Here is a 230,686-nt window from a genome sequence, read left to right on the forward strand (position 1 = left end):
AAAGACATCAGCAGCTACATATTTCAGCTTCGAAAACTTCTTCCTCGAGTCGGGCAAGAAGCGCTACTATATCTGGACCGATAAGACCGAAGACGGAACAGACATGCTCAACTGGGCTTCGGGCAACGGAGGTTTTGCCATAGTGGGCGGAAAAGCCACTCCCGAAGAATATCCTACAGCACCATTCGACAACGGTTACGAGGGCAAGGCTGTTAAGCTTACAACACGCTCTACCGGCGAAGCAGGCAAGATATTCAAGATGCCTATAGCTGCCGGAAACCTATTTACTGGCTCATTCAATACGAATGTCGCTACCAAGCGTCCTCTCGAAGCCACCCACTTTGGCGATGGTCCCTACTGTGTTGTAAGCAAGAAACCTCTTGTCTTAACTGGCTACTACCAGTACACACCTGGCAATACCATAACAAATAAGGCAGGCAAGGTGGTGCCTGGCATCGACCAAGGCGACATATATGCCGTGCTCTTCCGCAACACTAAAGCAGATGGCACACCATTCTATCTCGATGGATCGAACGTAAAGACAAGCGACCAGATTGTGGCTTTAGCCCTTGTCGGACCTTTTGACAAGACTGAAGGCGGTTGGCAAAAGTTTAGCGAGAACTTTAAATACATTGCCAACTTCGACCCTCAGGTGCTTGCCAACGGAGGATATAGCATGGCTGTAGTGTTCACATCAAGCACAGGAGGTGCCGAATTTGTGGGTGCTGTAGGCAGCGAACTGCTTATAGACGAGGTGAAAGTGATAATGGAATAGTAAACAATTATACTGCAACAAAGAAATGAAAAGATACATCCTTTCAGCCCTTATGCTCGCGCTGTGCGCAGTACAGAGCTTTGGCATCGATATATTCGGCAACCTGCACTATCAAGTTCGTCTTGGTTACAACATAGGCGGAACTGCTCCGGTAGGCATGCCTGCCGAAATACGCTCGTTGGACAAGTTCAAGCTTAAGAACAACTGTCTTCTGGGTCTTGACGCTTACAAACCCCTTACCGAACAATGGGGCATAATAGCCGGATTCCATTACGAGAACAAGGGAATGGAGACCGATGCCAAGGTTAAGAACTATCACATGGAGATGCGCTACGGCGACCAGGTAATAGAGGGTATGTTTACTGGCAACGTGGTGACAAAGGTGGAACAGTGGATGGTAACCATGCCCATCCAGGCTGCCTACAACGTGTCGGACAAGTTGCGTCTTAAGGCAGGTCCCTACTTCTCATATGTTATGTCCAACGACTTCTCCGGATACGCCTACGATGGATATCTGCGCGAGGGCGACCCAACTGGACAAAAGGTGGAATTAGGTCATGATGAGGGCGAACGTGGCGACTATGACTTTACCGACAATCTACGCCATTGGCAGTTTGGTGTTGATGTTGGTGCCGACTGGTATTTTTCGCATCGCCTGGGTATGTATGCCGATCTATCTTGGGGACTAAGTGCTATCTTCCAGAAAGACTTTAAGACTATCTCGCAGAAGCTTTATCCTATCTATGGAAGCGTGGGATTAATATACAAACTCAAGTAAGCAACCCAATACAAGCTCCCCATATACATTATATTATACAAGCAAACTTATAACATTTTAAAAACACTACAGTTATGAAGAGATTTTTACTTTCAGCAATTGCATTGGTTGTAGCATTTGCAGCCAACGCAGCAACAGCAGTAGAGACAACAACATTCCAGGGAAAGATAGCAGTAGGCTTTACCGCAGAGATACCTGAAATTGGCGACGATTCAGACGCTGCCACCGTGGTATTCAGCAAGATGGACGATGGCACATACCAGTTTGTGCTTCAACAGTTCTCTTTTAGCGGACTTGTTATTGGCGATGTAACAATAACCAAAGGTCTAAATGCCGAGGAAAAAGACGGTACAATAGTACTGACAACAGACAATGTAGAGGCTCCTGTTACCAATAGTGACATGGCTGCCATGCTCGGTGGTAAGGTGCTCATCACAATGAAAGCCACTATCAAGGAAGGCAAGATGGTTGCCGAACTCAGCAATATTCACGTTTTCCTCGGCGAAGGATTAGACGTTACTGCCAAGTTCGAGTCGTCATCATCTACAACTGGCATCAACTCGGTATCTACTGCCTCTGCCCAGACTTCACGCATCTACGACCTCTCAGGCCGTGAGTTGCCAGCTATGCAGAAAGGCTTGAACATCGTGAAAATGGCTAACGGCGAGACAGTAAAGATAATCAAGTAAGCCAAGAACATTTGACTTATCATGAATGTAAAGATAGAACCTTCGTGGCACCAGCGTCTGCAAGCCGAGTTTGAGCAACCTTACTTTGCCCAGCTTGTAGACTTTGTGCGCCACGAATATTCCACACAGACGTGTTATCCGCCTGCCAAGCTCATCTTCAATGCCTTCAATCTGTGTCCATTCACCGATGTCAAGGTGGTGATAATAGGTCAGGACCCTTACCATGAACCGAGTCAGGCAATGGGATTAAGTTTTTCCGTTGCCGATGGTGTGGCTCTGCCGCCGTCGCTACAGAACATCTTCAAGGAGATACAACAAGATATAGGCACGCCTATACCAGCTTCAGGCGACCTTTCGCGCTGGGCTCGTCAAGGAGTATTATTGCTCAACGCCACCCTTACAGTACGTGCCCACCAGGCTGCATCGCACCAGCGACACGGTTGGGAGCTGTTTACCGATGCCGCCATACGTGCCTTGTCGGCCGAACGCGACCATATTGTGTTTATACTTTGGGGAGGATACGCACGCAGCAAAGCTGCATTGATAGACCGTACAAAGCACCTTATACTCGAGTCGGTTCATCCCTCACCGCTGTCTGCCAATCGTGGTGGATGGTTTGGCAACCACCATTTCTCGCGCTGCAACCAATGGCTTGCAGAACATGGAGAAAAGCCTATAGAGTGGTAGAAGGCCTAAGGCAAGCACCCCTAACGCGATAAAGAGAAAGAACAATAAAAAGAAACAAAGACAATGATAATAGATGTAAACAACATTCTTGTGTCGTCCGACATCTTCACAGAACAATTCTGCTGCGACCTCGACAAGTGTAAAGGCATTTGCTGTGTTGAGGGCGATGCCGGTGCACCCGTAACTCTCGACGAGATTGGCGGCATTGAGGATGCGTTGGACACCGTTTGGGGCGACATGTCAGCACAAGCCCAGTCGGTTGTCGACCGCCAAGGCGTGGCCTACACAGACCGCGACGGCGACCTTGTAACAAGCATTGTTGGCGGCAAGGACTGCGTATTCACATGCTACGATAACGGATGCTGCCTTTGTGCTCTTGAACGTGCCTATCGCCAGGGCAAGACCTCGTTTGTCAAGCCTATTTCGTGCGCGCTCTATCCTATACGCGAGAAGAAGTTTAATGACGGAACTATAGCCCTGAACTATAATCAATGGGATGTGTGCCGCGATGCGGTGACAAAGGGCAAGGAGTTGGGATTGCCCGTATACCGATTCCTTGAAGGTCCGCTTGTTAGACGATTCGGCCAGGAGTGGTACAATGAATTATGTACCGTGGTCGACGAGCTTCGCAAAGAAGGAATTATATAATGCGAAAAGAGAAATTATATAAGCATGAAAAAACGAAGCCAGCCTCATCCGCAGATGAGGCTGGCTTCGTTTTTATATTATATTATCTTACTTGTACTTTTCTTCAGTACCGTTTTCGAGTACCATATAATTGGTACTGCAGTACCATATAACTGGTACTGGAGTTTCATATAACTGGTACTACAGTTTATATTAACTGGTACTGCAGTTTATATTGACTGGTACTGGATTTGATACTGACCAACTCTAAAACTTCAATTAAATGGCATTAAACAGGCGGATATTATAATCCGAATATGCTTATATCCTATGTTCTTCAGTACAACAACCAATGTTCTTCGGTACAATATTCCCTCCAGAGAGATTCAATTAGATTGAGGGTGTGTCAAACCAATATTAGTTGCGCTTGAGCGTAAACTCTACCGGCTGACCATGCTGGCAAATAACCGTCAGTACGGTCTCGTTCTGACCAGTCTTAACCGAAACCTTAGCGTTAGGAGTTGCGATGGTCCAATTGCCCTTCAACACCAACTTCTTCTCAATCGTACGGCTTGGTTCCTTTGTTGTGTATGTCTTCTCGGATATATTGAGGTTAGGGTCGCATACACTCATCAGCACATTCGCGCCCACCTTCTTCTGCATAACCATTGTCTCGGCAGGAATATAGCTAAGGAGCTCGTCGTTCTGCGGATTGTATTTGTCGAAGGCTGCGTATGCTGTGATACCTGTCTGCGTATCGGCAACAACATGAGCCGTATTGTCCTTGTGCAGAACCTGATATGGAGCCTTGCGGCGTGCGGCAGCCACCTCCTCCTTGGTAGGCTGAATGAGTACCAGATACTCGTATGCAGCGTCCTTAGGAGCAACACCGTGGTTGATGTAAGCCGAGGCAAACGAGCCGCGAGTCTGTACACGTGTCTTCTCGTGGCGCGATTCCTGGTTGGCTATTTGCACCTGAACATTCTCGCCCTTAAAGAAGTAATAGTTGTTGTAACCATCCTGAATGAAGTGGGCCTTATTATCATTAAGGTCCTTTTGGAAAGGTTCGTCCTTAATTTTGCCGTCGACATATATGTCGCTCTTGCCCTTGCTGAAGGTGCTTTGGAAAAGTGTAGTCTCTGTAGGATAAGAACTGTTGCTATTGTTGATTCCGGTTCCGAGGCAAACCATGCGGTTGTCGAAGCAGAATACAGACTTGCGTGCAACAAAGTCAGGCGTGAAGTTCTTGAGCTCGCGCTCCATAAGCTTCATGGCAAACATGCCGTTCTTTCCCTCCAGCGAACTTGATCCAGAGAAGTTTTCCTTGCTATGAGCCATTGTTGAACCCGGTAGCGGACTGTCGAGCAGCTCATATGGCAGGTGAATTGTTGTAGTTCCGGGCAGACGGTTCCAGTCCCAACCATTCTCGTCAAAACCACTTGCCTCGCGCGAGGGATAACCCATAATCTGTACCGATCCGTAGCTCTGGTAGCGACCATATCTGTTGTCCTTCTTGTATATCTCGGCCCCCCAAACATCTGTGGTGTAACCCTTGAGCGTAACCATCCAATCGCTGCGGCGGAAGATGCCAGCCGAACCATAGTTGTATACAAAGAATCCCTGTGGAGCCATAGCGGGCTTTATGCCCTTGCTCTTGAAGAATCGGGCCTCCTGAGTTTCTTCCTTGCATAGGCGCAGATAGTCGGCAGCCAAGTGATGGTCGAAATCGTTGCCCTCGCCAGATAGGTCGCCTGCCAAGGCAAGATATGCAAACGAGGCGACGTCCTCGTCGCTCATTGACGATCCAAACGGATGGCGTCCGCTTATACCTACGCCCCACTCGTACTTGTTGCTGTAGTTGCGCATAGAGAGGAACGCTTCCTTAAGTATCTGTCGAGCCTCAACTGTTGGCACATATCGTGTGTGGTTGGTAAGCGATATATATTGGCCCACCATGGCAAGCACGCCTGTGGTATAGGCAGGATAGAATCCGCCGTGATGGAATGTGGTTCCGTCTACCTTGATGCCGCCTATTGTGCCAGGGCTATATTGCAAAGAGCCGCATAACCAACGTGTAAGTCCGGCAAGTGCACGTGCACGTTCGCACTCGTTGGTAAACAATAGAGCCGACACCGTCTTAGCCATTAACAGGGTGTGCCAGCTATCCAACAGCTCGTCTCGACCATACTGATATGGCAGACGTGTCTCTTGCAAAGCCGACCAGAATACAAGTGCCGAAAGAATCTTGTCGCGGTTGGGTGCCTTCCATATTGCATCACGCATGAGCCAGGCAGTTGTATATATCTTGCGCACCTGATAGCCATAATGGTGATTGGTGCCCATACCGCTGCCAAAGGCAAATCCTTGGTCGATAGCATAATCCCATACAAGGAAGTAGTTCTTTGCCGACTGCTCCGAGTGGTTGTAATAGGCATCGTAGGCAAAACCAGCCATCATCTCCTCCAGGTTATTCCACGACATCTCGCCCTTCTTGCGGTCAAGCTCGTCGGGAGCAACAATAGGCGCACCCGTAAAACCTTGGCCTGAAGGGCGTATATTGGCAGCCTCGAATGTGCGGTAAGCTTTGTTCACCCACTTTTTAGGAGCATCGTATATGTCGAGAGCCTCGGTTAGGCGCTTCTCCACAGTTGCAAGATCCTTCTTTTCATCAGCAGTTAGAGATGTGGGCAAAGGCATATCGTACTTGTACTGTTCCCATTGCCACACACGACACCAATGCCATAGATCGCGGTTAGAAAGCGAATTGTTGGTAGGCATCTGCATGTCGGGAGTGGTACGGTCGTTGATCTTCTTTACCGGGAAAGTAAGACGGTCGATGAAGACACGTCCCTTACGGTTAGGTGCCACAATACGATAGCCGGCTATCTTATTGTTCTTATGGTCGCCCTGCATGTGCTTAAAGCTTATCCAACAAGCGCGCCAACCTGCAGACAGCAGATGGAATCCAAACTGATATGACACGCTTCCCGAAGGCGAATAGAACTCGAAGCGCAGCGAATCGGTCTGTGGTTTCTCGTTGTATATCCAGAGTGTAATGCCATTCTCGTCCTTAGGTTGAACGGTTTCTCTCTTGCAACATCGATAACGCTGCCTGGTGTGAAGTTCCACTCCAAGCTCTTGGTGCCTTCCTTATAAAAGGATGTAGACAAGGCCAACTCCTTAACGTTGGCACATTTGAAGTTTTGAGGTATCGCATCCTCAAAACCTACAAACTGTGCAAAGGCTGGAGAGCCTATGAACAGTAAGAGTAACAGTAGTTGAATAAATTTCTTTGTCATAGTAGTATGTTTTTAAATAATAGTAGTATGTTTCTTATATAAGTAGTCAATCTAACGCTCCCACTTTCTTGTCAACAAAATATCGCGGACGGCGCTTAACCTCTGTGTATATCTTGCCAATGTATACACCAGTTATGCCAACACCGGTTGTTATCACACCACCAATAAACCACATCGACACCATAAGCGATGTCCATCCCTCGATGGTCTTGCCCATGAAATGCTCGTATAGTCCGTAGATGATGGTAAGCAACGAGATGAGAGTCATGGTCAATCCGGCAAAGGTTATGAACTTAAGAGGTGCTGTAGAGAACGATGTAATGCCGTCGATAGAGAACGAGAGCATCTTTGTAAGCGGATATTTAGATTCGCCAGCCGTTCGTGCCGTACGGTTGTAATAGACGTAACCCTCGTTAAAACCAAGTTGTCGCACCATGCCGCGCAAGAACATATTGCGTTCGGGATATTCCATCAAGGCTTGCACGGCACGTGAACTCATAAGACGGAAGTCGGCATGATTGTATATTATCTCTGGGTCGGCTGTCTGCATAAGCCTATAGAATGCCTGTGCCGAGGCACGTTTAAACCATGTGTCGGTCTTGCGTTCCTTGCGCACACCATACACAATATCCTTGCCTTCCTTCCATTGCTTAACCATATCTATTATGGCATTCTCGTCGTCTTGCAGGTCGGCATCAATAGAAATCATCGCTCCACATGTTCCAAGGCTTTCCTGCATACCAGCCCAAAGGGCTCCCTGATGGCCTTCGTTGTGGGCAAGCTTAATACCCACAACATTGTTATGTACATTGGCAAACTGCTCTATAAGCTGCCATGTGTTGTCGCGGCTGCCATCGTTTACAAGAACAATCTTGCCATCAACACCGGTAATCTCTTTCAATCGTACCAGCATTTCCTGCAACTTGCCCATCGACCAAGGCAGTACTTCTTCCTCGTTATAACAAGGAATTATGATGTTTACGGTCTTACTCGTCTGCATAATTTGTATAATTGGGATGTTATGTAAATGAATGTCTGTTTGCTATATTAGTTTGGAGCTATTATATGTATGTCTCTCTGCGGGAACGGAATCTCGATGTGGTGCTCGTTGAGCGTATTGTATATGGCCTCCTTCACCTCGCCTGTCTTGCCGAACTTCTCCTCAACAAGCACCCAATAGGTAACAAATAGGTTTACAGAGTTGTCGCCAAACTCATCGAATACCACGCTGATAGGCTTATTTATGTCTATTATGTCGCGTCCGTCGGCAGTTTGCGCCGCTCTCGACTTAACCGCAGCAATAAGCATCTGTCTAACCTCCTCGACATTAGAACCGTAGGCTATGCCCACCGGAACCTTAACCATCTCGTACGAATGGTTCTTTGTTATGTTCTTGAAGTTCTTGCTAAAGAGCGAACTGTTGAGGAAGGCTATCACACAACCGTCGGCTGTAAGCAACTGCGTGCTCTGATAGGTTATGCTGTCTACCTTGCCTCGTATGCCGTCGCACTCGATAAAGTCGCCCACACGCACACGTCCTGTCATAAGCGATATGCCATAGAAGAAGTTCTCGAGCAAGTCCTTCATGGCAAAACCAACACCAGTAGCCAAGCCTGCAGATATAACAGACACCGCTGTAGAAGGTATCTTGAGCATCTTTACAGATATGATGGCATACAGTCCCCAGCAGCATATGGCTATGACATTATTGGCAAGTGTGAAGTTGGGCTTGCCGTTGACTACGATTCTCGACTTGTGATACTTGTGGTAAAGAGCCTTTATCAAGTAGTTGAGATAGCGGAATATGAAGAACTGCGAGCACACCATAACGAGCTTGTCGATTGACAGCTGAACCACACCTGTGACGTTAAGGAAGTTGAACTGGAATATCTTCCACACGGTCTCGGTAAGGTCGAACACGTTGGCAGCCCACCATATAGAGAGCAATACCGAGAACACGCTAAGCACCGGAACAATAGCCATATACACCATATCATAGAACCACGTTACGTTGATGTGCTTCTCGTGACTCACGGTTATTATGCTAAGCAGCGAGCCGCGTTTTGCTTTCTTGGCGTCTTCTTCCGAATGAATCTTATGCGACAGATAGCTCTTCTCGTATCGTCTTAGGAAGTCGTACACACAGGTTATGGTCTGTATGCAGCTAAGCTGGAACATCCACCATATCAGCAACTGAACCGACAACAGCACGTAGCCGTATAGAGCCGACACAGTAGAGAACGTCATAATGACGAGCGATATCCATGTATAAAAGATGTCATGGCGTGGTATGTTGGTGTTGTGGCGTGTTATTACATTCCACTGCCATAAGGTAAACAGCAGCAATATTGGCGGGAATATCAGCGTGACAAGATTGTTAGGTATGAAGATTATACGGAACGTTATCACGATGAATGATATGAGCATGATAGGAGTATAAATGCGAAATCCGCTCTTTATCTGGTCGCCCGACAAGCGTACAAGCAATGAAAAGAAGATGGCACACAACAACCAAGCATACTCGATGAGCAACTTTGACGCCATGAGGAAGAAGTTGTGGTACATAAACGAGCGTGCCACCATTATAGACACAGCAAAGATGAACATTGCTACGAATAGAATGAGGCACACCTTCTTCTTCATGAAGCTATCGGTGCGGAAACGCTTGGGCACAAGCCAACGTACAAGGACATTACTAAGCAAGGCAGCCACAATAATATAGAAAAGTACAAATACAGACAAACCCATAACAATAGGGCCACGCCACTGCGAATAAACATTGCGCTCGGTGCCATCGGCAGTCTTTACCTTCTCGGTGTTGTACTTCTCGCTTACGTCTGCCTTGGCGTTGTGGTAAGATAATGGCATAGACGATATTACCTCCAGATAGTTCTGGTCGCCGTTAACAAAGATGTTGTGCTGTATATCATTGTAGCGATGAAGGGCATAGTCGTTAACCTTCTTAAGTTTCTGCGACATACGCTTATAGTGCTCGCTGTCCTTGACAACCGACTCACGCATATTGATAAGGTTGCGGCTTAAGGCAGATACATACGCAAGACAAGCCTTGCGGTCGACCTGTCCTGCTTCGTCGAGCATGAAAGGCAATCGCAAAGGTTTGCCATCCTTGGTCTTTAAAAATTGGGGATTCTTACCCTTCTGCCCGGCATTATTGCCTTGCGGCATACGGTTGAGCGATGGCGGAATGTTGCTAAGTGTCTCCGTAAGATACTGATAGCGTTGTATCTCGGCATCAAGACGCACAAGGATACGGTCGTAAGGCACACGACGCTTATTGAACTCGCGGTACATCTCTGTTGCCTCATGGCACGCATAAGTCATATCAAACGTAAAGTCTTGCTTCTGAGAATATAGCATAAGAGCTATCTGGTCGCTTCGCTGCATAAGCGATATCATCTCCTTATGCTGAATCTGGTTGTATGCCGAATAGCGTGCAAGGTTCTGTCGCTGCTCGCTGAACGATGTTTCAAGCTCGGCACGCAATACAGAAAGTGTTGATTTAAGATTCTTCTCTTTCAGTACAGCACCAGCATGTAGGCAAACACATAATGTGAAGAGTAGACACACAAGGCGCCTCAATAGTTTCGTGCTCATATAATTATATCTTTTTTGTAATAAGTTGTATGTTCTTGATTTATTATTGTTGCTTAGTGGATTATGCTATACGATTAACTTGCAAATGTATAGTTTTTTTCGGAAAGAAATGATTTATTCGCCATATTTTTCGACCATTGTCATAGCAGCAATCGAAAAATACGGCATATTAAAGGTATTACATTACGCATGTTAAGTTAAGTGTTTGGAGCTTTTATTTTCATAAAAAATAGGAAAAACTTTATTTTTATAGCTTTTTGCTGTTGCTTTTCGTCTTTTTTTGCGTTTAATATTTATAAAAGCACTACCTTTGCATCAGTGTATAATATATAATGTGTGTGTCTTTACTTACTACAAGGGACAGCATGTTTTTACAATCAAAACCTACATTTCATGAAACTAAGAAAACTTTTAGTGGCAGTCCTCGCAGTATTTGCAGGACTTGCTCAGGCACAACAGATGCCACCAATTCCTGCCGATCCAGACGTGCGAGTTGGTAAGCTTGACAATGGTTTGACCTACTACATCCGCCATAACACATGGCCGGAGAACCGTGCCGACTTCTACATAGCGCAGAAGGTGGGTGCAATACAGGAGGAAGAATCACAGCGTGGCTTGGCTCACTTCCTTGAGCATATGTGCTTTAATGGCACCAAGCACTTCCCTGGCAATGGTGTTATTCGCTTCTGCGAGAGCATTGGTGTGCAGTTTGGAGGCGACCTTAACGCCTATACATCTATCGACCAGACTGTATACAATATCTCTAACGTGCCTACAACACGCCAGTCGGCTCTCGACTCTTGCTTGCTCATCCTAAGCGACTGGGCTGGCAACCTGACACTTGACCCTAAGGAGATTGACGAGGAACGTGGTGTTATCCACGAGGAATGGCGTCTGCGTACAAGCGCATCAAGCCGTATGTTTGAGCGTAATCTGCCTAAACTCTATCCTGGATCTAAGTATGGTGTGCGCTACCCTATCGGTCTGATGTCTGTTATAGACAACTTCAAGTATAAGGAGTTGTCCGACTACTACCACAAATGGTATCACCCGAAGAACCAGGCCATCGTTGTTGTGGGCGACGTTGATGTAGACCATACTGAAGCCGAGATAAAGAAACTCTTCAGCGGATTCAAGAGCCCTGAGAATGCAACTCCTGTTGTAGACGAGCAGGTGCCAGACAATGCCGAGCCTATTATCGTTATCGACAAGGACAAAGAGCAGCAGACCAGCGGTGTAGAGCTTATCATCAAGCACGAAACTTATCCCGACTCACTCAAGGGCGATGTTAACTACCTTATATATCAGTATGCCAACCGTGCCGCTATGACTATGCTCAACGAGCGTTTGCAAGAGAAGGCACTCGATGCCAGTTGCCCATTCGTATCGGCTAACGCAAGCGACGGACAGTATATCTTTGCCAAGACAAAAGATGCATTCGACCTATCGGCCGATCCTAAGGACTTGAGCAAGACAGTAGAGAGCCTTAAGACTGCCTACATCGAGGCTTTGCGTGCTGCCAAGTTCGGCTTCACTGCTACAGAGTATGCACGTTTCAAGGACAACTATCTGAGTGTGCTCGACAAGCAATACAGCAACAAGGACAAGCGTCCTAACGGTGCTCTATACCGCGACCTCGTAGACAACTTCCTCGAGAACGAGCCAATGCCTTCTATCGAGTTCACATATCCTGTCATGAAGCAGATTGTGCCGATGATTCCTGTTGAGGCTATCAACCAGATGATGAAGGAGCTTGTACCCGAGAACGACAGCAACATCGTTATCGTAAACTTCAACAACGAGGCAGAGGGCAATGTTTATCCTACAGAAGCTCAGTTCCTTGAGGCTCTTAAGGCAGCACGTGCCGAGAACATCACCGCATATGTGGACAACGTTAAGAACGAGCCTATTATGACCACAATGCCTAAGGCTGGCTCTATTAAGAAGGAAGTGAAGAACGATAAGCTCGGCTATACACAGCTCACATTGTCTAATGGTGCTACTGTTATACTCAAGCACACCGATTTCAAGAAAGACCAGGTAGCGCTTGCTGGTCGTGGTATCGGTGGCAACTCGCTATATGGCAAGGCCGACTTTGCCAACCTGCAGATGTTTGACGATGTGATTGATGCAAGTGGCTTGGGCAATTTCTCTGCTACAGAACTTCAGAAGGCTCTTGCAGGAAAGATTGCCAACGCACGTATGTCACTCAGCCATCTATCTACAAACATTGCCGGTAGCTCTACACCGAAGGACCTTGAGACAATGTTGCAGCTTGTATACCTCTACTTCACCAACATCAACAAGGACCAGAAGTCGATGGATAATCTTATGAGCCAATACGAGGTACAGCTCAAAAACCGCGAGCTTAATCCTGACATCGCATTCAGCGACTCGCTCACAGCTACCATATACAACCACAACCCACGTGTGGCTCCTATGACCGTAGATCGCCTTAAGGACGTAAACTACGACCGTATCCTCCAGATTGCAAAGGAGCGTACAGCAAATGCCAAGGCTTGGACATTCGAGATTGTGGGCAACTTCGACGAGGCTACAATACGTCCACTTATCTGCCAGTATCTTGCTGCTCTGCCAGCAAAGGGCAAGATTGTTAAGGGCAAGCGCGAACTTACTCCTGCAAAGGGCGAGATTAGCAACATCTTCAAGCGCAAGCAGGAGACTCCTAAGTCGACAGCTTATATGACATGGCATAACGAGACAATGCCTTATACACTGAAGAATGCCATCTGCGCCGACATAGCTGGTCAGGTGCTCTCTATGGAATATCTTGACAAGATTCGCGAGAAGGAAAGCGCAGCCTACTCGGTAGGCGCTCAGGGTGCAGCCACATTAGGCGATGACAACTACCATATCTTCCAGCTTATCGCTTACTGTCCGATGAAGCCTGAGAAGAAAGACGTGGCTATAAAGATTATGAATGATGAGATGAAGACTCTTGAGACATCTTGCGACCCAGCCAAGTTCCAGAAGTGCAAGGAGTTTGTACTCAAGCAGAACGGCGACCAGGTTAAGACCAACGGATACTGGCTTAATGTCATTAGCGACAACTATTTCTATGGTTTCGACTCGCACAGCGACTATGTAAAGACCGTTGAGGCTCTTACTCCGCAAGACATCTGCAACTTCGTTAAGGAGTTTAATAAGGCTGGCAACCACGTTACTGTGATGATTTTGCCAGAATAATAGCACAATAGCCTACGGGCTGTAAAAACAATCCGCAAAGCGGTTCCTATACATTATATATATAGTATTGGTTCGGCTTTGCGGATTTTTTGTAGATACATTTTTATGCCAATTGTCATACATATTAGCGCACATAAACACTAAACAACCTTAAAAATACCTCTATTAATCAATAATTTGCATAATTATAGTCCTAAAAGTAGCCTTATTTGCGGATTTCTGTTTAAATTTGCAGCTAAAAACAATAAGTCAGAGTATAATGAAAAGTAAGTTCGCAGCTTTATTCCTGCTGTTTGCAACAGTATTTGTGCTGGCATCTTGCCTCAGCACCGACGACAACTACACATACACCGATGATAGTGCTATAACAAGCTTCTCTATTTCTTCGGGCAAGCAATACTTGCACGTCAAGTCATCAACTGGTGGCGACAGCATCGTTACTAAAGACATAACACTTAGCAGCTATAAGTTCTATATAGATCAGGTAAAAGGCGAGATATACAACCCCGACTCATTGCCTTGCGGTATCGACGCAACTAAGCTTCTGTGCTCGGTTTCAAGTTCCAACTCAGGTGTTGTGGTAATAAAGAATATTGATAGCGACACTCTGAAATATATAACCACCACCGACTCGGTCGACTTCTCGCAACAACGCGAGATTCAGGTATACAGCAACTCGATGACTGGCATACGCAAGTATAAAGTTACGGTAAATGTTCATAAGGAGTTTGCCGACTCGTTTGCTTGGCACGCTATGCCTGTATGCGAGGCACTGAAGTCGCTCAAGGCTGTACGCGCCATAGCCATTAACGGAAAGATGCTTCTATTCGGTAACGATGGCACATATACACGTCTATTTGTAAGCGAAGGCAACGGTTGGAATGAGTCGAACACATTGTTTGATGCCGACACATACCGCAGCGTCGTAGAAAAGGAAGGTGTTGCATATCTGTACAACGGCGGCAACATAATGAGTTCTGCCGACGGTAGCTCATGGACAACAGAGGCAACAGCAACCAGCATAACACGCCTTGTGGCAGCAAGTCGATTCCGTATATATGGATATGCAACAGATGGACGCCTAATGGCTTCGGCAGACAATGGCAAGACATGGAGCGTATCTACCATTGACGATGAACTATCACTTCTGCCAACAGACGAGACAGCATACGTATCCATACCTGTCAAGACCAACAGTCTTACTGATCGTGTTCTGCTTATCGGCTCACGCAACAAGAGCCTTTATCCATCCGACACAACCCCACATATATGGGGCAAGATAGACGAAGGAGCCGACAATAGCAACAACCAGCCATGGAACTATTACACCATAGCAGAGGAGAACAAGCATACCGCCCCATTGCTCAACGGTATATCTGCTATCTACTACGACAGCCAATTGTTGATGATGGGATGTAAGAATGGCGAAAAGCCCACATCATACAAGTCGCTGGACAATGGCATAACATGGAAGGTTGACACTACAACCCTTGTATTGCCAGACCATTTTGCCTTCGGCGAAGTTGCTACAGGTTCGGCTACTGCTTACACCGTAGCTGCTGACAAACAGAATGTGCTGTGGCTCGTTAACGCCAAGAACGGTATGACATGGCGAGGTCGTATCAACCGTTTGGGATGGAAGGACGAGCAGACAAGCTTCTAACATTTTAAAGACAAAGAACAACAACAATAGGTTTACTAAATGAAGAAAAACCTCTACATGGTGCTCTACGCACTGCTACTATCTCTCTTGTCTGTCCACGCAAACGCGCAGACCGACTACGAGTATCGCATGGAGATAGGTGGTGGAGTGGGCATAATGGCTTACGAGGGCGACTTCAATGGCAGCATTCTACATAACATGCAGCCATCGGCATCTATCATGTTGCGACGCATTATCAACCCTTATATGGGCTTGAGACTCGCTGCATCGTACGGCAAACTTAAAGGCTCATCGAAAGATGTCAAGACTTATCTGCCACAATATCAGGAAACGCAGTACGACTTTTCAAGTTCATTGGTCGACCTGAATGCCACATACGAATACAACTTCTGGCCTTATGGCACCGGTCATGACTATCGCGGAGCCCAACGCTTAACGCCATTCGTCTTTGCCGGAATAGGTGGAACTTACGCATCAACACCAGAAGGCAATGTTTTTACAGCAAATATGCCGCTCGGACTAGGCATTAAATATAAGGTGGCACCTCGACTGAACCTCGGCATTGAATGGGCAATACACTTCTCGCTTAGCGACAAGCTCGACGGCATAGCCGACCCTTACGGCATACAGAGCACCGGTATCTTCAAGAACACCGACTGCTACTCGGTACTGCAACTTACTCTGACATACAGCTTCATGCCAAAATGCAGGACTTGCCACAACGACGACGATTAACAAAACATATCCACTCAATATGCAACTCGATACAAACAATATACCGCAGCACATTGCCATCATTATGGACGGCAACGGACGCTGGGCTGCCGAGCGTGGTAAACCGCGCAGCTTTGGCCATCAGGCTGGTGTCGACACAGTACGACGCATAACATCTGAATGTACACGTCTGGGCGTGAAATATCTCACGCTATACACATTCTCTACAGAAAACTGGAACCGTCCGGCTACAGAAGTGGCAGCACTAATGGGACTTGTTCTCACATCGCTCGAGGACGAGATATTCATGAAGAATAATGTGCGATTCCGCGTAATAGGCGACCTTAACCGTCTGCCTATAGAGGTGCAACAAAAACTGCACGAAACCGAGGAGCATACAGCAGGTAATACTGCTATGACTATGGTTGTTGCTCTGAGCTACTCGTCGCGCTGGGAAATAACCGAAGCCACCAGACAAATAGCCAACGAGGCGAAGGAAGGACGCATAAACCCCAAGGATATCAATGAAGATATGCTTACACAACATATGGCAACATCCTTCATGCCCGATCCCGACCTTCTGATACGCACAGGAGGCGAGGAGCGCATAAGCAACTACCTATTATGGCAGATAGCCTACTCGGAATTGTATTTCTGCGATACTTTCTGGCCCGACTTCAACGAGGAAGAGCTAAAGAATGCCATTGCCGACTACCAACACCGCCAACGCCGATTCGGCAAAACAGGCGCACAGATAGAAGAAGGCAAGGAGCATAAGGCATAAAGAGGCCATACATATCGGGAAGACACAGACCTAATAGTACACCCCTAAAACATCAAGAAGAAGAAAAATATAACAATAATATAGACCAATGAACATAACAAAGGTGTTGACAACACTCTGCATCCTTGCATGCAGCATCATAGCTAAGGCGCAGGACAAAATAGTTTATCCGGATATCTCGTATGCCGTCTTCTGCTTGAAAAAAAAAATTGCCGGACTTGCCGTGTCGGGAGCCGATGGCTACGAAGACTATATGCTCACAGGTATTTCTGGACTCACTATAGGTGAGGAGATAGAATTGCCGGGCGACCAGATAACAGACGCCGTAAAACATTACTGGAAATACGGACTGTTCTCGGATGTGTCTATCTCGGTTGACTCGCTTGTGCACGACAAAGCATACCTGCATATACATTTGCAGATGCGCCCGCGTGTGTCAACTATCAACTACGTCGGACTGAAGAAGTCGGAACGTACTGATATGGAGGAAAAGCTTGGACTGCTTAAGGGCGCACAGATAACGCCTAACATGATAGACCGTGCCAAGTTGCTTGCTAAGAAGTACTTCGACGACAAAGGCTTCAAGAACGCTGACATACAGATTGTGCAGCGCGATGACGTGGCACAGAAGAACCAGGTGATTCTTGATGTCATAATCGACAAGAAGGAGAAAATGAAGATTAAAACCATTACTATCGAGGGCAATAAAGCTCTAAGCGATGGTAAAATTAAGGGTGGATTCCTACGTAAGGGTGCTTTTGCCAAGACACACGAGGCTGGTAAGTTAGGCTCGTTCCTTAAGGCCAAGAAGTATACACCCGAACGATGGAAAGCCGACAAGCAGAAGCTCATCGACAAGTACAATGAATACGGCTACCGCGATGCTGTTATTCTAGGCGACTCGGTATGGAATGTCGACAGTAAGCACGTTAGCATACTCATCAAGGTAGACGAAGGCAAGAAATACTTCGTACGCAATATACGCTGGGTGGGCAATACCGTATACAACTCCGACTATCTCTCTGCTGTACTAGGCATGAAGAAGGGAGACGTATACAACCAAAAGCATATGAACAAGCGTCTTACCGAAGACGACGACGCTGTAGGCAACAACTACTGGAACAACGGTTACATGTTCTACTCGCTGCATCCTACTGAAGTAAATATCGTGGGCGACTCTATCGACCTTGAGATGCGTATATTTGAGGGCCCCCAGGCTCACGTCAACCATGTGCGTATCAACGGAAACGACCGTCTATACGAGAATGTTGTACGTCGCGAGCTTCGTACAAAGCCTGGCGATCTATTCTCTAAAGAGTCACTGCAACGCTCTGTTCGTGAGATTGCATCAATGGGCCACTTCGACCCAGAGAAGATAGTACCAGATCCAAAGCCAGATCCAGAGAATGGTACTGTAGACATAAATTACAACCTCGAGCAGAAGTCAAACGACCAGATTGAATTCTCACTCGGTTGGGGACAGACTGGTGTTATTGGTCGCATCGGATTGAAGCTTAACAACTTCTCTATGCGCAACCTCTTCAACAAGAATAAGGAGCATCGTGGCATAATGCCTATCGGCGATGGCGAAGTACTATCGCTTGGAGCACAAACCAATGGTACATACTATCAGTCGTACAACGCTTCTTACTCAACCAACTGGTTTGGAGGCAAACGACCAATACAGTTCTCTGTAGGTGCTTACTTCTCTAAGCAGACCGACGTGTCGAGCAACTACTATAATAGTGGTTACTTCAACAACTACTATAATTATATGTATGGCTACGGCAACTATGGCAGCTACAACAACTATGAGTCGTACTACGACCCCGATAAGTATGTCAAGTTGTTCGGTCTATCACTTGGCTGGGGCAAACAGTTACGCTGGCCTGACGACTACTTCCAGTTGTCACTCTCGCTGTCGTACACTCGCTATATGCTTAAGAACTGGAGTTACTTCCTCATGACAAACGGTAACTCTAACAACCTTAACCTCAGCATCCAGCTATCGCGTACATCTACCGACAACCAACTCTTCCCACGTCGTGGTTCTGAGTTCATGGCATCGGTTACAATTACTCCGCCATGGTCAGCATGGGATGGAAAAGACTATGAGCACCTCGCTACAAACTCTAAGTCGGCTACATATAATAAGGAGCAGCAAGAGAAATATCGTTGGGTAGAGTATCACAAGTGGAAGTTTAAGGGCCGTACCTTCACCGCACTTACAAGCGGACAGAAGTGTCTCGTGCTTATGACACGTCTCGAGTTTGGATTGCTCGGATCTTTCAACAAATGGAAGAAGTCGCCATTTGAAACCTATTATATGGGTGGTGATGGCATGTCTGGCTATTCTACATCATACGCCGAAGAGACCATCGGTCTTAGAGGTTATGAGAATGGATCGCTCACTCCTTACGGCTACGAGGGTTATGCTTACGACCGTATGTCGCTCGAGCTTCGATATCCGTTCCTACTTGGCAACACCACTATCTACGGACTTGGATTTGTTGAGGGTGGTAACGCTTGGACAGATACAAAGAAGTTCAACCCATTCGATATGAAGCGTTCTGCCGGTATCGGTGTGCGCATCTTCCTACCAATGGTGGGTCTTATGGGTATCGACTGGGCTTATGGCTTCGACAAGGTATTCGGCACAAGAGGTGGTGCTCAGTTCCACTTCATCTTGGGACAAGAGTTCTAACAGCCAAGAGCTGTTAGAATTTTGGATTCTGATTTTTGGATGTGGAATTGCTGACTAACAGCTTATGGCTGATAAAGTTTTTGAATGTGGAATTGTCGGTTACAACCGATAAGGAATTATTCAATTTTGAATTAAGAATTAGGTTATGAAGAAATTAATGCTGATATGCCTCTTTACCATTACGGCACTGACGGCAAGCGCACAAAAGTTTGCGCTCCTTGATATGGAGTACATCCTTAAGAACATTCCCGCCTACGAGCGTGCCAATGAGCAGCTCAACCAGGTGTCGAAGAAATGGCAAGCAGAAGTGGAAGCTCTTAATACCGAAGCTTCTACTATGTACAAGAACTATCAGAACGAGATGGTGTTCCTATCTGCCGAACAAAAGAAGACACGCCAGGAAGCCATCATGAAGAAGGAAAAGGAGGCAAGCGACCTTAAGCGCAAATACTTTGGTCCAGAAGGTGAGCTATTCAAAAAGCGCGAAAGCCTTATGTCGCCTATCCAAGAGGAGATATACACTGCTGTAAAGGAGATATCCGAACTACGTGGCTACTCGCTCGTGCTCGACCGAGCATCTGATACTGGCATAATCTTCGGATCTCCAAAGATAGACATCAGCAACGAGGTATTGCAGAAACTTGGATACGCCAATTAAGAATAAATTAATAACAAAATAACAAACAAGAAAACAATGAAAAAGCTTATTTTAATGCTTATGCTGTGCATGCCATTGGCAACATTCGCACAGAAGTTCGGACACGTCAATGCACAGGAAATCATGCAGTCTATGCCTGAGTTCATCAAGGCACGTGGCGAGGTAGAAGCAGCTGCAAAGCAGTACGACAACGACCTCAAGGCTATGCAGGACGAGTTGCAGCGCAAGGCTCAGGACTACGACAAGAATGCCTCTACAATGAACGAGACAAAGAAGAAGGAGACAGAGGAATCGCTCCAGCAGATGTACCAGAAGATACAGCAGACAGCCCAGGACAACCAGCAGGCTCTTGGCAAGTTGCAGCAGGACAAGATAGGTCCTATCACCAACAAGTTGGTAGAGGCTATCAAGGCTGTAGGCAAGGCAGGTGGCTATGTATACATCATGGACGTAACAAGCGGCATTCCTTACATCAGCGATACACTGAGCAAGGACGTTACAGCAGAGGTTAAGGCCCAGCTCAACAAGCCGGCTGCTGCCAAGAAGTAATGACCAAATCAAGTTTATCGAATAATTTCAATAATAATCAGATAGTTTGCAGAGGGGGATGGAGGCAAAGCGTTGCCAGTCCCCCTTTTTGATTTTTAGTAAAAACATCATTATGAAGAAGCTTTTATTTTCATTCCTTATGCTTGCTATCCCACTAATGGCGAGCGCACAAATACGTATGGGCTACTTCAGCTACAACGCCATACTTACCACCATGACCGACTATGAGCTTGCAAAGCGTAGTGTTGACGATCTGCGTCTTAAGTACGATGCCGAGATGAAACGATCAGAAAAGGAATTTAATGATAAGTATGAGGAATTTCTTGAGGTTCAACGCGACCTTGTTCCGTCTATCTTGCGCAAGCGTCAAGCCGAACTTCAGGAGATGATGGAAAAGAATACTGCCTTTAAGAACGATGCCATACGTCTGCTCGAGCAGGCAGAGAACGATGCCTTAGCTCCAGTAAAACGCAAGCTCAACGAAGCTGTGGCTCGCGTTGGTCGTGAACGTGGCTACATACTTGTGCTTAACACCGACAACGATGCATGCCCATATATCGACCCAGAACTGGGCGAGGATGCTACAGAGGCCATTAAAGAGGCAATAAAGTAGAATGAAGGCAGAAGTTAAGGAGTTAAGAAGTTAAGGAGTTAAGAAGTTAAGAAGTTAAGCCATATGTCTTTATGTCAAATATTAAAGTGGTCAAAAGCTAATGGCTTAACTTCTGCCTACTTAACTTCTGCCTACTTAACTTCTGCCTACTTAACTCCTGCCTACTTAACTCCTCCTCTTAACTCCAAAACTAAATAATAACAACAATGAACTTTCCTAAATCCCCAGGGCCAATAGGAGTATTCGACTCTGGTTACGGCGGACTAACCGTATTGCACGGCATCCGACAGTTACTGCCGCAGTACGATTATATGTACCTTGGCGACAATGCGCGTGCACCTTATGGCTCACGCTCGTTTGAGGTGGTATACCAGTTTACACGACAAGCAGTATTAAAACTGTTTGCCATGGGTTGCCATCTTGTTATACTTGGCTGCAACACAGCCTCGGCAAAGGCTCTGCGCACTATTCAGCAGCGCGACCTACCACAACTCGACCCTACACGCCGAGTACTTGGCATCATTCGTCCTACTGCAGAGGTTATAGGTTCGCTAACACGTTCGCGCCACGTGGGTGTGCTTGCTACGGAGGGAACAATTAAGAGCCAGTCTTATTCGTTGGAAATTAAGAAACTATTTCCTGACATTGAGGTATCGGGTGTAGCATGTCCGCTGTGGGCAGCTATAGTAGAAGCTGGCGAGGCCGACTCGCCTGGTGCCGACTATTTTGTAAAGAAGCGCATCGACCAGCTTATGCGTAAGGATCCGGACATCGACACCGTCATACTTGGCTGTACACATTATCCCTTGCTAATGTCGTCTGTTGCCAAGAACATTCCCGATGGAGTGCGCATAATGGCGCAAGGCACCTATGTAGCAGAGTCTTTACAGAACTATCTGGAGCGACATCCCGAAATGGAGCACAACATTACCAAGGGCGGCACTTGCCGATATCTTACTACGGAGAGCGAGGAGAGGTTCAGCGAGACGGCACGCATCTTCCTTCACGAGGACGTAACGGTCAACCATGTAAACCTTACAGAGAACTAATTTTTATCATCCAACAGTGATTTAAATGAATACGTTATCATAGGCCTACGATAACGTATTCATTTAAACATGCATATTTCTGTCCTTTCACATCCCCTTATTTCCGTCAATAATCCATCCCTTTTCGCAAATAACCCCTGTTTAATTTCGCCACGTCATTTTTTTGCAGTACCTTTGCACTCGATTTCATTATAAGTATAACTATGTGGAAGAATTTGGCTGCTTGCAACCACACTAAAAAATGCTAAAACTGCAAGGCATAAGCACGGCTTTCCGTACGTCACGCTACATACATCAGCGTGTCGCAAGCAATGATGGAAGGGCGTCTATGCAGCGGTAATTGGTGTTTTTCCACTAATTTTTTAAATTTAAAAATTGGAAAAAATGAATTATCTTTTTTCATCAGAATCAGTTTCAGAAGGCCATCCTGACAAGATAGCCGACCAAATTTCGGACGCTCTTGTAGATCAGTTCCTTGCTTACGATGCCAACGCACATTGTGCCATCGAGTCGTTTGTAACAACAGGCCAAGTAGTGATTATGGGCGAGGTGCGCTCAGGTGTGTACATCGACCTACAGACCATCGCACGCAAAACAATCAACCAGATTGGCTACAACAAGTCGGAGTATCAGTTTGATGGCAATTCATGTGGTGTGCTTACAGCCATCCATGAGCAGAGTGACGACATTAACCGTGGCGTAAGCCGTGCCGAGGAAGAAGAACAAGGCGCTGGCGACCAAGGAATGATGTTTGGTTATGCCACTAACGAGACAGAAAACTACATGCCTGTTACGCTCGACCTCGCACAACACATTATGCAGGTGCTTGCCGACATACGCAAGGAGGGCAAGGAAATGACCTATCTGCGTCCAGACTCTAAGAGCCAGGTTACAGTAGAATATTCGGAGGAGGGTATACCTCAGCGCATCGACACTATCGTAGTATCCACACAGCACGACGAGTTTGACACCGACGACGAGCGCATGCTTGCTAAGATTAAGAACGATGTGCTCAACATCCTCATGCCACGTGTAAAGGCCGAGATACATAGCGATAAGGTGCTCGCATTGTTCAACGACGACATCAAATACTTTGTCAATCCTACTGGCAAGTTTGTTATTGGTGGCCCTCACGGCGATACAGGTCTTACTGGCCGTAAGATTATCGTAGACACATACGGTGGCAAGGGTGCTCACGGCGGTGGAGCCTTCTCGGGTAAGGACCCATCTAAGGTTGACCGTTCGGCTGCATATGCTACCCGTCACATTGCCAAGAATATGGTAGCAGCAGGCGTTGCCGATGAGATGCTTGTTCAGGTAAGCTATGCCATCGGTGTAGCTGAACCAGTAAACATCTATGTCAATACCTACGGACGCTCTAACGTAAAGATGAGCGACGGCGAGATTGCACAGAAGATAAGCAAGCTGTTCGACCTCCGTCCTAAGGCTATAGAGCGTACACTCAAGTTGCGTCAGCCTATCTACCGCGAGACAGCTGCCTACGGACATATGGGCCGCAAGAACGAGGTGGTTAAGAAGACATTCACATCGCGCTACCACGAAACCAAGGTTATGGAGGTTGAACTCTTTACATGGGAGAAACTCGACCGCGTGGACGACATCAAGAAAGAATTCGGACTGTAATAGAACCAACAATTAATTCAAACAATGAACACTCTCGCTTCTGACTCCATACACACCGAGGAGATTATCCTCAACGAGGACGGACAAGTGATGGGCAAAGCCACCCAAAGGCAACACCATCAGCTTACGCCTGCCCAAGTGTTGTCGTGGTTGCCTAAAAACGCCACACCCGAACAGCAAGATTCGGCTATCCAGGCCCATATCAAGCCGTCGGAAATAACATGGAGTCAGCAGCCTGACACTCTACACCTACCTGGACATACAGCAGGACACTCGTGGCGCGACGTCAACATGCCAAAGTATTACCGCGAGTCTTACTTCACCGGCAAGCCTTGTTTCCACCCCGATATGTTCGGAGGCCGACTTGGTGTTGCCGGCGACCCAGTGCCATACAGTATAGCACGCGACAACGTCATTACTGGCTTGCTGCTGTTCTGCTTCATTATAGCAGCCATAGCCTTTGCCAAATCCAAGAGGTTCATACTAAAACAAGCGCGACACTTCTTCCGTCCACCGCACGACGAGCGCACGTCAGGCATGAGCGAGACATCTGGAGAAGTGCGTGTGCAATTCTTCTTTGTGCTTCAGAGTTGTCTGCTCTTTGCGCTTGTATACTTCTTCCGAGTACAAATACACGTAACCGATACGTTCGTCATCGACCAATATCAGGTGATAGGCATCTTCGCGCTTATTAACCTGGCCTATATACTTGTCAAGTCGGGCTTATACTGGATTACGGGATGGGTGTTCTTTGAAAGGCGGCTCAACGACATATGGATGAAGGCATTTCTGTTCCTGCTGGCAATGGAAGGCGTATGCATATTCCCTGCAGTTGTGCTGCAAGCCTATTTCGAGATGCCTGTCGAAACCACCTTATTATATACTACTGTGGTGCTCGTAACGTTCAAAATACTGGCACTTTACAAGTCGTACATCATCTTTTTCAGACATTCGGGCCATTCTTTGCAGATTTTTTTGTACTTTTGCACGCTTGAACTATTACCCTTCGTAATGCTGCTTGGGGTACTTGCCATAACAGGCAACTGTCTGAAAGTGAATTTCTGACATCGCATAAATACATTCACGATATATATATATTAGATAGACAAATGATTAAGAAAATCTTGATTTCCCAGCCCGAACCATCGAGCGAAAAGTCGCCATACTACGACATTGCCAATGATTTCGGTGTAGAACTCGTTTTCCGCCCCTTCATCAAGGTTGAAGGACTCAGCACAAAAGAGTTCCGCCAGCAGAAAATCGGACTTTTGGATTTCACCGCTGTGGTATTTACATCGCGTCATGCTATAGACAACTATTTTAAGTTGGCTAAAGAGATGCGCATCACCATACCGGAAGACATGAAGTACTTCTGCGTAACCGAGACAATAGCACTCTATATACAGAAATACGTGCAATACCGCAAGCGTAAGGTTTTCTTCGGAACTACTGGCAAGATTGACTCGCTCATCCCTACTATGGTTAAGCACAAGACCGAGAAATATCTCGTGCCACTTAGCTCGGTACACAACGACGACGTGCAGCGACTGCTTGATGCCAAGAAACTCAACCATAAGGAATGCGTGATGTACCGCACCGTCAGCAACGACTTCACTGAAGAGGAAGCAAAGAATTTTGACTGCGATATGCTTGTGTTCTTCAGCCCAACTGGTATAAAAGCATTCACCAAGAACTTCCCTGAATTCAAGCAGGGCGATGTACGCATAGCTACATTTGGTCCAGCTACAGCCAAGGCTGTGGAAGAAGAGGGATTCCGTCTCGACCTTGAGGCACCTACAAAGGAATATCCTTCGATGACAGCTGCGTTGCGCTGGTATCTTGAGAACGACAAATAACAATAAACTCTGTCACATGACCTCACCTACATTCTCACTCCCCCAATCGGAGCGCATCAACAGCAAGAAGCAGATAGACCGACTCTTCCGTGGAGGCGGCTCTAAAGCTATGACAGCATCGCCGCTACGTGTGGTATATATGGCTGAAGAGAGGAGCGGGAACAATGGCGAGGATAAAACATATTTGGACGGATCGGATGTCAAGATTGATGAGCCTGTAGCTCAAATGATGGTAAGCGTGCCTAAGCGTTTCTTTAAGCGAGCTGTAAAACGCAACCGCATCAAACGCCAAGTGCGCGAAGCTTACCGACTGAATAAGCACATACTGACCGACAGTATCGACCTAACGATACACAAAAAGGTTTCTATGTGCTTTATATGGACAACCGACCGCATGTTAGAAACGGCCGAGGTGGAGCAACGCATGAGGAGCCTGCTGAATCGACTTAAGGAGAAATTGGCAAAACATAAGGAGATGTTGATATGAATATAAATATAATTCTGCACAATCTCTCCCGTTTTTTGGCTTGGCTCACCGTGCAACCCATAGTCTTCTATCAGAAGTTTATAACTCCATACACCCCTGCCTCGTGCCGATTTCAGCCCACTTGCTCGGAATATGCACGTCAGGCCTTGCTGAAACACGGATTCTTTAAAGGTATGGCATTATCAATATGGCGCATCCTAAGATGCAATCCATGGGGCGGTTCCGGATACGACCCAGTGCCATAGCAAGGCTTCTCAACACACCTACACACCTACTCCCCTACCACAAACAGAAAACATCAGTTTAAACAAAATAACAACAATGGCAAAAAATTTCGTTGAAGAACTGCGCTGGCGCGGCATGCTCGCGCAGATTATGCCCGGTACTGAGGAATATCTCAATACCCACATGGTGTCTGCGTATCTGGGCACCGACCCTACAGCCGACTCTCTGCACATTGGCCATCTTTGCGGTATCATGATGTTGCGTCATCTGCAGCGTTGCGGACATAAGCCTTACTTGCTTGTTGGAGGCGCAACCGGCATGATTGGCGACCCTTCGGGCAAGAGTCAGGAGCGTAACTTGCTCGACTCTGATACTCTCTACCACAACCAAGAGGCTATTAAGAAGCAGGTGGCTAAGTTCCTCGACTTCGATGGCAACGAGCCTAACAAGGCCGAGCTTGTCAACAACTACGACTGGATGAAAGACTTTACCTTCCTCGACTTTGCTCGTGAGGTTGGCAAGCACATCACCGTAAACTATATGATGGCTAAGGACTCTGTACAGAAGCGTCTCAATGGCGAGGCACGCGACGGATTGTCTTTCACAGAGTTCACATACCAGTTGCTCCAGGGATACGACTTCCTCTATCAATATCAGAAGTACGGCATACGCCTTCAGCTTGGCGGCAACGATCAGTGGGGCAATATGACCACTGGTACCGAGCTTATACACCGTACTCTTGGCAACGACGCCGAAGCCTATTGTCTTACATGCCCGCTCATCACCAAGAGCGACGGCAAGAAGTTTGGCAAGACCGAGAGTGGTAACGTATGGCTCGACCGCAACCGCACCACACCTTATGCCTTCTATCAGTTCTGGCTTAACGTTAGCGACGTAGAGGCCGAGAAGTATATCAAGATATTCACCGACCTTGACAAGGAGACTATCGACGCTCTTATAGCCGAGCACAATGAGGATCCTGGTCGCCGTATACTTCAGAAGCGTTTGGCCGAGGAAGTAACAACAATGGTTCACTCTCGCGAAGACCTTGAGATTGCTCAGGAGGCTTCAAGCATCCTCTTTGGCAAGGGCACAAAGGAAACCTTGCAGAAGTTTGACGAGGCCACACTGCTTTCTATATTCGAGGGTGTGCCTCATTTCACACTTGACAAGGACCAGCTTGGACAGCCTGCTGTAGATATCTTTACTCGTGACGAGGTTAAGATATTTGGCTCTAAGGGCGAGATGCGCAAGCTTGTTCAGGGTGGTGGCGTATCACTCAATAAGGAGAAACTCGCTGCATTCGACCGTGTAGTAACTGCCGACGACCTTATAGACGGCAAGTATCTGCTTGTTCAGCGTGGCAAGAAAAACTATTATCTCATTACTGTTAAGTAAGGAACATACAATACAAATATTGACGTCAATCATCCAGAATTGCATTCTGGATGATTGACGTCTCTTTTTTATACCTACATTAAACTTGATTTAATTTATTTTAACGCTATATTATAATAAAAGAGCATGTTTATGTTTACTTTTGCAAGTAAAATATATTTAGTATGAGAAAATTATTACTTGTAGCACTGTTCGTGCTTAGTTTTGTTACTACAGCAAGCGCACAGCTTCCTAAAGTAACATTAAAGAGCATCGACGGCAAAACCGTCAGTACAGACACCCTTTCTAACAATGGCAAACCATTCATTATCGACTTCTTTGCCACATGGTGTAAGCCTTGCAACCGCGAGCTTTCAGCCATAAGCGAGGTCTATGAGGATTGGCAAGAGGAGACAGGTGTCAAGATTTACGCTATTTCTATCGACCAAGCTCAGAACATTAATAAGGTGAAACCTCTCGTCGATAATCACGGATGGCAATACGAGGTATTGCTCGACCCCAATAGCGACTTCAAGCGCGCGCTTGGCGTGCAGACTATTCCCTACGTGATAGTATGCGACGGCAAGGGCAACATCGTGTCTAAGCACAACGGCTATACCGAGGGTGCCGAGGAGGAACTCATCGAAGAAGTGCGCAAGCTTGTAGGCAAGAAGTAATTACGCAGACTTGTTGGCAAGAATAATGATAATGGTAGGTACGGCTTAATGCCGTACCACACTTTTTTTAATATATCTACTTTTTAAGAAACATAATGCTTCCACGTGGAGCATTCAATACATATATATAATAATGTATCTCAACAGAATTCTATTGCTCGCTCTCACAGCCATGACCGTTGGTTCGGCAAGCGCGCAGAAGATGAAGGTGGCCAAGGACTACGAGGTAACTCTCACCGGAAGCCTTCAGAGCGACATTCTCATTCCGCAAGAGGACAATAACATAGGCACAGGCACCTACAAGGACGATGTGCTTACCAATACTTATGCCGAGCTTCACGCGTTGTCGAAATATGTCGACGCAGGAGCCCGATTCGAATATCTCGACCACCCATTGCCTGGATTCGAGAAGGACTTCAAGGGCTGGGGTGTGCCTTTCTATTATATCAAGGGTAAACTGAAGAACGCCGAACTGACCCTTGGTAATTATTACGAACAGTTTGGCTCTGGTTTTATTCTACGCACATACGAAGAGCGTTCATTGGGCATCGACAACTCATTGCTTGGTGGCCGCCTTGTTTTGCGTCCGGCAAAGGGCGTGCAGCTCAAGGCTCTCAGCGGCAAGCAGCGCCGCTATTGGGACCACAACGATGCTTGGGTGTCGGGTGCTGACGTGGAGCTTGGACTTGCCGAATGGTTCCCAAAGATGCAGCAGAGTGGCACTTACCTCACACTTGGTGGCTCATGGGTCAACAAGCACGAGAAGGCTGACCAGGAAATCTATGCCGACCCAACCCATAAGCTCAACTTGCCTGAGAATGTAAACGCCTTTGACGTGAGAGCCAACTTGCAGAAAGGCAATTTCAGCGTGTTGGCTGAGTATGCCCAGAAGACAGAAGACCCCTCGTTCGACAAGAACTATCCCTACATCTACCGCAAGGGATATGTGGCAATGCTCTCCACCTCTTATTCAAAGAGCGGAATGAGTATCTTGCTTCAGGCAAAACGTTCCGACAATATGTCGTTCCGCTCGAGCCGTGTGGAGAACGGTACTTCGTCTTACATAAACCACTTGCCGGCGTTTGCCATGCAGCAGACTTATGCCTTGGCGGCTCTCTATCCCTATGCCACACAGCCTAATGGTGAGTGGGCTTATCAGGCGGAGTTGGGATATAAGTTCAAGCGCAACACATTCTTTGGTGGTAAGTATGGCACAAGTGTGAAGCTCAACTTCTCGCATATCCACTCACTCGAACAGAATCCACATGATGGTGGAACTCCCGGCACCGACGGCTATGGCTCGGCTTTCTGGAAGTGGGGCGACAAGACCTACTATCAGGACATCAATGTGCAGATTGAGAAGAAGCTCTCCAAGGATTTCAAGCTCAACCTCATGTACATGAACCAATTCTACAATAAGTCGGTTGTTGAGGGCGAGGGAGGTATGATCCACTCCGACATCTATATCGCAGAGGGTAAGTATCGCTTCAACCGCAAGCTCACTCTTCGTGGAGAGGCGCAGTATCTGCATACAAAGGAAGACCAGGGCGACTGGTGGTTCGGACTACTTGAGCTCTCGGTGCTGCCTAACTTCATGTTCACCATTAGCGACCAGTATAATGGCAATGAGCACTACTACACCAAGGATGGCTCTATCGATGCTGAGAAGGGCACACATAGCGAGCATTATATCAACGGTTCTGTGACATTCACAAGCGGAGCCCACCGTCTGCAAATAGGTTATGGCAAGACACGTGCTGGCTACAACTGCTCAGGTGGCGTGTGCCGTTACGTGCCTGCAAGCAAGGGCGTGACAATGTCTTACAACTTTAACTTCTAAAAAAAGAACCTCAAAGATATGAAACTGAAGAATATTATGCTTGGTGCAATGAGCGCCATAATTACTCTCGCGGCCGCTTCGTGCAGCAATATCGACGAGGACGAGCGACTGATTTATGTGAAACCTGCCGATGTGGGACGTGCCGTGCTTATTGAAGACTTCACAGGACAGAAATGTGTGAACTGTCCTACAGGCACAGAGGCTATCAACGCTATGGTCGAGACTTACGGCGAGGAAAATGTCATAGCAGTCGGCATACATAGCGGTCCGCTTGGATACAAGGGCACAAAAAAGAAAGTGGGTCTTATGACTGATACTGGCAATGAGTATTACAATAAGTGGGACTCGGAAAAGAAAATCGGTCAGCCGTGGGCTCTCTTCAACCGTTCCGCAGCTCCGAATGCTAACATCAACACTTGGATTACCTATGTCAAGGACCTCATTTCAAAGAAGGCAAAATTGTCGATCGGTGTAACCAATGCTTATGACGAGGCTTCACGCACACTCACAACCGACATTGAGGCTCGGGGAACCGACGGCACAACAGTTGGCAAGCTTCAGGTGTGGCTCATTGAGGATGGCATTGTTGCATTGCAGATGATGCCGGATGGCTCAAGTAATGATGATTATGTCCACAATCATGTGTTCCGTGCTGCTGTCAATGGCACATGGGGCGAGGACGTTACGGTGAAGGAGGGTGAGGCTACCAACAAGCAGTACACATATACCTTGCCTGAGAACTGGAATGCCGAGAATGTGTCGGTAGTAGCTTTCGTCTACAGCGACAATGGTGTGGAGCAGACTGTTAAGAAAGCCATCGTTGCAAAGCAGAAATAATAACCTTAAAAAAACTTTTGATATGAAGAAAATATTCACTCTCTGCCTTGCGCTCTTCTGCGCAACGGCAACATTCGCCCAGAATGATAATAATTTCAATTCTAAGGGCACTTTCGTGTTCACCGACAAGGATGGCAACGTGTATGAGGACGGTGATATAATCACACGTGATGAGGCTGAGGAAAGTCCGTTTGGAGGCATCCAGATTGCATCGGGCCTTTATGTAAAGCAGACAGTAGCTGACTTTGATGGTGCTCCGTTGCTTTGCGGAATGTCTGCTGATATTAAGAAGATAGACAATGGCGAACTGCAGTTCTGCTTCCCTGGAAGTTGCCGTATAGCCGACAAAGTTGGATTTTATGATGCTACTATAATTAAAAAAATTAAAAGTGGCGCAAGCTTGGTGACAGAATGGACTCCAGGTTGGGATGAGGATGAGGAGAATCAGTTGGAAGGAATGGCTACAGCCACATTCACACTTTATGCATTTCAGAACTTTGGTTCCCCCGAAAAACCTAACTATTACAACTATGGTACAGCCTCTTCTATAACAGTCAACTTTGTGTATAGCACCACCGGTATTAACGGGGTTGTCGACAACTCTAAGGCCACGGTCGATGCTATTTATACTGTCGACGGCACACGTGTGCAGAAGATGCAGAAGGGCTTGAACATTGTGAAGCTTTCCAATGGTAAGACTATGAAGATAGTAAATAAATAATAGTAATTGTTAAAACAAAGAAGAATTATGAAAAAACTTTTACTTTCAGCTTTCGCCATGTTGCTCGCATTGACAGCTGGCGCGCAGAAGTTCCAAGCTTCAAAGTGTGACGTTAAGCTTGACGTTCAGAAAGCTACTGTAGTGAAGTCGGATGCCAAGAAGGCTCCCGCTAAATCAAGTGTAGCTGAAAACCAGCGTCTGGTGGGCTATTACAGCACAGACGACTGTGATGCATATATTGGAGCTACAGGTCTTACAGGCAACAATCCTGTAGGTGCTCTGCTTAGTGCGAGTGACCTTGCTCCTTATTATGGTGCAAAGATTGTCGGCATCCGTTTCAACTTGGCACAGGGTTGCTCGGCATCTAATGTGTTTGTTAAGAATATAACAGCAGATGGCAACATCCAGGATTTCGTAACTGTTGATAAGAACATTACTTCTCCTGCTGGTGATGCGAATACTGGCACATGGCAAACAGTAATGTTTGATGCTGACAAGCAGTTTGAGCTTTCAGACAAGTATACTGGTCTTATGATTGGCTACACCTACAAGCAGACAAGTAATAACTATCCTGTAGGTCTGTACTCAGGTGCTTATGGCGTATTTTATATGTATGCCAACATCCCGGCATCGCAAGGTGGCAATGGTGAGGCTTGGTACAACATGGGTAGCGACTACGGTGCACTCAGCGTTCAGCTCATTGCTGAGAACGACAAATTCTCTCCTAACGCAATCGTTCCTTTCGACTTCGGCAAGTTTAATGTTGTTGTAGGTGAAACAAAGACGGTTGGTGTACGTTTGGCAAACCTTGGTACAAAGTTCGAGAGCCTTGACTTCACTACAACTCTTGAAGGCAAGACAAGCAAGGAGCAGCATGTAGACTTTGGCAAGGACTATGGTATTGGTGGCACATTCACTCTCAATGTTCCGTTTGAGGCTGCTTCAAAGCCTGGCAAGTATGAGGTTACATTCACAGTAACTAAGGTTAACGGTGTTGCCAACGGTGCTACTGTAACATCTGCAAAGGGTCTTAACAACACTCTCGCCCAGAAGCTCAAGAAGGTAGCTGTTGTTGAGGAGTGCACTGGTACTAAATGTGGATGGTGTCCGCGCGGTCATGTGGGCATGCACAATCTGAGCGAGAAGTATGGCGACCAGTTCATCGGTATTGCAATGCATCAGTACAGCTCAGCTGATCCTATGTACATTGAAGACTATTTCCTTGGTTTCTCAGGTGCTCCTTCTGCTGTGGTTGACCGTACCACTTATGGTGATCCTTACTATGACATGCCTGCTGCTGTAGAAGCTGCATTGGCGGATTACCCGGAAGCTACTGTCAGCGTAAGCGGACAGTACAATGCCGACTCAACACAGGTTGAGGCTACAGCAACTGTAACCTCACTCGTTTCAGGACAGTATGAGGTTGCTTATATGCTTGTTGCTGATGGTTTGACAGGTAAGACAAGTTCATGGAAGCAGGCCAACTACTACAGCTCTTCAATGAAGAATCAGACTGGTTTGAATAAGAGTGATATTCCTGCAGATTTGCAGAGTTATTGGAATGAACCCGCGTCATGTAATCTGGTCTACAACGACGTGCTTATTGCCAGCTCTTACTCTGACAACGAGAACCAGGCTGAGTTTGGTGAGTTTGTAGAGAATGGCGTTACAACTGGCAACTATACTCTTACTATGCCTACAAAGAAAATCTTGTTAAAGGCACTCGACAAGAAAAAGGTTTCTGTAGTTGCTGTTATCATCGATCCTGAGACTGGCGCTATCCTGAATGCTGGCAAGGCTCTCGTGGGTGCTGGTTCTACTGGCATCATTACAGTAAACAACTCTACCAATGCTACTGTTGTAGCTCGCTACGCAGTTGATGGTACACAGATCTCAGCTCCTGTTAAGGGTATCAACATCCTCAAGATGTCTGACGGTACAACACGCAAGGTGATGGTTAAGTAAATTCGTCTATTCCTTAAGGGGGAATTAGTTCTGCTTTAAGCAGAGACAATATAATATAAATGGAGTGGCTGCATTCCGCACAGTAAACGTGTGGAGCACAGCCACTCCTTTTTTTTAGTAGTCAAATTATATAAAATTAACATGGATTGTTGTAGGTGTAACTATTCAGCGAATACCATAGCTGTCCGTACACCTCCAAAGGGCACGGATAGCTTTATATGGTGATAAGTCATGCTTTTTTGCTGTTTCTACAATAGAGTGCAGTTCCAAGAAAGCGTCCGCTCCAAGTTCAGACCAGAATGTGCCAGAGTTTTTCAATTTGATTTTCAGTTTTCTAATGCCACGTTCACTGTCGTTGTTGTCAGACGGAATCAAAGGGTCTTCAAGAAAATTGAATATGTAATCTCTGCACTTTATCAATCCGTTCTTCAAACGCTGAAAGTCTTTGCCAAGACTTGTGACACTCTGCTTGGGTGCTTTTAAGCCACGGCTCTTTAGGCATGATGTCTTGCGGATGCTCGTTACGTTCATGTATGGCCTGTTGCAGAATGCTTTCAATGCGCCTTGACCACTGCTGTTTGTCGTCAACCTCATTCAGATATTGCAGTTCTCGCAGAATGTGGCAAAGGTGATGATGAAGGAAAATGAACTGCCGTATTCCATGGCTTCTTTCAAGGAATCATGGCGAGTACATACATCGCTAAATTAATTTTCGACAAGTGTCGGAGTTTACCGAACCGAAAGTTAATTAGTCATACTATCAAAGAACTCTTTGGCTGGCAGCGTAAAGCCGCTTAGCCTTTATCTCAAATTTTAACGAACTATTGATATCAACTTGCTTGTTCATAAATATACATATTATGTAGCGTATGGGCAACAGGATTACTTTCGATGAAATCAGTCAGCAACTCTGTAGCATCTATAGAGAAACGCTCTGCAGCTTCCAAAACGAAGTCCAAAATGATAGCCCATATCTTGTCCGTTACGGACAACTCGAGAGTGTCATTGGTAACCTCTGTAAAGAGACCACCGATGGTTTCATACGCTTCAAATCTCTTCACTGTACACAAGATGTTATACTGCATCATTGTTAAAGTGAAGCTAGCAATTTGAGCGGAAAAAAAGTAGTCATAAAATAGTATATCAGCAATGTTTGGCGACTTGATTGAAATTAAATTGTTGGGATATTTTCAATGCTAAGTCAATATTATTTTGCCATTTTTCTTGCGTACTTCCTTGCATTTTACTATCTTTGCCACCAATAACAATCACTTTTTGCAACCAAAAAACAATATCTCGCTTATGAAAAAGATTTACTCAGCACTATTGTTTGCCGCACTCTTCTCAACAGGAGCCATGGCACAGAACGAGTCGGAACTCATCACACAGCCAGCAGCAGGCAAAACCGTAAACCTATACCGCACCACCACAGGCTATGAGTCGGTCTATTACTATGGCATTCCGCATGAGAGTACCGGCGACTGGCAGCGTCTTGTATTCGGCGATGACGGAGCCGTGTATCTTGAAAACCCAATCAACTCCATCTATACCAAGACATGGATTAAGGGCTACCGTGCCGAGGGCGACACCATTGCCTTCCAGCTTCCGCAGCCCATCTATGCTGAAGAAGACATCTTCAGTGGCGACCTTATATATGGATACCTCAACCGCATGCACCCAGTAGAAGAGGATGACAAAAGCACATTCCGCCCTAACGAGGGAGAGGAAAACCAGGTACTGAAATATGTATGGCGCAACGACTCACTCGTCATGGCACTTCCCGAAGGCGAGATGATAGGCATGTGCCGCGCAAATGGAGCATGGACAAGCTATGCCGAAGGCACCTACAAAGCTGTGCATCTGGACAACAACACCGTGACTCCTCCGACTGGAGCAGACGTATTCGACGGACTGATGCTCTATATGGACACCGAGGGACAGTCGCAGCTATATCCCGTGAAATATGCCTTCAACGGTAGCGATGTGTATCTTGGCGACCTCTCTGCCAATATCAAAGGATTATGGATAAAGGGCGAAAAAGACGGCGAGACCGTCACCTTCCCTGCCACTTCTTACGTAGGCATCGACACCACGACAGCTTGCTATGTATACGCCTCTTCGGCTGTCATGGGCGAAGGCACCGATGAAATGGGCTCAAAATACGAGAAACCTTGTCTCAGCAGCGACCCACTCGTGTTCACCTACGACGCCGAGAACAACTCTCTGAGCACCAAGGGAATGCTGATGATACACAAGAGCAAGGACGACGACCGAAGCACCAACATCTTCGACTCCTACCGCTACGCGATGGTGAATCCCTGGAACAGAGAGCCAGCAGCTCCTATGCCACCGCTGCTCACAGCCTACCAGCCTTACGACCCAAACCCATGGGGAGGTCCTGGCGGTTTGCAGTTCTCTCTGAGCTACTACTCAGCTGACTTCAACTATCTTGACCCATCGCATCTCTACTATAATCTCTACATCGACGGCGAGGTGCAGACATTCTCACCCGACGACTACCAGAACGTGGATACTGAGATGACTGACGTGCCATACTCATTCTACGACCAGTATGAATTCTACAAGTACGACGAGAACGCACGCACCATTTACTTCTATAAGGAGGTGAAGGAGAAGATTGGTATGGAGGCTTTCTATATCGATGGCGACACTCGCCTCGGCTCTGGCGTAGCAGAATACTATCCTTATGGCGACCCAACCGGCGTAAAGATGACCAACGCCAATGTGAAGCAGATTAAGAGTGTGGAATTCTACGACCTCTCAGGTCGCAAGGTCAGCAACCCGACCAAGGGTATATACTTGCGTACTGTCACATATTCTGATGGCACAAAGGCATCAAGAAAGATTGTGAAGTAAATATTTAGCAAAACTCTCAGGCAAAGTGCCACGTAAGAGCAAAAGGCATTGTACTACAGTCTTTGGCCTTACGTGGCACTTTTTTTTCATAGGTTATATTCACACGCCAATCCTCCACCACATTTCTCTATTTTTTGTAAAACCGACATTACAAAATTTGTAGGTTACCTTAAATTAGCAGACAAAGTCTTTCCGTATATTCTTTACTGAGTCCACTTTAAAAAGTAAGGCTTGTTTTAGATGTTTATTTATCACTAAAATAATCTCTGGTTAATGCTGTTATCTGGAATTATTTTCGTATCTTTAAGCTATCAATCAAACAGAAAGACGATGTTTAAAAAGACAGATCCGAATCCACAGTTGGACATGTTCACGGCTCCTTCGATGCAGTTGGGTAGTCGTGCCTCAAAGAAGTATTCTGACCCCAACGCATGGCATAACCAATTCTATAGTCTTGTAACGACCAAGATAGACGAGGATATCTTCAAGCCTCTGTTCCCGGAAGGCAAGAAGAGCGGCCGTCCTAATGCTTCCATCCGCATACTCGTAGCTATGTCGGTCTTAAAGGAAGGATTCGGTTGCAGCGACGAGGATCTGTTTGAGAAGTGCGAGTTTGACCTTCTTACCAGAAAGGCACTCGGCTTGGAACTTCTGACGGATGTAACTCCATCAATAGACACCTATTATCTCTTTCGTCGCCGTATCTGCGATTATCAGGAAAGAACTGGCATAGACCTTATGCAGCTGTGCTTCGAACATATTGCAGGCAATCAGGTACGCCTTCTCAAGATATCCGGCAAGAGTGTCCGTATGGACAGTAAGCTTATCGGCAGCAATATCGCTCGCCAGTCTCGCTATGAACTGATACATACAACTCTGGTCAGGTTCCTAAAGACATGTACGCTTACCAAGCTCTCCTCAGAGCAGGAAGAGCGGAAAGGCATATTTGAAAGAGGATTCCTCAAAGACTGTTTACCGTTCAGACTCTGAATCGCTTCAGAGCAATCTTGCCATAATTGGCAACTTCATCATGGAGATGCTTGCGGTTTTTCCTGAAACCTCGCCTGAGCACAATATTCTTCAACGTCTGTTTGATGAACAGTATGTCGTAAAGGACGGAAAGGCTGTTCTTCGAGACAAGAAGGAGGTAAAGGCAGACAGTCTTCAGAATCCTAACGATCCAGATGCAACCTATCGTGCCAAGAACGACCAGAAGGTGCAAGGCTATGCAACCAACATCACAGAGACTGTAGAGGAAGGCAAGCCAAGCATTATCACTTCCGAAACTGCAGTATTTGCAGACTGCCTTTTTCTTCAAGAGGCGGTGGAAAACAGCGAACGCGTAACGGATTCTGCCATTGAAAAGCTGTATGCGGATGGTGCCTACCAAAGTCCCGACAATAGAGAGTTTGCGAAGAACCACAATGCCATGCAGCTCAAGACTGGCAAAATGCAAGGTGGATGCAGATGGGAACTGATACCTCATGACGAGGATGGTCTTACTGTCAGGGAGATTGCCACGGGCAATACCTACGAAGCCGTCAAAGCCGTCACAAAGCAAGGCAACAGAAAGCGATGGAGAATCCCATGGAACAACAAAACCGGTTGGCGATACTTTGAAGACAAAGACATCAAAGCCTGTCAGCTAAGGAAGCAGATAGAAAGTATTCCTTTGGAGGAACAGCATAAACGGAATAACGTAGAAGCTGCCATGTTTCAATACAGTTTTCATACACATAATGGCAAGACCCGATACAGGGACTTGCTCAAACATCGTATACATGCATATAGCAGATGTATGTGGATGAACCTCAAAAAGATGGTAATATTCCAGATTTCAACATTTCAAAGATCGATATTTGCCCTTTTCGGCCTTTTCGGGCCTATCAGAGAAGTTTTCGGCTATTTCATGGCTATTTCTCGAAAGATATTCACCAGCGGAGCCGATTGCTATGTTTCACTCAGCATGACCACACTGGTCATGCTGGATTCAAAATATGCCCATTTTTAAAGTGGGCTCAGTATTTAAGTAAAGCCCAATAAAGGTACGGCGTCCATATCTACGCCCAATGCCTTTATTGGGCTTTTTATGCATTATGCCAACACCCAACAGCCAATATAAAGCTACTTTCTACCTTTTTCAGTAAAAAAACATCAAAAAGCCGTTCATTATTTGGCTATTTGCCCGTTTTACCTTATATTTGCATATTACAACGTTACACCCTAAATCTTAATATAAACAACAAACTTATTTAGAATATGTCATTCTCAGAACTTTGCAACCACATTTTCAACAAGGCCATCGCCGACTATCACATTAAGGACAACATTGAGACTCCTATCAACAACCCATACGAGCGCGACGAGATAGAAAACCGACTCTATCTGAAGTGCTGGATAGACACTGTACAGTGGCATTTCGAGGACATCATACGCGACCCGCACATCGATCCCGTAGAGGCTTTGTCGTTGAAGCGCCGTATAGACCGTTCTAATCAAGACCGTACCGATCTTGTTGAACAGATCGACTCATACTTCCGCCAGAAATACAGCGACGTTAATATACAGCCCGACGCTCGCCTTAATACAGAAAGTCCGGCATGGGCAGTAGACCGCCTGTCTATTCTTGCCCTTAAGATATATCATATGCGCGAGCAAGCCGAGCGCACCGATGCCACCGAAGAGCACCGTCTAAAGTGCAAGGCTAAACTCGATGTTCTGCTTGAGCAGCAGCGCGACCTCTCGCTTGCCATTGACCAACTATTGGACGACATCGAGGCAGGACGCAAGTACATGAAGGTTTATCGCCAGATGAAGATGTACAACGACCCCTCTACAAACCCAGTGCTCTACAAGAAGTAGAGCACTACATATCAACCTAAACAATGAAAACAGACCATCTCCTCATAATGCGCTTCTCGGCAATGGGCGACGTTGCCATGCTTGTGCCCGTGGTCAGCTCGCTTGCAAAGCAATATCCCGACCTACGTATCACAGTTCTCAGCCGCCCGTTTGCCCGCCCTTTCTTCGATGAGCTTGCACCTAATGTAGGGTTTATGGAAGCCGACTTGAAGGGCGAATATCACGGAGTGTCTGGACTAAACGCTCTATACCGCCGTTTGGTGGCAAAGAACTTTACAGCCATTGCCGATATGCACAACATCTTGCGCTCGTCATACCTGCGCATGAGGTTTAATTTGGCACGCTATCGTGTAGAACACATCAACAAACATCGTCGCGAGCGCCGTCAGCTAATATCCGCAAAGGATAAGATTCTACAGCAATTGCCAACATCGTTTGAAAATTATGCCGACGTGTTGGCACGTTTGGGCTATCCCATTACACTCGACTTCGAATCTATGTTTCCTCCAACCGGCGCCAATTTACGCCCTGTTATCGACAGCATAGGCGAGAAGAAGATGTTTCAGCAATGGATAGGCATAGCCCCGTTTGCTGCCCATAAGGGCAAGATATATCCGGTTGAAAAGATGGAGATGGTTATTGCCGAGATTATACGTCGCCATCCATCGTGCCGTATAATGTTGTTTGGTGGAGGCCAGAACGAGATGGAAGTGCTCAACGATTGGTGCAACCGCTATAAAAACTGTCTTAATGTGTCGGCTCTGCTCGGCTCTCTGCAGCAAGAGATGATTGTGATGAGCCAGCTCGACACTATGGTGTCGATGGACAGCGCTAATATGCATCTTGCGTCTATATGCGGTACCCGCGTGGTTAGTATATGGGGTGCAACCCATCCTTATGCCGGATTCATGGGATGGAATCAGTCTACTGACGATGCCGTACAAATAGACCTTCCTTGCCGACCATGCTCTATCTATGGCAACCGTCCATGTATGCGTGGCGACTATGCTTGCCTCAACAATATCGACCCTATAACTATTGCCGATAGAGTGGAAGTGGCTTTAAAGCATTAAATATTTATTCTTAGTAACGGTTCAGAATTATCATTACATATATAGGAGGGTATGGCATCCCTGCCATACCCACTCTGCCATAATTGTCTTGGCTATTTAGTGGGTATTGCAGGGATGCCATACCCTCCTACATATTGCCGCTCATACATAAGGATAATTATTAATACCTACTTAATCATATTATGTCTTTTTGTAAATATGGTTGACTCCCTAAAATGTAAGTGAAATGAAAAAATCATTAGAAGAGACATTAAAGGAAGTTGAATTAAGCAAGGAGATTTATCGTCTTTATGCTTTAGAACACCTTACAATGATTGAAATTTCTGAAAACGTTGGTATTGCTCCTAGCAGCGTTCACCGTAAAATTCGTACTTTTGAAGCCGAAAACTCAGAATTGGCAGAAAAAATGAGTAAAAAAGGTAAAGAAATCATTCCTGAGGACTATAAGCAACTGCTTCAGGAAATAGCAGAGCTGAAGAAGCAAGTAAAATCGGAGCGCCTTCGTGCAGACTTCTATGAAGAAATGGTAGCCTTTGGCAAGGAAGTCTATGGTATTGACTTAAAAAAAGCTGGCACCAAGTAGCAAACAGGCTTCACACACGAGATGGCAAACTCTATCCAGTCATCTCGATGTGTCGGTTACTTGGTGTAACCAAGCAAGCCTATTACAAACATGGTGACAGTTCCATGTTAAAGGTTGCGCAAGAGGCGTTCGTTGTAGAGTTCATCAAAGGCGTTCGCAAGAAAGACCCAGGTATTGGCGGCAATAAGCTTTGGTTCATGTACCAAAGGCAATTTGGCGTATCCAGAAGTGTTGGCTACAACCGCTTTTATGACATTGTCGAGAAATACAACCTTAAGGTACGAAAGGTAAAACGTAGGGTGAAGACAACAGACTCCGCCCATGACCTTCCATTGTATCCTAATATTGTTAAGGATTTGCTTCCCAGCCGTCCATGCCAACTGATTGTCAGTGACATAACGTATATACCATATTATCTCGACCCCGAGAGCGGTGAGTACAAGTTCTGTTATCTTGCCCTCATTACGGACTATTATACAAAGGAGATAGTCGGGTATAGTGTCGCTCCAACGCTAGAGTCTATTCATGCCATAGAAGCCCTTAAGATGGCTTTGGATTACTACAAAGGAAATGACCTTAGCCAACTGATTCATCATTCTGACCGTGGGGTTCAGTATGCAAGTTACCAATATACTGGTTTGCTCAAGCAATACAACATACAAATCAGCATGACGGAAACAGGCAATCCCAAGGACAATGCCGTTGCAGAAAGAGTCAACAATACTATCAAGAACGAGCTTTTGAAAGGCATGTCGTTTACTTCTATATCAGAGGTCTTGGTGGCAGTAAAGGCTGCCATCCGCTTCTATAACGAAGAACGTCCACATTTGAGTCTTGACGGCTTGACCCCTCGTGAGGCTGCAAAGAAAAGAGGCGAGATTGATAAAAGATGGATAAGTTACAGAGAAAAAGCGATAAAAGCTAAGGTTGCTTAGAATCTTTTTGTATCTTTGCACCACCAAGGAACTACGTGATGGTTTAAGCCACCAACGTAAAAAGTTTGAGTTGGGCATCGAGCCCAACCCAAACTTACCAAGGAAGCTACGCTCAGGATTATCCCCCAACATGTTTCTTTGCGGAGATATGAAGGGTAATTTTATTTGTGACTATAGGCATAAGTAGTCAACTATAAGTATGACTAAAATTAAATAAGTCAACGTGAATTATAAATAAGTAATAACTGAGTCAACTTGTATTATCAATAATACTTAGAGTGGTCAACTAAAATCGTTAAACCACAATNGTAGTCAACTATAAGTATGACTAAAATTAAATAAGTCAACGTGAATTATAAATAAGTAATAACTGAGTCAACTTGTATTATCAATAATACTTAGAGTGGTCAACTAAAATCGTTAAACCACATTATTCTTTACGGTTAATCATATTAAATCTCTGTTCCGTGACACGGAATGGCCATTCGGTGACACGGAACGGACGTTCGGCGACACGGAACAGAGATTTTAATTGTATTTACAACTAATCTAATACATTATTGTATTTAAAGAAACACTACTGCATTTAAAGAATTACACTACTGCAATAAAAGAACTACACTACCATATTAAAAAGAAACCCACAGTTGCATCAAAAAACACACTACTGTATTTAAAAGAAACACCAAATATTCGCTTGAGTGTATGATTTTCATACACTTTTCGGCCAATCTCTCCCCTACTCCTCATTTTCTTCTTTCTTTTCTACCTCTCGCCATCTATTCTCCCTAAATTTGCAATGTCAAAACAAAAGAACAATAAGATGAAGCGAATGATTATAGCCATATCAGCCTTTGCGCTTGGCATACAACTGTATGCTGCCGAACCTTGGACCGTAGACAGTTGCATGCAATATGCAGCCAGCCACAGCCATACGGTCAAGCAACAGCAGTATGCGCTCGACAACAGTCGTGTTGCAAAGACTCAAGCCATTGGCGCTTTCTTGCCAAGCGTATATGGCTCGGTGTCGGGTCAGATGAACTTTGGACGTGCCATCGACCCTGAGACCAATACCTATACCGATGTAAGTACATTGTACAATGGTTACGGTCTGCAAGCATCGCTCAATATATTCGACGGACTGCAAAGCTATAACGAGCTGCGTATGGTTAAGGCCAATGTGGCTATGGGACGAAGCGCCGTACAAGCAGAAAAGGACGATGTGGCCCTTAAGGTTTACAAGGCATATATGGACCTTGTATATTGCCAGGGAGCCGTAGAGCAGACTCTTAAGAAGCGCGACGAGAGCCAGGCTTTGCTCCACCAAACCGAGGTTATGGCCGAAGTTGGACAGAAGAGTGATGCCGATGTGGCACAAATGCGAGCCACGCTTGCTGCCGATGAATACGAGCTGACACACATGCAGAGCCAAACTACCAAGGCCATGCTTGCCCTTAAACAGCTGATGAACTATCCTGCCGACTCTGCGTTGACCATACTTCAACCCACGTTCGAACAAGAGCTGCAGCCTATAGACACCCCATTGCAAATAGCAGCATACGCAGCTACAAGCAACCCCCGAATTCTTAAAGCACAACAAGGAGTAGAAGCTGCACGCTACAGTCTGCGTGCCGCACGTGGTGCTTTACTTCCATCACTATCTCTCTCAGGTGGCGTGTCCACCTCTTTCTATAGAAACATGGACAAAGGAGGACACGCCTCCTTCTCCCAACAGTTCAAGAACAATGCAGGCGAATACATCGGACTGTCGCTATCGATACCTATATTCAACCGTCTCGCCACATCGTCAACCATCCGACGCCGTAAGATTGCTCTCGACCAAGCTCGCGAGAATCTTGAATACGAACAGTCGGAACTGCAACGCATCATTATAGAGGCGGCATCGGATGTGGAGAACAGCACAAAGGAGGTAACTAAGATGCAGGAGCAAGTAGAGGCCGACAGCCTTGCGGCCTATCTCACCACACGCAAGTACGAGGAAGGACTTGCCTCGTCGATAGACGTTAAGACAGCTGCCGTTACATTGTTGCAAAGCAGGGTAAAACTGCTGCAAAGCCAACTGACAATGGCGTACAACAAGAAACTTTTAGCATATTATAAAGGAGAAAAATTATGGAAAACCTTATGAGAAAACTAATTACCCTATCATTCGCTATACTATTGTCTGTGGCATGTATGGGTCAGGAAAAGCTGACTCTCAAGAGTCGCGTGGTAGACTCAAAAACCCGCAACGACGTGCCAGGTGTAACCGTGCAGCTACTTTCATCGGACAGTACGGTTATAGAATCATTCGTGGCAAACAACCATTGGACCCGTGACGACCAGGAAGGCTATTCATCTATATTCCGGTTTGATGTGCCAAGACATAAGGCCAACTATATCATACGTGCCAGTTTTTTGGGCTACAAGACGTCGTATGTCAACATATCCATTGGCGAGCTTAAGAAGAGAGAGTACCTGCGTGAGCTACCACCAATAGTGTTGCGCCCTGACTCGAAGATGCTTCAAGAGGTAAGCGTGGTAGGCAGCAAGGTAAAGTTTTATCATAAGGGAGATACTGTGGTATATAATGCCGATGCCTTTGTGTTGGCAGAAGGCAGTATGCTTGACGCTTTGGTTAGACAGATGCCTGGTGTGGAGATAAAGAAAGACGGACGAATATATCACAACGGACAGTTTGTCGAGAATCTGTTGCTCAACGGCAAGGATTTCTTCAGAGGCAATCAAGAGGTTATGCTTGAGAATCTTCCCTCATATACCGTCAAGCAAGTAAAGATATACAACAAGTATGGCAAGAACAGCGAGTTTCTTGGACAGAAACGCCAGGACGACAAGACGTATGTTATGGATGTAAATCTAAAGAAAGACTATTCCATCGGCTTGTTGGCAAACATGGAGGGCGGAGCAGGCACAAACGACCGTTATCTTGGTCGCCTATTTGCCATGCGCTATACCGACCATTCGCGCATTACCTTCTATGGAAACATTAACAATCTTAACGATAACAGAAAACCGGGTCGCGACTCAGACTGGAATCCCGTTGACATGCCGAAAGGTGATAATAAGGAGAAGTTGGGCGGATTTGACTATGCTGTAAGCGATAGAAACCAAAAGTTTGATATCAATGGCAATGTGCAGGTGAGCCATTCCAATCAGAACCTCATTACCAATACCGACCGTGTGAACTTTCTGCAAAAGGGAAACACATTCGATTATGAGCGCCAGAGAGAAACATTGAAGAACTTTAATCTGACAACCAACAACCAGCTATACCTCGTGTTCAACAAGGCAAACCTGCTGCTACAGCCATCGTTCCAATACGACAAGTTCGACAATTACAGCAATTATATTTCGGGCACATTCTCCTCTATGCAATATGGTGTAAGCCGTGAATTGCTCGACAATATCTATGCTGTAGGTTCGGAGCAGATTATCCGTCAATCTTTGATTAACAGATATAAGAAAGAGAGATTGGGCAAAGGCTATCAGCTCAAGGGAAGCCTTAGTGCCGTAAGCACAATAAAGCTCAAGGGGTCGGACGATTACATCAACCTTACCGGACAAATATCTTACGACAAGCGCAAGGAGGACTTGTTCAACAAGTATGCCATAAACTATGGTGACGAGCAACAGATGCAGACCTACGACAATCAGTACTTCAAGAACCATCCCGACCGCAACTGGTTATATCAAATAGGCGCAGCCTACAACTTTCGCTTAAGTCATGCAGTAGAGTTGTCTATGTACTATGGTTATAGTCATCGCGACAAGAAGCGTCATTCCTCGCTTTATCTATTAGACCAGTTAGATGAAGAGGAGGAGAGCTCCTCTACCATAGGATGGTTGCCGTCTGTAGCTGAATATGAACGCACAAAGGATAGAAGCAACAGTTATGTAAGCCAATATACAGAGGATGCGCATAGTATTATTCCATCCATAACATGGGATAAGGATACAGAGCATGGCAATTGGAGCGCGCAGGCCAAGTTGGGAATTATACCTACCCGACAGAAGCTTGCCTATCAGAGAGGAGAGACTGATACAACCATAGTAAGAAACACGGTACTTCTTACCTTGCCCTTTACCAGACTGAGCTACTGGGTAAAAGATCATACAAAGGGTTTCCAATTACTTTTCAAGGCAACTCCAAAGCTACCCGACCTACTGAATATGGTGAATATTAAGGATGCTACAGACCCTATGAATGTGAAGGAGGGCAACAATGGCTTGAAGAACGAGATGGCTTATGACGTCAACCTTATCTTCAACTCCATAAATATAGCCAAGCAGCGAAGCCAGAGTCTTCGTTTGGGTTACACCTATCGTGCTAATGCCTTGGCTATGGGATACAGTTACGATGCCAATACGGGTGTAAGGCGATATAGGGCAGACAATGTCAACGGCAATTGGAATGCATATGTAGCCTATAATTACGAGCAACCGCTTGACAAGATGAAGCGACTTACATTTGGCACATGGACACGTATGGAATACGCAAACAGCGTAGATTTGATAGGCAAGTCGGAAGGCTCGAATTATCAAGCTATTCGCAGTTCGGTGCAGACAATGTTGCTTGACCAAACCTTGAAGTTGAATTATAAGATAGGCAGCTCTTCAACAATGGGCATAAAAGTGTCGGCAGCCTGGAGAAACATAAACGGCAAGACAATGGACTTCGACCATATCAATGCTGTTGACTTCAACTATGGCGCTACTGCCTCATTCAATCTGCCTTGGCATATTCAGGTGGGTACAGACATTACCATGTACTCTCGCCGTGGCTACGAGGGAAGTAGTATGAATACAAATGATTTGCTTTGGAATGCCCGCATTTCATATACCATGCTCAAGGGAAAGCTTACATGGATGCTTGATGGCTTTGACATCCTGGGCAATATGAACAACATAACCCGCATGGTAAATGCCCAGGGCAGAACCGAGACATTTGTCAACGCCCTGCCACGCTATGCTATATTGCATGTGGCGTACCATTTCAACATGAAACCAAAGAAGCATTAATTTGAGATTATCTCAGAATAAATAAACATTATGGACCGACCAATAGAAAAGAAATCATTCCCGCGCCGCTACATCGGGTACATAGCTGCGGCTGTAGCTGTTGTGGCATTGCTTGTATGGATAGTATTTGGAAGTACAACAAGCACAATGACTATCGACAGCAACGATGTTACGGTTAGTGATGTAACACGTGGCAAGTTCGACGATTATGTAAGGCTTAACGGACAGGTTGTACCTATTCAGGTGGTGCAGATATCGCCTGAGGAAGGTGGTATAGTAAGAGAGAAAGTTGTTGAGGAAGGTACACGCGTGAAGAAAGGCGACGTGATACTGCGACTGAGCAACAGCAATCTCGACTTGCAGATTCTGAACGCCGAGGCTGAACTTGCCGAGAAACAGAACCTGCTACGCAACACACAAGTAACTATGCAACAAGACCGGCTGAACAACCGTACAGAACAAGCCACACTTGATATGGACTGCGACCGCAAGTTGCGTGCCTATCAGCAGAACTCGCGTTTGTACAAGGAGAAACTTATAAGCAAGGAGGTGTTTATGCAAAGCAAAGAAGACTACAATCTTGCATTGCGCAAGCAACGTCTTATAGGTCAACGACTGAAGCAAGACAGCCTATATCGCCATGTACAAATGGCTCAGATGGAGGACAACCTCGATAATATGCGCAAGAATGTACTGCTTGTGCGCGAGCGCAAAAATAAGCTTGAGGTGCGGTCGGCTATAGACGGCGAGCTTGGATTGCTTGATGTTGAACTGGGACAGAATATTCAGGCAGGACAGAATATTGGTCAGATTAACGACCTATCCGACTTTAAGATTGAGGCAAAGATAGATGAGCATTACATAGACCGTGTGCGTCCGGGACTGATAGCCACTATAAACAGAGACGGCAAAGAGTATCAGTTGCGTGTGCGCAAGGTATATCCAGAGGTGCGAGACGGATCATTCCGTACCGACTTTGTGTTTGTAAGCGCGCGTCCTGCACAAATGCGCAGCGGACAGACATATTATATTGAGCTGGCTCTCGGCAAATCGTCGCAAGCCACACTTATTCCACGTGGAACATTCTTCCAGACCACTGGTGGCAACTGGATATTCGTGCTCGACCGCTCGGGCAAAAAGGCTTATCGCCGAAACATAAGCATTGCACGACAGAATCCACAATACTATGAGGTGACAGAAGGTTTGGAACCAGGCGAACGTGTAATAACGAGTGGATACGAGGCATTTAAAGATAATGAAGTATTGATATTAAAATAACACAATTATGATAAAGACAGAAAACCTTACCAAAATCTTCCGCACAGAGGAAGTAGAGACCGTTGCACTAAACGGTGTTAGCATAAACGTAGAAGACGGCGAATTTGTGGCAATAATGGGACCAAGTGGTTGCGGAAAGTCAACTCTCCTTAACATCCTTGGTCTGCTCGACAATCCCAACAGCGGCGAGTATTGGCTCGACAACGAGCCTGTAGGCAAGCTTAAGGAAAAGGAACGCACCAAGTATCGTCGTGGTAGCATAGGCTTTGTATTCCAGAGTTTCAACCTTATAGACGAGCTTACAGTTGAGGAGAATGTAGACCTGCAGTTGCGCTACCTCGGTGTTCCAGCCAAAGAACGTCGCGAACATGTAACCGAGATATTAAGAAAGGTAGGACTTAGCCAACGTGCTAAGCACTATCCACAGCAGCTATCAGGCGGACAGCAACAGCGTGTGGCTATAGCACGTGCCGTGGTAGGAAAGCCTAAGCTGATACTTGCCGACGAGCCTACTGGTAATCTTGACTCTAAGAGCGGACTTGCCGTAATGGAACTGCTATCCCAACTAAATGCCGAGGGAACAACAATCGTTATGGTTACCCACTCACAGCACGACGCTATGATGGCGAATAGAATTATCAATCTGTTTGACGGACAGGTTGTAGACAACAACGAGAGAATCATTTAAGTTGAGAGTTGAGAATTGAGAATTGAGAGTTGAAAGTTGAGAATTGAGAATTATGAATAGCATAGAGAATCGTATAAATAATCCCCACAATACAAATCATAACTCTCAACTTTCAACTCTCAACTCTCAACTATAACAAAACTCTCAACCAGAACATACCTCTCAGATAAAAACAAAACAATACGAACAATATGAAAAGTTTATTATACTTATTCCGTCGCTACCGCGTCGCCACCCTGCTCAATCTCCTGGGCCTGGGTGTAGCCGTAGCTACGTTCTATCTCTTTATGACGCAGGTGATATACAACCGCACCTACAACCACAACATACACAATTACGAGCACATGTATCGTCTGGAGATATATGGCAACTTTGGCGATGTATGGGGAGCTAATGTATGTCGCCCGTTTGTTACAATGCTGAAGGATATACCGCAGATTAAGAACGTTACCTATATCAGTCCGTATGTACACGATTCGGACGTCAAGGTGGGCAACCGCACCATAACTGTTCCTTCGATAACTATGGGCAAACCTGGCATAGAATTCTTTACTGGCAAGCTGCTGTCAGGTTCAAGCAAAACATGTGGAGAAGGATATAATGTTATTGTAAGCCGAAGCACAGCCGAGAAGATGTTCGGCACGGCGAACGCAGCAGGCAAGACGTTTGAGGGTGAAAATGGCGATGGAAGCAAAGCTACCGTTACCGTGGTAGGTGTGAGCGAGGATATGCCCGACAACTGCACCCTGCCAAACGGCGTGTATCTATGCGAGAACGAGAGTGTGATGAATGAGTGGAGCGAATGGAGCTTTAATGTCTATATGCTACTCGACCAAGGTGCCAACCCCAAGAAGGTGGAGCGTGCCATAAAACTCGCCTTTATGAAAGCCAACGGTGTAAGCGAGAAAGACGAGAAGAAGTTTGACAAGGAGGTCAACATGAAATTCCGTATCAATCCAGTTAACGATATCTACTTCTCAGGCATCAGCTTTAAGGATAAGGGCAACCACGGTTTGGTGGATGTATTGACCGTAGCTTCTATATTTGTGCTGTTTATTGCCATGCTCAACCTACTGAACTTCTCGCTGTCAGAAATACCTATACGTATGCGAGGCATCAACACACGCCGCGTTATGGGAGCTTCGGTGGGCAGCTTAAGAATAAAGATGATAATGGAGAACGTGCTCTTCGCCTTTGTAGGATTGGTTATAGGCATACTCCTTATTGTTGCCTTCCAGCGCAGCGAGACTTGCATGAAGCTTGTATCGGGCGACATAAACTTCTCTACACATGGGGTTCTTATGGCTGTAATGGCTATATCGGCACTCGTTGTAGGTGCGTTGTCGGCTGTTGTGCCTGCATTCTATAGCACATCATTTACTCCAGCAATGGTGCTTAAGGGCTCTTTCGGACTCTCGCCACGTGGCAGACGTCTGCGTATGGCTATAATGGCGATACAGTTTTGCTTGGCTTTCGCATTGGCTATATATATAGGTGTGATGTCGAACCAGTCGAGCTACATATTCAATAGCGACTATGGTTTCAACAAGAACGAGGTGTTCTACACATGGTTGTCGGATGAGGCACAGACCAAGAAGGACGCTGTGCGTGCCGAACTAAAGAAGTTGCCATTTGTAGAGAGTGTAGGTTTCGCACAAAATGCTATCGGATCAAGCGACAACTATATGGGTTGGGGACGTGGAGATGGCGAGCATCGCGTTTCGCTTCAGGTATTGCCGTGCGACTATGAATATCTGCGCACAATGCAACTTAAGATTGTTGAGGGACGCGACTTCAAAGAGTCGGACATGAAGACAGGTGCATACGTACTAAACAAGGCAGCTATGGCGCAATACAAATGGCTTGTTGTGGGCGACTCAATAGGACGTCAGACCGATTGGGACGGCCAGTCTAACTACAACATAGTGGGTGTTTGCGAAAACTTCAAGCTTAAGTCGATGCGCAACGACAACAGCAATGTGGCTGTGGCATTCATTATCTTCGGTCCGAGCATGGCAGATTGGGGCGACCGTTGTGTTCAGGTGTTTGTACGAGTAGCCAAGAATCAAGACAAGCTTGAAGCAAAACGTCGCATAGCCGAAGTGCTGAACAAGATGGACGAATCGCAGAAGTATGAGATGAAATTCCTTGACGACGACTTGCAACAAACCTATGTTGACGAGTTCCGCTTTATATCTCAGGTTAAGTTGTTTGCAATTATCTGCATCATAATAACTATAATAGGTGTATTCTCGCTTACGATGTTCGAGACCGAGTATCGCCGCAAGGAGATAGCTATACGCAAGGTTATGGGCTCTTCGGTAGGCGCTGTAGTAAGGTTGTTTGCCATGCGCTACGCCGTGCCTCTTATAGTGGCCTTTGTTGTGGCAGCGCCTATAGGATGGTGGCTAAGCAAGCAATGGCTGCAAAGCTTTGCCGAACACACGCCAATACATTGGTGGCTCTTCCCAATATCATTCGTATTGGTGTCGGCGGTGGTTATTGCTACTGTTATGGTGCAATCGTGGAGAGTGGCTACAGCCAATCCGGTGGAGAGCATCAAGACAGAATAAGAATAAGGTGATATAGACCCCGATATCATATGAACATAAAAACACACACGACAATTGCATGGAATGTTCTATGCAATTGTCGTGTGTTTTTTATTGGTGTAATGTACTTATATTACTGCACAAGGTAACGCGCAAGCTTTTCTACAGCACGTGCCCTATGCGATATACCGTTCTTGATATCCATGCCAAGTTGTGCAAACGACTCATTGTATCCCTCAGGCACAAAGATTGGGTCGTAGCCAAAACCCTCGGTTCCTTGCTTCTCCTTGGCTATTGTACCCTTTACTATGCCTTCGAACAGAGTATAGTCGGCAACATCCTCTTTGCGTGCAAGGCAAATAACTGTGCGGAACTGCGCACGACGGTCGTCCTTATCGGCAAGGCAACGCAGAAGTTTCTGCATATTAGCCTCCGAGTCGTGGTCGGTACCCTCGGCATAACGAGCCGAATGTACACCAGGCTCACCTCCAAGCGACGGTACCTCAAGACCCGTATCATCGGCAAAACAGTCGTAGCCAAAGTTGTCTACAATATATCTTGCCTTCTGTATGGCATTACCCTCAAGTGTGTTGGCTGTTTCGGGTATATCGGCATAGCAGCCAATGTCGTTGAGCGACAATATCTCGAAGCGAGAACCAAGAATAGAGCGTATCTCGTCGAGCTTATGCTTGTTGTTGGTTGCGAATACTATCTTCATTGTTTTCTATTTTTTCCTTTTCCATTTCCTTCTTAACCTTCACCTTTATCTGGTCGAATCCCTCGCCATATACACCTATGACACTACTCTGGCTTACAAAGGCACGTGGGTCAATCATCTTGATTAGTCGGAATATAAGTACCGACTCGCGTTTCTTGGCAAGAAGGCATATAACCTTCATCTCCTTGCCTGTATACCAGCCGTGGCCATCAAGTATGGTTAGAGTGTGGTCGGTCTTCTCGGTTATAGCCTTGGCTATCTTCTGGTATTCCTTCGAGAAAATCATAAACTGCACCGATTGTCGTTGCCAGTTCATGACATAGTCGAGCATGGTACACTCAATAACCATGGTACACAAACCGAATACAACCATCTGACAACGCTGCGGGAACAAACCAAAGGAGTCGATAAATAGACAGCTGCCTATGATAATAAGGTCTACCATGATAAGACCCTTGCCGAGCGATACATTATAGTATTTGTTAACCACAGCAGCTATAATGTCGGTACCACCCGTACTGCCATTGTTAAGGAAGACTATTGCCAACGCGGTGCCAGTGAGCATACATCCAATGATGAGCGACATAAAGTCGTTGCCCTCGCCCATAAGCTTATAGAAGGTACCGTCGGGCATCTCCACTATTTTCTGTGCGAATTCAAGCATTACGGTTATTACCAACGTGGCATAAATGGTCTTGGCAAGGAATCTGATTCCGAGTTCCTTTAGTGCCGCCACAATAAGCAAGGCATTGATGATAAAGAATGTCCACTGGACGGGAAATCCTGTGGCATAGAAAACGATGGCTCCGATACCAGCAATACCTCCAGTTACGATTTCATAAGGTAGTAGGAAAACGGTGAATCCGAAAGTATACAACATAAGACCAAGTGTTATGTTAAAATAGTCCTTCGTTTCTTGCCAAATAATGTTGCGATCAATTGTCATAGGATTTTACAGTTATGCTTTATTTTTTATTGAACTTCGCAAGTTAAGAAGTAATAATTCTTTACTTCTCAACTTGCGAAGTAGAGTATATATCTAATGCCGATAGTATTACTTCACTACGACATTCACAATCTTCTTAGGCACTACAATTACCTTAACCACCTTCTTGTCGCCAATATACTTGGCACTCTGCTCGTTGGCAAGCACAGCCTGCTGTATAGCATCGTTGGTGGCATCGGTAGGGAACTTCATCTGGAAGCGTGCCTTACCATTGAATGATATAGTGAGCTGTACCTCGCTCTCTACAAGATACTCGGCTTTGAACTCAGGCCATTTAGCATCGCATACAGTAGACTCATTGCCAAGTGCGTGCCACAATTCTTCTGCAATGTGCGGAGCAAATGGAGCGATGAGCACTACAAGCTGCTGGAGTACCTGCTTATTGCGACACTTCTGCTGTGCAAGTTCGCCTACTGCAATCATGAAAGCAGAGATAGAAGTGTTGTAAGAGAACTTCTCGATGTCCTCGGTCACCTTCTTGATGAGCTTATGCAATGTCTTCATGCTGTCGGCTGTAGCCTCAGCATCAGCCGAAGGCAAGAACTCGTCGGTACGATTGTCGTAGTAGAGGTTCCAGAACTTCTTAAGGAAGCGGAAGCATCCGTCAATACCATTGGTATCCCAAGGCTTGCTTGCCTCAACTGGACCAAGGAACATCTCGTACAGACGCAGGGTGTCGGCACCATACTTCTCTACTATCATATCAGGGTTGACAACATTGAACATCGACTTAGACATCTTCTCTACTGCCCAACCACATATGTACTTGCCATCCTCAAGTATAAACTCTGCATTCTGATATTCAGGACGCCATGCCTTGAACGCATCTATATCGAGCACATCGGCAGACACAATGTTAACGTCTACGTGGATAGGAGTTACGTCGTAATCCTTCTTAAGTCCGGCGCTAACAAATACCGGAGCCTTAGAATGGTCGTCAGAGTTGATGCGGTATACAAAGTTAGAACGTCCCTGAATCATACCCTGGTTTACAAGCTTTTGGAATGGCTCTTCCTTACAGCTAACTCCGAGGTCGAATAGGAACTTGTTCCAGAAACGAGAGTAGATAAGGTGACCAGTTGCATGCTCGCATCCACCTACATAGAGATCTACGTTCTGCCAATATTCGTCGGCTTCCTTGCTAACAAGACATTCATCGTTGTGCGGATCCATATAGCGCAGGTAGTAGGCCGAAGAGCCCGCGAAACCTGGCATAGTGTTAAGCTCGAGAGGGAACACGGTTTTGTTGTCTACAAGAGCCTTGTCTACAACCTGCTTCTTTTCTACATCCCATGCCCACATCTTAGCACGTCCCAATGGAGGTTCGCCGCTTTCGGTAGGCTTGTAGGTTTCAATCTCAGGCAGTTCGAGTGGCAAGCACTCTTCGGGAACCATCTGAGGCATACCGTCTTTATAATATACTGGGAATGGCTCGCCCCAATAACGCTGACGCGAGAAGATGGCATCGCGCAAACGATAGTTAATCTTAACACGTCCAAGACCCTTCTCGGTAACAAACTTCTTGGTAGCTGCAATAGCCTCCTTTACGGTCAATCCGTTCAATGAGAAACCATCAAGAGTCTCCTTGCCTGCAACAGGCGAGTTCTGCACAATACCTTCCTTGGCATCGAAGCTCTCCTCTGACACATCTGCACCCTCAATAAGTGGTATGATAGGCAGGTTGAAGTGCTTGGCAAAGGCATAGTCGCGCGAATCGTGAGCCGGAACAGCCATGATTGCACCAGTGCCATATCCTGCAAGCACGTATTCTGAAATCCAGATAGGAATGTTCTCGCCAGTAAACGGATTAACGGCATAAGAGCCAGAGAACACGCCTGTTACAGAATGGTTTGCCATACGGTCGAGCTCGGTGCGCTTCTTCACGTAAGCAAGATATTCCTCTACCTCGGCCTTCTGCTCGGCAGTGGTAAGCTTCTCTACGAGTTCGCTCTCAGGAGCCAATACCATGAATGTTACACCAAAGATAGTGTCGGCACGTGTGGTAAAGATGGTAAAGTCAAAATCCTGACCAGCCACCTTAAACTGCATCTCGGTACCCTCAGAGCGTCCTATCCAGTTCTTTTGTGTTTCCTTTATAGAGTCGCTCCAGTTTATTGTCTCAAGTCCGTCGAGCAAACGCTGCGAGTAAGCCGATGTACGCAAGCACCACTGCTGCATCTTCTTCTGTACAACTGGATAGCCACCACGCTCGCTCACGCCATTAACAACCTCGTCGTTGGCAAGTACGGTACCAAGACCTGGACACCAGTTAACCATTGTCTCGCCAAGATAGGCAATACGATAGTTCATCAATGTCTTCTGCTTCTCCACGTCGCTCATTGCCTTCCACTCATCAGCAGTAAACTCCAAGTGCTCGCTTTCAGCCACATTAAGACCTTCTGTACCCTTCTGCTCGAAATGAGCCACAAGTTTCTCTATTGGTTGTGCCTTCTGGCAAGAGTTGCAGAAGAAAGACTGGAACATCTTTTGGAATGCCCACTGTGTCCAATGATAGTATTTAGGGTCGCATGTGCGCACCTCGCGGTCCCAATCAAAAGAGAATCCGATGTTGTCCAACTGCTGGCGATAGCGTGCTATATTGGCAACGGTAGTAACCTCTGGGTGCTGACCAGTCTGGATGGCATACTGTTCTGCAGGCAATCCATAGGCATCGTAGCCCATAGGATTGAGCACATTGTAGCCCTCAAGTCGCTTGAAGCGTGCATAGATATCAGATGCGATATATCCAAGTGGATGACCCACATGAAGACCAGCACCCGATGGATAGGGGAACATGTTGAGTACGTAGAACTTCTTTTTCTGCTCATCCTCAGTAATGTGATAGGTCTTGTCCTTCACCCACTGAGATTGCCATTTCTTCTCGATTTCTCTGAAATTGTATTCCATTGTATCTATTTTGTTATAATTTTCAGTTTTATGCAAAGTTACGACTTTTACTTTATAATGATGTGTAATAAAGCCGAAAAAAGTAAAAATTAAGGACTAATGTTACAGAAATAATTGCTAACTTCGCACTCTGTAACTGACATGGTGATGAAAAAACGCACGTTGATACATATATCTACTCCACAGACAACAAGTGCAGAGCACAAAACCAACGCCAAAGAGATGGAACGGTACAACAATGCGCTGCTTGACATTGTTGGAGAAGTGCTGAATAAAATACAGCGTTAATGTCTTGTTTGTATAATTAACCTCATTATACGAACAAGACATTAACGCTTATTAGACTACCCAAAATACTATGCTAATTAATAGTTTTACGTGTAGTTCCGTCCGAATATTTCACAATGTTTATGCCCTTTTCGGGTTTTGCAAGACGTCGTCCGTCAATGCTTAGTCGCATTATCTCGTGTCGTGGTCTATCTGTTATACCATTGATGCTTGTAGGACGCTGGCGTGGAGTTATTACGATAGGATTGTCGTCGTATCCTGGTATAAGGTGCAGGTTCTCCATGCTTAGAACCTCGGTAGATGTTTCGCCCGTCCAACCACAATGCTGCAATACACCAGTCTGTATGCGTATAAAGTCGGCATGAGACAGCTTTACGGGATTGCCATCATTGTCTACTGCCCAGTCAAGGTCGAATGTTGTATATACCTTATCCGAGTTTAGCGCTGCATCAACATATCCATACGAATCGACTGCATATCTGTAGCTAATCCAGTTTTGAGGATTATCCGCCTCACTGCCATCGCCACCATAATTGATAGCGTTATTGGGCAATCTACCTCCATAGAATGTTATCTCGTCCTTGTCCTCCCACATAGGCCAATAGGTCTGTGCATGGAACGTATTCTTCATAAGATATCCTGTTGTGTCTCGCTCTGTTCCGTCGGGTTCGTTCCACTTGGCATAAAAGCGAATGTATTGGTCGAAGGATGAATAAGGAATGTTATGTTCTCCCACCTCAGCAGTAGGCTTATGATAGGTTATGCTGAAGTTGTGTCGCTGTGTGGTATAATACTCCGAGCCTGCAAGTTCGTACCACTTGGCTGTCTCTGGCGACGATCCTACTCCTGCATAAACAATACCAGGCTCTATGCTTCCGCCTATTGTAGCATCACCATATACAGGATCGTTTATGGCATACATTGCATTGCCAAGAATGCGTAGGTCGGAACCCTTACCATTCTTTATAGGTTGGTCGAGAGCAAGGGTTATGTAGCCACCCGCGGCTCCAAGACTTATCAGATTGCCATCTTGCAGTTGTTGCTCACAAGCTTGCAATCGTTCTGCCTTAGACATTGTAGCGTCAATATCAGGTAATGTATTGGTGAATTGACCTGGAGCAGGACAGAACTCAAGCACTCTTATTACTTGCTGCGATTGGGCATTGGCAGATGTGAGGATGCACAAGAGGGCGGTGAACAAAAATGTTATAAGTTTCATTTCTCTTTTTCTTTATTTTGCAAATTTACTCAATATTGTTTGAATACCCAAGAAACGGGGGCTGCATTTTATTCCTTCTCTTTTCACTCTGCAATCGCCACAAATCCCGAAGGGTTAACTCCTCTCAGCAAGTATCTGCCAACCAGCATGCCATCACGTCCGAACTCGTATACATAGCCATTTGTGGCGTATGCTCGGGCATCGCTTGAATAGAGATGACCGGTATAGGGTGATATATATAGAGCATATGGCGACTGCATCTGAAGGATTGTTTCTTCGGCTTTGCTATACTCGGCAAGTCCATCTTCTACCTCCATCGAAGGCAACGATATGTTATGCATTGAATATGTATAAGTGCTGGTTAGATGCGAGAAGGCAGAGCCTATCATATAGAAGCGGTTATGATAGGCACAATTGTAAGTGGCAGGAAAATTGAACACACGGAACTCGTCGTTAGCCATATTCAGCACAATGCAACGTGGAGCTATAGTATACATATCGCCAGCAGAATTGATGCAAGCATACTGTCCGCTAACAGAAATCTTGCCATATAGATTTGGACATCCCGTATCTATGCGTCTAAGCTCGCGCATGGTCTGAGCATCTACCACACTTATTGTTCGCTCGTAGCCATGATCTTGCGTCTGGGTAGAGTAGCCACCCGTATTGGCAACATACAGTCTGCCATCATAATAGGCAATGCCTTCAGGCTCATAACCCACATGACATGTGTCTACCACCTGCTTTGTATTGATGTCTATCTTAGCCACATAACCCTTGTCGGCATACGATGTTACATACAGATAGCCTTTATGGTCGGTGGCAAGTCGTCGATTGTTAGGGATGTTCTCTGTTGCAGCAATAGCCGTACCGTCAGGATGTATATACTGTATAATGTTCGACCAATTGACAGATATTGCTATCAGCGTGTCATTAACCTGCAATATATCGTTACCGGTATCGCCAAGATGACGTCCTGGGTTCTGCTGCTGAAACCATCGGTTGGTCAATACTCCATGGTCGAGCAATGCAAGCGATGAGTTGTCCATACCCCATAGTCCTTCACATAGAATAATAATACGGTCGGAGTCGGCAGTAGGCTCGGATGGTGTTGGATATGAGGCAGGCTCAAGCGAGCACGCTGTTAGGAGCCATATAAGGCATATATATAATGTATTCTTGTATGACATTGTTGGGTAATGGGAGAAAAAATTAATTGTTACACGCCACTAAATTATAAATAAAAGTGGAATGTTGCAACGGTTTCTGTATTTTTTATGGTGTATTGCAGAATAACAATAGAAAGAAGAAAGGCAAACCACTAAAACAACAGCAGTGAGAAAGAACGCTTTTGGTCCTCTCTCACTGCTATAGTAAAAGTAACAGAAATACTATACTGTGTTTATATTGTTTACTCGCCGAAAGCAGCTGCCTCTGCAGCAGCAATAATATCCTCGCGGCTTTGCTCGCGTGCCGATATATGACTGAGGTCAAACTCCTTGTCGTCAAGATTGAGTTTGTCGTCAACATTATCATTAGCAGGTGTATCAACCTTGTCATTAGCTTTAGAAGCAATATCCTCTGCAGAAGAATTGTCGTTGCGGTACATAGGCGAGCGACGCTCGCGCTTCTTATTCTTACGATTCAATACCTCTACGGCAGCTTCAGCGTGTGCCTCCACCTCAGGACTAAGTACAATAAAGTCGTCGGCTGTCTGTTCTATTACCGGAACATTCTCTACGGGCTCTTCCTCCATCTTTGTACGATTGGTCTTTGCGGCAAATACAAGGTCTATAAACTGTGGCTCCTTGCGCAGCTTCTCAAGTGTAAGCTTTGACGCAAGCTGCTGACTCTCCTTCTTACTATAGCCCTCTCCTGAGCATCCTTCCACATCCTCAAGCAATACCTGATACTTGAATACGGGCGAACCAGTCTTGTCCTTCTCTTGCTTCAATATCTTGAAGTCTATGCGCACACGATTCTTCTGGCTCCATTCGATGAGCTTGCTCTTGAAGTTTACCTCCTTATAAGCAACCTTGTCGATGTTTATCATTTGTGCCAGTATGCGCTTGCGCATGAACTCCATGCAAGCATCGTAGCCTCTGTCGAGATATATAGCTCCTACAAGAGCCTCGAAGGCATTGCCGCCCATATACGAGTTGTGCGACGAGGAACGTCCGTTTGAAAGAATTAGTTGGTTGATACCCATCTCCTGGGCAAGTCGGTTTAGAGTGTCGCGTTGCACAAGCTTAGAGCGGGTGTTTGTCAAGAATCCCTCTCTTTTGCCAGGAAAGTGTCGGTAAACGATGTCGCCCACAGTGGCATCTAAAATGGCATCGCCCAAGAACTCAAGTCGCTCGTTATTAACAGGACGTCCCTTGGCATTGCGCTTGTACATACTTTTGTGCATGAGCGCAAGCTTATAGTAGCTTATGTCGTGCGGATAAAAGCCAATTATTTGGCGTAAAGACAAATAAAGCTCCTTGTCCTTGCGGAAAGGGAGCTTCATTCTGTCTATGAGATTACTCAGCATATTTCTTGAATATTACACATGCGTTGTGGCCTCCGAAACCGAATGTGTTGCTCAATGCAGCACGAATCTCACGTTTCTGCGCCTTATTGAAGGTGTAGTTGAGATTATAGTCGATTTCTGGATCCTGGTCGTCTTCCTCGTGGTTGATAGTTGGTGGAACGATATCGTTCTTTACTGCAAGCACTGAAGCAAGAGCCTCTACTGCACCAGCTGCACCAAGAAGGTGACCAGTCATTGACTTTGTAGAGCTGATGTTGAGCTTGTATGCAGCCTCACCAAACACCTGCTTGATGGCCTTAGCCTCAGAGATGTCACCTACGTGGGTAGATGTGCCGTGTACGTTGATATAGTCGATGTCCTCTGGCTTCAAACCAGCGTCCTCAAGTGCGTTCTCCATTACGAGACGTGCTCCAAGACCCTCTGGGTGAGAAGCTGTAATATGATGTGCGTCGGCAGACATGCCTTCGCCAACCATTTCTGCGTATATTTTAGCTCCGCGTGCCTTGGCATGCTCAAGTTCCTCAAGTATGAGGCAGCCAGCACCTTCGCCCATAATAAATCCGTCGCGACTTGCACTAAACGGACGTGATGCATGCTCGGGATCGTCATTGCGTGTAGAGAGAGCGTGCATAGCATTAAAGCCGCCTACACCAGCAGCTGTGATAGCTGCCTCTGCACCACCACTAACGATGACATTAGCCTTGCCCAAGCGAATGAGGTTGAAAGCATCAGCAAGAGCGTTTGTTGAAGAAGCACAAGCCGATGTTGTTGTATAGTTAGGACCGTGGAATCCGTACTGTATAGAGATCAAGCCCGAAGCGATGTCGGCAATCATCTTAGGGATGAAGAAAGGATTGAACTTAGGACCTGCATCCTGGTGCTGTGCATAATAGCCTACTTCTTCCTCGAATGTCTTGATACCACCGATACCTACACCGAAGATAACACCAATACGGTTCTTGTCTTCTGCCTCAAGGTCCATACCCGAATCCTGTACAGCCTGCATAGCTGATATCATGGCCAACTGTGCATAGCGGTCCATCTTGCGTGCTTCCTTGCGATCGATGAAATCGTTAACCTTAAGATTCTTAACCTCGCAAGCAAACTGGGTCTTAAACTGTGAAGCGTCAAATTGTGTGATAGGGGCTGCGCCGCTTACACCGGCGACAAGGTTGTTCCAGGTATCCTCAACGTTGTTGCCCAATGGGGTAACAGCACCAAGACCTGTAACTACTACTCTTTTTAATTCCATTTAAATATAAAATCAGTTCATGGTTAAAAAAATGGTTTATGGTTTATGTGGCACAAGTGGAATTTTTTAAACAAATAAAATGCTTGTTGCCATCATGCGCACCATAAACTATAAACCATAAACCTTATTTATTTTGCGTTCTCCTCGATGTATGCGATAGCGTCGCCTACAGTGCCGATCTTCTCAGCCTTGTCATCAGGGATAGAGATACCAAACTCCTTCTCGAACTCCATGATGAGCTCTACAGTGTCAAGAGAGTCTGCACCAAGGTCGTTTGTGAAGCTTGCTTCAGCCTTAACGTCTGCCTCGTCTACACCGAGTTTGTCAACGATGATAGCCTTTACTTTTGATTCGATTTCTGACATAATTCTTAATTTAAAGTGTTTATAATATTAATTTCAAGTTTAAAAACTGGATGCAAAGGAACACATTTTTATTTAATTGGGCAAATATTTTACTATAAAAAGGCACATTGTGTGCACAAACACCCTATAAATGTGCATATATTTGGGTTATTTTCTTTCTATTTCAAAGAATTACAGGGACTTTATCATGTAAAATTAGTACCTTTGCAAGGTTGTATAAGCCTTGTCTGTCAATGGATATGCACACCCGTACGAAATAAATACAAAACAATATAAACAATGGAAGAAAACAAGTTTAAACGCACCACCGTAACGGCTGCCTTGCCATATGCAAATGGTGGTGTACACATTGGCCATTTGGCTGGTGTGTATGTGCCTGCCGACATCTATGTTCGCTACCTACGCCTTAAGAAGCAAAAGGTAATGTTTATAGGTGGTAGCGACGAGCACGGTGTACCAGTTACCATCCGCGCACGCAAGGAGGGTATTACAGTTCAGGAGGTAGTAGACCGCTACCACAATCTTATTAAGAAGTCGTTTGAGGACTTCGGTATATCATTCGACATTTACAGTCGCACAACCTCGAAGATTCATCACAAGTTTGCATCCGACTTCTTCCGCACTCTCTACGACAAGCACGAGCTTGTAGAGAAAACAGAGGAACAGTTCTGCGACGAGGTTACTGGCGAGTTCCTTACCGACCGTAATATCGTTGGCACATGTCCGCGTTGTGGTGCCGAGGGAGCCTATGGTGACCAATGCGAGAAGTGTGGTGCCACACTCTCTCCTGAGGAGCTTATCAACCCTACCAACAAGAACAATCCTGGTCACGGATTGATTAAAAAGGCAACAAAGAACTGGTATTTGCCACTTAACAACTATCAGGAATGGTTGAAGCAATGGATTCTTGAGGACCACAAAGAGTGGCGTCCTAACGTATATGGCCAATGCAAGTCGTGGCTCGATATGGATTTGCAGCCACGCGCAATGACACGCGACCTCGATTGGGGTATTCCAGTTCCAGTAGAGGGAGCTGATGGCAAAGTGCTCTATGTTTGGTTTGATGCGCCTATCGGATATATATCTAACACTAAGGAGTTGTGCGATGCTCAACCTGAAAAGTGGGGCACATGGCAAACATGGTGGCAAGATCCTTCATCACGCCTTATCCACTTCATCGGCAAGGACAACATCGTGTTCCACTGCATTGTATTCCCTACAATGCTCAAGGCACATGGCGACTATATCCTTCCTGACAATGTGCCAGCCAATGAGTTCCTTAATCTTGAGAATGATAAGATTTCTACATCACGCAATTGGGCTGTATGGCTCCACGAATATCTTGTAGACTTCCCTGGCAAGCAGGATGTTCTGCGTTATGTGCTTACAGCCAATGCACCAGAGACTAAGGACAACAACTTTACATGGAAAGATTTCCAGGACCGCAACAACAATGAGCTTGTAGCTGTATACGGCAACTTTGTTAACCGTGCATTGCAGCTTACCAAGAAATACTTTGGTGGCGTAGTACCCGAATGCGGCGAACTTCAGGACGTAGACCGCAAGGCTATTGAGGAATTCAAGGATGTTAAGCAGAAGGTAGAGGCATTGTTGGATACATTCAAGTTCCGTGATGCTCAGAAGGAGGCTATGAATCTTGCTCGTATTGGCAACAAATACATAACCGATTGCGAGCCTTGGCACGTAGCAAAGACAGATATGGAGCGTGTTAAGACTATTCTTTATATATCGCTTCAGCTTGTTGCTAACCTCGAGATTGCCTTCGAACCGTTCCTACCATTTAGCTCTGCAAAGTTGCGCGAAATGCTCAACGTATCTGAGACAGAATGGGATCAGCTTGGAAGCACAGAATTGCTTAAGCCAGGACACCAACTTGGTACTCCTGCTCTGCTATTCGAGAAGATTGAAGACGATGCCATAAACGCTCAGCTCCAGAAACTCGAAGACACTAAGAAGGCTAACGAAGCCGCATCGTATGTGGCTGCTCCTATAAAGGAAAATGTAGACTTTGAGACTTTCGAGAAGATGGACATACGTGTTGGTCATATCAAGGACTGCCAGAAGGTGAAGAAGAGCAAGAAGCTCCTTCAGTTTACTATAGACGATGGTTCGGGTGTAGACCGTACTATCCTCAGTGGTATAGCTGCCTACTACGAGCCAGAACAGCTCATTGGCAAAGACGTTCTGTTTGTTGCCAACTTTGCTCCTCGCAAGATGATGGGCATTGAGAGTCAGGGTATGATTCTATCGGCTGTAAACTTCGATGGAACTCTTAATGTAACATCTGTACTCGGAAACGTTAAGCCGGGTTCGCAGGTGGGATAATGTTGCAATAAATACACATTATTATATATAGGCAATTGCGCGGCTCCTTACTAAGAGCCATGCAATTGCCTTTTTTGTTCTATACAACAAGGCAAAGACCCATAATACACATGATATATTTGTTTTAAGCAGTCTCCTTAATGCAAAATAGTTCTTAGTATTATACTAATATTATACTAATATAATGCTATTTTAATACACATAAAACTAAGATAATTATACGCGTCGCCACTAAACGTCATCGTATCTACAAACTGTAATTCAGTTAGTTATATTAACTGCGCAATCGTTTACATTGCATTTTCCCTCCTTTTTGCATTGTTCATACATATTACCACAGAAAAACGTATTAATTTTGGGGCAAGAAATAATATTACCTAAACTTATAAACTAAAAAATTACCGATTGCGACTATGCAAAAAAATTACTTGTTTCTCAATTTATTGGTCATGCTCATAAGCTTGACATTTGGGGGATTTGCAGTCCAACCATCAATGGCGGCAAACGATTACAATCCAACAGTTACGGAAGACGAAATATCTGTCTTCCTTGAAACCTCATTCGACAATGCTAAGGTTTGGGCGTGGAACAACGAAAATCCACAGCTAACCAATGCTGGATGGCCTGGCGATGCTATGACTCTTATGGGCAAAACAGCCAATGGCAAGAACGTATTCAAGTGGACATATACTGGCGACAAGGGCGCACCAACAGCCATAATCTTTACTCATGATGGCGAAAAGAAGCTAAATGGAGGCGACCAGGAATACGTAAACCACGGTTATTATGTTGAAGGCAAATACACCAAGACTATTGAGGTAGCTACCGGCAAGGTGATGGTTTTCTTCGACAATAGTACAGCCAATCTTAAGGATGTTTACTGCTACATTTACAATGGTACTACTGCAGCGCAGGAATGGCCAGGTATGAAAATGTCACTTGACAACGAAACTGAGTATAATGGCAAAAAAGGTTATTATACAGTAGAAGTTCCTCAAGCATTCCTTACTGGTTATTTCGTTATTAATAATGGAGCAGCTGCTTCTAATCTTGCAGGTGAAACCGTTTATGTGAATGGTACTGTAACGGCTATTGAGACTACAACCATGACTGATGTTAAGAAGGCAACAAATGATGCCTGGTACACCATCTCTGGTATCCGCATCAAGAAGCCTACTCAAGCTGGACTCTATATTCACAATGGTAAGAAAGTAATCATCAGAAAATAATAGCAGATTATGAAAAAGACAATCAATTATGGTCTTCTGATGTTGGTGATGCTGTTCACCATGGCATCCAACATCTTCGCAGACAACAAATATGGTCTTAAAGACAATATTCAGGATGGTGTCATCCTTCATTGTTTCGACTGGACGTTGGCAGATATCCAGGAAGAAATTCCTAATATCGCCAAGGCAGGCTTTACTGCAGTTCAGACTTCTCCTGTTCACGAAAGAGCAGGTAAAGGATCCGTTTGGTATGATGTTTATCGTCCATACGATTTTAAAATAGGTAATGGTCTTGGTACTGAAGCTGACCTGAAGGCTCTCTGCGCTAAGGCTCATGAGTATGGTGTCAAGGTGATTGTGGATGTGGTTGCCAACCATACCGACCATCCTAACGTGGCTGAACGCTTGAAGGACGAGAGCCTTTATCATGAACGATTTGGTGTGGGTAACTGGAATGACCGCCATCAGGTTACATTTGGTATGATTGGAATGTGGGACCTCGATACCAACAATCCTACTGTGCAAGCCATCATCAAACAATACATCCAGGATTTGAAGGCCTGTGGTGTGGATGGTATCCGTTGGGATGCTATCAAGCACATCGGTTTGCCTTCTGAGGGTGACTCTTTTATGAAGAATGTGGTGGATCAGACCATGTACAACTATGGTGAGATTCTTGATGGTACTGGTGGTAATGATAATGTCCTTTTCCCAGAGTATCAGACATACATGAGTATTACTGATAATGGTTATGGTAACGGATTTGCCAATTCATTTGCCGGTGGTTCTATCAACGAGTCTGTAGGTAATTTCAATCAGAGAAAGGCAAAGACAGAAAAGTTGGTTTATTGGGGTGAAAGCCATGATACTTATGCCAACGATGGTGGTGAATCAAAGAATAAAAGTCAGAATGTTATCGACCGTGCTTATGCAGTTGTAGCAGGAAACAATGGAGCTACCGCTCTTTATTTCTCCCGTCCTGCTCAGAAGGGAAAGAATGATATCAAATTTGGTGATAAGGGAAGCGTTCACTTCAAAGATGCTGAAGTAGCTCAGGTAAACCACATGCACAATGTTTGTGCCGGCGAGCCAAACTATTATGTAAAAGGTAATGGCGTTTGTGCTCAGGTTCGTAAGAGTGGCGCTATTATCGTATTGGGAAGTGGTTCTGATCGTGACGTAACTGTAGCCAATGGTGCTGGCGACGGCAAGTGGCTTAAGTCTGGTACTTATAAGGATATGGTAGGCGGTGGTGCTTTCACCGTCAATGCTTCTACAATCTCTGGTCATGTTGGCGAGTCAGGTATTGCTGTCATCTATAATGCTGGCCCTATCGTGCTGACTCCTGAAGTTGTTTTCAATCCAGTTGATGGCACAGCCTTCTCAGATGAGTCTCTCACTGTGACTGCTACTCCTTTGAATGCTGTTTCTGCCTGGATTCAGGTGAACGGCGGTGAGAAGCAGACTTTTACTGCAGCCAAGCAGTTTACTGTAGGTGCTGATGTTGCCTATGGTAAGAATGTTACTATCACTTGGGGTGCAACCGACAAGGACGGCAAGACGGAAACAGGTTCGGTAACTTACAAGAAAGTGAAGGCTTATGTTCCTGAATTGGGCAAGGCTGATGAAATCTCCTGTTTCTTGGAGACATCTAATGCGGCAGCAGCCGTATATGTATGGAATGACAAGGTTAAGCCTGTAATTAAGTATGCTGGTGAATGGAATGATGCTATCAATAAAAAGTTGCCTCTTGTAGGTAAGAGTGTTTCTGGAAAGAATGTCTTCAAGTGGACTTATGATGGCACCGAGACAAGTGCTCCTACTCAAATAATTTTCTTGGATGGTAATGGAAATAAGATAACTGCTGACGTGGAGTTTGTCAACCACGGCTACTATGTTGACGGAACATACAGCACTACTGTGACCAAGGTACATGAAGATGAGATCGTTGATCCTGAGTATGTTTACTTCGATAACGCTTCCAACTGGGAGAATGTTTATTGCTACTTCTATAATGGAACAACTTCTTCTTCTGTATGGCCAGGTGTTAAGATGACTTACGATGCTTCTGCTTCTCATAATGGTAAGACAGGATGGTATAAGGCAACGATTCCTACAGCTTACCTCAATGCTAAGTTCTTCATCAACGATGGTACTGCTGGTACTCCTATCAATGGTGCAAATGCTTCTGCTGAAAAGGTAGTAAACGAAGGTGCTGTAGTGGCACCAACTCCAAACCCAGAGCCAGAGCCAACTCCAGAACCTGAGCCAGAGCCAACTCCAGAACCTGAACCTGAGCCAACTCCAACACCTACCCCTAATCCACAGAATCTGGATGCTCAGTATCAGACCAATCCAAATGGTGCAGGTATTAAGAAAACCATTACTGTAGATGGTGACATTAGCGATTGGGATGCAAGTATGATTATAGCACAGGGTGCTGCCAATGACGACCCACGTGTATATATGGATGCTGCCATGCACGAGAATCCTGTCGATCTCTATGCACTTTATGGTTGCTATGACGATAATAACCTCTATCTGATGTGGGAGATGACCAACGTTCAAGATGTGGTAGCTCCAGAAGCAGATTTTCCACTCAGTAATGGTGTGCTGTTCAAAAATTACAATATGCCATTCTTTATCGGCATCAACACCAATAATGCCTCTACAAGAATAGGCAATCATTGTAAGACTACAGCAGGTGGAACTCTATGGGATAGTGGCATTACTTGCGAAAGCCCAGTCAACAAGGTAGTGGTATTCTCAACCAATAACACCAATGGTCCATTCATTTATGGTGGAAGCAGCGCAGGATTAAATGCTTTAGAAGAGGTTGCCTATAAAGAGACAGGTGTTGTTGTGAAGTATGGTATGGGTATTCTCAGCAAAACGATAAAGGGTATTAAAGAATGTTATGGAGAGTCACAGAACCGTCTTGTAGGTGATATGACAAAGGGTACATCTACTTATGTAGATTTCAATACCTTAGGACACAAGTCTTCCCAATACGATTTCCATTACGAAATCTCGATTCCTTTAGCTAAGCTTGGTGTTACAGCTGCCGATGTGGCAAGCAAGGGATTGGGTGTGATGTTAGTAGCTACCTTTGGTACAAGTGGTATGGACTGTCTGCCTTACGACACAAGTATGAGCGACAATGCCGATCAGTCTTATTCAAGAGATCCTTCTACTACACACGAGAAGGAAGATGACGACAATATCACCGTTCCTTTCGCTTATATTGGCAAGCAGAACTAAGAATAGAATATACTAAGGAAAAACATACAGAATATTAATAAGGTTCATCTGGCATTTAGAGTGAAACTAACAGAATTCTAACATTCTATTACTCTAAATACCTGATGAACCTTTTTTATTTTGCAAACAATCCCAGTACCGATTTTAGTACCGCATAACTGGTACTGCAGTACCAGTTATGCGGTACTGGAGTTTCATATAGCTGGTACTGCAGTTTATACTAACTGGTACTGGCAATTATATTATATTACTTGTCCTCCAATACAAACCTCTACAATAATCGATATCACACTAATAGCTGAAAGAACCTTTTATACCGCCACTTCCAGAACAAATGTAGTATGAAATCCGGCTACGGGCGTATCGGCAAGCCACAAATTGCCACCGCAAGCCATCATCATTTGCCGGGCGATAGCCAAGCCTATGCCCTGCCCCGTCTTCTTGGTTGTGAAGAACGGGATAAATATCTCTCTTGCCACTTCTGTCGCTATTGGTTGCCCGTCGTTGCTTACAAGCATCTGCATTGTAGAGGCATTGTCTTGCTTGCCGCCATTGCCTGAAGCTTCGACCATGCGTATGTCAACAGAGCGTGCTCCAGCCTCAACGGCATTCTTTATTATATTGGTCAACACTTGCCGCAGCATACCTTGGTCGGTATCTACCGATGTCGGGGCATCAAGCCCGATGTGCCATTGCAGGTCGGGATAAAGTGTCGGGATGGTCCTGACAAACTGCCTTAGGTCGAGAGGTTGTATATCGGCAGGTTGCAATAGGGTTAGTTTGCGGTAGCTGTCTACAAAGGTCGACAGACCAAGACTGGTGTCGTATATGGCGCGCATACCTTCTTCGAGAGGGGTGCCCTTAACCATAGGCGACGATATATATGCCTGTGTGATGCTCTGTATAGGTGCCACCGAATTCATAATCTCATGGGTAAGCACACGTGTCAGTCGTCGCCACGACTCCACCTCGCTTCGTGCAAGCAGTCGGTTTATCTCGCTACCCATATCATTTAGGGCTTCCTGCAAGTCGCGCTCACCTGGAAAGAGCCTGTCTGTAGGCAGACGAAAGGTGAAGTCGTGATTGTGCAGAGCTTCGCGCATAAGATGGGCACGAAGGGAAAGAAGGCGTTGATGGCGGATGAAAAGGAATAACAGTATGACAAGAACAATAGCCACAAGCACCCACCCACCTATAGGGAGTAGAGCCATATATGATGACAGGGGATATATATATAATAAGGTGTGGTATAACATAGATTTATTTTATCAGGAAAACATTAACAACAATTACACGATTGTCAATTTTTCTCATTCCTCCTTATCCGCTTGGCCACGAGGGGGCAAGGCCTTAAGCTTCTTGTAGAGCGTCTGTCTCGTAATACCCAACATCTCTGCAGCCTTGCTCATATTGCCACGACAATGCTCAACAGCACGCTGCACGTGCTCCTGCTCCATTTGTTCGAGTGGCATCACCTCACGGTTCTTGTCTATTGCATCATGTAGGGTAGCTATTAGCTTGTCGTTATCCCATGGCTTGGTAACAAAGTCGGCTGCTCCATACTTAAGTCCCTTAACAGCCAACTGCACATCTGCGTATGCAGTAATAAGCACAACGGGCGTATTGGGATGCAGCTTCTTTATTGTTCGCAACCAGAACAATCCGTCTTGCCCCGTATTTACGCCGAGCGAGAAGTTCATATCGAGCAACACAGCATCCACATTCTGTTCATTTGAAAGAGTAGGCACAAGATTATCGGGCGACGTCATAGTAATGATGTGCTCAAACTCTGTGGCAAGACATATCTTAAGTGCCGTAAGAATGGCAGCATTGTCGTCGACAACTATAAGAGTGTTGTAAGAATAAGTCATATTTTTTGCTTGCAAATGTAAATAAAAATAGTCGCTATTCAAATGATTTATTCGGATTTAACATTGGTTAGTGCCATACTTATGAGAAAGCAGTTTTTGCGGCAGAGATTAAATACTATAGGCAAGAAGCATAAAATCAAGATATTTATTAGGTTAAATGGATTAAAAAGTATAAATTTGTAAGCGAATTAGACAACGATTGCTATTTTAAACACAGATTTATGAGAAAGTCTATTACACTTACAATTGCATTTTTACTTGCATCTATGTCATCAATTCTGATGGCCAACCCAGTGCAAAAGAAAAACAATGCAACCACAGTAAGTCGTGCCTATGCACTACGTGTATATGACGACAGTTGGGGAAAGAACAACTCTCAAACGGAGCTTGTTTCGTTCGATGTTGACAATCCAAATGAGATGACCGTCGAACAAAAGTTTGAGAATAAGCTGGCTCGTGCTGCCACTTATGTTGATGGAACATACTATATGTTGGAAAGCGATGATGGCTATGTGGCATACCGTTTTTCTTCGTATGATGTAAACACTAAAGAATACAAGGTAATAAAGGAATATAAGACATCCGACTTAGAGAATGCATTAATGATACAATGTATGACCTATGACCCTACCACAAAGAAAATATTCCTCTATGCATTCGACATTCTAAATTCTACTGGTGGAGAGGAAGAAGGTGGAGAGCTTGACATTCCTTTTGAATTGCTGACAATAGACCCAGCTACTGGTAAAGCCACTGTTGTAGGCGAAAATACTATGCAGCAAATTCTAACTCTTGCTGTATCGGCTGATGGATATATGTATGGCATTGACACCAATGGTACACTTTGGGGTATCAATAAGACCAATGGTTCGCTCTTATACGAGGAGGGTTATGCATCAGTACAACCAAAGAGTTTGCAATCAATGGCATTCGACACAAAGAACAATCTGCTTTATTGGGCAGGATTCACCACAACCTCAATAGGTAGTGGTTCTGGTTTCTTTGGCAAATTCAGTTTCTCTGAAGATGAAGGTTGGATGTATTCCAATTTAAGCAATCTCAACAGCAATTCAGAATTGGTAGGGTTGTATATCGATAGCGACCCAGCACCTAAGGGATCGCCATCAGCAGTAAGCAATCTTGCATTGAAGGCTGCCGACAATGGCAAACTGCAAGCAACCCTAACATGGACCAACCCACAATTCACTACAGGTGGCGAGCCTTTATCTGGTACGCACACTGTAAAGGTATATCGTGACGACCAGCTTCTTGCTACTGTTGACAATCAGACAGCTGGCAGTAATGGTAGTGTTGTAATTACAGAAACAACATCAGGCATAAAGGGATACACAGTAGGCGTTTCAAACGCTTATGGTGATGGACGTACTGCATACGTTGAAGGTTTTGTTGGTAGAGACACTCCGGGAGATATAGTAAACCTCAAGCTCACAAAAGATGCAGACAATCAACTTTCGGTTAGTTGGGACGCACCTGCTACGGGTATGCATGGCGGATGGTATGACACAAGCACATTGAAATATAATGTTGTTCGCCTACCTGATAATGCAGAATTGGCTACTGGCATCACAGACAAAAAGTATACCGATGCCAATATTGAAAAGATGGGCGGCTATAGCTATAGCGTGACCGCTACAAATGTTGATGGTAATGGAGCTACAGTTGAATCGGGACAAGAGTTTGCCGGTAATCCGATAGAGATGCCATTTAGCTGCAACTTCTCTACTTCTGAACTTGTACGTCTGTGGAAGGTATATGATGCCGATAAAGACGGACAGACATGGTATTCGGCAAAGAACAATGTTGAATCGTTTATGAAATATTTCCCTGACCAAGAGTTGTCACCTGACTTAAAGTCGAACGATTGGTTGATTTCTGCTCCAATGCGCTTTGAAGCTGGAAAGACATATACATTGCAATATTGGGAGCGTACGCAAGGCCAGTTGTTCCCAGTAAACTATAACATAACAATAGGTAAAGGTACTACTCCTGAGGCTCAAACCACAATACTCAGCAACGAACGCGACATTGTAAATCAGAGTATGGAGCAAAAGACTGTTGTTATAACTGTTCCTGAGACTGGTGTATATAGCATCGGATTCCAGGTTCTTAATCGCGTGTCATTCCATCTGAAGGATGTTGTAATTGAACAGCGCAATGCTGTGGAACTTGCAGCAGAAGCATTCAGCGGAAGCAATGCTCCAGTAGTAGGCGAAGCATCTGAATATACTGTTAAGGTAAAGAACAATGGTTACGAACAGCAAAGCAACTTTGAGGTACAATTACTTGACAGCGATGACAATGTGCTTGCATCCAACTCAACTGGTGTGGTAGAACCATTTGAAAGCAAAGACATTGTTGTGGCATGGACTCCACAAGCAGAAGGCAAATTCAAGATTCACGCTCGCGTAGTGGCAGATGGTGATGCAGATGCGACAAATAACGATACCGAGGAGAAAACCGTTACAGTACTTGCCAATGGTTCATGGGTAGACGTTGCTATAAATCATCAATCAGAGAATAGCATGTCGCCATTTAATGTAATGAAGAAGTATAGTATTGCCCAGACTATCTACGATTCTGACAGCTTGAATTGTGGCAATGTTATCATTAAAGGCTTGATGTTCTATTACAAAGCAACTACAGAGAACAACGATTTCCCAGTAGAGATTTATCTTGCCAATACTGATAAAGAGAACTTCAACGACATGGAGGCTGTACCTGAAAACGAATTTACCCTTGTTTATGATGGCAAACTGGCTATACCAGTTGACCAGACAACAACAATGGTACTATTTGACAAACCATTTGCATATGACGGGCAGAAGAATCTGGCTATGATGACACGTGGCAATGCCGGCAGTCTGCTTAAAGGCATATACTTTATGTCACAATACATAAGTGCTGACAAAGATAAACATATGTGGTATGACTTTAGCGCAACAGAACGAGTTCCATTCCCTTCTAACGTGCTAAGAACAACCAAAGACCGTGCAAGCGTGTCGTTCTTTACCACAAAGCAAACCGACGGTATAAACAGCGTAAATGCTACAGAATACGATATTGATGTAAAGATGGTTGGCAATATCCTGACTGTAAATGGCGAATACGACAATATGCGCATTTATAGTGTAGCAGGCCAGCTTGTTGGTGAAAATGCTCATCATGATAATTATATCAATATGAGCAAATACCAGACAGGCGTTTACCTTCTTGAATTTGTTAAGGGCAACGCTAAAACAGTTAAGCGTGTTATAGTGAAATAATTGTATAGGGCGTATCAAAAGTTTTCTACTTTGATACGCCTTTTTTTTAGTTATATACAGAATCATACAAACAACAATAGCCTTATACCCAGCTATTCGGCATCCTTTCAGTTAAAATAACTAAAAAACGGCAGTTCTCTCGCTTGTTTTGGGTAATTTTGCAGTTTACAGATTTCATAAGAATTAACGAGTAACCAATGAGCTTAACAGGCATCATACGCAATGCGTTCATTCCCCGACAGCATAAGCTGGAACGCCACTTCACAGAACCAGAATCTCTGCAACATGAGGTTCTGCAACACTTGCTGCAAAGTGCAGCCAACACCGAATACGGACGCAGCCATCTATTTGGCTCAACACGTACATACGAAGACTTTGTACGCAACGTGCCGGTAAACACATACGAAGAGCTTAAGGCCGATATCGACAGAATGAGACATGGCGAAGCTAACATACTTTGGCCAGGAACCGTTAAATGGTATGCCAAGTCGTCGGGCACAACCAACGACAAGAGCAAGTTTATACCCGTGTCTTACGAGGGTCTTAAGCGTATACACTATCAAGGAGGCACAGATGTTGTGGCTTTGTATCTGCAGAACAACCCGAAAAGCCGCATGTTTGATGGTAAGGGACTTATACTTGGAGGATCACACTCGCCCAACTATAATCTCGCCGACTCGCTTGTGGGTGACCTAAGTGCTATACTTATCGAGAATATCAATCCGCTTGTAAACCTGATACGTGTGCCTAAGAAGCAGACGGCTTTGCTGTCTGACTTTGAATTGAAGCGCGACCGTATTGCCCACGAGTGTCTTAATAAGAATGTAACCAATCTGTCTGGTGTGCCTTCATGGATGCTTAGCGTACTGGTGCGTGTGCTTGAGATATCGGGAAAGGAGAGCATTGACGAAGTATGGCCTAACCTTGAGGTATTCTTCCACGGAGGTATTGCCTTTACACCATACCGTCCACAATACGAGCACATCATCAAGTCGGCCAACATGCACTATATGGAGACATATAACGCATCCGAGGGTTTCTTCGGCATACAGAACGACCCAACCGACAAATCGATGCTGCTGATGCTTGACTATGGTGTATACTACGAGTTTTTGCCTATGGACGAGTTTGACTCGCCCAACCCTAATATCGTACCACTCGAAGGTGTGGAGACGGGACGCAACTATGCTATGCTCATTAGTACGTCTTGCGGATTATGGCGATATATGATTGGCGATACTGTGAAGTTTACATCCAAACGTCCGTACAAGTTTGTTATTACCGGACGTACCAAATACTTTATCAACGCCTTTGGCGAGGAACTTATTCAGGACAACGCCGAGAAAGGACTGGCATATGCTTGCGAGAAGACGGGAGCCGAGGTAAAGGAATATACTGCAGCGCCTGTATTTATGGACCAAAATGCAAAGTGCCGCCATCAATGGCTTATAGAGTTTGCCAAGAAGCCAGCCAATCTTACCGAGTTTGCCGACCTTCTTGACAAACGTCTTCAGGAAATCAATTCCGACTACGAGGCCAAGCGATTCCATGACATAACCCTACAACATCTCGAAGTAGTGGAGGCACGACCTGGACAATTTGACGACTGGTTGCGCTCAAAAGGCAAGTTAGGAGGCCAGCACAAGATTCCAAGACTGTCTAACAACAGACAGTATATTGAGGAGATAATGGGGTAAGCACATAATTGTACTGTCATATATGAAGAATATACTTATATATATATATCATAACATTCTACACTACCCTCATACGGGAAGGAGAGAAACCGCTTTGCGGTTATGGATGGGACTATTATGCCTTATCCTTCTTGCCTCTTGTGCCCGTATGGGACGTCCTGATGGAGGATGGTATGACGAGACACCTCCACATGTTGTGGCTGCATATCCAGAGGATGGAGGCACAAACGTTACAGCCAAGAAGGTGCGCATACTATTCGATGAATTCATCAAGATAGAGAATGCTACAGAGAAGGTTGTGGTATCGCCACCACAAATGGAGCAAGCCGAGATTAAGTCTACTGGAAAACGTATTGAGGTGCAGCTTAAAGACTCGCTGTTGCCTAATACAACCTACACAATCGACTTCTCGGATGCTATCAGCGACAATAACGAGGGCAATCCATTAGGCAATTATACATATAGCTTTGCTACGGGCGACCATATAGACACATTGGAGGTAGCTGGATGTGTGCTGCAAGCTGACAATCTGGAACCAGTAAAGGGAATACTTGTTGGTTTGTATGGCGAGATGGAAGACTCGTGCTTTATAAAGAAACCTATGTTGCGTGTGGCTCGTGCCGACTCGCGCGGACATTTCATAATACGTGGTGTAGCACCAGGCAATTACCGCATATATGCTTTGCAAGACCAGGACGGCGACTATCGTTTCTCGCAAAAGAGTGAGCAGATTGCATTCTCATGCGATACTATCACTCCATCGTTCTGTGACGCTGTACGACAGGACACTACATGGATTGACTCGCTGCATATCAAGGACATAACACGTGTGGGATATACAAGGTTTACCCCGGACAATATTGTGCTGCGTGCATTCAACGAGACTCTTACAGACAGGTTCTTCCTTAAAGCCGAACGTCAGGAGCCCGATCACTTTACGCTGTTCTTTAGTTATGGAGACAAGAGTCTGCCTGAATTGCGCGGACTAAACTTTGATGACAGCAACGCATTCATAATAGAGCCAACGGTACGTCGCGACACTATAACTTATTGGTTGCGCGACACTACGCTTGTAAACCAAGACACGCTGAGCATTGAGCTTAAGTATATGGCTACAGACACCCTTGGATGTCTGCAACCACAAACAGATACTCTGCAGATATTATCGAAGTTGCCATATGCCAAACGACTTAAGGATGCGCAGAAAGAGTACAACGACTGGCACAAGAAGCAAGAAAAGAAACGCAAACGAGGCGAACCTTACGACTCGGTTATGCCACCACGCTTGCTGACACCACAGATACAGATAAACTCCACACTCGATCCTGACCGTGATGTGCGATTGACGTTCAAGTGTCCACTCGCCTTGGTTGACTCGTCAAAGATACATCTTTATGCCAAACGTGACACTCTGTGGTACGACACTCCGCTACGCATAAGCCCCGTAATAGAACGTATACCTGGCGACACAGCCACTGCTGATATAGCCAAGTCGCTGAGGATGTATGACATACAAGCCGCTTGGCAACCAGATACAGAATATAGTTTGGAGATGGACTCATTGGCATTTGCCGACATATACGGTCTGCATTCGCCTAAGCTGAAGCAAGGATTCAAGGTGAAATCGCTCGACGAATACAGCTCATTGGTATTTACCATTCCTCAGGCTAAGGGCGAGAACATCGTTGTTGAGCTTCTTAATCAGCAGGATGCAGCTGTAAAGCGTACCAATGTAGTGGATGGAACAGCACAGTTCTTCTACATTACACCAGGCATATATTATGCCCGACTCTTCTACGACGACAATAACAACGGCGTATGGGATACAGGCGAATATGCAACAGGACGACAGCCTGAACTTACGTGCTACTATCCTGATGAGATAGAATGCAAAGCTAAGTGGGACGTAACACTCAACTGGAATCCGAAGGAGCGTACTGCCGAACAGCAGAAGCCGGCAAAGATAACCAAGCAGAAGGCGGAGCAGCAACGCAAGATACAGCAACGCAACATAGAAAGAGCAAGAAAAATGGGTATACCATACCCGTTCTAACAAGAACGGGACTTACACACAATCACCTTTAAACTGAATAAGGATGAACAAGATGAAACAGCTTTTGGTAACAATGGCAATGCTCCTTGTGGGCATAACCACAACTAACGCACAATGCAAGTTTCAGAACACAGCGTTCAAGTCGGGCGAGTTTCTTACCTACAACCTCTACTTCAATTGGAAGTTTGTTTGGGTTAAGGTGGGCAACGCATCGATGTCGACTGTAGAGAGCAAGTATCACGGCAAGCCGGCATACCGATCGTCGCTTATAACACGCACATCGCATAATGCCGACAAGTTCTTCGTTATGCGCGACACACTTTTGTGTTACAACTCTACACATCTCGAACCTCTATACTTCCGCAAGGGAGCACAAGAGGGCAAACGCTATACCGTGGACGAGGCTTTCTTCAGTTATCCTAATAATAAGGTGCATATCAAGCAACACCGTTTGCGCCATAATGGCGAGAACGTATACAAGGAATGGCACCGTAACGACTGCACCTATGACATGCTGAGCATATTCTTGCGTGCACGCTCGTTCAACCCTGAAGGATGGAAAAAAGGCACACGCGTTAATTTCCCTATAACCGACGGCACAAAGATTATTACAGCCATGCTCGAATACAAGGGAAAGACAACTGTTAAGGCCGATAATGGTGTGAAGTATCGCTGTCTGCAACTATCGTATATGGAACACGAAGACGGCAAGTACAAGGAGATTGTGCGTTTTTATGTAAGCGATGATGCCAACCACGTGCCTGTACGTCTTGACATGTTCCTTAAGTTTGGTTCTGCAAAGGCTTTCCTTGTAGGAGCAAAGGGCGTAAAGAGCAAGATGACATCAATTGTGAAGTAGGCTCGTTGAGCAACAATAAAAAAGACAAAACAATATGTCCAAGCACAAAGTATATACATTATATATTATCGTAGGCGTGACGATGTTGCTCGCCGCATGCACCATGCCTGCCAAACAGCAAACAGTAGGCAATAAGGCGAGGCATCAGTTCACTAACGAGATATTGCTTGGCTATACACCTGTTAAGAACCAAGGACGCAATCCACTATGTTGGGCCTACTCTATGCTTGCCACAATAGAGACCGAACATATAATGATGGGCGACTCGGTAAACTTGTCAGTAGACTACGTAGCACGCAATATGCTTATGGAACAAACCCGACGCCACTTTTTGGCTAACGGTAAATTTCGTATAAATATGCGTGGTACCATGCCGCTGCTGCTAAGACTTCTGAACGAATACGGCGCAATGCCATACGACTCGTACAACAACAGGGACATAAACTACAAGAGTCTTGCCAAGCGTATGTCAACGCTATCCGAAGCTTCGGCTAACATGAGTCTACTCGAAGAACGTGCAGAAAGAGTGCTCGACGACCATATCGGCGCCTTGCCACCACACGTCTTTATGTTAGGAGCTGAATATACACCACAAGAGTTTGCCCATAGCGTGTGTATGCGAAACGAGTACATGGCCATGACAAGCTTTACACATCACCCGTTCGACGAGATGTTTGTGCTTGAGATACCCGACAACTACAACAACGATCCCTTCTATAATGTGCCTATAGATGTGTTGATGAACCGTATAGAGAAGTCTATACGTGCTGGACACCCAGTGTGTTGGGAGGGTGACATAACAGAAAAAGGTTTCTCTTTCAAGGATGGTGTAGCAATGCTTGGCAAAGAACAGCCGTGCACACAGCAACAGCGACAGACAGCTTTTGAGAACCGTAGTACAACAGACGACCATTGTATGGCACTTATAGGATTGGCACACGACAAGCAAGGACACCGCTTCTATATAGCAAAGAATTCATGGGGAACAGACAATCCTTATGGCGGCTTGATGTACCTATCGGAAAACTATATAAGGATGAAGACAGTTGCGGTAGTAGTAAAGAACATGTAAAAAAAGGGAAGGTTTCTCGGCTGAGAAACCTTCCCTTTATATTATTGTGGTTTGCACAAAAGCGCCGAAGCACCCATATGCAAGTCTTGCCACTGATTAGTTGAGAGCATCTGCAAACTCAGCGCCAGCCTTAAACTTGGCTACCTTCTTAGCTGCGATGGCAATCTTCTCCTTAGTTGCAGGGTTGATACCCTCACGAGCAGGACGCTCATTTACGCTGAATGTGCCGAAGCCGATAAGCTGAACCTTGTCGCCTTCAACAAGAGCATTCTTAATTGCCTCTATTGTAGCCTCAAGAGCCTTCTTGGCATCACCCTTGCTAAGATCAGCAGCTACTGCTATCTTCTCGATCAATTCTGTCTTGTTCATAATTTTTGAATGTATTAAAGTGTTTATAAATTGAATATCACGTAATTATACCTATTAGGGCACACAAATTTAGATTATTCCTTTCATAAAACAAACAAAAAACAGAAAAAAGTTCATAAAAACCCGAAAAAAAGCGTCATAACCCCCTATTTAATAGGCTATAACGGGATTTTTTCGTACTTTTGTGCTTTAAAACCAACGTTTATATACAGAATCTTAATATGCAAAACATTCCAACGGTTACACGTAGCCTACTTATAGCCAATGTTGTTGTATTTCTTGCCACAATGTTGCTGTCGTATGTAGGTCTCGACCTTAACAGAGTGCTTGGACTGCACTTTATCCTTGCACCCAACTTCCAGGCTTATCAGCTGCTGACATATATGTTTGCACACGGAGGCTGGAGCCACATTTTCTTCAACATGTTTGCTTTATGGATGTTTGGAGGTATAGTGGAACGCACATGGGGACCGCGCAAGTTTCTCTTCTATTATATGGTATGCGGCATTGGTGCCGGACTCTTTCAAGAGCTTGCACAGCTTGGCGAATTCTACTATATAGCTTCAAACAACCTTGCCAACTTCAACATATCGCAAACCATGCTTGTAGCCGAAGCCAACGCTCCTATGCTAAACTCATGGACTACGGTAGGAGCCTCGGGTGCTATATATGGCATTCTGCTTGCATTTGGCATGCTTTATCCAGAAGAGCGCATGTTTATCTTCCCGCTTCCGGTGCCCATCAAGGCTAAATGGTTTGTTGTAGGATATGCAGCCATTGAGTTGTTCATGGCTTTCTCTACAGCTAACGACGGTGTCGCACACATTGCCCACCTCGGAGGTATGGTGTTCGGATTCTTCCTAATACGTTATTGGCGCCGACATCCAAGCATAGGTTATGGCAGACGTGGCGGACAGCAATTCTTCGATTCCTTGCGCTCGTCATGGGAACGACGTACCAACAAACACGCTAACGGCTTTAATTCATCAACACGCCAGTCAAACAGTTCTGCCAACACACGCAGCGAGAGTGACTGGGACTATAATGCACGACGTAAAGCCCAGCAAGAAGAGGTAGACCGCATACTTGATAAGATTCGTCGCTCTGGCTACGACAGCCTTACACGCGAGGAAAAACAGCGTCTGTTTGATAACAGTCGCAAATAGAAACCCCCAACACTATGTAAATGAACACTCTTACAAGCTATACATTACGCATAATAGCCGGCGCAAACGTGGCTACAATAATAGCCATGCTTGCTGTCGGATTCAGCGACCATATCAATCCCGCCAGCCACCCGTTGATAGCCAACGTGGGACTGGCGTTTCCCATATTTCTGCTTATCAACATAGCATTCTTGGTGTTTTGGCTATGTGTTAAGAAACGCTGGGCTCTTATACCTATAGGCGGACTGATTATAGGCTTTCTGCCCATACGCATCTATTCGCCACTAAACTTACGTGCCGACGCCCCTGAGGGCTGCATAAAGGTTATACAGTACAATGTATTTGGCTTTAATGAATGGAAAGACACTAACGACCAATCGGAAATTATAAACTACATTCTACGCGAAAAACCAGACATACTGTGTATGGAGGAATCACCTGTAGGCACTAAGAAAGATTTGGTCGACTCGGCACTTATATCCATTCTGCAATATAGCGACACTATCGACAACGGCTCTATATCCATATACTCCAAATATCCCATTGTAGGACATGAACGCATAAACTATCACAGCGACAACAAAAACTCTTCTGGAGCATTCTTCGTATTAACCGCTCCAAAAGACACAACCATAGTGATAGCCAACCACTTTGAAATTACTGGCCTATCGCTTGAGCAACGTGCCCAATTTAAGGCCATACTCAAGGGAAAAGTAGAGAAAGACTCTATGGAGATAGAGTCGAAAGCCATATGGCGTAGACTTGCTGAATCGGCTAAGGTAAGAGCACCACAAGCCGATGCTGTGGCCGAATACATACAACAGCATAAGGACAAGAGCATCATACTGATGGGCGATTTCAACGATTCGCCTATATCATACGTCAGAAGGCGAATTGCACAAGAGCTTACCGACTGCTATGTGTCAACAGCAAACGGTCCTGGCATAAGCTATCATTACAGTGGTTTCTACGTGCGAATAGACAATATCTTCTGCTCAGACCACTGGATGCCATACGATTGCCACGTGGACAATTCCATTAAAGCATCCGACCATTATCCCGTTGTTTGCCTCCTGAAACGCCGAGGAACATAAGATAGAACACGCAAAACAAGCTAAAACATTCTGAAACAGAAGAAAAAAAGCTATAAATTTCGCAAAACGTGAAAAAATAACTAACTTTGCACGCTATCTATACCTTATAAGACCGACAAGGCAAAATAAGGCAAGAAAGCAAACCAAATAACGGAAACAGAAAAAACAATAATAACAAAAATAAAATCAAAAAAATGCAGAACAAAGGTATTGTAATTGTAACAGCCGCCCTGTTGACACTTGCAAGCATCTTCTATCTATCGTTCACGGCTGCCACAAAATACTATGACAGCCAGGCTGCGAAGATAAAGGATCCAATTGCACAGCAGGATTACAAGGACTCGGTAAAGTTCCTCGGGCTCTACTCCTACCAGAAGTGTCTTGAGACTCAAATTGGTTTGGGTCTTGACCTTAAGGGTGGTATGAACGTCATCCTCGAAGTGAGTGTTCCAGATGTAGTGGAGAACCTCGCCGACCACAAAACAGACGTTGCTTTCACAAAGTCGATGAAGGAAGCTCGTGCTCAGCATGAGGTGTCACAAGACGATTTCATCACTCTATTTATCAACGCTTACAAGAAGAATGCTCCTGGACATCATCTCTCTGAGATATTCGCTACACAGCAGCTCCAGGGTAAAGTATCGCCTAACTCAAGCGACAAGGATGTAGAGAAGGTATTGCGTGAAGAGGTACAGTCGGCTATCGACAACTCATTCCTCGTAGTACGTACACGTATCGACAAGTTCGGTGTTGTACAGCCTAACATCCAGAAACTTGAAGGCCAGCAGGGACGTATCATGGTAGAAATGCCTGGTATCAACGAGCCTGAGCGTGTGCGCAAGTTGCTTCAGGGTAGCGCTAACCTTGAGTTCTGGGAGACATACAACTCTGATGAGATTATACCATATCTCCAGCAACTCGACGCTCGTGAAGCTGCTGCCTTATCAGGCAAGAAGGAAGTAGCCGATACTACAGCTGCTGATACAGCTGCTGCAGCTAAGGTTACAGCAGAAGCTAACAATGCTGCTAAGCTCCAGCTTAAGAAAAGCGATGACAGCAAAGCTACAAAAGAAAGCAACGCTCAGCTTGAGCAGGCTAAGAAGGAGCATCCGCTCTTATCTATATTCCAGCCTACTGGCAATGGTGCTTTGAGTCTTGTTGGTTATGCTTCAGCTCGCGACACAGCTGCCGTTAACAAGATTATCTACTCGGCTCTTGCCAAGCAGGTTCTGCCTTCTGACCTTCGTTTGCTTTGGAGTGCTAAGCCAGCTGATGGTGTTCAGGCTAAGAACATATACGAGTTGTACGCTATTAAGGTGACAACATCTAACGGACGCGCTCCTATCGAGGGTGACGTTATAACAGATGCAAAAGATCAGTTCAACAACGTTTCTGGTCAGCCTGAGGTTAGCATGTCGATGAACTCTGACGGTGCACGCCGTTGGGCTGCCCTTACAAAGGCTAACGTTGGCAAGGCTATCGCTATTGTGCTCGATGGTACCGTATACTCGGCTCCTCGTGTTAACGGTGAGATTTCTGGTGGTCAGTCGTCTATCACTGGCAACTTCACTATCGAGGATACAAAGGACTTGGCAAATACATTGAAGTCTGGTCGTATGCCTGCTCCTGCCCACATCGTTCAGGAGGAAGTTGTAGGTCCTACACTTGGTGCTCAGTCAATCCAGCAGGGCTTCATCTCATTCATCATTGCCTTCATCATCCTGATGATATACATGGTTGTGATGTACGACTTTATCCCAGGTATGGTTGCCAACGGTGCTCTCTTGCTCAACCTCTTCTTCACAATGGGTATTATGGCATCGTTCCAGGCAGCATTAACAATGCCAGGTATCGCAGGTATCGTGCTTGCCCTCGGTATGGCTGTGGATGCCAACGTGCTTATATACGAGCGCACCAAGGAGGAACTTAAGAAGGGTCTTGGCACAAAGCAGGCTTTGGCTCAGGGCTACAGCAACGCTTTCTCTGCCATCTTCGACTCTAACTTGACATCAATCATCACAGGTATCATCCTTTATGTGTTCGGTACAGGTCCTATCCGCGGCTTCGCTACCACACTTATCATCGGTATCTGTTGCTCGTTCTTTACTGCTGTGTTCCTCACACGCTTGGTTTACGAGAATCGTCTGGCTCACGACAAGTGGACAAAGCAGACCTTCTCTACCAAGATTTCGCGCAACTTTATGGCGAACAAGAACTATGGCTTCATGTCAAACTGCAAGATATCGTTCATCATCTTTGGTGCGGTCATTCTTGTTATGATAGGCAGCTTCTTCGAACGCGGCTTGAGCAAGGGTATCGACTTTACCGGTGGCCGCAACTATGTTGTTGTACTTGAGAAGCAGGTAGAACCAGAGCAGGTAACTGCTGCTTTGCGTCCTCTCTTCAACGGTGCAAACGTTAATGCACTTGCACTTGGTACTGACGGCAAGACTATCCGTATCTCAACCAACTACAAGATTGAGTCGAACAACCCAGCTATCGACAACGAGGTGGAGAACATCCTCTATAAGGGTCTGCATGGTGCCAACCTCGTAACACAGAGCAGTGTTGAGGCATTCAAGAACCCTGACGTACGTGCTGGTGGTTCTATCGTATCATCTACAAAGGTAGGTCCGGCTGTGGCTAAGGACATCACTCATGGTGCTATCATCTCTGTGTTTATCGCCCTTGCAGCTATCTTCCTTTACATCTTGATACGTTTCCGCAACGTAGCATTCTCTTTCGGTTCTACCATAGCTCTTGCTATCGATGCTACAATCGTTATCGGTTTCTTCTCATTGCTTTGGGACTTCGTTCCATTCTCGCTTGAGGTAGACCAGACGTTCATTGGTGCAATCCTTACGGTTATCGGTTACTCTATCAACGATAAGGTGGTGGTATTCGACCGTATACGTGAGAACCTCCAGTTGCACAAGAAGATGGACTTGCAGGAACTCTTCAACAAGTCATTGAATGAGACACTTGCTCGTACAATCAATACATCATTGTCAACACTCATCGTGCTGCTCTGTATCTTCTGCTTCGGTGGTGAGAGCACTCGCAGCTTCTCGTTCGCAATGTTGCTTGGTGTAATCTTCGGTACACTGTCTTCTATCTTCATTGCCGCTCCTCTGGCATACGTCATCCTCGGTCGCAAGATCAAGAAGGAAGAGGCTGCAATGGCAGAGGCAGAGGCTGTTGAGGTTAAGTAAGCAATAGGCTAACACGACTATAAACATCTAAAAAGGCGCAATCCCGTGATTGGGGATTGCGCCTTTCTTGTATATGTATTTTATTACATATAAATAAAAAAAGATGTGTCAAAAGATTAATGACACACCTTATATTATATTGGGATATTATACTGTTATTACTCCTCTTTTCTGTGACTCTTGTCCTTACCGTTGAAGCTCTTAACCTTCATGCCGAGCTGGTCGGGAAGTATAGCATTAAGGAATATGCCCACAAGAGCAGCAAGAGCCAAACCTGATATTGAAACAGAACCTATCTGCACACCGCCATCAGTGCCATACTGTACGCCTATAGACACAACCATTATAAGAGCTGCTACAAACACATTGCGCGAAGACGAGAAGTCGACCGGGGTTTCTACAAGATTGCGCACACCAACAGCCGATATCATACCATAAAGTATAAGACTAACACCACCAATTGTAGCAGCAGGCATCAATCCTATAAGGCAAGCAAACTTAAGGCAGAAGCTCAACAATATGGCAAAACATGCTGCAAGTCGAATAACAGCAGGATCAAACACCTTTGTAAGGTTAAGCACACCGGTGTTCTCGCCATATGTAGTATTGGCAGGAGCGCCAAAGATAGAAGCAAGGAATGTGGCAAGACCGTCGCCACAGAGTGTTCGATGCAAACCTGGGTCCTTTATAAAGTTCTTGCCAACGGTGCTCTGAATGGCACACATATCACCGATATGCTCCATTATAGTGGCAAAGGCAATAGGGAAAATAGCAATAATAGAAGTTAAGATAAGGTCGAAGTTAGGGTCTTTCATCACCGAGAATGTTGTGCGTTCCATATCAACAGGCCAACCTATCCATGCTGCCTCACCCAGTTTAGTGAAGTCAACCTCGCCCATAGCTGCTGCCAAAATATACGAACCAAGCACTCCAAGTAGTATTGGCACAATCTTTATAATGCCCTTACCCCAAATTGATGTGCCTATAACTATTGCAATAGCAGTAACGGCAAGAAGCCAGTTCTGCTGGCAGTTGCTTATGGCAGAGCCCGATAGGGTAAGTCCGATAGCAATAACCATAGGTCCGGTAACCACTGGAGGGAAGAATCGCATTACCTTCTCCGTACCAAACATCTTAAGCAAGAAAGCCATTACGAAATACAGCAACGATGCTGCCGCCACTCCAATACAGGCATAATTTAGTGCCATCACGTCTGTAAGACCTTGGGTTACACACAACTGTTTTACAGAAGCGTAACCTCCAAGAAAGGCAAAGCTTGAGCCAAGGAATGCCGGAACCTTAAGCTTAGACACGAAATGAAAGATAAGTGTGCCTATACCGGCAAACAACAGTGTTGCACTCACATCGAGTCCGGTGATAAGTGGAACAAGAATTGTGGCACCAAACATAGCAAACAGATGTTGGATACCAAGAAGTACGAATTTAGGTTTACCCAATTCGCGGGCGTTGTATACACCCTGATTGTCAGTGTTCATTGTGTTATAATTGATTTGTTATGGATAATACATATTTAATATCATAACGTTAATAAGTTCTTTTTATTGTATTTAAGTTTTTTTGTGCATGTAATGGTGAGAGCAATGAAGAGGCTATGAACAAAGAAAAAAGAACGTCTTAGAATGTAAAAAAGCCGACTTCACAGCCGGCTCCTTTGCTCTTTATACAATAACATTATGAATTTTAATAGTGGCTATTAAACGTTGTGAGAATCACTACATGTTTATATAGCGTTCCCACTATTGGTTTACGCTTGCAAAGTTACTCATACTTAGCTACTTGCGCAATACCTAATAATCGGTAAACTTTACAGATGGAAGAGAATAGGCACACAGCCTACTCCACCCAATAAGTCACCCTATCATAATATAAGCCACCATCTTTCACGGTTATTTTAAGCGAACCTTTCTGCTTTGGCGTTACCTTCATCGACATAACTCCATCCTTGCCAACAGTCCAGTTTTGCATAAAGTCGTCGTTGTTAAAAACAGCATATACCAAACCCTTACGCGGTCTTATCTGGAACACATACGTCTTGCCGACCTTTAGGTTTCTGTTCATCGGAATGTTTTTTACTCTGAACGGTGTACCATTATCATCGTCATCATAAAAGATAGGCAATTCTTTCAATTTGCCTGCAAGGAAACCCTTGAACACCTTCTCGCCATTAAGTCCATAGTGTCGCAACGGATGAATTCGTGGCAGTTTATCAAAGTCTTGTTCCGAATATGTTACATCTGTTAGTTGCCACTTAGCATCATCTGGATAATGGGTAAACAGCATCCAATAAGGGTCTACATTCCACCAAACGTCATGTCGCTTTCTACGTGTAAAGTCCTTGCCTGATACATAACCAGCACCCCATGTAGCATCAAGCAAAATCCACTTACCATCTACCTTGACACTATTCCACGCATGGTTAACCTTCATGCCTACCACCAGTTCGGCTTCCAGTCCAATAGACGTGGCCATTAGATAGAACAGTTCGCTATAAGCATTGCACACACCTTTCTTCTTCTCCCAGCACTCGTCTGCATAATATATCTTATAGTCGGTGTCGTAGGAAATGTTGTTGCAAAGATACCGGTATATAGCATGAGCCTTCTGGCGTTCGGTTCGGCAATTGGCAGTAATTCGCTGTGTAATACCCTTCCATTCATACTTGGAAGTAACAGCTTTAACCATACCCAGTTTGTGCGGGTCGATGTTCTTGTCGTATGTAACGTACATACTGTTCTGGGCAAAGCAGCATGTAGAGAGCATCATAAGAAGAGTTATCAGAAATGTTTTCATATTTAGTATGTGTTTGGTTTTTTGCAAATTTAGGAAAAATTGCTGACATGACAATGTTTCAATTACATTTTAAATCCCGTAAAAGTCTTTTTTTTCGTCCCATTGTTTGCCAATCCCATTTTTTTTTATTTCTTTTGTAATTCTCGGCATTCATTGCCACAATGAACAACGATAAACAATAATACACATTATAATATATATAATTATATGGCTCAGAAAAAGACCGACGACGGACTTACGCCGATGATGCGTCAGTTTTACAATTTCAAGCACGAGTATCCTGATGCGTTGCTGCTCTTCCGCTGTGGCGACTTCTACGAGACTTATGCCGATGATGCCGTAGAGGCAGCTAAGATTCTTGGCATAACTCTAACACGTCGCTCTAATGGCAAGAACGCTAACGGGGCTGCAACCGAGATGGCAGGATTTCCACATCATGCCCTCGACACTTATCTTCCAAAGCTTATTCGTGCAGGAAAACGTGTGGCTATCTGCGACCAGCTTGAAGACCCTAAGCTTACAAAGACTCTCGTAAAGCGTGGCATTACCGAGCTTGTAACTCCGGGCGTGGCTATGAGCGACAATGTGCTTAATTATAAGGAGAACAACTTCCTTGCTGCGGTCTTTATGTCTAAGGCTATGTGTGGCGTGGCTTTCCTCGACATTTCTACCGGAGAATTCCTTACTGGCGAAGGTACATTTGATTATGTAGAGAAGCTTCTTGCATCCTTCCAACCTAAGGAGGTGCTGCACGACCGCCAGATGAAGAAAGAGTTTGAAGAGCATTTCGGCAATAAGTGGTGCACATTCCAGTTGGACGACTGGATGCTTACCGAACAAAGCTCACGTCAGAAACTACTTACCCACTTTGGAACCAAGTCGCTTAAAGGCTTCGGTGTAGAACACCTTAAGCTTGGCATTATTTCGGCAGGAGCCATATTGCAGTATCTTGAAATGACCCAGCACACTCATTTGGGTCATATAACATCGTTGCGCCGTATCGAGGAAGACAGATATGTACGATTAGACAAGTTCACAATACGCTCTCTTGAACTATTGCAGTCGATGCAAGACGATGGCGTATCGCTGCTTGATGTTATCGACCGCACAGTTACGGCAATGGGAGCACGCATGCTTAAGCGCTGGACAGTATTTCCACTTATGGATGTGGCAAGCATCAACAAGCGTCTGGATGTGGTAGAGACATTCTTCCGCAAGCCCGACTTCAGACAAACCATTGACGACAATCTGCATCGCATAAGCGATATTGAACGTATTATATCCAAGGTTGCCGTAGGCAGAGTGTCGCCCAGAGAGGTTGTTCAGCTAAAGCTTGCATTACAGTCCATAGTTCCTATTAAGACCGCATGCCTGTACAGCGATAATAATGAGATTCACTCTATAGGCGAACGGCTCAACCTATGCGAATCGCTGCGCGACCGAATAGAACGTGAGATACAGTCGGATCCACCACTACTTGTAAACAAAGGTGATGTTATTGCCGCAGGTTTCTCTTCCGAACTCGACGAACTGCGTGCCATATCACGTGGAGGAAGAGACTATCTGCTAAAGATTCAGGAAGAAGAAGCTCAGAAGACAGGCATACAGAGCCTTAAGGTAGGATATAATAATGTGTTTGGCTATTACCTCGAAGTGCGCAACACATACAAAGACCAGGTGCCACAAGAGTGGATACGCAAGCAGACACTTGCCAATGCCGAGCGCTACATCACCCAAGAGCTTAAGGAATATGAGGAGAAGATAATGGGAGCCGACGAGAAGATTCTCTCGCTTGAGACACGTCTCTTCATGGAACTCGTTACTGATATGGCCGAGTTTATTCCTCAAATACAGATAAATGCCAACATCATAGCCCGTCTCGACTGTATGCTCTCCTTTGCCAAAGCAGCCGAGGAGCATCGCTATGTGCGCCCTGTAGTAAGCGACGATTGTGTGCTGGAGATAAAGGCAGGACGTCATCCTGTTATAGAGACCCAATTGCCAGTAGGCGAGGAGTATGTGCCAAATGATATTGAGCTCGATACCGAGCAACAGCAGATAATGATAATAACGGGTCCAAACATGGCTGGTAAGTCTGCCCTATTGCGACAGACTGCCCTCATAACGCTTATGGCACAGATGGGATGCTTTGTTCCGGCTGAGTCTGCACACGTTGGTTTGGTAGACAAGATATTCACACGTGTGGGAGCGTCGGACAATATATCCTTGGGCGAATCAACCTTTATGGTAGAGATGACCGAGGCATCCGACATTCTAAACAATGTAACTCCGCGCTCGCTCGTACTATTCGACGAGCTTGGACGAGGCACATCCACCTACGACGGCATTTCTATTGCCTGGGCTATAGTGGAATATCTGCATGAGCATCAAGGTGCTCAGGCGCGCACGCTATTTGCCACCCACTATCACGAGCTTAACGAGATGGAGAAGAACTTCTCGCGTATCAAGAACTACAACGTTAGTGTAAAGGAACTTAACGGTAAGGTGATATTCCTTCGCAAGCTTATGCGTGGCGGCTCCGAGCACTCATTTGGTATTCATGTGGCAGAGATAGCCGGTATGCCTAAGTCTATCGTTAGCCGTGCCAACCTTATATTGAAGCAGCTTGAAGCCGATAATGCCAGCGTTGGAGTAGACCAGCCTGCAACGTCACGTATAGCAAATTCGGCAAGTAATAATGGTATGCAACTCTCTTTCTTCCAGCTTGACGACCCTGTACTTTGCCAAATACGCGACGAGATACTTGGTCTTGACATCAACAACCTAACCCCGGTTGAGGCACTCAACAAACTCAACGAGATAAAGAAAATCGTTACGGGAAGGTCGTAACGATAGAAGTTTGTATGCTATAAGGTAAATTTCATTTCTCTGCAAGCATATACATTTTTGATAGCAAGCAAAAGTTCATTTGATAGCAAGCAAATGTTCGTTTGATAGTAAGCATAGATACATTTGATAGCAAGCATAGATACATTTATCATATACAAAAAATCTAATTTATATACTATCTGCGTCAGATTAGGTCAATAGAAACGCTGCAATAATATAAGTTCAAGGATTCAATCACAATTATATGTAAGTACACTTTTAAATAATTCAGAATCTTTACAAAGTATACTTACATATAATTCTCTTTATACAAGTAGGCTTAGTACATTTATTTCTGTTTTTATTATCCCTATTACGGATAATGCGGTGCCGTGGTTGCACATCTCGCCTTTCTTTTGTAACTTCGCAGAAGAAATATAATTTATGAAGATAAACAAACAAAAAGACCAACTACTATGCATGATACGCAATAACAAGCCGATGACTCTCGGCCAGCAGGCGCGTCTCGTGCTGAGCTTAGCCACGCCTGCCATCTTGGCGCAACTAACAACCACGATGATGCAATATATCGACGCGTCGATGGTGGGCAGTCTTGGTGCAGAGGCGTCGGCATCAATAGGCTTGATAGAAACAACAACATGGCTTATGGGAAGTATCTGCTCGGCGGCGGCAGCAGGCTTTTATGTGCAGGTGAGCCATCAGCTTGGTGCCAACGACCCTGGGCAGGCACGTTCCACATTACGTCAGGGTATCATGTCGGTATTAATAGTAAGTATGCTGATAGGTTTGACAGCTCTCTGTATAAGTCCGTTTCTGCCCTCGTGGCTTGGCGGTGGAGCCGACATCTGTCCTACATCATCTGCCTATTTCGCCATAATAGCCATGGCCATGCCAGCCTTCCAATTCTCCATGTTTGGAAGCGGTATGCTTAGAAGTTCAGGCAATATGGTGGTGCCAAGCATTATGAGTGTTGTGATGATGACACTCGATGTCATCTTCAACTACTTCCTTATATTCGACACCCATACGGTAGATGTCCTTGGCATAAACTTTGCCATTCCAGGAGCAGGACTGGGTGTTGTTGGAGCAGCCATAGGTACAGCCTCAGCCGAGCTCGTAGCTGCATCGATAACGATGTACATACTATGTTTCCGTAGCAAGGAACTTAGTCTGAAGATAGACCACGGACGCTTTTTGCCCACATGGCAGGTGGTGCGTCGCGCCTTACATATTGGTTTGCCTATGGGCATACAACAAACCATCATGACATCGGCATATATCGTTACAACCATCATCATTGCGCCGTTGGGCACCTTTGCCATTGCAGCCAACTCATTCGGCATCATCGTTGAGAGCTTATGCTATATGCCAGGCTATGGCGTGAGCGATGCAGCAACAACACTTGTAGGCCAAAGCATGGGAGCTGGGCGCAACGAACTGATGAAGCGTTTTGCATGGCTGTCCGTAGCATTAGGCATGGGCATTATGACGCTTATGGGTATCGTGATGTATGTAGGAGCGCCGTTTGCAATGGCTATGATGACACCGTCTGAGGAAGTAAGACAGCTTGGTGTAGAAGTACTTCGCATAGAAGCCTTTGCCGAACCAATGTTCGGTGCGGCCATAATATGCTATGGTGTGTTTGTAGGTGCTGCCAAGACCGTAGCGCCAAGCGTAATGAACCTCATATCGATGTGGGGCGTGCGCATAACGCTTGCCGCCTTGCTTGCACCAAGCATGGGACTCAAGGGCGTATGGCTCGCCATGTGCCTGGAGCTGACATTTAGAGGAGTGATTTTCTTAGTAAAATTGAAATTATGGAAAAGATAACTAACAAGGTTTTCGGTGGAGAGCGTCCTCTATTCGAAATACACAACGTGGAGCTCGACCACGTTCGCATCACCTTTGGTGAATCGGGCATTAAAGAGTGTAGCAACATCGTTTGCCGCAACTGCTACTTCGAGGGAAAGTATCCGCTGTGGCATGTCAAGAAGTCGGACATACGCAACTGCTATTTTGCACCTGGCTCACGTTCAGCCATATGGTATTCGGACGACATGCACATGGAGGATTGCGTTATCAACGGTCCAAAGTTCTTCCGCGAGATGAAGAATCTCTCTTTGAAGAATGTAACTATCAACGATGCCGACGAGACTTTCTGGGGTATCGACGGTTTGACATTGGAGAATGTTGTGCTGCACGAGGGCACTTATCCCTTTATGCATTGCCGCAATATTAAGGTAGACGGACTTGAGTCGGATGCCAAGTATGTATTCCAATACTCGCGCGACATAGAGATTCGCAATGCCAAGATTGATACAAAGGATTCGTTCTGGGAGGTAGACAATGTTACGGTGTACGACTCAGAGCTTAACGGCGAGTTCCTTGGCTGGCATTCGCGTGGACTTCGTCTTGTAAACTGTCATATATCTGGTGAGCAACCATTGTGCTATGCCAAGGACCTTGTGTTGGAGAACTGTACCTTCGACCCCGAGTGCGACCGTGCCTTTGAATACTCAACTGTTCAGGCCGACATCCGCGGACATATAAAGAGCATCAAGAACCCTGCTTCGGGCAAGATTGTTGCCGACAGCATAGGCGAGATTATACTCGACGAGAACATCAAGCAGCCAGCCAACTGCGAAATAACAACTCGCAAGTAATATGACAAACTTCTCTTTCTCTACTCTCACCAATCGCCGTGGCACCAACTCATACAAGTGGGATTCTGCACCTAACGAGGACATAATACCCTTATGGGTGGCAGATATGGACTTTGAAACTTATCCTGCCATAACTGAGGCTTTGCAGCGTCGCGTGGCACATGGAATATTTGGCTATACACGTGTGCCAGACGCTTATTATGATGCTGTGTGCCAATGGTTCGGCAAACATCATGGATGGACCATATGTAAAGACCATATAATCTACACATCTGGAGTGGTGCCTGCAATATCAGCCATTATCAAGGCGCTCACACTACCAGGCGACCAGGTAATAGTGCAAGGCCCTGTATACAACTGTTTCTATTCGTCAATACGCAACAACGGTTGCGAGATGGTGTCCAACTCGCTTGTATATAACAATGTTGCGATGCGCTACGAGATTGACTTTGATGACCTTAACCGCAAGCTGTCGCATGAACGTGCACGACTATTCTTATTATGCAATCCGCACAACCCAGGCGGACGTGTATGGACAACAGAAGAACTTATACATATAGCCGAATTGTGCAAGAAGCATAACGTGCGAGTTGTGTCCGACGAGATTCATTGCGAGCTAACGCTTCACGACAACCAATATACTCCCTTTGGCTCATTGCCCGACAATCTGTCGTATGGCAGCATAACATGCTGCTCACCATCAAAGGCATTCAATATTGCCGGACTGCAGATAGCCAACATTATATGTCGCGACACCTTAGTGCGCGAACGCATCGACCGTGCCATAAACATAAATGAGGTATGCGATGTAAATCCATTCGGCGTAGAAGCCTTGCAAGTGGCTTATACAGACGGTGGTGCCGAGTGGCTTAAAGAACTTAGACAGTATATATCGTCCAACTACGATAAGCTGCTTGATTTCTTTGGCAAGCATTTGCCTCAACTGCCCGTAATGCGCATGGAAGGTACATATCTTGCCTGGATAGACTGCTCGGCACTAAAAGAGACATCAGAAGAGATAGAAGAACGACTGATGAAGGAACACAAAGTGTGGGTAAATGCCGGCAGCATGTATGGCAAGGAGGGCGAGCACTTTATACGCATCAATATGGCTTGTCCATGGCAGCGACTGGAAGAAGGATTGCACCGTGTGGCAAATGGCATTAATGGCTATCAAGAATAGAGGGCATTCGGGCTGCCTATACTTGAGCAAAACATTAATACGTTATCTTCGACTTACGAATACGTTATCACAAGCCGATGATAACGTATTATTTTTTTTTAAGAGGTAATAGCCTACCCTATGCATTAGCATTATGCAGTAATAAGACAAATGTTTTGTTTCTGTTTGTTGGTTTTATCCAAGACTTTCAGTAACTTTGCATAAAATAACAATGCTTCATCACTATGGCAAATCATCCTCTTTGGTCGGACGACTACTGGTTGCTACTAATGCAACTATATCAGAAGAAACCCGTAGGTGTGAAATCAGAATACTCACACCCGGTAGTGGAACTGGGCATAGAGTTACATATTCCGCCCAAAACACTATACGAGCAGATGCGCGTGCTTGAACAACACAACACGCCTTCGCTACAACGACTGTGGGACAACTATGCCAATAACCCAAGACGTCTGACACGCGATGTTAAGCGACTAAGACAAATGACTGGATTCGGCGACTCGGGATTGTTCTACGAGGGAGTGGAAATGGCGCAACCTTTCGAACGCAACTACCGCCCCGTAGACCCGCAAAGCGACATTACACCAGCTATGCTTGTTATCATACTAAACCTCTACTTCACGCTTACTCCAAACACTATGGTGAGCGAGACACCCGAGGTGCTGGAAATGGCAAGCACGCTTGGCATAAAGCCTGAGGAAATTGTAAATATTCTCGATATATACCAGACATTCGACCCCATACTGAAACGCCAACCTCTCGATAGCTCTCCACTTGTGGACGAGGCTCATCACACATGGCAAAGCTACTACAATCAGCCCGAAATGCTGCAGGATAGTGCCGACAAACTGATAGAATACTTCTCGTAGTGGACAGCAACTTGCCGTACCTTCTAAATTAAACAAAACAATAAAACAATGTCTCAGAAACTAATACAAACCCAAGAGCAAAAGCTTCAGCAGGTGCAACGTCTGTCGCAACAGCAAATGTTGCAAGTACATCTGCTTGAAATGCCGCTTACAGAACTTGAGCAGAACGTCAATGCCGAACTTGATGACAATCCTGCTCTTGAGACATCGTCGCCAGATGACGTGTTTGAAGGCGGACATGTAGAAGGCTCCGACTCGGCTGCATCATATGATGACGACTCTCGTACGGACGGTAAGGGCGACTCGGCATCCAACGAAGCTGACGAATTCTCATCACAGAATGAGCGAGAGGAACGCGATGATGCACTAACAGCAGCTCTTGAACGTATTGGTGGAGGCGATGATGATATGCCTACGGCAGGATATACAGGCGCATCGGGTGCCGACTCGGCCGACTACGAGGAAATGGTATACGGTGATACCACCTCGTTCTACGACAAACTGAAGGAACAAATGGGTGAGACCGAACTGTCGGAAAAGGACCAAGAGATTATGGAGTATGTCATTGGGTCATTAGACAGCGACGGACTGCTGCGAAAAGACAGCGAGTCGATTGGCGACGAACTTGCAATATATCATGGTATCGACTGCACTACCGAGGACATAGACCGTGTAATAGGCATACTTCAGACCTTCGATCCTGCAGGAATAGGAGCCCACTCGCTGCAAGAGTGTCTGTTGTTGCAGATAAAACGACGTCCCAACGACCCTATAAAACCGTTGATGCAAAAGGTAATAACCGACTGCTTTGACGAGTTTACAAAGAAACATTTCGACAAGATTCGATTGGCACTTGGTGTAGATGCCGACACTGCCGAACGTGTGTACAACGAGCTGCGACGCCTTAATCCTAAACCAGGATCGTCGTTAGGCGAGACCGAAGGACGAAACATACAACAGATAACACCCGACTTTATTGTAGACACCGACGACAATGGCAACGTGACATTCACACTTAATGGTGGCAACATTCCTGAGCTTAAGGTGTCGCCATCGTTTGCCGACATGATGGAGGCTTATAAGAACAACAAGGCATCGATGTCTAAACGCGAGAAGGAAGCCTTGCTATATGCCAAGGAGAAGGTGGAACGAGCACGCGGATATATAGAAGCGATAAAGGTTAGACGCCGCACTCTTACTGTTACAATGCAGGCGATAATCGACTGGCAGAAAAAGTTTTTCCTCGATGGCGACGAGGCTGATCTCAAACCAATGATTCTTAAGAACATTGCAGACAAGACAGGACTCGACATTTCTACTATATCGCGCGTAAGCAACATTAAGTATGCACAAACCAATTGGGGTACTTTCCCATTGCGCTTCTTCTTCTCCGACGGATATACAACGGGCGATGGCGAGGAGCTTTCAACACGCAAGATAAAACTCGCACTTAAAGAACTCATTGGTAAGGAGGACAAGAAGAAACCTATGAGCGACGATGCCCTGACAAAGGCCCTTGCCAAGTTGGGCTATCCTATAGCAAGACGAACTGTGGCTAAGTATCGCGAACAGTTGGGATTGCCAGTGGCAAGACTTAGGAAGAGTTAGGAATTAAGAGTTACGAGTTAGGAGTTACGAGTTAGGAATTAAGAGTTAGGAATTGTCAGACAAAATATGAAAGAAAAGAATATAATCTTAGCAGCCCGAGTGCTTAGCATGGTATTTACACCATTCTATCTATCGCTTGTGGGTTTGATAGCTCTATTCACATTCAGCTATCTCAGTCTGATGCCGTGGGCATACAAGCTCACGGTGCTCATACTTGTCTATCTGTTCACAATACTCATCCCTACCCTACTAATACATTTCTATCGCAACTATCACGGTTGGACGCTGATAGAACTGGGCAAGAAGGAAAGGCGTGTCGTGCCTTACCTGCTGTCTATAGTTAGCTACTTTGTGTGCTACTATGTTATGCACCGATTCAACATACCCCACTTTATGAGCAACATCCTTATGGCTGCTCTGATAATACAGATACTATGCGCCCTGATAAACGTGTGGTGGAAAATATCTACACATACGGCTGCCATTGGAGGCGTAACGGGAGCACTGCAAGCATTTGCCGTTATATTCGGATTCAACCCTATAGGTTGGACTTGTCTGGTACTGATACTTGCCGGTATGGTTGGCACAAGCCGAATGATATTAAGACAGCACTCGCTTAGACAAGTATGCTACGGATTCATGTTAGGATTGATAGTGGCATATGGAGTTATATTGGGGTTATAAACCCCTTCCCCTCCACGTAGGTGAGGGGAATAATATACTGTGAAGGTAAGGTAATATACTAAAATAAAATAATAAACTAAAGCCCTACACATCACTCCCCTCTCCTTTGGTGATGGGAAGAGCCGCTATGCGGATCGTGGGTGGGGCCGCATTAATCATTTTTCATTATGTCTCCATTAATCAGCATCATTATGGGCAGCACATCCGACCTGCCCGTTATGGAAAAGGCATGCAAATTCTTGAACGACATGCAGATTCCTTTCGAAGTAAACGCTCTCTCGGCACATCGTACACCTGCTGCTGTAGAAAGTTTCGCTAAGAATGCCAAAGGCCGTGGCATAAAGGTTATCATAGCTGCAGCTGGTATGGCTGCCGCCTTGCCTGGAGTTATAGCAGCCAATACTCCATTGCCTGTTATTGGTGTACCTATTAAGGGTATGCTCGATGGTTTGGACGCCATGCTATCTATCATACAGATGCCTCCAGGAATTCCTACTGCTACAGTAGGTGTAAACGGTGCTATGAACGCTGCCATCCTTGCTTGCGAGATGATTTCGCTATGCGACGAAGAAGTGGCTAAGAAGATGGAAGATTACAAGGCAGGACTGGGTGCCAAGATAGAAAAGGCTAACCAAGACCTCGCTGAAATAAAGTACGACTTCAAGACCAACTAAATGATAGACCTATTTAATTATCGCCGCCGTGCTGCGTCTGCCGTTAAGGTAGGCAATATACAGTTAGGTGGCGACGCCCCAATTCGCGTACAGTCAATGACTACCACCAACACTAATGATACTGCTGCATGTGTGGAACAGGCAGAACGTATTATTAAGGCAGGTGGCGAACTTGTACGTCTCACTACACAAGGCAGACGCGAAGCCGAGAATCTGAAGAACATCAATGTACAATTGCGTGCCGATGGCTTCGATACTCCTCTTGTGGCCGATGTACACTTCAATGCTAATGTGGCTGATGTTGCTGCTCTGTATGCCGAGAAGGTGCGTGTAAATCCAGGCAACTATGTTGACCCTGCACGTGTATTCAAAAAGATTGAATATACTGATGAGGAGTATGCCGAAGAACTGAAGAAACTTGAGGAGCGCTTTGTACCTTTCCTCAATATATGCAAGGAGCACAACACAGCTGTACGCATTGGCGTGAACCATGGCTCGCTATCCGACCGTATTATGTCGCGTTATGGCGATACTCCTGAGGGAATTGTTGAAAGTTGCATGGAGTTTCTGCGCATATGCAAGAAGGAAGACTTTAACAATGTTGTCATCTCTATCAAGGCATCTAACACAGTTATCATGGTGCGCACAGTGCGTCTACTCGTAACAGAAATGGACAAGGCAGACATGCACTATCCTTTACATCTTGGCGTTACAGAGGCTGGCGAAGGAGAAGATGGCCGTATTAAGAGTGCCGTAGGCATAGGAGCGTTGCTATGCGATGGTATTGGCGACACTATACGTGTAAGTCTTAGCGAGGAGCCGGAAGCAGAAATACCAGTGGCTCGCCATCTTGTAGACTATATTACAAAGCGTGAGGGACATACTATGGTACCTGCTACAGAGTCGGCTGACTTTGATTGGGTGCGTCCTGAACGCCGCAAGACACGTGCTGCAGGTGGCATAGGTGGTTCGAACACGCCAGTTGTTATAGCATCATTGCCTAATGGCAAGGCTGATAACGATATAGACTTCAACCCAGATATGACTCCCGACTACATATATTGCGGCTCTAAATTGCCAGAGAATCGTGTAGAAGGACAGAAGTATATAGTAGACTTTAACGCCTACACTGGTGAGAAAGACACCTACCCTATCTTCCCATACAACGCCACACCGTTTATCTCTGGTGTGAAAGCCGAGGTTAAGTTCCTTGTGCTTCAGCTCGGTGCCCCGTCAGAGGAATATATAGCTTGCCTTAAGGCACACCCAGAAGTAGTGGTAGTAGCTGTAAGCAACCAGCAGAACAAACTTGGCGAACAGCGTGCATTAACGCACGAGCTATGGACAAACGGACTGTTCAACCCCGTTGTTTTCGCTCAGATGTATCGTCATAAGGCAGAAGAGAAGGCCGACTTCCAGCTTGAGGCTGCTGCCGATATGGGTGCATTGATGATAGACGGACTGACAGACGGCATATGGCTTATGAACGATGGCAACATAAGCATGCGAGATATTGCTGATACCTCGTTTGCCATTCTTCAGGCTGCACGTCTGCGTACATCAAAGACCGAGTATATATCTTGTCCTGGATGCGGCAGAACGCTATACGACCTGCGCTCTACTATTGCCAAGATTAAGGCTGCAACGGCGCATATGAAGGGCTTGAAGATAGGTATTATGGGTTGTATAGTGAATGGACCTGGCGAAATGGCCGATGCCGACTACGGATACGTAGGCGCAGGACCAGGAAAGATATCGCTATACAAACAGAAGATGTGTGTGGAAAAGGCAATCCCTGAAAGCGAGGCAGTGGAACATCTGCTGAGATTTATAGAGGAGGATAGAAAGAAATAAATGAAATGCCCCGAGCCTCTTTTAGGCTCGGGGCTTAACTGTATATTTATGAAAAAACTAATAATTCTTGACTTCGACGGCACTATAGCCGACACACGTCCAGTGATACTAAACACGTTTCATCGAACACTCGACGCTATGGACATGCCACAACACAGCGACGAAGAGATAGCTGCCACTATTGGACTGCCTCTTTTAAAGGCATTTCCGGTGCTTGAGCCTATGGACGAGGAAAAGGCAGCATTGTGTACAGAGACATACAGACGTATATTCGAGGATGTAAATGCCGAAATTGGCGTGCCTATGTTTCAGCATGTTGCCGATACATTACGACTGCTACACAGCAAGGGTTGCACGCTGACAATTGCCACAAGCCGTGGATATAAGTCGGTTGTGGACTTTATAAAGGGATTCAATCTCGACGATATCATCAACTTTATCATAGCTGCAGAGGATGTTAAGCATGCCAAACCAGATGCCGAACCCGTAACCAAAACCCTAAAGCATTATGGATTGAAAGCCAATGATGCCGTGGTTATAGGCGACACCCACTTTGATATACTAATGGGACGCAATGCCGGTTGTATGACCATAGGTGTGACATACGGCAACGGAACACGCGAGAGCTTGATAGAAGCAGGCGCCGATGCCGTTGTAGACGACTTCGCCGCCATTGCCAATTACATTCTATTATAAAGTTCCACCACTCTTCTTGCCGTATCGTTGTTCTCGAATCGTTGAACATAGATACGGCTTTTTTCTATTCGTTCGGCACGACCGGCAGCTCCCTTAAGCGTTTGCTTAATGGATAAAGCAAGCATCTTGGGATCGTCTGGCGATACATAGAGACAATCGGGACCACCAGCCTCCTCAAGACAAGAACCAGTGCAAGCCACAACGGGCAACGAACTCTGTATGGCCTCTATAATAGGAATACCGAAACCTTCATAACGCGAAGGATAGACAAAGGTCTCTGCAAGATTGTAAATAGCTTGCAAGTCGTCGTCGCCTATGCCCGAAAGCACATGCAGACGATTGGCAACACCAAGCTTCCGTGCTGCCTTCTCCACCTTATCAGTATACTTGGTACGGCGTCCTACAGCAACAAGATGAATGTCGTTAGGCAACATTGGCAACGACTCTACAGCAAGCAATAGATTCTTGCGCTCCTCAAGGGTGCCCACATTAAGTAAGAAACGTTGTGGAAGTTGCAGCTTTTGACGAGTATATTCAATACGTTCGGGTGTCAACGAGGTAGCAAAACGCTTGCCGCAACTCTGGTATATTACCTCGATGCGGCTCTCCTCCACTCCACCATATTCCATAATGTCGCGCTTGGTACACTCGCTTATGGCAATAATACGGTCGGCTTCACGGCATGTAAGCAGAAACTTAGCCTTATACATTGCCACGTCTATAGGATTGTAGTATTCGGGATGACGCAAGAATATGAGGTCGTGAATAGTTACAACCGATTTTATGCCTGCCGCCTTAATGCCGATAGGCAGTTCGCCGGACAAGCCATGAAACAGTTCTACCTTATCACGCTTAAGATCCTTTACAATGCCCCAAGAGCGCCATACAGCCTTAGCCAATCCACTTCTCGCCTTTGCCGGATAGACATAATGCAGACGGTCTGACTCGGCAACCTGCGAGCGTAAATCATCGCTACCTCGGTCAGGTGCATAAAGAAGCATCTTATAACTTTGCGGAAGCAGTTGGGCAAGGTCTGCCACAAGTGTGCGTGAGTAATTGCCAAGACCTGTGCGATTGCGCACAAGTCGTTTGGCGTCGTATGCTATTGTTGTCATTTTATACCGTACCTTCTATTATATTCCTCGTGAGTGCGTTTCCATCTATTATGTGTCCACAGATAGTATGCTGGCTCACGTTGTATGGTCTGTTCGAGCATTTGGAAGAACTTGGTTGTAAGTTCGTTCTCTGCAACATTTGCAGCGTTGTCTGTTATAAGACGGAACGTAGCAGTGTAGTAGCCACGACGTGGACGAGCCATATCTACATAGAACACAGCGTTCTTCATCTTGCGCATGATACGCTCCGAACCAGTAAACACACCAGTATCATGATTGAGAAACGGCAACCACAAATGAATGTTGTTGTAGCGTGGACCTTGGTCGGCTATATATCCAAATAACGAGCGAATATTATCTCGACGCAGCTTGACAAGTTCGCGCAATATATCATTCTTTGGAACTACAATGCTTGACGGTTGCGATGAACGTATACGACGGAACAAATTGTCGAACTGTTTTGAGCGCAAAGGCTTGTATACAAGTCCAATTTTGCGCCCTTCGGGGAAAGCCATACCAGTGCATGATAACCACTCCCAATTACAATAATGACCAAGCAAGGCTGCACAGTCTTGTCCTGCCTTAAAACATTCTTCCACCTTGTCAGCCCCTATTATATTGAAACGTCTACGCAATTCTTTATCACTGATACTAAGCAACTTTATTGTTTCGACAAAATAGTCGCAAAGCCAATGATAGAACTTCCGTTCAATGCGTACTATCTCAGCCTCGCTCTTGTCAGGGAACGAGGTGCTGAGATTATGTCGTACAATATCGCGACGATATCGCACGACATAATACATTATATAATATGCCAAGTCGCTCAATACATACAATATGCAGAACGGCAAGAGCGAAAGGATGAATATGGGGTAGTACATTTTTATGTATTATTATCGTTTTTACTTCTGCATATCATGCAGCTTCTTGTAGTAGCCACCAAGAGCAATAAGCTCGTCGTGTGTACCACGCTCCACAATATGTCCATCGTGCAACACACATATCTCGTCGGCATTCTTAATAGTAGACAGTCGGTGGGCAATTGCAACAGTTGTACGTGTCTTCATAAGTCGCTCCAATGCATCCTGCACAAGACGCTCGCTCTCGGTATCAAGAGCAGATGTAGCCTCATCAAGAATAAGTATAGGTGGATTCTTAAGTATGGCACGCGCAATACTTACACGCTGGCGCTGTCCACCAGACAGACGTCCACCACGATCGCCTATACATGTATCATATCCTTGCTCGGTCTGCATTATAAACTCATGTGCATTGGCTATTCGGGCAGCCTGCTCCACTTGCTCCTGTGTTGCACTGTCAACACCAAAGGTAATATTGTTGCGGAACGAGTCGTTAAAGAGAATAGCTTCCTGATTGACATTGCCTATAAGCTGACGTAGGTCGTGTATGCCAAGATCCTTGACATTAACGCCATCGATAAGTATCTCGCCCTCCTGAACATCATAATAGCGCGGGATAAGGTCGACAAGAGTTGACTTACCCGAACCACTCTGTCCAACAAGAGCTACTGTCTTGCCTTTCTCTATAATGAGATTAATGTCCTTAAGCACCCACTGCTCGCCATAGCGGAACGATACATGACGGAACTCTATCTGATGTTCAAAAGCCTTGATATGTACAGGATTCTGCTTCTCTTTGATGCTGTCCTCAGCCTTCAATATCTTGTCTACACGCTCCATTGAGGCAAGACCCTTAGGTATGTTGTAGGCAGCCTTTGACACCTCTTTAAGAGGGTTGATGATAGAATAAAGCATCACGAGATAGTAAATGAATGTTGGTCCTGAGAGCATCTGCTGATTGAGAACAAGCACACCGCCTACCCACAACACTATGACTATCATCACCGTACCAAGAAACTCGCTCATAGGATGAGCCATCTGCTGACGTATATTAACTCGCTGTACAGATGTGCGATAGTCGTTGTTGATACGTTCAAAGCGGTTATTCATCTTCTCCTCCGCACAGAAAGCCTTAATAATACGCAGTCCACCAAGTGTTTCCTCAACAATGCTCATTGTGTCACTCCACAGCGTCTGAGCCTCAATCGACTTGCGCTTGAGTTTTCGTCCAACCAATCCCATCATCCATCCGAACACTGGTACAAAAAGCAGCGTAAAGACGGTAAGCTGCCACGATATAAATATTAGTGCCGCAAAGTAGCTTATGATGAGTATAGGGTTCTTGAAAAGCATGTCCAAGGATGCCATTATACTGTTCTCCACCTCCTGAACGTCGCCAGTCATACGGGCTATGATATCGCCCTTGCGTTCTTCAGAGAAGAATCCCAATGGCAATGATGTTATCTTGCGGTAAAGCAAGTTGCGTATGTCACGCACAATACCGGTACGTATAGGAATAATAGACGCCGATGACAGGAAGTAGGCAGCAGTCTTGAGCATTGTCATGAATGCAAGCAAGAGTCCGATGATGAGCAGTGTTGTTGCTGGGTCTACCTTATCTATAAGCTCGCGCACATAGTAGTCGGTATTGTTGGCAAGCACATCCTTAACGTTGCTCCAATCCCATTCCATAAGGTGAGTAGCTGTAGCCGTGCCCTGAGTACGGAAAAGAATCTGCAATATAGGTATAAGTGCCGCAAACGAGAATACGTTGAGCACTGCCGATAACAGGTTGAACACCACTGCCATTGTGATGTATCGCTTGTATGGAGGTACAAAGCGTTGGAATATCAGGAGGAATTCTTTCATTGAATAAATAATGTTAGATCCGTGTTCAAGATAATATTCGGGTGCATCCTAATCGATGCATTCGCCTAACAATGTAGCTGATGTAGAGTCGGTTATCTTTACCATAACACGTTCGCCTATATGATGACCGTTCTTGTCGAACACTACAGCCTTGTTCTGCTCAGTACGTCCCATGAGTTGCTCACGAGAACGCTTAGAGAATCCTTCTACTAATACCTCGAATGTCTTGCCTACATCCTTGCGGTTTTGCTCGGCAGACACCTCTGTCTGAAGCTTAATAAGCTCGTTAAGACGTTCTATCTTAACCTCTTCTGACACATTGTCGGGCAGATGCTTGGCAGCATAAGTGCCTGGACGCTCGCTATACTTGAACATAAAGGCAGAATCGAACATGCACTCACGCACCAATGATAAAGTCTCGGCATGATCCTCAGGTGTCTCGTCATGATAGCCTACAAAGATATCGGTAGTAAGTCCACAGCCTGGAATAATACGGCGAATAGCCTCAACACGCTCAAGATACTGCTCTCTTGTGTACTTACGGTTCATCAGTTTGAGTATCTTGCTTGAGCCACTCTGTGCTGGAAAATGTATGTGCTTGCAGAGATTTGGTTCCTCGGCAATGGCATAGAGAATGTCGTCGGTCATATCCTCTGGGTTGGATGTGGTGAAACGCACACGCATATCTGGTACACTCTGTGCCACCTTGCGCAGCAATTCGGCAAACGAGCATCCACCTTCAATACGCTTTCCTGCAGGAGTGAGTCCATAACTGTTTACATTCTGACCAAGAAGCGTTACCTCCTTGAACCCACGGTCGTGCAAGTCCTTAACCTCACGCAGTATGCTATCTACGTCGCGCGAACGTTCACGACCACGTGTGTAAGGCACGATGCAGTAGTGGCAGAAGTTGTTGCAACCACGCATAATGCTAACAAAACCACTTACACGATTGGCACCAATGCGTTGTGGTATAACGTCGCGATAGGTCTCGGTAGTAGACAACTCTATGTTGCAAGCGTTAGTTCCATTCTCGCACTGTGCAATCATATCTGGCAGATTAAGATAAGAGTCGGGACCGCACACCAGATTGGCATGATGATTATTGATTAAGTCCTCGCGCACACGCTCGGCCATACAACCAAGCACACCAAGGATAAGCTGTCTACCCTTCTTTTGTTCGGCGTGCAATGTCTCAAGACGATTGTATATCTTGTTCTCCGCATTCTCACGAATGGAGCATGTATTAAGGAATATAGCCTGGGCATCATCCTCGTTTTCGCACAGTTCATAGCCTGCCATCTGCATGATGGAAGCCACTACTTCTGAGTCTGCCACGTTCATCTGGCAGCCGTATGTCTCGATAAAAAGTTTCTTCATTTATATAATAATGTAAGTTTCAATTGGATACACCAATATATGATTAAAATGCAAAGTTACGAAAATTTGGATAAATGAGGAGTAAAAAAACGGCATAAAGATGAATAAGAGTCCAACAAGCTATATAACAAACCTAAAAAGACGACCATTACACGATGCTTGCTGTCTACATGCGTGTAATGGTCGCCAATAAATATATTAGTAATAATATATGTCTAAAACGATTTCGTTACTTTACCACAACCTTCTTTCCGTCCTTAATATACAGACCCTTTGCAGGCTTCTTTGTACCGAGGTTGCGACCAGTGAGGTCGTAGTAATTTGTAATGTTGTCGGATGCTGATGTGATGTTGGTGATAGATATTCCAACAAGACCACTAAACTTTATCTTCATCTCATTAGTGTCGACAGTAACGACATATTCACCCTCATTACCTGTTTCTATTTGGAATGAGCTACTATAATTACCTCTATTCTTAAAGATTGGGCTTTCACTGTATGCGCCTATAGGCTCTCCATCTGCTTGCGAACTGAAGCGATGCGCGTTGAATGTATCCCAATCGTTTCTAGTATTGCCGAGCTTTGTACCTATGGCAAAGTAGCCTACCTCAAACTTAACCTGACCCTCGTATACACCATCACTTACTTCTGGTATCTTTCCAAAATATGTGTTTATAGCCCAATTGTTGCCTTCGCCTATAAAGTAAATATGCCTTTCTGTCTCAGGCTCAGGTACGTATGTTGCATCATACAACATAGCCGTATTATTGCAGTAGTCGAATGTTACCTCGTACGTACCTAAACGGTTTATATACGAACTGCTTTTGTCAAGTACTTTTACAAGAGACAGTTCTGTGTTTGGAAGCACCTCGCCTTTAACTATCCAACGGTTCAATTCCTGTTCTTCCCAAGTGTCTGCCATTTGTTTGAAAAACGCAAAGTAGTTAGCAGTAAATTCCACCTTTGCCTTATAAATGTTTGTACCTTCAACATGGTTGAGTGTAGCCGACGGTACACCAAGAGTCCATTCGCCATCTGTTCCCATCATATATATATGCTCGGGAAAGGTGCCGTCAACTGTCACGGTCATAGCATTAAAGTCTACACGTATCTTGTGTGTACCAAGATCTGCCACCATATATGATGAATTGGTAGATTCCATGGCAGGTGTTAGTTTTGATGGTTTGTTGTATACAATTGAAATTTCCTCTGTGGTTCCAGGATAATAACTATATGGAAGCAATTCATCCCAATCATAAGCACCATCCATCAATTTCGTACATACAAAAAAGTACTGACTGTCATCAAACACTACATCGCCCTCGTAAACACCATCTTCTGTCGTAGGTTGCAGCTCGGCTCCAGCCTCATTGGTTAGCCATTTGCCATCATTGCCAATAATGTAGCATTGTGCCTGTGCGGCAATGGCTGTAAATACCAATGCGAGTGTTACGAATAATGATTTAAGTAAATTTCTGTTCATAGGAATAAGGTTTTAGTTTTGTTTGTTATTTATGTTTAATATTACTTGTTATTAGGCTTGTATATTTTCGCTGCTAATATACAAAAAGTTTATTTAACAACAGTTATCTTCCGCAATTTATTAAATAAAAAAGACTACTGCAAACGTTTGTATGAAATAAAAAGATGTACGGCATATAGTAACATCACACAAGAGACAATATTATCACTTGTATGTAGCGTCTACATGCCGCACCACCTATTTATATATATATTACCTAAGATGGATTATATATATATTATTTAGCTCCCTTTTTCATCTCGAGCTTATACAAGTCGCCACGACGGTCGCGCAGATTACGCACAGCACCATATGTATGCAACTCATTAAGCAGCGATAGATCTACATCCGACACGAGTATCATCTCGGTATTAGGTGTAGCCTCTGCTCGTTTGCCATCATTAGGGAAGGCAAAATCGCAAGGAGTAAATACAGCCGACTGTGCATACTGTATATCCATATTGTGTACACGAGGCAAGTTGCCTACACTTCCTGCTATCGCAACATAACACTCGTTCTCTATGGCACGGGCCTGAGCACACACACGAACACGCGAATAAGCATTCTGGGTGTCAGTCATAAATGGCACAAAGAGAATCTTCATACCATCGTCTGCCATTAGTCGCGACAGTTCTGGGAATTCCACATCGTAGCAGATAACAATACCTATCTTGCCACAATCGGTATCAAATGTCTGTATATGCGAGCCACCAGATAGTCCCCAACACTTCTGTTCATCGGGAGTTACGTGTATCTTCTCATACATATCCACCGTTCCGTCGCGTCGGCAGAGGAATCCCACATTATATAATGAGTTGTCTTCCTTAAGATACGGCATTGAGCCGGTTATGATATTGATATTATACGAGATGGCAAGTTCGCGGAAACGGTCGCGTATAAGCTCGGTGTACTGTGCCATGGCACGTATCGACTGAGCCTCGCCCATATCATTAAACTTAGCCATAAGTGGCGCATTGAAGTATTCGGGGAAGAGGATAAAGTCGCTCTTATAGTCGCTCACCGAATCGACAAAGAACTCAACCTGTTCGAAAAGGTCATCCAAAGATCCATATGGACGCATCTGCCATTGTACAAGACCTATACGCACGGTAGGTCGCTTTTCCACATACGAGTCTGTTGGTGGCTGATAGTATATATTATCCCATTGCAGCAATGTTGCGCAATGCTTCGACTCCTCGTCGTTTGGCAGATAGTTGCGCATTACACGGCGCACATGGAAGTCATTTGAGAGTTGGAATGTCAGCACTGGGTCGTATATCTCGCGAGAGCGTACACGCTCAATATATTCCTTCGGTCGCATCTTGTCGGCATACTTATGATAGTTTGGAATACGTCCGCCAAACATGATAGCCTTAAGATTAAGCTTCTCACAGAGTTCTTTGCGATACTCGTACATACGTCGTGCAAGTCGCAGACCTCGATAGTCGGGATGTATAAACACCTCTATACCGTATAGGATATTTCCAGTCGACTTGTGTGTGTTAAAGGTTTCATTGCCCGTAACCTGAGCATATGTGTGGTCGCCCTTAACCATATCATAATCAACAATGATAGATAGAGCACAACCCACAATCTTGTCGTCTACAATAATAACTACCTGTCCTTCGGGAAAGATAGTTATAAGTTTCTTGATTTGGGCCTTCGTCCAAAACACATCCTCGTCACCATAGATGCGCTTGAACGAACGCGCGAGCTGGTCGTAGTCTTCCATCTGAAGGTTGCGGAGCTCGACTTTGCTGATGTTGTGAGATTCCATAGTTATTCTGAAAATTTATTTATAAACTGCTTTGCCACTTCCCATATTACCATTCCCGCCGTCACACTAACGTTAAGAGAGTGCTTTGTACCAAACTGTGGTATCTCAAGACATCCGTCCGACATATCCACCACTTCCTGATGAACACCCTTTACCTCATTGCCAAGCACAACAGCATAACGTTTGTCTGTATCAAGCTGTAGGTTCTGCAACTTTGTTGAACCTTCCACCTGTTCTATACTATATACAGTCACACCATCATCGTGCAGCGACTGTACTGCTTCGGTAGCTGTATTAAAGTAGCGCCAAGCCACTGAGTCTTCGCCACCAAGTGCTGTCTTGTGTATCTCTGGATGTGGAGGTGTAGCTGTAATACCACACAAGTATACGGCCTCAACACGGAAGGCATCGCTCGAACGAAACACAGAGCCTACATTATATAACGAACGCACATCGTCGAGAACTACGGTAAGTGGCAACTTCTTTGCCTCATGAAACTCATCTATCGAGAGACGCTGCATTTCTATTGTACGTAATTTGCGCATATATTGTCGTTTAATTTAAACGTTTGTTTACTCAGCATTAATAACGAAGTTCATAACATTTGCCGGTGGTCGCTGGGCAGCCAACTCACCCTTCATGAAGTCCATGTAAGGCTTGACATGCTCAAAAAACTGGCGATATCCCTTACACAGATAATTAAGACCCGGATTGCCATACTTGTCGCGCACAAAACGGTTCTTAGGACATTCGCCATGACAGGCAAACTGCCATTGACACTCACGGCATTGTTGTGGCAGACAATCGTGCTTAAGACGCGAGAAAGCTTTTTGCTTCTCACCGTACATCATCTCTGTTATTGTCTTGTTCTGTATGTTGCCAAGCAAGTGTTCGGGATATACAAAGTGGTCGCACGAATATACATCGCCGTTAAACTCCATCACTCCAGCATGACCGCATTCCTTGGCAAGAGTACATAATCCAGGCTGAACACCAACCCAATTGGCAAGCGTTGCATCGAATATCTGTATATAATATTGACCTACATCTTTACGCACCCACTCGTCAAAGATGGTGCAAAGAAAGTTGCCCCACTGTTCGGGTGTAACAGAGAAGTCTATAAGCTCGCCTCCCTCCTCCATACCAGGAGCAAGCGACAATCCGTCATTACGGCTTATCTTTCGCTCTACGATAGGTGTGAACTGTATGTAATGGCAGCCTATCTCCTTAAAGAAGTGATAGAAGTCGAGTGGATAATCGGCATTAAAGTCGTTTACCACAGCAAGAGCATTCCATTCCACTCCATGCTTATTTAGCAAGCGTATACCTTGCATCACCTTATGAAAGGTAGGCTTGCCAGTAGCTGTGCGGCGATATTCATCATGAAACTCTTGTGGTCCGTCAATAGAAACACCTACAAGGAAATTATTCTCGCGAAAGAACTCGCACCACTCATCTGTAAGAAGTGTGGCATTGGTCTGTATAGAGTTATCTATACGTCGGCCTCTTGCATAAGTACGTTGCAATTCAAGTGCCTTACGATAGAATGATATTGGGCGCATAAGGGTTTCGCCGCCGTGCCAGCAGAAGAGAACGTCGGGTGTAGTTTGCGATTCGATATATTCTTTAATAAACTTCTCGAGCATCTGGTCGGATATAACGTGACTCTTCTGCTCTTGATACAGATTGTTCTTCTCAAGATAGTAGCAGTACTTGCAACGTAGGTTGCATAGCGAGCCTGCAGGTTTAAGCATCACGTATAGCGGACGTGCAAATGGATTTATTGTTGACATATATATATTAATGTATAGATGATATGGCAAAGGTAATACTAAAAATTGAATCTCCCAACTGATATGTATCATATTAGTAATATGATAGCATAAATAAGATAAAAAGACTTGTTCTATATCAAATATATAAGAAATAGTATTCATATTTTCCATTTAGTTGTTCTAAATAGGAAAAATATTATTCCGTTTCAATTTTAAGTTATACATTTGCACCAGTCAAAACGAAAAGTTGACTACAAAGATTGGGACAGCAACCCTCGTGGTTAATGTCTTAGGATAATAAAAGAAACACTAATTAAAAAAAAGGAAATTATGAAAAAGTTTTTTATGTCAATGGCTGCTATGGTTGTAGCAATTAGCGCAAGCGCTCAGGTTTATGTAGGTGGCGGTATGGGTCTCGCTTCTCAGAAGGTAGGCGATGGTGACTCAAAGCTTAGCTACAAGCTCGTTCCTGAGATTGGTTATCAGTTCAATAAGCAGTGGGAAGCTGGTCTTTCTGTAGGATGGGAAGGCGTTGAGGATGGCGCTCACACTTTTGAGATTGCTCCTTATGCTCGTTACAACTTCTGCACAACTAAGCTTGTTGACCTCTTCCTTGAGGGTACTGTAGGTTACAAGCACTATGAGCACGATGTTGACGGATACGAGTTCGGTATCAAGCCAGGTATCAAGGTAAACCTCTCTGACAACGTTGCTTTCGTAACAAAGGTTGGTTTCCTCGGCTATCAGCAGAAGGGTACAGACAACTTCAAGGTTAAGAAGTTTGGTTTCGACCTCGATGGTACAAACATCCAGTTTGGTGTAAACTACAAGTTCTAATCTTAGAAATATATAATAACATAGTAGGAGGTAAATTTCAATAAATGGTTTTTACCTCCTACTTTTTTTTATTTACATACATCTCAAGACAAAAAAGGCTTTCAATCCTTTACCGGATTGAAAGCCTTTTTTCATATAACCTTATTTCTTCAATATCTCGCACAGCTGCCTCATTCCCTCGCTTGCTCCACATTGCAGATGTGTAAACTTCTCTCTGCCAACACCTAAAGAGGGTTCTGGGTCGATAAGATAAACGGGAACAGACGGGCGAACATAATGAATAAGTCCGGCAGCAGGATAAACATTGAGAGATGTACCTATTATTACAAAGATATCGGCTTCTTGGGCTTGCTCGGCTGCCACACTAATCATTGGTACCGATTCGCCAAAGAACACAATAAATGGACGCTCTAAAGAGCCGTCAGCTGACTTTGTACCAGGCTTAACCTCACAATTATCCTCAGTAAGCTCGCGTATATAACGTGGATCATCAGGATTACGCGACGAGCAAACCTTAGTCAATTCTCCATGCAGATGTATCACGTTTGTAGAACCTGCCTTCTCGTGCAGGTTGTCAACGTTCTGCGTAATAACCGTAACCTTATATTCCTTCTCAAGCTCGTGTATAAGGCGGTGTCCCTCATTAGGTTGTGCCTTATAGAGTTTGTGGCGTAGCATGTTATAGAAATTAGTAACGAGTGTTGGGTCCTTAAGCCAACCCTCATGCGATGCTACTTGATCTACTGGATAGTTCTCCCACAATCCATCATTACCACGGAATGTCTTGAAACCCGACTCAACGGACATGCCGGCGCCGGTTAGAAATACTATGTGTTTCATACTTATATAAGTTGACTAGTTGACAAATATGCGAGCTTTTTTAGTTGATGAGTTGGCAAGTGGAAAAGTAACAGTAAAGGCTTACTGCTTCTTCAATGTAAGCACAGTCTTGCCACGACCGTTGGTCAAGTCAACAAGTCCTTCGCCTCCATCCTTATAGGCCTTAACCTTGTGCAATGCGTCAAGTATCTGCTGCTCGTACTCCATATTGGCGCATAGCATCAGCGTTGATCCTATCTCTGAGAAGTCGATAGTTTGCTTGTCCTTATTTACACGTGCGGTACCCATTATAGAGTTGCATCCGGCACAGCCAAACACATTGTTCTTGGCTGTCTCGAAACCAAGAGTAGGACGAAACTCTGTCTTTGTTGTATCTATTGCCTTGCCGTCCACCTCAACAATGTCCCATTCGCCGTTTAGGTCGGCTACCGGACCAATAGTTTTAGTAGCCGAGCAGCTGCAAAGAAGTATTGCAGCTGCGGCTATTAGTTGTATATTCTTCATTGATTTTTGACTAAGCCTTTCAAAGTCTCTTTAAGCCTTTCTCAGCCTTAGCGAAACTCTTAATTGAATAATTCCTAATTGAACAATTCTTAATTGCAGCACAGCCGCAACTAATTCCTAATTCAAAATTCCTAATTTCTAATTCTATTTAAGTTTCCAGGTTGCACCATCCTTAGTATCCTTAACCTCGAAACCAAGTTCAGCCAGTTCGTCGCGTATGCGGTCGCTGGTAGCCCAATCCTTAGAAGCCTTAGCCTTAGAGCGAAGGTCGAGCACCATATCAACAACCTTGCCGAAAGCTTCCTCGCGATGAGAAGAAGAACCAGCATTGTCTGGACGCAAGCCAAGAAGATCGAAGGCAAACAGACGCATTGTCTCGGCCAATTCCTTAAGATCTGTCTCTGAGATAGTTGCCTTATGGTCAACAAGCTTGTTCACTACCGAGCAAGCCTCAAACAAATGAGCAATGACAAGCGGAGTAGCAAAGTCGTCGTTCATAGCATCATAGCACTTCTGACGCAATTCGCTTACAAGTTTCTTTGTAGCTGCATCGCTCTCGGCAGATACATTTATACGGTCGAGATCAGAAATACCGTTCATCAACTTCTCAAGTCCTTTCTGCGAAGCTTGCAATGCCTCGTTGCTGAAGTCTACAGTTCCACGGTAGTGGGCAGATAGGATAAAGAAGCGGATAGTCATTGGCGAGTAAGGCTGCTCAAGATTCTTGTTGTTGCCTGTAAAGAACTCCTCAAGAGTGATAAAGTTGCCAAGCGACTTGCCCATCTTCTGTCCGTTGATGGTAATCATGTTGTTGTGCATCCAATAATGCACCATTTGGTCGCCCTGTGACGCTACAGCCTGTGCTATCTCACATTCATGATGAGGGAATACCAAATCCATACCTCCACCATGAATATCGAAATGGGCACCAAGATACTTGCGTCCCATAGCTGTACACTCGCAATGCCAACCAGGGAAACCGTCGCTCCATGGACTTGGCCAACGCATAATATGCTCAGGCGAAGCCTTCTTCCAAAGAGCAAAATCGGCCTGATTGCGTTTCTCGCCTACTCCATCAAGAGCACGCGACGCATCCTTAACGTCGTCGAGATTGCGTCCCGACAGAATGCCATAATGATACTTCTCGTTATATTTCTTTACATCAAAGTAGATAGAACCATTGCTCTCGTAGGCAAACCCATTGTCCAATATCTGCTGAACCAGCTGCTCCTGTTCGATGATATGACCTGTTGCATGCGGCTCAATACTTGGTGGCAGAACATTCAAAGCCTCCATAGCCGCATGATAGCGATTGGTATAGAACTGAGCTATCTCCATTGGCTCAAGCTGCTCCAAACGTGCCTTCTTCTCTATCTTATCATCTCCCTCATCAGCATCGTGCTCCAAGTGGCCCACATCGGTTATGTTGCGCACATAGCGCACCTTATAACCAAGATGTTTAAGATAACGGAATAGGATATCGAAGGTTATGGCAGGACGAGCATGTCCAAGATGTGGGTCGCCATAGACGGTAGGTCCACAAACATACATGCCTACGTTAGGGGCATGCAGCGGTTTGAACACTTCCTTTCTACGCGACAGCGTATTGTAAATCCAAAGTACTTGTTCCATAATGTATATATATATTATTATCGTTTAATTTATTCTACTGCAAAATTAGCAATTTAAAATGAATTAAAGGAGAGTTAGCTTTACAGTTTGATTTTTCTGTTCTCAAACTTCTCCAATAGTCTCAATGCTTTTTCTACAGTTTCCTCCTCATTCCAGCCTCGCTCGTGAGCATACCTACTTATAAAGTAGCGGTACAGATCGCGACGGTGTGTGAAACGTTTAAGGTTTTCAAGGCACACATCATCCGACGGCATACCGTCGCAAAAATGAGATCGGTTGGTATCTATAACATCAAACCTGTAGTCGCCATCTGCTGTATTCTCAAACAGGAAGTTGGCCGAGTTGAGGTCGCCATGCAGCACTCCCCTACTGTGCATAAACACTACATAGCGTGCTATAGCATCAGCAAGCGGACGGCAAAACTCCTCTGGGTCGACAAGAAGCGTGAATGCCTCAGTGCCCATACTTTGCTCACAGACGAAGTAACCGACGCTAAACAGTCCACACCTCGTCTGCTCCATATATGCAATCTCACGTGGCGTGGAAATGCCTCTACGGCGCATTTCCGTAGCAAACCTATATGCACGTTCGGCCTTTGTAGGTCGATACAGGGTATAAGCTACCGACTGCAACAGGTTTACGCGCTTGAAACGCTTAACAACAAAAGCCTTGCCGTCATGATGAAACACCTTAACGCTGTTGCGCTTGTTTTTTAACGTCTCGCCTTCCAAACTGTCAAACGTCTGCGGTATTCGTTCTATAAAGTCTTTATACTGTATGTATTCGTCGGATATTATTACCTTCATCTCTATATTTATAGTGTGCTTACGATAGCGAGAGCATCTTCTCTATAGGCTTTACAGCCTCGCGGGCTATATCGGGGTCTACCTCTACGCTTGGCCAACCATACTTCAGCGTGTTGTATATCTTCTGTAGAGTGTTCTTCTTCATATACTCGCACTCGTTGCATGAGCACCCTACCCCACCCTCTGATACTTCAGGCGGAACTGGATAGAACTTAACATCAGGACAACAACGCTCAAGCTCGTGCAGTATACCAGCCTCTGTGGCTATGATATACTCCTTGAGCTCAGGATGAGCCTTAGCATAGTTTAGCATGGTTGCAGTAGAGCCTTTCACATCGGCTACGGCAAGCACAGGAGCCTTGCATTCCAGATGTGCCATAACAAGAGCTCCGGGATGCTCTTGCTTAAGTTTTACGATAGCCTCTACCGAGAACTTCTCGTGCACATGGCATCCTCCATTCCACAGCAACATATTTCTGCCCGACACACTATTGATATAGTTGCCAAGATTATAGTCAGGTCCGAAGATTATCTTCTCGTCTTTCGGGAATGAGGCCATCACCTTCTCGGCGTTGCCCGATGTAACTACACAGTCGGTCAAAGCCTTTACAGCAGCAGTGGTATTGACGTAGCTCACCACCTTATATCCAGGATGCTCGTCCTTAAACTTCTTAAGATCCTCTGCCTTACATGAGTCGGCAAGCGAGCAACCAGCGGTGAGGTCTGGACATAAAACTGTCTTGTCTGGCGACAGGAGCTTACAGGTTTCGGCCATAAAGTGAACACCACACATTACCATAACCTTGGCATCAGTCTCAGCAGCCTTGCGAGCCAATGCAAGCGAGTCGCCTACAAAGTCGGCAATGTCCTGGATGTCGCCCACAGTATAATAGTGTGCCAGAATTATAGCGTCTTTCTCCTTGCAGAGCTGACGTATCTCCTTCTTCAAATCCAAGGATGCGTCTACCTGTTCGTCGACATATCCTTTCTCAATCCACTCTTTTTTCATATTTATATTGTTACTTGTTTTTGTTTTCCCCAACACCTATTCTTTATATTTCTTTTTATTTTTAAAGAAAAAAAGAAAAAGTATGAGTATGATGTACTGTTAATATGTTGATAATATTTTCGTTATCAACAGGTCTTTTACAGTATCCACACAACAGGCCCTGTTATCAACAGGTTTATTTAACATCTTCTGTCTGATTATTAGATAGATATGTGGGTTATCCACAGTTTATACATTCATCTTGCAAAGTTAATAAGTTTATATCTTTTTCCGTTATTTATTTGTGGAAAACTTTTGTATAATGATTTTATAACTATGTTGGTTATCCACACCTGTCCCTGTCCTTATACTTGCCTGTTGATAACTCTATAGTTACTAACAATTCTACTAACAGGTTATCAACAGGTTTACAGAGGTTATAAACAGGGTAGGGTAGAAGTGTTATTTATATCTCAAAATATTAATGTTTATAGTGCAAACAATGATATCTTGGGATATTATATGGTACAAAAAACACACCTGTATGCCATTATCTGTGTTATTAGCTTCAATATTTATTATTGACCGCAACTGTCTTACCCGCTACCTGTCACAGTACCTGTTACCTGTTTACAACACTTATAACAGGCACTCAACAGGTTATCAACAGTTATTTTAAAAAGTTATCCACACATCACTCCTACTTCTCAACACTTTTCCTGTGGTTTATTCGGCATTTATCCACAGGATTTGTTAATATTGTATAGTTGATTATCAGTATATTACATAGTTATCCACACTTTTATGTTGTTTAGTATATGTTGGTAATATCTGTGTTCGATTATATATGTTTTCCTTTTATAGTTTATCCTGTCGTATTAATAATGTTAGTTGTTATGGATAAACCTGTTGATAACTGTGTTAGTAACTACCAAACCAACATTTATTGTTAATAATATTCCACTGAAATACAATTAATTACAAAGTTATCCACAGGTTGTGTGTAATATGTGGATAACCTGTATATTACAGGATATGGAGTAGGGTATAAGTGCTATATTATCAGGATGTATTACACAGGCATAATAGATTATATGTTGTGGTATTTACTGTTTAAGGCTATCTGCCTGTAGTTTGTCCTGTATATTAGTGAAAATAATGTCTATAAACACAAAATTGTGGATAACTATTGATTGATAATCAATTGATTACCGAGTTATCAACAGTTATCCACAATTTATGTGTATAATGATAATATGGAGTAGGGTGTTAGTCAAAGTAATACCTGTCTGACGCTTTTTTGTTTACTTTCAGCACCTTTTCCATCTTCAGGTAGTTTATAAACAGGGATGTGTTGCGCATAAGGAGGTGATATAGTAGCTTGTCCTTAGTCTTTAGTTTGCCCGCATATTTTGGTGCATATTCTTTAAGTATAGGCTTTATACGTTCCATATATTCCAGAATAACTTTACGGCTGGTGTTTATACGTGCAATATGCTTGGCGGCATGTATTGCTCTCAACGTTATGTATGCAGATGCAAGAGGCTTGAATTTGGAATTGCCGTAGTATTCTAAGCGCTGTTTCTCGGCTTCAAGAAATGCAAACTTCTGTTGCGGATTGATGTTATGTACAATGCTGCTGCGTCGCATTCTGTAATGATAAAGCGGACGCATTGCGCGCACCACACGGTTTGCCTTTTCAAACCAGTAGGGCAGAACTGCATAGTCCTCAAAGCATACATGTTCTGGCATGCGATAGTTTAGGCAAGAGCGTCTGAACACCATCTGCCATATATAACTTGGTATTTGGTCCTTAATAATAAGTTCTGTTGCTTGGTCGTGGTTTAGCACCTCAATATTATAGTCGGGATGCTTGCACAGGCTACCCATAGTGGTGTAGTTGTAGTGGTTGCATATGGCAATATCGGCATTGTTTTCTTTTATAGTTTTCAGCAAGAACGAGTACATGTTAGGTTCAATTCTATCGTCGCTGTCCACAAATCCCACGTACTCTGCTGTAGACATATCAATAGCCACGTTGCGCGAGTCGGCTTGTCCCGAGTTTGGCTTATGAACCACAGTTATGCGTTTGTCGCTATTAGCCCAACTGTCGCATATTTCAGGCGAAGCGTCTGTAGATCCATCGTCAATAATTATAAGGTGCCAGTCCTTCAGCTCTTGGTCTACAATCGACTGTATACATTGGTCGAGATATCTCTCCGTGTTGTATACGGGCAGTATTATGTCTAATATAGGTGTGTGGGTATCTGGTGTTGTCATAATTTCTTTATTCCGTTTTTGCACATAGTTCGTGTAAGGTTGTTTTGCAGCAGCGGTCGGTTGCTCTCTACAAAACTCTTCTCCTTGTGATACAGATGATATTCTATGGCTTGAAATTTAGCCCATTTGCGTTTTAGCCCGAGGTTTATAAGGCGTACTATGATGTCGGTATCCTCCAGTCCATAGCCTACCATGTCGGAGTCGAATCCGTTTACGGCCTTAAGGTCGCTCATAAACATAGACATATTGGCTCCACGTCCTTTATTCCAATTCTTTTTATACATATTTTTTGTATAGAACGAGAGCCAAGGCATATATATAGAATTGAATCTGCTTTTAACTCCACGCGAGTACCAATGTCGTTGTATGCTCTTTCGTTTAATAAGGTGGTGAGATATATCCGATTTCAGTTTGGAGCGGCTACCCATTACAAAGTATCCTTTCTCGGCCAATTTCTTGTGGTCTTTTATAAAATGGCGTTCCATAATAATGTCGCCATCTACAAACACCACGTAGTCGCCTTCGCACATTCTAAGTGCGTTGTTGCGCGATTCTGCAAGTCTGAACCCACGGTCTTCCTGCCATGCGTGTTTTACATTACATGGCAATATACTTGTAAATTCTTCTATCAGTTCTCTTGTTTCTTCAGTAGATCCGTCATCAGCTATAATCACCTCGTCGGGCATAATAATCTGCTTGGCAACGCTCATCAGACAAAGTCGTAGCATGCCTGGAGAGTTGTAGGTTGATATTATGAGTGAAACTTTCATACCTGTGTTTTTTGTCTAATGATTATACAATCCTTTACAATTTACTTTATCTGTGTATTTGATAGTTGGTTTTGCATTGACTGCATTCTACATATAAATCGCAAATTTATATAATACTTGTATCCTTATAGAACATTTTATATGTGTAATAGTATATTTTTTGATGTATATCAAGAAAATAAGGGCATATACATCGATAAATATAATAAAACAGGGTTCATCCGGCATTCTATGTGCCAGAAGCTTATGCTTAAGTTTGCACAACATTGAATGCCTGATGAACCTTGTTTATATGTCTTTATAATTTATCCCAGTACCGTTTTCAGTACCATATAACTGGTACTGGAGTTTCATATAACTGGTACTGGAGTACCAATTATATGGTACTGCAGTTTAAACTAACTGGTACTGGGGAGTTGATTATATTATTCAAGTTTAGAAGTTATAGAATTTAAAGAAGTTATAGAATTAAAAGCCGTATGCTTTACAGATGAATATTCAGCAAAAAGAGTAATGGCTATAAATTCTAGCGACTGAAGGGAGCGCTAACTTCTTTAACTTCTGAATTCTATGAACTTGCTAAAGTTCAGTTATATTACTTTTAAGCAACAGTAAAACAACTTATAATCATCAGTTGTATGCTCTGTCGCTCGCTATCATATTGTTTGATTCTATTGCTTCTTCAGCATAAACTGCGCAGTCTGTATCATTGCGAAAACATATTGCTTCAAAGGCTCAAATTCGGCTGTAAATTTAGCTTGCTGCAATTGGTTGCCCTTGATGTTGTAGCAGAATGCGCGGTTGGTTTTAGGCTCGTATATATAGCAACGATTAGCTGTTCGTGCCACAATTTGATTGTCGGCAGAGTAGAACACAAGCGGGCGCTCGTCCTTGGTCTGGTCTATTCCGAAGCCGTCGTACTGATAGCTTATGCCGAGTATAGACATAAGTGTAGGCATGATGTCTACCTGATTGGCAAGCTTGTCTACACGCTTGTTCTGCACACCAGGACCAAATATAATGAGAGGTATATGATTATACGACTCGGGCAATTCGCCGGATACCTTACCCACCAGTTTGCCATGGTCGGCAAGTATCACAAATACCGTGTTGTTGTACCATGACTGCTTGCGTGCCTTGTTAAGGAAGTTGCCTATAGCCCAGTCGGCATATTCCACAATCTGTGTTTCGGGCTCCTTGGTCTTAGGCTTGAACCATTCTGGAATGATATAAGGCGGATGGTTGCTTATGGTGAGCAATGTGGCAAAGAAAGGCTTGTTTGTGGCAGCCTGGCTGTTTATCTTGTTAAGGGCGTAATCGAAGAGGAAATGGTCGGACACGCCAAACGAGTTGACAACCTCCTCCTTTGGATAATCCTCTTGCGCATATATGTCGTCGTAGCCATTTGTGGCAAAGAAAGCCTTCATATTGTCGTATTGTGCCTCGTGTGTCATGAAGAACATGTTGTGATAGCCATTCTGCTTTAGTACGGTAGGTATTCCGTCGCGTCGTGGCGTAACTGTGCCCTTCATCAGATTGCGGAACATCATGGCCGGAAACGAATAGAGCGATGCCGTCATACCATGATTGGTATGTATTCCGGCAGAATAGCAATGAGTAAAAGCCATTGAGTGGTTGTACAGCGAGTCGAGTGTTGGGGTAAGTCGTTGTTGCTGTCCAAAGGTTTGCAGCAAATTGGCCGACATCGACTCCATAAGTATCACCACAACATTCTTCTTATGTGCTGTTGCTGTGTTGTTGGCAACGGTATTTGTAGAGTTGTCTATGTATCTGCGCAATACATGCATCGAGTCGCACTTGCCGGTAATGCCCAGGCTTTCTCGTGCCAAGCTTACGGCAGTAGGGTAGGGCATAAGGTGCAGGTCGCGGTTCTCCTTGCGCATGTCATCAAGGGCAGATGTAAGTAGATTAAAGGCTGGGTTGATGCCGAGCTGATTAAGGAAGGCGTCGTCGCAATAATAGGCTTGCGAAATTTTTATAGGATTGTAGCCAGTACGTCCGCGTATTCCGAACACGCACAGGGCTATTGTAATGGCCGACAGGAAGAAGTACATGGCATGAGTGGTTGCCACTCTTAGCCAAGATTGCTGTGCATGCTTGGCTTGGTTGAATGTGTTGATAAAGGCATTCAAACCGCTATTGTTCTCGCCAGACAGAGCTATATGGCGGTCGAACCAGCGGCGCAATCGCACCATAATATATATGTAAAGTGCCATGCAAATGAAAAACATGGCAATGTACAGGAAGTAGGATTTCTCTCCAGTAACCATGCCTGCTGTTGTTCCGGCATATCCAAACCACTCGAATATAGACGAGTTGATGTTCTTGAAGAAATAGGCAAAGTAGGGAATATTGGCTGCCGATGCCATAAAGGCAATAGAGCCAAGCACGCCGTACCACCACACGGTGGCTTTACGCATCCATCGGCATGTGATTAACACCGATGCCGGAAGCAACGTAAGGGTAAGTGGCACAACGCTAATATAACAGGCTATAACGTTGTCGAACCATATACCACGTATAAATGCCGGCACAACGCTTGCAGATGTGTCGGATACCATGCTGCCTAACGCCATATATTCTACAAGGCGAAACAGCGACAGGAATAAGAGTGTGAGTATGTGTAGGGACATAACCCACGCTGCTGAGAGTAAGAATCGTTTGTTGTTTTGCATGGTGCAAAGGTACATAAGAAAATTCAGACATAGGAAGAAATTATTTAAATACTAAACAAATAAACCGAGTTATCGGGATTATCATTATCTTTGCATATATTGATAATAAAGTGGAGGTAATAGAATGGAGACACGCATAACGGAGCAATCGTCGCACTACGACCATTTGGAGCAGATGACTGTAGAGCAGATAACCGAAGGAATAAACAATGAGAGCATGTTGGTTGCTGTAGCTGTGGGCAAGGCTCTGCCGTGCCTTAACAGGCTTATATCGGCTATAGAGAACAGGCTGCGCGATGGTGGCAGACTGTTTTATGTGGGATGTGGCACAGGCGGTCGACTTGCTACGCTTGATACTATTGAGGTGCAAAACACTTATGGTACGGATGGAACACAGATTCAGGCTATATTTCCGGGTGGCACATGTTGTCTTACACAGACAAGAGAGTCGCGTGAGGACGACTTGCATAATGGTTGGCAGCAACTAATGGAACGTGGCATAAACGGTAAGGATATTGTAGTAGGCTTCTCGGCAAGTGGCACAACTCCCTTTGTTCTTGCCACATTAAGGCATTGCCGTGAGCAAGGTATATTGACAGGCTGCATAGTTAACAATCCCAATTCGCCTATAGCAAGTGTTGCCGACTATTCTGTTGAGGTAGTAACAGGTCCAGAGTTTGTAACAGGTTCTACGCGCATGAAGGCAGGCACATCTCAGAAGATGTGTCTCGACATGATAAGCACAACGATAATGATAAGGCTTGGTAGGGTAGAGGGCAACAAGATGGTGAATGCCAAACTGATAAATGCCAAGCTCATTGATCGTGCCGTACGCATCTTTATGGAGCGCAATCCACAGATAAAGAACGCAGACGAGGCAAGAAGACTGATAATGGAGGCGGGAAGCGTGAAGAAGGCAGAAGCAAGGCTGTGAGCAGAGTTTGAACGTTCATAAAAATGTATAAATGTAGCAGTTGAACGTTCATAAAAATGTAGAAATACATAGTTTGAACGTTCATAAAAATGTGTTTCGCTTGTGTATATAGCTGATTATTAGTAACTTTGCATACAATCAAAAAAATATACATTATGAAACGTCATATTTTAAGTAATCTTAAGGAATGGAAGGATTCGCCAAATCGGAAACCATTAATATTATTAGGTGCCCGTCAGGTGGGTAAGACTTATATCCTAAAGCAATTCGGTAGAGAGGAATTTGATAATATGGTATATGTAAATTGCCATAATAACCCCTTTGTTGAGTCGCTCTTTGTGGATTTTGATATTGACCGTATATTGTATCAAATAGAACTTCAGTATGAGCAACGTATAACGGTTGGCAAAACTTTACTCTTCTTCGATGAGATACAGGAAGTAAAGAATGGCATCCCGTCGCTGAAATATTTTTGTGAGAATAAGCGAGACTTGCATGTTGTTGTAGCTGGCTCGCTCTTGGGTATATCTTTGCGTGAAGAGGAAAGTTTTCCTGTTGGCAAGGTGGATAACCTCCGAATGTATCCAATGACATTTGACGAGTTCCTTATTGCTAATGGTCGTGATATGCTTGCCGATTGTCTTAAAGCTCTTGATAAGGAAATGCTTGCTCCTCATCATGAAACTCTTGTAGAATATTTAAGACAATACTATTTTGTTGGAGGTATGCCAGAGGCTGTCTTAACATGGATAGAAACACATGACCCCAGTGCCACAAGAAAGGTGCAACAGTCAATATTGAGTACATATAATCGTGATTTTGGTAAGCATACAAAGACGGAAGCAGAACGAATACGTATGGTTTGGAATAGTATTCCTGCACAATTAGCAAAAGAGAATAAGAAGTTTGTATTTGGAGTGGTAAAGAAAGGTGCCAGAGCTGTAGAGTACGAGAAGGCTATTCAGTGGCTTGTGGATGCTGGTCTTATATACAAGATTTGTCGCATATCAAAGCCCGAAGAGCCTCTACAATTCTATGTTGATTCAATGTGTTACAAGGTATTTATGATGGACGTTGGATTGTTGGCATGTATGTGTGGAGCACGTTCTAAAGTTATGCTTCTTGGTATGGATGTTTTTTCTGAGTTTAAGGGTGCGTTTACAGAGAATTATGTGATGTCGCAAATTAAAGCATTGGAGATATGTGACGGAATGGATAATAATATATTCTACTACAGCAAAGACAGTTCGCCATTAGAGGTAGATTTCATAATACAAGGCAGAGACAGGGTTATCCCCGTAGAGGTTAAGGCTGAGCACAATGTGAGGTCCAAGTCGCTCTCTACATTTATAAATCAAGAATTCAGTGGTTATGCTCTTAAAGGTTTGCGTTGTTCAATGATGCCTTTTGTTACGCAAGATTGGATGGAGAATATTCCTTTATATGCTGCTGAAGCATACTTTAACGAGGAGGGATTAGGATCAAGCGAATAAATAAACAAATTGAAAAAGTCCGACATTGTCGGACATATTCAAAGCTTCTGATGTTCTTCTCTCTGCGCACGCAATGGCAAGAAGACTGATAATGGAGGCGGGAAGCGTGAAGAAGGCAGAAGCAAGGCTGCACCAATGATGCACCTTTTTATATATAATGAGGGTGTGTCAAAATAGGAGTTAGAGGAAGTTAAGAAGAAGTTAATCCATCTACGATGGATGGGAGTTCTTGCTAAAGCAAGCGGCAAAGCCGAGCGAACAGACAAATGCTTTATTTTCAGCAATTTATACATATGTCCGCTCGCTCGGCTTTGCCGCTTGCCTTAGCAAGAACTTCCGTTAACTTCGGGCGAAGCCCAAACTTCCGTTAACTCCTATTTTGACACACCCTCATTTTTTAAAACTAAGTATGAATGTTGTTACATTACATAAACAAGTCTTTTAGGACAAAGCGTATGGAGTTGCGCAGAATTTTCAAATCGCGTTTTAGGCCGTTCTTTCTCATAGCACGTTCTAATTTATATGCCACCTTTGCTGTCAGTAGCTCTTGCTTCTGCTCTTTTGTTTCTTTCTCCTTAGGCAAACCGTTAGGGAATAGACGCTTCAACACGAGGTTGAACTCTGTTCTTACCTGCTTGGGCTGATTAAAGCTGATACCGTCGAGATAGAAAACGGCAACCACTATATCCATCGACTTGTATGAATGATGTCTTACATATCGGTTTTCAACAAAATGCGCCCAGTCAGCAACTATCTTAAGGCTTTCGTCGTATGGATGCTCCTTAAGCAACTTGGTCTTGATAAATGTAGATTGATGTTGCAAAGCGTTATCAGAGAGGAAGCGCAATGTGGGACTCTTGGGCGGCATGCGTAGTGAAGCATATTGCTCATCCATAACAATAGTGCGTCCTACACAATAGTCGGTACCATCGAGCTCTGGCGCAGCCTTCTCTAATACCATAGCAGATAAGAAATGGTCGCCTGAGTTCATGAATATGCAGTATTCGCCAGTAGCCATGGCAATACCCTTGTTCATGGCATTATATATACCTTTATCAGGCTCGCTTACCCAACGGGTAATTTGGGCAGATTTGCTCTCTAAGTATTCCTTGCTACCATCGTTAGAGCCGCCGTCTACCACAATGTATTCATAGTCATTGTACGTTTGCGACAAAACCGAAGGTACTGTGCGTTTTAGTCCCTCTAAGTTGTTGTAACTTATTGTTATAATTGATATCTTTGCCATATTCTTTTTTGAGTGAATGAATTACTATTTTGCAAAGTTAAGAAATATCTTTATGATAAAAATCAATTTATTATAAAAAATATAATAGTGTTAGCTTGCCCATTCAAAATCTTGTTTATATCTTTGTCACCACTAACAAAACTATAAAATACTAAAACTACTTATAAATTTATGAAACTATGTTTAGCTTTACTCCCCGCCTTGTTTTGTGTGTCTTTGTCAGCCTTTGCTGATGACGATAAACCTACAATAAATGTTGATTTGCAGACTCGTGTTAGTTATCTCAACGACCGTGTGGATAATGAGATACGACATGATGCTTCGGGTTTTAAGGGCGATTATCTTTTGCTGATGGTAAGCGGACAGATAAACGACCGTATATCCTACTCGTGGAGACAGCGACTTAACAAGAAGATAGACAAGAATGACAAGTTTAACGCTACCGACTGGGTGTACGTTAACTATAAGGCAGACGCTAATTGGAGCTTTGCTGCGGGTAAGCAAGTGGCTATGGTAGGCGGATATGAGTACGACCGTTCGCCAATAGACATATATCTTGCTTCTGAGTTCTGGAACAATGTGGCGCCTTTCCAGTTTGGTGCAAGTGCCTCTTATACCACAAATAACGGTAAAAGCAGTTTTACGGCACAAGTAACGCAAAGCTTGTTCCATATGCCATCCCGCAACGATATGCTTGCCTATCATTTGCATTGGGCAGGCAATTATGGCTGGTTCAATTCGCTCTACTCGCTCAATATGATAGAGTATTCCCCCAAACACTTCATCTCGTACATAGTTCTTGGCAATAAGTTTAATGTAGGCAACGCATCCCTGGAACTTGACCTGATGAACCGTGCAGCCAGTCATCAGACATTCTTCCTAAAAGACTGCTCGGTTATGGCACGTCTCGACTATCGTCCGATATCGCATCTTGGATTGTTCGGCAAGTTTACATACGATGTAAACCGCACGAATACAGATGCCGATATGTGTGTGCATTCGGGTACAGAACTTACAGCCTTTGGAGGAGGAGTGGAGTATTATCCCACTAAGGGCAATCCTGATGTGCGTCTTGGTCTTAGTGTGTCGCATGCTACGGGCACCAACAGCAATCCTTCGGGAACAATGTTAAGCAATCAAACAATAGTGCGCCTGGGTTTTATAGCCAAGCTGCATCTGTTGTCGTGGAAAAGCAAATAACTAAAACTATAGCCTTATGGAAAAGAACAAATCCAATCGCAAGTCGCTTGTTCCGAGTGGCGTATGGTGTATCACATCGGTAGTAGTGCTCTTCGGTTATCTTGGCATGGTGATGGGAGTGCCCAACATGCTCAATACAATAATGAGGACTGCCCACGACCTATTGCTCAACACGGTGTTCTACTTGATGAGTATATGCGTGATAACGGGTGCTATAGGCAAGGTGTTTGTAGAGTTTGGCGTGGTAGCATTGCTTGAGCGCACACTAAGACCATTGATGCGCCCTATATTCAATCTGCCAGGCGTAACGTCGTTGGGAGCCGTAATGACATTCCTTTCAGACAACCCAGCCATTATCTCGCTCGCACACGACAAGCGTTTTGCAAGCTACTTCAAGAAATACCAATTCATATCGCTCACCAACTTCGGTACAGCCTTCGGCATGGGCTTGCTCGTGATAGTGTTTATGGCAAGTCAAGGCTATTATGCCGCCCCACTTATCGGATTGATAGGTGCTTGTTGCGGATGCGTGTGCTCCACTCGACTGATGCAACGATTTGTATTGAAAGCCTATCCGCAGTATGCTACCGAGGATGCCGTGTCGGCAGAGGATATAGAAGAAGAAAAGGAAGAAGACGAGAAGAGCGAAAAGACAGTCTTCATACGCTTGCTCAACGCCATGCTCGATGGTGGACGAAGTGGTGTGGAAGTGGGCGTTGCCATTATCCCCGGTGTGCTTATCATCTCTACTTTTGTGATGATATTCACCTTCGGAGCCGGAGCCGACGGAACATATAATGGCTCAGCCTATCAAGGTGTGGAACTGCTGCCTTGGCTTGCTAACAAGGTAGACTTTGTGTTTGAATGGCTCTTTGGTTTCCACGACCCACATCTCGTAGCCTTCCCTATCACGGCTCTTGGTGCCGTTGGTGCAGCCTTAAGTCTTATACCGGGCTTTATCGCCCATGGTTGGATAGATGGCAACGCCATCGCTGTGTTTACAGCCATAGGTATGTGCTGGAGTGGATTCCTTAGCACCCATACTGCCATGCTCGACTCCATAGGCTATCGCGACCTCACACCCAAAGCCATCATGGCGCACTTCTGCGGAGGTCTGGTTGCTGCCATCAGCGCCCATTGGATGTTCGCTCTGTATACACTAATAGTGGCATAAGATAAAAATAAGGTTCATCCGATATTTGGAGTGATACAAGCTGGAGTTTATCGTGGAGGTTGGCGTCTTGATGTTCGTATAATGAACGTATAATTTTACTTGTAGTTCTTTTGTATGTAGTTCCCACAGAACGCACAGATCACACTCTAAGTTTGCAGAAGAAAGCAATTAGGCTAAATAATCAAGGTAAAACTATGATTGCTAAAGACAGTTTCGTACCTTTGTTGTAAAAAGGTAGAATCGGTCTGTCGAAGAGGTAAACCAAAGATCGCACAAGTCTGAAGACTATGTTCTGTTTCGGACCTCATCGACATAGTTGCAAAGACCAGATAGAAAGTTATCGGCTCTGAGCCTTGTTAGAGTGTTAGTCCATACAACTATTGACCAATTCTACATAACTAAAATCGTACAAAGATATGAAGAATTTATTTATTGGAGTTGATTTTTCGAAAGAAAAAGTTGATGTGGCTATCATTTTTGCAGATGGACTGACAGAAACAGCTGCACGAATGTTTAACGAGTTCAAGACAACTGTGTCTGGCTACAAGCAACTGGTCAAGTGGGTGGAGCAGAATTCCTACGGCATCGACTCTTCCCTGTGGCTCTTCTGTGGAGAGAATACGGGCGACTACAGCAAGGGACTGTGCAACTTTCTCTATGGTAAAGGCTACGACATGTGGCTTGAGAATGCCAAGAGCATCAAGGATGCATCAGGTCTCAGACGATTGAAGTCGGACCGCGCCGACGCCTCGATGATTGCCGAATACGCAATGAGGAATTACGACAGAGCCATTATGTACGAGCCACTTAGCGAGTCACTTGCACAACTGCGCGAACTGTTTCTGTATCGTCAGATGGTTATAAGACACAGATGCAGCTTTCAAGTGCGCAGAGGCGAGAAGAAACTCACAATGGAGAAGTCTCCTGTCAAGACAATGATCTCGCAGAGCGGAAGGCATATCGTGTCTGAACTCAACAAGGAAGTAGAGAAAATAGACAAGCGAATCGCCGAGCTCATCAAGTCAGACGAGGAACTCACCGAGGTGTTCACCATCGTGACCTCGGTGCCTGGTATAGGAACGCAGAATGCTGTCTGTCTGATGGTATACACCGACAACTTCCGTCGTTTCAACTACGATTCAAGGAAGATTGCCTGCTACTACGGCATAGCCCCATTCGGCAAGGATTCGGGCACCAGCGTGCATTCAGATCCTCGTGTGCACTATATGGCGAACCGTCAGATAAAGTCCATGCTGACGCAGGCTGCACTGGCTGCCGTGAACTTCAATCCTGTTATTGCAAGGTACTATATGCGTCTCGTGGAACGTGGAAAGAAGAAGCAGGTTGCACTGAACAATGTGAAGAACAAACTCGTGCATTTGGTCACTGCCATGGCCAGAAACCGCCAGCTTTATACCCCAGAATATAAAATCTCAGCTTAAAATGAAAATAATGGTCAAAACATTTGGATTTTAACATAGAAAGCAGAAGCCTACGGGCTTAATGTTTTGGAATACACAGAGCGTATAGACGCTGCGCGTCATACGACAGAAGGCACAGAATTGATAGTTTGTGTAGCGTCGCCGAGGTTAAATATAGTTCGCCGCCTTGGCGGCGCAAGCAATCATTTCTGTGGATTCTTGCCTCGCGAAGCGTAGGCCATTCTGTGGATTCCATAAGCTTATCCCCGTAGGCTTCTGCTTTCTATGTTAAAATCCAAATGTTTTGACCATTATTTTCATTTTAAGCTGAGATTTTATATTCTGGGGTATAAAGCTGGCGGTTTCTGGCCATGGCAGTGACCAAATGCACGAGTTTGTTCTTCACATTGTTCAGTGCAACCTGCTTCTTCTTTCCACGTTCCACGAGACGCATATAGTACCTTGCAATAACAGGATTGAAGTTCACGGCAGCCAGTGCAGCCTGCGTCAGCATGGACTTTATCTGACGGTTCGCCATATAGTGCACACGAGGATCTGAATGCACGCTGGTGCCCGAATCCTTGCCGAATGGGGCTATGCCGTAGTAGCAGGCAATCTTCCTTGAATCGTAGTTGAAACGACGGAAGTTGTCGGTGTATACCATCAGACAGACAGCATTCTGCGTTCCTATACCAGGCACCGAGGTCACGATGGTGAACACCTCGGTGAGTTCCTCGTCTGACTTGATGAGCTCGGCGATTCGCTTGTCTATTTTCTCTACTTCCTTGTTGAGTTCAGACACGATATGCCTTCCGCTCTGCGAGATCATTGTCTTGACAGGAGACTTCTCCATTGTGAGTTTCTTCTCGCCTCTGCGCACTTGAAAGCTGCATCTGTGTCTTATAACCATCTGACGATACAGAAACAGTTCGCGCAGTTGTGCAAGTGACTCGCTAAGTGGCTCGTACATAATGGCTCTGTCGTAATTCCTCATTGCGTATTCGGCAATCATCGAGGCGTCGGCGCGGTCCGACTTCAATCGTCTGAGACCTGATGCATCCTTGATGCTCTTGGCATTCTCAAGCCACATGTCGTAGCCTTTACCATAGAGAAAGTTGCACAGTCCCTTGCTGTAGTCGCCCGTATTCTCTCCACAGAAGAGCCACAGGGAAGAGTCGATGCCGTAGGAATTCTGCTCCACCCACTTGACCAGTTGCTTGTAGCCAGACACAGTTGTCTTGAACTCGTTAAACATTCGTGCAGCTGTTTCTGTCAGTCCATCTGCAAAAATGATAGCCACATCAACTTTTTCTTTTGAAAAATCAACTCCAATAAATAAATTCTTCATATCTTTGTACGATTTTAATTATGTAGAATTGGTCAATAGTTGTATGGACTAACACTCTAACAAGGCTCAGAGCCGATAACTTTCTATCTGGTCTTTGCAACTATGTCGATGAGGTCCGAAACAGAACATAGTCTTCAGACTTGTGCGATCTTTGGTTTACCTCTTCGACAGACCGATTCTACCTTTTTACAACAAAGGTACGAAACTGTCTTTAGCAATCATAGTTTTACCTTGATTATTTAGCCTAATTGCTTTCTTCTGCAAACTTAGAGTGTGNCTTGTGCGATCTTTGGTTTACCTCTTCGACAGACCGATTCTACCTTTTTACAACAAAGGTACGAAACTGTCTTTAGCAATCATAGTTTTACCTTGATTATTTAGCCTAATTGCTTTCTTCTGCAAACTTAGAGTGTGGTCTGTGCGTTCTGTGGGAACTACAAGCAAAGGAGATACAAGTACAAGAGCTTCTCCCCGGTAAACTGCAATTTACAATTCTATCACTCCAAATTCCGGATGAACCAAAAATAAGCGGAGGTTTTTGCCTCCGCTTATTTTATCTTGAATTTTTCATTATCTCTCCAGCCTCCGACTTCTCGCTGTCGAATGTCAATACGTTGTATATGACGATGGCATTCTTTTATCATGTCTTTGCCCTTAATATTTAATCTTAAAGTAATCGAGCAATATCTTGAAATTGTCTTGCGCTGTGAGACATGTATCAGTCAGATATTCAGGAATATGGTTCCATTCATGTAAGCCACGATAATAAAACATTTTCAATTCATCAGTTACAATGAAAGGCACAATAGCATGATTGAGACATTCCTTAAACATTATAAGTCGTCCAACACGTCCGTTACCATCTTGGAAAGGGTGGATAGTTTCAAAACGATGGTGGAAGTCAAGAATATCCTCAAAAGCTATCATTTTCTTGCTTTTATAATTCCTCAGCAATTCACGAATAGTCTTGCCTACCAATTTAGGCTCTATTGTCTCAATGCCACCCACCTCATTTGGAAATCGTTTGTATTCGCCAACAGCAAACCACGACTTCGAAGCGTCTGACGTACCAGCTTTCAACAACGCATGCAGTTGTTTTATCATAGCTTCCGTCAACGGTTCTTTTGCCTTGTCAATTATATAGTCGATACACCTAAAATGATTTGTAGTCTCAATAATATCATCAACTTTGACTGCTTCGTCAGAAATTCCTATAGTATTAGTTTCAAAAATATATCGAGTCTGTTCTTTTGTAAGTCGACTACCCTCAATATGATTAGAGTTGTAAGTCATATCTATTTGTATACGATGATAGATGCCACCCTTCACCCCTCCTTCTTTTTGTTCTCTTAATGACTGAAGGAGTGGCGAAACACTGGTCCGTGAATTCTTTCTTTGAGGCAATGGCGCATCATTAGGAACGCTCCATGTCTTACCTATCAGTTGCGCACCCGAAATTTTTCCCTGCACACAATAGTTGCGCACGGTTCTTTCTGACAATCCATGCAAGTCGGCATATTCCTTCGTAGAGATGTATTCCATATATTTTATCGGCATAAAAAGTGAGTAATAATATGCAAAAATAGCAGTTTTCTTGCCGATATCGGCAAGAAAACTGCTATTTTTACTAAAAAATCTCTGCGTTACTTATTGAGTCTTGAATTTCTTATAATCTCTCCAGCTTCCGACTTCTCACTATCGAATGTCAATACATTGTATATATCCGTAGCGTTATGCGGGTCGACAATATGTGGAGCCATCATACGGAGCACTTTTAGTTGCTTATCGCCAAAGGTGAATATCCTCATCATGCGGGCAGTCTGGGCACATGAATAGTAACAGCCGAGACTTGCCACTTGCAGCAAGTCGAACTTGTTGTCGTCGAAGCTTGCATTCTTCACCTTATTATATAATATTGAGAAAGAGGCATCGTCGAGACAATAGCCATAGCCTATTGGCACTTTAGGACCAACTAATACTCCTGCTCCTGCACCACAAGAAGGATGAGATGGAGGAGCAGGTTGTTGAATGTTGTCATCCACATAGCTCATATTATATGCAACAACCTTTCCGTTCAGGTCAAAGCCTACAACTATACGCTTGCTCTCGCCTGTTAAGACATTCATCTTGTAGAACTCCCATCTGTCGCCGTAAGCGTCGAAGCTTGTAAGCTTAGGCTGCCCCATTATTTCAATCACTTCTTGCTTGGTCATACCACGCTCTACTATCTTCTTAGTCTTTGCCGAAGCCGAGAGACATACGGCAAACATCATAAAGCTTGTGACAATAAGTGCCATCCATTCATTTCTCTTCATAAGCAATATTCGTTTTATTGAAAGTTATTATTTGCTTTATTTTTTTTATGCTTGCAAAAGTAGCTTATTCATTTCGGACGGAATGGAGAAAATTCCCTATTAGTTGAGGGGAAAATCCCTAAAAACTATAATAGCTGTCACAAAAATAGATTTCACACGTTATATATATGAAGACACTTTTTAAAGTGGACTCAATTTATAAATGACTTAAGTTTCGCAAGCGAAAGTAGTTATAGGAAGATAACTTGCTTCGCTCGTGAAGTTAATGGACAAATGTCCTATTATTTAAGCAATAAAGCTATTCATTAAAAATATTAAACAATGAACAACTCGTTAAAAAATAAGATTGTCTACGAAACCATAGATTTCGTAATCTTTTTAGTTGTCTTCTGCATAACAGAGGCTATCATCGACCTCGTTATGGGTTGGGACTTATGGAACCTTTCAAGCAGAACCACAAGTCAAGTAATGACTGTTATCTGCATAGCATGTGGCGTAAATGGCTTGGTGTTTACTTTTATAGGACGCTATCGCAGCAAGCGAAACCAAAAGAAGATTGACGAACAATACGGCAAGCTTTTTGACGAAGCTGGAATATAAATCCCGTGGATGTTTTAATAACGACATGAATGAACAATGAAAAAGGACAACGTTCTAACAATATTCACCCGTATACGCCAACGTTTGCATAGCACAGCACGCAACATAGCCGGACAGAACAATGCTGACGACGTGTTGCAGGATGCGTTTTGCAAGCTATGGACGCTTAAGAAATATCCAAACGACCAACAGCAAACCGAAAACATCACTAATTCCATAGTGAGAAATCTTAGTATCGACTATAGAAGGGCTGCCAACAGAAGCGTACAGTCGGACATTGACACCAACGACACAGACAACTCAAAAGAGCAGGACATTCGTGAGCTTTTTGATTCGGTGAAGAAAATCATAGATATTAAACTGAATGACACTCAACGCAATGTGCTGTGGCTGCGCGACTATGAAGGCTATTCGTTTGAGGAGATAGCCAAAAAGACTGGCAGGACAGAGGCAAATGTGAGACAGATATTGTCAAGAGCACGCAAAGTTATTCGTGAAACATATAAAACAATTAACTAATGGCAAATAAAGATATACATAGCTTGATTGAGGGGTATTTTGACGCTACTCTCAGCATAAAGGAGGAGGCCCTACTAAAACAATTGCTTGCCGAAACCCAAGAGGACACGGAGGATATACGCGAAGCAAAAGCCACAATGGGACTGTTTGCCACAAAACGAAAGATTAGCAACAAGGTCCTTGCTGCCAAAACACCAAAGAAGAAATGGAATAAGCTGAAATATGCTGCCGCGATTGTTTTGGGAGTTTTACTTGACTTGTTTCTCGACATTGACGATTCTTCCAAGAAAATATAGGAACCTTTCTTTTAAAAACATAGGAGGTTGCGCGGTTTCCGCTCAACACGAGAGTAAAAACATAAAATAATAATGGAAAAGGAACTGTATAAACATGAAATCCACATGGCTGTAGCCTTACTGCTCTGCCTGTGGTTCAAACTTGACGCTGTAATAGAATATGGAATTGTGAACTCCTCATCTTTCCTTATTGCCAGTTGTATATTGCTGCTTGCAATCATATTAGGTAGAACATTATGGCTACTGCTTACCAACCACAAAAGGCTATGGGCAATAATGAAAGGTGTCTTCATGTCAAAAACATTCGACGCCATATCATCAGTAGCTTTCCTTATGCCACTGATATGCATAGAGAAATACAACGTCTACTTTGCATGTGCGTCGTGGGTGTTGGGAGATATTGTGTTGGTAGGGGCACTAGCCGTCATTCGGAGTTCCTTCAGTTAAATCCCAAAAGGAAAATTATTGTGGATTGTAAATAATTTTCTATAACTTTGTGGGCATCTATATAAAACGAAGGAAGAATAAATGATGACAAAGAAATATAACACCACACCACCCTCTGCGACTTCCGTAGGTCTTGTTCTTGAAGGCGGAGGTTTAAGAGCCATGTTCACAAGTGGAGTGCTTGATGTCTTTATGCAGAACGGCATCAAGTTTGATGCTGCTGTAGGCGTTTCGGCTGGAGTATTGTTCGGCTGCAACTACAAGTCCAACCAGCCTGGCAGAGCGTTAAGATATAATATCAGATACAAGGACAATCCGGAGTATATGAGCTGGAGGTCGTTGTTCCGTACAGGCAATTATGTCAATGAGCATTTCTCCTATCATCTGCTGCCATACAAGTACGACCCAGTGGATTTCCTTGCTTACCGAGAGAATCCAATGAGGTTCTATGCCGTATGTACGGATATAGACGAGGGTCGGCCCGTATATCATGAGATAGATGATGCTGAAGGAATAGGATTGAGATGGATGCAGGCTTCTGCCTCAATGCCAGTGTTTGCACGTCCGGTGGAGATTGACGGGCGGCATTATCTTGACGGAGGAATAACCGACAGCATACCCTTGAAGTTTATTCAATCTAAAGGTTATAGAAGGAATGTGGTTATCCTGACACAGCCAGCCTACTACTACAAAAAGAAGGCGCATGTAGGACTGGCAATGAAGATGTTCTTGAAGGATTATCCCAAAGTGGCGGAACTGATGTCAATACGACATATCATGTACAACAACCAACTGGATTATATCCACTCTGAATTTAAGAAGGGCGACACATTCATCATCTGTCCAGACGAAAAACTTGATATTGGCAGACTTAGTCTTAAAGAGGACAAGATGAGGAGGGTGTATGAAGCGGGAGTTAAAAAAGCCATGTCACTACTTCCACAGATAAAGGATTTTTTGGATATATAGATCTGCAATAGTATGCCCTATTAGAAAAAATTTATACCTTTGTAGCGTTTTGTAATATATTAACGACTAAATACCCAAAATCATGAAACACATTTGTTTCACAACCTTTACATTATGCTTGCTTGCCATCATTATGCTGACATCATGCAGCGACGACCAAGCATTTACAGCACCTAAAGTATCACCCGATATAAATGTGCCAATTACTGGTTATTGGCAGATAGCAGGTGAAGACATTAATGGCGACGGTGCCATTCAAGGCATCGTAGTACATAATGACAATACTGTGACAGAATGGATGTATACCGACGTCCCAGACAATCCTTATAAATTGGGATACAAGACGGGCAAGTGGAGTGTGAACGGCAACCACTATGAGATGCAACTACTCAAAGACTACGGCAAATACTACAACGTGACCGTGGCAGGAAACGACAACCAAAAGATGTATCTCGCATATAACGGCAAGACATCTGTGGTGCCTTTCTACAGAGTCACGTCGCTGCCTGGCGATGGCGATAAGATGATAAACGAACTTGAGGGCATGAAGATGTCGGGATTCAACATGACCGACTTCACGGGCTATTGGGAACAGGACAACGAGACTGGCTATGGATTCTACGTCGATAAGGAAGGCAACATCTCCGACATATCACAGATATTGTCTGATACAAAGCATCATTACGTGCAATATCATTCGGCTGAGATTGAACTGGACGACAACAACTGCACAATTCTCTCATCAGGAATCAATTGGAATGTGTATGCCGTGAACAACAACTCATTGCTTGTCTTTGACAACGGCGACAACAATAATAGTGTGGAACACTTTGTGAAGAAAGACGTGCCCGAAGAGATGCTGAGGGCAGACGAGATAATGAAGACACCTGTGGCCGAATACATCTTGGGCAAGTGGGTAACCACACACTATGCTTACATTGTGGATGGCAACAGCATCACGGATATTGACATCCAGAATGATGACAGCTGGAACTCGCAGTTCTACCACACTCTTGCTTTCATGGAAAACCATAAAACGTATGAATGGGACAGATTTGGAAGTGTTGTTTTTGACCAATGGTTCACAATGGACGGTGACAACATAACTAAAACAGGAGACTTCAATGCACTCATTATACCTGGATACGGTTATACAGAAACCTGGACCATAAGCGACAAGGCAGAAGACAGCATGAAGCTCACACGCAAGCAGGGTAATACCACTGAAATATATACTTACAACAGAAAATGAACACTATGAAAAATATCATATCAGCCGTTGTCATGTTGCTGCTGCCTATGTGGGCATCGGCTCAGAACGAAGGTCGCCGTGTGTCCATAATCCCACATGCAGGCGTAACTATATCCAAGATGGATGGCTCTGCACTTACGGCATCAAAGGAGTGGAAAGCAGGATACACGTTTGGAGTAAGCATGGAGATTCCTTTGTCTAAGTATTACTCATTGACAACGGGAGCCGACTTCAGTCTTATAGGCACTGGATTTAAGGAGCAGAAAGAGAAATACGCATCTGCAAATGAAAAGCTTGACGTTACTTACGTATCCGTGCCTCTGCAAATAAAGGCTTACTTCCCGAGCGTGAAAGGACTGGCTGCCCATATAGGTGTGCAGGCAGGCTTGCTCGTCTCGGCAAAGGACAAGATTACCATACAAAGCATACGCACCATGAATCTCGGCGACGGCACATCATCGATGTATCTATGGGAGACGTACAAGGAGAAGAAGTCGGAGAATGTAAGCAGCAGCTTCCGCAACATCGTGGCAGGCATTCCCTTTGGTTTGAGTTATGAGTGGAGACACATAACTCTTGATGCCTCATATTGCTTCGAATTCAGAAAGGCCATTAACCTAAAGTCAAACGACCCTTGGGTCAATATATCCGAATCTCCTTCGGCACGCAACCATGCTGTGTATATTACAGCAGGATATAAATTTACGCTATAAGAGGAAGACGAACTTCATTCATTCATCTCGCGGTCGAGTCGGTCGCGCCACAGATACTTGCGAGTCTCATGTACGATGACACCATTAAGGAATATCAGCGAGAGGAGATTAGGGATTGCCATGAGGGCATTCATGCAGTCGGCTATGTTCCACACTATAGTAAGATTGGCAACACTGCCGGCAAAGACGGCCAATATATAGAGCAAGCGGTAGGCGTGGGTCCATCGCTTGCCCTTGATATATTCCATCGCACGCTCACCATAATATCCCCATCCGAGAATGGTGCTGAAGGCGAAAGTGAGCAGACCGAAACTTAATATGAATGGGCCAATGACGGGAATCTTTGAGAATGCCATCTTCGTTAGTTCGGCACCATTGCTGTAGTCGATGTCAGGATAGGCTATGATGCTGCTTACGATTACAAGTCCGGTAAGCGCGCATATCACTACTGTATCCCAAAATGTGCCGGTTGAAGAAACCAAAGCTTGGCGTACTGGATTCTTTGTGCGTGCAGCTGCTGCAACGATAGGTGCCGAACCAAGGCCCGACTCATTGCTGAACAGACCACGTGCTATGCCATAGCGTGCAGCCATGATGACAGATGCTCCTGCAAAACCTCCGCCTGCTGCATTTGGTGAAAATGCCGAACATACTATCAGATTAAGTGCCGGAGCTACATAGCTGGCATTGATACATAATATATATATACATCCTACCACGTAAAGCAATGCCATAAAGGGGACGAGCATACTGCATACTTTAGAGATGCTTCGCCCGCCACCTATGATTACCGCCGCTGCAAGAAGCATCAGTACACCACCAGACACCTCGGTGCTTATACCATACGAAGCGTGCATTATTGTGGATATGGCATTGGCCTGTACCGTACAACCTATGCCAAATGCGGCAATAGCTGTAAATGCGGCAAATAGAATTCCCATCTTGCGCCAACCTAATCCACGCTCCAAAGTGTACATAGGGCCACCTTGCATCGTTCCTCTTTTTGATTTAACCCTATATTTTATAGCAAGCAATGCCTCGGAATATTTAGTTGAAATGCCGAACACGCCAGTAAGCCAACACCAAAACACAGCTCCTGGACCGCCTAACGCCACAGCTGTAGCTACACCTATAATGTTTCCTGTACCAATAGTGGCTGCAAGAGCAGTGGCAAGAGCGCCAAACTGAGACACGTCACCCTTCTGTGACTTGTCGCGCTGTACGGAAAGACGTATAGCTGTAATAATCTTACGTTGCGGGAAACGCAGGCGTATGGTAAGAAAAATGTGGGTGCCAAGTAACAATATTATCATTGGCCAGCCCCATAGACACGAGCTGAGCGTGGCAAAGAAATCGTTGACGTTATCCATATTGATGTGTTTGTGTTACTGTTCTGCGATTTTCAAAATATTACAATATGTTGTAAAACTACTACAAAATGTTTAATAAAACACTGCAAAGGTAATAATTTTAAACCAATAAGATAAATAATAGGGCAAGAATATGTTTTAATATTGTTGATATAAACATATAAAGATGGCATATACGGCATTTGAAACAAATAAAATGTTAAAAACAGTACCTTTTTTAAAATACAGCACATAAATTTCTTGTATATGGATTGTTCTTTGTATTTTTGAAAAAATATAGAAGACCTAATAATATAAAACATCAATTTATGAAAACTCGAGGACGCAATATTTGTGATACGCTCAAGGCAATACGCAAACAAATAGCAGATGCCAATGGGATAGACTATTCACCTGAAGAATGTAATTATAAGGGCGAATGTATGGGAACTTGCCCTAAATGTGAGCAAGATTTAAGAGACTTGGAATATGAGCTGCACCTCAGACAAATGGCTGGAAAAGCTATTAAAGTAGCAGGCATAGCAGCAGGACTTGTCGCTATGACAGCTTGTTCGGATGGAAAGGTACAAAGTATATCTCCGGATGCTACTAAAAGTGAACTTAATATAGTGAAAAAAAAAGAGCCTAAATCTGGAGACGGACAATTGGAAGGAGATATATCGCTTAGTGATGAGGCTAAACATGCAGAAGACCAAAATATAATACTAGGAAAGATTCCAAGCAATCCTCGAATGGAAATAACAAAAGAGCGAACTTCAAATGATAGGAAAGGTACCACATCCAAGAAATCCAAAAAAGGCAATACCGCTTTAATGCAATCAGCTGTTGATACTGACTCCATAGAAAACAGCAATATATTTGGTGGTGTAGAGGAGATGCCTTCATTCCCAGGTGGTATGGCTGCATTGATGAAATACATCAAGGATAATCTACGCTATCCAGAAATTTGTAGGGAAGGTGCTGCTATGGGCAGAGTTAATGTTGTCTTTATTGTAAACGAGGACGGAAGTCTGAGTGATGTAAAGGTAATTAGAAGCATTATCCCTGAACTTGACAAGGAGGCCATTAGGGTTGTGAAAAGTATGCCAAAATGGAATCCTGCAAAACAAAATGGCAAAGCTGTGAAAATGAAATATGTTGTTCCTGTAAATTTCAGACCTGAATAAGATGAATACAGCTCCACTTATCTGTATCGACCGTCATCGCCTTACAATTGACGGTGAGGGGGTTACTACGCTCGTAGCATTTCATGGTTGTCCTCTTCATTGCAAGTACTGTCTCAATTCACAATGTCTTGAAGCTGACGGCATATGGCAAGAGATTGATACAGAACTGTTGATGATAAATGTGGAGATGGACAATCTCTACTTCCTTGCTACGGGAGGAGGCATATGCTTTGGTGGAGGCGAACCACTCTTGCATAGTTTGTTCATAAAGGAGTTTTGCGAACAATGTCCTGATGGATGGCAGTTTACGATGGAGACAAGTCTGAACGTACCTCGCTACTACTTAGAAGAGGTAGTCCCTTTCATCGACTCCTTTATCATCGACATCAAGGACATGAATCCTAACATCTACAAAGCCTATACAGGCAAGAGCAACCAGCATGTAATTGATAATCTTGTCTGGCTATGCGCACATGCCAAGCACAAAGAAAGAATCATTATCCGTCTACCACTCATACCTGAGTTCAATACTATAGAGGACAGGAAACGCAGTAGGCAAGTATTAAGAGAAATGGGATTTGAGCGATTTGACGAATTTGAGTATGTTGTTAGATAATGATTTTATACCAAATATTTATTAATGTCTGTGCGGACTGCCCACTGTTCAGCGATTCTTCATAACCACATCCTCAACAATATGCTTCACGAGGTCGCCCAATGGCAGTTCGATGGTTACTTTATTTGATATCTTGAACGCAGGAGAAATGATAGGCACAGTCTCCATTTTGTGTTCGAACGTATTATAGCGGCGTTCAACGCCGAGGTTCATATAGAAACTGTTGTTGCCAACGGTCATATATCCACCATAACTTGTTGTCGGCACGAATGGGAATGCTGCCATACTTATGAATGGATTGGTATTATAATAGGTGCCAAAGATGGTGGCTGAAAGATTTGGGTTGAAGCTATAGACTATCTGCCCCGATATGCCGTATTGCGAGATGATGCCCCTATGGTAGTGATAGCGGTTGGCAATAAGCCCACCCTGCATATTAATAGCTCCAAAGCTATATTGCATGTTGCCACTTACCGACTGCACATCCATCAGTCCTATGTAACTGCGGTATGTTCCAACGGCAGTAAACTTCAAGTCTTTTGAAATCTTTGTCGACATCGCCCCTGAATGGCTTGCGTCATATTCGTAGGCAAGCGGTGGCTCTGTAGCGAACGGCATAGGCGTAAGTGGTGTTATAGGCATGGCAAGAAGTTCGGAAGAAGATAAAGCCTTCATCATTAGAATGTCCGAGTAGGAAGGTGCGACAGGAAGAAACTCCGTATTTTTATAGTCATCAGCTAAAGGCAATGGTATCTGTTGCCCCGACACTTCCTGCGCCGTTGCTCCATGCATTGCTGCCAACAATAACATTATAAAAGCCGTCAGTTTTTTCATATTGCTCCAGTGTTTTATTGTCTGTTGCAAATTTACTAAAAAATCTTTGGCTGTTAATAAAGAGTTGCTATCTTTGCGAAAGTTTTCTCAAAATAATTTAGAACACATACTTATTATAAAAATGAAGCGAACAATTTTTCCGTATGATTTCTCTCCATACTATCCGGTTGGAATTCAGCCATGTCCCATGTATGTGGATGTAGCAAATCGTATTTATGATAGAATAAAGAATATGGACATCAGTTTGCCTGATGCAGATAAACTGAAGAAAGAGATTGCCATTAATGTGGCAATCTACTATGAGGACAAGATGTCTGATATCGGGTTATGGAACGCCTTTGTACATAAGCACTCGCTCGCATATGCACACCATTTGCCCTTCTATGATGATTCTCACGTTCTTGATAAGAAAGATGTGAATGCCAAAGAAGTAGAACTGTTGGTATGGCTTGTGTTGTCCAGAAATTTTGACGACCGCTTTCTCAATCCTTTAGCTATGGGTGAGGATGCGGCAAATATTATTATGGATATACTTACCGAGGATGATGAGGTTGATGTGAACGATTCTTTGTATGATTTTATATACAACTCAGATACGGCCAATGATTATTTCAAGTTGAAGCATGTGCTAATATGGCTTCGTCGCTCCTACCTGCTCTGCTCTCCTTTATCTGAAGATAGGTTTGAGGAATATTTGGATTTGTATTTAGGACAGTTTAGTAAAGGTGAATCTATGTACTATGCTGAAACGGCTTTCTCTATGAATTGCGAGATTGGACCAATGGCAGAGATGCCTCATCTGTGGCTGGCAGATATGTATTTAGAAAATGGCATGCAAGAGGAGTCTGAAAAACTGAGAAATCTTAAGTATTGTCAGCAGGATATATTTGAGGTTTCTGATGTGGATTCGGGAAATGCTGTGCTGAAGAGCTCGAAGGACGAAGTGTACAAATTGAAGAATGTTTATCCTGATGTTTTCATTAAAGGTTCATATATTTGTACAGCACTTGTGAAGTATGCTGATAATGATTGGGAAATCAATGGTGTATTGTTAAACTCGAAGAAAGAGGTGTATGACAAGATGCACGAGCGTCAAGCAGAATTAAGAAACTCTTACGAACATGCCTATCCTTTATATATGAAACGGGCGGAAGGGAAGCGTCTTGCATTCTTTAAGGACACTAATGAACTGAAAGAATGGTTGACTAAGATTTCGCCAGAATTGGATATGACAGAGGTTTGCCATCATTTGCCAAGTGGTCCACAAGTAGGCTTTATATCTGAGAAAGCAGGAATTATTTTTGCACCTAATATTATTCATGTGATAAAATGCAGTTACAACCCATACTATAGAAAATGTGACGCACGTACATTGCAAAAGGAAACTATGGATGCATTAATCAATACGGGGGCCATGCACCCTGAGTTTCTCCATTATCTGCTTGAGAACAACATGTTGCAGGATGGTGATCTAAGTGGTAACTATCCCAGTGAATTGGGTAAGTTTATTTTTACACGTAATATAGACTTTATTGCTCGTCATCATCGCAGACACCTTTATTGGGACCATGATTATTGACAAGAAGTTTAAAACTGCAATGTATAGGAAGTTTCTTTGTAAGCGTGCTCGCAAAGATGCTTATAGACTCCACTAAAGACAGAACTAGTGATTTACATCCTGTAAAAACAATCGTATCATGCCTTGATACGATTGTTTCAAGACACGCGACAGATTGTATAAATTGTAACAACGGCAAATGTAGATGGACAAATATTTTGAACCGATAAACAGGCTCTATCTTTCACAACCTTTTGCCGAAAGGGGAAATGAGGGTGAACTTGACAGATGCCTGCATATAGCCGAAGCGTATGCTTTGGCTGAGAACGCCATTGTGTCTATGGGTGATTTCGTCAGGAACTGTAGCTACTGTTTTTTTGGTGGGTTAGCGGATTTGCTTGGCCTTTCGGATGAAGAGCGTTGTCCTACTATTCCATCACTTTATGAGGAGTTTATCTTCAGTAGAGCAAATCAGGATGATCTTATGCTGCGCCATGCCCATGAGCTTGCGTACATACACCTTACTGAAAAGATGACACCCGATGAAAGACGGAATTATATCCTAAGTGACAATCTCCGTATGCGTGACAAGGACGGCGTTTGGCGGTCGGTACGGCACCGTATGTTATCGCTGGAAGGAACGAGTGACGGCTGTTATTGGCTGAATATGTGTATATATACACTATGTCATGACAATCAGGATACACCAAAAATCGTCAATACACGCACTGGAGAGTGCCGCATATTGACGACTGATGATTATGTGAACATTCTTTCTTCTCGTGAAATTGCGGTATTGAGATTGATTGGCAACGGCCTACAGAGCAAGGAAATTGCCGACAATCTGTGTATCAGTGTCAATACTGTTCATAGGCACCGCCAGAACATTTTACAGAAACTGAAAGTCGGCAATGCCATAGAAGCCTGCAAGGTTGCCAAAGCAATGGGGTTAATTCCCTAAACGGAAATCACCTACATTGTCTGTTGACAACGAAAGTTCGCTGAACTCGCTGACACATTCTCCCTTGACCGGAGCCTGTGAGCATATACCTATATATAATTCCTTGGGATAATTGTTTTTATACAGGCGTACCATTTGCCACTCTTTGCCATCAAGAGAGAAATAGCTTGCTATGGTATGAGTATCGGATGATATTTTGTAATATATGTTGTCCTGTTCGATAACCTCATGGTTATTGTCGTCTGATGTGCCGACAGTCCTCACGGTCACCACACGATGTTTGCCACGCTCGTCCTGCTCAAAACAGAATTTCTGCCAAAGGGTGTCGTTTGCTACGACCATCAAATTGGCCGCATTGTATAGACCGTCTTTCGTGAATCCCGGCTTGAGACGTCCTGAGAATGTGAACGGCTTTGTGTTGTCTATTGTCGTCAACAGAATCTTTGCGGTCGATTTTGTCAGTTTGCCGTCATTCGGATCGATGAAAAGGTCTGTGCCTTCTGGTGCGATGAAGCGTATTATTGTATCGGTCTGGCTTACTTGTTTGTCTGCACCGTTAATCATTTTTGTGAAATGGATACCACCAAGTTTCACATCACAGTCCTGAATCTGGAAGGTCGGCTTGTATGTGTCTTTTTTTGCCTTCTTAGATGATGGCGAACAGGCCGTTAGACTAAAAATAGCCAAGGCTGAAGCCAAGAGTGTTTTTGTATTCATAATGAAACATTTTTATAGTTATTTTGATGGTGCAAAGTTACAGGCATTAAGTCATGTCCGCAATAGTCAATTTTAACCAAAATGAAGGCCTGATTGTTATCACAAGTGGGTTATTCAACCCCGTTAAAACTGTCAACGATTTGCTCAGAGAACTATAGCGAGATTTAAATCTCATTATACATATAAATTCATTAGTGTCCCGTTAAAATCGGGACCAGTTAAATATTAATCAAATAACCCCGGAAAGAGGGGACAATCGAGTTCTTTGACATTATTGAAATCAGTCCTTTCGAAGAGATCTACGAGTGGTGTCTTATCCATAAGAGAAATGCTTAGAATCTGAAGAACCTCATAAGTTGATCGTTTAAGTTGCAAATCATGTTGTACGATAGCAGCGAGGTAATAGGCTATAATTGCCGATGAGATTTGGATTCTGACAGCATTCTCTGTACAGCCTTTAAGCGGAAATATGGTGTAAGTCCTATTGAATATAGAGCTATGCAGCATGCTTCAAGTTGTTTTACTCAGCATAATGAATAATTTTATTCAGTCGGCTGAGTAATTTTACTCAACGGACTGAGTAAAAAATAGCATATACACGGAATTTTTGGCAGTATTGCCACTTTTCCCTTGTAATAGATGGTGTATGACTCGTTTTCAAGTTTAATTATCAATGTGATTCTTGTGAAAAATCTTAAAAAGGTGTATAATATGACAGTTCTAAAATCTCAAAAAGGTGCAAACAATTGTTTTCCCGTAAACCAAAAACAGCGGCCTACGCCGAAGCGTAAGTCGCTGTAATAGAAGCGTGGACCAGCCTGGGCTTGAACCAGGGACCTCCAGATTATGAGTCTGTTGCTCTAACCAACTGAGCTACAAGTCCGACTTATGCCCTTATGGGATAAGTTTGCGGGTGCAAAGATAGTGTTTTTTGAGGAAAACGCCAAATTTTTAGAATAAAAATGTGAGGAAACGTTTATTTTCTGTACTTTTGCAAGTATATTGTCAAGAAAGAAACAATTAGAATAAAGAAAGAAACCAAGAAAAGAAACAATTAGAGACAAAGAAAAGAAACAAAGTGAAACAGCGAAACGAACAATCAGAAATAAATGTATAAACGGCAATAGAAGAACAAACGACTGCAAGATATTGAGACAACGTCTATATAACATATTGGTTTGGACTTGCGTTATGGTTGTGGCTTTATGTGCCGCAACTCCTGCTTTAGGGGCAAGCCGGCGATACACGCTTCAGACTATGAAGCGTGTGTTTGGTTATGCGGCTTCGGTTGACACTACCGGTATGGGCAAAGGCGGGAGCTATGCTTACGTTAAATACGACATACGAACCAATAAACGCAATGCCATATTGCTTGCTATTCCTACGATGTTTGCTGTGGCTCACGGAGGCGACCGCGAGCATGTAGGCGAGACTTATAGCCGTGTGAACAACGCGCATCCTGACAAATTTGATGCAACCCGATTGCTTGAACGTTCTACTGTGCCACATGAGATGCGCACTATGCCTACGGTACTTAAGTATCTTACGCCCTTTATCTACGACGAGATGTTGATAGACGGCCGTATTGTGTCGCCATTCCATTATCGCAACCGTCGTTTCTATCGTTATCGTATAACAATGTTCTCACCAGGTGTGGCTCTTGTAAGCTTCAGACCAAGACTTAACAATACAAAGCTTGTGCAAGGTTGGGCACGTGTGGAGACTAAGACAGGACGTGTGATAGAGACGGCTTTTGATGGTGAATATGATATGGTGAGGTTTCATCTTGCAGTTACTATGGGCGATGAGGGCAAGGCATCGTTGTTTCCACGCGACTGTACTCTTAACTCACGTTTCTTATTTATGGGCAATGACATTACTGCCGAATATACAGGTGTGTATGGATTGCCCAAGATAATATCAGACACTATAACAAATAGGCGAGATACGGCACTTATAAACCGTATACGCCCGATACCACTAAATAGCCACGAGCAGTATCTCTTTGATAGATATTATGCCCGCCGCAACCGTGCTTCTGCCGACACAATATCCCAAAAGGACAGCAAGGGCATACTTGGCAGACGCATGTGGTATGCTTTGGCACGCAATATGGTTCAGCGTACCAACCAGCGCTTTGGCTCAAAAGACCAGGGACACTTCCGTGTTAGTCCGCTGCTTAATCCGCTTTACTTCAGTTATAGTTCGCAGCGTGGACTGACTTATCGTCTTGACATTCGTGGCAATTATTACTTCAGCAACAACCAGATGTTGGAGACTCGCTTTAAGTTGGGTTATGCCTTCAAGCAGAAACAGTTCTACTTCGACTTTCCATTCACCTTCTATATTGACCGCAAGCATGATGCCTATATACGCACAGAATGGGCGAGTGGCAGGCATATAACCAATTCGGAGGTAGTGGATGCGATAAAGAACGAGCGTGGCGACAGTATCGACTGGGACAAGCTGAACCTTAAATACTTTCGCGACCATATGTTCCGTCTGTCAGCACATTATGATCCATCGCCTAAATGGGGCTTGGAGACGGGTTTGCTTGTACACAAGCGCACAGCAATAGACCGTAGTGCGTTTGATGTGGCAGGTCGTCCGGCAGCTTATACATCAGTAGCGCCTATCTTTGAGCTTACATATCGCCCTATAGGATATAACGGACCAATCTTTACAGCCGATTACGAGCGTAGCATAAAAGGCTTTTGGGGCTCAAACCTTGCATACGAGCGAGTGGAGATAGACGGGCAATACAAGTATAAATTGTCTGCACTTAGCTATTTGCAGATGCGTGCCGGAACGGGTTTTTACACGCATAAGGGCAAGGACAGCTACTTTCTTGACTATAGAAACTTTAGAGAGGAGAACATACCAGGTGGATGGAATGACGACTGGGCTTGCTCCTTTGAGCTTCTGAATAGTGGATGGTACAATGCCTCAGAGTATTATGTGCGAGCCAATGTGGCATATGAATCGCCTTTGCTATTGCTGTCGTGGGTGCCTATAGCCGGACGTCTTGTGGAGAAGGAACGCCTATACGTCAATGCTCTTAGTGTTAGACATCTGCATCCATACGTAGAGTATGGTTACGGATTCTCGTGCCGTGCCTTCTCGTTGGCAGCCTTCTTAGGACAACGCAATTGGCGTGTTGATGGATTTACCGTACGTGTAGGTTTTGAGCTATTCCGTCATTGGTAAGGCAAATAATAAGCAAAACATATTGTACATCCAACAATTTGTATTAACTTTACAGCCGTATAAATACAATATGTCACAACAATACTAACATCTAAACCCAAAACTTATGAAAATCAAGCATCTTAAAGTGTCGGCTCTCTTTATGACAGCAGCCTTGTTGACATCGTCTTGCGTCGGCTCTTTCTCATTGTTCAACCGCGTGGCAAAGTGGAACATGCGCGCAACCAACTGTAAATTCCTCAACGAAATCATCTTCTTGCTTATATCTCCAGCATATGCAGTGTGTACAGTTGTCGATGCTCTTGTACTCAATACCATCGAATTCTGGACAGGCAATAACCCATTGGCGCAAAAGGTAGGCACAACACAGGACATTATGGGTCAGGACGGACGCTATTATGCCGTTACTACATTGAAGGACGGATATGAGATAAAGAATCCTGAGGGTGAGATAATACGCTTTGTATACGACAAGAAGAACAATTCGTGGTCGCAGATTCAGGATGGCAAGAAGACTGAGGTTTTCCGTTTTAATGACGATGGAACCATTCAGGCTCATCTAAACGATGGCAGCACTATACGTGTTACACCAGACGCAGCTGGCTTGTTTGAGACTCGTATGGCTGTAAGCGGAGCTTGCTTCTATGCTACACGCTAATAAACAAACGTTTATACAACATAAGGCACAAATATAAGGGGGTACGGTCTACAAACCGTACCCCCTTATAATTTAACCCATATCATGGATGAACAATATAGCTTTGTTCTACCAACTCCATTGCACGCTAAGCTTCCAGTTGCGTCCCGGCATAGGGTAGCGTTTTACCACTTCGTGTCTTGAATTGGTGATGTTGTTGCATTCGATAGTAGTCTGTAGCGACTGACGGCCTATACAGAACCTTTTGTTCAGCTTAAGGTCAACGGTTTGCCATGCACCGAGCATATCCTCTTTATTATTAGAAATAAGCGCAAAACGGTTGCCGGTGTACAGCCACGACGTACAGAGCGAGTAGCCATCGTAGCCAAGGTCAACTATCAAGGATGCTGAATGTAGGGGCGAGTAGGGTATAGTGTTCTTATATTCTGGGTCCAATGGCGACGAATAGTCGCGGTCTTGCTGACAAGTGTAGTTGGCATTGGCTGATAGAGCGAATTTGCCCCACGTTCGGTCGTAGCCAGCTGTGGTGCTTAAACCAATAGACTTAACCAATCCGAAGTTGACCATCGACCATCTAAACTGGCATTTCATAGGTATAGCCACAATCTTGTCTTCTATCCTATTGTAGTAGAGGTCGAGAGCCAGATGCAGATGACGATCTTTATAGTCGGCTCCCAAGTCCCATTGTGATGTATACTCGGGTTTAAGTTGCGTGTTGCCCACAAGCGTATAATACAGGTCGTTGATTGTAGGAGCACGGAATATGCGTTTATGAAAGGCACGTACCGTCCACGGTCCGCCATGCCATGAAGCAAGATACATAGGTGTAAGTTGGCTTAAAGGTGCGGCAGCCGAGCGTGTATGGTCGGCTATATGGGTGTATAGAAGGGCTACATTGGCCTCGAATCCACGATATGAGGCAATGGCAGACAGCAGGGATTTGGAGTCGATACGATAGACATAAGCAAACTTGTAGACATCGGCCCTTAGGTCGGTCCAGCGCAGGTCGGTGCTTGCCGTTAATGACAGATAGCGTGTGTTCCATGCTCCAGCTACCGATCCGTATATATCTTGCTGTGCATAGTGATTGTTGCAGTACATTGTCGAGGCATTGGTCTGCGGGTCTTGTAGGTAGTGCAGATAGTCGTACGCATACTTTAGGTTGGCCTTAAGACCAAAGTGTTGCCATGAGTGCTTATACGACGATTGTACAAAGAAGTTCTGGTCCCATTGACGGTCGGTAGAATCCCATTGGTCGGACAGTCTTCGGATAACGGGTCCTGGCAGTCCGCGCTCAGAGTTGTAATAGTAGATGTGTGTAGACAAACCTTTATAGAATGCGGCAGCCTCAATTCGGTAGAATGTAATATCAGAGTTGTGCCGGGTGCCGGTAGTATCCTCTTGTTCCGAATGGAAGCTGAAACTGTAGTTGCCTTTGGTATGCTGGTATTCGGCGTCAATAAAGAGCATATTCTTCAAGGCAAAGTATCCCTTTAGCTTGTTGAGGCCGAAGGAACCATTGCCGTATTCAAGCATGTACGTTGTCTCTGTAGGGCGTTTAGTCTGCATGTACACGGTGGCAGCCGAGGCATACTCGGAAGCCGACTGCAAGCGCTCGTTGCGGTTGGCATTGTATAGCGACACCGACTCCATATTAGACAGCGAGTAGCGTCCTAAGTCAATCTGCCCGTTCTGCGCATTGTTTATGCGTATACCGTCAAGATACACGCCCACGTGTTGTGAGCCTAATGAGCGCACATTAATAGTCTTAAGTCCGCCAAGTCCGCCATAGTCCTTAATCTGTACGCCAGAGAAATACTTAAGAGCATCGGCTACGGAGGTGGTGGATAGATTCTGCAACATCGATCCTTTAAGAGTTTGGGATGGTGTGAGATAATGAGGGCGCACGCCTACTACGGCTACATCCTTAAGAGTATGGATGGAGTCGAGACGCTGTGCAAATGTGGAGTGGGGGAGCAACATTGCTATGGCGAGGGCTGTAAATGGGCGTAGAATGTTCATATCGTGTATGGGGTGTCAGTATAATGTTTGTTTAATATATAAACGTGTAATTAACGCTAATATTATAGCATGTGTTATTGCGGTGTTTCTATTGTATTTGTATGCCGTAGATAATATATGCGTTGGCTCTTTGCTTGCTATCAAATGTATCTATGCTTGCTATCAAATGTACGTTTGCTTGCTATCAAATGAACTTTTGCTTGCTATCAAATGTATTTTTGCCTGTATTTACAGGCTAAAAACAAAGCGGCTATGCGCTCACGCGTACAGCCGCTTAATAGAATCTAACCTATTATATTTGGATTGGATGATAATATACGTATATTATTCTACCACAACCTTTTTAACCGAACCATCCGAGAACTTGACGATGTTCAAGCCCTTTTGCGGCTGGTTGATGCGTCTGCCGTCGATAGAGTAGCGAGCTACCTCGTGGAGGTTTGTAGAAATAGAAGATATAGATGTGGCAGAACTCTTGAGCGAGAACACTGGCATCTCTGGGAACCAATAGTTCTTCTCCATAGGATATACAGACTTCAGTGTGGCGTCTGTAGAGTCGTATACACGCAGTTCCGACTCGTCGCCCCATGCGCTACCCTTAGTCACGCTCAGATAGAGGTCGCCATTGTCTGGATTGACACGGCATGCTGCGCCATATACGTATGGCTTAGGGTCGGCATCGGCAGTGAAGTCGAGAAAGAGCTTAGTCTCATGTGTGTCGACATCAAACTTGTAGATGTGCTGTCCGTTTGACCACGCTCCTGTTGCACCATTCCAGAAGAGAACGTTCTCTGTTGTAGAAGCCGTAAAACAGTCGGGATTCCAAGCGCCCCAGTTGTTGGTAGGTTGTTTTACGTCTTCGGGCAAAGCGATATTCTCAGTTGTTTCGGTTTCGGGGTCGAACTTTACGAGGTGGTCGGCAGTTTCGCCGTTTGCACCTTTTCCAGCTGTTAGCCATATAGAGCCGTCTTTAGCCTCGACGATAGAGCAGTAGGTGTAACCCTCTTTCTCGTTGTTAATGGCTTTAAGTAGTTCGTCTTTCTCGGCATCAATAACGAGCAATCCACGCTTAAGATCTACGGCATATACCTTACCGTTACGGTATATCATATTGCCAGTTTGGTTGTTGGCAATACCGTCAGTACCCTTGATGTGCGACAACATCGAATAGCCCTGAAGGCTTATTACGTATACACCATTAGTAGTGCTGAGATAGCCCTTATTCAGATCGGCTACAGGCAAGAAAGCGCGTCCATCGGCAGCACCATATTCGGTCTTAATGGAGTTGATAGTAGCATAAGCCTCCAATGTCTTGGCATTGCATACAACAAGTGTTGGGTCGAAAGTGTCAAGGTCGTTGACTTTATGCTTTTTGCTTACAATGTACATATTCTCGCCGCAGATAGTGGCATAGCATCCAGTGGTTCCAAGCTCTATAGTCTTGTTGTTCATGGTGATAGGCAGACGATATTCCCACTTGCCGTTTTGGTCGAGAAAGTTGATAGTGGCGCGTTGTGTGCCGAATTGACCCTCGTTCAGCATAAATACACCATTGGTATATTGCTTTTGCTGTGCAAAGGCAGATGTAGTGACGAACAGGCCGGCAATAAGAAGTACTGCCGACAGAATGTTAGAGAAGTTAAAATGTCTCATAAGCTTTATATAAATGTTATGTAAGTTTTTTTTGCTTACCTGCAAAACGTGTGTAATAAACATGTTTTGGTATACGTTTGCCATACGCGCCCAATCCACGAGGCGCCTATCGATGACGTTCTTTCAGCAAGCATCCCCATGCAGGATGTTTTCGGCAGGTCTTCTGACTCGTCGCCCAGACGCAAACGCCTTCCCAGCTTAGGGCTGTTAATAATGCTTGGCTTAACAACCTTGGGCAAGTGGCTATATTGTTTGCGCCCGATATAAGGGCGGCTTACAGCTGCGGGACAGTTGGAGACTTCCACTCCATTCCCTTTTAATCGCCTCTCGCACATAATGATACGTGAAGGCGAACCGTTGCGGTTGCAAAGGTAACTAATTTATTTGAAACTAAAGAGTTGATAATTGAAATTTATGCTTACCTTTGTGCACAGCAAGCTATAACTTGGATATGTGGCATAAAGACCATGATATCCGTATTTTTTAAATCAGAAAAAAACTGTGTATGAAAATCTACTTTAATCATAAGGAAGAAATTTGGAACTCGTGGTCGCATGGTGCCGGTATAATTCTTGGCCTTGTTGTAGGTACCGCTTTCCTTGTTTGGTGTGGCTGGGCCCGCAATGGTTGGGCAACGGCAGGTATCATATTATATCTCTTCGGTATGCTGTCGAGCTACATAGCATCCACCGTATATCATGCTTTATCGGCATGGTCGCCTTGGAAGGAGAGATTGCGCAAGTGGGACCATGCTGCTATCTATTGGCACATAGCCGGATCGTATTCGCCCATAACGCTTGTTGCCCTGCGTGAATATGGCTATTGGGGATGGGCGCTCTTTATCTTTATATGGCTTGCGGCGATAGCCGGAACCGTAAAGAGTTTCATGGGACTTAAGGAGCATAGTTATGTAGAGACGGTGTGCTATGTAGTTATGGGCTTAAGTGTGCTTGTGGCTTTCGGTCCGCTGCTTCATAGTGTGGGTCCGTCTGCCGTAATATGGATAATTGCCGAGGGTGTGTGCTATATCACCGGTGCCTTGTTTTACTGTCTACGCAAGCGTCGCTTCATGCATACAGTTTTCCATTTCTTCGTACTCGCCGGCTCGGTATGCCATATCGTAGCCGTGTGGGATATACTGATGAAATGGTTGTAATATAGAATTGGTGGAGATAATGAAAGAATGGCTTTATAGCTGTCTTGTTTAAATAGAAATGAACGCTCGTTTCGATTGATATTTGGATTAGTATCAATTGAAACGAGCGTTCATTTTATATATAGCAACCTATCAATTCAGAACTGAAAAATTCAAAATCGCAGGCGAAGCCGAGAATAACTCCTAATTCAAAATTCAAAACTCCTAATTCTGACTGCGTCAGATTAGTGTGCCTCTAGCCAATTATTTCCCCAACCTGAGTCTGCCACGAGCGGAACCTGAAGTGTGTAGGCATTCTGCATTTCCTCAAGCACAATCTTTTCAACTTGCTCTTTCTCTTCGGGCAGAACAGAGAAGTTGAGTTCGTCGTGTACCTGAAGAATCATCTTCGACTTGATGCCCTCGCGACGGAAACGCTCGTATATTCTAATCATAGCAATCTTGATGATATCGGCTGCAGAGCCTTGTATAGGAGCGTTTATGGCGTTGCGCTCGGCAAAGTTGCGCACGGTAGCATTGTGCGAGGTAATGTCGGGCAGATAGCGTCGACGATGGAAGAAGGTTTCGGCATAGCCGTGTTCACGTGCCAGCTGCTTGGCCTTCTCCATATAGTCGTGCACTTGCGGGAATGTCTCGAAATAGCCATCGATGAGCTGTTTAGCCTCGTCGCGGCTTATCTCCAGACGTTCGGCAAGACCAAAGACAGTAATGCCGTAGATTATACCGAAATTGGCACGTTTGGCCTTGGTGCGCTGGTCGCGTGTCACATCATTTATATCTTCTTTGTATATGCGTGCTGCTGTTGCGGCATGTATGTCATAACCCTCGCGGAAGGCTTCAATCATGTTCTTGTCGCCAGAGAGATGTGCCATAACGCGAAGCTCAATCTGCGAGTAGTCGGCAGAGAAGAACAGGCATCCAGGCTCGGGGATAAAGCACTTGCGTATCTCTTTACCGTCCTCACCGCGAACAGGGATGTTCTGTAGGTTTGGGTCGGAAGAGGAGAGGCGTCCGGTGGCTGTAACCGCTTGATTGAAAGAGGTGTGTATATGTCCGGTATGCGGGTTGATAAGCTTGGGTAGGGCATCTACGTAGGTGCCGAGGAGTTTCTTAAGACCGCGGTGTTCGAGGATATGGTCTACGATAGGAGCCTTAGAGCGAAGCTGTTGGAGAACCTCCTCGGAAGTGACGTACTGGCCAGTCTTTGTCTTTTTGGGTTTGTCGACAATCTTCATTTCGCCAAAGAGCACCTCGCCAACTTGTTTGGGCGACGCTATATTGAACTGGTGTCCGGCAAGTTCGTAGATGTTCTTCTCAATCTGCGTCATTCTATCGGTAAACACCTTGGATGTCTCGGCGAGAGCATTCGTATCGAGCAGCACTCCGTTCATCTCCATCTCGGCAAGCACGGGTACAAGGGGCATCTCGATATTGTAGAACAAATCCTCGACATCGGCTTCCTTGAGCCGTGGTTTCAGTACATTATACAGACGCAGCGTAATGTCGGCATCCTCGGCTGCATAATCGCAGATGTCGGCAGGGGAGATGTCGCGCATGGTCTTTTGCGCTTTTCCCTTGGGGCCGATGAGTTCGTCGATGTGTATAGTCTGATAGTTGAGCAATGTCTCTGCAAGTATGTCCATGTTGTGTTTCTGCTCAGGTTGCAGCACATAGTGGGCAAGCATGGTGTCGAACATAGGAGCGGCGAGTCGCACACCGTAGTTCATCAGCACCTCCATGTCGTATTTGATGTTCTGTCCTATTTTTAGGATTTTGGAGCTCTCGTATAGAGGTTTAAATATATTAACAATTCTTTCCGCTTTTTCACGTTCTGCTGGAATAGCTACATAAAATGCCTTGCCTTCTTCAACAGAGAAGCTCAAACCTACCAATTCAGCATCAATTGGATTGATAGAAGTAGTCTCTGTATCTAAACAAAGAATTTGTTTTGTAATAAAAAAGTCAAATAATTTGCGCGCATCTTCCTCTGTTTCAATGAGTTTGTATTCGTGAGAAGTGGTTTTTAGGCTCTCAAAACTCGAAAAATCTGCATTAACCGCATCATTGGTCGGATTTTCGGCAAAGAGATCGAGTTGCATATTGGCCACTTTGGGTTGTTGTTGAGGCTTTTTGATAAACTTGTCTAAAAGCGACTTGAATTCTAACTCTGTGAATATTTCGGCGAGTTGGGTGAAGTCGGGTTCCTCTACTTTAAGTTCATCAAGATTAAGGTCGATAGGTACATCTGTACGAATAGTAGCGAGGAATTTAGACATACGTATGTCGTCTACAGCACTCTCTACTTTCTCCCGCAACTTGCCCTTGATCTTAGACGAATTGGCAAGCATGTTGTCAATGCTTCCAAATTCGGCTATAAGTTTAGCGGCAGTCTTTGGACCAACACCAGGACAACCAGGGAAGTTGTCGGCAGAGTCACCCATAAGTGCAAGAAGGTCGATAACCTGAGAAGTAGAAGAGAGATCATATTTCTCGCATACTTCAGATGGTCCCATGGTTTCGTATCCGCCACCATGTCGGGGGCGGAACATAAAGACATTGTCGGATACTAATTGACCGTAGTCCTTGTCAGGTGTAAGCATATATGTTGTAATGCCAACTTTGCCAGCTTTGGTTGCAAGTGTACCAATAACATCGTCGGCCTCGAATCCATCAACCTGAAGCACGGGTATGTGCATGGCCTTTATTATCTGCTTGATGATAGGCACCGAGGCGCGTATATCCTCTGGTGTCTCCTCACGTTGTGCTTTATATGAAGGGAAAGCTTCGTCGCGGAATGTCTTTCCATGATCGAAAGCAACACCTATGTGAGTAGGTTGCTCTTTGGTAAGAATCTCGTTAAGGGTATTAACAAAGCCCATAATGGCAGATGTGTTCATACCCTTTGAGTTTATACGTGGGTTCTTTATGAACGCATAGTATGCGCGGTAGATAAGCGCATAGGCGTCGAGAAGAAATAGCTTGTTCATTGTATTTAATATTGTTTTGGTGTAAAATTACAAAAAAAATGTCACTAATACCGGCAAAATAAGTAACTTTGTACGAAATATTATAATACAATGGATTATCTGTCAATCATAAAGCAACCCATAGAGGCGGAGCTCGCCGATTTTATCAGTCTTTTTAATAAGTCGCTATCGCATGAGGACGGCTTGCTAGGTTCAGCGCTTGAGCATATATGCAAGCGTGCTGGTAAGCGTATGCGTCCTATGCTGATACTACTAATGGCTAAGAACTTTGGGCAGATAAATTATGCCACGCAGAACGCAGCTGTGGGTTTGGAATTGTTGCATACAGCCTCGCTTGTGCATGACGATGTAGTAGATGAGAGTGGTGAACGACGTGGTCAAGCTTCGGTTAATGCTACGTACGATAATAAGGTGGCTGTGTTGGTGGGCGATTATATACTATCAACAGCTCTGTTGTGTGTGGCTCGCACACATTCGGAAGAGATTGTGACTTATTTGGCTGAGTTAGGACGCACGTTGTCGGACGGCGAGATTCTGCAGCTGTCTAACATCGGACGCAAGGACATATCTGAAGATGTGTATTATAACGTTATTAAGCAGAAGACTGCTGCGCTGTTTGAAGCTTGTTCGGGTATTGGTGCATTGTCATCAGGAGCCTCGGAGGAGGATGTCAAGGCGGCAAAGTTGTTCGGTCAGAACCTTGGTATAATCTTCCAAATACGCGACGATATATTCGATTATTACGACTCTACAGAGATAGGCAAACCTACCGGTAACGATATGGCTGAGGGAAAGCTTACTTTACCCGTGATATATGCTGTGAATAATGGTGGCAATGAATCGATGAGAGAGCTCGCGCTTAAGGTAAAGGAGCATGCGGTGTCGGCTGAGGAGATAGCCAAGCTTGTTGAATATACCAAGGAGAAGGGTGGTATTGAATATGCTGAGAGCCGTATGTGGGAGTTTCATGCGGAGGCGCAGCGTTTCTTGGATGATAAGGTGCAGCAGCCGGATGTTAAGGCGGCATTGCAGGCTTATCTGGACTATGTGATTAAGAGAACGAAGTAAGAGGGAGAGGGAGCCTCTCTCTATATATAAGAGCTAAGCCTCTTTAAGCCTTTCTGAGCCATAGGGCATAGGAAGGCTTAAAGAGGCTTAGCTCTTTTTTTTTTATATTGTCTATAGTGTTTCTAGTATATCTAGTGTTTATAGTATATCTTTTATCTCTTAGAAGAACTTTATCTGCTCGCCCTTAAGCTCGCTAAGCAGCATATTTGCAAGACGTGATGTTCCGAGACGAAGCCACTTGTTGGTGAGCCATTTCTCGCCGAGAACCTCCTTAACGATGGTGTAGTAGATAAGTGCATCCATAACACTATTGATGCCGCCAGCGGGCTTGAAACCTATCTGTATGCCAGTCTTGTCGTAGTACTCCTTAATGGCTTGGCACATAACGTAGGCAGCCTCTGGGGTGGCAGCGGGCTCAAGCTTGCCAGTAGAGGTCTTTATGTAATCAGCCCCAGCATACATAGAAAGGATGGATGCTTTCTTGATGTTAGATGCTGTCTTGAGGGCACCAGTTTCAAGTATAACCTTCATGGCAACATCCTCGCCGCAGGCAGCCTTAAGCTCTGCAATATCGTCGCATACACCTTCGTAGTCGCCAGAGAGGAACTTGCCTACTGGCATAACGATATCAATCTCTGTAGCACCGTCGGCAACAGCAAGCGATGTCTCAGCTACCTTTACCTCGATACGAGCCTGAGAAGAAGGGAATGAGCCTGATACGCAAGCAATTTCTACACCGTCTACCTCAAGCGACTCTGCTACAGTCTTGGCAAAGCAAGGATATACGCATATTGTAGCTACATGGGGTAGATCGGGATATTCGTTGTCGAAGTCGTTTACACGTTCGGTGAATGCCAATACGCTTGTGTCGCTATCGGTAGTCTTGAGGGTTGTAAGCTCAATGCTGCCGAAAAGAAAACGCTTAACGTCCATGTTATCATTTTCGGGTACTTTCTCGGCGATAATCTTGCGTACGGCATCGCGTACTTCTTGGTCGTCGATATTAGTGTTGTACTTGGCAAGCGCCTCTTCATACTTGCTCGGGGTTTGCTGAGCATTCTGGTTCTCCAGATCGTTCAGGATAATGTCTTTAATAATTCCCATTTCTGTTTTTATTTGGTTTGTTGTTTACTTCGCTTTCTATATATTATAGATTCTATTCTTTATATAGTTTGGGGTTGTTTTTATGGCGTTCTTTGTCGCGTTTTGTTTTCTTGTCGAAGCTCTTTTGCAGGGCTTCGGTAAGGTCGACACCGGTTTGGTTGGCAAGGCAGATGAGCACCCAAAGGATGTCTGCCATCTCCTCAGACGGGTCGTGCGATTCGCCCTCCTTAAAACTCTGGTCGCCATAGCGGCGAGCCATAATGCGGGCAAGTTCGCCCACTTCCTCTGTAAGGCAAGCCATATTGGTAAGCTCGGAGAAATAGCGCACGCCATACTCCTTTATCCAACGGTCTACCGCCTCTTGCGCTTCCTTTATTGTCATATCTTTATTGTGCTATTTATATCTCCATCGAATATCCCATAAGTTTCATAAATAGGATGTATACAAGCCATATGGCGAACGTCGCAATGAAACAAATACGGAATATAGTCCTTATCTTTTTAGACCTCTTGGCTGCACGGAAAGGGTGGGGAAAATCAATGTAGGTATTAATACTGAAACCTATCATTATCAACATACATCCCGTAAATTTATACCATGCAATCTCTGCTCCCCACGACTTAGAAGTGCTTAACATTACTAAGCCTATAAAGTTCAGGATGTATGCGATTACAGATATATAATCCTTTGTACTATCCTTCATTGCTTACTCCTTGTTTTTGGTGTCCATGCAGATTGTTACCGGACCATCGTTGAGTAGCTCTACCTTCATGTCGGCTCCGAATTCTCCAGTGCCCACTTCTTTGCTGAGGGCTGCTGAAAGTTTGTTACAAAACTCCTCGTATAGCGGAACAGAAATATCGTGGCTTGCAGCACGGAACCATGATGGGCGGTTGCCCTTTTTATATGATGCGTATAGCGTAAACTGGCTAACCACTAATGCCTCGCCCTGAACGTCGATGATAGAGCGGTTCATAACGCCGTTCTCGTCGTCGAATACGCGTAGGGCAGACACTTTCTTCACAAGCCAGTCAACGTCCTCGGATGTGTCGGTAGCCTCGATGCCGAGGAGCAGAAGGAAGCCATTGCCAATGCTCGACTTAATAGAACCGTTTATGGTGACAGATGCGTGCTGCACACGCTGTATAACTGTTCTCATATATCAGTTTTGGTTTTTTATATTTTGGTTGTTTTATATGTGTTTTGGAGGCTTGGCGCCTTTTATCACTTTACTATACAAAGATATTATAAAATTCCGATACGGGCAAGTAATAATTAAAAATCATATAAAATACTATCCATTTGTTATCGATTTTATTAGTTTTCCTTTGAAATCTCATAGGAATTTGATAAATTTGCAAAGTGAAACAGAATAGTAATTTTACGTATAATATAAAGTATGAACTACAGATTAGGTAAAGACTTTTAGTTTTTAGTATAATTTGATATAAGGATTGGCTTGTTTGTGGCTCGTGAGAGTCGTAGCAGGCAAGGAAGATTTACATAATCTTCTCTGTGTGTGCGCTACGGTCGTGAGATCTTGGCGCATTTTTATATCTTTCTGTTTGGGCTCTTTTGTCTGTTTTATGGTCTGTTTCAACCTTTATTCTGTCTTTTTTAATGCTTCTTTTATCTTTGTAGCTTTTGCTGCTCCCACAACTTTTTCTATATCTTCTATAGATGCCTCTTGTATGCGTTTGACGCTTTTGAAGGCTTTGATTAGACGGTCGCGTGTGACGGGTCCAATTCCTGCTATATCATCGAGTGCACTGTGTAAGGCATGCTTCGATCGCTTGTCACGGTGGAAGGTTATGGCATAGCGGTGCACCTCATCTTGAATCTGCGTCAATACATGGAACAGTTCTGAGTCGGTTTTAATAGCTATGGTCATAGGAGGATTGCCAAAGAGCAGCTCGTTGGTGCGGTGATGGTCGTTCTTGGCGAGTCCAGCGATAGGAATGTTAAGGTGTAGCTCGCCTTCGACAACCTGTTTCACTACGTTCATTTGTCCTTGTCCACCGTCGGTAATGATGAGGTCGGGCAGGGTAGTGCCTTCTTCTATCATTCGTGAATAGCGTCGGCGTACAACCTCCTGCATTGAGGCGTAGTCGTCGGGGCCAGCAACTGTTTTGATATTGTACTTGCGATAGTCTTTCTTCGATGGTTTCATGCTCTTGAATACGACGCATCCTGCCACGGCATCGGTACCAGATATATTGGAGTTGTCGAAACATTCTATATGATACGGCAGCTTTTGAAGTTGCAGTTTTTGTTGTAGCTCCTTCATCAGACGGGTTTGTTTCTGCTCGGGGTTAAGCTTTTCAGTCTGCTTTAATCGGTCGAACTTGTATTGCTTGCAGTTCATCTCGCCAAGTTCTAAAAGGTGCTTTTTGTCGCCACGCTGCGGAACTATGAATGTAACCTTGGAAAGTTGCCAGTCCATTTCAAACGGAACAATTATTTCCTTAGCTTTACTTTGGAATCTATCGCGTATTTCGGGTATTGCGGTAAGCAATAATTCGCGGTCGGTTTCATATAGTTTACGTTTGTACTCGAATGTGAAGCTTTGGTTTACAGAGCCATTCTTGACGTGTATGTAGTTGATGAAAGCTGTGTTACTAATTGTGTCGTCGACAATAGTGAAAACGTCGACGTCGGTTATTGTGTGACTAACAACCTCGCTCTTGGCACAGAATCCTTCGATGAGAAGGTACTTTTGTTTCAACTCTTCGGCTTCTTCAAACTTCAAGTCTTCGGCTTTTTGTAGCATTTCCTCGTATACGTGTTGCGATAGTTGGCGCGTGTTGCCTTTCAATATTTCACGAGCCTGTGCGATGGAAGCTTGATAATCTTCCAACGATTGCTTGCCACAACATGGGGCTTTGCAGTTGTGTATGTGGTATTCGAGACACGGTTTATACTTTCCCTTTTCGATGCCTTCCTTTGTTATAGGAATACGGCAAGTGCGAGGCTTATAAAGTTTGTGTATAAGTTCGAGCACGGCAAACATACTGCCTGTGTTGGAGTATGGTCCGAAGAAGGTTCCATATTTCTTATTAATATGTCGTGTTTTGAAGACTCGAGGTAGATATTCGTTAGTAACACAGATGCTTGGGTAGGTCTTGCCGTCTTTAAGAAGAACGTTGTAGCGTGGGCTGTACTTCTTTATAAGACAGTTTTCCAGTAGTAGGGCATCCTCCTCTGTATTGACGACGGTGTAGCTGATGTCCTCAATCTTTGATACCAGCACCTTTGTTTTAAACCTGTCTACCTCTTTGTGGAAGTAGCTTGAGACGCGCTGTTTAAGACGTTTAGCCTTGCCTACATATATTATAGTGTGGCTTGCATCGTAGAATTGGTAACTGCCCGGTTTTTCTGGCATGTTGAGTACGATGTTCTTAAGACGTTCTATGCGCTTTGCGTTTTCTTCCTTTGTCATGGTTGCCTGTTGTTTATATGATGAGCTACCTACTGTTGTGGTGTTCGACTGCCTGTTGTTGGTACAGTGTTGTCTGATGTTTGTTTTGCCTGTTCTATCTGTAAGTGCTTTGAAACTAAGAGGTTTGATAATTGTTGTTTCACGTGGAACTGTAAGGTATGTAACGGTAGAGTATATCTCTTCTGTTATCTTGCTCTTATACAAAGGCGCGGCAGGCTTGTAGCCTGTCGCGCCTGTTTTTTGTTTCAAAGCATGTACAGCTCTTTCCTGTTGATTGTCAGTGTTGATGCTAGTCGTTAGCCAGCAAGACTCCTGTTCCTGTTAAATCTGTATCAGCGATGAAATTTCGATATCCTCGTCAAAACCTTCGCGTCCGTTAAGACCTTCGTTTACAAGCTCGATGATGAAGTTGGCGTATACCTTCTTAGGGTGAAACTTCTTAACGAGGTTGCAAGCAGCCTTCATTGTGCCGCCTGTTGCAAGAAGGTCGTCGTGCAGAAGGATAACGTCGTTTTCATCGATGGCATCCTTATGAATCTCTATAGTATCCTTGCCATACTCCTTGGCATAGCTTTCCTGTACTGTATCGCAAGGTAGTTTGCCAGGCTTGCGGCAAAGAACAACACCTGCACCCAGACGAAGGGCGAGGGCAGACGACATAACGAAGCCGCGCGACTCGATGCCGACAATCTTGGTTATGCCTTTGTCCTTGTAGAGATCGTACATTTCATCGCAAATCTCTTGCAGACATTTGTTGTTTTTGAAGAGTGTGGTAACGTCACGGAAGTTGACTCCCTTCTTTGGCCAATCTGGTATGCAACGCAGATTGTCAAGCAATAGTTTGTTGTTCATTTTCAGCTGTTTATTATATGTTTGTTATTCTTTTTGTTTCACGTGAAACTTTACCTGTGCATCAGTACAAGCAGTACGTTGATGTCGCTTGGCGATACACCAGGAATGCGCGATGCCTGTCCGAGAGTTTCAGGGTTTATGCGTATAAGCTTCTGTCTACCCTCTGTTGATATCTCGTGAAGTTGCTCGTAGTTGAAATGTCCCTTTATGCGGATGTCTTCCAACCGGTGCATCTTGTCGGCAATCTGTCGTTCGCGCTTTATGTAACCGTCGTACTTTATCAATACTTCGGCTTCTTCCACAATCTCCTCCTGTCTTGCGTCGTCTGTATCGAGCGCCGCCTTGAGGGAAGGAAGGACAGAGGCGAGTTGTTTGATGCTTAGTTGTGGACGAGCCACAAGGCTTGCTATTGTAGCGCCAAACTGCATTGGTGTGGTGCCGAACGATTCGAGAGCCGCGTTTATGTCGCGAGGCTTAACGTTGGTAGAGTTGCAGAAGTTGATGATACGTTCGGTTTCTGCCTTCTTCTTAAGCCATAGGTCGTAGCGTTCTCGAGAAGCTAGACCTAAGTTATAAGCACGTTCTGTGAGTCGTGCGTCGGCATTGTCTTGTCGTAGAAGTATGCGATACTCGGCTCTAGAGGTGAACATGCGGTAAGGCTCGTCAACACCCTTCGTCGTAAGGTCGTCTATCAAGACTCCTATATAACCCTCGTCGCGTTTCATGATGAACGGTTCAGAGCCACCGCAGAGTAGGGCGGCATTAATACCTGCCATAGTACCTTGCCCGCCAGCTTCCTCATATCCTGTGGTTCCGTTTACCTGTCCAGCAAAGAAGAGGCCCTTTATTTTCTTCGACTCCAATGAAGGCTTAAGTTGTGTAGGATCGAAGTAATCGTATTCTATAGCATAGCCCGGTCGGTAAACCTTGATATCTCTGAAAGCTTTAATCTTCTTTAAAGCGGCAAGCTGTACGTCCATAGGCATAGACGAGGAGAATCCGTTAAGGTACATTTCGTTGGTATTCTCGCCTTCAGGTTCTAGAAACAGCGGGTGCTGGTCCTTGTCGGGGAACGTTACGAGTTTTGTCTCAATAGACGGACAATAGCGAGGTCCGGTAGACTTTATCTGTCCGTTGTAGAGTGGGGATTCGGCAATGGCGTCGCGCAGTGTGTCGTGCACCTCTTTGTTGGTGTATGTTGTCCAACACGGAAGCTGTTTCAAGTGTTTCGGAGCCGTCATGTACGAAAATCCGTGGTAGTCGGTCTCGCCTGGCTGACACTCCATATCCTCGAAGTGAACCGATCGACGATCTATACGCACGGGAGTTCCCGTCTTCATTCTTGCCGATGTTATGCCGTGACGTGTAATGCTCTCAGTGAATTGTAGTACGGCTGGTTCGGCACATCGTCCTCCTGGCACCTTACGTCTGCCAACGTGCATCAGTCCGTTGAGAAAGGTGCCGGCTGTTATGACTACAGCCTTGGCGTGGAACGTTACCCCCCAGACCGTCTCGACCCCCACTGCCTCGCAATTCTTCACAAGCAACTCGCAGGCTTCGTCTTGCCAAATATCTAGCCCGTCTATACGGTCGAGACGTGAGCGCCATTCCCAAATAAACTTGCCGCGGTCGCATTGTGCTCTCGGGCTCCATACTGCAGGACCCTTGCCTCGGTTGAGCATGCGAAACTGTATGGATGTGGCATCGGTCACAAGACCCATCTCGCCGCCTAAGGCATCAATCTCGCGCACTATCTGTCCCTTGGCAATACCGCCAACGGCTGGGTTGCAACTCATCTGTCCTATTTTGTTCATGTCCATCGTTATTAGGCACGTCTTGGCACCCATTCGGGCTGCCGCTGCTGCAGCCTCACAACCGGCGTGTCCGCCGCCTATAACGATAACGTCGTAATTAAAATTCATATATTGATTGTCAATAATATTTTGTATGGTACGGCTCAATTTAGTATCTACTAAGTTTCCCTTCGCAAAATTAAGAATAAAAAATGATTTTTGAAGAGAAATAGTTTGATTTATCATCAAATTTCAGTATTTTTGCAGTCTGTAAGGACACGGCATATACCTATTATATAGTATAGCACAAAATTACGTGTTATGTTATATGTTCCATAACCGGATTCTCTTCATTAAGAAAGTAAGCCGCAACCTTATTATGGCACCGCCGCGACGGCGAGGCCTCCAAATATTGGAATCAATAATTCTAACATTTAATAATTTTTTTAATTCAAATCATTTATGTGGTTAATCAATTCATCCATCGGTAGAAAGGTGGTGATGTCCTTGACTGGTATCGCCCTTGTTCTATTCTTGACATTCCACATGTCAATGAATGTTGCAGCTCTCTTCTCTGGAGACGCTTACAACATGATCTGTGAGTTCCTCGGCGCCAACTGGTATGCCGTAGTAGCGACAATGGGCTTGGCTGCCCTCGCAGTAATCCACATCGTTTATGCCTTCTGGCTCACGATGCAGAACCGCGCAGCCCGTGGCAACTCTCGTTACGAGGTAACAGCAAAGCCTAAGGGTGTTGAGTGGGCATCTCAGAACATGCTCGTTCTTGGCATCATCATCGTTCTCGGTCTGTTGCTCCACCTCTTCAACTTCTGGTACAACATGATGTTTGCCGAGCTTATGGGCTTCGAGGGCGTATGTGCACCTGCAGACGGTTTCGGCTGGATCAAGGAGACATTTGCCAACCCGGTTTACGTTGTTCTCTACATCGTATGGCTCGTAGCTCTCTGGTTGCACCTCACACACGGTTTCTGGAGCGCAATGCAGACATTCGGCTGGAATGGTAAGGTATGGTTCAACCGTTGGAAGGTTATCGGTCAGGTTTACTCAACCCTCCTCGTCCTCGGTTTCCTCGTAGTAGTAATTGCTTTCGCACTTGGTTGCGCACCAAGCCTCTGCTGCTAATTAAAAACTAAAAAATCAAAATTCATAATTCACATTATGGCTAAGACTATTAATTCAAGAATCCCTGAAGGCCCAGTGGCCGAGAAGTGGACCAACTATAAAGCTCACCAGCGTCTGGTGAACCCAAAGAACAAACTTAAGCTCGACATTATCGTTGTAGGTACAGGTCTTGCAGGTGCTTCTGCAGCAGCCAGCCTCGGCGAGATGGGTTTCCGTGTGCTTAACTTCTGCATCCAGGACTCTCCGCGTCGCGCTCACTCTATCGCAGCCCAGGGTGGTATCAATGCTGCCAAGAACTATCAGAACGACGGCGACTCTGTATACCGTCTGTTCTACGATACAGTAAAGGGTGGCGACTATCGTGCTCGTGAGGCTAACGTATACCGTCTTGCCGAGGTGTCAAACGACATCATTGACCAGTGCGTTGCCCAGGGTGTTCCTTTCGCTCGTGAGTACGGCGGTATGCTCGCCAACCGTTCGTTCGGTGGTGCTCAGGTATCACGTACATTCTACGCAAAGGGCCAGACCGGTCAGCAGCTTTTGCTCGGTGCCTACTCTGCACTCTCTAAGCAGGTGAGCACAGGCCGCGTATTGCTCTACACTCGTTACGAGATGGAGGATGTGGTTATCGTTGACGGCCGCGCTCGTGGTATCATCGCCAAGAACCTCATTTCAGGCAAGCTCGAGCGTTTCTCTGCTAACGCAGTGGTAATCGCTACTGGTGGTTACGGCAACACCTACTTCCTCTCTACCAACGCTATGGGTTGCAACTGTACAGCAGCTATCCAGTGCTATCGTAAGGGTGCTTACTTCGCAAATCCTTGCTACGTGCAGATCCACCCGACATGTATCCCTGTACACGGCGACAAGCAGTCTAAGCTTACTCTTATGTCAGAGTCTCTGCGTAACGACGGCCGTATCTGGGTACCAAAGAATATTGAGGATGCCAAGGCTCTTCAGGCAGGCACCAAGAAGGGCAGCGATATTCCTGAGGAAGACCGCGACTACTACTTGGAGCGTCGCTATCCGGCATTCGGCAACCTCGTTCCTCGTGACGTTGCCTCACGTGCAGCCAAGGAGCGTTGCGACAAGGGCTTCGGCGTAAACAACACCGGTCTTGCCGTATACCTCGACTTCTCTGAGTCAATCAACCGTCTCGGCATCGACGTTATCCGTCAGCGCTACGGCAACCTCTTCGACATGTACGAGGAGATCACCGACGTTAACCCGGGTGAGCTTGCCAACGAAATCAACGGCGTGAAGTACTACAACCCGATGATGATTTATCCTGCTATCCACTACACAATGGGTGGTATCTGGGTAGACTACGAGCTCCAGACTTCAATCACTGGTCTGTTCGCTATCGGTGAGTGTAACTTCTCTGACCACGGTGCCAACCGTCTTGGTGCTTCTGCTCTTATGCAGGGCTTGGCTGATGGTTACTTCGTATTGCCTTACACCATCCAGAACTACCTCGCCGACCAGGCTATCTGGCCGCACCTTTCTACCGATCTGCCAGAGTTTGCTGAGGCAGAGAAGGGTGTTCAGGCTGAGATCGACCGCCTCATGAACATCAAGGGTAAGCGTTCTGTTGACTCTATCCACAAGGAGCTTGGCCACATTATGTGGGAGCACGTAGGTATGGGTCGTACAAAGGAGGGTCTTGAGCAGGGTATTGAGCTCATCAAGAAGATCCGCAAGGAGTTCAACACCAACCTCTTCATCCCTGGATCGAAGGAAGGCTTGAACGTAGAGCTTGACAAGGCTATCCACCTCCGTGACTTCATCCTCATGGGTGAGCTTATCGCACACGACGCCCTCTCACGCGAGGAGTCTTGCGGTGGTCACTTCCGCGAGGAGCACCAGACTCCAGAGGGCGAGGCACAGCGCGACGACGAGAACTTCTTCTATGTAGGTTGCTGGGAGTACAAGAACAACGACGAGACCGCTCCTGAGCTCATCAAGGAGCCGCTCGAGTACGAGGCAATCAAGGTACAGACACGTAACTATAAGAACTAATAAAGATTATGGCAAATATATCATTCACACTGAAATATTGGCGTCAGAACGGTCCTCAGGACAAGGGCCACTTCGACACACGCGAGATGAAGGATATCCCTACGGATACCTCATTCCTTGAGATGCTCGACATCCTTAACGAGCAGCTCATCGAGGAAGGCAACGAGCCTTTCGTATTCGACCACGACTGCCGCGAGGGCATCTGCGGTATGTGTTCACTCTACATCAACGGTCATCCCCACGGACCTAACCAGGGTGCCACAACCTGCCAGCTCTACATGCGTAAGTTCAACGATGGCGACGTTATCACTGTTGAGCCTTGGCGTTCGGCTGCTTTCCCAGTTATCAAGGACTGCATGGTCGACCGTTCTGCATTCGACAAAATCATGCAGGCAGGTGGTTATGTAAGCGTTCGTACTGGCCAGCCCCAGGACGCTAACGCCATCCTCATCCCGAAGGAAGACGCTGACGAGGCAATGGACTGTGCTACATGTATCGGTTGCGGTTGCTGCGTAGCTGCATGTAAGAACGGTTCTGCAATGCTATTCGTAAGCTCTAAGGTTAGCCAGCTCGCTCTCCTTCCTCAGGGTCGTCCTGAGGCTGCTAAGCGTGCTAAGGCAATGATCGCTAAGATGGAGGAGCTTGGCTTCGGTAACTGCACCAACACCCGCGCTTGCGAGGCTGAGTGCCCGAAGAACGAGTCTATCGCCAACATCGCTCGCCTCAACCGCGAGTTCATTAAGGCAAAGCTCGCTGACTAATTCAGTCAACAACAAATATACAAAGCGGATGCGAAGCACTCTCAGAAGTGCGGCGCATCCGCTTTGTTTGTATCCCCAAACGTCTCATTCCATCTTCTTTTATGTCCTAATAGAGTAAATTATTTCTCTTTTATTATCTTACGCATATATTAATATGTACGTATGTTCCTATTTATACATAAAATCGTTGCTTTTGCAACATAGTTGCATTGCTTATTCCTTATCTTTGCACCTGACTTTTTTAGCTTAATTATAAACACTTAATGAAATATGCTTAGACGAATTACTTATTACTTATTATCAGTAGTCTTCGTGGCGGGAATGGTCGCTTGCGGAGGCAAGTCCCATGACCATCTCGATCACGACCATGACCATGAGCATGCCGAGGAAAACGAGCACCACGACCACGATTCCGAAGAGGAAGGGCATGAGGCTAAAGGCGCCCATACCGACGAGATTATCCTCTCGCCTGAGAAGGCTCGTGCTGCCGGGGGGAAGGTGGAGGAAGTGAAGCCAGGCATGTTTCATGGCGTCATCCACACCAGTGGCAAGGTGATGTCGGCATCATGCGACGAGACAGCCGTTGTTGCCACCATCAGCGGACGTGTGCAGTATAAGAACCACGTGAGTGAAGGACTAAAGGTGGCTGCCGGAACCACGCTCTTCTCCATCACTTCCGCAGGTATGCAGATGGCTGACGGCGACCCCGTACAGCGTGCCCGTATCGACTTTGAGCGTGCCGAGCGCGACTATACACGTGCGAAGACACTCATCAAGGACAAGATAATAAGCGAGAAAGACCTCGCCGTTGCCAAGGCGGAATATGAGGCTGCCAAGCTCACCTACACCAGCATGCAGCGCACACGCAGCGCCGGCGGTGTGACGGTCACAGCTCCTCGTGGCGGCTATATCAAGCAATCTATGGTCAATGGCGGCGACTATGTGGAAGCTGGTCAGCCCCTTGCCGTTATTACCCAGAACAAGCACCTCTATCTGCGTGCCGAGATACCGGAGCGTCACTTCAACGAGCTTAACAAGATACGCTGTGCCAAGTTCCGCACCAGCTACAGCAAGCATCTATACGACATCACCGATATGGGCGGACATATCCAGTCTTACGGTCGTTCGGCTGAGGTCAACAACTCGTACATCCCCGTTATATTCGAGTTCAACAACACAGGCGATGTTGTGCAAGGCTCGTATGCCGAGATATATCTCATCACTCAGGATCGTCCTAACGTTATAAGCTTACCGCTTACAGCCATTACCGAAGAGCAGGGCATCCACTTTGTGTACATTCAGGTGGACGCTGAGGGCTATCGCAAGCAGGAGGTTACACTCGGCGAGAGCGACGGCGAGCGTGTGGAGATACTTACGGGAGTGAAGCAGGGCGACCGCGTCGTGACTAAGGGTGCCATGCAAGTAAAGTTGGCTTCGGCTGCTAACGCTATTCCTGCACATAATCATAATCACTAAAAATCTATGCTAAATAAGATAATACGTTTCTCGCTTGAGAACAGAATACTTGTGTTGGTGGCGTCGGTGCTGCTGGTCATCGCCGGCTTATACTCCACCAGCAAGACCGATGTCGACGTGTTCCCTGACCTCAACGCCCCTACCGTAGTCATCATGACCGAAGCTGGTGGCATGGCAACTGAGGAAGTGGAACAGCTTGTGACATTCCCTATTGAGACCGCCGTCAATGGCAGTACCGGTGTGCGTCGTGTCCGCTCTCAGTCCACCAATGGTTTCTCTGTAGTGTGGGTAGAGTTTGATTGGGGCACCGACATATATCTCGATCGCCAGATAGTAAGTGAGAAACTTGCTGCTATAGGCGATCAGATGCCAGATGGAGTGAGTGCCCCGGTGCTCGGTCCGCAGTCGTCCATACTCGGCGAAGTGCTCATTGTGAGCCTCACCAGTAAGCACACTTCGCAGCAAGACCTTCGTACTTATGCCGATTGGGTAATACGTCCGCGCCTGCTTTCTACCGGAGGCGTGGCTCAGGTCAGCGTGCATGGCGGCGACATCAAGGAGTATCAGATACTCGTAAGCCCGGGCAAGATGAAGCACTTCGGTGTTTCGCTCTCCGACGTAATGGCGAGTACTCGTGGCATGAACGTCAACACCAACGGTGGCGTGCGCTACAAGTACGGCAACGAGTATATAATCCGTGGCATCACTTCTACCAACGACGTAGAGAAGTTGGGCACATGTATCGTCAAGAAGAACGGCGAGAGTGTCATAACCCTCGCCGACGTAGCCGATATAAAGGTGGGCAATCAGTCGCCCAAGCTCGGTGTGGCAAGCGAGCGAGCCCAGTCAGCCGTACTCCTCACCGTAACCAAGCAGCCCAATACCAGTACTATCGACCTTACCAAGCACCTCGACCTTGCTCTGGAAGACCTTCACAAGACTCTTCCTGAGGATGTGCATATATCAACAGACATCTTCCGTCAGGCCGACTTCATCGAGAGCAGTATCGACAACGTACAGAAGTCGCTCATCGAGGGCGCCATCTTCGTTGTGATAATCTTGATGCTCTTCCTCGCCAACGTGCGCACCACGGTCATCTCGCTTGTCACCATACCCATCTCGTTCCTCGTAGCGATGATAGTGCTCAATGCTCTTGGCATCAGCATCAACACCATGACCCTCGGCGGTCTTGCCATTGCCATCGGTTCGCTTGTCGACGACGCCATTGTGGATGTGGAGAATGTGTACAAACATATACGCCAAAACCGCGAATTGCCCGAGTCAGAGCGTATGCCAATAATAGAGCTTGTGTATAACGCATCACGCGAAGTGCGTATGCCTATACTCAATTCTACATTGATAATAGTAGTAAGCTTTGCGCCGCTGTTCTTCCTCAGCGGCATGGAAGGCCGTATGCTCATACCCCTTGGCATAGCCTTCGTCACCGCCCTCTTTGCGTCAACCATTGTAGCCCTCACGCTCACTCCCGTGCTATGTAGCTACCTGCTTGGCAAGAGCAAGGGCGAGATGCCTAAGGAAGCCTTCTTGGCAGTATGGCTCAAGACATATTACGAGCGCGCATTGCAGTGGGTGCTTGCCAACACACGCAAGGTAATCGTAGGCACCGCTACGCTGTTTGTAGTGGCTGTAGGCGTGTTCTTCTGCCTTGGCAGTAGCTTCTTGCCCAAGTTCAACGAAGGCTCGTTCACCATCAATATTTCGTCGCTTCCAGGTATTTCGCTCGAAGAGAGCGATTCTATCGGTGCACGTGCCGAACGCTTGCTGCTTCAGGTGCCCGAGATTAAGACCGTGGCGCGCAAGACCGGACGTGCCGAACTCGACGAACATGCCCTTGGCGTAAACGTCAGCGAGATAGAAGCCCCATTTGCATTAAAAGACCGCAGTCATGAAGAAGTTCTCAACGACGTACGCAAGCGTCTCTCTGTACTCGCAGGAGCTAACATCGAGATAGGTCAGCCCATCTCTCACCGTATCGACGCTATGCTCTCTGGAACCCAGGCGAGCATAGCCATCAAGCTGTTCGGCACCGACCTCAACCGAATGTTCACCATAGGCAATCAGATAAAGAATGCCTGTCAGGACATAGAGGGCATAGCCGACCTCAACGTCGAGCAGCAGATAGAACGTCCCGAGCTTAAGATTGTGCCACGTCGCGAGCTACTTGTACGCAACGGTATCACCCTTCCTGAGTTTAACGAGTTCCTTGCTGTCAACCTTGCAGGCGAAACTGTTTCTCAGGTATACGAGGCAGGACGTGCCTTCAACCTTGTTGTTAAGGCCGCCAACTACGACGAGATAAACGATCTTGTTATCGACACCCAGGATGGACGTAAGGTTCCGCTTAGCGATGTGGCAGATATAATATCGAGTGCCGGTCCCAACACCATCAACCGCGAGAACGTACAGCGCAAGATTGTAATATCTGCCAATACCAGCGGCAGAGCTTTGAGCGATGTAGTGGCAGACATCAAGGAAGCCGTATCAGAGGAGGTGCAGCTGCCCGAAGGCTATCATGTAGAATATGGCGGTCAGTTTGAGAGTCAGGAGAGTGCCAGCCGTGTGCTCTATCTCACCTGCATCCTTGCCATTATCGTAATCTTCTGTCTCCTCTTCATGCAGTTCCGCAACGCTATGGAAGCCGGAGTTATACTTCTAAACCTCCCATTGGCTCTCATTGGCGGCATCTTTGCAATAGTGTTCACCACGGGCGAGATAAGCATCCCAGCTGTCATAGGCTTCATATCGCTATTCGGCATCGCCACACGCAATGGTATGCTGCTTATCACCGAGTACAAACGCCTGCGCACAGAGGAAGGCAAGAGCATCCGCCAAGCCATCATCGAAGGTTCGCTCTCTCGTCTTAATCCTATCCTCATGACCGCTCTTACCTCAGCTCTCGCCCTCGTGCCGTTGGCACTTGGAGGCGATTTGCCTGGCAACGAGATACAGTCGCCAATGGCAAAGGTTATACTCGGCGGACTTATAAGTTCCACATTACTCAATGCATTCATCGTACCTATTATATATGAAAAGATATCTAATCGCCACAATCGTGGCATTCAGCACGTATAGCATAGCCCTCGCCGACAACATCGGCGACGTGCTCAAGCAAGTTGCATCCAACAACCTCACCCTCCAGGCTCTCGCCCACGACAATCAAGCCGACGTGCTCGACATTAAGGCGTCCAACAGTATTGGCGGCCCGTCTGTAGAGTATAGTCCGTTCTTTACCAAAGGCTACTCAGGCGTGGCAGAGAGCGAACTCGTGGTAAGTCAGGAAATCGACTTTCCCACAAAGTATGCCGCACGCAACAAGCAGGCAAAGATGCAGAACATCGTAGGAGAGCAACTTCTTATCAAGCAACGTCGCGACATATTGCTCCAGGCACAGCTCCTTTGCATCGACCTTATACGTCTCAACCAGACACTGTCCATGCTCCACGAGCGACTTGCCAACAGCGAGACTTTGTTGCAGATGTATCAGAAGCGTATGGATGCAGGTGATGCCAACGCCCTTGAGCTTAACAAGGTAAAGCTTGATTGTATGGAGGTGCGCACCCTTGTTAACGAGGCGCAGGGTGAGCGCACATCTCTTCTGCAGCAACTTAGGCAGCTCAATGGCGGCAAGCCAATAGACGTTATAGATACCGTGCTGCCCGAATATCCGCAGATAACCAACTTTGAATCGTATCGTGCTCTTGCACTTGCCTCTGATGCAGATGTGGCTGTGGCGCAGACGGCACTACGCGCAGCCGATATGAACTTAAAGTTGCAAAAGAACGAGTGGTTGCCCAATATCTCCTTTGGCTATCGTCGCAATACCGAGCATGGCGAAGGCATCAACGGCTTTCTCGTTGGTGTAAGCTTCCCACTGTATAGCAACAGCAACAATGTCAAGGCTGCCAGGCAGCGCCGTGAGAGTGCCGAGTTGCAGGTTATGCAGGCACAGAACGAGGCTGAGGCTACCCTGCGCACCAACTACGAGCAGTTGCAGGGCTTGCAGCAGGTTATCGACCACAGCGATGTAAAGCTTCTGCAAGAGTCGCTCACGCTCTTTGCCAAGGCTTTGCAGCAGGGCGAAATAACCGCCCTTGTCTATTATGTCGAGATAAACAGCATCTACGAAAAGCTGCAACGACACATCGACCTGCATTGCCAAAGCGTTAAGCTGTTGGCTGAGTTGCATAAAGCAGAGCTATAATAAATAAACAAGTAAATGTTTGCAACCATATAAAACCCTAACTCAATGGTAATTAATTTCAAAGCAAACAACCTAACCCCTGCTTTTCCAACACATCCAGGTTCAATACTTAAGGATGAGATAGAGTATAGAGGTATTTCTCAATGTCAGTTGGCAAAGGATATGGGTATAGCATATTCTGCGCTCAATGAGATTCTTAATGAGCGTCGTCCACTTACGGAGAAAACAGCCTTGTTATTTGAGGCTGCGCTTGGTGTTAATGCAGAACCTTTGTTGAAGCTTCAGATGCGATATAATATGCAGAAAGTGCGTAAGGATAGTGCATTTATGGAGAAACTTGCAAATGTGCGTAGAATAGCAGCTGTTTTATAATATTCAAACCATTCAAGATAATATGAAGCAGAAAAATACTTTTATTCAGAAGCTTATGTCGCTATTCTTTATTGTGTGCATGCTTTCTATTGCCGCAATCAATCGCGACAACAAGTTGTTTGGATACGATCTTGGCGAGGCTGATAAGCAATCTACTGCGGTTGCCTCCAATAACGACACGCTCAGCGTGCAGCCCGATGGCTCCTTTATAGTCAATACCAAGTTGCTTGACAAGGATGTGCAAGGCTATGGTGGCCCCGTGCCGCTCCGTATACACGTAAGCAAGGATGGGGTAGTGGCAGCGATAGAAGCTGAGCCTAATGCCGAGACACCCGACTTCTTCAACCAAGCAAAGTCGTTGCTTACCCGCTGGCAAGGCAAGACCATTGACAAGGCAATGGCAGAGACTGATAATGTGGATGCCGTGTCGGGCGCAACCTTCTCGTCAAAGGCCATTATAGCCAATATGCAGCGTGGTCTGACCTATGCCAAAAGACATGCTGCTCAAAGCAAAGCCACCGCTGATGTGTCAGAAGCTAATGCCGAAGGCTCAGCCTCCTTATCTGCGAGCGTATTGACCATTGGTGGCATTGCAGCCATTGTCGTGGTTCTTTTGGGCGCTATTGTGCCTTTGTTCTATAATAGTAGACGTTGGCATACTGTGCAACTCGTGCTCAACATCGTTGTGCTTGGCTTATGGACGGGTACCTTCGTGTCTTTTACCATTCTTATGCGACTCTTTTCGGGAGGTATAAGTCTTGCTACACTTGCCACGCTTGCAGCTCCGTTACTTATGTTAGTAGTGGCTCTGTTCTATCCTTTGTTAGGTAAGCCCGGACACTATTGTGCCCATATCTGTCCATTTGGTTCGGCACAAGAGCTTGCCGGAAAGCTTGCACACCGCAAACTTCGTGTTCCCGTGCGATTGAACAAGGCTTTAAATATATTTCGCACCGTTCTTTGGGCTGTGCTTATGATATTGTTGCTTACCGGCACGTGGACAGCGTGGATCGACTACGAGCTCTTTACAGCCTTCCTCTACTCGTCAGCATCCGTATGGGTTATAGTGCTTGCTGTACTGGTCCTTGTCTTGTCGGTTTTTGTCCCGCGTCCTTATTGCAGGTATGTATGCCCAACGGGCACATTGCTTAGAGGCTTCAAGCGTTGATGGTGTAGGCTATTAAAATCGTCCTAATCCCAAAATTCCTACTAACTTTTAGGATTGTAATCCCAAAAGTTAGTAGGAATTTTGGGATTATCCCATTTTTTCTTTATCTTTGCCCCAACTAATTAAACATACACCAATGATAGAACGACAGCTTCAGAGAAAGATAGAATCGCGTATGTTTGCCGGTAAGGCAATTATCGTTATAGGAGCGCGGCAGGTTGGCAAGAGTACGCTTTTCAGGATGATACTTGAAAAGCAGGACTGCAAAACACTGCACTTGAATTGTGACGAGCCAGAGGTAAGAGATATGCTAACTAATATCAATACCTCCGAACTACGTCTTTTAATAGCCGATAACAAGATTGTTGTCATTGATGAGGCGCAGCGAGTGGAGAATATAGGTATGACCTTAAAGCTTATTACCGATAATTTTCCTACGGTGCAGTTGCTTGTTACGGGGTCTTCGTCGTTTGAATTGCAAGACAAGCTCAATGAGCCTCTTACCGGGCGCAAGTTCGAGTATCATTTATATCCGATATCAACAGCAGAGCTATTTAATAGCCAGGGATTGTTAGGAGTGAGGCAAACTCTTGAGCAACGACTTATATATGGCTCATATCCAGACATTATAAACCATGCCGATGACGCAAAAGAGTTGCTTGCAAACCTTGCCGGTAGCTATCTTTATAAGGATTTGCTATCGCTTGAGAGTGTACGCCGACCGGTATTGCTTGGCAAGTTGCTCACGGCTCTTGCGCTACAGGTATGTAGCGAGGTATCTTATAATGAACTTGCACAGACCGTTGGCACCGACAATAAGACGGTAGAGAAATACATTGATTTGCTTGAGAAGTGCTATATTGTGTTCAGATTAAATGGTTTCAACCGCAACCTGCGCACCGAACTGAAGAAGGGTAAGAAGATATACTTTTATGACAATGGTATACGCAACGCCATTCTTCAGAATTTCGCCCCCTTGTCATTACGTCAAGATACTGGAGCTTTGTGGGAGAACTTCATCATAAGCGAGCGCATTAAGACTAATCAATATTCGGGTCGTTATGCTAATAGTTATTTCTGGCGCACTACACAACAGCAGGAGATAGATTATATAGAAGAGTGTGATGGGCAGTTCACTGTCTTTGAGATGAAGTGGAATCCGCGTCGCGCCAATACTCAGTTTCCATCATCATTCCTTAATGCGTATGATGTTAAGGAGACAGCTGTTATTACGCCAGATAATTGGATAGACTGGGTTATGTAAGTATATACTGACAAATTATCACTGTTTTCTGTCTGTTTGGCTCGCTGTGTGCCATATTTGCTTACTATTTAACACTTCTTGCCTTCTATTGCCACTTGGCATGTAAGTTGTATTATCATTAGTGCAAGCCGAGAGCGACAAGCTCGGGGCAAGCAAAACGATAAATAAACAACTAAAATATAATTGGAGGTTTTTGATATGTTACCAGTAATGAGAAATTCTTGGATGCCTGAAGTTTTCAACGACTTTTTCGACACTGACTTTATGCCACGTACAAATGCTACGGCACCGGCAATCAACGTTAAGGAGACCGAACACGAGTATACAGTAGAGCTTGCAGCTCCTGGCATGAAGAAGGACGACTTCAATATCAATATAGATAACGATGGCAATCTGCACATCAAGATGGAGCAGAAGAACGAGAAGAAGGACGAGAACAAGAAGGAGCATTATCTTCGTCGCGAGTTCTCTTATTCAAAGTTTGAGCAGACTCTTATCTTGCCTGACGATGTCGACAAGGAGCACATTGCAGCCAATGTTAACGATGGTGTCTTGACTGTTGCCCTTCCTAAGGTTGAGAAGAAAGAAGAAAAGACAACACGCCAGATTGAGGTCAAATAACTTAGTTAGTGTGTTGTGAAATTTTGTCACAAACATATAATTTTAAGGAAGAATGAAAGCCATATTTGCTTCATTCTTCCTTTTTTTGTTATTTTTATCCGGCAGAACATCCGCAGCCCAAGGACAAGTTTAAGGAAGAGAATAAATCGTACAACGTCCACAAAAAGTAAAACTATTTCTGCATTACTTCCAGCAAAGCCTCTCTCAGGTCTTTACCAGCAGCAAGCCCCAGCTTCTTGCGTATATGTATACGTACAGAGCTTATGTTGTTGGCGTTTTTGTGTAGGATTGAGGCAATCTCTATTATAGTCTTTCCACCGATAATCAGTCGGCATACTTCCTGCTCTGTGGGCGTTAGGGTAGGGAGTATAGCCGATATGTCGGCATGTTGCATCTTGCGCTGAGCCACACGTTGTTCCACAGCCCTTATAAGGTTAGCCTCCGTACGCTCGTCAAGATGGTCGAAGAAGTCGTTTATGTCCTTTTCGCTCTGTCCTCCACGTCCTAATTGTATATAAGCCAACAGCTCGGTCTTGGTCATGTGGAAGGTCGATAGCACTCGGTTAAGTGTAGAGTGATAGTCGGCATTTTCCCGTTGCATACTTCTTATTCCCCGCCTTATCATTTCGCCAAGAATACATGTAAAAATCTCCACAATAACGAATATCACCACAATCTGTCTGTTTATTTCCCCGTCGGTGTATAGGTAAGCCGATGTTATCGTTGCGATGCTCATTAGGGCTAATATGGTTGGCATATGTCTTACGGCAGCCATTACCATATAGATTATCAGGGCGAGTGATAAAACCAGGTTAAACACAATAGTCTCCTCAAACCCATCCAGACGCTCCATTGCTACGTATACTATACGGGCACTTTCTGCCAACTGTGTCAATAATCCGAACGATGATATCGCCACAGTCAGCCTCATACGCTGCGTAAGGTACATAATCAGTATAGCAAGTGTTGCAGCCCACGACATTGCCGATATGGTATATAATATGGTGTCGCAGCGACCTATCATTCCTATGATGTGCATAGGCACACCCAATACCACCGACAGACTGAGCATAAGGAACGTTATAAGGCACATTCGTTGTTGCCAGTTGTGGCTACGACGGTCAAGAAATATGGTTAGTCGTTGTATTAGTTTCGATTTCATTGTTTTCGAATTTTGTCGTACAAAGTTAGTCCCTTTTTGTGGATTTTACCCCTTTTTACCCCTCTTTTTTCACTCTTTTACGTTATTTTACGGTAGTTGTTTTTTGGTTGTATTGATTATTTGGTCTAATTTCGTGCCAAATAGTACTAAACTTTACAACAATCATGATGAAATTCTTACTCTCTAAACACTCTCGCAGCATATTTATATTTGCGTTGCTCTCGCTATTTATGTGTATGGCTGCTGGCAAGGCGTCAGCCGCAGAACTCAACCCAGTTGTCAAAATCGACAATACGTCCTATACAAGCAGTGGCACGGAGGTGACGCTTAGGTTATGGATGTTCAACTGGAAATATGCGGTTCCGAACACAAAAAAATACAACGCCCGCTTTACTGGCGATGTGTATCTCTACATCGACGACAAAGAGGTAGGCAAGCTTAACAGCATGTGGAGTTTTATATCTGGTTCAAGCTACACTTTTCTTAATGACAGACCTGGTACTGTCGGCAAGTCTTCGGATATTAATCTTGATGGCACAAACGTAGGCACGGCACAATTCCAAGATCTTAAGAGTGGACAGACATACCCATACAACAGCAACACGACAGATAAGTCATGGTCTACCGTCGACCTTAAGCTCTCCTTCAACAAGTCATTCTCCTATTATGGTCATAAGATTACGGTGAAGGGCAAATGGCAAGACCAGAGCAGCGGAACTTTAGTAGAAAAGGACGTGGCTCTTAAACAACACACCGACGGATACGTTCGTCCTATCTATTTTAAGGTGCAGCCTTCTGGCGATAAGATGATGTTCACCTGGGCGCAGCAAGGCTATTCAACGAAAGCATCTACTGAGGGCAAGTGGATAGTATTCAAGCGCGAAGGCGACAATAATGTCAAGTTGGGCGAAGTGGCTGCTAATGAGCACTCACTCAGCATTGAGAAGAAACAGTACAGCTGCTCGAATGATTACATTATGACATTCCTCCCCAATGTATGTAAGGGGGAAGAGACTGTTTGCGGTCTTACCACTACGTTTACTGCCACTGGACACCAACTTAAAGATGACATCTGCCAAATGTGTGGACATAGCTACTTCCGTTATCATACATCCGACGGGAATAAGGTGGATATATCACGCAGAGATTTTGGTGCCAATGTTGTGTCGCATGAAGTTGTTGATGGTGAGTGCGTGATAGAGTTTGACGCTCCGATTACGCGAATTCCCCAGTATGCATTTAAAACAACAAAATTGGTAGGCGAACTTCGTATACCGAATACTGTGACATCAATCCAGGATTATGCATTCAATCTCTGTACTGGTCTTACTGGAAATCTTGTAATTCCAAATTCGGTAACAGAGATTGGCAATAATGCTTTTTACAAATGCACAGGATTCAATGGCACTCTAACGCTGTCAAGCAACCTAAAAACGATAGGGGACAACGCTTTCTACGAATGTTCGGGATTTACGGGATCTTTGACATTACCCAACTCAGTAACAACTATCGGAAGGTCGGCGTTCATATTTTGTAATAGTTTTACAAATCTTGAGCTGCCAAAAGCTCTGAGCGCAATCTCTTATCAGGCTTTTCGGAATTGTTCCGGTCTTTCAGGAAACTTGGTCATACCTGATGGAGTAACAGAGATTGGCGAGTATGCTTTTTACGGTTGCCCAGGATTCAAAGGCACTCTAAAACTGTCAAGCAACCTAAAAACAATAGGGGTATCTGTTATTAGTTGATTATCAGTATTATACGCTCTAAACGGTAGAAAAGTGGCAATATGGATTCTGTTTAGATACGGAATGATGAATATTTAACGTATTTAACCTTTGCTTACACAAATAGTCACGAAAATAACAAGTTCTGGGATTGTTTGGAACAACCCCATAATGGGACTATACAATATTACATGCACACCTTTTCGTGGCATTAATGGCATTTAAAATGCGGAACTCTGACGATTATGAAAAAATGTAAGTTTTTTCAGAGCGCATTGCAAGACCTGCGGCAGTAGAATGACATGTAACGGTTGTTCCAACTGCGGGGCATGTGACAACAGATAACGGAATAGCTTCTGCACTACTGGTAATTCTTTCCGAATTAGAGGTATAAAGAAATATAGATAATGTGTGTATCTTTGCACCCAAGAAATTTAAAAGCAATAGGATTATGAAGGAATTTTTCTTTAATACCATACAGGAGTTCAACGACTTCATAGGGGTGGAAACGCTTCATCCCCTGGTAAGCGTTGTGCGTGTGGAAAAGGCCTCTCCTATACAGGAGGCTGTGCTTCACTACGGACTTTATGCCCTCTTTCTGAAGGAGAACAAGGGCTGCAAATTGTCATACGGCAGAACAGAATATGATTTTGACGAGATGACCGTAACCTCGTTTGCTCCGGGACAGTCGATTAAGGTGGAACCCATTCCTGGAGTTCCGTTTGCCAAATATACGGTATTGGCTTTCCATCCCGATCTGCTCAACCGCACCCAGCTCGGCAAGAACATCTCCCGATACGAGTTCTTCGACTATACGAGCAACGAAGCATTACACCTGTCCGCTGCCGAGGTCAATATCTTCCGTGATGTGCTCACAATGATCAAGCAGGAACTGCAGCATCCTATAGATAAGCATTCGCGTGAACTCATCGTTTCAAACATCGAGTTGCTGCTGAACTACTGTCTGCGCTTCTACGACCGCCAGTTTATCACACGCGAGGAGATTAATCATTCGGTGGTAAAGAAGTTCATCTATCTGCTCGATGAATACATTGCCCGGAAAGCGGAGCGTGAGGGGCTTCCTACCGTAGCCTACTTTGCCGACAAATGCTGCTATTCTACCAAATATTTCGGCGAATTGGTCAAGACAGAAACTGGCAAAACTGCCAAGAGTATGATAAACGACCGATTGCTTACGGCATCCCGCCAATTGCTTACAGATGAAGCCCTCAGCATCACGCAAGTAAGCCAGCGCCTCGGCTTTGAATATCCTCAGCACTTCGTCCGCTTTTTCAAGGCACAGACGGGCAAGACACCGAGCGAATATCGCAAGACTGCATAAATATAAGGAAGCATGTTTTGATAGAAACGGAATAACGGTAATGTCTTCAGAAAACCAGGTATAAGCTCTTTAGAAGAATGTGCGTATCTTTGCACCAGTTTTTTAATCATCAAACAAAAAGGTTTAATATGAAAAGATTGGTTTTGCACATTTACATCATGTTCATGGCGCTGACGGCTATGGCTTGCCAAAGCAATGAGGTAGAAGCTACGCCATCTGACAAATCAGCAAACACAATGAACATTACGATCAATGGAAAGACGGTTTCGTGCCAGCTCGTTGACAATTCATCAACAAGAGCACTTCTGGCACAGTTGGAAAAGGGAGACATCACCTACGAGGCTGATGACTATGGCAACTTCGAGAAAGTGGGCTACATAGGTTTCAGCCTGCCACAAAACAACGAGAGCATCACCACAACTGCTGGCGATGTGATTCTGTATCAGGGCAATAACATCTGCCTTTATTATGGCACAAATTCCTGGTCATTTACCCGTCTGGGGAAGATTGAGGGATTGAGCAAGGATGAAATCAAGACGTTTCTCAATGCCGGAGGTGGCAGCGTAAAAGTTAAACTTTCATCAGGTTCTACTACCGGAATAAAGCAAACGCTTGCTGACCGGAAGGCTCCAAGCGGAAAATATTCGCTTGACGGGAGAAAGTTGAAACAGATTCCTAATAAGGGTGTCTATATTGAAAACGGAAAGAAAATTGTAAAGAAATAGAATCATGAACAGATTATTCACATTTATAGCAACAGCCCTCATCTGTTGTGCAGGAATTCAGACAAAAGTAAAAGCAGAAACTATGGATAAAGAGATAAAATTAGTACAGGATTGGGACAAGACCTTTCCTGAAAGTGAGAAGGTAAATCATGAGAAAGTGACATTCAAGACCCAATATGGTCTTACTCTTGCTGCAGACCTCTATATTCCGAAGAACGCTGAAGGAAAGTTGCCAGCCATTGCCGTGAGCGGTCCTTTCGGAGCCGTCAAGGAGCAATGTTCAGGTCTCTATGCGCAGACCATGGCAGAGCGTGGATTCATCACCATCGCTTTCGACCCTTCGTTTACAGGCGAATCTACTGGCGAGCCTCGCCGTACGGCTTCTCCCGACATCAATACGGAAGACTTTCTGGCTGCTGTAGATTATCTCAGCATGCGAGATGATGTAGATGCAGGGCGAATCGCCATCATCGGCATTTGTGGCTGGGGCGGAATCGCTCTGAATGCTGCAGCTCAGGACCCTCGCATCAAGGCTACTGCGGCAATAACCATGTATGACATGAGTAGAGTAAGCGGTAATGGATACTTTGACGCAGATGACAGCGAAGAAAGCCGATATTCGGCACGAAAGGCATGGGCAGAAGCTCGCACTGCCGACCTCAGGAACAAATCGTTCACTCAGGCAGGAGGCGTGGTTGACCCATTGCCGGAGAACGCACCGCAGTTTGTAAAAGACTATTACGCCTATTACAAAACGCCACGAGGCTACCATAAGCGTTCGGGCAATTCTAATGACGGCTGGCGCACCACCGGCTGCCAGGCTTACGCCAACACCCGTTTCCTCTATTACATCAACGAAATCCGTTCTGCTGTCCTCATTGTGCATGGAGAGAAAGCGCATTCCCGTTACTTCGGAGAAAGTGCCTTCAGATAGTACGCTCGGCATGAGCATTGTCTAACGGGTGAAAGTCCCGAGCAAGCCCTAATAGCGGGAATTGCATAGTCAAAGGCAAGGGTGTTCATCGCGAGATGAAATCTGAAGGAAGCCCAAGACAAACATCTGACCTAACGGACAGAAACTTCATATAAGGCATGTGACCGTGGGTGAGGTTGCTATTCAAACCAAAGCCCAATAGCTATTCGGAACGGTCGGTGTAAATGAAGTAGGTATAAGATGGAAAGACAACGCCCTTATCCGAGGAGGTCTCACGGACGCTTCAAATAGTTGTTTTTACGAAAGAAGTGGAGTAAAGCTTGCCGTGAGAAGTCAGCAGACGTCATAGTAGTGCAACAATCGATAACGTTGCACGAAGGGCTGAACCTAACAATTAAACGATAGTAATTGAAACATACCTTATGAAGGAAAGAATGCAGAAAACATTATCCCAAGTTAATGGCTGCCCCCAAAGAAATAGGTCGGAAACCGAATGGTATGGGGGAGTGCAGACCTTCATGTGGATGTGTGAAGACAACATCGTGGAAGTACCATTCGACAAGGAACACCTTTTCGAGCAAATTCTTAGTCCCACAAATCTCAATCGAGCATACAAAGCAGTTATGAGAAACAAGGGCTGTGGTGGTATCGACAAGATGTCGTGCGAGCAATTGTTCCCATGGCTCCTGACCAATAAGGATGAACTCACCCGTTCCTTGATGGACGGTTCTTACCGTCCGAACCCAGTAAAAAGGGTAGAAATACCCAAGGACAATGGCAAGATGCGCCTGTTGGGAATACCTACAGTAGTAGACCGTCTGGTGCAACAAGCCATCAACCAAGTATTGACTCCCATCTATGAGAACCAATTCTCCAAGACGAGCTACGGCTTCCGTCCGAGAAGAGGATGCCATGACGCACTACGAGGAGCGCGAAGGATAGTCAACGAAGGCTACATATATGTAGTCGACCTTGACCTTGAACGCTTCTTCGACACGGTGAGCCATAGCAAACTCATAGAAATCCTCAGCCGTACGATAAAAGACGGCAGAGTGGTCAGTCTTATACACAAATATCTCCGAAGTGGTGTAATGAACAAAGGTTTGTTTGAAGCGAGCGAGGAAGGAACTCCCCAAGGCGGTCCGCTAAGTCCATTGTTGAGTAACATAATGCTCAACGAATTGGACAAGGAACTTGAACGCAGAGAACTCCCCTTTGTGCGCTATGCCGATGACTCGATGATATTCTGCAAGTCCAAAAGGGCTGCAATGCGAGTGAAGGAGTCTATAACCCGATTTATAGAGAATACTCTATATCTCAAAGTCAACAAGGAAAAGACCGTAGTGTCGTATGTGCGCGGAGTGAAATACCTCGGCTACTCCTTTTATGTGATGAAAGGCGAATGCCAACTCACGGTGCACCCAAAGTCCAAAGCCAAGATGAAGTCAAGGTTGAAAGAACTGACAAACCGCAGCAATGGATGGGGATATGCCAAGAGAAAGCAGAAGCTGAAAGAATACATACGAGGTTGGGTCGGCTATTATCACTTTGCCAATATGAAGCGTCTCTTGCTTGTAACAGACGAATGGTTAAGACGTAGAATACGCATGTGTATATGGAAAGCTTGGAAGAAAGTCAAGACAAAAGTGGCAAACCTCATTAGATGCGGTATCAATAAATACCAAGCATACGAATGGGGTAACACTCGCAAGGGCTATTGGCGAATAGCTGACAGCCCTGTTCTAAAAAGGGCGATAGATAACAATAAACTACGCTCCGCAGGGTATGCTACTTTAATGGAGGCGTATCTCGAATGGTATCCAAAATAGGAACCGCCGTATGCGGAACCGCACGTACGGTGGTGTGAGAGGTCGGAAAACGAAAGTAGGAAGAAAACTGCTTCGTTTTCCTCCTACTCGATTATGATGGATGGAAAGGCGGAAGGCTACGACTTCGCACGAAAGCCCAACCCAGTTCCAGCCAATAAACAACTGCTCATTATCCCAGGAGCCTCTCATTGCGACCTATACGATGGTGGTGAGAAAGGATTGATTCCTTGGGACAACATCGAAGAGTTCCTGAAGAAGAATTTAAAAAGATAATACAATGAAGAAAGTTATCGTAATCTCTACCAGTCTGCGTACTGGTTCAAACAGCGACATGCTCGCTGATCAGTTTATCGAAGGAGCCAAGGCTGTAGGTCATGATGTGGAAAAAATTTCTCTTGCAGGAAAGGACATCAGGTTCTGCAAAGGCTGTCTGGCTTGTCAGAAGTTGGGCAAGTGTGTCATCAAGGATGATGTGAACGACATCATGCAGAAAGTGCTGAATGCCGATGTGGTTTGCTGGGCTACACCTATATATTATTATGAGATGAGCGGACAGATGAAGACGCTCATCGACCGCATGAACGCCATGTTCTCGCTTGATTACAAGTTCCGTGATATTTACATGCTCTCTACTGCTGCCGAAAATGAACCGGAAGTGCCGAAACGTGCTGAAGCCGGACTGACAGGCTGGATAGACTGCTATCCTGAGAGCCATCTTGCCGGCACTCTGTTCTGCGGAGGCGTTGACGCTCCACGCACTATTGAGGGCAACAGGAAATTGCAGGAAGCATACGAGTTAGGTAAATCTGTTAAAGAATAAACTCTTAAGGTGGCTTTTATGAAAGTTTTTGCAACATTCATCATATTAACGACTATTTCACTCAACATCATGGCACAACAGAAAATAGTACAGACAGCAGGGCGCACCCAACTGGGTGAGTTCGCCCCTGAGTTCGCCCACCTCAACGACGACATTCTCTTCGGAGAAGTATGGAGCCGCAATGACCTGCTTTCATTGCGTGACCGCAGTTTGGTAACAATCACTTCGCTCATCAGCCAAGGAATCACCGACAGTTCGCTGAAATATCACCTGCAGTCGGCAAAAAATAACGGAATTACTCGCACGGAAGCGGCAGAAATCATCACTCACATCGCCTTCTACGCCGGCTGGCCAAAAGCCTGGGCTGCCTTCAATCTGGCAAAGGAGGTATGGAGCGAAGATGTGAAAGGAGAAGACGCCAAGGCTGCTTTCCAGCGCGAGATGATCTTCCCTATCGGCGAGCCTAACACCGCTTACGCCAAATACTTCAAGGGAAACAGTTATCTGGCACAAATATCTGACAGTCAGATACCTTTCTTCAACGTAACCTTTGAGCCAGGTTGCCGCAACAACTGGCACACGCATCACGCCACAAAGGGCGGCGGACAGATGCTGGTAGGCGTAGCCGGACGTGGCTGGTACCAGGAAGAAGGCAAACCTGCGCAGGAGATTCTCCCAGGCACAGTCATCCACATTCCAGCCAACGTGAAGCATTGGCACGGTGCTGCAAAAGACAACTGGTTTGCTCACCTCGCCTTTGAAATTCCTGGTGAGAACAGCTCAAACGAGTGGCTGGAGCCTGTGAGTGATGAGGAATATAACAAGTTAAAATAATAAGTAACTGTTCAAAATTAATTTTATAAATATGAATAATTCACGAATAAGTTCGTACCCACAGACGCCAAGGCCATGTTCGTACAATAGAAAAGCGAGTCCGTAGTCTCGTAATCTATCGGTCTTATCCATTTACCCTTAAGTATACGCCAAAGAATCTCGGCAGGATTGAGTTCCGGAGAATAAGGTGGAAGATAGAAGAGGTACAATCCTCTTTTCTCCCAAATTTTCCTCAGTTCTTTCACTTTCCGATTTCTATGAACAGAAGCATTGTCCAAGACAATTACAGTCTTCTTCGTGACATTGAAAGAGAATCTATCAAGATAGTCCACAATCTTGTCTGCGTTGATGGACTCTTTTGTGGTAAAGCCTTTATATTGGTTCCTTTTGGTAATCATGCCAAAGATATTAAGCCGGGCAGCTTTCTCGGATGAGATGTAAACATCCTCATTCTTGAATTGCCAGCCATATGGAACATATCCGTTTGTACAGACATGGCTTTCGTCGGCATAATATAGCACAAGTTCTCCTTTGGAATCAAGTTCTTCAAGTTCTTGCAACTTCTCTTTCTTGTATGCGTAGAGCTGCGGTGAGGGTTTGCCCCTTGGGCGTTTTCTTATACGCTTATATCTTGCACCAATGTTTCTAAAAAACGTTTGAAGGTAATGTCACTGGCTTTTTTACCAGTCGCATTCTGCCATGCCTCACGTGCTTTGGACACACTCTGACGGTCTTCCTCAATTGCCTTGCGGACAGCTTCTTCATCAGAACAATCCATAATAGGCTTTCGCCCCTGACCAGGACGTGTCTCCAAGCCTTTGATGCCATTTTCTTCATAACGTTTTACCCATGTGTAGACAGTAGGTACTGTTACCTCAAGCATTTCTGCTATTTGGGGAGCTGATTTACCTTCTGACTTCAGCAATATGGATTTGCATCTGATACGAAAACTATGAGTAGGGCCATTATGATAGCCTTTCTCTAATTTGAGGCGATCAACCTCTGATAATTCAAGTACTTTTATTGGTTTCATAATTCTATTTTTTCTATAAAACGGAAAATGAACCATATTAGTACTGATATATATAAATAATTTAGATCACTTACTTAATAATAAACTTTTACAATTATGAAGAAGATAAAGTTAAGCAATGGCGTGGAAATGCCACAACTGGGTTATGGTGTTTATCAGGTAGAACCTGATGAGTGTGAGCGTTGTGTGCTGGATGCTCTCAGCGTGGGCTATCGGATGATAGATACTGCACAGGCTTATAAAAACGAGGAAGCCGTGGGCAGCGCATGGAAGAAAAGTGGTGTCAGCCGTGATGAGCTTTTCCTCGTGTCAAAGGTATGGATTTCTAACTATGGCGAAGGACAGACCATGAAGAGTATTGACGAAAGTCTGCGCAAACTGCAGACCGATCACATCGACCTGATGCTCCTCCACCAGCCTTTCTGCGACCGCTATGGAGCCTACCGCGACTTGGAGAAAGCTTACAAGGCAGGAAAGATTCGTGCCATCGGAGTGAGCAATTTCTTCCCAGATCATCTCATAGACCTTGCTTCAAACATGGAGATTGCGCCAATGGTAAACCAGGTGGAGACACATGTGTTCGACCAGCAACTTAAGGCACGCAAATTCATGGATGAGTTCGGCACGCATATCATGGCGTGGGCTCCTCTGGCAGAAGGTCTGAACGGACTGTTCACCAACCCTACCCTCACCCAGATTGGCGAAAAGCACGGCAAGACTGCAGCACAAGTGGCATTACGATGGCTGTTGCAAAGCGATGTAATCATCATCCCAAAGACCGTCCACAAGGAGCGTATGAAAGAGAATCTGAACCTCTTTGATTTCGAACTTGATGCTGATGACATGAAGGCTATTGCAGCACTTGATACTGCCCACAGCCTATTCTTCGACCACCACGACGGACAGGTTGCCAAGCAGTTTATGGAGTGGAGAGCTTTGGTTAAGCCTGCGGAATAAATATTAACCCAAAAGGAGAAATTATGAAATAAGATAATGTCACAATGGTCAACAGACTATGAATATTGACCATAGAAAGGGCAAAAGCATATGGAGGGTGACTGTAAACGAAAGCTTTGGGTCCTTTCAATGGTGATGAAACAGCGATGAGAATATTGGAGAAGTGTCATGTTAAAGCCAATGGAAATAGATGCATCTACACTTCCTTGACTAAAAAGCATAATGACTTGCTTTGTTGAACTTCAAACAAAGCAAGTTCTTATGCTCATTATCTTAAACTATAGCGAGAAACCTCTTTCCTTTTTTCTTTGAACTGCTCCCAATCCCACTTTTTGTGTTCCATCCCAATTCGTAAGTTGGTCTGCACAGCCATTTGAGCCACCAAGTGAAACGTATGTGTCTGCACTACATGACATATAGTCAACAAAAGTGAGAAAGTTGTCAATGGCGTTGTCTGTGAATTGAACTTCATTTGTGGCGAAGAGTTTTGTCCAGTTGGTGACACATTCCTGCTTGAAGTCTGTAAAACCATGCCAAGACATATCAGACAAGAACCTCTTTGCTGCCGATTCTATACTGGCTTTAGAGTCCAATCCAATATTATGCTTTACAGCAGATGCCATAATGCCATAGTATATGGAAGCCGATTCTTTCTCGTTGAAGTTGACTCTATCTGTTTTTGCAAAGGATGATAAAGCTTCATGTCCCTCATGGATGAACTTGTCAAGCACTCCTATGTATCTATTTTGCCGAGCCATGCTTTCACGTTTGGCTTCGGCTTCTTGCCGAGCCTTTTCTTTTGTTTCTTTCTCCTTACGTGCTTCCACTCGTCTCCATGCGTCTGTCATTTCTGGCTCTTGCCAAATGGCATTCCAACGAGCCTTCAAATCATTATACCTTTCTGCAAGCGCGGCATTGTAACTTTTGGCACTGGCAAGTTCCTCTTTTGCATATCCAAGTTGTGTTGCCACTCGTTCCACCGCTTTCTCGTCAAGCTGTGATATACGTTGTTTAACCTTGGCATTCTCATCCTTTAGCGCATCATTCTCAAAACGAAGTGCCTTGTTCTCCTCTATCTGCTTATTGAGATTCTGCATATAGTAAGTGTATGTCTTGTTGACAGACTTGCGTACATCTTCATTCTGCTTGTCACGTTCTGCATTGATGGCTGCTACAAGAGCCTTGATTGCAGCGTTGATATTAGCCACACGCTCCTCACGCCACGCCTTTTGTCCGATAATAGTAGGAATCGGGATGGCAAGCTCTTTCTTTACGGCATTCATCGCTTCTTGAACTGGAGCCTTGATGTTGAGTAAAGGAATGGTCAGCTCCTTCTTGTCGATTGTGGCAAGCACTGCATATTTCTCCACTTTGTCAAGAGCGACTTTCGCCTGACGTTCAGCTTCAAGCACCACCTTGTTCTTATGCTTGCGTCCTCGCTTTTCTTCCTCTGAAAGTTCATCATAGGAGAAGCCTCTTGCCAAGCCATACTTATGCCCTACCTTGTTGTAATAGTCAGTATGCAGTTGGGAAAGGTATTGTGATTTGTCCTTTGCTCGCTCTCCCCACACTTTGGCATAAGAGACCCTTTCAACAACACCCTTTGCCGCTTCCGATTTTGTGTAGTTGTCACGTTCTTCTTTTGGAAGTGCTCTCCATTCCTTGGTAGAGAGAACATTTTCTGGATTATCCTTGTGAATGTACTTGCTTCCGATGCGCCCATGTTTCTTTACTTGTTCAACAGGCACGGTCTGCACATGGGCATGGATGCTTGTCTCGTCACAATGCACATCAAAGCCGATGACATTCTCTTCTCCCCATTTCTCACATGCAAAGCGGTAGGTGTCCAATGCCCAGTCATAGATGCCTTTTTGCAATACAACCTTGCTGTGGTCAGCATTTGGATCTGATGTGTTGAGTTTCTGTTCACCAAAGGCAAGCCTGTTAAGCACATCATGGTCACCACTGAAGATGATGCCGACAGTGCTGTTCGGACTGTTCCTTGAAACTTGGTCGGGACGCTTGGCATCCATATACGGCTTGAAGCCAAGTTCATCAAGTCGATGCTGCAAGCGTTCATGCAACGGCACAGACTGGGAACCAAGAGGCACTATCTTTCCACCCTTGACTATCTCAAAGTTGAGTCTCTTGCGTGAGTAGTTATAATGGTTGTTCTTGTCTATGTCCGCGTTTTTTAGTTGGTAACGCTTCTCGTCCCAACCTCTGCGTTCCGCCTCGTTGCCCACTTGGGACGAGTACGATTTCTTGTCTGTGCCTACATGGATGGCGGCACGTGGTATGTTTCTTTCCATTGGAATTTCATTTGAGTTTGTAATATAGTTATTGTATAACTGGTGGCCGGTCTCGGGCGGAGCCTGAGCATAATAGAAGGACTTTTTAAGTGAACAGCGTCAGCATGTGAATCTAAAAGTCCCTATTATGTTTAGGACTTTTTTGAAAGTCCGTCACGCAAGCGTGCCCGCAGACCCTTACCCATTCTGCTATCGCTCTTCCACCAACACCAACCCAAGACTGTCTATTAGATGCTGGAGTGGCGGATGTTGCTTTATCAGCCTTTGTAGCGCCATCTGCGGTGTTTCCGTCATCAGAAGGAAGTCGGCAATGTCAAGACCATTGGCTTTCTGTTCATCGGTGGCATTGTCTTCCAAGATACTGCTGACAAGAACTTGCTTGCATATTGATTGCAGCAATGGAAGTTTGCTTTTCCACTTATCCATTGCCCCAAGGTCTGGAACCAAAACAACCTCCCGACCGCTTAGGACTTCGACTGCATCTTTATTGAAGCATCCGTTCATGCCTCCAGTAGCCAACCATACGAAATCAGATATGAAGTGGGTGGCAATGATGGCTGTCTTTTCGCTCTCCACGATGGCTATTGTCTTAGTCGTGGTTTTATCTGTCAACAGATGTTCGCCAAAGAAGCACTGCCGAAGTGTAAAGTCTGGCAGTTTCAGTTCCGAGTGTACCCAAGTCACCAGGCTGTGGGGTTCCTTGATGCGGTGTCCTGTCTTGTCATCATACTTCATTATCTTGCCAGTGCGCACATTCCCATTGACATCTATCTGCCAAAAAATAGTTGAACCGCCCCATTTCTTTGAAGTGCCGACCTTGTACAAGGCAAACAGCCGTTCTGTCTCCTCTTTGCCAAAGACCGTTGAAATGTATCGGTACAAAGGATTGACAGAATAGCCATGCAGTGTTTGCTCCATCAACTTATTTTCAATGAAAGTTGGAAGAGGTTTCTCTTTCCTGCACTCTTTGATTGGTGTTTTATATCTCCAATCATCATTGCAGTTGGTATCGGGATTGTCCTTGAAATAATCAGACGGAGAATAATGGTAGCCACAACTCTGTTCATGGTCACAACGCCCCACATTGTCAGGGAATACAATTTGTCCTTCCTCGTCAATATATCTTGCAAAGCAACGCTTACGCCCACATTGAGGGCAAGCATATCGATTGCCCAGCTTGTATTTCTGTAGATGGAATCTATACTCACTCATAGGGCTCTGCACTTGTTGCACCTTGCACTTTCTGCACTTTTGCACTTGTTTGGCACAAAATGCAGCATCTGTTGTGCAAGAGTGCAAGAAGTGCAAAGTGCAAACGGTGCAAGGTGGTGGTTCTACTTCTGAACTTTCTCATAATTGCCTTGCTTGTCTTTGATGATAAAGTTTCTCTGACAGAAGTCTTTGAGCATATACATGACAGTACGTCTTGCAAAACCGAAATCCGCTCCAGCCTTTACTGCTTCAGCAGTTACGAACTTGTTTCCCAACGAGTCAAGTACCTGTTTCTTCACAGGGTCGGTAGCCTCGGTTAAAACGAGGTCATCCATCCTTTTGTATGACTTCTCAAAGTAATCGCTCATCCGTATGGCTGCATTCACGGACTCCGCATCAACAAAATCCTTGTGAGACTCATCACAAGCCCATCGGAACAGTTGGAATATCAAGGCAAGCCGAGCCGTGTTCAAAGGAACTTTTGCAGCACGTGAGTCTATCATTTTTTCATCCGTAATGGCATTCTGCCGTTCTATGTCCTCATTCTGCCAATCATAGAATATATCAATGGCTTCATCAGAGAAGTCAAGAACATTGAAGATGCCTTCCGTAAAAGGAAGAGCCACAGCCTTGTCTATGATCTCTTTCCATACACGGAATGGTCTTTCAATGATTGCAGCATCTTGTTTTGGAACCTTAACCCAAGGAGCTATCTTCAAACCTTTTGGGCATGTGATCAGGAAACGGTCAAGAAAACCATTCTTCTTGAATCCCATATCATAAAGTTCATGCACAATACCAGTCTGGATAGTTCCTACAATCTGTATGCAAGGATAGTCAATGCGTAAAGGACAATCAAGATTACAACGAGATACATCTACAGGCAAGCCATTGTGAGCCGACAGCATCTGTTGTACAAAAGAACTGTTGTTGTATCGGTTGATGGTGTTGAACAGTCCCATTATCTCATCCACCACAACTGCCACACCTCTGAGGTTGGCATCGTGATTGCGCATCAGAATCTCTGGCGTGAAGTCATTCATGATATTCTTATGCAGGACTGGTACTGGAGGTAACGATTCCCATTCCGTCCGCTTTTTGCCCTTGTTTCTCTCCACAATGGCTGCATACTCATTCTTTAGAACCTTGAACTTATGGTGCTCTTCTGTATCAATGTCGTGCAACGGCTTGTAGGCAAAGTTCAATGGTGGCGTCTTGCCGACTCCTGGTCTGCCAACAAGAATGACATATAGGATAGGTGAAGTAATCCAATTGCCTTTAATCCGGATATAGCAGGAGTTGCCGATTGCTGCTGCCATAGCGGATATTAGGGAAGTAGCGGTAAACTCAATGGAATAGTTCTCCGTCCTTGCCAAATCAAGAATCATCTGCTGCATCTTCTGGGGGAATACGTCAAGCGGAATTCCAGAAGTGGCTACGCCCGAAGCCTCCGAGCGTAGCTTGTTACAAATTTCAAGCGCATCCATGACATTACCAGTTTAAGGGTTTCGGCTTGCGCTTGTTTCCTGCAAGAATGGCTGCATTCTCTTCCTCTGCCGTAAGAGGTACAGGATTCTTGCGGTTAGTCTCCAGCCACTTGTCAAGTTCATCCTGATAAAGGCAGTAACGCTTGCCCGGCTTGGTGGCAGGAATGCTGCCGTTTCCAAGTTTCATGTAGAGAGTAGCCATCGGCATTTTCAGGTATGCCGATGCTTCCTCCACACTCATAGGTATGTGCGTGTTCGCCTTGTGTGGCTTGTTCTGTGATTGCAGACTGATGATCATCTGCTTCATGCCCACCACTTCATCTCGAAGCTGGGCAACGACCATTGGAAGGTCGTTGAAAGTTAATGGTTCACTCATATTGCTTTGATATTAAAAACTGGGGCAAAGGAACAGAATGATGCCTCCGTTACAGCGTTTCATGACCGTCATTTGTCATTCACGAAGGAATAACTCTAACAATTGGGAATATTGGAAAATTACATATCAGAGACAACACAAAGCGATTGGAGTGTTAAAAATGAGACGGATAGAGATGAAATCATACAAAAACATGGCAAGAGGACAAGAATACGTTAAAATATCATATCAAATTCTTTATTGCAGCTAATTTCTATTATCTTTGCAATCGCATTCGTAATGTGAACCATACTTTTACATTATGTTTGCAAGTTCACGGATTGTTAAACTAAAAATAAAATAAGTAAGAAACAGACATTACACAAGAATGAAACGCTAAGGACTGAGCCATTCCAAGAATAGCCATTCCTCTACAGAGATTTAAAACGAGGTGCTAAGCCTCAATCTTTAACCTAAGCGTTTCCGTTCTATACTTTTGGGATATTGAGCTTTAATGCTCTTGTTCTCTAATCATGAATACCGCCAAACATTCAACGCATGAGAACAAGTAGTAGGAAGGTTCACGCTCTAAGGCGTGGACTGTTCCTCGCTTGTTATGCGTGCAGGTCACTTGGCGGTAACCTATGATTAGACAAGCTGTGGAACGGTTGCACGCCTTTTTATCAATTTAAGAATGAAGAAATTCAAAACAATTCTATTTTTCCTCATGGCATTTTTTTGCGTGGGAAATTTTTCATCATGCAGTAGCAGTGATGATAATGATGGGGAGGGTCAGTTAGATACTCCTCAGTATGCTGCCGATGCCGCCAAATATGAAATAACAGATGAAAGTTCAGAAGTAAAGTCCATTGAGCTTACTGAGAGTGGTCAGTATATCGTTATTATGAACAATGCAGGCAGAAATTCCAAGCAGGCTGTTGGTTTGCACAAGATACCTGCAACCTTAACACGTGCCACATCTGAATATGTAGGCATGTACTACGGCAATTATACAAAGGATGCCAATGGTTATTACATTTTGGAAGATTTTGGTACTGTTAGAATAAATAAGGATGATAACGGAAGTGTTGCTTCTGTAACAATACATTCTAACAAAAGTGGAAATGAGTGGACTTGTCCCGCACGTCTTTATCCTAAGACAAATGAAAACAACCCATTGACTGATAAAATATGCCGTACTTGGAATTTCAAGAGCGTTAGATATTGCGTCAAGCTGAATGGAAAAACTTATTTTGATTATACAGCAAGCAATTACAAAGACTTGGCTATAAAGATAAAGGAATGGGCAAAGAGCCATCCCGATGAGGAAGATGGTTGGACAGATAAAGACGAGCAGGAATACAATCAAATGATAGAGCAAGCCGATGCTTATAAGTTGAAGCAGTTCATTTTCTCAAAGTCTGGTACTATACTTATTAAAAGAGATGGTACAGAATCGCTTGGCGGTATGGTTTGGAGATGGGCAAGCAACAACTCTAATGAGATTCAGACTTGGTTTGTAGACTATGATTACAACGGAAATGACAAGCCTGATGAAAACGAATGGTCTCACGAGTTATTCTTTGGAGCAGACAGTGATGTGCAAGTTGGAGGAAAGACCACAGCCACATTCAACAAACAAGGTCAGCTTGTATTGGAGGAGTCTGAAAAAGAATCTGACGAAGGTGAATCGTATGAGCAAATAATGACTCTAACTTTTGATGAAGCCAAATAAGATGAGAAAGTTTCTTTTAACACTGTCACTGTCGTTAACAGTAGGACTTACATTTGCCCAAACAGAAACGACCAATGCGTCCGTTATCGCAAAAGTAGACTCTCTGCAACAGCAATTGAATGTACTTCAAACAAAAGAAGAAAAAAGAAGTCAAGCAGAGTATGACGACAAAATATGGGTCCGAAAGAAATACTTTACGATTGGCTATGTGTCGCAAAAACTAACAAACAAAGACTTGGGGTATGACAGGAAAAGCCAATTTGGAGCATCTCTCGCTTATGGTCGAACTTATTATCTCCATAAGTCTGCAATTGCGCACATCTTAAAAATTGGTTTAGATTGGACTCGACTGAGTGCAACTTTTGTGAAGTACAAGACGGATGACCTTGCAGAGGTGAGCACATTGGAAAGTGACTATGGAGATTACGACGATGACAATGCCTCTGGCAAGGACAATGTCTACCAGCTTGATTTAGGTATGGGCATAGGTCCTTCGTTGAACTTTGCCCCATTCTATTCTGTCGGACATGGATTGCAGCACTTAAAACTGCATACTTATTTCCACGTCACACCATCTTACTCTCTTCTTATAGAAAATACTGATGGAGATACGGAATGCCATCATGGTTATACCACTTTTTACAATTTTGGTATAGATGTCGCTTACAAAGCTATATCTTTAGGCTATGAATACCGATGGGGAAACTCTAAGTTCAACTCTCTCTCCCTTGCATATGACGAAGAAGAAGGTGAAGGCATAAAAACAGGCAAACAGAAATTTAAATTTGGAACATCAACAGTATATCTACGCTTTAATTTCTGATATATAAGGAAATCCGTGGGCACGCATTTAAAAACCGCCCACGGATTTTTTTTGCTCTTTGGACAAACTTTAGCAATTAATATTCTTACCTTATGAGCGGTTTTATTTCATCTCTTGTTATCATTCCATTAACAACCGAAATTCATTTATTTCAACAGGTTTCTACCTCCAGTGTCTTCAAGAATCTTCATCTGCTGAATGGCTATCTGATTGAGTTTGATTAGTCGTTCAGACTGAGCCATGCCATCATTGATGAATACAGCGTTGAGGTTTTCCATATTGGAGAGGCAGATAAGCTCGTTGATGCTGGCGTAATCACGAATGTTGCCTTTCTTGTCGGGATTCTGCTCACGCCATTGTCTTGCCGTCATACCAAACATTGCCATGTTCAAGACATCGGCTTCATCGGCATACTTCATGGCAGCTTGCTCACGGGTCACCTCTGCAGGAATGAGATTCGCCTTGATGGCATCCGTGTGGATGCGATAGTTTATCTTAGAAAGTTCTCGCTTGGCAGACCATGCCAACTGTTCTTGCTCATCTGCTTTGAGGCGTTGGAATTCACGAACGAGATATAGCTTAAACTCTACAGAAACCCATGACGCAAATTCAAATGCAATATCAGATATAGCATAAGTTCCGCCATATCGTCCAGACACAGCCTTTATCCCAATAGCACGAGTTGATTCTACCCATTTTGTCGGCGACATCGTGAAAGCATTCAATCCTGCTTCCTTTCTAAACCCCTCGAATTCGATGGGGTTGAAATTTGGATTGTATAAACTTTCCCATATACCAAGGAATTCTATCGTGTTGCGATTCCGCATCCAATTTCCTATCACGCCATTAGGATCCTCACCATTTTTCTGTTTGGCGATGTCGGTTATGCAGATATAATCAATTCCATCCTTATTGATAGTCTTGATGGTTCGGTCTTTGACTATGATTTTTGCCATGACTTTACTTGTAATCAACGATTAAACATATATTGATTTTTTAATTCTTGGCTAAGATAATAAAATTACAGAGAAAAGCATAACAGAAATGCAAAAAAGTAGTTCTGTTATAGCGAAAAAACAGAAACCTGCCTGATTTCTCATAGAAAGTTGCCTAATTTCCATGAGAAAGTTGCCAACTTTCTAAAAATAGTCTGTTGAAAGTTTGGCGGAATGGATAACTTTCACTATATTTGTAGCACTACAATTTCACACATATTGGGAACGCAGGAAACAAAGCAAAGGAAAGGGATTCTTTGCGCCTGTAATGGTTGAGCAAAAGGAAGTTTTTGTTTAACAATCTAAATATGTGTCTTATGAACTATTTACTCACGAACCATCGTTTGAACCGATGCAAGCCAGTTCAAGTAAAGTCCGCTGATTTTAGCAAGCTGACAATAAAAACAATCCAAGTAAAGTTTCTTGATGACAGCAAGACATCAAGAAAGTTCCCTTTTATAAATCCACGCTATGGACTGCCCACAAACGCAGAAGTCCGCATTGTGACCAAGGCAGAAATAACGAAGTTGCGCAAAAATGGTTATGTGGTTAAAGTTTTGCAAAGGTTGCTAAACCTTTATCCAAGCAAACTTTTTGATGCCTTTGCTCCAACGGTTAAGCCGATTGGTACACATGGCATTGAAACCACAACATTTGGTGTTCCCAATGATATTGCCGGCTTTGGCGGTCCTTCAGTGTGCTGCACAGGTAGCGGCAAGTCCAAAGGAAACGGCAGCTTGCGCCCGACAACTGGCAATGGCATACATGCGAGAGCATCGGGCATAGCCATTCCCCAAAGCAGAACACAGCAACTGCTGGAGAGATATATAGTTTTGGTAGAATTGCAAGAAGAAATAGCAAAGAAACAGGCAGAAATTGCAAGAGAGATGAATGAAATACGCGCTGAACTCGTTGACATTTTGCCTAAAAGCAATGAGAATACTCATGTTTATAATATCTTTCGCCCTTATGTAGACGAAAATAAGCTCTCGATGTGTTTCTGTGAAATCTTCCAAAAGTTCTTTGGCGCATTGCCGACAGAAAGACTTGAGGGAGACTACAATAAGCCTATCGACCTTATCGCCTATTTCTTTATTCTTGTGGAATGGGAGAAATTGGGCATTTTCGTTTTTGGAGATAAATGCAAGAAACCGTTTTTTGAGTATGTTAAAGAAAAGAATGTTACGGACGGTATCGGAAAGACCGAGCGCACATTCCAAAACCGACTCACATGCACTATGGGTGATTTTCGCAAGAAACTTGCAGAGGAACCTCTTTCAAGCAAGTTCAAAAACGAGTGCTGGAAGAATGATTTCTTCATTAAGGATTTTCTAAAGGTGCTTAGAATTTTCCACGGAACAAAATATTATAAGGAACTGGAGCTGCGCAAACATGCTTGACAGAATCCTTTTTGTAACAGCATATTGAGGTGGGCTGCATTGACTGTGCGGTTCACTTGTGTTTTTCCACGCCATTTTCCACTTTTTCCATACGTTTTGCAGACGGTCTTTAGCGTTGTACTTTTGCATCAGACATCCGGCAAAACGGTTGTCCGCTTGCAAGCAAAGCTGTCTATGGCAGCAAAGAGAATCGTAAACATGTACAACATCTAAAAATCAAGCGTTATGGCAAAGTTAATCACAAAGAAGTACAAGAACAACAACAAGAGTTCTGCTGCATACGGCAGATGGTATGGACGCTTCGTCTACACGGAAACACTCTCCACTGAGGAGTTCGCACAGCACATCAGCAACCACGGCTCGCCTTTCGACCGCGCAACTATCCTTGGCGTGTTGATGGCAGCCTGTGATTGCCTCGTAGAGTTGGTGAAGGATTCCAAGCGTGTACGTTTCGGAGACCTCGGCACATTCTACCTTAGCCCAGAGACCTACGGCAGTCCTACGGAAAAGGAGTTCACGGCAGACAACGTGATGAAGGTACACCTCCGTTTCTGGCCGAACCAAAAACGTTCGTATGCGTTGGATTCTGTTTCCATGCGCAAGGTGTCATCGTTCGTTGACATCAACCAACTGAACGACAAACCTGTTGACACAGACAGCAAGGACTGATTGAAACACATTGACTGACATTTTCGGTAGCCACCTTATTATATATTGTGGCTACTGTAATTAAAAGCAACATTTATGGCAATCAAGAAATACAGACATACGAATTTGCACCTTGCAGCTTCATTCATATTAGCTGTGCTTGGTGTCGGGTTAATAATCTCCGCCATGTTCATTCCTCCAAAGGGTTATATCGACCCAACGGTATTGACAGCCTTTGGCGAACTTCTCACTTTCTGTGCTGCATTGGCAGGATTGGACTATCACAGCGGAAAAGTATCTAACAACAAAAACGAAGAATCATGAGAACAGTAACACTTATCATCATTCATTGCTCGGCAGTACGTCCGAATCAACAGAGTTCGGCAAAGGATATAACGCAATGGCACAAGGCTCGCGGTTGGCGTACCATTGGCTATCACTATGTAGTACGCCGTGACGGAACTGTTGAAAACGGCAGACCGATAGAACAAATCGGTGCCCATTGTGTGAACCACAACAAGTATTCCATCGGCATTTGTTATGAGGGAGGTTTGAATGCTGACGGAAAGCCCAAAGACACAAGAACAGATGCTCAGAAAATAGCCTTGAGGCAGTTGATTATGCGCCTAAAGAAAACATATCCACTGGCTGTTATCGTAGGCCATTGCGACTTGAACCCACAAAAAACTTGCCCATGTTTCAATGCGGTTTCTGAATACAGAGATTTGCAGCCGTAATAAAAAAGTTGCAAAACTATTGTTGTAAAATTTTTGTTGAAATGGAATACATTTTTCTATATTATTTTTTTGTATTCATGAATTTTGCGTAAATTTGTACGCACATTATTAAGGAGGTGCACCACGATTTTATAGCCAAAATTATGGGTCGCACCAACTTATAATTGTGTAAGTTTACTAATTTTAAATTTTAAATGAATTAATTTATGAAGAAACAATTTCTACTTTTGTTGCTTTGCCTGTTTTCCTTGTTGGGGGGGTAAAAGCAGAGACAAAGACTGGTTCGTGCGGCGAAGCAGCATTTTGGTCGCTTGATGACGAAGGAACGCTAAAGGTATGGGGTTCTGGAGAAATGAGTAACTACAGTGCTAATACTGTACCTTGGAAAGATTGCAGATCTAAGATTAAAAACATTATAATCGGTGAAGGCATTACACAGATAGGTTCTTATGCTTTCTCTAACTGTGAAAAAATAGAAACAGTTTCCTTGCCACAATCACTTGAAGTAATCAACACTCGTGCATTTTATACTCCTACCGACAACAAAGGAACCATCATTCTCCCACCAAATATCAGCTTTATAGGTATTGACGCACTCTGTTGGAAAGACATAAAGGCTGAGTTCGGAAGAACCGTCATAGAATTATGGCGAGCAGGTTACGACAATGCTGTAGATGCAAAGACTGGCACTTCGCTCAGCAAAAGTACGCTCTGCCCTCTGAGTTTATCATACGATGAGACTAAATATACCGTAAAAATTAAAGCTAAAGGAAAACCTGACGACAGATTAACATGCACCCTTAACGGAACGGAAATTACAAGTAACGAAACAGTAGTAACGGAAACTGCTCTTCCTGGAACGGAAGTTGATGCTGTCATCAAGGCAAAAATAAAAGGTGACGACAAGATTCATGAATGTAAAGTTATGTCCGGCTATGCTTATACTTCCGGTTACGCTCCCACTGTTGATGCTATAGCAACGGCAACCTCTTTGTCAATCGAATATTCTCATCCTGACGTGGATACGAAATACGCCAAGGTATACAGGAAAGAATTCTATGTCTATCAAGGTACAAAGCAAATCAAACATATTGAAGGTAAGGACAACGGCAAAATCAAATTAAGCGGACTTGACCCAAATTCAAACTTTACGGTAAAATATTTGGTTCAACTTTCAGCGAAAGGCCATTATGAATATAAGGAATATACGACAACAAAAAATATATCTACAGAAAAATTATTGCTTGTCACCCAGCAGCCAAAAGTAATCTCTGTCGGCAATGTCATCATAGCAGCAGAATCAAATGTTGCCGATGACGAACAGAACGTTGGCTTTGAGTGGCGACGCACAGACTGGTCAAAAGACTTTGCTTCAAACACTGCCTCTGCTTGTATTTACAAGGGAAAGATTGAAGGATACATCCGTAATCTGAACAGTACCGTGCTCTGGAAATATCGCCCTTATTATCTTGCAAATTCTGGAACATACTATTATGGCGACTGGGTAGGACTTGACCCTTCCAACACTTCTTATTTTGAGCCGACAGTGCATACATATGATGAGATAACAATAGAGGGCAACACTGCATTGGTAAAGGGTTACGCACTGCGTGGTACTGACGGAATAAAAGTACAGGGCTTCAAATATTGGAAGAAAGCTGGTACTTCGGTTCATGGGATGGCAAAAACTAATGCTCCGTCAAATGCTTTGACTGTAGAGGCAACAGGACAGGTGATGACTGCTACTTTACCGGACCTTGCCTATAATTCGGACTATGAATACCAAGCATTTGTCACAACAGACGAGGGTACTTACTATGGTGAAGTAATGACGTTCAGCACAGGTGCAGATCCGACAGGCATCAAAAATGTTACTACATCATCAAATCATGTCTCTGCTGGTATCTATAATGTATCTGGCTACAAAATGCAGCACTTACAGAAAGGGTTTAACATTATTGTATATAAAGACGGATCAAGAAAGAAAGTATATATAAAATAATACGGAACAATCAAGAATGGATTGCAAAATTCTTTCTTAAATAAAAACGGAATAGAGGGAATGTCTGAAACAAAGGACATTCCCTCTATTCCATTTTGTATGCTCGGCACGAGCATACCGAAAGTAGGAAGAAAACTACTTCGTTTTCCTCCTACTCGATTTCCTTTCCTGTATGGAATGAACCGTCTGCCGTATTTGGTTCATCAATAGGAATGACATCATTGGAACATGGTGCTTTCATGTTCTTCAATGTGCTGTAGTCCAAGCCTTCAAACGGCTTTGGAAACAGTGCCTTGACAAAGGCTATTCGCATTGCCATTGTGTAATCACGTTTACCCAAACGCTCTGCGATATTCCACACGAAGTGCCTTAAAGGAATATTCTCAACCGTCTCCTTGAAACGGTTTATTGCTGTCGGGGTATAGTTGGTGTCGTTGCTCCATTCCTTGACAGCCTCAATTACCTTGTACAAATCTTCCTCATACAGAAACCTTGACATGGTACGGTGCACATAGTCAAGTACAGCTCTCGTTCGTTTTTCCTTTTCCTCCTGCGCATCTTTTTCTTGTGCCTCTACACACTTGGCATAGTCTTCATGGCTGTATTTTACAGACGCTGTTTGTGGTAAGGTTTGCTTTGGCTGTTCTTGTTCTGTTGCTGGCTCTGCTTCTACAACGTTATTCTTTGTCTTGCTGTTGCTACCAATGGTCATCAGTTCATAGGGATAATTCACCATAGAAATGAATATCGCCCAAAGCAGGATGTTGCTTCCTACAAAGATGATTGACTCGACAAACAGACTTTGGTGAAAGTCATTGCCTACATACATCGCCACGACAAGAGAGATGGCGAGAATTGCTGTACCAACAAAAGCGTAGATGGTACAATCTGAAGTTGTCTTGTTTACTGTCATTATCGTATTCGTTTTATTGTTATTCGTTCAAAAACTTCCACAAAGTTAGACGCAGAAGCATGTAAAAACCGCATTTACGTTCACTGGCACTCTTTCTTTTACGCTTTATTAGCGTTCTAATATGATATCATACTCTGAATTATACTTTAAACTGCTCGTTAGTGCCAGTTGCCGCTAATTGCTGACTACAAAGGTAAGGGCAAAGAAAAGGGAAATTTGCAGTTCCTCTTCAATATCTATAGAAATTAGGATGTATTTGTCGGATTGGTTCTATCCACGACAGCAAATAGAACCAACAAAACGAGAAAAGGACTATTGGAACTCAATTATTCCAACAGTCCTTTTCTGCGTGTTATTGTCAAATGGTTACTTCTTCAACGTAATGCAGCCAACCGAAGCACGTTTCTGAGCATCGGAAATCTTGGCATACACCTCTGTCGTTGCCACATTCTTGTGACCGAGATAACGCTGCACTACGGCAATACTGGTTCCTGCGTCCAACTGGAGACAGGCAAAGCTGTGGCGTGAGCAATGATAGGAGATATGCTTGGTAATCCCTGCATCTTTCAGCCAGTTCTTCAATGGTGCCTGTGTCATGGAGTCTTTGAAATCGGGGAACACCTTGCCTCGTTTATCTGGTGAATAGCCTATCAGTTCCAAGGCTTCCTCACTGATGGGGTTATGCACGATGTCCTTTGTCTTCTGCATTCGTGTGGTGACATACATCACACCATCGCTGCCGTATGGCTGTATCTCCTCCCAAGTAAGTTTCTTGATGTCGCTCTTTCTTAAAGCCGTTAGGCAAGAGAACAGGAAGGCTCGCTTCAATGCTGGGGCGGAGCAAGGTGTGGATGCCAAGCGGATAACCTCGTCTTGTGAAAGATGCTCCTTGTCTGTCGGGATTGTCTCGATACGTTCCAAGAAACCGTTCGGGTTCTCCTTTATCTTGCGGTCACGATAGGCAGTGTGGATTGAAGCACGGAAAGTAGACCAGTAGTTGGCTGCTGAGTTTATATGTAGCTTTCTGTTCTTATGCAGTCCCTGTGGTGCTGTCAGCAGATACTCACGAAATCTGTTGCACAAATCCACGTTTATCTCCCCGAAGGTACACTTGCCTTGCGTGAAGTTACGAAAGTGCATATAGACGTGTTGCCACTTGGAGTTCTTCTTGTCTGCCAGTCTCTTGAAGTAGGCAAGGAAATCTCCTTTCATCTTCTCCTTGTCGAAGAAGTCGTAACGCTCGTTGACGATAGCCTCGAAGCGACGGCAGCGTATCGCCTCGGCTCTTGCCGTAAGGTTGAGGTTGTACTTCTGTTCCGTCTGGTTCTTCGGCTTGGCATAGATGTAGATGCCAAGAGACTCATGGCGGATGACTTTCATCGTGCTCTCGTCACGATAGCCTGGATAATAGTCAAGATAATAGGACAGCATGTGTCCGTCCTTGATTTTGCGTGTACGCAATGATACGGTCTTACAAATGTTGCTCATAACTGATATGTATTATTGATGATTATTCGTGGTGAAGTGTCTCTTCACAGCTGCAAAGGAATAAAATGATGCATCCGTGACTCCAATTATTCATAGTAACTGATGGATAATGCTGAAATCACTTGCTTTCACAGTCCTTTAGCAGCCCTTTCTGCCATTGCTCGCTCCACATCCGTCCTCAAAAGCAGGTTTTTCACTCCAACTTTTACCTTGTTGATATGGTGAACTCTCACTATATGGCAGATGTTTGCACTTGTCAGACCATACAACTGCTGCACTTGTTCGGTGGTATAATAGTTGTCATCGTTCATGAGGTCAGTCCTGCGCAGTTCTTCAAGATGCTCCTTGGAATAATAGGTACGTCCGTATTCTCGCTTGGTCGGTATCTTATGGCGGTAGGTGTATGCCCTGAGTGCCGACTTGCTCATGCTGAAAGCATCCTCTACATCATCAGCAGTCACCCATTCCGTGATACTGTTGAGGTCAACGGCAGTACCGAAGAACTCATCAATATGCCGTTTGCTGTAATAGTTCTTGCCAGCGATACGGCACATCGGTATCTGGTTGCGCTTGGCGGAAGTGTAGAGCCAAGACTTCTTGACCTTATAAATGGACATCACTTCTTCACCCGAATAATAGTCAAGCACCTCATTCTCCTCTTTCCCTTTTGTTGATTCCAGGTTTTGTGTTGGCTTTTCTGCTTTTGGCTTTTTACAGGGCTTGCTCTTGCTGGCAGGAATCACACGCTTGTAGGGATTACCCTCAAACATCTTCTCTATATCAGATTTTCTCACGAATGCCATTCGGCTGCTCAATCTTGATGCCTTCAGCTTGCCGTTAGCCACAAGTTTGTAGATATACTGTCGGGTGCATCCCATCAGAATGGCAGCTTTGGAGAAGGTAAGATACTCCTGATGTTGCAGATCCATGATTGGCTCAATGCCGTTAATCAAGTCCTGCTGTCTTTTCTTCCTAAGACGTTTTGCCTCTGCCTGGCATTCCTCGGAACAGTATTTCTGCATACCGCTCCTTGGCACGAATGTCTTGCCACAAAATTCACATTTTCTTGTCGGTCTCATACTCTATGATATTGCTATGTTCTACATACTTTGAGTATTCCACCGATGGAGTAAACGGAAGTGAACCATTGACAACCTTTGTCAACCCAGTCCACGATATAACGCTTTTTGCCTATCAGCTTCAAATCTGTCCTCCATTGTAACCACTCGTAAACCCTTGTCAACTACGTTCACGATATGACAAAATAAAAGCTCCGCAAATTCTCCACGGTAGAAATACGCTGCAAAAATATGTGGAAAATCGGGAACTGCCAAAAAGCACTTAGAAAGTGTTAAAAATCAAAGAATATTGAAAATCAAGACTTTACGTTTAGTTAATCATAGTAAGTTATGGTTAGTTATAAGGCTCTAAATACATGAAGAAAATATGCTTTCTATAGTTGTTCAGGATTTACAAAAATTGAGTTTCCAGAGACAATGTCTCTGAATGTAATCCCTGAATGGACTTTTTGGGGTTGTACAAGTCTTTCAGGAAATCTTGTCATACCTAATTCGGTAACAAAGATTGGCGATAATGCTTTTTACAATTGCAAAGGATTCAATGGTACTCTTACATTATCAAATAACCTGAAAGTGATAGGAGAATATGCCTTTGAACGATGTTCTGGATTTACGGGGAATTTGACATTACCCAACTCTGTAACAACTATTGGAAGTTCGGCTTTCTATAATTGCTATGGATTCACGGGAAATTTGACATTATCCAACTCTGTAACAACTATTGGAAATTTTGCTTTCTATTATTGTGATGGATTCACGGGAGATTTGACTATACCAAACTCTGTAACGACTATTGGAAGTTCGGCTTTCTATAATTGTAAAGGATTCACTGGAAATTTGACTATACCAAACTCTGTAACAACTATTGGAAGTTCGGCTTTCAAAAAATGTTATGGATTCACGGGAGATTTGACTATACCAAACTCAGTAACAACTATTGGAGAGTCGGCTTTCTCTGATTGCTATGGATTCACGGGAAATTTGACTATACCAAACTTAGTAACAAATATTGAAAATTTTGCTTTCTATAATTGCTATGGATTCACGGGAAATTTGACTATACCAAATTCAGTAACAACTATTGGAAATTCGGCTTTCTATGGATGTACTGGATTCACGGGAAATTTGACTATACCAAATTCTGTAACAACTATTGGAGAGTCGGCTTTCTCTATATGTACTGGATTCACGGGAAATTTGACTATACCAAATTCGGTAACGACTATTGGAAATAGTGCTTTCGAAAATTGTTATGGATTCACGGGATATTTGTCATTTCCTAAATCACTGAAAAAAATTGGTACTGGAGTTTTTCGTTCATCTAATAATATTCACACTGTTAATTTCCAGTCATTACCAGAAGGTATATCGGGAAACTTAGGTTGGCAGAGTATGATATTCAATCTGACGGATGACTCATATATTAGCGACTTGGCAACTGGCACAGTTGATGCCATATCCTACACTCGCATGATGACGAGCAACTGGGGCACACTCGTGTTACCTTACCCCTTGACGCTGACTGGTGACGAGCCTTACCGCCTCTATGCCATCGACAATATGACTGGCGACGAGCTTGTATTGAAACAACTCTATGGCGAAGTGGCTGCCGGAACTCCATGCGTGGTAAAGCGCAACGGCACAGAATCAGAGCTGACGTTTGGCCATCACTATACCGAGTTGAATATGGCAATAAATGATCAACCTATGGACGGCATGAAATTCAGCGGCACTTACTGGACTAAGGACGTTACCGACGGTTATATCATTGCCAAAGACTGCTTCTGGAATGTAGAGAAATTGAAAGGGGTGGGTTCGGTTACAGCCGTCAAGGTTCGTCCGTTCCGTGCTTGGCTCAGCGGCACTTCTGCCAACGCCCCTGCCCAACTCAGCATGCGCATCGACGGTTCTACCACTGGCATCAACGCTGCGGAGGCTCTCGACGCATTGAATGATGCCGAGGCAGAATACTACGACCTCAGCGGCAAGCGTCTCGACGAACCACAAAAGGGCGTAAACATCGTGCGCATGAAGTCGGGAAAGACTAAGAAGATAATCATCAAATAACAAAAGACAATGCATAATACACCCAATACCACCCGACAGACTGAGCATAAGGAACGTTATAAGGCACATTCTCCGTGTTTCCCTTAAATTTGCACCATATCGAATAAAATAAAATTAAATAACTATTATGGAAACATTCAAATTCAAACACCCACGCAGAGTATATCTCTACGCTTTGCTTTCATTCCTGATGTGCATGTTAGGAGCAAGCACTATGTCTGCTGGTAGCAGGACACCTCGCAATCCGATTGTGAAACTTATCTCCGGTCCGACCTATTCAAACAATGGCACCGAGGTTACGCTTAAATTATGGATGTATAACTACGATGGCGACAACGCTTACTTTACAGGTAATGTCATGCTTCGTATAGACGACAAAGATGCATGCACTCTTAACAATATGTGGAGTCTGATTTCCAATGTCTATCACAAAGACGAGGATAAAATCAAGAATTACGAGAATAGAGGCAATGTGGGTTCGCAAGGCATTATAAAGCTTGATGGCGTAAACGTAGGCACAGCGCAGTTTTGCAACGCCCAAAGAAACCAGAAGTGTCCCTATAATAGCAATACAGGGGAGACGAAGTGGACCACTATTGAGCTTAAACTCTCTTTCAACAATTCGTTTTCTTATCGTAGACATACTGTAAGCGTGAATGGTAATTGGCGTGACAGATGCGACGATAGTAAGTATAATGATAAAATCTGGGACCTCCAGAACACTCTCCACGGCTTCGTTTACCCCACCAATTTAGAAATTTCTAAGTTTCGTAATGATGTATTATTCACATGGGGAATGTCTGGTTGGCAAGATAGCGAGAACATCAAAGGCAAGTGGGTATTATACAAAAAAGAGAACGGCACAAGTGTCAAACAGGCGGAAGTCACAGATCCAACGACACAAGGAAGTATTACTATCGCCGCTAAAAATTTCAGATGTTTGGCAACCTATTATTTTACCTTCCTGCCCAATGGCTTTAGCGAAACAGCAACCATCAGCGGTCTGACAGTTTCCAAATCCCGAGGAAGTCATACCACACTTGATGGAGTGTGCCGATATTGCCAGCATGGTATATTTTCTTACACCACAGCCGACGGCAAGATTGTGAATAACATAAGTAATCCAGATCAATTTGGTGCAAACATCGTGGCGCATAGTGTTGTTGATGGCAAGTGCGTGATAGAGTTTGACGCTCCGATTACGAAAATTCCTGCAAATGCATTCTATAACAAAAATAGTCTTACAGGAGACCTTGTCATACCTAATTCGGTAACAGAGATAGGTGAACATGCTTTTCACGGTTGCACTGGATTAAATGGCACTCTAACGCTGTCAAGTAAACTGGGAAAAATAGGGCAATATGCTTTCTACGGATGTACTGGATTTACGGGATCTTTGAAATTGCCCAGCTCAGTAACAAATATTGGAAGTTCGGCTTTCTCGGGCTGTAAGAGTTTTACAAAACTTGAGTTGTCAAATGCTCTGAGTGCAATCCCCGAATATGCTTTTAGAGGTTGTGAGGGTCTTTCAGGAAGCCTTGTCATACCTGATGGGGTAAAAGAGATTGGTGCCAGTGCTTTTTCAGGTTGTACTGGATTCAATGGCACTCTAACGCTGTCAAGTAAACTGGGAAAAATAGGGGAAAATGCTTTCTACGGATGTACTGGATTTACGGGATCTTTGAAATTGCCCAGCTCATTAACAGATATCGGAATTGCAGCTTTCATGAATTGTAAGTATTTTACAAAACTTGAGTTGTCAAATGCTCTGAGTGCAATCCCCGAGTCTGCTTTTAAAGGTTGTGAGGGTCTTTCAGGAAGCCTTGTCATACCTAATTCGGTAACAGAGATTGGCAACCATGCTTTTAACAATTGCACTGGATTCAATGGCACTCTAACGCTGTCAAATAAACTGGAAACAATAGGGGAATCAGCTTTCAACGGATGTTCTGGATTTAGGGGATCTTTGACATTGCCCAGCTCAGTAACAACTATCGGAAAATCGGCTTTCCGTACTTGTTGCAGTTTTACAAAACTTGAGTTGCCAAATACTCTGAGTGTAATTCCTACTCAAGCTTTTATGCTTTGTAGAAGTCTATCAGGAGAACTTGTAATTCCTGCCTCGGTGACGGAAATTGGAAATAATGCATTTTCTGATTGCCTAAATCTAAATGCAGTAACAGGACAAGTGACGCTGCCTAAATCATTGGAAAAAATTGGTTATTATGTTTTTGGTAATACTAATAATATTAAGACTGTTAATTTCCAGTCATTACCAGAAGGTATATCGGGATTCTTAGGTCAGAAGAAGAAGGCAGTCAGTCTGAGCGACGACTCATATATTAGCGACAAGGCAAGTGGCACAGTTAATGAAATATCCTACACCCGCCAGATGTCGAACAACTGGGGCACACTCGTGTTGCCTTACTCATTGACGCTGACTGGCAGCGAGCCTTACCATCTGTATTCCATCGACAATATGACTGGCGAGGAACTTGTATTGAAACAACTTGAAGGAACAGTGGCAGCCGGAACTCCATGCGTGGTAAAGCGCAAAGGCAGCGAAGCAGAGCTGACATTTGGCTCTAACATTGCAAAGTTGAATATGGAAAGAGTGGCTCAAGACGTGGGCGGCATGAAATTCCGCGGCACTTACTGGACAGAGGATGTCAACAGCGGATATGTAATATCAAAGAACAGTTTCTGGAATGTAGAGGAACTGAAAGGCTCGACTTCGGTTAATGGCGTCAAGGTTAATCCGTTCCGCGCTTGGCTCGACGGCACTTCTGCCAATGCTCCTGCCCAACTCAGCATGCGCATCGACGGCTCTACTACTGGCATCGACGCTATTGATGCATTGAACGATGCCGAGGCTGAATACTACGACCTCAGCGGCAAGCGTCTCAACGAACCACAAAAGGGCGTAAACATCGTGCGCATGAAGTCGGGAAAGACTAAGAAGATAATTATCAAATAACAAAAGACAATGCATAATATTAGACAACTTTATCGTAAACATTTCGGCAGAGCAGTAGTCTACACACTGCTCTCGCTGTTCTTGTGTATGGCTGGTGCGGGAAAGGCGGCAGCCGTAGAATTCACCTACAAGCCTCAGGTGAAAGTTATCAGCACAAACTACACAAACAGTGGCACAGAAGTAACGCTCAAATTATGGATGTACAACCTTGCAGGTCGCTCGTCACGCTTCATTAAGAATAGAACTGTTGAATTATATATTGACGACCAACCACAATCATCACTTTTACTCAATAATTTGTGGCAAAAGATAAGCAATGCTGAAGAATACGAGATGAGAAATTCTTTAACCCCTGGTCCAGTAGGCAACAAAATAAATATTTCGTTCAACTATAAATATATTGGCACAGCACAATTCTCCAATCTGCAAATTTATCAATATAGCGAAAATGACGGTAAAGGCACCCAATCGCAACGGTGGTGCACTATCGAATTGAAGCTTTCCTTTGACAATTCTTTCTCCTACTACGGCCATAAAATAAGCGTGAGAGGCTTATGGCAAGACTATAGTGGAGCACATCCTATAACCGAATACGTGTCACTCGACAACACCATCGGTGGATACGTTCGTCCTACTAAAATGATAGTGAGGTCTTATGACAGCAGAAAAATGAGGTTGTCGTGGGAGATTCAGGACTATAATGGGTTGGCATCTAAAGAAGGCAACTGGATTATATACAAGTGCGAAAATGGCAAACGCGAGAAAGTTGGTTCCAAGAGGTATAATTATTACTTTAGTTATGATATATATAAGGAAAAGTATAATTGCTCGGCTACCTATGATGTGACATTCCAACCCATACAATTCACTGCATCCGACACTATTTGCGGCCTTACCACTTCTGTTGCTGCCACTGGACATCAGCCTAACGCCGATGATGTCTGCCAAATCTGTAATCATAGTTTCTTCCGTTACACGACTTCCGACGGCAAGATTGTGAATAACATAGATAATCCAGATCAATTTGGTGCAAACATCGTGGCGCATAGTGTTGTTGATGGCAAGTGCGTGATAGAGTTTGACGCTCCGATTACAAAAATTCCTGCATATGCATTCTATAAATGTAAAAATCTTACAGGAGACCTTGTCATACCTAATTCGGTCAAAGAGATTGGCGAAAAGGCGTTTTACGATTGCACTGGATTCAATGGCACTCTAACGCTGTCAAATGCTCTGAGTGTAATCCCCGAGGATGCTTTTAGATATTGTTCCAGTCTTACAGGAGACCTTGTCATACCTAATTCGGTCAAAGAGATTGGCAACAGTGCTTTTGGCTATTGCACTGGATTCAATGGCACTCTAACGCTGTCAAATAAACTGGAAACAATAGGGAGAAGCGCTTTCTTAGGATGTTCAGGATTTAAGGGATCTCTGATATTGCCCAACTCATTAACAACTATCGGGGAATTGGCTTTCCAAGAATGTGAGGGATTTACAGAACTTACGTTGCCAAATGCTCTGAGTGTAATCCCCGACCAGGCTTTCTATGGATGTATTTATAACCATAGAACAACCAAAACTAATCAGAAATATCCGAGTGTAAATCTTTAATTACCAGCATATTCTAAAATTTAACACTTTTCGGTTGCCATTTGTCGCTTCCCAAATTTCCACATATTTTTGAGACGTATTTCTGACGTGGAGAATTTGCGGGGCTTGTTTTTTGTCACACCGTGCAGACAGTTGACAAGGGTTTACAACCGTTTACGACAAGCGACAATAACCGCCCCGATATGCGGAAACAGTCACACTGTGTAGAAAAGCGACAATGGTTGACTTCCGTTCACATCCGTTTACCATTTCAGAGATATAGGATTGAAGAAATGAACCATTAAACGATAAAACGGTATGAAAGCAACCAGAAAATGCAGTTTTTGCGGCAAGTCCTTTGTAACCCGAAGCGGTATGCAAAGATATTGCAGTGAGGCTTGTCAGGCAGAAGCCAAACGAGCCAGAGTGATGCAGAAGAACAACCTCTTCAAAGTCGCCCAACCCTTGATGGAGATACAGCATCAGGAGTATCTCACCTTTTCCAAAGCAGCCATCCTCATGGGCTGTTCCCGACAGTACATTTACAAACTTGTAGCCATCGGCAAGCTGAAAGCCTCACGCATCAGCAACCGCATGGCATTCATCCGCAGAGCCGACATCGAGCAGATGTTGGAGGGCAATCCCTATCACCGCATCCTGCCCGGCAACACCTCCACACCAAGGAAATCATCTTCATCTTCCTTACCTGCCAAAAGAGAAAAAAGGGAAAAGGAAAGCGAAGAAGTGTTGGACTTCTATTCGGGCGAGGAGGTGATGTCCCTTTTTAAGGTAAAGCAGTCATGGCTTTACACTTCCGCCAAGCGTAACCATATCCCCATCTGCCGTATCGCAGGAAAGAACTATTACAGCAAGAAGCATATTGACGAGTTTTTCGGTGTGGCAGTTGATATTAGCGAAATTACCGACTGGCTACTGACCGAGGAGGTGGAGGAACTGTTCGGCATGAAGCCGACCGCACTCCGTGCCTACACCTATCGCCATAAGATACCCACTAAAAGAGAGTACGGGCGTACCTATTACTCCAAATCACATTTGAACGAACTCCGCAGAACTGACCTTGTGAACGATGAACGCTACTATACCGTTGAGCAGGTGCAGCAAATCTATGGTCTTTCGTCAGCCAANGGTATGGCATCCTTGCCATACCCACTAAATTGGCTGTACAATCATGGCAGAGTGGGTATGGCAGGGATGCCATACCCTCCTACTGATTGCCGCTCATATATAAAGATAAATATGAACACATACTTAATAAAACAAATTAATATTAAATATGCAAAACGCGAAAAACAAAAACTTTATTCCTGCTCTGCTATCGCTTGTGGTTGTAGTGCTGATACTTTCGGCTGCGGCAATAGTGCGCGACGGCAGGATATTCGGTATCGACATGCGCCACGCACATATCACTACTGATGCCGTGGCATTAGGCAACGACACCATGTCGGTGCATCCTGATGGCACAATGGTTGTGAATACACGCCTGCTTGCCAAAGACGTGCAGGGATATGGCGGACCGGTTCCGCTGCGCATTCATGTAAGCAAGAGTGGGGTGGTGGACAGCATCGTGGCAGAGCCTAATGCCGAAACGCCCGACTTCTTCAATCATGCTTCTGCTATCCTTGCTCAATGGCAGGGCAAGACCGTTGATGAGGCTACGGCAATGGAGGTGGATGGTGTGACGGGAGCTACGTTCTCGTCGCGTGCCATCATAGCCAATGTGCAGCGTGGACTTGCCTATGCCAAGCAACATGCAGCACTCGGCAATGCGCCCGATGCCACTGGTTCTGTAGATGTGTCGGGGTCTTCTGTCTCGTCTGGTGGGTTTACTCTTGGTGGCATCGTGGCTTTGATAGTGGTGTTGATGGGTGCTGTGGTTCCGCTGTTTGTCAAGAATCGCCGTTGGCATTATGTGCAGTTGGTTCTCAACGTCATCGTTCTCGGCTTGTGGACCGGCACATTCGTTTCTTACACCCTGCTCATGCGACTCTTCTCGGGAGGCATAAACCTCGCCATACTCGCCACGCTCGCAGCCCCATTGCTGATGGTAGTGGTGGCTATGCTTTATCCTTTGGCAGGTCGACCAGGACACTACTGTGCCCACATGTGTCCGTTTGGTTCGGCTCAGGAACTTGCTGGCAAACTCACTCGACGCAAACCCCGAATCTCGCCCCGCTTGAACAGAGCGCTCAACATGTTCCGCAACGTTCTGTGGGGAGTGCTTATGGTGCTCATGCTAACCGCAACGTGGACCGCATGGATGGACTACGAGCTGTTCACGGCGTTTCTATACTCCTCGGCTTCGGTGTGGGTAATAGTGTTTGCCGTATTGTTTCTCGTCCTTTCGGTATGGGTGCCGCGGCCATATTGCAGATTCGTATGCCCAACGGGAAGCCTGTTGAGGAGTTAGGAATTTTGAATTTTGAGTTTTGAATTGGTTGCCTACGGCGATTTTGAATTGTTCAATTATGAATTGTTAGGCTGCGCTTTGAGATTTTGAATTGTTGCCGTTGGCGATTATAAGGTTTTTAGTTTTATAATTTTTGAGTTATGAATTTACAGAACAAATCGATAGTATTAAATATTGTGCTCGCCTTGGTTGTAGTAGTGCTTGGCGTGCGCTTGGTGTCTGGTGAATCCTCTACCGAGAAGTCGGCAAGCGAAGGTGAAACAGTAAATGCAGAGCAGGCGGTGCTCGACAACATCGCCACTCGCACCAGTATACGCGACTATGAGGCGCGACCCGTAGAGAAGGAGAAAATAGAAAAAATGCTGCGTGCTGCTATGGCAGCTCCCACGGCAATGAACAAACAACCCTGGCACTTCGTTGTTGTCGACCAGCGTGACTTGCTCGACGCTCTCGCCGATGCCAACCCCTACGCCAAGATGATAAAGAAGGCACCCCTCGCCATTGTGGTTTGTGGCGATACCGAGAAAATGATAGAGGGTGGCGGTCGCGACTTCTGGATTCAGGATGCTTCGGCTGCTACTGAGAATATGCTTCTTGCTGCCCACGCCATGGGGCTTGGTGCTGTGTGGACAGGTGCCTATCCGTCAGAAGAGCGTTGCCAAGCAATAGGCAAAGCATTGTCGTTGTCGAGCAATCTTATTCCACTCAACATGGTGGTAATTGGATATCCGGCAGAACATCCACAACCAAAGGCGAAATTCAAGGAAGAGAATATATCGTATAAATAAGGAGCGGGGACGCCCTCGTCCCCGAATTGAGAGCAAGGCATCTCCGAATTGAGAGCAAGGCAGCAATATATATTCAACGGCAAAGTAATATATATTAAATGAGCAAATAATATATATTAAATGGGCAAGTAATATATATTAAACGGGGACGGTTGGGAGCGGGGACGCCCTCGTCCCCGAATAATTAGAGAATTTGTTTGCTTTATCGGGGGACGAGGGCGTCCCCTCTCCCAGAGAATTTGTTTGCTTTATCAGGGGACGATGGCGTCCCCTCTCCCAGAGAGTTTGTTTGCTTTATCGGGGACGATGGCGTCCCCGCTCCCAGAGGATGTATTCAGAAGGAGAGCAATGGGAAGGGTTTTGTCTTATATAATTGATGACCCGATTGTAATGGTCTTCGTTTCTAATAATACGGTCAAAATATTCCTTTTGCCAGATAGAACCCGTTTGGTTGGTGTAACTGTTGATTTTATGTGCAGAAACAGATTTTATAGTTTTTATTATCTGTTGAATAGTAGCTTGTTCTTTTGGTTCTATAAGTAAGTGAATATGGTTTGGCATAATGACATAACAATGCAATTCATACATGAGGTTATTGTCGTGTTCAAGTGTTTGTATAATGATATCTTGATATAGTTTATTTTTTAATATGCATGAACCATAGCCTTTATCAAGATATTTCTCCAGTTGGTTATGTTTTTTCACTTTTAAAAATTCGAGTTCTTTTAGATAACCTTCTTTTAATAATTGCTGTTTGATGGATTCATATTCGGTTTTGATGTTGTCAATGATGTATTGGGGAAGGGAGTCGGCAAGACGAAATGTGACGAAAGTAATCTTTCCGTATTGTGTCCAATGGGGTAGGTTGCCTGTTGTTTCGTATATAGGTTCGTGTTTGTTGAGAAATTTATTCATGTATGAGTGCTTTTTTAGGAGCGGGGACGCCCTCGTCCCCGAATAGTTAGGGAATTTGTTTGCTTTATCGGGGGACGAGGGCGTCCCCGCTCCCATTTATTTGTATTCGTGTATAGGCAGCTCCCCGTTTAGCGCCCCGAGGGCATTAAAGGCAAGCGATTCCATTTCGCCCTCGCCAGGCAGTACCACAACGGGAGCAAGGAAGTCAACTTGTTTCTTTATTTCCTCTACACAGTATTTGCTGTAGGCAATACCTCCCGTAAGAATAATGGCTTCTGCCTTGCCCCAAAGCGCCACAGCCATGGCGCCTATCTGCTTGGATATGGTGTAGAGCATAGCTTCAAGCACCTCGTGGTAAGGCTCCTCGCCAGCCTCGGCGCGGCTCGATATCTCCTTCATATCCTTTATGCCCAACAAGGCCTGGCAACCACCGTAGCCTGCAAGCATCTTCATCACTTGGCTTTCCTTGTATTTACCCGAGAAGCATAGGCGCACAAGTTGGTCGGCAGGCAATGTTCCCGAGCGTTCGGGAGCAATAGGACCGTCGCCGTTAAGGGCATTGTTCACGTCGATAACCTTGCCAAGATGATGAGCCGACACACATATGCCGCCTCCAAGATGTGCCACAATGATGTCCATATTCTCGTATACCTTGCCGCAGGTCTTGGCATATCGGCGTGCTGCAGCCTTGGCATTGAGGGCGTGGAATATAGACTCGCGCTTCATGAAAGGCAGTCCGGTGTAGCGTGCGCGTGTCATCATCTCGTCCACAACAACGGGGTCGGCCATAAATGCTGGGCATCCACACTCGCGTGCAATATCGTCGGCAATAAGCGAGCCGAGGTTGCACACGTGCTGATGATGGGCATGGTGCAAGTCGTACTTCATCTGCTCGTTAACAGCATACACGCCGCCATGCAATGGCTTAAGCAAACCGCCACGACCTATTACGGCATCAAACTTCAGTGGAATGCCTGCCTCGCGCAGTAGATTCAGCACAAAGTCCTTGCGGTATTCGTACTGGTCGTCTACGGTCATAAACTTGTCTATCTCTTCTTGCGGGTGCAGACCGTCTGATGTCCACACCGCCTTGTCGTCCTCGTATACAGCCACCTTGGTAGATGTGCATCCGGGATTTATGACGAATATTCTTTTCATAGCAATTTGATTTTCACTCTTCACTTTTCACTCTTCCCTTAACAAATGGATTCTTCACTCTTCACTCTTCACTTTTCACTTATCTAATCGCTCTCATGCACGCTACAGCAAGCGAGTAGAACTTGGATTCGGCAGAGTCGGCACGCGATGTAACCACCACTGGGGCGGTAGTTCCGGCAAGCATGCCAGTAACTGTGGCATGGGCAAAATAAGTGATAGTTTTATAGAAAGTGTTGCCAGCCTCGATATCCGGGAACAGCAAGATGTCTGCATTGCCTACAACAGGCGACGCAATACCCTTAATTGCACCGCTCTCGGCATCGCAAGCCGTCTTAACGTCCATTGGTCCATCTATGCAAACATCGCCGTATCGTCCCTGGGCGGCATATTGCTTGATATCCTGATAAGACAGCGTAATGGGGAATTTCTCGCTTATCTTCTCGGTGCAATGAGTAAGTGCCACGCGTGGTTTATCACCACCAGTAATGCTGCGCCAAGTTTGTGTTATGTATGTGGTGACTGCATCCAGCTGCTCGGTAGTAGGGAAGGGAATGACGGCAGCATCCGAGAAGAACAGCAATCTGTTCATGCCCTGTATCTGTGCAACTGCTATATGTGTAAGCACGCTGCCTTTAACCAGTATGCCATGTTCTTTGTTGAGCACGGCACGCAGCAAATTGTCGGTGTTTAGCGAGCCCTTCATCAGCACGTGGGCTCTATCCTCGCGCACCTCTTTAACGGCAAGCCTTGCGGCATCGTCGTCGTCGGCAGCCATTATTATGTTAACATGTTCGGGATAGTCAGCGGCAAGGCGGCAGGCAATGGTCTGCTTGCCTTCCACGGCAACGAGTGTAAACTGTGCGAAGTTTTCGCTGATGCTACGCTCAATCACCTCCTCTGTATGCGAGTCGGCAGGAGATGCCACGGCAACTATGACACGCTTTCCGGCAGAGCGTATGCGTTCGGGCAAGGCTTTAAAGTCAACAATAGGATTCATATAGATTGTTTGAGTTAAATTAGTCGGCAGTTGTTGATTGCTCAAATATTTACCGAATGTGCAATATTCTTTGGCAAAGATAGTGCAACTTAGTTGATTGGCAAAGTATTTCGTGTGGTTTTTTTACATAAATATCAAGATTTCATTAACTTTGCATTTAAAACCACTCAAACCACATCATCCACATATGACCACATCCGAATTTATCCTTCAGCATCGTTTGTCCAATCCTCGCGACCTTGCCCTTCAGGCTCGTCGCTATCCAGATGTAGACATGCCTTATGCCCTAAATCAGATACAGGGTTGGCAGACTGCACGTCAGAAGTTGCCATCATGGGCATCGTGCGATGGTGTGGTCTATCCTCCGCATCTCAATATGGAGCAATGCTCGTCTGAGCCTACTGCCCGTTACAAGCAAGAGGTGGCGCTTCGTTGGCTCAACAAGCTTGGTGTAGGGCATGGTGGAGCAACGACAAGCATGGCCGATCTTACGGGTGGATTTGGTGTAGACTTCTCCTTTACCTCCCGATGTTTTGCCTCGGCCACCTATGTAGAGCGCAATTCATACCTATGCGATGTTGTAAGCGGCAATCTGCCACGGCTTGGTATTAGCAACGCCAATGTGGTTTGTGCCGAGGCCGAAGACAGTCTTGCCACGATGCCACAGCAGACAATGTTGTTTCTTGACCCAGCTCGACGCGACGAGCATGGCGCCAAGACTGTGCTCATGGCCGACTGTACTCCAGATGTGTGCCGTCTATTGCCACAGCTTATGTCGAAGGCACGCTTTGTAATGCTTAAGCTCTCGCCTATGCTCGATTGGCATAAGGCCATAGCCGACCTTAAAGGAACGGTGGACGAGGTGCATATAGTGTCGGTAGGTGGCGAGTGTAAGGAGCTGTTGCTTGTGCTTGCAGGCAAGGTTTCTGTTTCCTCGGTCGATAGTGGCAGCTTAGAGAATGGGGTGCGTGTATACTGTGTCGACATTATGCCTAAGGCAGAGGCTGATGGCGAGTATAAGCGCAGCGAGTTTTGTTATACCATCGGAGGTGCAGCCGACAATCCCCCAACCCTCAACCCTCAACCCTCAACCCTCAACTCTCAACTCTCAACTCTCAACTCTCAATTCCTCTTCGAGCCCAACGCCTCAATAATGAAGGCAGGATGCTTTGCCGAACTGTCGCAAGCATATGGTGTTGAGGCTATAGGCCCTAACAGTCATCTGTTTGTTTCATCGGGTAGGGTAGAGCAGTTTCCAGGCAGAAAGTTTGCAATAGAAGCTGTATGCACGCTCAACAAACGTCAGCTAAAGCAGACACTTGGTACCTTGAAGCAAGCCAATATAGCTGTGCGCAATTTTCCAATGTCTGTAGCCGAGCTTCGCAAGCGCCTTAAGTTGCGCGATGGTGGCGATACATACATCTTTGCCACAACAACAATGGAGGGCGAGCACGTGCTGATAATCTGCCGCAAGTAGATAAAGCCTTTGTTTAATACGGCTAAAATCTTTAATTAAACATAAAATTAGCCAAGGTTTGTACCTCCTTACAATTTGTATCAGTAACTTTGCAACTTAAAGTAAAACTAAAAACAATTCGTAACAATAAACAAATTAATAACATTCATAATAAAACATGCAGAAGAAAAGCTTATTTATTCTATCAGCAGCCTCTGTGCTGATGATGTCGTCATGTTCGAAGCTCGGCGCTCTGTCAGCCGACAACTTCACCGTGACACCTAACCCTCTCGAGACTCAAGCAGGTCAGGTGCCTGCTACAATCAACGGTACATTCCCTGAGAAGTATATGAAGAAGAAGGCCGTTGTAACCGTAACTCCTGAGCTGCGCTATGCAGACGGCCAGGTTGCTAAGGGCAACAGCGCCACATTCCAGGGCGAGAAGGTTATGGGTAATGACCAGACTATCTCTTACAAGGTAGGTGGACGCTACACAATGAAGACAGCGTTCAACTATGTTCCTGATATGCAGAAGAGCGAGATGTACCTTACATTCGACGCCCGCATAGGCAAGAAGCAGCAGAAGGTTCCTGCCGTTAAGGTGGCCAACGGCGTTATCGCAACTTCTGAGCTTTACAAGAAGACTCTTGCTTCGGAGAGCGGCATCATCGCTCCTGACACATTCCAGCGTGTAAACGAGAAGAAGCAGGAAGCCAACATCAAGTTCCTTATCAACCAGGCCAACATCCGCAAGAGCGAGCTCAAGAACAACTCTGTACAGGAGTTTGTACAGATGCTTAAGAAGATTAATGCCGACCGCGAGGGCTTCAACATCCAGAATGTTGAGATTCAGGCTTACGCTTCGCCAGAGGGTGGCGTTAAGTTTAACGACCAGCTTGCAGGCAAGCGTCAGAACGAGTCGGAGAAGTATGTTAAGGGTACTTTGAAGCAGAATAAGGTAAATGCCGATATCGATGCTCACTATACAGCACAGGACTGGGATGGTTTCCAGAAGCTCGTTGCAGCATCTAACCTCCAGGACAAGGACGTTATCCTTCGTGTTCTCTCTATGTACGAGGATCCTCAGGAGCGCGAGCAGCAGATTCGCAACATGTCTGCAGGCTTCCGCGAGCTTGCCGACGGCATCCTTCCTGAGTTGCGTCGTTCACGCCTTATCATCAATTACGAGACAATTGGCCGCTCAGACGAGCAAATCGAGCAGCAGTATAAGGACGATGCAGCTAAGTTGAGCGCCGACGAGTTGCTCTATCTTGCTACATTCGACAAGACACCTGCCGAGCAGGAGGCTATCTACACCAAGACTACACAGATTTACGACAAGGACTATCGTGCATACAACAACCTCGCAGCCTTGGCTCTTGCAAAGGGCGATAAGGCTGCCGCACAGAAGTATGCCGAGAAGGCAGCTTCGCTTGGTAGCGATACACCAGAGGCTCAGGCTAATATGGGCTTGCTCGCTCTTGTTAACGGCAACGTTCAGGATGCAGAGCGCGCTATATCTAAGTCGGCCAATTCGGAGAACGTAAAGGCTGCTCTTGGTGCTCTTAACATAGCAAAGGGCAACTACGCTCAGGCTGAGCAGTACTTCGGCAAGACCAACAGCAATACAGCTGCCTTGGCACAGCTCCTTAACAAGAACTATGCTGCTGCCGCCAAGACTCTTGACAAGGTTCAGAACCCGAACGCCATGACCGACTACTTGCATGCTGTTGTAGCTGCTCGTCGTGGCAACAAGTTTGCTGCTTCTTCTTACCTCAAGGAGGCTCTGCAGAAGGATCCTTCGCTCAAGCAGTATGCTGAGAACGACTTGGAGCTCTCGCTTCTGAAGTAATAAAACTATAACTATAAAAACTAACGGCAATTACACGAGGCATATCGTATAATTGCCGTTAATTATATTAGGAATGTTGTAATTGCCGGACATCCTCTGCTGTAAGCGGAAAGAGCGACACCCATTACATCTACCCTTAAATGCCCAACAATATGAAGAAATATTCTCTTGTTTCGTTACTGAGTTTTCTCACACTTCTTCTTGCCTCATGCGGTACCGACAGCCACCACTTCAAGATAGACGGTCATTTGCTGAACCTCAACCAAGGCGAGTTCTACGTCTATTCGCCTGATGGAAGCGTTACGCATGGCATGGACACTATAAAGGTGCAGGCAGGACGATTCAGTTATCTTGTAGAGTGCGACCGTCCTATGACCTTGATGATAGTGTTCCCCAACTTCACCGAGCAGCCTGTCTTTGCCGAACCAGGCAAGAGTGTAGACATCAAGGGCAACGCTTCGCACCTTAAGGAACTTACTGTCAAGGGCACCAAGGCCAACAAATTGATGAATGCATTTCGCGAGCAGATACTATCGGCGTCGCCTGCCGAGATAAAGAAGTGTGCCATACAGATGGCCGAGGACAATCCAGAGAGTGCCGTAGCCGTTTATCTGGTGCGCCGTTATCTTGTAGCTGTCGACCGTCCCGATTATACTACAGCCGCTCGTCTGCTAAAGCTTATTGTCGAGAAGCAGCCCGACAACCAGTTTGCAGCCAGTCTGCTTGCTTCGTGCAATGGCAAGACAACCATCAACAATGGGGCAAAGCTTCCACGTTTCTCTGCCAATGACATCAATGGCAAGGTTGTGAACAACGCTACGCTTGCCTCTGTTCCTAATGTGGTGTTCTACGTATGGGCAACATGGAACTACAGTTCTACATCACAGCTACGCCAGTTGGCCGACAAGGAACGCCAGTCGGATGGCAAGCTTAAGGTTGTAAGCATCTGTCTTAATCCCGACAAGAACTCGTGCCAGCGTACGTTGAAACAGTATGGTGCCGATAATATTACTACCATATGCGATGGCCGTATGGTGAATGGCGACTTGTTCAACAAGCTGGGATTGTACAATCTGCCCGACAATATATTGATAAAGAATGGGGCGATAGCCGAGCAGCATATCGAATTCAGCAGACTCATAGGCATGCTTTAAAGCGCATGCCTATCTTATAATCAGTCTTGTAAGACACTCTTCTGCGAACGTCTCCCTTGCCACTTTCAGCAAGTCGTCTGTTGTCAAGGCGTCTATATGCTTGCACAGCCTTGTTATATCCTTCTGCCATCCATAGTGCAGATAACCTTTGGCAAAGTCGAGTGCAAACGATTCGCGCGAGTCGCAAGCTATGCCTATTTGGCCCTTTATCTGTTTCTTGGCAGCTCTTAGAGCCGCCTCGCTTATAGGTTTCTCCATAACCTTGTCAAGCTCTCGTCTTATTAGGCGCAAGCAACGGTTAACGTTGCGTGGATCGCAACCGAAGTAAACGGCCCATAATCCCGTGTCCGAGTAGCTCTGAAGCATACTTTCCACCGTATACACAAGAGCATGGCGCTCGCGTAGCGATACATTAAGACGGGCATTCATGCCAGGTCCACCAAGTATGTTGTTAAGCAGATACAAGGCTATGCGGCGATTGTCGTGCACGTTGTAGGCACGTGTACCAATCATCACATGTGCCAGATGCGTGTCCATGTGGTGTTCTATGTGCTGTGCCTTATACGGCGGAAGTGGTGTGGCTGGGGCTGTTATTGGCAAAGCCATATCCGTTGATGACGAAATCGATGTTATAGATGCAGCCGAAGCCTTCTCAAGCAATCTTACAAGTTTCTCAAACTTAACATCTCCATAAGCAAAGAACACGCAGTTGTCCGGTCTGTAATATCTACGTGTAAAGCGCAGGGCATCCTCGGTCTTGTATGTGCGCAACTGTTGGGCAGTACCAAGAATGTTGTGCCCGAGCGGATGGCCCTTAAATATGGCATTCTCGAAGAGGTCGTACACAAGTTCGGATGGAGAGTCGTTGTAGCTCTCAATCTCGTCTACAATAACCTCTACCTCCTTGTCTATCTCTGCCTGAGGATAAGTGCTGTTAAACACAATGTCGGTAAGCAAGTCCACAGCGCGGTCTATGTTGCCCTTCAGTACGGCAGCATGATATACCGTCTCCTCCTTGTTGGTAAAGGCGTTTAGGTCGCCGCCAACGCTCTCCAAATAGCCAAGTATGTTCATCGAAGTGCGTCGGCTTGTGCCCTTGAAGGTGGTATGCTCACAAAAGTGTGCCATACCTTCTTCCTTGCCCTTTTCCTCGTTGCGTGTTCCGGCAGCCACGGCATAGCCACAATAAACCACCGGCGATGCCGACGGCAGATGAATAACGCGCAGACCGTTGGTCAGCGTATGTGTATTATAATTCATTTCAGTTGCTTTTTGTTTCGTTTTTCTTTACTATCTGCAAAGGTACACTTTTTTCGTATGTATATCGTTCATTCTTTGCCGTTTATAGTTCATTCTTTGTCGCTTATCATTCATTAACACACAAGCCGACACAATAATCGGTTATTTTCTGTAATTTTGTAGTCGTTATAATCTTATTTAATTACACCCACCTTACAAACCGATATATTTTATTAACAACATAACGTCTATGAAACATCTATTACTGACTTTGGCTGTAGCCGGCATGTCGCCATGCCTTATCTATGCAGCCGACACAACCGATAAGGTTCAACAGCCCACCTTTACCGAGTGGCACGACTTGTCGGTGAACAATGTCAACCGTTTCCCTTCGCGCACATCGTTCTTTGCTTACGAGAACCGTGATGCAGCCTTGAAGGGCAACCGCGAATCGTCCTCAAATTATCTTTCTATCGAGGGCGATTGGAAATTCAATTGGGTAGAGAATGCCGACCAGCGTCCTACCGACTTCTTCAATCCCTCTTTCAACGACGCTACGTGGAAGACCATGCGTGTTCCTGGCATTTGGGAACTCAACGGATATGGTGACCCAGAATATGTAAACATAGGTTTTGCTTGGCGCGGACACTTTAAGGACAATCCGCCTGAGGTGCCTACAAAGGATAATCATGTGGGCTCTTATCGCCGCACAATCCACATACCTGATTCATGGGACGGACGTCAGGTTATTGCCCATTTCGGTTCGGTTACATCCAACATCTACCTATGGGTAAACGGCCACTTTGTAGGTTATGCCGAGGACTCTAAGTCGGCATCCGAGTTCGATCTAACTCCTTTCCTTAAGAAGGGCGACAACCTCATAGCCTTTCAGACATTCCGCTGGTGCGACGGCTCTTATAGCGAGGACCAGGATTTCTGGCGCTTATCGGGTGTGGCACGCAACTGTTTCCTTTACTCGCGTTCTAAAACAGCACATGTAGACGATGTACGCGTAACACCAGACCTCGATGCTCAATATAAGAACGGATCGCTTGCCGTAAACCTCAAGGCAAAGGGCAACGCTCGCTTCCTTGTTGACCTTATTGCTCCTAACGGCGACATCGTGAGCCGCAAGATTCTCAACACCACAAAGGTAAAGAAGAAGGCTGGCAAGAGCATTGCCGAGATTAACGCTACCGTTAAGTTCGACGTAGAGAATCCGCTTAAGTGGACAGCCGAGACACCTAACCTATACAAGGTGGTTGTAACGGTTCAGCAGAACGACAAGGATGTGGAGTCGGTTCCGGTGCGCACAGGTTTCCGCAAGATTGAGATCAAGAACGCACAGTTGCTTGTAAACGGTCAGCCTGTATATATCAAGGGTGCCAATCGCCACGAAATTGATCCCGATGGTGGCTACGTTGTGTCTCGCGAGCGCATGATTGAGGACATAAAACTTATGAAGCAGTTTAATGTCAACGCCGTGCGTACATGTCATTATCCTGACGATCCCGAGTTCTACGACTTATGCGACGAGTATGGTCTATACGTCTGCGCCGAGGCAAACCAGGAGAGCCATGGATTCTACTACGGCGAGGATGCCATCACCACAAAGGAGATATTCGCCCTACCTATACTTGAGCGCAACCAGCACAACGTGCAGAACCAGTTCAACCATCCGTCGGTTATCTATTGGTCGTTGGGCAACGAGACAGCCGACTCGAAGAACTTTACCGCCGCTAAGAATTGGATAAACCAGTACGATCCTTCGCGTCCCGTACATTGGGAACGTGCCATCGAGGGTCCAAATACCGATATCTTTGCCGTGATGTACAACACACCAGAGGGTGTGGAACAGTATTGCAAGGACCCATCTAAGAAGAAACCACTCATCATGTGCGAGTATGCTCACGCCATGGGCAATTCCGGAGGTTCTATGCATGAGTATTGGGACCTCGTACGCAAGTATCCTACCAACCAAGGCGGCTTTATCTGGGATTTTGTAGACCAGGGTTTGCGCGGCAAGGATGACAAGGGCAACACCATATATAAGTATGGTGGCGACTACAACTCGTACGATCCATCGGACAACAATTTCTGCTGCAATGGCTTTATCTATGCCGACCGCACACCTACTCCTCAGGCTTACGAGATAGGTTACTGGTATCAGAACTATTGGGTGGAGCCCGAGAACCTTCAAGACGGATGGGTTATTGTTAAGAATGAGAACTTCTTCCGCCCAGCCGACAATGTTTCGTTGTCGTGGGCTATCGTGGCCGACGGCATAGAATATCAGAACGGAACCATTGCCGACATCTCTATGCTCTCTCCGCAGAAGAAGATGAGATTGGTGCTGCCATACAAGTTGGACAATTACAAGGGCCAGAAGGATGTTATGCTCAACATCGAATTCCGTCTGAAGAAGGACGAGGGACTGCTTAAGGCGGGCGACATCGTGGCTCATCAGCAGTTGCCTATACGCGAGTTTGCTGGCTCCGACCTTGCCGTAAATCCTGCCAAGACCAAGGCTGTTAAACTTACCGACAAGAAGAAGCAGCCGCAGATAACGCTTGCTGCCGAGAACTTCGAGGTGCAGTTCGACCGTCAGACCGGATTCATGTCTAAGTATATGGTTGGTGGCAAGTCGCTCCTTGGCGAGGGTGGCTCGCTTAAGCCAAACTTCTGGCGTGCCGTAACCGATAACGACATGGGTGCCCAGTCGCAGAAGGAGCTAAAGGCTTGGCGCACACCTGAGCTAAACCTACGCTCTATCTCTGCCGACAAGAAGGCCAAGACCGTTACTGCCGTATACGATATGCCTACAGTTAAGTCGACCCTCACACTTGTCTATCAGACCGAGGAGAATGGCGCTCTTACCGTTACACAGCAGCTAAAGACCACTCCAGGTGCCAAGGTTTCTGATATGTTGCGCTTCGGCATGATTATGAATCTGCCTTACAATATGGACCAATGCCAGTGGAACGGACGCGGACCGGTGGAGAACTACTCTGACCGCAAGCTATCCCAGAACGTTGGTATCTACAAATCTACTGCCGACAAGTTGTTCTTCCCCTATGTACGTCCTCAGGAGACAGGTACTATGAGCGACCTTCGTTGGTGGAACCAGACAGATGGAGGCGGATTCGGATTCCGTGTTGAGAGCGACAAGATGTTCTCGGCTTCTGCCCTGCATTACGATCTACTATCGTTGGATGAGGGCGAGGAGAAGCACCAGCGCCACTCGCAGTCGGTTGAGAAGTCAAAGTACACCAACCTCTTTATCGACCTTCTTCAGCAGGGCGTAGGTGGTGTAAACAGCTGGGATGCCGACGGACGAGCACGCAAGGGACACCGTGTGGAATATAAGGACTATACCTTCAAGTTCAGACTGTCGCCAAAGACTGTTTATTAATAAGTACATTGGCGTATGCCAAACAAAAATCAAACAGCACGCTCCTATTGGGGTGTGCTGTTTGATTTAACCTTGTTTATTCTTAATTTAAGCCTAACTAACCTATATTGCATTATTATGGAACAACTACTCCATTACATCTGGAAACACCGCATACTGCCATTGCACGAGATGCACACTACCGATGGACGCACGGTGGAGGTGATTGACCCTGGATTGCACAACACACATGCAGGTCCCGACTTTTTTAATGCCAAACTGCGCATCGGCGGCACGTTGTGGGTGGGCAATGTGGAGATACACGAACGCTCGGCCGACTGGGTGCTGCATCAGCACGACCAAGATCCTGCCTACAACAATGTGGTGTTGCATGTGGCGTCGGTAATAGATGCCGATGTGCAGACCATGGACGGGACGCATCCGCCACAGATGGAGCTAAAGGTTCCTAAATATGTGCTCAACAACTACCGCCGTCTGTTGGCTGCCGATCGTTATCCGCCGTGCCGCGACACAGTTATGCAGTTGCCTAAACTTACTATACATTCGTGGATGAGTGTGCTTGGCGCCGAGCGTCTTGCCGACAAGTGCGAAGCCATAAACCAACGTGTGAAGATGGCTGGCGGCTCTTGGGAACAGGCTTTCTTTGCCACCATAGCACGCAGCTTTGGGTTTGGAGTCAACAGCGAGGCATTTGAGCAAT

At 45.0% G+C, this 230,686-nt stretch carries 180 protein-coding genes, 1 tRNA gene, 5 pseudogenes and 1 riboswitch (2 of these 187 only partly in view); of the genes and pseudogenes, 118 read left to right on the forward strand and 68 right to left on the reverse strand.

The annotated features are described in order from the left end of the window. From C9991_RS03020 to C9991_RS03040, 5 genes are all read left to right on the forward strand, one after another. Positions 1-775 carry the 3' portion of a PCMD domain-containing protein gene (locus C9991_RS03020; RefSeq protein WP_106811135.1) on the forward strand. The gene continues 368 nt to the left of window position 1, outside the view, so only the last 775 of its 1,143 coding nucleotides appear in the window; its start codon lies off the left edge, out of view; it ends in the stop codon at positions 773-775. Between the two features lie 25 nt (positions 776-800). Beyond that, positions 801-1,553: a porin family protein gene (locus tag C9991_RS03025; RefSeq protein WP_106811136.1), complete on the forward strand. Its 753-nt coding sequence runs from the start codon at positions 801-803 to the stop codon at positions 1,551-1,553. Positions 1,554-1,627: 74 nt separating this feature from the next. After that, the gene (locus C9991_RS03030) at positions 1,628-2,242 is read left to right on the forward strand and encodes a calycin-like domain-containing protein (RefSeq protein WP_106811137.1); all 615 of its coding nucleotides are present in this window, start codon (positions 1,628-1,630) and stop codon (positions 2,240-2,242) included. Positions 2,243-2,263: 21 nt separating this feature from the next. Then, the gene (gene ung / locus C9991_RS03035) at positions 2,264-2,929 is read left to right on the forward strand and encodes a uracil-DNA glycosylase (RefSeq protein WP_106811138.1); all 666 of its coding nucleotides are present in this window, start codon (positions 2,264-2,266) and stop codon (positions 2,927-2,929) included. A 63-nt stretch (positions 2,930-2,992) separates the two neighbouring features. Next, positions 2,993-3,577, forward strand: coding sequence for a DUF3109 family protein (locus C9991_RS03040; RefSeq protein ID WP_106811139.1), 585 nt, complete (start codon positions 2,993-2,995; stop codon positions 3,575-3,577). Between the two features lie 396 nt (positions 3,578-3,973). Here C9991_RS03040 and C9991_RS03045 read toward each other — a convergent pair. From C9991_RS03045 to C9991_RS03055, 3 genes and pseudogenes are all read right to left on the reverse strand, one after another. After that, positions 3,974-6,855: pseudogene (locus C9991_RS03045) on the reverse strand (chondroitinase family polysaccharide lyase). Positions 6,856-6,901: 46 nt separating this feature from the next. Continuing rightward, entirely contained in the window at positions 6,902-7,855 is a 954-nt protein-coding gene (locus C9991_RS03050; RefSeq protein WP_198643736.1) for a glycosyltransferase family 2 protein, read from the reverse strand. Between the two features lie 47 nt (positions 7,856-7,902). Beyond that, positions 7,903-10,470: a mechanosensitive ion channel family protein gene (locus tag C9991_RS03055; RefSeq protein WP_106811141.1), complete on the reverse strand. Its 2,568-nt coding sequence runs from the start codon at positions 10,468-10,470 to the stop codon at positions 7,903-7,905. A 393-nt stretch (positions 10,471-10,863) separates the two neighbouring features. On the opposite strand from C9991_RS03055, the gene C9991_RS03060 reads away from it, so the two are divergent. The 20 genes from C9991_RS03060 (at position 10,864) to C9991_RS03155 (ending at position 34,040) form a co-directional block, all read left to right on the forward strand. Then, positions 10,864-13,677 carry a M16 family metallopeptidase gene (locus tag C9991_RS03060; protein ID WP_106811142.1) on the forward strand — a complete coding sequence of 938 codons (2,814 nt, stop codon included), beginning with the start codon at positions 10,864-10,866 and terminating at the stop codon, positions 13,675-13,677. 259 nt (positions 13,678-13,936) lie between these two features. Continuing rightward, positions 13,937-15,340 carry a DUF6242 domain-containing protein gene (locus tag C9991_RS03065; RefSeq protein WP_106811143.1) on the forward strand — a complete coding sequence of 468 codons (1,404 nt, stop codon included), beginning with the start codon at positions 13,937-13,939 and terminating at the stop codon, positions 15,338-15,340. Positions 15,341-15,379: 39 nt separating this feature from the next. After that, entirely contained in the window at positions 15,380-16,075 is a 696-nt protein-coding gene (gene porG / locus C9991_RS03070; protein ID WP_106811144.1) for a type IX secretion system protein PorG, read from the forward strand. Between the two features lie 19 nt (positions 16,076-16,094). Next, positions 16,095-16,838 (forward strand): isoprenyl transferase, encoded by a 744-nt coding sequence (locus C9991_RS03075; RefSeq protein ID WP_106811145.1) that lies wholly within the window; start codon positions 16,095-16,097, stop codon positions 16,836-16,838. Positions 16,839-16,926: 88 nt separating this feature from the next. After that, positions 16,927-19,542, forward strand: coding sequence for a BamA/OMP85 family outer membrane protein (locus tag C9991_RS17350; RefSeq protein WP_106811146.1), 2,616 nt, complete (start codon positions 16,927-16,929; stop codon positions 19,540-19,542). A 145-nt stretch (positions 19,543-19,687) separates the two neighbouring features. Continuing rightward, positions 19,688-20,200 (forward strand): OmpH/Skp family outer membrane protein, encoded by a 513-nt coding sequence (locus tag C9991_RS03085; RefSeq protein ID WP_106811147.1) that lies wholly within the window; start codon positions 19,688-19,690, stop codon positions 20,198-20,200. 36 nt (positions 20,201-20,236) lie between these two features. Then, positions 20,237-20,749, forward strand: a complete 513-nt coding sequence (locus tag C9991_RS03090; protein WP_106811148.1) for an OmpH/Skp family outer membrane protein — start codon at positions 20,237-20,239, stop codon at positions 20,747-20,749. A gap of 112 nt (positions 20,750-20,861) precedes the next feature. After that, on the forward strand, positions 20,862-21,362 hold the full coding sequence (locus C9991_RS03095) for an OmpH/Skp family outer membrane protein (RefSeq protein ID WP_106811149.1): 501 nt from the start codon (positions 20,862-20,864) through the stop codon (positions 21,360-21,362). A gap of 206 nt (positions 21,363-21,568) precedes the next feature. Then, positions 21,569-22,411, forward strand: a complete 843-nt coding sequence (gene murI, locus C9991_RS03100) for a glutamate racemase (protein WP_106811150.1) — start codon at positions 21,569-21,571, stop codon at positions 22,409-22,411. 384 nt (positions 22,412-22,795) lie between these two features. Beyond that, positions 22,796-24,055, forward strand: coding sequence for a methionine adenosyltransferase (metK, locus tag C9991_RS03105; RefSeq protein ID WP_106811151.1), 1,260 nt, complete (start codon positions 22,796-22,798; stop codon positions 24,053-24,055). Between the two features lie 24 nt (positions 24,056-24,079). Further along, positions 24,080-25,120, forward strand: coding sequence for a DUF4271 domain-containing protein (locus C9991_RS03110; RefSeq protein WP_106811152.1), 1,041 nt, complete (start codon positions 24,080-24,082; stop codon positions 25,118-25,120). 44 nt (positions 25,121-25,164) lie between these two features. After that, positions 25,165-25,911 (forward strand): uroporphyrinogen-III synthase, encoded by a 747-nt coding sequence (locus C9991_RS03115; RefSeq protein ID WP_106811153.1) that lies wholly within the window; start codon positions 25,165-25,167, stop codon positions 25,909-25,911. Between the two features lie 16 nt (positions 25,912-25,927). Further along, entirely contained in the window at positions 25,928-26,398 is a 471-nt protein-coding gene (locus C9991_RS03120; protein ID WP_106811154.1) for a ribonuclease P protein component, read from the forward strand. Beyond that, on the forward strand, positions 26,395-26,643 hold the full coding sequence (gene yidD / locus C9991_RS03125) for a membrane protein insertion efficiency factor YidD (RefSeq protein WP_106811155.1): 249 nt from the start codon (positions 26,395-26,397) through the stop codon (positions 26,641-26,643). Before C9991_RS03120 ends, yidD begins: the two co-directional genes overlap by 4 nt. A gap of 76 nt (positions 26,644-26,719) precedes the next feature. Then, on the forward strand, positions 26,720-28,021 hold the full coding sequence (tyrS, locus tag C9991_RS03130; RefSeq protein ID WP_106811156.1) for a tyrosine--tRNA ligase: 1,302 nt from the start codon (positions 26,720-26,722) through the stop codon (positions 28,019-28,021). A gap of 164 nt (positions 28,022-28,185) precedes the next feature. Further along, positions 28,186-28,677 carry a TlpA family protein disulfide reductase gene (locus tag C9991_RS03135; RefSeq protein WP_106811157.1) on the forward strand — a complete coding sequence of 164 codons (492 nt, stop codon included), beginning with the start codon at positions 28,186-28,188 and terminating at the stop codon, positions 28,675-28,677. 133 nt (positions 28,678-28,810) lie between these two features. Next, on the forward strand, positions 28,811-30,517 hold the full coding sequence (locus tag C9991_RS03140) for a DUF6029 family protein (protein WP_255414779.1): 1,707 nt from the start codon (positions 28,811-28,813) through the stop codon (positions 30,515-30,517). A gap of 18 nt (positions 30,518-30,535) precedes the next feature. Next, on the forward strand, positions 30,536-31,354 hold the full coding sequence (locus C9991_RS03145; RefSeq protein WP_106811158.1) for an Omp28 family outer membrane lipoprotein: 819 nt from the start codon (positions 30,536-30,538) through the stop codon (positions 31,352-31,354). Positions 31,355-31,376: 22 nt separating this feature from the next. Beyond that, a complete protein-coding gene (locus C9991_RS03150; protein WP_106811159.1) occupies positions 31,377-32,075 on the forward strand; it encodes a hypothetical protein in 699 nt (232 codons plus the stop codon). A gap of 27 nt (positions 32,076-32,102) precedes the next feature. After that, on the forward strand, positions 32,103-34,040 hold the full coding sequence (locus C9991_RS03155; protein WP_157949342.1) for a hypothetical protein: 1,938 nt from the start codon (positions 32,103-32,105) through the stop codon (positions 34,038-34,040). Between the two features lie 165 nt (positions 34,041-34,205). Here the strand turns inward: C9991_RS03155 and C9991_RS03160 are convergent, their stop codons facing one another. Further along, the gene (locus C9991_RS03160; protein WP_232823228.1) at positions 34,206-34,634 is read right to left on the reverse strand and encodes an IS66 family transposase; all 429 of its coding nucleotides are present in this window, start codon (positions 34,632-34,634) and stop codon (positions 34,206-34,208) included. Positions 34,635-34,870: 236 nt separating this feature from the next. Beyond that, positions 34,871-35,128 (reverse strand): hypothetical protein, encoded by a 258-nt coding sequence (locus C9991_RS03165; protein WP_106811161.1) that lies wholly within the window; start codon positions 35,126-35,128, stop codon positions 34,871-34,873. A 214-nt stretch (positions 35,129-35,342) separates the two neighbouring features. Here C9991_RS03165 and C9991_RS03170 point away from each other — a divergent pair, with 214 nt between their 5' ends. From C9991_RS03170 to C9991_RS03225, 12 genes and pseudogenes are all read left to right on the forward strand, one after another. Further along, positions 35,343-36,917 carry a T9SS type A sorting domain-containing protein gene (locus tag C9991_RS03170; RefSeq protein WP_106811162.1) on the forward strand — a complete coding sequence of 525 codons (1,575 nt, stop codon included), beginning with the start codon at positions 35,343-35,345 and terminating at the stop codon, positions 36,915-36,917. 330 nt (positions 36,918-37,247) lie between these two features. After that, positions 37,248-37,907: a transposase gene (locus C9991_RS03175; protein ID WP_232823229.1), complete on the forward strand. Its 660-nt coding sequence runs from the start codon at positions 37,248-37,250 to the stop codon at positions 37,905-37,907. Then, positions 37,864-38,928: a hypothetical protein gene (locus tag C9991_RS03180; RefSeq protein ID WP_198643737.1), complete on the forward strand. Its 1,065-nt coding sequence runs from the start codon at positions 37,864-37,866 to the stop codon at positions 38,926-38,928. The genes C9991_RS03175 and C9991_RS03180 overlap by 44 nt, the downstream gene beginning before the upstream one ends. Before the next feature lie 248 nt (positions 38,929-39,176). Beyond that, entirely contained in the window at positions 39,177-39,779 is a 603-nt protein-coding gene (locus C9991_RS03185; protein ID WP_106811163.1) for a DUF4254 domain-containing protein, read from the forward strand. Between the two features lie 23 nt (positions 39,780-39,802). Then, complete coding sequence (locus C9991_RS03190) at positions 39,803-40,852, forward strand: glycosyltransferase family 9 protein (protein WP_106811164.1); 1,050 nt, start codon at positions 39,803-39,805, stop codon at positions 40,850-40,852. 226 nt (positions 40,853-41,078) lie between these two features. Next, positions 41,079-41,435 (forward strand): helix-turn-helix domain-containing protein, encoded by a 357-nt coding sequence (locus C9991_RS03195; protein WP_106810835.1) that lies wholly within the window; start codon positions 41,079-41,081, stop codon positions 41,433-41,435. A 38-nt stretch (positions 41,436-41,473) separates the two neighbouring features. Next, positions 41,474-42,370 (forward strand): annotated as a pseudogene (locus C9991_RS03200) (IS3 family transposase); the annotation flags it as partial. 823 nt (positions 42,371-43,193) lie between these two features. Then, the gene (locus tag C9991_RS03205) at positions 43,194-44,519 is read left to right on the forward strand and encodes a TolC family protein (protein WP_198643738.1); all 1,326 of its coding nucleotides are present in this window, start codon (positions 43,194-43,196) and stop codon (positions 44,517-44,519) included. Beyond that, positions 44,516-47,410: a peptidase associated/transthyretin-like domain-containing protein gene (locus tag C9991_RS03210; RefSeq protein ID WP_157949343.1), complete on the forward strand. Its 2,895-nt coding sequence runs from the start codon at positions 44,516-44,518 to the stop codon at positions 47,408-47,410. The genes C9991_RS03205 and C9991_RS03210 overlap by 4 nt, the downstream gene beginning before the upstream one ends. 30 nt (positions 47,411-47,440) lie before the next feature. Beyond that, complete coding sequence (locus C9991_RS03215; RefSeq protein WP_106811168.1) at positions 47,441-48,688, forward strand: efflux RND transporter periplasmic adaptor subunit; 1,248 nt, start codon at positions 47,441-47,443, stop codon at positions 48,686-48,688. Between the two features lie 7 nt (positions 48,689-48,695). Beyond that, complete coding sequence (locus tag C9991_RS03220) at positions 48,696-49,376, forward strand: ABC transporter ATP-binding protein (protein ID WP_106811169.1); 681 nt, start codon at positions 48,696-48,698, stop codon at positions 49,374-49,376. A 191-nt stretch (positions 49,377-49,567) separates the two neighbouring features. Further along, entirely contained in the window at positions 49,568-51,949 is a 2,382-nt protein-coding gene (locus tag C9991_RS03225) for an ABC transporter permease (protein WP_106811170.1), read from the forward strand. A gap of 112 nt (positions 51,950-52,061) precedes the next feature. Here the strand turns inward: C9991_RS03225 and C9991_RS03230 are convergent, their stop codons facing one another. The 3 genes from C9991_RS03230 to leuS all read right to left on the reverse strand — a co-directional run bounded on the left by C9991_RS03230 (position 52,062) and on the right by leuS (position 56,559). Next, entirely contained in the window at positions 52,062-52,646 is a 585-nt protein-coding gene (locus C9991_RS03230) for a non-canonical purine NTP diphosphatase (protein WP_106811171.1), read from the reverse strand. Then, positions 52,612-53,592 carry a YitT family protein gene (locus C9991_RS03235; RefSeq protein ID WP_106811172.1) on the reverse strand — a complete coding sequence of 327 codons (981 nt, stop codon included), beginning with the start codon at positions 53,590-53,592 and terminating at the stop codon, positions 52,612-52,614. The genes C9991_RS03230 and C9991_RS03235 overlap by 35 nt, the downstream gene beginning before the upstream one ends. 108 nt (positions 53,593-53,700) lie before the next feature. Then, a complete protein-coding gene (gene leuS, locus C9991_RS03240; protein ID WP_106811173.1) occupies positions 53,701-56,559 on the reverse strand; it encodes a leucine--tRNA ligase in 2,859 nt (952 codons plus the stop codon). A gap of 147 nt (positions 56,560-56,706) precedes the next feature. Here leuS and C9991_RS16600 point away from each other — a divergent pair, with 147 nt between their 5' ends. After that, positions 56,707-56,847 carry a hypothetical protein gene (locus C9991_RS16600; RefSeq protein WP_157949344.1) on the forward strand — a complete coding sequence of 47 codons (141 nt, stop codon included), beginning with the start codon at positions 56,707-56,709 and terminating at the stop codon, positions 56,845-56,847. A gap of 73 nt (positions 56,848-56,920) precedes the next feature. Here C9991_RS16600 and C9991_RS03245 read toward each other — a convergent pair whose 3' ends face one another. The 5 genes from C9991_RS03245 to C9991_RS03265 all read right to left on the reverse strand — a co-directional run bounded on the left by C9991_RS03245 (position 56,921) and on the right by C9991_RS03265 (position 62,216). Continuing rightward, the gene (locus C9991_RS03245; protein ID WP_106811174.1) at positions 56,921-58,066 is read right to left on the reverse strand and encodes a PKD domain-containing protein; all 1,146 of its coding nucleotides are present in this window, start codon (positions 58,064-58,066) and stop codon (positions 56,921-56,923) included. A gap of 83 nt (positions 58,067-58,149) precedes the next feature. After that, entirely contained in the window at positions 58,150-59,256 is a 1,107-nt protein-coding gene (locus tag C9991_RS03250; RefSeq protein ID WP_106811175.1) for a YncE family protein, read from the reverse strand. Positions 59,257-59,477: 221 nt separating this feature from the next. Continuing rightward, a complete protein-coding gene (rnc, locus tag C9991_RS03255; protein ID WP_106811176.1) occupies positions 59,478-60,599 on the reverse strand; it encodes a ribonuclease III in 1,122 nt (373 codons plus the stop codon). After that, positions 60,589-61,851, reverse strand: a complete 1,263-nt coding sequence (gene fabF / locus C9991_RS03260; RefSeq protein WP_106811177.1) for a beta-ketoacyl-ACP synthase II — start codon at positions 61,849-61,851, stop codon at positions 60,589-60,591. Before fabF ends, rnc begins: the two co-directional genes overlap by 11 nt. Before the next feature lie 128 nt (positions 61,852-61,979). Continuing rightward, positions 61,980-62,216 (reverse strand): acyl carrier protein, encoded by a 237-nt coding sequence (locus C9991_RS03265; RefSeq protein WP_106811178.1) that lies wholly within the window; start codon positions 62,214-62,216, stop codon positions 61,980-61,982. Positions 62,217-62,495: 279 nt separating this feature from the next. On the opposite strand from C9991_RS03265, the gene metG reads away from it, so the two are divergent. The 3 genes from metG to C9991_RS03280 all read left to right on the forward strand — a co-directional run bounded on the left by metG (position 62,496) and on the right by C9991_RS03280 (position 69,052). Then, positions 62,496-64,562, forward strand: a complete 2,067-nt coding sequence (metG, locus tag C9991_RS03270; protein ID WP_106811179.1) for a methionine--tRNA ligase — start codon at positions 62,496-62,498, stop codon at positions 64,560-64,562. A gap of 449 nt (positions 64,563-65,011) precedes the next feature. Next, the gene (locus C9991_RS03275; RefSeq protein ID WP_198643739.1) at positions 65,012-65,791 is read left to right on the forward strand and encodes a starch-binding protein; all 780 of its coding nucleotides are present in this window, start codon (positions 65,012-65,014) and stop codon (positions 65,789-65,791) included. A 9-nt stretch (positions 65,792-65,800) separates the two neighbouring features. Next, positions 65,801-69,052 (forward strand): alpha-amylase family glycosyl hydrolase, encoded by a 3,252-nt coding sequence (locus tag C9991_RS03280; RefSeq protein ID WP_106811181.1) that lies wholly within the window; start codon positions 65,801-65,803, stop codon positions 69,050-69,052. A 311-nt stretch (positions 69,053-69,363) separates the two neighbouring features. Here C9991_RS03280 and C9991_RS03285 read toward each other — a convergent pair whose 3' ends face one another. Both C9991_RS03285 and C9991_RS03290 read right to left on the reverse strand, forming a co-directional pair. Next, positions 69,364-70,263, reverse strand: coding sequence for a sensor histidine kinase (locus C9991_RS03285; protein ID WP_106811182.1), 900 nt, complete (start codon positions 70,261-70,263; stop codon positions 69,364-69,366). A 99-nt stretch (positions 70,264-70,362) separates the two neighbouring features. Continuing rightward, positions 70,363-70,923 carry a response regulator gene (locus tag C9991_RS03290; RefSeq protein ID WP_106811183.1) on the reverse strand — a complete coding sequence of 187 codons (561 nt, stop codon included), beginning with the start codon at positions 70,921-70,923 and terminating at the stop codon, positions 70,363-70,365. Between the two features lie 221 nt (positions 70,924-71,144). Here C9991_RS03290 and C9991_RS03295 point away from each other — a divergent pair, with 221 nt between their 5' ends. From C9991_RS03295 to C9991_RS03315, 5 genes are all read left to right on the forward strand, one after another. Continuing rightward, the gene (locus C9991_RS03295; RefSeq protein WP_106811184.1) at positions 71,145-74,207 is read left to right on the forward strand and encodes a CARDB domain-containing protein; all 3,063 of its coding nucleotides are present in this window, start codon (positions 71,145-71,147) and stop codon (positions 74,205-74,207) included. A 197-nt stretch (positions 74,208-74,404) separates the two neighbouring features. Next, complete coding sequence (locus C9991_RS03300) at positions 74,405-75,904, forward strand: GH3 auxin-responsive promoter family protein (RefSeq protein ID WP_106811185.1); 1,500 nt, start codon at positions 74,405-74,407, stop codon at positions 75,902-75,904. Positions 75,905-76,010: 106 nt separating this feature from the next. Then, on the forward strand, positions 76,011-77,957 hold the full coding sequence (locus C9991_RS03305; RefSeq protein WP_232823230.1) for an Ig-like domain-containing domain: 1,947 nt from the start codon (positions 76,011-76,013) through the stop codon (positions 77,955-77,957). A gap of 43 nt (positions 77,958-78,000) precedes the next feature. Then, on the forward strand, positions 78,001-78,816 hold the full coding sequence (locus C9991_RS03310) for a DUF3108 domain-containing protein (protein ID WP_106811186.1): 816 nt from the start codon (positions 78,001-78,003) through the stop codon (positions 78,814-78,816). Between the two features lie 34 nt (positions 78,817-78,850). Next, a complete protein-coding gene (locus tag C9991_RS03315; protein WP_106811187.1) occupies positions 78,851-79,888 on the forward strand; it encodes a C1 family peptidase in 1,038 nt (345 codons plus the stop codon). 96 nt (positions 79,889-79,984) lie between these two features. Here the strand turns inward: C9991_RS03315 and C9991_RS03320 are convergent, their stop codons facing one another. Continuing rightward, complete coding sequence (locus tag C9991_RS03320) at positions 79,985-80,272, reverse strand: HU family DNA-binding protein (RefSeq protein ID WP_418851135.1); 288 nt, start codon at positions 80,270-80,272, stop codon at positions 79,985-79,987. Positions 80,273-80,478: 206 nt separating this feature from the next. Between C9991_RS03320 and C9991_RS03325 the strand changes: the two genes are divergently transcribed. The 3 genes from C9991_RS03325 (at position 80,479) to secDF (ending at position 85,729) form a co-directional block, all read left to right on the forward strand. After that, positions 80,479-81,423, forward strand: a complete 945-nt coding sequence (locus C9991_RS03325) for a rhomboid family intramembrane serine protease (RefSeq protein WP_106811189.1) — start codon at positions 80,479-80,481, stop codon at positions 81,421-81,423. A gap of 20 nt (positions 81,424-81,443) precedes the next feature. Beyond that, positions 81,444-82,517, forward strand: a complete 1,074-nt coding sequence (locus C9991_RS03330; RefSeq protein WP_106811190.1) for an endonuclease/exonuclease/phosphatase family protein — start codon at positions 81,444-81,446, stop codon at positions 82,515-82,517. Between the two features lie 194 nt (positions 82,518-82,711). Beyond that, the gene (gene secDF, locus C9991_RS03335; RefSeq protein WP_106811191.1) at positions 82,712-85,729 is read left to right on the forward strand and encodes a protein translocase subunit SecDF; all 3,018 of its coding nucleotides are present in this window, start codon (positions 82,712-82,714) and stop codon (positions 85,727-85,729) included. A gap of 158 nt (positions 85,730-85,887) precedes the next feature. Here the strand turns inward: secDF and C9991_RS03340 are convergent, their stop codons facing one another. Both C9991_RS03340 and C9991_RS03345 read right to left on the reverse strand, forming a co-directional pair. Further along, entirely contained in the window at positions 85,888-87,225 is a 1,338-nt protein-coding gene (locus C9991_RS03340) for a uracil-xanthine permease family protein (RefSeq protein ID WP_106811192.1), read from the reverse strand. Positions 87,226-87,583: 358 nt separating this feature from the next. Continuing rightward, positions 87,584-88,540, reverse strand: a complete 957-nt coding sequence (locus C9991_RS03345; protein ID WP_106811193.1) for a transglutaminase domain-containing protein — start codon at positions 88,538-88,540, stop codon at positions 87,584-87,586. A gap of 207 nt (positions 88,541-88,747) precedes the next feature. Between C9991_RS03345 and mutS the strand changes: the two genes are divergently transcribed. From mutS to C9991_RS03395, 10 genes are all read left to right on the forward strand, one after another. Next, a complete protein-coding gene (mutS, locus tag C9991_RS03350; protein WP_106811194.1) occupies positions 88,748-91,390 on the forward strand; it encodes a DNA mismatch repair protein MutS in 2,643 nt (880 codons plus the stop codon). 423 nt (positions 91,391-91,813) lie between these two features. After that, a complete protein-coding gene (locus tag C9991_RS03355) occupies positions 91,814-93,220 on the forward strand; it encodes an MATE family efflux transporter (protein WP_106811195.1) in 1,407 nt (468 codons plus the stop codon). Next, complete coding sequence (locus C9991_RS03360) at positions 93,208-94,053, forward strand: DUF3737 family protein (protein ID WP_106811196.1); 846 nt, start codon at positions 93,208-93,210, stop codon at positions 94,051-94,053. Before C9991_RS03355 ends, C9991_RS03360 begins: the two co-directional genes overlap by 13 nt. Position 94,054: 1 nt before the next feature. Then, positions 94,055-95,236 carry a MalY/PatB family protein gene (locus C9991_RS03365; RefSeq protein ID WP_106811197.1) on the forward strand — a complete coding sequence of 394 codons (1,182 nt, stop codon included), beginning with the start codon at positions 94,055-94,057 and terminating at the stop codon, positions 95,234-95,236. A gap of 224 nt (positions 95,237-95,460) precedes the next feature. Continuing rightward, entirely contained in the window at positions 95,461-96,105 is a 645-nt protein-coding gene (locus C9991_RS03370) for a hypothetical protein (RefSeq protein ID WP_106811198.1), read from the forward strand. Between the two features lie 48 nt (positions 96,106-96,153). Next, on the forward strand, positions 96,154-97,713 hold the full coding sequence (gene rpoN, locus C9991_RS03375; protein ID WP_106811199.1) for an RNA polymerase factor sigma-54: 1,560 nt from the start codon (positions 96,154-96,156) through the stop codon (positions 97,711-97,713). A 66-nt stretch (positions 97,714-97,779) separates the two neighbouring features. Continuing rightward, entirely contained in the window at positions 97,780-98,397 is a 618-nt protein-coding gene (locus C9991_RS03380) for a phosphatase PAP2 family protein (RefSeq protein WP_106811200.1), read from the forward strand. A gap of 167 nt (positions 98,398-98,564) precedes the next feature. Further along, complete coding sequence (purE, locus tag C9991_RS03385) at positions 98,565-99,071, forward strand: 5-(carboxyamino)imidazole ribonucleotide mutase (protein WP_106811201.1); 507 nt, start codon at positions 98,565-98,567, stop codon at positions 99,069-99,071. Then, a complete protein-coding gene (locus tag C9991_RS03390) occupies positions 99,072-100,925 on the forward strand; it encodes a 4-hydroxy-3-methylbut-2-en-1-yl diphosphate synthase (protein WP_106811202.1) in 1,854 nt (617 codons plus the stop codon). It begins immediately after the preceding gene. Between the two features lie 48 nt (positions 100,926-100,973). Further along, on the forward strand, positions 100,974-101,621 hold the full coding sequence (locus C9991_RS03395; protein WP_106811733.1) for an HAD family hydrolase: 648 nt from the start codon (positions 100,974-100,976) through the stop codon (positions 101,619-101,621). Here C9991_RS03395 and C9991_RS03400 read toward each other — a convergent pair. The 8 genes from C9991_RS03400 to C9991_RS03435 form a co-directional block, all read right to left on the reverse strand. Further along, positions 101,606-102,736 carry a glycosyltransferase family 4 protein gene (locus tag C9991_RS03400; RefSeq protein WP_106811203.1) on the reverse strand — a complete coding sequence of 377 codons (1,131 nt, stop codon included), beginning with the start codon at positions 102,734-102,736 and terminating at the stop codon, positions 101,606-101,608. The genes C9991_RS03395 and C9991_RS03400 overlap by 16 nt on opposite strands. Further along, positions 102,733-103,617 carry a lysophospholipid acyltransferase family protein gene (locus tag C9991_RS03405; protein WP_106811204.1) on the reverse strand — a complete coding sequence of 295 codons (885 nt, stop codon included), beginning with the start codon at positions 103,615-103,617 and terminating at the stop codon, positions 102,733-102,735. Before C9991_RS03405 ends, C9991_RS03400 begins: the two co-directional genes overlap by 4 nt. Positions 103,618-103,638: 21 nt before the next feature. Next, entirely contained in the window at positions 103,639-105,465 is a 1,827-nt protein-coding gene (locus tag C9991_RS03410; protein ID WP_106811205.1) for an ABC transporter ATP-binding protein, read from the reverse strand. A 48-nt stretch (positions 105,466-105,513) separates the two neighbouring features. Then, positions 105,514-106,845 (reverse strand): tRNA (N6-isopentenyl adenosine(37)-C2)-methylthiotransferase MiaB, encoded by a 1,332-nt coding sequence (gene miaB, locus C9991_RS03415; RefSeq protein ID WP_106811206.1) that lies wholly within the window; start codon positions 106,843-106,845, stop codon positions 105,514-105,516. 229 nt (positions 106,846-107,074) lie between these two features. Continuing rightward, entirely contained in the window at positions 107,075-108,328 is a 1,254-nt protein-coding gene (locus C9991_RS03420; RefSeq protein ID WP_157949345.1) for a hypothetical protein, read from the reverse strand. A gap of 277 nt (positions 108,329-108,605) precedes the next feature. Then, the gene (locus C9991_RS03425; protein ID WP_106811208.1) at positions 108,606-110,144 is read right to left on the reverse strand and encodes a carbon-nitrogen hydrolase family protein; all 1,539 of its coding nucleotides are present in this window, start codon (positions 110,142-110,144) and stop codon (positions 108,606-108,608) included. 2 nt (positions 110,145-110,146) lie between these two features. Continuing rightward, the gene (locus C9991_RS03430) at positions 110,147-110,689 is read right to left on the reverse strand and encodes an RNA methyltransferase (RefSeq protein WP_106811209.1); all 543 of its coding nucleotides are present in this window, start codon (positions 110,687-110,689) and stop codon (positions 110,147-110,149) included. 27 nt (positions 110,690-110,716) lie between these two features. Beyond that, positions 110,717-111,937, reverse strand: a complete 1,221-nt coding sequence (locus C9991_RS03435; protein WP_106811210.1) for an anaerobic sulfatase-maturation protein — start codon at positions 111,935-111,937, stop codon at positions 110,717-110,719. 312 nt (positions 111,938-112,249) lie between these two features. On the opposite strand from C9991_RS03435, the gene C9991_RS03440 reads away from it, so the two are divergent. Continuing rightward, positions 112,250-112,756 carry an outer membrane beta-barrel protein gene (locus C9991_RS03440; RefSeq protein ID WP_106811211.1) on the forward strand — a complete coding sequence of 169 codons (507 nt, stop codon included), beginning with the start codon at positions 112,250-112,252 and terminating at the stop codon, positions 112,754-112,756. Between the two features lie 141 nt (positions 112,757-112,897). Here C9991_RS03440 and C9991_RS03445 read toward each other — a convergent pair whose 3' ends face one another. From C9991_RS03445 to C9991_RS03480, 8 genes are all read right to left on the reverse strand, one after another. Further along, on the reverse strand, positions 112,898-113,596 hold the full coding sequence (locus C9991_RS03445) for an SIR2 family NAD-dependent protein deacylase (RefSeq protein ID WP_106811212.1): 699 nt from the start codon (positions 113,594-113,596) through the stop codon (positions 112,898-112,900). A gap of 81 nt (positions 113,597-113,677) precedes the next feature. Beyond that, positions 113,678-114,100 carry an META domain-containing protein gene (locus C9991_RS03450; protein WP_106811213.1) on the reverse strand — a complete coding sequence of 141 codons (423 nt, stop codon included), beginning with the start codon at positions 114,098-114,100 and terminating at the stop codon, positions 113,678-113,680. Positions 114,101-114,244: 144 nt separating this feature from the next. Next, positions 114,245-115,732, reverse strand: a complete 1,488-nt coding sequence (cysS, locus tag C9991_RS03455) for a cysteine--tRNA ligase (protein WP_106811214.1) — start codon at positions 115,730-115,732, stop codon at positions 114,245-114,247. Between the two features lie 80 nt (positions 115,733-115,812). Then, the gene (locus tag C9991_RS03460; protein WP_106811215.1) at positions 115,813-116,538 is read right to left on the reverse strand and encodes a lipopolysaccharide kinase InaA family protein; all 726 of its coding nucleotides are present in this window, start codon (positions 116,536-116,538) and stop codon (positions 115,813-115,815) included. A 19-nt stretch (positions 116,539-116,557) separates the two neighbouring features. Next, entirely contained in the window at positions 116,558-117,547 is a 990-nt protein-coding gene (nadA, locus tag C9991_RS03465; protein WP_106811216.1) for a quinolinate synthase NadA, read from the reverse strand. 1,248 nt (positions 117,548-118,795) lie between these two features. Next, the gene (locus tag C9991_RS03470; RefSeq protein WP_106811217.1) at positions 118,796-119,806 is read right to left on the reverse strand and encodes a glycosyltransferase family 2 protein; all 1,011 of its coding nucleotides are present in this window, start codon (positions 119,804-119,806) and stop codon (positions 118,796-118,798) included. After that, the gene (locus tag C9991_RS03475; protein ID WP_106811218.1) at positions 119,803-120,576 is read right to left on the reverse strand and encodes a glycosyltransferase family 2 protein; all 774 of its coding nucleotides are present in this window, start codon (positions 120,574-120,576) and stop codon (positions 119,803-119,805) included. Before C9991_RS03475 ends, C9991_RS03470 begins: the two co-directional genes overlap by 4 nt. A 671-nt stretch (positions 120,577-121,247) precedes the next feature. Next, positions 121,248-123,230, reverse strand: a complete 1,983-nt coding sequence (locus C9991_RS03480) for an LTA synthase family protein (protein ID WP_232823231.1) — start codon at positions 123,228-123,230, stop codon at positions 121,248-121,250. 166 nt (positions 123,231-123,396) lie between these two features. On the opposite strand from C9991_RS03480, the gene C9991_RS03485 reads away from it, so the two are divergent. Together C9991_RS03485 and C9991_RS03490 are read left to right on the forward strand one after the other, a co-directional pair. Continuing rightward, the gene (locus tag C9991_RS03485) at positions 123,397-124,206 is read left to right on the forward strand and encodes an N-acetylmuramic acid 6-phosphate etherase (RefSeq protein WP_106811220.1); all 810 of its coding nucleotides are present in this window, start codon (positions 123,397-123,399) and stop codon (positions 124,204-124,206) included. 155 nt (positions 124,207-124,361) lie between these two features. Next, a complete protein-coding gene (locus tag C9991_RS03490) occupies positions 124,362-125,699 on the forward strand; it encodes an ATP-binding protein (protein WP_106811221.1) in 1,338 nt (445 codons plus the stop codon). 424 nt (positions 125,700-126,123) lie between these two features. Here C9991_RS03490 and C9991_RS03495 read toward each other — a convergent pair whose 3' ends face one another. Further along, positions 126,124-126,945: a glycosyltransferase family 2 protein gene (locus C9991_RS03495; protein ID WP_106811222.1), complete on the reverse strand. Its 822-nt coding sequence runs from the start codon at positions 126,943-126,945 to the stop codon at positions 126,124-126,126. Positions 126,946-127,116: 171 nt separating this feature from the next. On the opposite strand from C9991_RS03495, the gene C9991_RS03500 reads away from it, so the two are divergent. The 3 genes from C9991_RS03500 (at position 127,117) to C9991_RS03510 (ending at position 130,761) form a co-directional block, all read left to right on the forward strand. Continuing rightward, positions 127,117-128,145, forward strand: coding sequence for a porin (locus tag C9991_RS03500; protein ID WP_106811223.1), 1,029 nt, complete (start codon positions 127,117-127,119; stop codon positions 128,143-128,145). A 16-nt stretch (positions 128,146-128,161) separates the two neighbouring features. Continuing rightward, positions 128,162-129,319, forward strand: coding sequence for a CD0519/CD1768 family membrane protein (locus C9991_RS03505; RefSeq protein WP_106811224.1), 1,158 nt, complete (start codon positions 128,162-128,164; stop codon positions 129,317-129,319). Positions 129,320-129,735: 416 nt separating this feature from the next. Further along, positions 129,736-130,761, forward strand: coding sequence for an IS110 family RNA-guided transposase (locus tag C9991_RS03510; RefSeq protein ID WP_106810849.1), 1,026 nt, complete (start codon positions 129,736-129,738; stop codon positions 130,759-130,761). A gap of 301 nt (positions 130,762-131,062) precedes the next feature. Here C9991_RS03510 and C9991_RS03515 read toward each other — a convergent pair whose 3' ends face one another. The 3 genes from C9991_RS03515 to C9991_RS03530 all read right to left on the reverse strand — a co-directional run bounded on the left by C9991_RS03515 (position 131,063) and on the right by C9991_RS03530 (position 134,403). Further along, a complete protein-coding gene (locus tag C9991_RS03515; protein WP_106810849.1) occupies positions 131,063-132,088 on the reverse strand; it encodes an IS110 family RNA-guided transposase in 1,026 nt (341 codons plus the stop codon). Positions 132,089-132,742: 654 nt separating this feature from the next. Further along, the gene (locus tag C9991_RS03525) at positions 132,743-133,630 is read right to left on the reverse strand and encodes a Fic family protein (protein ID WP_106811734.1); all 888 of its coding nucleotides are present in this window, start codon (positions 133,628-133,630) and stop codon (positions 132,743-132,745) included. Positions 133,631-133,731: 101 nt separating this feature from the next. Continuing rightward, positions 133,732-134,403: a DUF4476 domain-containing protein gene (locus C9991_RS03530; protein WP_106811226.1), complete on the reverse strand. Its 672-nt coding sequence runs from the start codon at positions 134,401-134,403 to the stop codon at positions 133,732-133,734. Between the two features lie 321 nt (positions 134,404-134,724). On the opposite strand from C9991_RS03530, the gene C9991_RS03535 reads away from it, so the two are divergent. The 7 genes from C9991_RS03535 to C9991_RS03565 all read left to right on the forward strand — a co-directional run bounded on the left by C9991_RS03535 (position 134,725) and on the right by C9991_RS03565 (position 139,199). Continuing rightward, complete coding sequence (locus C9991_RS03535) at positions 134,725-135,003, forward strand: hypothetical protein (protein ID WP_106811227.1); 279 nt, start codon at positions 134,725-134,727, stop codon at positions 135,001-135,003. A gap of 36 nt (positions 135,004-135,039) precedes the next feature. Further along, complete coding sequence (locus C9991_RS03540; protein WP_106811228.1) at positions 135,040-135,522, forward strand: RNA polymerase sigma factor; 483 nt, start codon at positions 135,040-135,042, stop codon at positions 135,520-135,522. Further along, positions 135,522-135,818, forward strand: a complete 297-nt coding sequence (locus C9991_RS03545) for a hypothetical protein (RefSeq protein WP_106811229.1) — start codon at positions 135,522-135,524, stop codon at positions 135,816-135,818. Before C9991_RS03540 ends, C9991_RS03545 begins: the two co-directional genes overlap by 1 nt. A 72-nt stretch (positions 135,819-135,890) precedes the next feature. Beyond that, a complete protein-coding gene (locus C9991_RS03550) occupies positions 135,891-136,265 on the forward strand; it encodes a hypothetical protein (protein ID WP_106811230.1) in 375 nt (124 codons plus the stop codon). 81 nt (positions 136,266-136,346) lie between these two features. Then, the gene (locus tag C9991_RS03555; RefSeq protein WP_106811231.1) at positions 136,347-137,234 is read left to right on the forward strand and encodes a patatin-like phospholipase family protein; all 888 of its coding nucleotides are present in this window, start codon (positions 136,347-136,349) and stop codon (positions 137,232-137,234) included. An 82-nt stretch (positions 137,235-137,316) separates the two neighbouring features. Beyond that, positions 137,317-138,486, forward strand: a complete 1,170-nt coding sequence (locus tag C9991_RS03560) for a hypothetical protein (RefSeq protein ID WP_106811232.1) — start codon at positions 137,317-137,319, stop codon at positions 138,484-138,486. Positions 138,487-138,491: 5 nt separating this feature from the next. After that, positions 138,492-139,199: a porin family protein gene (locus C9991_RS03565; RefSeq protein ID WP_157949346.1), complete on the forward strand. Its 708-nt coding sequence runs from the start codon at positions 138,492-138,494 to the stop codon at positions 139,197-139,199. Between the two features lie 14 nt (positions 139,200-139,213). Here C9991_RS03565 and C9991_RS03570 read toward each other — a convergent pair whose 3' ends face one another. Further along, entirely contained in the window at positions 139,214-140,569 is a 1,356-nt protein-coding gene (locus C9991_RS03570; protein ID WP_106811234.1) for an alanine/glycine:cation symporter family protein, read from the reverse strand. Between the two features lie 308 nt (positions 140,570-140,877). Here C9991_RS03570 and C9991_RS03575 point away from each other — a divergent pair, with 308 nt between their 5' ends. Together C9991_RS03575 and C9991_RS03580 are read left to right on the forward strand one after the other, a co-directional pair. Further along, a complete protein-coding gene (locus tag C9991_RS03575; protein ID WP_232823232.1) occupies positions 140,878-141,735 on the forward strand; it encodes an energy transducer TonB in 858 nt (285 codons plus the stop codon). A 1-nt stretch (position 141,736) separates the two neighbouring features. Next, a complete protein-coding gene (locus tag C9991_RS03580) occupies positions 141,737-142,351 on the forward strand; it encodes a radical SAM protein (protein WP_106811235.1) in 615 nt (204 codons plus the stop codon). A 48-nt stretch (positions 142,352-142,399) separates the two neighbouring features. On the opposite strand, the gene C9991_RS03585 is transcribed toward C9991_RS03580, so the two are convergent. Further along, positions 142,400-143,185: a hypothetical protein gene (locus tag C9991_RS03585; RefSeq protein WP_106811236.1), complete on the reverse strand. Its 786-nt coding sequence runs from the start codon at positions 143,183-143,185 to the stop codon at positions 142,400-142,402. Positions 143,186-143,306: 121 nt separating this feature from the next. On the opposite strand from C9991_RS03585, the gene C9991_RS03590 reads away from it, so the two are divergent. Further along, positions 143,307-144,764: a DUF3843 family protein gene (locus C9991_RS03590; protein WP_106811736.1), complete on the forward strand. Its 1,458-nt coding sequence runs from the start codon at positions 143,307-143,309 to the stop codon at positions 144,762-144,764. A gap of 184 nt (positions 144,765-144,948) precedes the next feature. After that, the gene (locus C9991_RS03595) at positions 144,949-145,704 is read left to right on the forward strand and encodes a response regulator transcription factor (protein WP_106811237.1); all 756 of its coding nucleotides are present in this window, start codon (positions 144,949-144,951) and stop codon (positions 145,702-145,704) included. Here the strand turns inward: C9991_RS03595 and C9991_RS03600 are convergent. From C9991_RS03600 to C9991_RS03610, 3 genes and pseudogenes are all read right to left on the reverse strand, one after another. Next, the gene (locus tag C9991_RS03600) at positions 145,693-146,421 is read right to left on the reverse strand and encodes a DUF1349 domain-containing protein (protein ID WP_106811238.1); all 729 of its coding nucleotides are present in this window, start codon (positions 146,419-146,421) and stop codon (positions 145,693-145,695) included. The genes C9991_RS03595 and C9991_RS03600 overlap by 12 nt on opposite strands. A gap of 225 nt (positions 146,422-146,646) precedes the next feature. Then, positions 146,647-146,877, reverse strand: a pseudogene (locus C9991_RS03605) (IS4 family transposase); the annotation flags it as partial. Between the two features lie 353 nt (positions 146,878-147,230). Next, positions 147,231-147,304, reverse strand: a tRNA-Ile gene (locus tag C9991_RS03610). A 266-nt stretch (positions 147,305-147,570) separates the two neighbouring features. On the opposite strand from C9991_RS03610, the gene C9991_RS03615 reads away from it, so the two are divergent. Together C9991_RS03615 and C9991_RS03620 are read left to right on the forward strand one after the other, a co-directional pair. Beyond that, complete coding sequence (locus C9991_RS03615) at positions 147,571-149,628, forward strand: DUF5686 family C-terminal domain-containing protein (RefSeq protein ID WP_157949347.1); 2,058 nt, start codon at positions 147,571-147,573, stop codon at positions 149,626-149,628. A 106-nt stretch (positions 149,629-149,734) separates the two neighbouring features. Continuing rightward, positions 149,735-150,286: a DUF3332 domain-containing protein gene (locus C9991_RS03620; RefSeq protein ID WP_106811240.1), complete on the forward strand. Its 552-nt coding sequence runs from the start codon at positions 149,735-149,737 to the stop codon at positions 150,284-150,286. A 108-nt stretch (positions 150,287-150,394) separates the two neighbouring features. Here C9991_RS03620 and C9991_RS03625 read toward each other — a convergent pair whose 3' ends face one another. Further along, positions 150,395-152,308, reverse strand: coding sequence for a TonB-dependent receptor plug domain-containing protein (locus C9991_RS03625; protein ID WP_106811241.1), 1,914 nt, complete (start codon positions 152,306-152,308; stop codon positions 150,395-150,397). Positions 152,309-152,632: 324 nt separating this feature from the next. Further along, positions 152,633-153,961: a DUF5074 domain-containing protein gene (locus C9991_RS03630; RefSeq protein ID WP_157949348.1), complete on the reverse strand. Its 1,329-nt coding sequence runs from the start codon at positions 153,959-153,961 to the stop codon at positions 152,633-152,635. A 136-nt stretch (positions 153,962-154,097) separates the two neighbouring features. Further along, a riboswitch (cobalamin riboswitch) is annotated at positions 154,098-154,335 on the reverse strand. A 131-nt stretch (positions 154,336-154,466) separates the two neighbouring features. Between C9991_RS03630 and trhA the strand changes: the two genes are divergently transcribed. After that, positions 154,467-155,117 (forward strand): PAQR family membrane homeostasis protein TrhA, encoded by a 651-nt coding sequence (gene trhA, locus C9991_RS03635; protein ID WP_106811243.1) that lies wholly within the window; start codon positions 154,467-154,469, stop codon positions 155,115-155,117. A gap of 224 nt (positions 155,118-155,341) precedes the next feature. Here the strand turns inward: trhA and polA are convergent, their stop codons facing one another. After that, on the reverse strand, positions 155,342-158,104 hold the full coding sequence (polA, locus tag C9991_RS03640) for a DNA polymerase I (protein ID WP_106811244.1): 2,763 nt from the start codon (positions 158,102-158,104) through the stop codon (positions 155,342-155,344). Positions 158,105-158,194: 90 nt separating this feature from the next. Here polA and C9991_RS03645 point away from each other — a divergent pair, with 90 nt between their 5' ends. After that, positions 158,195-159,172 (forward strand): polyprenyl synthetase family protein, encoded by a 978-nt coding sequence (locus tag C9991_RS03645; protein WP_106811245.1) that lies wholly within the window; start codon positions 158,195-158,197, stop codon positions 159,170-159,172. Between the two features lie 159 nt (positions 159,173-159,331). Here the strand turns inward: C9991_RS03645 and deoC are convergent, their stop codons facing one another. The 7 genes from deoC to mnmG all read right to left on the reverse strand — a co-directional run bounded on the left by deoC (position 159,332) and on the right by mnmG (position 166,490). Further along, positions 159,332-160,276 carry a deoxyribose-phosphate aldolase gene (gene deoC, locus C9991_RS03650; protein ID WP_106811246.1) on the reverse strand — a complete coding sequence of 315 codons (945 nt, stop codon included), beginning with the start codon at positions 160,274-160,276 and terminating at the stop codon, positions 159,332-159,334. Between the two features lie 52 nt (positions 160,277-160,328). Further along, positions 160,329-160,658, reverse strand: coding sequence for a nucleotide pyrophosphohydrolase (locus C9991_RS03655; protein WP_106811247.1), 330 nt, complete (start codon positions 160,656-160,658; stop codon positions 160,329-160,331). 16 nt (positions 160,659-160,674) lie between these two features. Continuing rightward, positions 160,675-160,980: a hypothetical protein gene (locus tag C9991_RS03660; protein WP_106811248.1), complete on the reverse strand. Its 306-nt coding sequence runs from the start codon at positions 160,978-160,980 to the stop codon at positions 160,675-160,677. 3 nt (positions 160,981-160,983) lie between these two features. Next, positions 160,984-161,436 carry a D-aminoacyl-tRNA deacylase gene (gene dtd, locus C9991_RS03665; RefSeq protein ID WP_106811249.1) on the reverse strand — a complete coding sequence of 151 codons (453 nt, stop codon included), beginning with the start codon at positions 161,434-161,436 and terminating at the stop codon, positions 160,984-160,986. A gap of 444 nt (positions 161,437-161,880) precedes the next feature. Beyond that, positions 161,881-163,716 carry an excinuclease ABC subunit UvrC gene (gene uvrC / locus C9991_RS03670; protein WP_106811737.1) on the reverse strand — a complete coding sequence of 612 codons (1,836 nt, stop codon included), beginning with the start codon at positions 163,714-163,716 and terminating at the stop codon, positions 161,881-161,883. Positions 163,717-164,037: 321 nt separating this feature from the next. Continuing rightward, entirely contained in the window at positions 164,038-164,568 is a 531-nt protein-coding gene (locus C9991_RS03675) for an adenine phosphoribosyltransferase (RefSeq protein ID WP_106811250.1), read from the reverse strand. Between the two features lie 50 nt (positions 164,569-164,618). Then, a complete protein-coding gene (gene mnmG / locus C9991_RS03680) occupies positions 164,619-166,490 on the reverse strand; it encodes a tRNA uridine-5-carboxymethylaminomethyl(34) synthesis enzyme MnmG (RefSeq protein WP_106811738.1) in 1,872 nt (623 codons plus the stop codon). Between the two features lie 333 nt (positions 166,491-166,823). Between mnmG and C9991_RS03685 the strand changes: the two genes are divergently transcribed. The 10 genes from C9991_RS03685 to C9991_RS03730 all read left to right on the forward strand — a co-directional run bounded on the left by C9991_RS03685 (position 166,824) and on the right by C9991_RS03730 (position 179,407). Next, complete coding sequence (locus C9991_RS03685) at positions 166,824-167,504, forward strand: succinate dehydrogenase/fumarate reductase cytochrome b subunit (protein ID WP_106811251.1); 681 nt, start codon at positions 166,824-166,826, stop codon at positions 167,502-167,504. 36 nt (positions 167,505-167,540) lie between these two features. Continuing rightward, the gene (locus C9991_RS03690; RefSeq protein WP_106811252.1) at positions 167,541-169,523 is read left to right on the forward strand and encodes a fumarate reductase/succinate dehydrogenase flavoprotein subunit; all 1,983 of its coding nucleotides are present in this window, start codon (positions 167,541-167,543) and stop codon (positions 169,521-169,523) included. Between the two features lie 5 nt (positions 169,524-169,528). Beyond that, positions 169,529-170,284 (forward strand): succinate dehydrogenase/fumarate reductase iron-sulfur subunit, encoded by a 756-nt coding sequence (locus C9991_RS03695; RefSeq protein ID WP_106811253.1) that lies wholly within the window; start codon positions 169,529-169,531, stop codon positions 170,282-170,284. Positions 170,285-170,554: 270 nt separating this feature from the next. Then, positions 170,555-171,760 (forward strand): efflux RND transporter periplasmic adaptor subunit, encoded by a 1,206-nt coding sequence (locus C9991_RS03700; protein WP_232823233.1) that lies wholly within the window; start codon positions 170,555-170,557, stop codon positions 171,758-171,760. A 6-nt stretch (positions 171,761-171,766) separates the two neighbouring features. Next, positions 171,767-174,853, forward strand: coding sequence for an efflux RND transporter permease subunit (locus C9991_RS03705; RefSeq protein WP_106811255.1), 3,087 nt, complete (start codon positions 171,767-171,769; stop codon positions 174,851-174,853). Further along, positions 174,807-175,982, forward strand: coding sequence for a TolC family protein (locus C9991_RS03710; RefSeq protein ID WP_198643740.1), 1,176 nt, complete (start codon positions 174,807-174,809; stop codon positions 175,980-175,982). Before C9991_RS03705 ends, C9991_RS03710 begins: the two co-directional genes overlap by 47 nt. Before the next feature lie 45 nt (positions 175,983-176,027). Then, positions 176,028-176,354, forward strand: a complete 327-nt coding sequence (locus tag C9991_RS03715; protein ID WP_106811257.1) for a HigA family addiction module antitoxin — start codon at positions 176,028-176,030, stop codon at positions 176,352-176,354. A 22-nt stretch (positions 176,355-176,376) separates the two neighbouring features. Beyond that, on the forward strand, positions 176,377-177,522 hold the full coding sequence (locus tag C9991_RS03720; protein ID WP_198643741.1) for a 4Fe-4S binding protein: 1,146 nt from the start codon (positions 176,377-176,379) through the stop codon (positions 177,520-177,522). 136 nt (positions 177,523-177,658) lie between these two features. Further along, positions 177,659-178,786: an ATP-binding protein gene (locus C9991_RS03725; RefSeq protein WP_106811258.1), complete on the forward strand. Its 1,128-nt coding sequence runs from the start codon at positions 177,659-177,661 to the stop codon at positions 178,784-178,786. A gap of 225 nt (positions 178,787-179,011) precedes the next feature. Continuing rightward, positions 179,012-179,407: an Hsp20/alpha crystallin family protein gene (locus C9991_RS03730; RefSeq protein ID WP_106811259.1), complete on the forward strand. Its 396-nt coding sequence runs from the start codon at positions 179,012-179,014 to the stop codon at positions 179,405-179,407. Positions 179,408-179,579: 172 nt separating this feature from the next. On the opposite strand, the gene C9991_RS03735 is transcribed toward C9991_RS03730, so the two are convergent. Further along, entirely contained in the window at positions 179,580-180,569 is a 990-nt protein-coding gene (locus C9991_RS03735; protein WP_106811260.1) for a LuxR C-terminal-related transcriptional regulator, read from the reverse strand. 164 nt (positions 180,570-180,733) lie between these two features. Here C9991_RS03735 and C9991_RS03740 point away from each other — a divergent pair, with 164 nt between their 5' ends. From C9991_RS03740 to C9991_RS03775, 8 genes are all read left to right on the forward strand, one after another. Then, entirely contained in the window at positions 180,734-182,314 is a 1,581-nt protein-coding gene (locus C9991_RS03740; protein WP_106811261.1) for a leucine-rich repeat domain-containing protein, read from the forward strand. 430 nt (positions 182,315-182,744) lie between these two features. Further along, a complete protein-coding gene (locus tag C9991_RS03745; RefSeq protein ID WP_106811262.1) occupies positions 182,745-183,635 on the forward strand; it encodes a helix-turn-helix domain-containing protein in 891 nt (296 codons plus the stop codon). A gap of 128 nt (positions 183,636-183,763) precedes the next feature. Beyond that, positions 183,764-184,360, forward strand: a complete 597-nt coding sequence (locus C9991_RS16605; RefSeq protein WP_198643743.1) for a cyclophilin-like fold protein — start codon at positions 183,764-183,766, stop codon at positions 184,358-184,360. 4 nt (positions 184,361-184,364) lie between these two features. Then, a complete protein-coding gene (locus C9991_RS03755; RefSeq protein WP_198643744.1) occupies positions 184,365-185,294 on the forward strand; it encodes an alpha/beta hydrolase in 930 nt (309 codons plus the stop codon). A gap of 422 nt (positions 185,295-185,716) precedes the next feature. Continuing rightward, complete coding sequence (ltrA, locus tag C9991_RS03760; RefSeq protein ID WP_106810824.1) at positions 185,717-187,123, forward strand: group II intron reverse transcriptase/maturase; 1,407 nt, start codon at positions 185,717-185,719, stop codon at positions 187,121-187,123. A gap of 93 nt (positions 187,124-187,216) precedes the next feature. Next, positions 187,217-187,396: a hypothetical protein gene (locus C9991_RS16610; protein ID WP_157949349.1), complete on the forward strand. Its 180-nt coding sequence runs from the start codon at positions 187,217-187,219 to the stop codon at positions 187,394-187,396. Positions 187,397-187,400: 4 nt separating this feature from the next. Beyond that, positions 187,401-187,943: a flavodoxin family protein gene (locus C9991_RS03770; protein ID WP_106811265.1), complete on the forward strand. Its 543-nt coding sequence runs from the start codon at positions 187,401-187,403 to the stop codon at positions 187,941-187,943. A gap of 18 nt (positions 187,944-187,961) precedes the next feature. After that, positions 187,962-188,777 carry a carboxymuconolactone decarboxylase family protein gene (locus C9991_RS03775; protein ID WP_106811266.1) on the forward strand — a complete coding sequence of 272 codons (816 nt, stop codon included), beginning with the start codon at positions 187,962-187,964 and terminating at the stop codon, positions 188,775-188,777. 23 nt (positions 188,778-188,800) lie between these two features. Here the strand turns inward: C9991_RS03775 and C9991_RS03780 are convergent, their stop codons facing one another. Further along, positions 188,801-189,418 carry an IS630 family transposase gene (locus tag C9991_RS03780; protein WP_106811267.1) on the reverse strand — a complete coding sequence of 206 codons (618 nt, stop codon included), beginning with the start codon at positions 189,416-189,418 and terminating at the stop codon, positions 188,801-188,803. Continuing rightward, positions 189,394-189,810 (reverse strand): helix-turn-helix domain-containing protein, encoded by a 417-nt coding sequence (locus C9991_RS03785; protein ID WP_106811740.1) that lies wholly within the window; start codon positions 189,808-189,810, stop codon positions 189,394-189,396. Before C9991_RS03785 ends, C9991_RS03780 begins: the two co-directional genes overlap by 25 nt. Before the next feature lie 96 nt (positions 189,811-189,906). Between C9991_RS03785 and C9991_RS03790 the strand changes: the two genes are divergently transcribed. Further along, positions 189,907-190,767, forward strand: coding sequence for an aldo/keto reductase (locus C9991_RS03790; RefSeq protein ID WP_106811268.1), 861 nt, complete (start codon positions 189,907-189,909; stop codon positions 190,765-190,767). Positions 190,768-191,045: 278 nt separating this feature from the next. Here C9991_RS03790 and mobV read toward each other — a convergent pair whose 3' ends face one another. The 4 genes from mobV to C9991_RS03810 all read right to left on the reverse strand — a co-directional run bounded on the left by mobV (position 191,046) and on the right by C9991_RS03810 (position 196,154). Continuing rightward, on the reverse strand, positions 191,046-193,079 hold the full coding sequence (gene mobV, locus C9991_RS03795) for a MobV family relaxase (RefSeq protein ID WP_106811269.1): 2,034 nt from the start codon (positions 193,077-193,079) through the stop codon (positions 191,046-191,048). Between the two features lie 189 nt (positions 193,080-193,268). Then, complete coding sequence (locus tag C9991_RS03800) at positions 193,269-194,291, reverse strand: DUF6371 domain-containing protein (RefSeq protein WP_106811741.1); 1,023 nt, start codon at positions 194,289-194,291, stop codon at positions 193,269-193,271. Between the two features lie 122 nt (positions 194,292-194,413). Then, complete coding sequence (locus C9991_RS03805) at positions 194,414-195,778, reverse strand: DUF3987 domain-containing protein (RefSeq protein ID WP_106811270.1); 1,365 nt, start codon at positions 195,776-195,778, stop codon at positions 194,414-194,416. 4 nt (positions 195,779-195,782) lie between these two features. After that, positions 195,783-196,154 carry a helix-turn-helix domain-containing protein gene (locus C9991_RS03810; RefSeq protein WP_106811271.1) on the reverse strand — a complete coding sequence of 124 codons (372 nt, stop codon included), beginning with the start codon at positions 196,152-196,154 and terminating at the stop codon, positions 195,783-195,785. Between the two features lie 673 nt (positions 196,155-196,827). On the opposite strand from C9991_RS03810, the gene C9991_RS03815 reads away from it, so the two are divergent. Both C9991_RS03815 and C9991_RS03820 read left to right on the forward strand, forming a co-directional pair. Next, a complete protein-coding gene (locus tag C9991_RS03815; RefSeq protein ID WP_106811272.1) occupies positions 196,828-197,868 on the forward strand; it encodes a hypothetical protein in 1,041 nt (346 codons plus the stop codon). Between the two features lies 1 nt (position 197,869). Continuing rightward, entirely contained in the window at positions 197,870-198,691 is an 822-nt protein-coding gene (locus tag C9991_RS03820; RefSeq protein WP_157949351.1) for a hypothetical protein, read from the forward strand. A 146-nt stretch (positions 198,692-198,837) separates the two neighbouring features. Here the strand turns inward: C9991_RS03820 and C9991_RS03825 are convergent, their stop codons facing one another. Next, positions 198,838-199,647: a KilA-N domain-containing protein gene (locus tag C9991_RS03825; protein ID WP_106811274.1), complete on the reverse strand. Its 810-nt coding sequence runs from the start codon at positions 199,645-199,647 to the stop codon at positions 198,838-198,840. Between the two features lie 356 nt (positions 199,648-200,003). Between C9991_RS03825 and C9991_RS03830 the strand changes: the two genes are divergently transcribed. From C9991_RS03830 to C9991_RS03850, 5 genes are all read left to right on the forward strand, one after another. Continuing rightward, positions 200,004-201,086 carry a hypothetical protein gene (locus tag C9991_RS03830; protein ID WP_157949352.1) on the forward strand — a complete coding sequence of 361 codons (1,083 nt, stop codon included), beginning with the start codon at positions 200,004-200,006 and terminating at the stop codon, positions 201,084-201,086. 225 nt (positions 201,087-201,311) lie between these two features. Further along, complete coding sequence (locus tag C9991_RS03835) at positions 201,312-201,755, forward strand: HU family DNA-binding protein (protein ID WP_106811276.1); 444 nt, start codon at positions 201,312-201,314, stop codon at positions 201,753-201,755. A 75-nt stretch (positions 201,756-201,830) separates the two neighbouring features. Next, positions 201,831-202,058: a hypothetical protein gene (locus C9991_RS03840; protein WP_106811277.1), complete on the forward strand. Its 228-nt coding sequence runs from the start codon at positions 201,831-201,833 to the stop codon at positions 202,056-202,058. Continuing rightward, positions 202,055-202,471: an N-acetylmuramoyl-L-alanine amidase gene (locus C9991_RS03845; protein ID WP_106811278.1), complete on the forward strand. Its 417-nt coding sequence runs from the start codon at positions 202,055-202,057 to the stop codon at positions 202,469-202,471. Before C9991_RS03840 ends, C9991_RS03845 begins: the two co-directional genes overlap by 4 nt. A gap of 235 nt (positions 202,472-202,706) precedes the next feature. Then, positions 202,707-204,473, forward strand: a complete 1,767-nt coding sequence (locus C9991_RS03850) for a leucine-rich repeat domain-containing protein (RefSeq protein WP_106811279.1) — start codon at positions 202,707-202,709, stop codon at positions 204,471-204,473. A gap of 151 nt (positions 204,474-204,624) precedes the next feature. Here the strand turns inward: C9991_RS03850 and C9991_RS03855 are convergent, their stop codons facing one another. From C9991_RS03855 to C9991_RS03865, 3 genes are all read right to left on the reverse strand, one after another. After that, positions 204,625-205,386, reverse strand: coding sequence for a hypothetical protein (locus C9991_RS03855; RefSeq protein ID WP_106811280.1), 762 nt, complete (start codon positions 205,384-205,386; stop codon positions 204,625-204,627). A 366-nt stretch (positions 205,387-205,752) separates the two neighbouring features. Next, positions 205,753-206,874, reverse strand: coding sequence for a site-specific integrase (locus C9991_RS03860; protein WP_106811281.1), 1,122 nt, complete (start codon positions 206,872-206,874; stop codon positions 205,753-205,755). A gap of 128 nt (positions 206,875-207,002) precedes the next feature. Next, positions 207,003-207,953, reverse strand: a complete 951-nt coding sequence (locus C9991_RS03865) for a helix-turn-helix domain-containing protein (RefSeq protein WP_106811282.1) — start codon at positions 207,951-207,953, stop codon at positions 207,003-207,005. A gap of 375 nt (positions 207,954-208,328) precedes the next feature. Here C9991_RS03865 and C9991_RS17235 point away from each other — a divergent pair. The 7 genes and pseudogenes from C9991_RS17235 to C9991_RS03895 all read left to right on the forward strand — a co-directional run. Beyond that, a pseudogene (locus C9991_RS17235) lies at positions 208,329-209,297 on the forward strand (leucine-rich repeat domain-containing protein); the annotation flags it as partial. A gap of 48 nt (positions 209,298-209,345) precedes the next feature. Beyond that, positions 209,346-210,020 (forward strand): hypothetical protein, encoded by a 675-nt coding sequence (locus C9991_RS16965; RefSeq protein ID WP_232823234.1) that lies wholly within the window; start codon positions 209,346-209,348, stop codon positions 210,018-210,020. A 127-nt stretch (positions 210,021-210,147) separates the two neighbouring features. After that, positions 210,148-212,997, forward strand: a complete 2,850-nt coding sequence (locus C9991_RS03875) for a leucine-rich repeat domain-containing protein (RefSeq protein WP_106811284.1) — start codon at positions 210,148-210,150, stop codon at positions 212,995-212,997. Between the two features lie 9 nt (positions 212,998-213,006). Continuing rightward, positions 213,007-214,608: a leucine-rich repeat domain-containing protein gene (locus tag C9991_RS03880; RefSeq protein WP_106811285.1), complete on the forward strand. Its 1,602-nt coding sequence runs from the start codon at positions 213,007-213,009 to the stop codon at positions 214,606-214,608. A gap of 297 nt (positions 214,609-214,905) precedes the next feature. After that, positions 214,906-215,730: pseudogene (gene tnpA / locus C9991_RS03885) on the forward strand (transposon Tn4555 protein TnpA); the annotation flags it as partial. 151 nt (positions 215,731-215,881) lie between these two features. Then, positions 215,882-217,015 (forward strand): 4Fe-4S binding protein, encoded by a 1,134-nt coding sequence (locus C9991_RS03890; protein ID WP_106811286.1) that lies wholly within the window; start codon positions 215,882-215,884, stop codon positions 217,013-217,015. A 140-nt stretch (positions 217,016-217,155) separates the two neighbouring features. Beyond that, entirely contained in the window at positions 217,156-217,803 is a 648-nt protein-coding gene (locus C9991_RS03895) for a nitroreductase family protein (RefSeq protein WP_106811287.1), read from the forward strand. 294 nt (positions 217,804-218,097) lie between these two features. On the opposite strand, the gene C9991_RS03900 is transcribed toward C9991_RS03895, so the two are convergent. From C9991_RS03900 to C9991_RS03910, 3 genes are all read right to left on the reverse strand, one after another. After that, positions 218,098-218,718 (reverse strand): transposase, encoded by a 621-nt coding sequence (locus C9991_RS03900; protein ID WP_157949354.1) that lies wholly within the window; start codon positions 218,716-218,718, stop codon positions 218,098-218,100. A gap of 96 nt (positions 218,719-218,814) precedes the next feature. Then, on the reverse strand, positions 218,815-219,876 hold the full coding sequence (gene buk, locus C9991_RS03905; protein ID WP_106811289.1) for a butyrate kinase: 1,062 nt from the start codon (positions 219,874-219,876) through the stop codon (positions 218,815-218,817). Between the two features lie 79 nt (positions 219,877-219,955). Beyond that, the gene (locus C9991_RS03910) at positions 219,956-220,873 is read right to left on the reverse strand and encodes a phosphate acyltransferase (protein ID WP_106811290.1); all 918 of its coding nucleotides are present in this window, start codon (positions 220,871-220,873) and stop codon (positions 219,956-219,958) included. Positions 220,874-221,060: 187 nt separating this feature from the next. Here C9991_RS03910 and C9991_RS03915 point away from each other — a divergent pair, with 187 nt between their 5' ends. From C9991_RS03915 to C9991_RS03925, 3 genes are all read left to right on the forward strand, one after another. Next, positions 221,061-222,350, forward strand: a complete 1,290-nt coding sequence (locus C9991_RS03915) for a THUMP-like domain-containing protein (RefSeq protein ID WP_106811291.1) — start codon at positions 221,061-221,063, stop codon at positions 222,348-222,350. A 157-nt stretch (positions 222,351-222,507) separates the two neighbouring features. Continuing rightward, positions 222,508-224,181 (forward strand): tetratricopeptide repeat protein, encoded by a 1,674-nt coding sequence (locus tag C9991_RS03920; protein ID WP_106811292.1) that lies wholly within the window; start codon positions 222,508-222,510, stop codon positions 224,179-224,181. Positions 224,182-224,333: 152 nt separating this feature from the next. Next, positions 224,334-225,335 (forward strand): DUF4369 domain-containing protein, encoded by a 1,002-nt coding sequence (locus C9991_RS03925; protein WP_106811742.1) that lies wholly within the window; start codon positions 224,334-224,336, stop codon positions 225,333-225,335. A 9-nt stretch (positions 225,336-225,344) separates the two neighbouring features. Here C9991_RS03925 and C9991_RS03930 read toward each other — a convergent pair whose 3' ends face one another. Further along, the gene (locus C9991_RS03930; protein WP_106811293.1) at positions 225,345-226,595 is read right to left on the reverse strand and encodes a M16 family metallopeptidase; all 1,251 of its coding nucleotides are present in this window, start codon (positions 226,593-226,595) and stop codon (positions 225,345-225,347) included. 229 nt (positions 226,596-226,824) lie between these two features. On the opposite strand from C9991_RS03930, the gene C9991_RS03935 reads away from it, so the two are divergent. Together C9991_RS03935 and C9991_RS03940 are read left to right on the forward strand one after the other, a co-directional pair. Beyond that, entirely contained in the window at positions 226,825-229,986 is a 3,162-nt protein-coding gene (locus C9991_RS03935; RefSeq protein ID WP_106811294.1) for a glycoside hydrolase family 2 TIM barrel-domain containing protein, read from the forward strand. 117 nt (positions 229,987-230,103) lie between these two features. After that, positions 230,104-230,686, forward strand: partial view of a DUF2851 family protein gene (locus C9991_RS03940; protein WP_106811295.1) — the start only. The gene runs 716 nt beyond the window's last position; 583 of the gene's 1,299 nt are visible here — the first part of the coding sequence; it begins with the start codon at positions 230,104-230,106; the stop codon falls past the right edge of the window.

Source organism: Prevotella merdae (assembly GCF_900290275.1).
GTDB lineage: Bacteria > Bacteroidota > Bacteroidia > Bacteroidales > Bacteroidaceae > Prevotella > Prevotella merdae.

Bases quoted from the DNA above. Each gene is read 5' to 3' on its own strand.
- murI (WP_106811150.1), top strand. From the start codon at position 21,569: ATGAACTTTCCTAAATCCCCAGGGCCAATAGGAGTATTCGACTCTGGT.
- C9991_RS03835 (WP_106811276.1), top strand. From the start codon at position 201,312: ATGGCAAAGTTAATCACAAAGAAGTACAAGAACAACAACAAGAGTTCT.
- C9991_RS03290 (WP_106811183.1), bottom strand. From the start codon at position 70,923: ATGACTTATTCTTACAACACTCTTATAGTTGTCGACGACAATGCTGCC.
- mnmG (WP_106811738.1), bottom strand. From the start codon at position 166,490: ATGAATTTTAATTACGACGTTATCGTTATAGGCGGCGGACACGCCGGT.
- C9991_RS17350 (WP_106811146.1), top strand. From the start codon at position 16,927: ATGAACATAACAAAGGTGTTGACAACACTCTGCATCCTTGCATGCAGC.
- C9991_RS03470 (WP_106811217.1), bottom strand. From the start codon at position 119,806: ATGACAACACCAGATACCCACACACCTATATTAGACATAATACTGCCC.
- C9991_RS03355 (WP_106811195.1), top strand. From the start codon at position 91,814: ATGAAGATAAACAAACAAAAAGACCAACTACTATGCATGATACGCAAT.
- C9991_RS03510 (WP_106810849.1), top strand. From the start codon at position 129,736: ATGAAGAATTTATTTATTGGAGTTGATTTTTCGAAAGAAAAAGTTGAT.
- C9991_RS03305 (WP_232823230.1), top strand. From the start codon at position 76,011: ATGGGACTATTATGCCTTATCCTTCTTGCCTCTTGTGCCCGTATGGGA.
- C9991_RS03845 (WP_106811278.1), top strand. From the start codon at position 202,055: ATGAGAACAGTAACACTTATCATCATTCATTGCTCGGCAGTACGTCCG.
- C9991_RS03325 (WP_106811189.1), top strand. From the start codon at position 80,479: ATGCAAAACATTCCAACGGTTACACGTAGCCTACTTATAGCCAATGTT.
- C9991_RS03800 (WP_106811741.1), bottom strand. From the start codon at position 194,291: ATGAGTGAGTATAGATTCCATCTACAGAAATACAAGCTGGGCAATCGA.
- C9991_RS03715 (WP_106811257.1), top strand. From the start codon at position 176,028: ATGGTAATTAATTTCAAAGCAAACAACCTAACCCCTGCTTTTCCAACA.
- C9991_RS03030 (WP_106811137.1), top strand. From the start codon at position 1,628: ATGAAGAGATTTTTACTTTCAGCAATTGCATTGGTTGTAGCATTTGCA.
- C9991_RS03755 (WP_198643744.1), top strand. From the start codon at position 184,365: ATGAACAGATTATTCACATTTATAGCAACAGCCCTCATCTGTTGTGCA.
- C9991_RS03365 (WP_106811197.1), top strand. From the start codon at position 94,055: ATGACAAACTTCTCTTTCTCTACTCTCACCAATCGCCGTGGCACCAAC.
- C9991_RS03930 (WP_106811293.1), bottom strand. From the start codon at position 226,595: ATGAATTATAATACACATACGCTGACCAACGGTCTGCGCGTTATTCAT.
- C9991_RS03215 (WP_106811168.1), top strand. From the start codon at position 47,441: ATGGACCGACCAATAGAAAAGAAATCATTCCCGCGCCGCTACATCGGG.
- C9991_RS03300 (WP_106811185.1), top strand. From the start codon at position 74,405: ATGAGCTTAACAGGCATCATACGCAATGCGTTCATTCCCCGACAGCAT.
- C9991_RS03595 (WP_106811237.1), top strand. From the start codon at position 144,949: ATGGACAAATATTTTGAACCGATAAACAGGCTCTATCTTTCACAACCT.
- C9991_RS03280 (WP_106811181.1), top strand. From the start codon at position 65,801: ATGAAAAAGACAATCAATTATGGTCTTCTGATGTTGGTGATGCTGTTC.
- C9991_RS03360 (WP_106811196.1), top strand. From the start codon at position 93,208: ATGGAAAAGATAACTAACAAGGTTTTCGGTGGAGAGCGTCCTCTATTC.
- rnc (WP_106811176.1), bottom strand. From the start codon at position 60,599: ATGCTGAGTAATCTCATAGACAGAATGAAGCTCCCTTTCCGCAAGGAC.
- C9991_RS03295 (WP_106811184.1), top strand. From the start codon at position 71,145: ATGAGAAAGTCTATTACACTTACAATTGCATTTTTACTTGCATCTATG.
- C9991_RS03855 (WP_106811280.1), bottom strand. From the start codon at position 205,386: ATGACAGTAAACAAGACAACTTCAGATTGTACCATCTACGCTTTTGTT.
- C9991_RS03075 (WP_106811145.1), top strand. From the start codon at position 16,095: ATGCAACTCGATACAAACAATATACCGCAGCACATTGCCATCATTATG.
- cysS (WP_106811214.1), bottom strand. From the start codon at position 115,732: ATGGAACAAGTACTTTGGATTTACAATACGCTGTCGCGTAGAAAGGAA.
- C9991_RS03060 (WP_106811142.1), top strand. From the start codon at position 10,864: ATGAAACTAAGAAAACTTTTAGTGGCAGTCCTCGCAGTATTTGCAGGA.
- C9991_RS03055 (WP_106811141.1), bottom strand. From the start codon at position 10,470: ATGAGCACGAAACTATTGAGGCGCCTTGTGTGTCTACTCTTCACATTA.
- metG (WP_106811179.1), top strand. From the start codon at position 62,496: ATGGAAGAAAACAAGTTTAAACGCACCACCGTAACGGCTGCCTTGCCA.
- C9991_RS03040 (WP_106811139.1), top strand. From the start codon at position 2,993: ATGATAATAGATGTAAACAACATTCTTGTGTCGTCCGACATCTTCACA.
- C9991_RS03210 (WP_157949343.1), top strand. From the start codon at position 44,516: ATGAGAAAACTAATTACCCTATCATTCGCTATACTATTGTCTGTGGCA.
- C9991_RS03810 (WP_106811271.1), bottom strand. From the start codon at position 196,154: ATGAGTGAACCATTAACTTTCAACGACCTTCCAATGGTCGTTGCCCAG.
- C9991_RS03690 (WP_106811252.1), top strand. From the start codon at position 167,541: ATGGCTAAGACTATTAATTCAAGAATCCCTGAAGGCCCAGTGGCCGAG.
- C9991_RS03820 (WP_157949351.1), top strand. From the start codon at position 197,870: ATGAGAAAGTTTCTTTTAACACTGTCACTGTCGTTAACAGTAGGACTT.
- C9991_RS03115 (WP_106811153.1), top strand. From the start codon at position 25,165: ATGATTAAGAAAATCTTGATTTCCCAGCCCGAACCATCGAGCGAAAAG.
- C9991_RS03830 (WP_157949352.1), top strand. From the start codon at position 200,004: ATGAACTATTTACTCACGAACCATCGTTTGAACCGATGCAAGCCAGTT.
- C9991_RS03660 (WP_106811248.1), bottom strand. From the start codon at position 160,980: ATGAAGGATAGTACAAAGGATTATATATCTGTAATCGCATACATCCTG.
- C9991_RS03275 (WP_198643739.1), top strand. From the start codon at position 65,012: ATGCTCATAAGCTTGACATTTGGGGGATTTGCAGTCCAACCATCAATG.
- C9991_RS03575 (WP_232823232.1), top strand. From the start codon at position 140,878: ATGAAAACTCGAGGACGCAATATTTGTGATACGCTCAAGGCAATACGC.
- C9991_RS03310 (WP_106811186.1), top strand. From the start codon at position 78,001: ATGAACAAGATGAAACAGCTTTTGGTAACAATGGCAATGCTCCTTGTG.
- C9991_RS03685 (WP_106811251.1), top strand. From the start codon at position 166,824: ATGTGGTTAATCAATTCATCCATCGGTAGAAAGGTGGTGATGTCCTTG.
- C9991_RS03265 (WP_106811178.1), bottom strand. From the start codon at position 62,216: ATGTCAGAAATCGAATCAAAAGTAAAGGCTATCATCGTTGACAAACTC.
- C9991_RS03700 (WP_232823233.1), top strand. From the start codon at position 170,555: ATGCTTAGACGAATTACTTATTACTTATTATCAGTAGTCTTCGTGGCG.
- C9991_RS03165 (WP_106811161.1), bottom strand. From the start codon at position 35,128: ATGATGCAGTATAACATCTTGTGTACAGTGAAGAGATTTGAAGCGTAT.
- C9991_RS03705 (WP_106811255.1), top strand. From the start codon at position 171,767: ATGCTAAATAAGATAATACGTTTCTCGCTTGAGAACAGAATACTTGTG.
- C9991_RS03050 (WP_198643736.1), bottom strand. From the start codon at position 7,855: ATGCAGACGAGTAAGACCGTAAACATCATAATTCCTTGTTATAACGAG.
- C9991_RS03140 (WP_255414779.1), top strand. From the start codon at position 28,811: ATGTATCTCAACAGAATTCTATTGCTCGCTCTCACAGCCATGACCGTT.
- C9991_RS03170 (WP_106811162.1), top strand. From the start codon at position 35,343: ATGAAAAAGATTTACTCAGCACTATTGTTTGCCGCACTCTTCTCAACA.
- C9991_RS03230 (WP_106811171.1), bottom strand. From the start codon at position 52,646: ATGAAGATAGTATTCGCAACCAACAACAAGCATAAGCTCGACGAGATA.
- C9991_RS03160 (WP_232823228.1), bottom strand. From the start codon at position 34,634: ATGAGGTTGACGACAAACAGCAGTGGTCAAGGCGCATTGAAAGCATTC.
- polA (WP_106811244.1), bottom strand. From the start codon at position 158,104: ATGAACAAGCTATTTCTTCTCGACGCCTATGCGCTTATCTACCGCGCA.
- leuS (WP_106811173.1), bottom strand. From the start codon at position 56,559: ATGGAATACAATTTCAGAGAAATCGAGAAGAAATGGCAATCTCAGTGG.
- C9991_RS03630 (WP_157949348.1), bottom strand. From the start codon at position 153,961: ATGAGACATTTTAACTTCTCTAACATTCTGTCGGCAGTACTTCTTATT.
- C9991_RS03935 (WP_106811294.1), top strand. From the start codon at position 226,825: ATGAAACATCTATTACTGACTTTGGCTGTAGCCGGCATGTCGCCATGC.
- C9991_RS03535 (WP_106811227.1), top strand. From the start codon at position 134,725: ATGAACAACTCGTTAAAAAATAAGATTGTCTACGAAACCATAGATTTC.
- C9991_RS03655 (WP_106811247.1), bottom strand. From the start codon at position 160,658: ATGACAATAAAGGAAGCGCAAGAGGCGGTAGACCGTTGGATAAAGGAG.
- C9991_RS03865 (WP_106811282.1), bottom strand. From the start codon at position 207,953: ATGAGACCGACAAGAAAATGTGAATTTTGTGGCAAGACATTCGTGCCA.
- C9991_RS03460 (WP_106811215.1), bottom strand. From the start codon at position 116,538: ATGAAGGTAATAATATCCGACGAATACATACAGTATAAAGACTTTATA.
- C9991_RS03555 (WP_106811231.1), top strand. From the start codon at position 136,347: ATGATGACAAAGAAATATAACACCACACCACCCTCTGCGACTTCCGTA.
- C9991_RS03825 (WP_106811274.1), bottom strand. From the start codon at position 199,647: ATGGCAAAAATCATAGTCAAAGACCGAACCATCAAGACTATCAATAAG.
- C9991_RS16600 (WP_157949344.1), top strand. From the start codon at position 56,707: ATGAAAAAACGCACGTTGATACATATATCTACTCCACAGACAACAAGT.
- C9991_RS03285 (WP_106811182.1), bottom strand. From the start codon at position 70,263: ATGGCTCTACTCCCTATAGGTGGGTGGGTGCTTGTGGCTATTGTTCTT.
- C9991_RS03540 (WP_106811228.1), top strand. From the start codon at position 135,040: ATGAAAAAGGACAACGTTCTAACAATATTCACCCGTATACGCCAACGT.
- ung (WP_106811138.1), top strand. From the start codon at position 2,264: ATGAATGTAAAGATAGAACCTTCGTGGCACCAGCGTCTGCAAGCCGAG.
- mobV (WP_106811269.1), bottom strand. From the start codon at position 193,079: ATGGAAAGAAACATACCACGTGCCGCCATCCATGTAGGCACAGACAAG.
- C9991_RS03220 (WP_106811169.1), top strand. From the start codon at position 48,696: ATGATAAAGACAGAAAACCTTACCAAAATCTTCCGCACAGAGGAAGTA.
- C9991_RS03340 (WP_106811192.1), bottom strand. From the start codon at position 87,225: ATGAACACTGACAATCAGGGTGTATACAACGCCCGCGAATTGGGTAAA.
- C9991_RS03025 (WP_106811136.1), top strand. From the start codon at position 801: ATGAAAAGATACATCCTTTCAGCCCTTATGCTCGCGCTGTGCGCAGTA.
- purE (WP_106811201.1), top strand. From the start codon at position 98,565: ATGTCTCCATTAATCAGCATCATTATGGGCAGCACATCCGACCTGCCC.
- C9991_RS03145 (WP_106811158.1), top strand. From the start codon at position 30,536: ATGAAACTGAAGAATATTATGCTTGGTGCAATGAGCGCCATAATTACT.
- C9991_RS03085 (WP_106811147.1), top strand. From the start codon at position 19,688: ATGAAGAAATTAATGCTGATATGCCTCTTTACCATTACGGCACTGACG.
- C9991_RS03805 (WP_106811270.1), bottom strand. From the start codon at position 195,778: ATGGATGCGCTTGAAATTTGTAACAAGCTACGCTCGGAGGCTTCGGGC.
- fabF (WP_106811177.1), bottom strand. From the start codon at position 61,851: ATGGAATTAAAAAGAGTAGTAGTTACAGGTCTTGGTGCTGTTACCCCA.
- C9991_RS03110 (WP_106811152.1), top strand. From the start codon at position 24,080: ATGAACACTCTCGCTTCTGACTCCATACACACCGAGGAGATTATCCTC.
- C9991_RS03675 (WP_106811250.1), bottom strand. From the start codon at position 164,568: ATGAACAACAAACTATTGCTTGACAATCTGCGTTGCATACCAGATTGG.
- C9991_RS03395 (WP_106811733.1), top strand. From the start codon at position 100,974: ATGAAAAAACTAATAATTCTTGACTTCGACGGCACTATAGCCGACACA.
- deoC (WP_106811246.1), bottom strand. From the start codon at position 160,276: ATGGGAATTATTAAAGACATTATCCTGAACGATCTGGAGAACCAGAAT.
- C9991_RS03225 (WP_106811170.1), top strand. From the start codon at position 49,568: ATGAAAAGTTTATTATACTTATTCCGTCGCTACCGCGTCGCCACCCTG.
- C9991_RS03515 (WP_106810849.1), bottom strand. From the start codon at position 132,088: ATGAAGAATTTATTTATTGGAGTTGATTTTTCAAAAGAAAAAGTTGAT.
- C9991_RS03745 (WP_106811262.1), top strand. From the start codon at position 182,745: ATGAAGGAATTTTTCTTTAATACCATACAGGAGTTCAACGACTTCATA.
- uvrC (WP_106811737.1), bottom strand. From the start codon at position 163,716: ATGACAAAGGAAGAAAACGCAAAGCGCATAGAACGTCTTAAGAACATC.
- C9991_RS03875 (WP_106811284.1), top strand. From the start codon at position 210,148: ATGGAAACATTCAAATTCAAACACCCACGCAGAGTATATCTCTACGCT.
- C9991_RS03560 (WP_106811232.1), top strand. From the start codon at position 137,317: ATGAAACACATTTGTTTCACAACCTTTACATTATGCTTGCTTGCCATC.
- secDF (WP_106811191.1), top strand. From the start codon at position 82,712: ATGCAGAACAAAGGTATTGTAATTGTAACAGCCGCCCTGTTGACACTT.
- C9991_RS03915 (WP_106811291.1), top strand. From the start codon at position 221,061: ATGACCACATCCGAATTTATCCTTCAGCATCGTTTGTCCAATCCTCGC.
- C9991_RS03585 (WP_106811236.1), bottom strand. From the start codon at position 143,185: ATGAAAAAACTGACGGCTTTTATAATGTTATTGTTGGCAGCAATGCAT.
- C9991_RS03065 (WP_106811143.1), top strand. From the start codon at position 13,937: ATGAAAAGTAAGTTCGCAGCTTTATTCCTGCTGTTTGCAACAGTATTT.
- nadA (WP_106811216.1), bottom strand. From the start codon at position 117,547: ATGAAAAAAGAGTGGATTGAGAAAGGATATGTCGACGAACAGGTAGAC.
- C9991_RS03090 (WP_106811148.1), top strand. From the start codon at position 20,237: ATGAAAAAGCTTATTTTAATGCTTATGCTGTGCATGCCATTGGCAACA.
- C9991_RS03175 (WP_232823229.1), top strand. From the start codon at position 37,248: ATGTTTAAAAAGACAGATCCGAATCCACAGTTGGACATGTTCACGGCT.
- C9991_RS03495 (WP_106811222.1), bottom strand. From the start codon at position 126,945: ATGGCAAAGATATCAATTATAACAATAAGTTACAACAACTTAGAGGGA.
- C9991_RS03345 (WP_106811193.1), bottom strand. From the start codon at position 88,540: ATGAAAACATTTCTGATAACTCTTCTTATGATGCTCTCTACATGCTGC.
- C9991_RS03185 (WP_106811163.1), top strand. From the start codon at position 39,177: ATGTCATTCTCAGAACTTTGCAACCACATTTTCAACAAGGCCATCGCC.
- C9991_RS03740 (WP_106811261.1), top strand. From the start codon at position 180,734: ATGATGAAATTCTTACTCTCTAAACACTCTCGCAGCATATTTATATTT.
- C9991_RS03775 (WP_106811266.1), top strand. From the start codon at position 187,962: ATGAAAGTTTTTGCAACATTCATCATATTAACGACTATTTCACTCAAC.
- miaB (WP_106811206.1), bottom strand. From the start codon at position 106,845: ATGAAGAAACTTTTTATCGAGACATACGGCTGCCAGATGAACGTGGCA.
- C9991_RS03135 (WP_106811157.1), top strand. From the start codon at position 28,186: ATGAGAAAATTATTACTTGTAGCACTGTTCGTGCTTAGTTTTGTTACT.
- C9991_RS03445 (WP_106811212.1), bottom strand. From the start codon at position 113,596: ATGAAACACATAGTATTTCTAACCGGCGCCGGCATGTCCGTTGAGTCG.
- C9991_RS03815 (WP_106811272.1), top strand. From the start codon at position 196,828: ATGAAGAAATTCAAAACAATTCTATTTTTCCTCATGGCATTTTTTTGC.
- C9991_RS03735 (WP_106811260.1), bottom strand. From the start codon at position 180,569: ATGAAATCGAAACTAATACAACGACTAACCATATTTCTTGACCGTCGT.
- C9991_RS03530 (WP_106811226.1), bottom strand. From the start codon at position 134,403: ATGAAGAGAAATGAATGGATGGCACTTATTGTCACAAGCTTTATGATG.
- C9991_RS03400 (WP_106811203.1), bottom strand. From the start codon at position 102,736: ATGACAACAATAGCATACGACGCCAAACGACTTGTGCGCAATCGCACA.
- C9991_RS03095 (WP_106811149.1), top strand. From the start codon at position 20,862: ATGAAGAAGCTTTTATTTTCATTCCTTATGCTTGCTATCCCACTAATG.
- C9991_RS03545 (WP_106811229.1), top strand. From the start codon at position 135,522: ATGGCAAATAAAGATATACATAGCTTGATTGAGGGGTATTTTGACGCT.
- C9991_RS03235 (WP_106811172.1), bottom strand. From the start codon at position 53,592: ATGACAATTGATCGCAACATTATTTGGCAAGAAACGAAGGACTATTTT.
- ltrA (WP_106810824.1), top strand. From the start codon at position 185,717: ATGAAGGAAAGAATGCAGAAAACATTATCCCAAGTTAATGGCTGCCCC.
- C9991_RS03645 (WP_106811245.1), top strand. From the start codon at position 158,195: ATGGATTATCTGTCAATCATAAAGCAACCCATAGAGGCGGAGCTCGCC.
- C9991_RS03245 (WP_106811174.1), bottom strand. From the start codon at position 58,066: ATGAAACTTATAACATTTTTGTTCACCGCCCTCTTGTGCATCCTCACA.
- C9991_RS03390 (WP_106811202.1), top strand. From the start codon at position 99,072: ATGATAGACCTATTTAATTATCGCCGCCGTGCTGCGTCTGCCGTTAAG.
- C9991_RS16610 (WP_157949349.1), top strand. From the start codon at position 187,217: ATGATGGATGGAAAGGCGGAAGGCTACGACTTCGCACGAAAGCCCAAC.
- C9991_RS03725 (WP_106811258.1), top strand. From the start codon at position 177,659: ATGATAGAACGACAGCTTCAGAGAAAGATAGAATCGCGTATGTTTGCC.
- C9991_RS16605 (WP_198643743.1), top strand. From the start codon at position 183,764: ATGAAAAGATTGGTTTTGCACATTTACATCATGTTCATGGCGCTGACG.
- metK (WP_106811151.1), top strand. From the start codon at position 22,796: ATGAATTATCTTTTTTCATCAGAATCAGTTTCAGAAGGCCATCCTGAC.
- C9991_RS03430 (WP_106811209.1), bottom strand. From the start codon at position 110,689: ATGCGCAAATTACGTACAATAGAAATGCAGCGTCTCTCGATAGATGAG.
- dtd (WP_106811249.1), bottom strand. From the start codon at position 161,436: ATGAGAACAGTTATACAGCGTGTGCAGCACGCATCTGTCACCATAAAC.
- C9991_RS03580 (WP_106811235.1), top strand. From the start codon at position 141,737: ATGAATACAGCTCCACTTATCTGTATCGACCGTCATCGCCTTACAATT.
- C9991_RS03480 (WP_232823231.1), bottom strand. From the start codon at position 123,230: ATGTCCCTACACATACTCACACTCTTATTCCTGTCGCTGTTTCGCCTT.
- trhA (WP_106811243.1), top strand. From the start codon at position 154,467: ATGAAAATCTACTTTAATCATAAGGAAGAAATTTGGAACTCGTGGTCG.
- C9991_RS03155 (WP_157949342.1), top strand. From the start codon at position 32,103: ATGAAAAAACTTTTACTTTCAGCTTTCGCCATGTTGCTCGCATTGACA.
- C9991_RS03770 (WP_106811265.1), top strand. From the start codon at position 187,401: ATGAAGAAAGTTATCGTAATCTCTACCAGTCTGCGTACTGGTTCAAAC.
- C9991_RS03450 (WP_106811213.1), bottom strand. From the start codon at position 114,100: ATGAAGAATATACAACTAATAGCCGCAGCTGCAATACTTCTTTGCAGC.
- C9991_RS03840 (WP_106811277.1), top strand. From the start codon at position 201,831: ATGGCAATCAAGAAATACAGACATACGAATTTGCACCTTGCAGCTTCA.
- C9991_RS03785 (WP_106811740.1), bottom strand. From the start codon at position 189,810: ATGAAACCAATAAAAGTACTTGAATTATCAGAGGTTGATCGCCTCAAA.
- C9991_RS03425 (WP_106811208.1), bottom strand. From the start codon at position 110,144: ATGGAATCTCACAACATCAGCAAAGTCGAGCTCCGCAACCTTCAGATG.
- yidD (WP_106811155.1), top strand. From the start codon at position 26,395: ATGAATATAAATATAATTCTGCACAATCTCTCCCGTTTTTTGGCTTGG.
- C9991_RS03895 (WP_106811287.1), top strand. From the start codon at position 217,156: ATGAATTTACAGAACAAATCGATAGTATTAAATATTGTGCTCGCCTTG.
- C9991_RS03910 (WP_106811290.1), bottom strand. From the start codon at position 220,873: ATGAATCCTATTGTTGACTTTAAAGCCTTGCCCGAACGCATACGCTCT.
- C9991_RS03505 (WP_106811224.1), top strand. From the start codon at position 128,162: ATGGAAAAGAACAAATCCAATCGCAAGTCGCTTGTTCCGAGTGGCGTA.
- C9991_RS03565 (WP_157949346.1), top strand. From the start codon at position 138,492: ATGAAAAATATCATATCAGCCGTTGTCATGTTGCTGCTGCCTATGTGG.
- C9991_RS03250 (WP_106811175.1), bottom strand. From the start codon at position 59,256: ATGTCATACAAGAATACATTATATATATGCCTTATATGGCTCCTAACA.
- C9991_RS03440 (WP_106811211.1), top strand. From the start codon at position 112,250: ATGAAAAAGTTTTTTATGTCAATGGCTGCTATGGTTGTAGCAATTAGC.
- C9991_RS03195 (WP_106810835.1), top strand. From the start codon at position 41,079: ATGAAAAAATCATTAGAAGAGACATTAAAGGAAGTTGAATTAAGCAAG.
- C9991_RS03490 (WP_106811221.1), top strand. From the start codon at position 124,362: ATGAAACGTCATATTTTAAGTAATCTTAAGGAATGGAAGGATTCGCCA.
- C9991_RS03420 (WP_157949345.1), bottom strand. From the start codon at position 108,328: ATGAACAGAAATTTACTTAAATCATTATTCGTAACACTCGCATTGGTA.
- C9991_RS03150 (WP_106811159.1), top strand. From the start codon at position 31,377: ATGAAGAAAATATTCACTCTCTGCCTTGCGCTCTTCTGCGCAACGGCA.
- C9991_RS03625 (WP_106811241.1), bottom strand. From the start codon at position 152,308: ATGAACATTCTACGCCCATTTACAGCCCTCGCCATAGCAATGTTGCTC.
- C9991_RS03920 (WP_106811292.1), top strand. From the start codon at position 222,508: ATGCAGAAGAAAAGCTTATTTATTCTATCAGCAGCCTCTGTGCTGATG.
- C9991_RS03205 (WP_198643738.1), top strand. From the start codon at position 43,194: ATGAAGCGAATGATTATAGCCATATCAGCCTTTGCGCTTGGCATACAA.
- C9991_RS03500 (WP_106811223.1), top strand. From the start codon at position 127,117: ATGAAACTATGTTTAGCTTTACTCCCCGCCTTGTTTTGTGTGTCTTTG.
- buk (WP_106811289.1), bottom strand. From the start codon at position 219,876: ATGAAAAGAATATTCGTCATAAATCCCGGATGCACATCTACCAAGGTG.
- C9991_RS03120 (WP_106811154.1), top strand. From the start codon at position 25,928: ATGACCTCACCTACATTCTCACTCCCCCAATCGGAGCGCATCAACAGC.
- C9991_RS16965 (WP_232823234.1), top strand. From the start codon at position 209,346: ATGATATTCAATCTGACGGATGACTCATATATTAGCGACTTGGCAACT.
- C9991_RS03925 (WP_106811742.1), top strand. From the start codon at position 224,334: ATGAAGAAATATTCTCTTGTTTCGTTACTGAGTTTTCTCACACTTCTT.
- C9991_RS03475 (WP_106811218.1), bottom strand. From the start codon at position 120,576: ATGAAAGTTTCACTCATAATATCAACCTACAACTCTCCAGGCATGCTA.
- C9991_RS03720 (WP_198643741.1), top strand. From the start codon at position 176,377: ATGAAGCAGAAAAATACTTTTATTCAGAAGCTTATGTCGCTATTCTTT.
- C9991_RS03405 (WP_106811204.1), bottom strand. From the start codon at position 103,617: ATGTACTACCCCATATTCATCCTTTCGCTCTTGCCGTTCTGCATATTG.
- C9991_RS03590 (WP_106811736.1), top strand. From the start codon at position 143,307: ATGAAGCGAACAATTTTTCCGTATGATTTCTCTCCATACTATCCGGTT.
- C9991_RS03880 (WP_106811285.1), top strand. From the start codon at position 213,007: ATGCATAATATTAGACAACTTTATCGTAAACATTTCGGCAGAGCAGTA.
- C9991_RS03190 (WP_106811164.1), top strand. From the start codon at position 39,803: ATGAAAACAGACCATCTCCTCATAATGCGCTTCTCGGCAATGGGCGAC.
- C9991_RS03315 (WP_106811187.1), top strand. From the start codon at position 78,851: ATGTCCAAGCACAAAGTATATACATTATATATTATCGTAGGCGTGACG.
- C9991_RS03435 (WP_106811210.1), bottom strand. From the start codon at position 111,937: ATGTCAACAATAAATCCATTTGCACGTCCGCTATACGTGATGCTTAAA.
- C9991_RS03525 (WP_106811734.1), bottom strand. From the start codon at position 133,630: ATGGAATACATCTCTACGAAGGAATATGCCGACTTGCATGGATTGTCA.
- C9991_RS03370 (WP_106811198.1), top strand. From the start codon at position 95,461: ATGGCAAATCATCCTCTTTGGTCGGACGACTACTGGTTGCTACTAATG.
- porG (WP_106811144.1), top strand. From the start codon at position 15,380: ATGAAGAAAAACCTCTACATGGTGCTCTACGCACTGCTACTATCTCTC.
- rpoN (WP_106811199.1), top strand. From the start codon at position 96,154: ATGTCTCAGAAACTAATACAAACCCAAGAGCAAAAGCTTCAGCAGGTG.
- C9991_RS03550 (WP_106811230.1), top strand. From the start codon at position 135,891: ATGGAAAAGGAACTGTATAAACATGAAATCCACATGGCTGTAGCCTTA.
- C9991_RS03890 (WP_106811286.1), top strand. From the start codon at position 215,882: ATGCAAAACGCGAAAAACAAAAACTTTATTCCTGCTCTGCTATCGCTT.
- C9991_RS03330 (WP_106811190.1), top strand. From the start codon at position 81,444: ATGAACACTCTTACAAGCTATACATTACGCATAATAGCCGGCGCAAAC.
- C9991_RS03485 (WP_106811220.1), top strand. From the start codon at position 123,397: ATGGAGACACGCATAACGGAGCAATCGTCGCACTACGACCATTTGGAG.
- C9991_RS03410 (WP_106811205.1), bottom strand. From the start codon at position 105,465: ATGAAAGAATTCCTCCTGATATTCCAACGCTTTGTACCTCCATACAAG.
- C9991_RS03710 (WP_198643740.1), top strand. From the start codon at position 174,807: ATGAAAAGATATCTAATCGCCACAATCGTGGCATTCAGCACGTATAGC.
- C9991_RS03380 (WP_106811200.1), top strand. From the start codon at position 97,780: ATGAAAGAAAAGAATATAATCTTAGCAGCCCGAGTGCTTAGCATGGTA.
- C9991_RS03570 (WP_106811234.1), bottom strand. From the start codon at position 140,569: ATGGATAACGTCAACGATTTCTTTGCCACGCTCAGCTCGTGTCTATGG.
- C9991_RS03900 (WP_157949354.1), bottom strand. From the start codon at position 218,718: ATGAATAAATTTCTCAACAAACACGAACCTATATACGAAACAACAGGC.
- C9991_RS03600 (WP_106811238.1), bottom strand. From the start codon at position 146,421: ATGAATACAAAAACACTCTTGGCTTCAGCCTTGGCTATTTTTAGTCTA.
- C9991_RS03790 (WP_106811268.1), top strand. From the start codon at position 189,907: ATGAAGAAGATAAAGTTAAGCAATGGCGTGGAAATGCCACAACTGGGT.
- C9991_RS03730 (WP_106811259.1), top strand. From the start codon at position 179,012: ATGCCTGAAGTTTTCAACGACTTTTTCGACACTGACTTTATGCCACGT.
- C9991_RS03860 (WP_106811281.1), bottom strand. From the start codon at position 206,874: ATGAGCAACATTTGTAAGACCGTATCATTGCGTACACGCAAAATCAAG.
- C9991_RS03620 (WP_106811240.1), top strand. From the start codon at position 149,735: ATGAAAATCAAGCATCTTAAAGTGTCGGCTCTCTTTATGACAGCAGCC.
- mutS (WP_106811194.1), top strand. From the start codon at position 88,748: ATGGCTCAGAAAAAGACCGACGACGGACTTACGCCGATGATGCGTCAG.
- tyrS (WP_106811156.1), top strand. From the start codon at position 26,720: ATGGCAAAAAATTTCGTTGAAGAACTGCGCTGGCGCGGCATGCTCGCG.